This window comes from Reichenbachiella sp., assembly GCF_039941815.1.
GTDB lineage: Bacteria > Bacteroidota > Bacteroidia > Cytophagales > Cyclobacteriaceae > Reichenbachiella.
The window spans coordinates 1-230,686 of record NZ_JBDVDW010000062.1 but is presented as its reverse complement, the minus strand read 5'-3'; the positions used below and the strand labels follow the sequence as shown (position 1 = coordinate 230,686).

182 protein-coding genes and 3 tRNA genes (1 of these 185 cut by a window edge) are annotated in these 230,686 nt (G+C 41.3%); 113 read left to right on the top strand and 72 right to left on the bottom strand.

The features are described 5' to 3' along the window. The 7 genes from ABJF11_RS16740 to ABJF11_RS16710 all read right to left on the bottom strand — a co-directional run. A protein-coding gene (locus tag ABJF11_RS16740) for an MG2 domain-containing protein (RefSeq protein WP_348121220.1) crosses the window boundary here: on the bottom strand, positions 1 to 2,630 show its beginning. The gene continues 2,791 nt to the left of window position 1, outside the view; only the first 2,630 of its 5,421 coding nucleotides appear in the window; the start codon lies at positions 2,628 to 2,630; its stop codon lies off the left edge, out of view. 124 nt (positions 2,631 to 2,754) lie between these two features. Continuing rightward, positions 2,755 to 3,120, bottom strand: a complete 366-nt coding sequence (locus ABJF11_RS16735; RefSeq protein ID WP_348121219.1) for a diacylglycerol kinase family protein — start codon at positions 3,118 to 3,120, stop codon at positions 2,755 to 2,757. Next, positions 3,101 to 3,844: a DUF1361 domain-containing protein gene (locus tag ABJF11_RS16730; RefSeq protein WP_348121218.1), complete on the bottom strand. Its 744-nt coding sequence runs from the start codon at positions 3,842 to 3,844 to the stop codon at positions 3,101 to 3,103. Before ABJF11_RS16730 ends, ABJF11_RS16735 begins: the two co-directional genes overlap by 20 nt. Before the next feature lie 98 nt (positions 3,845 to 3,942). Continuing rightward, positions 3,943 to 4,854 carry a TIGR01777 family oxidoreductase gene (locus ABJF11_RS16725; protein WP_348121217.1) on the bottom strand — a complete coding sequence of 304 codons (912 nt, stop codon included), beginning with the start codon at positions 4,852 to 4,854 and terminating at the stop codon, positions 3,943 to 3,945. Between the two features lie 10 nt (positions 4,855 to 4,864). Beyond that, positions 4,865 to 5,233, bottom strand: a complete 369-nt coding sequence (locus tag ABJF11_RS16720; protein WP_348121215.1) for a hypothetical protein — start codon at positions 5,231 to 5,233, stop codon at positions 4,865 to 4,867. Between the two features lie 73 nt (positions 5,234 to 5,306). Beyond that, complete coding sequence (locus ABJF11_RS16715) at positions 5,307 to 5,801, bottom strand: ArsR family transcriptional regulator (protein WP_348121213.1); 495 nt, start codon at positions 5,799 to 5,801, stop codon at positions 5,307 to 5,309. A 341-nt stretch (positions 5,802 to 6,142) separates the two neighbouring features. Beyond that, on the bottom strand, positions 6,143 to 6,562 hold the full coding sequence (locus ABJF11_RS16710; protein ID WP_348121211.1) for a c-type cytochrome: 420 nt from the start codon (positions 6,560 to 6,562) through the stop codon (positions 6,143 to 6,145). A 315-nt stretch (positions 6,563 to 6,877) separates the two neighbouring features. On the opposite strand from ABJF11_RS16710, the gene ABJF11_RS16705 reads away from it, so the two are divergent. The 5 genes from ABJF11_RS16705 to ABJF11_RS16685 all read left to right on the top strand — a co-directional run bounded on the left by ABJF11_RS16705 (position 6,878) and on the right by ABJF11_RS16685 (position 15,061). Further along, positions 6,878 to 8,047 carry a cation:proton antiporter gene (locus ABJF11_RS16705; RefSeq protein ID WP_348121210.1) on the top strand — a complete coding sequence of 390 codons (1,170 nt, stop codon included), beginning with the start codon at positions 6,878 to 6,880 and terminating at the stop codon, positions 8,045 to 8,047. Between the two features lie 128 nt (positions 8,048 to 8,175). Further along, on the top strand, positions 8,176 to 8,907 hold the full coding sequence (locus tag ABJF11_RS16700) for a hypothetical protein (protein WP_348121209.1): 732 nt from the start codon (positions 8,176 to 8,178) through the stop codon (positions 8,905 to 8,907). After that, positions 8,904 to 11,666, top strand: coding sequence for a TonB-dependent receptor (locus ABJF11_RS16695; protein WP_348121207.1), 2,763 nt, complete (start codon positions 8,904 to 8,906; stop codon positions 11,664 to 11,666). The genes ABJF11_RS16700 and ABJF11_RS16695 overlap by 4 nt, the downstream gene beginning before the upstream one ends. A 3-nt stretch (positions 11,667 to 11,669) precedes the next feature. Then, the gene (locus tag ABJF11_RS16690) at positions 11,670 to 12,839 is read left to right on the top strand and encodes a DUF4249 domain-containing protein (RefSeq protein WP_348121206.1); all 1,170 of its coding nucleotides are present in this window, start codon (positions 11,670 to 11,672) and stop codon (positions 12,837 to 12,839) included. A gap of 2 nt (positions 12,840 to 12,841) precedes the next feature. Next, entirely contained in the window at positions 12,842 to 15,061 is a 2,220-nt protein-coding gene (locus ABJF11_RS16685; RefSeq protein WP_348121205.1) for a hypothetical protein, read from the top strand. On the opposite strand, the gene ABJF11_RS16680 is transcribed toward ABJF11_RS16685, so the two are convergent. Further along, positions 15,058 to 15,636, bottom strand: coding sequence for a TlpA disulfide reductase family protein (locus tag ABJF11_RS16680; RefSeq protein WP_348121204.1), 579 nt, complete (start codon positions 15,634 to 15,636; stop codon positions 15,058 to 15,060). The genes ABJF11_RS16685 and ABJF11_RS16680 overlap by 4 nt on opposite strands. Before the next feature lie 138 nt (positions 15,637 to 15,774). Between ABJF11_RS16680 and ABJF11_RS16675 the strand changes: the two genes are divergently transcribed. The 5 genes from ABJF11_RS16675 to ABJF11_RS16655 all read left to right on the top strand — a co-directional run bounded on the left by ABJF11_RS16675 (position 15,775) and on the right by ABJF11_RS16655 (position 22,752). Then, entirely contained in the window at positions 15,775 to 18,015 is a 2,241-nt protein-coding gene (locus tag ABJF11_RS16675) for a Tex family protein (protein ID WP_348121203.1), read from the top strand. A gap of 118 nt (positions 18,016 to 18,133) precedes the next feature. Continuing rightward, positions 18,134 to 20,002: a hypothetical protein gene (locus ABJF11_RS16670; RefSeq protein WP_348121201.1), complete on the top strand. Its 1,869-nt coding sequence runs from the start codon at positions 18,134 to 18,136 to the stop codon at positions 20,000 to 20,002. 1 nt (position 20,003) lies between these two features. Further along, positions 20,004 to 20,462: a hypothetical protein gene (locus tag ABJF11_RS16665; RefSeq protein WP_348121199.1), complete on the top strand. Its 459-nt coding sequence runs from the start codon at positions 20,004 to 20,006 to the stop codon at positions 20,460 to 20,462. Positions 20,463 to 20,551: 89 nt separating this feature from the next. Next, complete coding sequence (locus ABJF11_RS16660; protein WP_348121198.1) at positions 20,552 to 21,925, top strand: pyridoxal-phosphate dependent enzyme; 1,374 nt, start codon at positions 20,552 to 20,554, stop codon at positions 21,923 to 21,925. 386 nt (positions 21,926 to 22,311) lie between these two features. Beyond that, a complete protein-coding gene (locus tag ABJF11_RS16655; RefSeq protein WP_348121197.1) occupies positions 22,312 to 22,752 on the top strand; it encodes a hypothetical protein in 441 nt (146 codons plus the stop codon). 57 nt (positions 22,753 to 22,809) lie between these two features. On the opposite strand, the gene ABJF11_RS16650 is transcribed toward ABJF11_RS16655, so the two are convergent. Then, a complete protein-coding gene (locus ABJF11_RS16650) occupies positions 22,810 to 26,061 on the bottom strand; it encodes a S41 family peptidase (protein WP_348121196.1) in 3,252 nt (1,083 codons plus the stop codon). A 288-nt stretch (positions 26,062 to 26,349) separates the two neighbouring features. Between ABJF11_RS16650 and ABJF11_RS16645 the strand changes: the two genes are divergently transcribed. From ABJF11_RS16645 to ABJF11_RS16585, 13 genes are all read left to right on the top strand, one after another. Continuing rightward, complete coding sequence (locus tag ABJF11_RS16645; protein WP_348121195.1) at positions 26,350 to 28,353, top strand: tetratricopeptide repeat protein; 2,004 nt, start codon at positions 26,350 to 26,352, stop codon at positions 28,351 to 28,353. Positions 28,354 to 28,427: 74 nt separating this feature from the next. After that, positions 28,428 to 29,234, top strand: a complete 807-nt coding sequence (gene murI / locus ABJF11_RS16640; protein ID WP_348121194.1) for a glutamate racemase — start codon at positions 28,428 to 28,430, stop codon at positions 29,232 to 29,234. Positions 29,235 to 29,357: 123 nt separating this feature from the next. Continuing rightward, positions 29,358 to 30,398, top strand: a complete 1,041-nt coding sequence (nuoH, locus tag ABJF11_RS16635) for an NADH-quinone oxidoreductase subunit NuoH (protein ID WP_348121193.1) — start codon at positions 29,358 to 29,360, stop codon at positions 30,396 to 30,398. A 15-nt stretch (positions 30,399 to 30,413) separates the two neighbouring features. Beyond that, on the top strand, positions 30,414 to 31,367 hold the full coding sequence (locus tag ABJF11_RS16630; protein WP_348121192.1) for a 4Fe-4S binding protein: 954 nt from the start codon (positions 30,414 to 30,416) through the stop codon (positions 31,365 to 31,367). Next, positions 31,368 to 31,892 carry an NADH-quinone oxidoreductase subunit J gene (locus tag ABJF11_RS16625; RefSeq protein WP_348121191.1) on the top strand — a complete coding sequence of 175 codons (525 nt, stop codon included), beginning with the start codon at positions 31,368 to 31,370 and terminating at the stop codon, positions 31,890 to 31,892. Beyond that, entirely contained in the window at positions 31,889 to 32,191 is a 303-nt protein-coding gene (gene nuoK / locus ABJF11_RS16620; protein WP_348121189.1) for an NADH-quinone oxidoreductase subunit NuoK, read from the top strand. The genes ABJF11_RS16625 and nuoK overlap by 4 nt, the downstream gene beginning before the upstream one ends. Next, positions 32,191 to 34,131 (top strand): NADH-quinone oxidoreductase subunit L, encoded by a 1,941-nt coding sequence (locus tag ABJF11_RS16615; RefSeq protein ID WP_348121188.1) that lies wholly within the window; start codon positions 32,191 to 32,193, stop codon positions 34,129 to 34,131. Before nuoK ends, ABJF11_RS16615 begins: the two co-directional genes overlap by 1 nt. A 13-nt stretch (positions 34,132 to 34,144) precedes the next feature. Next, positions 34,145 to 35,782: an NADH-quinone oxidoreductase subunit M gene (locus tag ABJF11_RS16610; RefSeq protein ID WP_348121186.1), complete on the top strand. Its 1,638-nt coding sequence runs from the start codon at positions 34,145 to 34,147 to the stop codon at positions 35,780 to 35,782. Next, positions 35,779 to 37,245: an NADH-quinone oxidoreductase subunit N gene (locus ABJF11_RS16605; protein WP_348121185.1), complete on the top strand. Its 1,467-nt coding sequence runs from the start codon at positions 35,779 to 35,781 to the stop codon at positions 37,243 to 37,245. Before ABJF11_RS16610 ends, ABJF11_RS16605 begins: the two co-directional genes overlap by 4 nt. 8 nt (positions 37,246 to 37,253) lie before the next feature. Beyond that, complete coding sequence (locus tag ABJF11_RS16600; protein WP_348121183.1) at positions 37,254 to 39,143, top strand: amidophosphoribosyltransferase; 1,890 nt, start codon at positions 37,254 to 37,256, stop codon at positions 39,141 to 39,143. A gap of 333 nt (positions 39,144 to 39,476) precedes the next feature. Further along, a complete protein-coding gene (locus tag ABJF11_RS16595) occupies positions 39,477 to 40,217 on the top strand; it encodes a YHYH protein (protein WP_348121182.1) in 741 nt (246 codons plus the stop codon). Beyond that, positions 40,204 to 40,809, top strand: a complete 606-nt coding sequence (locus ABJF11_RS16590) for a toxin-antitoxin system YwqK family antitoxin (protein ID WP_348121180.1) — start codon at positions 40,204 to 40,206, stop codon at positions 40,807 to 40,809. The genes ABJF11_RS16595 and ABJF11_RS16590 overlap by 14 nt, the downstream gene beginning before the upstream one ends. 18 nt (positions 40,810 to 40,827) lie before the next feature. Beyond that, the gene (locus ABJF11_RS16585; RefSeq protein ID WP_348121178.1) at positions 40,828 to 41,493 is read left to right on the top strand and encodes an SCO family protein; all 666 of its coding nucleotides are present in this window, start codon (positions 40,828 to 40,830) and stop codon (positions 41,491 to 41,493) included. On the opposite strand, the gene ABJF11_RS16580 is transcribed toward ABJF11_RS16585, so the two are convergent. Genes ABJF11_RS16580 through ABJF11_RS16570 form a run of 3 tightly spaced genes read right to left on the bottom strand, consistent with a single transcriptional unit; the run spans position 41,471 to position 45,535 of the window. Next, positions 41,471 to 44,011, bottom strand: a complete 2,541-nt coding sequence (locus ABJF11_RS16580) for a TonB-dependent receptor (RefSeq protein WP_348121177.1) — start codon at positions 44,009 to 44,011, stop codon at positions 41,471 to 41,473. The genes ABJF11_RS16585 and ABJF11_RS16580 overlap by 23 nt on opposite strands. 17 nt (positions 44,012 to 44,028) lie before the next feature. Then, positions 44,029 to 44,955, bottom strand: coding sequence for a FecR domain-containing protein (locus ABJF11_RS16575; RefSeq protein WP_348121175.1), 927 nt, complete (start codon positions 44,953 to 44,955; stop codon positions 44,029 to 44,031). Positions 44,956 to 45,007: 52 nt separating this feature from the next. Further along, entirely contained in the window at positions 45,008 to 45,535 is a 528-nt protein-coding gene (locus ABJF11_RS16570; RefSeq protein ID WP_348121173.1) for a sigma-70 family RNA polymerase sigma factor, read from the bottom strand. Between the two features lie 153 nt (positions 45,536 to 45,688). Here ABJF11_RS16570 and ABJF11_RS16565 point away from each other — a divergent pair, with 153 nt between their 5' ends. Both ABJF11_RS16565 and ABJF11_RS16560 read left to right on the top strand, forming a co-directional pair. Then, the gene (locus ABJF11_RS16565) at positions 45,689 to 46,054 is read left to right on the top strand and encodes a T9SS type A sorting domain-containing protein (protein WP_348121172.1); all 366 of its coding nucleotides are present in this window, start codon (positions 45,689 to 45,691) and stop codon (positions 46,052 to 46,054) included. Positions 46,055 to 46,258: 204 nt separating this feature from the next. Next, positions 46,259 to 47,089: a sulfurtransferase gene (locus ABJF11_RS16560; RefSeq protein ID WP_348121171.1), complete on the top strand. Its 831-nt coding sequence runs from the start codon at positions 46,259 to 46,261 to the stop codon at positions 47,087 to 47,089. Between the two features lie 32 nt (positions 47,090 to 47,121). Here the strand turns inward: ABJF11_RS16560 and ABJF11_RS16555 are convergent, their stop codons facing one another. The 4 genes from ABJF11_RS16555 to ABJF11_RS16540 all read right to left on the bottom strand — a co-directional run bounded on the left by ABJF11_RS16555 (position 47,122) and on the right by ABJF11_RS16540 (position 51,450). Continuing rightward, a complete protein-coding gene (locus ABJF11_RS16555; RefSeq protein WP_348121169.1) occupies positions 47,122 to 49,809 on the bottom strand; it encodes an ABC transporter permease in 2,688 nt (895 codons plus the stop codon). Then, the gene (locus tag ABJF11_RS16550) at positions 49,809 to 50,141 is read right to left on the bottom strand and encodes a helix-turn-helix transcriptional regulator (protein WP_348121168.1); all 333 of its coding nucleotides are present in this window, start codon (positions 50,139 to 50,141) and stop codon (positions 49,809 to 49,811) included. Before ABJF11_RS16550 ends, ABJF11_RS16555 begins: the two co-directional genes overlap by 1 nt. 215 nt (positions 50,142 to 50,356) lie before the next feature. After that, positions 50,357 to 50,899 (bottom strand): hypothetical protein, encoded by a 543-nt coding sequence (locus tag ABJF11_RS16545; protein ID WP_348121167.1) that lies wholly within the window; start codon positions 50,897 to 50,899, stop codon positions 50,357 to 50,359. 149 nt (positions 50,900 to 51,048) lie between these two features. Continuing rightward, positions 51,049 to 51,450 carry a helix-turn-helix domain-containing protein gene (locus ABJF11_RS16540; RefSeq protein ID WP_348121166.1) on the bottom strand — a complete coding sequence of 134 codons (402 nt, stop codon included), beginning with the start codon at positions 51,448 to 51,450 and terminating at the stop codon, positions 51,049 to 51,051. Between the two features lie 87 nt (positions 51,451 to 51,537). Between ABJF11_RS16540 and ABJF11_RS16535 the strand changes: the two genes are divergently transcribed. The 4 genes from ABJF11_RS16535 to ABJF11_RS16520 all read left to right on the top strand — a co-directional run bounded on the left by ABJF11_RS16535 (position 51,538) and on the right by ABJF11_RS16520 (position 55,014). Further along, on the top strand, positions 51,538 to 51,987 hold the full coding sequence (locus ABJF11_RS16535) for a nuclear transport factor 2 family protein (protein WP_348121165.1): 450 nt from the start codon (positions 51,538 to 51,540) through the stop codon (positions 51,985 to 51,987). Between the two features lie 7 nt (positions 51,988 to 51,994). Continuing rightward, on the top strand, positions 51,995 to 52,390 hold the full coding sequence (locus ABJF11_RS16530; RefSeq protein ID WP_348121164.1) for a hypothetical protein: 396 nt from the start codon (positions 51,995 to 51,997) through the stop codon (positions 52,388 to 52,390). Between the two features lie 132 nt (positions 52,391 to 52,522). Continuing rightward, positions 52,523 to 54,400: a mucoidy inhibitor MuiA family protein gene (locus ABJF11_RS16525; protein ID WP_348121163.1), complete on the top strand. Its 1,878-nt coding sequence runs from the start codon at positions 52,523 to 52,525 to the stop codon at positions 54,398 to 54,400. Between the two features lie 92 nt (positions 54,401 to 54,492). After that, positions 54,493 to 55,014 carry a DinB family protein gene (locus ABJF11_RS16520; RefSeq protein ID WP_348121162.1) on the top strand — a complete coding sequence of 174 codons (522 nt, stop codon included), beginning with the start codon at positions 54,493 to 54,495 and terminating at the stop codon, positions 55,012 to 55,014. 84 nt (positions 55,015 to 55,098) lie between these two features. On the opposite strand, the gene ABJF11_RS16515 is transcribed toward ABJF11_RS16520, so the two are convergent. Then, on the bottom strand, positions 55,099 to 55,857 hold the full coding sequence (locus ABJF11_RS16515; RefSeq protein ID WP_348121161.1) for a LytTR family DNA-binding domain-containing protein: 759 nt from the start codon (positions 55,855 to 55,857) through the stop codon (positions 55,099 to 55,101). Positions 55,858 to 55,859: 2 nt separating this feature from the next. Next, positions 55,860 to 56,945, bottom strand: coding sequence for a histidine kinase (locus ABJF11_RS16510; RefSeq protein ID WP_348121159.1), 1,086 nt, complete (start codon positions 56,943 to 56,945; stop codon positions 55,860 to 55,862). A 167-nt stretch (positions 56,946 to 57,112) separates the two neighbouring features. On the opposite strand from ABJF11_RS16510, the gene ABJF11_RS16505 reads away from it, so the two are divergent. The 3 genes from ABJF11_RS16505 (at position 57,113) to ABJF11_RS16495 (ending at position 59,498) form a co-directional block, all read left to right on the top strand. Further along, on the top strand, positions 57,113 to 57,946 hold the full coding sequence (locus tag ABJF11_RS16505) for a hypothetical protein (RefSeq protein ID WP_348121158.1): 834 nt from the start codon (positions 57,113 to 57,115) through the stop codon (positions 57,944 to 57,946). 28 nt (positions 57,947 to 57,974) lie between these two features. Continuing rightward, complete coding sequence (locus tag ABJF11_RS16500; RefSeq protein WP_348121157.1) at positions 57,975 to 58,790, top strand: hypothetical protein; 816 nt, start codon at positions 57,975 to 57,977, stop codon at positions 58,788 to 58,790. Between the two features lie 141 nt (positions 58,791 to 58,931). After that, positions 58,932 to 59,498: a cysteine hydrolase family protein gene (locus ABJF11_RS16495; RefSeq protein ID WP_348121156.1), complete on the top strand. Its 567-nt coding sequence runs from the start codon at positions 58,932 to 58,934 to the stop codon at positions 59,496 to 59,498. A gap of 74 nt (positions 59,499 to 59,572) precedes the next feature. On the opposite strand, the gene ABJF11_RS16490 is transcribed toward ABJF11_RS16495, so the two are convergent. Together ABJF11_RS16490 and ABJF11_RS16485 are read right to left on the bottom strand one after the other, a co-directional pair. Further along, positions 59,573 to 61,588, bottom strand: coding sequence for a hypothetical protein (locus tag ABJF11_RS16490; protein ID WP_348121154.1), 2,016 nt, complete (start codon positions 61,586 to 61,588; stop codon positions 59,573 to 59,575). A gap of 357 nt (positions 61,589 to 61,945) precedes the next feature. Beyond that, positions 61,946 to 62,833, bottom strand: coding sequence for a LysR family transcriptional regulator (locus tag ABJF11_RS16485; RefSeq protein ID WP_348121153.1), 888 nt, complete (start codon positions 62,831 to 62,833; stop codon positions 61,946 to 61,948). Between the two features lie 131 nt (positions 62,834 to 62,964). On the opposite strand from ABJF11_RS16485, the gene ABJF11_RS16480 reads away from it, so the two are divergent. The 3 genes from ABJF11_RS16480 to ABJF11_RS16470 all read left to right on the top strand — a co-directional run bounded on the left by ABJF11_RS16480 (position 62,965) and on the right by ABJF11_RS16470 (position 64,226). Beyond that, complete coding sequence (locus ABJF11_RS16480; protein WP_348121151.1) at positions 62,965 to 63,357, top strand: rhodanese-like domain-containing protein; 393 nt, start codon at positions 62,965 to 62,967, stop codon at positions 63,355 to 63,357. Positions 63,358 to 63,424: 67 nt separating this feature from the next. Continuing rightward, positions 63,425 to 63,772, top strand: a complete 348-nt coding sequence (locus tag ABJF11_RS16475) for an NIPSNAP family protein (protein WP_348121150.1) — start codon at positions 63,425 to 63,427, stop codon at positions 63,770 to 63,772. Next, positions 63,762 to 64,226, top strand: coding sequence for a GNAT family N-acetyltransferase (locus tag ABJF11_RS16470; RefSeq protein ID WP_348121149.1), 465 nt, complete (start codon positions 63,762 to 63,764; stop codon positions 64,224 to 64,226). The genes ABJF11_RS16475 and ABJF11_RS16470 overlap by 11 nt, the downstream gene beginning before the upstream one ends. Here the strand turns inward: ABJF11_RS16470 and ABJF11_RS16465 are convergent. Together ABJF11_RS16465 and ettA are read right to left on the bottom strand one after the other, a co-directional pair. Beyond that, complete coding sequence (locus ABJF11_RS16465; RefSeq protein ID WP_348121148.1) at positions 64,211 to 66,040, bottom strand: ATP-binding protein; 1,830 nt, start codon at positions 66,038 to 66,040, stop codon at positions 64,211 to 64,213. The genes ABJF11_RS16470 and ABJF11_RS16465 overlap by 16 nt on opposite strands. Before the next feature lie 90 nt (positions 66,041 to 66,130). Further along, a complete protein-coding gene (gene ettA / locus ABJF11_RS16460) occupies positions 66,131 to 67,810 on the bottom strand; it encodes an energy-dependent translational throttle protein EttA (RefSeq protein ID WP_348121147.1) in 1,680 nt (559 codons plus the stop codon). A 79-nt stretch (positions 67,811 to 67,889) separates the two neighbouring features. Here ettA and ABJF11_RS16455 point away from each other — a divergent pair, with 79 nt between their 5' ends. Next, complete coding sequence (locus ABJF11_RS16455) at positions 67,890 to 69,182, top strand: DUF349 domain-containing protein (RefSeq protein WP_348121146.1); 1,293 nt, start codon at positions 67,890 to 67,892, stop codon at positions 69,180 to 69,182. 185 nt (positions 69,183 to 69,367) lie between these two features. Then, positions 69,368 to 69,589 carry a DUF2795 domain-containing protein gene (locus ABJF11_RS16450; RefSeq protein ID WP_084371582.1) on the top strand — a complete coding sequence of 74 codons (222 nt, stop codon included), beginning with the start codon at positions 69,368 to 69,370 and terminating at the stop codon, positions 69,587 to 69,589. A gap of 57 nt (positions 69,590 to 69,646) precedes the next feature. Here the strand turns inward: ABJF11_RS16450 and ABJF11_RS16445 are convergent, their stop codons facing one another. Then, complete coding sequence (locus ABJF11_RS16445) at positions 69,647 to 70,318, bottom strand: 2-C-methyl-D-erythritol 4-phosphate cytidylyltransferase (RefSeq protein WP_348121145.1); 672 nt, start codon at positions 70,316 to 70,318, stop codon at positions 69,647 to 69,649. An 82-nt stretch (positions 70,319 to 70,400) separates the two neighbouring features. Beyond that, positions 70,401 to 71,447 (bottom strand): tRNA preQ1(34) S-adenosylmethionine ribosyltransferase-isomerase QueA, encoded by a 1,047-nt coding sequence (gene queA / locus ABJF11_RS16440; RefSeq protein ID WP_348121144.1) that lies wholly within the window; start codon positions 71,445 to 71,447, stop codon positions 70,401 to 70,403. A gap of 268 nt (positions 71,448 to 71,715) precedes the next feature. Here queA and ABJF11_RS16435 point away from each other — a divergent pair, with 268 nt between their 5' ends. Continuing rightward, positions 71,716 to 72,966 (top strand): ABC transporter permease, encoded by a 1,251-nt coding sequence (locus tag ABJF11_RS16435; RefSeq protein ID WP_348121143.1) that lies wholly within the window; start codon positions 71,716 to 71,718, stop codon positions 72,964 to 72,966. 113 nt (positions 72,967 to 73,079) lie between these two features. Here ABJF11_RS16435 and ABJF11_RS16430 read toward each other — a convergent pair whose 3' ends face one another. From ABJF11_RS16430 to ABJF11_RS16395, 8 genes are all read right to left on the bottom strand, one after another. Then, positions 73,080 to 73,313, bottom strand: coding sequence for a hypothetical protein (locus ABJF11_RS16430; protein WP_348121141.1), 234 nt, complete (start codon positions 73,311 to 73,313; stop codon positions 73,080 to 73,082). Between the two features lie 118 nt (positions 73,314 to 73,431). Further along, the gene (gene pth, locus ABJF11_RS16425; protein ID WP_348121139.1) at positions 73,432 to 73,992 is read right to left on the bottom strand and encodes an aminoacyl-tRNA hydrolase; all 561 of its coding nucleotides are present in this window, start codon (positions 73,990 to 73,992) and stop codon (positions 73,432 to 73,434) included. Positions 73,993 to 74,086: 94 nt separating this feature from the next. Beyond that, on the bottom strand, positions 74,087 to 74,731 hold the full coding sequence (locus ABJF11_RS16420; protein ID WP_348121137.1) for a 50S ribosomal protein L25/general stress protein Ctc: 645 nt from the start codon (positions 74,729 to 74,731) through the stop codon (positions 74,087 to 74,089). A 15-nt stretch (positions 74,732 to 74,746) separates the two neighbouring features. Continuing rightward, positions 74,747 to 75,676: a ribose-phosphate pyrophosphokinase gene (locus ABJF11_RS16415; protein ID WP_348121136.1), complete on the bottom strand. Its 930-nt coding sequence runs from the start codon at positions 75,674 to 75,676 to the stop codon at positions 74,747 to 74,749. 51 nt (positions 75,677 to 75,727) lie between these two features. After that, a tRNA-Gln gene (locus ABJF11_RS16410) sits at positions 75,728 to 75,800 on the bottom strand. 98 nt (positions 75,801 to 75,898) lie between these two features. Beyond that, complete coding sequence (purL, locus tag ABJF11_RS16405) at positions 75,899 to 79,561, bottom strand: phosphoribosylformylglycinamidine synthase (protein WP_348121134.1); 3,663 nt, start codon at positions 79,559 to 79,561, stop codon at positions 75,899 to 75,901. A 90-nt stretch (positions 79,562 to 79,651) separates the two neighbouring features. Then, entirely contained in the window at positions 79,652 to 80,641 is a 990-nt protein-coding gene (locus ABJF11_RS16400) for a TonB family protein (RefSeq protein ID WP_348121133.1), read from the bottom strand. Next, positions 80,598 to 81,416 (bottom strand): alpha/beta hydrolase, encoded by an 819-nt coding sequence (locus ABJF11_RS16395; protein ID WP_348121132.1) that lies wholly within the window; start codon positions 81,414 to 81,416, stop codon positions 80,598 to 80,600. Before ABJF11_RS16395 ends, ABJF11_RS16400 begins: the two co-directional genes overlap by 44 nt. Positions 81,417 to 81,524: 108 nt before the next feature. On the opposite strand from ABJF11_RS16395, the gene ABJF11_RS16390 reads away from it, so the two are divergent. From ABJF11_RS16390 to ABJF11_RS16285, 22 genes are all read left to right on the top strand, one after another. After that, positions 81,525 to 82,151 carry a TetR/AcrR family transcriptional regulator gene (locus tag ABJF11_RS16390; RefSeq protein WP_348121131.1) on the top strand — a complete coding sequence of 209 codons (627 nt, stop codon included), beginning with the start codon at positions 81,525 to 81,527 and terminating at the stop codon, positions 82,149 to 82,151. Further along, on the top strand, positions 82,138 to 83,577 hold the full coding sequence (locus ABJF11_RS16385; RefSeq protein WP_348121130.1) for a TolC family protein: 1,440 nt from the start codon (positions 82,138 to 82,140) through the stop codon (positions 83,575 to 83,577). Before ABJF11_RS16390 ends, ABJF11_RS16385 begins: the two co-directional genes overlap by 14 nt. Positions 83,578 to 83,585: 8 nt before the next feature. Further along, positions 83,586 to 84,785 (top strand): efflux RND transporter periplasmic adaptor subunit, encoded by a 1,200-nt coding sequence (locus tag ABJF11_RS16380; RefSeq protein ID WP_348121129.1) that lies wholly within the window; start codon positions 83,586 to 83,588, stop codon positions 84,783 to 84,785. Positions 84,786 to 84,788: 3 nt separating this feature from the next. Beyond that, positions 84,789 to 88,280, top strand: a complete 3,492-nt coding sequence (locus ABJF11_RS16375) for an efflux RND transporter permease subunit (RefSeq protein ID WP_348121128.1) — start codon at positions 84,789 to 84,791, stop codon at positions 88,278 to 88,280. A gap of 125 nt (positions 88,281 to 88,405) precedes the next feature. Further along, positions 88,406 to 89,578, top strand: coding sequence for a proline dehydrogenase family protein (locus ABJF11_RS16370; protein ID WP_348121127.1), 1,173 nt, complete (start codon positions 88,406 to 88,408; stop codon positions 89,576 to 89,578). 195 nt (positions 89,579 to 89,773) lie between these two features. Further along, positions 89,774 to 91,252 (top strand): Na+/H+ antiporter NhaC, encoded by a 1,479-nt coding sequence (nhaC, locus tag ABJF11_RS16365; RefSeq protein WP_348121125.1) that lies wholly within the window; start codon positions 89,774 to 89,776, stop codon positions 91,250 to 91,252. Then, on the top strand, positions 91,242 to 91,832 hold the full coding sequence (locus ABJF11_RS16360; protein ID WP_348121123.1) for a 3'-5' exonuclease: 591 nt from the start codon (positions 91,242 to 91,244) through the stop codon (positions 91,830 to 91,832). Before nhaC ends, ABJF11_RS16360 begins: the two co-directional genes overlap by 11 nt. Before the next feature lie 119 nt (positions 91,833 to 91,951). Further along, on the top strand, positions 91,952 to 92,560 hold the full coding sequence (locus tag ABJF11_RS16355; RefSeq protein ID WP_348121121.1) for a SiaB family protein kinase: 609 nt from the start codon (positions 91,952 to 91,954) through the stop codon (positions 92,558 to 92,560). 277 nt (positions 92,561 to 92,837) lie between these two features. After that, the gene (locus tag ABJF11_RS16350; RefSeq protein WP_348121120.1) at positions 92,838 to 93,242 is read left to right on the top strand and encodes a SiaC family regulatory phosphoprotein; all 405 of its coding nucleotides are present in this window, start codon (positions 92,838 to 92,840) and stop codon (positions 93,240 to 93,242) included. Positions 93,243 to 93,512: 270 nt separating this feature from the next. Next, positions 93,513 to 94,790, top strand: coding sequence for an ATP-binding protein (locus ABJF11_RS16345; RefSeq protein WP_348121118.1), 1,278 nt, complete (start codon positions 93,513 to 93,515; stop codon positions 94,788 to 94,790). 7 nt (positions 94,791 to 94,797) lie between these two features. Beyond that, positions 94,798 to 96,057, top strand: a complete 1,260-nt coding sequence (locus tag ABJF11_RS16340) for a response regulator (protein ID WP_348121117.1) — start codon at positions 94,798 to 94,800, stop codon at positions 96,055 to 96,057. A gap of 41 nt (positions 96,058 to 96,098) precedes the next feature. Beyond that, positions 96,099 to 96,785, top strand: coding sequence for a chemotaxis protein CheW (locus ABJF11_RS16335; RefSeq protein ID WP_348121116.1), 687 nt, complete (start codon positions 96,099 to 96,101; stop codon positions 96,783 to 96,785). Between the two features lie 107 nt (positions 96,786 to 96,892). After that, entirely contained in the window at positions 96,893 to 100,285 is a 3,393-nt protein-coding gene (locus ABJF11_RS16330; RefSeq protein ID WP_348121114.1) for a methyl-accepting chemotaxis protein, read from the top strand. Positions 100,286 to 100,328: 43 nt separating this feature from the next. Then, entirely contained in the window at positions 100,329 to 102,851 is a 2,523-nt protein-coding gene (locus ABJF11_RS16325; protein WP_348121113.1) for a methyl-accepting chemotaxis protein, read from the top strand. A gap of 9 nt (positions 102,852 to 102,860) precedes the next feature. Further along, positions 102,861 to 105,377, top strand: coding sequence for a methyl-accepting chemotaxis protein (locus ABJF11_RS16320; protein ID WP_348121112.1), 2,517 nt, complete (start codon positions 102,861 to 102,863; stop codon positions 105,375 to 105,377). Further along, complete coding sequence (locus ABJF11_RS16315) at positions 105,370 to 106,116, top strand: AAA family ATPase (protein ID WP_348121111.1); 747 nt, start codon at positions 105,370 to 105,372, stop codon at positions 106,114 to 106,116. The genes ABJF11_RS16320 and ABJF11_RS16315 overlap by 8 nt, the downstream gene beginning before the upstream one ends. A gap of 20 nt (positions 106,117 to 106,136) precedes the next feature. Continuing rightward, positions 106,137 to 106,991, top strand: a complete 855-nt coding sequence (locus tag ABJF11_RS16310; RefSeq protein ID WP_348121110.1) for a chemotaxis protein CheW — start codon at positions 106,137 to 106,139, stop codon at positions 106,989 to 106,991. Between the two features lies 1 nt (position 106,992). After that, a complete protein-coding gene (gene cheB / locus ABJF11_RS16305; protein ID WP_348121109.1) occupies positions 106,993 to 108,018 on the top strand; it encodes a chemotaxis-specific protein-glutamate methyltransferase CheB in 1,026 nt (341 codons plus the stop codon). Between the two features lie 15 nt (positions 108,019 to 108,033). After that, complete coding sequence (locus tag ABJF11_RS16300; RefSeq protein ID WP_348121108.1) at positions 108,034 to 109,854, top strand: chemotaxis protein CheA; 1,821 nt, start codon at positions 108,034 to 108,036, stop codon at positions 109,852 to 109,854. 17 nt (positions 109,855 to 109,871) lie between these two features. Beyond that, positions 109,872 to 110,501, top strand: a complete 630-nt coding sequence (locus ABJF11_RS16295) for a hypothetical protein (protein ID WP_348121107.1) — start codon at positions 109,872 to 109,874, stop codon at positions 110,499 to 110,501. A gap of 29 nt (positions 110,502 to 110,530) precedes the next feature. Continuing rightward, entirely contained in the window at positions 110,531 to 111,358 is an 828-nt protein-coding gene (locus ABJF11_RS16290; RefSeq protein WP_348121106.1) for a protein-glutamate O-methyltransferase CheR, read from the top strand. Between the two features lie 4 nt (positions 111,359 to 111,362). Then, positions 111,363 to 111,722: a response regulator gene (locus ABJF11_RS16285; protein ID WP_348121105.1), complete on the top strand. Its 360-nt coding sequence runs from the start codon at positions 111,363 to 111,365 to the stop codon at positions 111,720 to 111,722. Positions 111,723 to 111,739: 17 nt separating this feature from the next. Here the strand turns inward: ABJF11_RS16285 and ABJF11_RS16280 are convergent, their stop codons facing one another. Then, entirely contained in the window at positions 111,740 to 112,444 is a 705-nt protein-coding gene (locus ABJF11_RS16280; protein WP_348121104.1) for an NUDIX domain-containing protein, read from the bottom strand. Between the two features lie 104 nt (positions 112,445 to 112,548). Here ABJF11_RS16280 and galK point away from each other — a divergent pair, with 104 nt between their 5' ends. Further along, a complete protein-coding gene (gene galK / locus ABJF11_RS16275; protein ID WP_348121103.1) occupies positions 112,549 to 113,730 on the top strand; it encodes a galactokinase in 1,182 nt (393 codons plus the stop codon). Continuing rightward, positions 113,720 to 114,778 carry a UDP-glucose--hexose-1-phosphate uridylyltransferase gene (locus ABJF11_RS16270; RefSeq protein WP_348121102.1) on the top strand — a complete coding sequence of 353 codons (1,059 nt, stop codon included), beginning with the start codon at positions 113,720 to 113,722 and terminating at the stop codon, positions 114,776 to 114,778. Before galK ends, ABJF11_RS16270 begins: the two co-directional genes overlap by 11 nt. Here ABJF11_RS16270 and ABJF11_RS16265 read toward each other — a convergent pair. Beyond that, a complete protein-coding gene (locus ABJF11_RS16265) occupies positions 114,745 to 115,692 on the bottom strand; it encodes a pyridoxal-phosphate dependent enzyme (RefSeq protein WP_348121101.1) in 948 nt (315 codons plus the stop codon). The two genes, ABJF11_RS16270 and ABJF11_RS16265, sit on opposite strands and share 34 nt — an antisense overlap. Before the next feature lie 75 nt (positions 115,693 to 115,767). Then, the gene (locus ABJF11_RS16260; RefSeq protein WP_348121100.1) at positions 115,768 to 116,340 is read right to left on the bottom strand and encodes a peptidylprolyl isomerase; all 573 of its coding nucleotides are present in this window, start codon (positions 116,338 to 116,340) and stop codon (positions 115,768 to 115,770) included. Positions 116,341 to 116,482: 142 nt separating this feature from the next. Between ABJF11_RS16260 and ABJF11_RS16255 the strand changes: the two genes are divergently transcribed. Further along, positions 116,483 to 118,258 (top strand): TIR domain-containing protein, encoded by a 1,776-nt coding sequence (locus ABJF11_RS16255; protein WP_348121098.1) that lies wholly within the window; start codon positions 116,483 to 116,485, stop codon positions 118,256 to 118,258. Here the strand turns inward: ABJF11_RS16255 and ABJF11_RS16250 are convergent, their stop codons facing one another. Next, a complete protein-coding gene (locus ABJF11_RS16250) occupies positions 118,259 to 118,666 on the bottom strand; it encodes a DUF3052 domain-containing protein (RefSeq protein ID WP_348121096.1) in 408 nt (135 codons plus the stop codon). Positions 118,667 to 118,861: 195 nt separating this feature from the next. Between ABJF11_RS16250 and ABJF11_RS16245 the strand changes: the two genes are divergently transcribed. Continuing rightward, positions 118,862 to 120,409 (top strand): beta-N-acetylhexosaminidase, encoded by a 1,548-nt coding sequence (locus ABJF11_RS16245; RefSeq protein ID WP_348121094.1) that lies wholly within the window; start codon positions 118,862 to 118,864, stop codon positions 120,407 to 120,409. Between the two features lie 117 nt (positions 120,410 to 120,526). Here ABJF11_RS16245 and ABJF11_RS16240 read toward each other — a convergent pair whose 3' ends face one another. The 6 genes from ABJF11_RS16240 to ABJF11_RS16215 form a co-directional block, all read right to left on the bottom strand. Next, positions 120,527 to 123,151: an FtsX-like permease family protein gene (locus ABJF11_RS16240; protein ID WP_348121093.1), complete on the bottom strand. Its 2,625-nt coding sequence runs from the start codon at positions 123,149 to 123,151 to the stop codon at positions 120,527 to 120,529. A 7-nt stretch (positions 123,152 to 123,158) separates the two neighbouring features. After that, positions 123,159 to 123,503 (bottom strand): PadR family transcriptional regulator, encoded by a 345-nt coding sequence (locus tag ABJF11_RS16235; RefSeq protein WP_348121092.1) that lies wholly within the window; start codon positions 123,501 to 123,503, stop codon positions 123,159 to 123,161. A gap of 749 nt (positions 123,504 to 124,252) precedes the next feature. Further along, on the bottom strand, positions 124,253 to 124,753 hold the full coding sequence (gene tpx, locus ABJF11_RS16230) for a thiol peroxidase (protein WP_348121091.1): 501 nt from the start codon (positions 124,751 to 124,753) through the stop codon (positions 124,253 to 124,255). A gap of 124 nt (positions 124,754 to 124,877) precedes the next feature. Next, positions 124,878 to 126,221, bottom strand: coding sequence for a pitrilysin family protein (locus ABJF11_RS16225; RefSeq protein ID WP_348121090.1), 1,344 nt, complete (start codon positions 126,219 to 126,221; stop codon positions 124,878 to 124,880). Positions 126,222 to 126,225: 4 nt separating this feature from the next. Continuing rightward, the gene (locus ABJF11_RS16220) at positions 126,226 to 127,599 is read right to left on the bottom strand and encodes a pitrilysin family protein (RefSeq protein WP_348121088.1); all 1,374 of its coding nucleotides are present in this window, start codon (positions 127,597 to 127,599) and stop codon (positions 126,226 to 126,228) included. 242 nt (positions 127,600 to 127,841) lie between these two features. Next, positions 127,842 to 128,483, bottom strand: a complete 642-nt coding sequence (locus ABJF11_RS16215; protein WP_348121087.1) for a hypothetical protein — start codon at positions 128,481 to 128,483, stop codon at positions 127,842 to 127,844. Positions 128,484 to 128,819: 336 nt separating this feature from the next. Here ABJF11_RS16215 and ABJF11_RS16210 point away from each other — a divergent pair, with 336 nt between their 5' ends. Beyond that, on the top strand, positions 128,820 to 129,446 hold the full coding sequence (locus ABJF11_RS16210; protein WP_348121085.1) for a carbonic anhydrase: 627 nt from the start codon (positions 128,820 to 128,822) through the stop codon (positions 129,444 to 129,446). Between the two features lie 76 nt (positions 129,447 to 129,522). Here the strand turns inward: ABJF11_RS16210 and ABJF11_RS16205 are convergent, their stop codons facing one another. Both ABJF11_RS16205 and ABJF11_RS16200 read right to left on the bottom strand, forming a co-directional pair. Then, entirely contained in the window at positions 129,523 to 130,314 is a 792-nt protein-coding gene (locus tag ABJF11_RS16205) for an anti-sigma factor (protein ID WP_348121084.1), read from the bottom strand. Next, entirely contained in the window at positions 130,311 to 130,847 is a 537-nt protein-coding gene (locus tag ABJF11_RS16200; RefSeq protein ID WP_348121083.1) for a sigma-70 family RNA polymerase sigma factor, read from the bottom strand. Before ABJF11_RS16200 ends, ABJF11_RS16205 begins: the two co-directional genes overlap by 4 nt. A gap of 424 nt (positions 130,848 to 131,271) precedes the next feature. Between ABJF11_RS16200 and ABJF11_RS16195 the strand changes: the two genes are divergently transcribed. From ABJF11_RS16195 to ABJF11_RS16180, 4 genes are all read left to right on the top strand, one after another. Beyond that, complete coding sequence (locus ABJF11_RS16195) at positions 131,272 to 133,611, top strand: carboxypeptidase-like regulatory domain-containing protein (RefSeq protein ID WP_348121082.1); 2,340 nt, start codon at positions 131,272 to 131,274, stop codon at positions 133,609 to 133,611. 44 nt (positions 133,612 to 133,655) lie between these two features. Beyond that, positions 133,656 to 134,720: an adenylate/guanylate cyclase domain-containing protein gene (locus ABJF11_RS16190; RefSeq protein WP_348121081.1), complete on the top strand. Its 1,065-nt coding sequence runs from the start codon at positions 133,656 to 133,658 to the stop codon at positions 134,718 to 134,720. Positions 134,721 to 134,872: 152 nt separating this feature from the next. Continuing rightward, positions 134,873 to 136,030: a helix-turn-helix domain-containing protein gene (locus tag ABJF11_RS16185; RefSeq protein WP_348121080.1), complete on the top strand. Its 1,158-nt coding sequence runs from the start codon at positions 134,873 to 134,875 to the stop codon at positions 136,028 to 136,030. Between the two features lie 126 nt (positions 136,031 to 136,156). Then, positions 136,157 to 137,197 carry a hypothetical protein gene (locus ABJF11_RS16180; RefSeq protein WP_348121078.1) on the top strand — a complete coding sequence of 347 codons (1,041 nt, stop codon included), beginning with the start codon at positions 136,157 to 136,159 and terminating at the stop codon, positions 137,195 to 137,197. A gap of 281 nt (positions 137,198 to 137,478) precedes the next feature. Here ABJF11_RS16180 and ABJF11_RS16175 read toward each other — a convergent pair whose 3' ends face one another. From ABJF11_RS16175 to ABJF11_RS16160, 4 genes are all read right to left on the bottom strand, one after another. Beyond that, positions 137,479 to 138,363 carry a hypothetical protein gene (locus ABJF11_RS16175; RefSeq protein WP_348121077.1) on the bottom strand — a complete coding sequence of 295 codons (885 nt, stop codon included), beginning with the start codon at positions 138,361 to 138,363 and terminating at the stop codon, positions 137,479 to 137,481. A gap of 247 nt (positions 138,364 to 138,610) precedes the next feature. Then, the gene (locus ABJF11_RS16170) at positions 138,611 to 140,794 is read right to left on the bottom strand and encodes a molybdopterin cofactor-binding domain-containing protein (RefSeq protein ID WP_348121075.1); all 2,184 of its coding nucleotides are present in this window, start codon (positions 140,792 to 140,794) and stop codon (positions 138,611 to 138,613) included. A gap of 48 nt (positions 140,795 to 140,842) precedes the next feature. Beyond that, on the bottom strand, positions 140,843 to 141,301 hold the full coding sequence (locus ABJF11_RS16165) for a (2Fe-2S)-binding protein (RefSeq protein ID WP_348121074.1): 459 nt from the start codon (positions 141,299 to 141,301) through the stop codon (positions 140,843 to 140,845). 186 nt (positions 141,302 to 141,487) lie between these two features. Then, positions 141,488 to 142,999: a T9SS type A sorting domain-containing protein gene (locus ABJF11_RS16160; RefSeq protein WP_348121073.1), complete on the bottom strand. Its 1,512-nt coding sequence runs from the start codon at positions 142,997 to 142,999 to the stop codon at positions 141,488 to 141,490. A gap of 297 nt (positions 143,000 to 143,296) precedes the next feature. Between ABJF11_RS16160 and ABJF11_RS16155 the strand changes: the two genes are divergently transcribed. The 9 genes from ABJF11_RS16155 (at position 143,297) to ABJF11_RS16115 (ending at position 151,687) form a co-directional block, all read left to right on the top strand. Next, positions 143,297 to 143,791 (top strand): globin domain-containing protein, encoded by a 495-nt coding sequence (locus ABJF11_RS16155; RefSeq protein ID WP_348121072.1) that lies wholly within the window; start codon positions 143,297 to 143,299, stop codon positions 143,789 to 143,791. Positions 143,792 to 143,825: 34 nt separating this feature from the next. Further along, on the top strand, positions 143,826 to 144,278 hold the full coding sequence (locus ABJF11_RS16150) for a hypothetical protein (protein WP_348121070.1): 453 nt from the start codon (positions 143,826 to 143,828) through the stop codon (positions 144,276 to 144,278). After that, the gene (locus tag ABJF11_RS16145) at positions 144,275 to 144,649 is read left to right on the top strand and encodes a hypothetical protein (RefSeq protein WP_348121069.1); all 375 of its coding nucleotides are present in this window, start codon (positions 144,275 to 144,277) and stop codon (positions 144,647 to 144,649) included. The genes ABJF11_RS16150 and ABJF11_RS16145 overlap by 4 nt, the downstream gene beginning before the upstream one ends. A 76-nt stretch (positions 144,650 to 144,725) precedes the next feature. Next, positions 144,726 to 144,938, top strand: coding sequence for a hypothetical protein (locus tag ABJF11_RS16140; protein WP_348121068.1), 213 nt, complete (start codon positions 144,726 to 144,728; stop codon positions 144,936 to 144,938). Positions 144,939 to 145,048: 110 nt separating this feature from the next. Further along, the gene (locus ABJF11_RS16135) at positions 145,049 to 146,908 is read left to right on the top strand and encodes an ATP-binding protein (protein WP_348121066.1); all 1,860 of its coding nucleotides are present in this window, start codon (positions 145,049 to 145,051) and stop codon (positions 146,906 to 146,908) included. A gap of 51 nt (positions 146,909 to 146,959) precedes the next feature. Further along, on the top strand, positions 146,960 to 147,613 hold the full coding sequence (locus tag ABJF11_RS16130; RefSeq protein ID WP_348121065.1) for a LytTR family DNA-binding domain-containing protein: 654 nt from the start codon (positions 146,960 to 146,962) through the stop codon (positions 147,611 to 147,613). Next, a complete protein-coding gene (locus ABJF11_RS16125; protein ID WP_348121064.1) occupies positions 147,588 to 148,406 on the top strand; it encodes a methyltransferase domain-containing protein in 819 nt (272 codons plus the stop codon). The genes ABJF11_RS16130 and ABJF11_RS16125 overlap by 26 nt, the downstream gene beginning before the upstream one ends. A 237-nt stretch (positions 148,407 to 148,643) precedes the next feature. Then, positions 148,644 to 150,281 (top strand): tetratricopeptide repeat protein, encoded by a 1,638-nt coding sequence (locus ABJF11_RS16120; protein ID WP_348121062.1) that lies wholly within the window; start codon positions 148,644 to 148,646, stop codon positions 150,279 to 150,281. 254 nt (positions 150,282 to 150,535) lie between these two features. Then, the gene (locus tag ABJF11_RS16115; RefSeq protein WP_348121060.1) at positions 150,536 to 151,687 is read left to right on the top strand and encodes a carboxypeptidase-like regulatory domain-containing protein; all 1,152 of its coding nucleotides are present in this window, start codon (positions 150,536 to 150,538) and stop codon (positions 151,685 to 151,687) included. Between the two features lie 62 nt (positions 151,688 to 151,749). Here ABJF11_RS16115 and ABJF11_RS16110 read toward each other — a convergent pair whose 3' ends face one another. The 5 genes from ABJF11_RS16110 to ABJF11_RS16090 form a co-directional block, all read right to left on the bottom strand. After that, complete coding sequence (locus tag ABJF11_RS16110; RefSeq protein ID WP_348121059.1) at positions 151,750 to 152,790, bottom strand: formylglycine-generating enzyme family protein; 1,041 nt, start codon at positions 152,788 to 152,790, stop codon at positions 151,750 to 151,752. 150 nt (positions 152,791 to 152,940) lie between these two features. Next, positions 152,941 to 153,025 (bottom strand) — tRNA-Ser (locus ABJF11_RS16105). 7 nt (positions 153,026 to 153,032) lie between these two features. After that, positions 153,033 to 153,389 carry a GIY-YIG nuclease family protein gene (locus ABJF11_RS16100; protein ID WP_348121058.1) on the bottom strand — a complete coding sequence of 119 codons (357 nt, stop codon included), beginning with the start codon at positions 153,387 to 153,389 and terminating at the stop codon, positions 153,033 to 153,035. Positions 153,390 to 153,471: 82 nt separating this feature from the next. Continuing rightward, positions 153,472 to 154,434, bottom strand: coding sequence for a YihY/virulence factor BrkB family protein (locus ABJF11_RS16095; protein WP_348121057.1), 963 nt, complete (start codon positions 154,432 to 154,434; stop codon positions 153,472 to 153,474). Further along, positions 154,431 to 154,838 carry a thioesterase family protein gene (locus ABJF11_RS16090; RefSeq protein WP_348121055.1) on the bottom strand — a complete coding sequence of 136 codons (408 nt, stop codon included), beginning with the start codon at positions 154,836 to 154,838 and terminating at the stop codon, positions 154,431 to 154,433. The genes ABJF11_RS16095 and ABJF11_RS16090 overlap by 4 nt, the downstream gene beginning before the upstream one ends. 106 nt (positions 154,839 to 154,944) lie before the next feature. On the opposite strand from ABJF11_RS16090, the gene ABJF11_RS16085 reads away from it, so the two are divergent. The 3 genes from ABJF11_RS16085 (at position 154,945) to ABJF11_RS16075 (ending at position 158,358) form a co-directional block, all read left to right on the top strand. After that, positions 154,945 to 155,697: a DUF4344 domain-containing metallopeptidase gene (locus ABJF11_RS16085; RefSeq protein WP_348121053.1), complete on the top strand. Its 753-nt coding sequence runs from the start codon at positions 154,945 to 154,947 to the stop codon at positions 155,695 to 155,697. Between the two features lie 80 nt (positions 155,698 to 155,777). Beyond that, on the top strand, positions 155,778 to 157,406 hold the full coding sequence (locus tag ABJF11_RS16080) for a carboxyl transferase domain-containing protein (RefSeq protein WP_348121051.1): 1,629 nt from the start codon (positions 155,778 to 155,780) through the stop codon (positions 157,404 to 157,406). 106 nt (positions 157,407 to 157,512) lie between these two features. Next, on the top strand, positions 157,513 to 158,358 hold the full coding sequence (locus ABJF11_RS16075; RefSeq protein ID WP_348121050.1) for a transglutaminase-like domain-containing protein: 846 nt from the start codon (positions 157,513 to 157,515) through the stop codon (positions 158,356 to 158,358). 2 nt (positions 158,359 to 158,360) lie between these two features. Here ABJF11_RS16075 and ABJF11_RS16070 read toward each other — a convergent pair whose 3' ends face one another. Both ABJF11_RS16070 and ABJF11_RS16065 read right to left on the bottom strand, forming a co-directional pair. Continuing rightward, on the bottom strand, positions 158,361 to 159,743 hold the full coding sequence (locus ABJF11_RS16070) for a sodium-dependent transporter (protein WP_348121049.1): 1,383 nt from the start codon (positions 159,741 to 159,743) through the stop codon (positions 158,361 to 158,363). A gap of 113 nt (positions 159,744 to 159,856) precedes the next feature. Next, positions 159,857 to 160,870 carry an SRPBCC family protein gene (locus tag ABJF11_RS16065; protein WP_348121048.1) on the bottom strand — a complete coding sequence of 338 codons (1,014 nt, stop codon included), beginning with the start codon at positions 160,868 to 160,870 and terminating at the stop codon, positions 159,857 to 159,859. Between the two features lie 98 nt (positions 160,871 to 160,968). Here ABJF11_RS16065 and ABJF11_RS16060 point away from each other — a divergent pair, with 98 nt between their 5' ends. The 4 genes from ABJF11_RS16060 (at position 160,969) to ABJF11_RS16045 (ending at position 164,123) form a co-directional block, all read left to right on the top strand. Next, positions 160,969 to 161,379: an RDD family protein gene (locus ABJF11_RS16060; RefSeq protein ID WP_348121047.1), complete on the top strand. Its 411-nt coding sequence runs from the start codon at positions 160,969 to 160,971 to the stop codon at positions 161,377 to 161,379. A 136-nt stretch (positions 161,380 to 161,515) separates the two neighbouring features. Further along, positions 161,516 to 162,112: a TIGR00645 family protein gene (locus ABJF11_RS16055; RefSeq protein ID WP_348121046.1), complete on the top strand. Its 597-nt coding sequence runs from the start codon at positions 161,516 to 161,518 to the stop codon at positions 162,110 to 162,112. Between the two features lie 56 nt (positions 162,113 to 162,168). Beyond that, positions 162,169 to 162,744, top strand: a complete 576-nt coding sequence (locus tag ABJF11_RS16050) for an NUDIX hydrolase (RefSeq protein ID WP_348121045.1) — start codon at positions 162,169 to 162,171, stop codon at positions 162,742 to 162,744. Between the two features lie 38 nt (positions 162,745 to 162,782). Next, a complete protein-coding gene (locus ABJF11_RS16045; RefSeq protein ID WP_348121044.1) occupies positions 162,783 to 164,123 on the top strand; it encodes an MATE family efflux transporter in 1,341 nt (446 codons plus the stop codon). On the opposite strand, the gene ABJF11_RS16040 is transcribed toward ABJF11_RS16045, so the two are convergent. After that, positions 164,110 to 164,796: a methyltransferase gene (locus tag ABJF11_RS16040; RefSeq protein WP_348121043.1), complete on the bottom strand. Its 687-nt coding sequence runs from the start codon at positions 164,794 to 164,796 to the stop codon at positions 164,110 to 164,112. The two genes, ABJF11_RS16045 and ABJF11_RS16040, sit on opposite strands and share 14 nt — an antisense overlap. Positions 164,797 to 164,800: 4 nt before the next feature. Then, complete coding sequence (gene ffh, locus ABJF11_RS16035) at positions 164,801 to 166,129, bottom strand: signal recognition particle protein (RefSeq protein ID WP_348121042.1); 1,329 nt, start codon at positions 166,127 to 166,129, stop codon at positions 164,801 to 164,803. Between the two features lie 198 nt (positions 166,130 to 166,327). Here ffh and ABJF11_RS16030 point away from each other — a divergent pair, with 198 nt between their 5' ends. Continuing rightward, on the top strand, positions 166,328 to 166,795 hold the full coding sequence (locus tag ABJF11_RS16030; protein ID WP_348121041.1) for a hypothetical protein: 468 nt from the start codon (positions 166,328 to 166,330) through the stop codon (positions 166,793 to 166,795). A gap of 101 nt (positions 166,796 to 166,896) precedes the next feature. Here the strand turns inward: ABJF11_RS16030 and ABJF11_RS16025 are convergent, their stop codons facing one another. Then, positions 166,897 to 168,195 (bottom strand): response regulator, encoded by a 1,299-nt coding sequence (locus ABJF11_RS16025; RefSeq protein ID WP_348121040.1) that lies wholly within the window; start codon positions 168,193 to 168,195, stop codon positions 166,897 to 166,899. A 1,084-nt stretch (positions 168,196 to 169,279) separates the two neighbouring features. On the opposite strand from ABJF11_RS16025, the gene ABJF11_RS16020 reads away from it, so the two are divergent. Both ABJF11_RS16020 and ABJF11_RS16015 read left to right on the top strand, forming a co-directional pair. Further along, a complete protein-coding gene (locus ABJF11_RS16020) occupies positions 169,280 to 172,666 on the top strand; it encodes a two-component regulator propeller domain-containing protein (RefSeq protein WP_348121039.1) in 3,387 nt (1,128 codons plus the stop codon). Positions 172,667 to 172,767: 101 nt separating this feature from the next. Further along, positions 172,768 to 173,838: a helix-turn-helix domain-containing protein gene (locus ABJF11_RS16015; protein WP_348121038.1), complete on the top strand. Its 1,071-nt coding sequence runs from the start codon at positions 172,768 to 172,770 to the stop codon at positions 173,836 to 173,838. A gap of 1,356 nt (positions 173,839 to 175,194) precedes the next feature. Here ABJF11_RS16015 and ABJF11_RS16010 read toward each other — a convergent pair. From ABJF11_RS16010 to ABJF11_RS16000, 3 genes are all read right to left on the bottom strand, one after another. Then, positions 175,195 to 177,753, bottom strand: coding sequence for an ATP-dependent Clp protease ATP-binding subunit (locus ABJF11_RS16010; protein ID WP_348121036.1), 2,559 nt, complete (start codon positions 177,751 to 177,753; stop codon positions 175,195 to 175,197). A gap of 101 nt (positions 177,754 to 177,854) precedes the next feature. Then, positions 177,855 to 178,460, bottom strand: a complete 606-nt coding sequence (locus ABJF11_RS16005) for a WbqC family protein (RefSeq protein WP_348121035.1) — start codon at positions 178,458 to 178,460, stop codon at positions 177,855 to 177,857. After that, positions 178,457 to 179,083 (bottom strand): L-threonylcarbamoyladenylate synthase, encoded by a 627-nt coding sequence (locus tag ABJF11_RS16000; RefSeq protein WP_348121034.1) that lies wholly within the window; start codon positions 179,081 to 179,083, stop codon positions 178,457 to 178,459. Before ABJF11_RS16000 ends, ABJF11_RS16005 begins: the two co-directional genes overlap by 4 nt. A 64-nt stretch (positions 179,084 to 179,147) precedes the next feature. On the opposite strand from ABJF11_RS16000, the gene mltG reads away from it, so the two are divergent. Both mltG and ABJF11_RS15990 read left to right on the top strand, forming a co-directional pair. Beyond that, positions 179,148 to 180,185 carry an endolytic transglycosylase MltG gene (mltG, locus tag ABJF11_RS15995; RefSeq protein WP_348121033.1) on the top strand — a complete coding sequence of 346 codons (1,038 nt, stop codon included), beginning with the start codon at positions 179,148 to 179,150 and terminating at the stop codon, positions 180,183 to 180,185. Beyond that, positions 180,185 to 180,520, top strand: a complete 336-nt coding sequence (locus ABJF11_RS15990; protein WP_348121032.1) for an MGMT family protein — start codon at positions 180,185 to 180,187, stop codon at positions 180,518 to 180,520. The genes mltG and ABJF11_RS15990 overlap by 1 nt, the downstream gene beginning before the upstream one ends. On the opposite strand, the gene ABJF11_RS15985 is transcribed toward ABJF11_RS15990, so the two are convergent. After that, complete coding sequence (locus ABJF11_RS15985; protein WP_348121031.1) at positions 180,515 to 181,948, bottom strand: sodium:solute symporter; 1,434 nt, start codon at positions 181,946 to 181,948, stop codon at positions 180,515 to 180,517. The genes ABJF11_RS15990 and ABJF11_RS15985 overlap by 6 nt on opposite strands. 148 nt (positions 181,949 to 182,096) lie before the next feature. Between ABJF11_RS15985 and ABJF11_RS15980 the strand changes: the two genes are divergently transcribed. Further along, the gene (locus ABJF11_RS15980) at positions 182,097 to 183,212 is read left to right on the top strand and encodes an acyl-CoA desaturase (protein WP_348121029.1); all 1,116 of its coding nucleotides are present in this window, start codon (positions 182,097 to 182,099) and stop codon (positions 183,210 to 183,212) included. Between the two features lie 5 nt (positions 183,213 to 183,217). On the opposite strand, the gene ABJF11_RS15975 is transcribed toward ABJF11_RS15980, so the two are convergent. Both ABJF11_RS15975 and ABJF11_RS15970 read right to left on the bottom strand, forming a co-directional pair. Beyond that, a complete protein-coding gene (locus ABJF11_RS15975; protein WP_348121028.1) occupies positions 183,218 to 184,582 on the bottom strand; it encodes a hypothetical protein in 1,365 nt (454 codons plus the stop codon). A gap of 171 nt (positions 184,583 to 184,753) precedes the next feature. After that, positions 184,754 to 185,932: an O-succinylhomoserine sulfhydrylase gene (locus tag ABJF11_RS15970; protein WP_348121027.1), complete on the bottom strand. Its 1,179-nt coding sequence runs from the start codon at positions 185,930 to 185,932 to the stop codon at positions 184,754 to 184,756. Positions 185,933 to 186,115: 183 nt separating this feature from the next. Here ABJF11_RS15970 and metX point away from each other — a divergent pair, with 183 nt between their 5' ends. The 5 genes from metX to ABJF11_RS15945 all read left to right on the top strand — a co-directional run bounded on the left by metX (position 186,116) and on the right by ABJF11_RS15945 (position 189,982). Next, a complete protein-coding gene (gene metX, locus ABJF11_RS15965; RefSeq protein ID WP_348121026.1) occupies positions 186,116 to 187,135 on the top strand; it encodes a homoserine O-acetyltransferase in 1,020 nt (339 codons plus the stop codon). A gap of 106 nt (positions 187,136 to 187,241) precedes the next feature. After that, positions 187,242 to 188,651, top strand: coding sequence for an MBL fold metallo-hydrolase (locus ABJF11_RS15960; protein WP_348121025.1), 1,410 nt, complete (start codon positions 187,242 to 187,244; stop codon positions 188,649 to 188,651). A 6-nt stretch (positions 188,652 to 188,657) separates the two neighbouring features. Next, on the top strand, positions 188,658 to 188,972 hold the full coding sequence (locus ABJF11_RS15955) for a rhodanese-like domain-containing protein (RefSeq protein ID WP_348121024.1): 315 nt from the start codon (positions 188,658 to 188,660) through the stop codon (positions 188,970 to 188,972). Between the two features lie 14 nt (positions 188,973 to 188,986). Next, positions 188,987 to 189,559: a YeeE/YedE thiosulfate transporter family protein gene (locus tag ABJF11_RS15950; RefSeq protein ID WP_348121023.1), complete on the top strand. Its 573-nt coding sequence runs from the start codon at positions 188,987 to 188,989 to the stop codon at positions 189,557 to 189,559. Positions 189,560 to 189,568: 9 nt separating this feature from the next. Further along, positions 189,569 to 189,982 (top strand): DUF6691 family protein, encoded by a 414-nt coding sequence (locus tag ABJF11_RS15945; RefSeq protein WP_348121022.1) that lies wholly within the window; start codon positions 189,569 to 189,571, stop codon positions 189,980 to 189,982. Positions 189,983 to 189,986: 4 nt separating this feature from the next. Here the strand turns inward: ABJF11_RS15945 and ABJF11_RS15940 are convergent, their stop codons facing one another. Both ABJF11_RS15940 and ABJF11_RS15935 read right to left on the bottom strand, forming a co-directional pair. Next, entirely contained in the window at positions 189,987 to 192,602 is a 2,616-nt protein-coding gene (locus ABJF11_RS15940; protein WP_348121021.1) for an ABC transporter permease, read from the bottom strand. Continuing rightward, on the bottom strand, positions 192,599 to 192,922 hold the full coding sequence (locus ABJF11_RS15935) for a helix-turn-helix transcriptional regulator (protein WP_348121020.1): 324 nt from the start codon (positions 192,920 to 192,922) through the stop codon (positions 192,599 to 192,601). The genes ABJF11_RS15940 and ABJF11_RS15935 overlap by 4 nt, the downstream gene beginning before the upstream one ends. A 150-nt stretch (positions 192,923 to 193,072) precedes the next feature. On the opposite strand from ABJF11_RS15935, the gene ABJF11_RS15930 reads away from it, so the two are divergent. The 3 genes from ABJF11_RS15930 (at position 193,073) to ABJF11_RS15920 (ending at position 196,619) form a co-directional block, all read left to right on the top strand. Then, positions 193,073 to 193,831, top strand: a complete 759-nt coding sequence (locus tag ABJF11_RS15930; protein ID WP_348121019.1) for a hypothetical protein — start codon at positions 193,073 to 193,075, stop codon at positions 193,829 to 193,831. A gap of 120 nt (positions 193,832 to 193,951) precedes the next feature. Continuing rightward, complete coding sequence (locus ABJF11_RS15925) at positions 193,952 to 195,034, top strand: hypothetical protein (RefSeq protein WP_348121017.1); 1,083 nt, start codon at positions 193,952 to 193,954, stop codon at positions 195,032 to 195,034. A 301-nt stretch (positions 195,035 to 195,335) separates the two neighbouring features. Then, on the top strand, positions 195,336 to 196,619 hold the full coding sequence (locus ABJF11_RS15920) for a hypothetical protein (protein ID WP_348121016.1): 1,284 nt from the start codon (positions 195,336 to 195,338) through the stop codon (positions 196,617 to 196,619). 119 nt (positions 196,620 to 196,738) lie between these two features. Here the strand turns inward: ABJF11_RS15920 and clpX are convergent, their stop codons facing one another. The 4 genes from clpX to ABJF11_RS15900 all read right to left on the bottom strand — a co-directional run bounded on the left by clpX (position 196,739) and on the right by ABJF11_RS15900 (position 200,324). Beyond that, positions 196,739 to 197,971: an ATP-dependent Clp protease ATP-binding subunit ClpX gene (gene clpX / locus ABJF11_RS15915; RefSeq protein ID WP_348121015.1), complete on the bottom strand. Its 1,233-nt coding sequence runs from the start codon at positions 197,969 to 197,971 to the stop codon at positions 196,739 to 196,741. Positions 197,972 to 198,007: 36 nt separating this feature from the next. Further along, complete coding sequence (locus tag ABJF11_RS15910) at positions 198,008 to 198,682, bottom strand: ATP-dependent Clp protease proteolytic subunit (protein ID WP_348121014.1); 675 nt, start codon at positions 198,680 to 198,682, stop codon at positions 198,008 to 198,010. A gap of 158 nt (positions 198,683 to 198,840) precedes the next feature. Further along, the gene (gene tig / locus ABJF11_RS15905; RefSeq protein ID WP_348121013.1) at positions 198,841 to 200,160 is read right to left on the bottom strand and encodes a trigger factor; all 1,320 of its coding nucleotides are present in this window, start codon (positions 200,158 to 200,160) and stop codon (positions 198,841 to 198,843) included. 82 nt (positions 200,161 to 200,242) lie between these two features. Further along, positions 200,243 to 200,324: transfer RNA gene (locus tag ABJF11_RS15900), tRNA-Leu, on the bottom strand. Positions 200,325 to 200,484: 160 nt separating this feature from the next. Between ABJF11_RS15900 and ABJF11_RS15895 the strand changes: the two genes are divergently transcribed. The 7 genes from ABJF11_RS15895 to ABJF11_RS15865 all read left to right on the top strand — a co-directional run bounded on the left by ABJF11_RS15895 (position 200,485) and on the right by ABJF11_RS15865 (position 209,198). After that, positions 200,485 to 202,716 (top strand): bifunctional (p)ppGpp synthetase/guanosine-3',5'-bis(diphosphate) 3'-pyrophosphohydrolase, encoded by a 2,232-nt coding sequence (locus tag ABJF11_RS15895; RefSeq protein ID WP_348121012.1) that lies wholly within the window; start codon positions 200,485 to 200,487, stop codon positions 202,714 to 202,716. 60 nt (positions 202,717 to 202,776) lie between these two features. Beyond that, positions 202,777 to 203,247 carry a transcriptional repressor gene (locus ABJF11_RS15890; RefSeq protein WP_348121011.1) on the top strand — a complete coding sequence of 157 codons (471 nt, stop codon included), beginning with the start codon at positions 202,777 to 202,779 and terminating at the stop codon, positions 203,245 to 203,247. A gap of 13 nt (positions 203,248 to 203,260) precedes the next feature. After that, positions 203,261 to 203,602: an STAS domain-containing protein gene (locus ABJF11_RS15885; RefSeq protein ID WP_348121010.1), complete on the top strand. Its 342-nt coding sequence runs from the start codon at positions 203,261 to 203,263 to the stop codon at positions 203,600 to 203,602. A gap of 6 nt (positions 203,603 to 203,608) precedes the next feature. Further along, positions 203,609 to 204,877: an adenylosuccinate synthase gene (locus ABJF11_RS15880; RefSeq protein ID WP_348121009.1), complete on the top strand. Its 1,269-nt coding sequence runs from the start codon at positions 203,609 to 203,611 to the stop codon at positions 204,875 to 204,877. A 191-nt stretch (positions 204,878 to 205,068) separates the two neighbouring features. Beyond that, entirely contained in the window at positions 205,069 to 207,261 is a 2,193-nt protein-coding gene (locus tag ABJF11_RS15875; RefSeq protein WP_348121008.1) for a glycoside hydrolase family 3 C-terminal domain-containing protein, read from the top strand. Then, entirely contained in the window at positions 207,258 to 208,736 is a 1,479-nt protein-coding gene (locus ABJF11_RS15870) for a glycoside hydrolase family 30 protein (protein WP_348121007.1), read from the top strand. Before ABJF11_RS15875 ends, ABJF11_RS15870 begins: the two co-directional genes overlap by 4 nt. Continuing rightward, positions 208,737 to 209,198, top strand: coding sequence for a hypothetical protein (locus ABJF11_RS15865; protein WP_348121006.1), 462 nt, complete (start codon positions 208,737 to 208,739; stop codon positions 209,196 to 209,198). Positions 209,199 to 209,303: 105 nt separating this feature from the next. On the opposite strand, the gene ABJF11_RS15860 is transcribed toward ABJF11_RS15865, so the two are convergent. Both ABJF11_RS15860 and ABJF11_RS15855 read right to left on the bottom strand, forming a co-directional pair. After that, positions 209,304 to 210,893, bottom strand: coding sequence for a sodium:solute symporter (locus tag ABJF11_RS15860; RefSeq protein WP_348121005.1), 1,590 nt, complete (start codon positions 210,891 to 210,893; stop codon positions 209,304 to 209,306). 67 nt (positions 210,894 to 210,960) lie between these two features. Continuing rightward, a complete protein-coding gene (locus tag ABJF11_RS15855; protein WP_348121004.1) occupies positions 210,961 to 213,222 on the bottom strand; it encodes a glycoside hydrolase family 3 N-terminal domain-containing protein in 2,262 nt (753 codons plus the stop codon). 166 nt (positions 213,223 to 213,388) lie between these two features. On the opposite strand from ABJF11_RS15855, the gene ABJF11_RS15850 reads away from it, so the two are divergent. The 7 genes from ABJF11_RS15850 (at position 213,389) to ABJF11_RS15820 (ending at position 230,348) form a co-directional block, all read left to right on the top strand. After that, positions 213,389 to 217,531 carry a two-component regulator propeller domain-containing protein gene (locus ABJF11_RS15850; protein ID WP_348121003.1) on the top strand — a complete coding sequence of 1,381 codons (4,143 nt, stop codon included), beginning with the start codon at positions 213,389 to 213,391 and terminating at the stop codon, positions 217,529 to 217,531. A 148-nt stretch (positions 217,532 to 217,679) separates the two neighbouring features. Continuing rightward, positions 217,680 to 218,954, top strand: a complete 1,275-nt coding sequence (locus ABJF11_RS15845; protein ID WP_348121002.1) for a hypothetical protein — start codon at positions 217,680 to 217,682, stop codon at positions 218,952 to 218,954. Positions 218,955 to 218,993: 39 nt separating this feature from the next. Continuing rightward, positions 218,994 to 222,098: a TonB-dependent receptor gene (locus ABJF11_RS15840; protein ID WP_348121001.1), complete on the top strand. Its 3,105-nt coding sequence runs from the start codon at positions 218,994 to 218,996 to the stop codon at positions 222,096 to 222,098. A 19-nt stretch (positions 222,099 to 222,117) separates the two neighbouring features. Next, complete coding sequence (locus ABJF11_RS15835; protein ID WP_348121000.1) at positions 222,118 to 223,677, top strand: RagB/SusD family nutrient uptake outer membrane protein; 1,560 nt, start codon at positions 222,118 to 222,120, stop codon at positions 223,675 to 223,677. Between the two features lie 95 nt (positions 223,678 to 223,772). Next, positions 223,773 to 227,093 carry a VCBS repeat-containing protein gene (locus ABJF11_RS15830; RefSeq protein WP_348120999.1) on the top strand — a complete coding sequence of 1,107 codons (3,321 nt, stop codon included), beginning with the start codon at positions 223,773 to 223,775 and terminating at the stop codon, positions 227,091 to 227,093. Continuing rightward, positions 227,090 to 229,303, top strand: coding sequence for a CRTAC1 family protein (locus ABJF11_RS15825; protein WP_348120998.1), 2,214 nt, complete (start codon positions 227,090 to 227,092; stop codon positions 229,301 to 229,303). Before ABJF11_RS15830 ends, ABJF11_RS15825 begins: the two co-directional genes overlap by 4 nt. Continuing rightward, the gene (locus tag ABJF11_RS15820; RefSeq protein ID WP_348120996.1) at positions 229,287 to 230,348 is read left to right on the top strand and encodes a family 16 glycosylhydrolase; all 1,062 of its coding nucleotides are present in this window, start codon (positions 229,287 to 229,289) and stop codon (positions 230,346 to 230,348) included. The genes ABJF11_RS15825 and ABJF11_RS15820 overlap by 17 nt, the downstream gene beginning before the upstream one ends. Positions 230,349 to 230,686 lie beyond the last annotated feature (338 nt).

The window sequence follows — 230,686 nt, the reverse complement described above, 5'->3', positions numbered from 1 at the left end:
GGTTTGCCAGAAGAAACGATGCCTTCTTCGAGCAGATAGGAGTGCTGGTCTGACTTGAATCTAAGCTTGAAGTTTTTAAAATTGTCGTATTGGTACCACCAGTGAGAGTCGTTTCGATAGATCCTATAGACTAGCTCTCTGCCTGCTACGGCCTCGCCTTTATGGTTCACCACCACCACAGGGATGTCATTTTTACTATTGATTTTAAAATAACGGTGTCTGGATTTTATTCCGACATAGTGAGAAAAGGGGTTGACATCTACAAAGGTCCAAGCGTTGTTTGGACGACCGCCTTCTTCCTGAACAGTGGCTGTGATTTTCGCTTTTAGTGGTGACGGTGCCTGTTTTAGGTTGGGGATATTCCAGGTGATTTTGGCCTTGCCGTCAGCATCAAGATTACCACTCTTTATTTTGGTTTTAATATTCTTGAATTCAATGTACTGATTGAAGAAGCTGTATTCTTTGTATTTCGGAAATGCCTTAGATTGATCGAATATTTCCACTTCTGCTTCATATGGGAGTCCGTCAGCCGAGGCGCCAAAGAGATATCGACTTTCCACTTCTATTGGCATACTTTTATGCTGAGGCAGTATGGTTTTCTTGTCTGACGTGACTTTTACCTTTAGTCGATTGGCTACCACAGTCTCGACTTTTAGTGTGTGATAAAAATGCTTGTTGCCAATACTAACTTGGGCATTCCAGTTGCCTGTAGGGTCGTTTTGGTCAGTGCTAAACTTGAAATTGTAAAATCCATCAACTGCACTAGTTTGTTTTTGTTCAACAATAATCACCCCTTCAGGGCTATAGAGCTTAAATCGTGCGGGGGCATCACCTGCTGAATTATTATTGTGGCGTATGATACATGAAAGATTGACTGTATCTCCAGGTCGGTAAACACCTCGTTCGGTGTAGATATACCCCTGAGTTTCTAATTCTCTGGAGCTGATTCCGCCTACCTCGAAGCCGGAATTATTCCATTGCATTTCTCTAGGTTTGATCAGACTGATTTGTCCGTTTTTCTCGGCACGGATTAGTCGGTTGTTACGAGTGGTCAAGGTGACTTTCCCTTGGTCGTTGGTAACACCACTTGTACCATTGTTATAATTTGGAATGGTAACGGTGACACCAGCCATCGGGGCACCTGTCTTGAGATCGGTGGCGAAAATATCCACCTTACTCTTACTGTGTCGCTTCGCGATGAGACCAATATCACTGATGGTAATGGGCTTGTAGATTTGTCCCTGCTTCTGAATGTAGGTCAGCTCGTCCTCATCTATAGGTACCAGTACATCATTAGGGTTGAAGTTGATTCTAATCAGATATAGTCCATTTGAAAAATCTGAAAGCACATGATCGAGCGCCAGATTGTGAATGAGCCATTCGTTCTTTTCCCCACCGATTTCCAGTGTTTGGTTGTAGACTATCGCTCCAACAGTGGAAATGTATGATTTACGAAAATCAGAATTTCTGTTCTTGGTGCTCTTAATATTTTCATTGTTGAAAAATTGCTCAACGTTTTTATCAAAAATTTTCTTTACCTCCACGTGTACTCTCGATAAGTTGGTGGTAAGAAACTGCAATCTTTTATTATTGCTGGTCGGCATAAAAATACCGCCACTGGCAAATTCTACCTGGGGTTGGATATCTGAGAACTTGATGGTCTTGGAAACCGCCTGTTCTGTTTTTGTACCCCACTTACTTTTAACTCCCTGTGCTACTGTTACTTGATATTCGCCACCAAATTTAAAATCACCGTCAAGAACAATATGCTTTCCCAGTTGCTGGGATTTGAAGTCAGTTTCAGGGTTGATGGTGATAAATCCATCTAGGCTCTGCTGTATGTCCAATTGATCCGAAAATTTTAATAGCAGTTTAGGCTGCTTACCTCCCTCATCGAGATCAATGCCAGATAGCTTTAATTTTTGAAGCGGTACTATTTCCACTATTTTTTCTAAGGATTCGATCAGGCCCAGTTCACCTTTGTCCATTCTGAAGGTGTGTTTTTTAATGTCTGCCTGACGTTTGATCGGATCACTGATAAAACTAAAATCCCGATCTCCTTCTTGATTCCAGTTTACTGGAATGGATGAGAAATCTGTAGCCTTTTGAATAGATTCCAAGCTGGTTTTTTGCAGAAAAGAAACCTTTCCTCGATACACCAGAAGTTGGGGATTGGCAGGGTTTTGCAATTCTAATTCAGCACTAAACGCGTCGATGGATTGCCCCTCTACATAAAATTTTAGGGCAAGATCATCGACTTCAAAATCTTTGGGAACCGATTTTAGATCTAGTATTCCGGTGTAGTTGACTCTAACCGGCCATGGTTTGCTGGGTGAAAATTGGAGCACATTCTTTTTCGTCCATTTGGCGGACCCCTGAACAACAGGGTTGAAGCTAAAGGGGTTATCGATTTCCTTGTTTAAATCAGATTCATGTACGACGGGGTCTACAAAGGTGATCACAACCTTTGCATCTGGTGAGATCTTACCTGCGGTCACCTGACTAATAATTTCGGCGACCTCTGTGGAATACTTTACCTCAACGGTATCAGCAATTTCATTTTTTGGACTAGAGCATGAACTAATCAGAATCAAGTAAATAAGAGGTATGAAGAAACGCAGAGTTTTCATGGGTAGAGAGTATTATGGATAATTTTTTTATGGAGGCCGAAAATAACAAAACGAGCGCAGAATATTGGCTTTAATCTAAGAACTCGTTGTCAAAGGATACGTCGAATCTTTTCAAATCAGCGCTCTAAACGGGGAAGCATATGAGTATTAATCCTACAATCAGTGCTGCAATAGAAATGAGTAGGACTGCCCCAGCAGACACATCCTTTACCAGCCCAATTTTCTTATCAAATCTTGGTTCTACCTTATCTGCCAATTTTTCCAATGCGGTATTGAATGCCTCTGCCATCGATATCAAACCGATGAGAATAATCGCAATAACCCACTTGAGAATACTAAAGTCACAGATAAAACCAATTACCACAAGAATAAAAGAACAGATCAGCTGAATTTTGAAATTGTTTTCTGATTTGATCAAATAAGCTATTCCGCGAATAGCATGTCTGTAGCTCTGCCAGTTTTTTTGGATACTATTTATGATTTTGAGCATAGCTTAATGAGTGATGAACTAATAAATAAGCCAATAGCATCAATGAGCTATAGGCGATTGTCATTTGAATGGCTAATGGATTCGTGACTTGATGCATGGCATCCAATAGCAAAGTCATGGGTTTGGTTGCAAGATCCCAGCTATTCCAGCGCTGCACTCGACCTAGATAAATACCAAATCCAGAAAGAATCATACTTGATATGATGATAAACCAAGAGTTAGTGATCGAAACGACCTTTTTGAGCTGTCTATGGATGACTTTGAGTGAATACAATCCAAGTATGAAACCTGTAAGGGCAAAGGAGAATAAAATTAGCGGGTCTATCCATTCATGTGGAAGTCGATTATTGAGATGCTTGAGATCCGTGATCAGATAGGGCGCATTTGGGAAGAAGAGCAGCCAGCCAAAAAATAATAATGCACAGATCATTTTATTGGCATGAGCGATGGGACGCCGGGCCCAATGTTTAGCGATGAGGAGCGGAATCCAAGCCAAAAATAAATTCCAATTGAGGAACAGATAGACCAGGCTCGACTGGCTAATAGATCGATAGGTGGTTGCTAAAAGGCAAAACCCAGATAGAATGGCTAGCCAACCCATAGGATGAGTGAAAAGTTTTGAGCGATTCATAAATGCTAAAGTATATTTGATTGGTCTCCAGAACGGACTCTCTGCCTCAGTCAAGGCTGGAAGTATCATTTTGATCTTTAGGTTTCTTTTCATATAAAAGTACTTTGAATTACAAAGTAAACGAGAAAAGAATCAATAGGTTATGACTTGAGCAATATTTAATGTTATCTAAGGTCCAACTGAGTGAGCATTTAGCTGCACAGCTCTGCTAGTGCTTTGTCGATTTCTGGGTAGCTGAACCGGAATCCTCGGTCAGTCAGCCGTTTGGGGACAACTCTACGACTTTTTAGCACAAGTTCGGTTTCAGTACGGATGATAAGTGCTCCTATTTCCAACAGCCATTTGGGTGAGTTGATCCCGAAAGGTATACCTAATGTACCTCGAAGTGTTTTCATGAATAGTCGATTGGTAATAGGATTGGGAGAGGAGGCATTGACCACACCTGATAGACCTTCATTTTCTATAATGAAATCGACAATATTCACAAAGTCCTTTTCGTGAAGCCAGCTGACATATTGTTTGCCACTGCCTTGGCGACCGCCGATTCCTAGCCTCGCCAGGTTTTTAAGAGGCGATAGCGCTCCACCATCTTTGCCAAGCACTATGGCGGTGCGAAGAATTACCTTTCGAGTGTTTGGGATATCGATATTATTGAAAATGTCTTCCCATTTTTGGCAGACATCCACAGAAAACCCATCGCCAATTTCTCCTGACTCCTCATCCATTTCTCGGTCTTCGGCATGCCTATAGATTGTAGCAGAGGCCGCATTGATCCATAGCTTGGGCGGTCGATCAAGACCCAAAATAGCCTGACTTAGTATGCTTGTTGCACCTAGTCTTGAGCTGTATATTTTCTTCTTATTTGATTCAGTATATCGGCAATCCACAGATTTTCCAGCGAGGTTGATCAGCATTTCGGCTCCATCTAGACTTTGACACCATGTGCCCAAATGTGTACCGTCCCATTGAATATATTTAATGTCGTTGTGCCGTGCGGAGGTCCTTCTGGTCAAGATGATTACCTGATGACCTTGTTTGGTAAAGTGAGAGGCAAGACACTGGCCTAGAAAGCCAGTGCCGCCTGCAATTATTATTTTCTTCATCGAATGTTGATTAATTAGTTTGGAATGCGAGGTCTTCTTGAGCTCTCTTTCTCAATTTGAAAAAAACGAACAGATTAAAAAAGTGCATCCCACCAAGAATCAGAATGATGGCACCAAGTTTTGTGCTCAATTTTTCGATAACCATTTGGACAGTGATGATTTCAGTCATTATCTGCAAAGTGTAAATAGCGTATCCGACATTGACCAAATAAAATCCGACGATCAAAAGATTATTCACACTATCAGCCAAAGGTTGATTACCATGGAAGATATCGACCAAAAATAAACGCCCATTCTTGAAAAGGGTATTGGCCACACAAATGGTGATTGCGATTGTAATCGGAATGTAAATGAGGTAACTAATGATATTGTAGTTCATAATATAAGTGTTTGATAATTATATATATTTCATAACTTTCAGAAAATATTGAAAGGTTAGATTAAAAAAATATTTACATTTTCATGAGTAGCTTATAAAACCAGTTTTGGTCTGCTTTGGTGAATTTGTCCAGCACCCCGTCTACTTTTAGAGAGAAGTCTTTTAAATCGCTCGTCACCTTTTTGAATTCTTTGATTTTCTCATCGTTGCCATCAATATCCTGCACCTGGTTTAGTACTTTAATAATAGGTTCTATTTCCCTCCTTCTTCGTTCTTTGGATACCTGCCTGGCCAGCTCCCAAATATCTTTTCCGGCGAAAAAAAACTCCTTTCTTTCACCAATTCTATGCTCTTTTTGTACAATTCCCCAGTCCATAAGAGCACGTAGGTTCATGTTTACATTGCCTCTGGACATTTGAAGTTCGTCCATTACCTCTTCGGCTGATCGAGGCTCAGTAGAGATCAAAAGCAAAGCATGAATCTGTGCCATAGCTTTATTGATTCCCCAACTGGATCCTAGCGTTCCCCAGGCTTGAATGTACTTATGTTTGGCTTCTTGATAGTCCATGTGTGTGGCAAACGTAGTTAAACTTATTAAAGTTTCAAATATTATTGAAAGTATATTAACTATAAATACCACAGTCATCCGACCATTACCTAAAAAAATGGCATAAAAAAACCCGACCTCATTTTGTTTTGGGATCGGGCAGAATATCGCATCAGTGTCTGATTATTTTCGCCCGGGATTTAGTTCGATATGTATATTCTGCACCATCATAGTTTTCCTGTATTAGGATTTAATTGGAGCATGAATGCAAACCAATCTCTGGTTTCCTAGCAAATTAAGACTTGACAATGGGCTAATTTAGAATTATTCTTCTCTTATGGAAGATCTAGAATACCTTAACATCATTCCAAGGTTCTGAAGTATTCGAGGATCTTCAGGGCTTCTTCCTCACTTAGATTCATGTCTGGCATTTCTACGCCATTTACCCGTTCGGCGAGAATCTTTGCGATAGGGTCATTCTGAGCCATCTCCTTAGGGTTGAGCATCATATTCATGATCCACTCAGGTGTGCGCCTTTTGGTAATACCCCAGTGGGCAGGACCCTCCATTTGCTTGATTTCATTATGACAAACTCTACAGAGCTGATCATACAATACCTGGCCTTCGGCGGCTATATTGGTGTTTACTGGTTGGAGATCAACTTGCTCAATAGGACCGATACCAATATTCTGCATAGGATCACAGGAATTAATTTGTGTGCACTGAAAACCGATAAATGGCAGTATGGTCAACAATAACGTAATTTTATAGGAAGTCTTCATGGTGATGAATATTTGATTTAACTAAAAATACCTTTCAGTCAGTCAATACCATATGACCCTCATCATGAAAAAGCGTGATTCTTAATACGTTTCAAAAAAAAGCTTAATCCATTTGATCTTTGTAACCAACCTTGGATTTGACTGCGGAAAACTATTCGACCGTCTTATTCCTTTCATTCCGGTAGGTAGATTTGATTTCTTGTTTGAAATCGAATTAGCCCCAAACCTGACATCATCATAAAAAATGTTTTTAATTTATCGCTTGTTGACTGGGTATCAATTAGTATTACCTTGTAAACCATCGAGTGTCTAACTATGCTAGCTGTAATAGAGAGCAATCCTATTCTATTAAAATTTGTATCCATTGCCCTTGCGGTAGTGTTAGTAGGGCTGATACTAAAAATGCTCAAGCAACCGCATGTGATTGTTTACATTATCACCGGGCTTATCATTGGTCCGCATGTGCTCGGTGTAGTGACGGACCTGGATCTGATCAGCTCATTAGGATCGTTGGGTTTGGTACTTCTCTTGTTCTTTATTGGGATGGAGATTTCTCTTCAAAACCTGGTCTCCAATTGGAAAATATCTGTGATTGGAACCGTTCTTCAAGTTATTTTCAGTGTGCTTGCAGTTTGGGCCGTTGGCTACTATTTTGACTGGTCCCTCGCTAGAATAGTGACCATAGGATTTGTTTTGAGCCTCAGCAGTACGGCAGTAATAATCAAACTACTACAAGATTCAGGCGAAATGGATGCTCCTGTCGGGCAAAACGTACTAGGAATATTACTTGTACAGGATGTGCTCATTGTACCGATGTTGATCACATTGAGCTATCTATCAGGTCATCAGGCCTCTTCCACAGAAATAATTTTACAGATAGTCGGAGGGATACTAATTGTGGCGTTTGTAGGATTTATATATTTCAAGGGAGAGACTAAGCTCCCCTTCCATAAACTGCTAGTAAAGGATCATGAAATTCAAGTGTTTTTTGCTTTCGGGTTATGCTTTGGATTTTCTATAATTACTGGCTTTTTTGGATTATCTACAGCGCTAGGAGCGTTCATTGCGGGAATATTTGTCGCATCATCTAAGTCGACCATCTGGTTTCATGAAAGCCTCTTTTCTTTTAAAGTAATTTTTGTCGCACTCTTCTTTATATCAATTGGCATGCTGATCGATGTTCACTTTCTTTGGGATAACATCTTGGCGATTAGTGCACTTGTGATGATTGTCCTGCTGACCAATTTTCTGATAAATGCCATCATTATGCGAGGTTTCAAGATGAGCTGGAAAGACAGTCTATATGCCGGTGCACTTCTTTCCCAGATCGGAGAATTTAGCTTTGTTTTAGGGCAACTGGCTTACTTCAATGAGATGATTTCTGATTTTGGATATCAGATGATAGTGGCAGTGATCTCACTCACCCTACTACTAAGTCCATTTTGGATTAGTTTGACCAAAAAACTTCCTATATCAAGTAATTAGCTTATTTTTAGGCTCCAAACTGCTTTTCCTGTTCTAAGGAAATGATACTCTTTGTCATTTGTGCAATTTACCGTTCATCCCCCCATCGGTTTTTGCAGAATTTAGTCGATGAATAAATTGTATTAATCTTGATTAAAACATTACTAACTGTGCTTACTGCGCTCAACCTTTTGGGAGGCAGTCATGCCTTTGGGCAGTATGAAACTGCCGGCCTGGATTTAGACGGCGATCTGTCCGAGTGGTATGATCGTGCGCTGGGTCTGGAAAGCGCAAAAATCTTCGAAGGTAGCTACTATGATATTGGTAGCCCGTATGTCGAACAAAACCAATATTTCAAAGGTGGGCAGTGGGCAACAGGTACCGTTATTTTTGATGGTCAGAAGTACGACAACGTAGACATGCTCTACAACTCATTCCAAGATCAACTGGTCGTACGAAATATTGCATTACATTTTTCAATTGCACAACCAACATTGCCCAATCAGGCGCGAATAGATTCGTTTCAAATCCATGGCCGTCGATTTGTTCATCTTCGTGGTGAGCAAGTGCCTGCCAGCGGGGAGGGCTTTTATGAGCATTTATTTGATGGAGAATCGATTGATTTTTTTGTCAAAAGAATCAAGAACGAATATATCAAATCGAGCGAACTGGTCTACGAGGAAGAGGACAAGCATTTCTTGTATTATAACGGTCAGTATATAAAATTCAGTGGAAAAAACAGTATCTATAAGCTGAATCCTGAGCACAAGACAGCTATGAAAAAGGCAGGACAGAAAACTATCATCAGACTGCGACTGGGAGAAGAAGATGATCTGATCCTACTACTAAAACAATTCGACCAGCTACATTCAAAACCATGAGAAAGATAATGATCATCATGGCGTTCTGCGCTGCCTTTTCTGCCAGGGCGCAAAACAGTGCTCAGCCACTTCAGGACAGCGTAGCGCTCTACCAAGTGATCACCTCACTTGAAGATACAGCCGCTCTACGGTTTTACTTTCGTGAAGAATGGCTGCAAGAGCTATATGTTGATCGGGCTCAACTCAATAATTTGGATGCAGAGTCATTGATCCAGTCTGCACTAGAGTCTACCACCCTGGATTATTACCGCGAGGGGCAAAAATTCATTCTGGTCAGAAACACCTCTATTGTGACCAACCTTCCAATAGCAACTTATTTTGAGCAAGAAGGAGCAGATACCCAGCCAGCAGAGGCCTTAATATTTGCCCGAGACCAGCGAGTCGGAGGCCAAAACGAAGAGCAAATCGTCCATAGCATAGGAGTCAGAAGTAGGTTTGTAAAAGGGGAGAAGAGCACTTTGGCAGGTTATATAACTGATATACAGACTGGTGATCCGGTAGAAGGGGCATTCGTATACATCCAAAGTCCATATATGGGTACCTCTACCGATGCCCAAGGTTTTTATTCACTTGCGCTGCCTAATGGTGAGCATACACTCCTCATGCAGTCTGTAAATATGAAAAACACCAGCCGAAAGCTCATGGTGTACTCAGACGGCAAACTGGATATCAAACTCGAAGTAGACGTCATAGCACTCAATGCAGTAGTGGTCAATGCCAATCGCGAGCGAAATGTTCAGAGTCCAAAAATGGGATTGACGAAAATCGAACCAGAGAGCATGAAGATTGTACCGGCACTATTGGGTGAGAAAGATATGATCCGGGTGTCCACTACGACCGCCGGAGTTCAATTTCTAGGAGAAGGCTCTGCAGGAATAAACATTAGAGGAGGTAAGGCTGATCAAAACCTTTTTCTATTCGATGGAACACCGATCTATAATACCAATCATTTCTTTGGGTTCTTTTCCGTTCTCAACAGTGACGCCTTATCTGGAGTGGATTTGCATAGAAGTAGTATACCGACAGAGTTTGGGGGAAGGCTCTCTTCAGTTTTTGATGTGAGTACCAAAAAACCGAATCATTCTAAATTTTCGGGTACCGGAGGTATAGGTCCGGTGACTTCAAGATTGACATTGGAATCACCAATCGGAAAGAAAGGTCCGTCCGTGATGATTGGAGGAAGGGCGACGTACTCAGATTATGTATTAAATAAAATAAAAAACTCCCCACTAAAGAACAATGAAGCCTCGTTTTATGATCTGGTTGGTAAAGTCGACTACGACCTCAACGAAAAAAATGAAATATCCTTTTCTGCCTATTACAGCAAGGATCAGTTTCAACTGTCATCTGATACCCTGCTGTCGTATACGGACTTTTCCTACTCAAACGCGATCTATTCTTTGAATTGGAAACATGTGTTCAATGATAAACTCCAGGGAATTTTCCATCTCGGGTCAAGCAACTATGACTACAACATCGGCTATGATGTACTCCCAAGTCAGGCTTTTCGCATAGACTTTACTGTAAAAGAAAGATTGGCATCCGCCAAATTTGATAGATATATCAGCGAGAAGCTAAATCTTAAATTTGGTGCCGAAGCAAAATTTTTGAGCGTCCGACCAGGCGTCAAATCACCAGTGGGAGAGGCATCACTGGTTGCGCCAGATGCGCTGAATGAGGAGCGTGGACGAGAGTCTGCCATATATGGTGCGGCTACTTACAGTCCATCCGATAAGTTTACCCTCGACATGGGACTGCGCTATGGTATATACACTGCAGTAGGTCCGGCAAGTGTCAGTCTATATGCCGATGATTCCCCAAAAGATGTCAATTTCATCACAGGTACACGTGAGTATAGCTCTGGGGAGCGCATCACTACCTATCATGGCCCAGAGCCTAGAGTGTCAGGAAGGTACACCTTGTCCGAAAACAGTTCGGTAAAAGCGAGCTATGCCAGAACCAGACAAAACATCCATCTCTTGATCAACTCAGCCTCGATTGCTCCTACTGACATCTGGCGACTGTCCGGCACCTATATCAAACCCCAAATCGCGGATCAGTGGTCGGTCGGGTATTATAGAAACTTTTATGGAAAACATACGATAGAGGCATCTGTAGAGACTTATTACAAAAACATACAAAATTTGGTAGATTTTAAGGTCGGAGCTGACTTACAGTTCAACAAAGCTGTGGAAACGGACCTGCTACAAGGCAATGGACGTTCGTATGGAGCGGAATTTTCCATTAAAAAATCTTCGGGCTGGCTTACTGGTTGGTTAAACTATACCTATTCGAGAACTCTCATTCAGTTGGACGGACGCTATCCGGATGAAATCATCAATAATGGAGATTTTTTCCCAACAGGATATGACAAGCCGCATTATATCAACTCTGTGACCAACTACAAGTTTTCCAGAAGGCTTACTATGACGCTGAGCGCCGTATATGCCACTGGAGTACCTGTTACTTTTCCTGTAGGAAAATGGGATTTCAAATCTTCTGAGAACCTTCTTTACTCAGACAGGAACGCCTTCCGAATTCCAGATTATTTCAGGTTAGACCTGGGAATCAATATAGAGGGAAGCCATAAAATAAAGAAGCTGGCGCATTCCTCATGGAATTTCTCCATATATAATGTCCTGGGTCGAGACAATGTGTATTCGGTGTTTTTCAGAGTAGAAGAGGGAGAAGTAAAAGGATACAAAATGACCGTATTCTCGCACCCGATTCCAACCATCACCTATAATTTCACTTTCTAATTCATGAGCAAGAACTATTTATATTATCTGATATTAATTTTCCTACATGGATGTGTGGAGCCTTATGATTTTGAGGTGACCGAGACGATAGAGGTATTGATTGTGGATGGTACGCTTACGGACGAACAAAAGACTCATCAAGTCAAATTATCCCTATCTGGAGCCTTGGATGCTGACAGTAATCAGCCAGTCACTGGAGCTTCGGTTTGGATTATTCAGGGTGCTGGTACGCAGATAGACCTATTGGAAGTCGAAGGCGGGGTATATGAGACCAGTCCGACTTATCAGGGCGTGGTAGGTCAGTCCTATACCCTATTTGTCAGGCTCAAAGATGGGTCGGAGTATTCTTCTACCACGGAGCGCATGCCCGTACCCGTACCGATAGACAGTGTCTATGGTAGATACATGGTGACCCCATCTACAGAAGATGATCAGATTCTGGCAGGTATTCAAATATTCGTTGATTCGCACGATGAGACGAGCGATTTCTCTAGTTTTAGATTTGAATATGAGGAAGATTACGAAATCCGGGTGCCGTATCCTTCAGTATTTGACTGGGATCCAATTACAGAAACTTCATTTCCCAGGGCTATAGATGTGAGCACCTGCTACGGTCATCAGGAATCCATTGAGCTGGCAATAGCCACCACCAGTGGGCAGTCTGAGAATCGACTTTCCGAATTTCCAGTGCGGCTAGTAGGCGTAGATGAAGCACAGCTCAATTCTAGATACTCGATTATAATCAAGCAGCACGCTATTTCATCGTCCACTTATCAGTACTACAAAAACTTAAAGGAAAACAATGAATCGTCAGGTAGCTTTTTTGATAAGCAAAAAGGTACCATACCTGGCAATATTACCAAAACGAGCGAATCTGGAACGGCAGTGCTTGGATACTTTGAAGTATCTGGCGTCAGCACGAAGACCACTTTTTTTTCTCCGGATGATTATGAGGACGACGGATTTATTGCCATTAGCCCTTTTCGATTTGTATGTGCCTACCGGGATGCGGCTGATTCTATTCGAGCCGATGCACTAAACAATGGTACCATGTCAGGAAGGAATATTTTTAATTTCACCTTCCCTATTCCAGACACGGCCATTCTGGTCACAGAGCGGTGCAGTGATTGTAGATTTCACGGAGATATTGAAAAACCAGACTATTGGGATTAAGGATGAAAAAGATACTAGTCATAATTCTGTTTTTGTGGAATGCCGAAGCACTCATGTCTCAGTCCAACAGATACGAGGCCGTATATAGTCACCTGAGTGCCATAGATCTCATCGCGGGTGAAACGCTCTATTTCAATAACTATGTCTACAGCGATCAAACAGGCAAACGCTCGGATTTGAGTCGATTGATATACATCGAGCTACTTGACCAAAACGGGGAACCAGTCTATCAATCAAAAATGGAGGTGGTGAACGGCCGTAGCTCAGGGCATTTCTATCTTTCTACTAATATCGAGACGGGAAATTATCATTTTGTGGCCTACACCCGCTGGATGCAAAATTTTGATGATTATTATCATCAACCGATTACCATCATCAACCCATATCTGAGTCAGACTTTTGACACAGACACTACCCAATCGCTTCAAGTAGAAATGAAAGTCGAGGGACAAAAATTTCTCGCTGGCGTGAAGAACAAGATGGTGATAAGAGTGACTGACACACAGGAAAATGGCATGGCTTTGACTGGCAGAATAGTTTCTAAAACCTCTGATTTTTCTGTGAATGTCAAAACTGATACTTATGGCTTTTTCTCATGTGAGATTACACCCGATGCAGCTGAGAATTACCAATTGATTTTGGAAAACAACCAGTCCTTTGAATTTTTCGATTTACCTTCTGTAGTCAGCAGCGGTATACAACTGCGATTGTTCTCCACATCAGACTTGTATATTGTAAAACTCATAGCTCCTGAGGGAACCAAATATAGCCAGGGTCAACTCGCGATATACCATCAATCGGAGCAAGTGTCCACTATGCCAGTCGCAATCAATACATCCATCTCTTTAGAAAAAAAACGACTTCCATCTGGACTACTACGAATGGTATTTACCGATAGTGATCAAAACCTACAGGAGCGTTTGATTTGGAATGGCCCTTTTCAAACCATGGATCAACCGCTAGAATTAGGCGCTTATGAAGTCTTGAATGAGGTGAATGCCAGTCTGAAAATCCCGGAGCCGGCAGCATTGTCCATATCAGTAGAGCAGGTAGAGCAGCGCGGACAGTCGAAAGGATTGGAGGTAGAGCGACTGATTGAAAATAAGCTAGCCATAGACCTGCCAGTTTCATATTACCAACAGATCAATACGGATCAGCTTGACCAACTCCTGATTTTTTCCTCTTGGATGGCAACCAGGGAGTATGACTCTTTGGTAGTTTGGCTCCCAGAATATAGATCCGCACTGTTACATGGTGCAGTGAAAGATAAAAATGGTTTGGGTGTTGCAGATCAGCCCGTGGGATTGACATTTTCAGGAGAGCGACCACAACTTGCGACAGCCTCCACAGATATGAATGGCTCATTTGTGCTGGCTTACGATTTGAATTATTCGCAGGACGATCCACGAATCGCGCTACTCAGTGGGGCAGATAGTCTTGTGATCTCTGTAGACCCAGAGTTTTATCAGTCCTACGATGCTTTCAAAAACCCACCCATTCGCATGGATTCAGCAAAAGTTGCTGCGGTCATCAAACGATCTATTCAGAATCAGATCGAAAATGCTTACTATGAGCCGGCACAGCAGATTACTACAACTCTACCGTATCCACAATTTGATCATGTGAAATCATATCGACTGGCTGAGTTCACGAGGTTCCAGACCATCCGAGACACATTTATTGAGTTGATCGCAGAAGTCGGGATTAGCAAGAATGAAAACAAATACAAATTCAGACTTCGCTCAAAAGACCTGTCCAACGGGATGTTTGCTGAGCAGTCTACCTTACTTTTATTAGACGGTACATTAGCCAGTCCTGAAGATATTATCAATATGTCTCCTTACCTGGTCGATCGTATTGATGTTGTGAATCGACGATACTATTTTGGCAAAATTATATTTGATGGAGTGATTTCCATTCATACCCTTTCAAGTGACCGCGCTGGAGTAACTGTGCTTGGATCTCAGATTCCGCTTACAAAAATTCAACCTAGCGAGCCACGGCCTATATTATCCAATCCTTCTCAAGGCGATGCCAGAATACCAAACTATCGTGATCTTCTGTTCTGGGATCCGTCAGTTGATCATGAAGGTGGCGATCTTCAACTTTCTTTCCTTACATCTGAGGTCAAAGGCCTATTCGAAATACGTGTAGAAGGGATATCTCCAGAAGGGAAACCGATCACCAGAAGAGCTTATTTTGAGGTCAAACGAATCCACTAAGAAGGTGGATCTACCTTTCCCTTGACGAGCAGTCGTCTAAATTCTTCAGTATCATATTTGGCCATGCCGGTACGCTTAGCAATTATTTTGCCCAAAGGTGAAATGACAAAAGTCGTGGGGATCGATCGGCTATGATACACGACGGGAAGCGAGGAGGCCATCTGATAAATGGGGAAGGTGTATCCTTTACGATCCACAAAATTCTGAGCCTTGGCAAAAGTATCATCCTGGCTAATAAGTACAAACGCTACATTTTCACCTTGCATTTTATCATATAGATCCTGGATATCAGGCATCTCGGCAATACATGGAGGACACCAGGTGGCCCAAAAATTAAGGAAAACAGTTTTTCCTTCAAATTGACGAAAGTCTATGGCCGCTCCTTGCTGGTCTACTAATCTGAAATTGTAGCTCGCGGTCTCCTGCGCGGATTCTTCCACCATTTCTGCCTGCATCACACCAGTAGTCAGAATTATACGCTGCAAAAAACCAGCTAGTTCGGTATATAATCCTGTGTAAAACAGCACACCCATAACGCCGATAAGAATGGCCCATTCTCTTAGTTGTTTCTTCATTAGCTACTCCCGATTACTGTACATCTTCAGATGTGGAAAACTTCTTTGAACTTATACAAAAGTAGAGTGATATTAATTCCAATACGTGATTAAATTTGAAGCTTTCAGTTTATCAGTTATAAAAAACAACGCTATCTAATGGGTCAAAATCACATTTCCCTCATCGCTTCTGAACATGGAATCCCAGTCTCCGGAGTATCTGCAATAGTTAGTCTCCTGGATGGAGGAGCTACTGTACCTTTTATTTCCAGATATAGAAAGGAACAAACCGGCAGCTTGGATGAAGTAGCCGTCGCCTACGTCAAAGATCGAATCGCCAAACTACGAGACCTGGACAAGCGTAGAGAGGCCATATTAAAATCGATTGATGAGCAGGGCAAACTAACCAACGAGCTAAAAAAGAAGATTGACAATGCGCTCACCATGGCGGAGCTGGAAGACATCTATTTGCCCTATAAGCCAAAGCGTAAGACCAAAGGCTCTATGGCTAAGGAGAAAGGACTGGAGCCACTGGCAACACTTATCTACGCACAAGGCCTGGGTGATCCGGAAGAGCAGGCTGCCAAGTATATCAGTGAGGAGAAGGGAGTGAATGACCAAGAAGAAGCGTTGCAGGGAGCCAGAGATATCATAGCAGAGTGGGTAAGTGAAAATGCAGAGGTGAGAGCCGGACTTCGTAAGCTATTTCTAGACAAGGCGAAGATCAAATCCACAGTCATGAAAGGTAAGGAGCAAGAAGGGCAGAAGTACAAGGACTATTTCGAATGGGAGGAGCCACTCAAAGGCATCCCATCTCATAGGCTCTTGGCGATGAGACGCGGCGAAAAGGAAATGATTCTGTCACTAGATATTTTTCCCGATGAAAACGATGCAAACTTCCTGCTAGAGCGGAAAATAATAACCGGACAAAATGCAAATGTAGAACAGGTCAAAATAGCACTCAAGGATGCATATAAGAGATTGCTGAAACCGTCCATGGAGACGGAGACTCGGGTGACCACTAAGAAAAATGCTGATGACGAGGCGATTCAGGTATTCTCGGAAAACCTAAGACAGCTACTCCTTTCTCCCGCATTGGGACAAAAAAATGTACTGGCACTAGATCCGGGGTTTAGAACTGGCTGCAAGGTCGTTTGCCTTGATAAACAAGGTAAGCTGCTCGAGTTTGAAGCTATTTTTCCTCATGAGCCACAGCGCAAGACAGCCGAGGCTGGGGCCACAGTGAAACATATGGTTGAAAAATACAACATCGAGGCCATAGCCATTGGCAATGGTACGGCTAGTAGAGAATCCGAAACATTCATTCGCTCATTAGGCTTGCCTTCGCATGTTGTAATAGCTATGGTAAGTGAAAGCGGAGCCTCTATTTATTCGGCCTCTGACGTGGCAAGAGAAGAGTTTCCGGATCAGGATTTGACTGTTCGCGGTGCCGTATCTATAGGCAGAAGAATGATGGATCCATTGGCAGAATTGGTCAAACTAGACGCCAAGTCAATCGGTGTAGGACAATATCAGCACGATGTAGATCAAAATTCCCTCAAGCATTCTCTGGATGAGGTAGTGGAGAGCTGCGTCAACGTGGTGGGGGTAGAGCTAAATACTGCTAGTAAGCAGCTACTGACTTACGTATCCGGGCTTGGGCCGCAACTAGCTGACAATATTGTAAAACACAGAAATGAAAATGGACCATTCAAAAGTAGAGAGTCACTGAAAAAAGTGCCTCGGATGGGAGACAAAGCTTTTGAGCAAGCAGCCGGTTTTTTGAGGATTCGGGAGAGCAAAAATGTTCTAGATGCTAGCGCTGTACACCCAGAACGATATACTACCGTATCAAAAATGGCCTCTGACCTGAGTACCACGGTAGATCAGCTGATGAAAGATGCAACCATCCGGTCGAAAATTGACCCTAAAAATTATGTCACCGAAGAAGTAGGTTTGCCTACGCTAAAAGATATCATGGAGGAGCTTGCCAAACCAGGTCGCGATCCTAGAGAAAAGTATGAGGCTTTTAGCTTTCAGGAAGGTGTGAATGAAGTCAGTGATTTGAAAGTAGGAATGAAACTGCCTGGCATTGTCACTAACATTACTAAGTTTGGCGCATTTGTCGATGTCGGTGTACATCAGGATGGATTGGTGCACGTTAGCCAGCTCTCAGACTCTTTTGTCAATGACCCGGCCAAAGTGGTAAAACTTCAACAGCAAGTGCACGTCACTGTAACTGAGATCAATACCGCTCAAAAACGAATTTCGCTTTCGATGAAATCTGACCCTTTTGGGAAACCAAAGAAGAAATTTGAGCGCAAACAAGAAGCAAAACAGGAACCGCAAGGAGATTTGCAGTCCAAACTAGCCATGCTCAAGGGAAAATTTAATGGTTGAAGTATCGTTTTAGCTTATTATTAGGGATTTTTCCTAGAAAAATTATAATTTAATCAGGGAAAAATCTTTTGTTACATTTGTAACATTAACCAGACCATCAATCAGAAAAGAGATAGAAATGCATAAATTAATCGTATTCGCACTCAGTATTTTCTTTTGTTGCGCGTTCCATTCTTCCTTTGCCCAAAAAAAGATCAAATATGATAAAGATATCTTCCCGCTTTTGGAAGCTAAAAACTATGACCAGGCCATGCCAATGCTTTGGTCGTTTCTGGCAGATCCAAAGAACGCAGAAGTGCCCAATGCCAACCTTCAAGTAGGTTTATACTACGAAAGTCTGGTAGATGGATATCATATTATCAATGATTCGACAGCCATTCTTGGAGCTTCTGATACCGCAGTGATCTATCTTTCAAAGGCGAAAGCGCTGATTACTGAAAAAGAGCTTAAGAAAAACGACGAATTCTATCAGGACTTTTATCGACGTGACTTGCGTACGGGTGACTTTGGGATCAAGATCTCAGATGTGCAGCTGGATGTAGAAAAGAAACTTCAAAGTCTGAAAAATATAAATAAGTACGCTAAAGAAATCTATACTGATCTGTTTAGTATAAATGTGGCCAATGAGTTTTCTATTAACGCTTATCAATCATTTAATAGACAGTATCCAAATATCAACGACCTGTATTTGATGGCTGATGACGGTGTCAAGGATACCCTTGTAAGTATGATTGATAAAAATACAGAGATCAAAGAAAAATTTGACAATGTACGCGATGCTGTTAGTCGTATTGGGAAAAAAGGATATAGTCCCGAGTTGACCTTTGCAGAAATTGTGAACTACGGCGAGGATGGGTTGTCCACGGTAAACTTCTTCGAAAATGATGTCAAAGCCTGGGACTATGGCTCATGGGCTGAAGAAACTCAAAATATTGTAAAAAGAGATATGACAAGGCTCAAAAGTCAAATCGTGGCTGCTAATAAAGCCTTAAAAACACAGAGCGAAAAAATCAACAGCGGGTCTGGAATTTTGGATGAGGAACCTATTACAGCACTAGATGCTAAAATGGTTGCTGAAATTAAAAAATATGATGAAGAACCATTGGCGGTTGAACTACTCAGCATTCTGCTCAACAAAAATAAGTTTGACTACCTCACAAGCGAAACTCTCAACGAACGGATGGTCGACCTTGATGATGTAGATTATCAGCTGGCTGTGTCTGATAGTCTGATTCAACTTATAGACATGATGGACGCCTCTGTGTCCACTTTAGTAGAGCCGGGAATCACAGTCGCCGCAAAAAAATACAACAAGCTCATCACCGGAGAATATGGAGGAGATGTAGGCCTGATCAGATACAGAAAAAAACTCGAAGGAGAGCTGGCTTCTGCACGATCCAAATGGTCTGCTTATAATGACCAATATATAGAGCGAGCCAGATGGGGAGTGAGTGAAGACGGTACGGATTCTTTATACCTCATTCCGAGAATGGATACCTCATATGTCGCTCATGACTTTTCAAAATACTATTCTATAGTTTCTATGAAAGACGACTCGTCTAATACCTATGTTGTAGGAATGGAATTTCGAGGTACTTCGGATCAGGGATTTATTGCCAGAGTGAATAACGCCAGAAAAATTCTCTGGAAAAGAAACTTCAAGCTGACCAGTTTTACCTATAGCGATAGTGAGTTCCTTGTGTCAGGACAGTTTATACCTGCGCCGGAAGGAGCTGTGGCTGCATATATTTTCTCATTGGTGCCTGAGTCAAAAAATAACATTATTGCTATTTCTACTAACCCTGAAGGCGAAATGAATTGGGTAAACCACCTCAAAATCAGCCGCCCTCCGGTCGATGTCAAATTCAACGATATTGTAAAAGAGACCATTTTCTATACCAAGACAGAGGAAGAACTTGAAAACGGTGCGGGCGATCCAGACGACCCGGGATATTTTGTGGTGGACAGAAGCGGTAACGTTAGATAAATTGACAAAAAAACTTCTTTTTGTTGTATACATTCTGATTGTAGGATGCACCCCTGACGATATCTCTAGATCGTATGAGGAATCACACGCCAATCGACTATTATCAAAGGATGATACCAAAACCTGGTCGTTGGTATCACGAATTGAAAATGGTAATATCGTCACCAGCTCTTGCATAGATAATAATACACTCACCTTTGTGGAAGCCACAGATGCAGACAGCCTTTATATATTGGGACGCTCTTCAGATTGTGTAGCGTCAGATGAAATAGATACTCTATATAAAGCGAATTATACCCTCGACGTAGACGACTTGGATGTGTTTCAGCAGACGATCACACTTTCTGAAGAAAAACACAGCGGAATAGGCTCCTTTACGGTCGAACACCTAACCTCTGGAAATCTTCAGCTCCGCTATCGTGAGGGAAGGGTCAGAGTCGAAGAACAATATTCCTATTAATTTGTTAGCCTATAGGCTTCTAATTCCTCTAATCCATGGGAATGCGTATATATCTTTCTAATTTTGCATTTAGAAATTAAACCTCAATTATGAAATTTCACAATTCGATAATAGAAACGATCGGTGATACCCCATTGGTAAAACTAAATAGTGTAGCGAACGATGTAAAAGGCACCATTCTGGTAAAGCTGGAATACTTCAACCCTGGCAATTCCATGAAAGATAGAATGGCCCTCAAAATGATTGAAGATGCTGAAAAAGAAGGTTTGCTAAAGCCGGGTGGGACAATAATAGAAGGTACTTCGGGAAATACAGGAATGGGTTTGGCGCTTGCCGCTATTGCCAAAGGATACAAGTGCATTTTTACTCTGGCTGACAAGCAGAGTCCGGAGAAAATGGATATTCTTCGTGCTGTGGGAGCAGAAGTACATGTCTGCCCTACAAATGTGGAACCAGATGATCCCAGGTCCTACTATTCTGTGGCTAAAAAACTAAATGCGGACATTCCGAATTCATTTTATCCGAATCAATACGATAATACGTCAAACGCAACGGCTCATTATGAAAGCACCGGGCCAGAAATCTGGCGAGATACGGAAGGGAAAATAACTCACTATGCGGCGGGCGTAGGTACTGGTGGCTCTATGTGTGGAGTAGCTAAGTATCTCAAAGAACAAAATCAGGATGTGGTCACGGTGGGTATCGATACCTATGGTTCGGTATTCAAGAAATATAAGGAGACAGGGAAATTCGATATGAACGAAGTTTATCCGTATCTCACTGAAGGAATCGGCGAGGACATCCTTCCGAAGAATGTAGACTTTAGCTTGATCGATCATTTCGTAAAAGTGACCGACAAGGATGGAGCGCTGATGACTAGAAGACTGGCAAAGGAAGAAGGTATGTTTGTTGGCTGGTCTTGCGGGTCTGCTGTACATGGGGCGATAGAATATGCTAAAGAAAACCTGAAAGAAGACGATGTGATGGTGATCATTATGCCGGATCATGGTACTCGATATCTAGGTAAGGTCTACAATGACAACTGGATGCAGGATCATGGATTCACCGAAACTGGTAATTTCAGTACTGCCCGAGATATCGTGGCTGTCAAAAATGGACAAGCAGAGTTGTTTTTGATTGATAGTCAATCGAAAATAGGAGAGGCCATAGAAACCATGAATGCTCACAGTATAGATCAAGCTCCAGTCACATCGGATGGACAATTTGTTGGTAGCATATCTGATACAAAGATCTTAAAGTCTCTTATCGAGAATCCTTCGTTGAAGGATCAGCCGATATCAGAAATAATGGATCCATCCTTTAAATTTATTGCCCTGGACAACACGGTAGATGTAATGTCAAAGATTTTGGACAAAGACACTAAAGCCTTGCTTGTAAGAGATGAGGAAAATAAAGTGCATATTTTGACCCAGGCAGATCTATTGATGAGCTTGACCAACTAATTTGGTCAATAGATAATATAAAAGCCATCCTTGTGACTACAAGGGTGGCTTTTTTGGTTTGAAACATGAGCTTGCTATTATAGGTTTGTGATTTAGTATCAATGTTGTGCGTCCTACCTCTCCGGTTTTCACCATATGATACTATTGCACGCTGCAGCGGGTTTTTATGGCTTCAAAATTAGATTTCCATCTAATATCTGACCATTTCTTGCTAAGAATAGGCCGTATCCATCATTACAAAGTCCGAATTAGGTTCATTGACTCCTCTAGCTTTGTGTCATAGATAATTCAAGGAATTAACCACTTGAATATCGTGGAATTGCCTCCTAACCAGAATCATGGCAGGTCACTTAAGGCCGGGCAGTTTTTATTCAAACACTAGAGTTATGGTAGGCATCAAAAAATTCATATTGACTTCTTCAATTTTATATTTCTGCGTCCTTTCCGGCTGCAGCTTTGTTAGCCTGGTTCAGGACAATGAAGAACGGTCATTTCAATGCAAGTCAATGATGGTGACACTAGACGGCCAGTCCTACTCTCATGTGGATTATGCAGCTAAATTTACGCTAGATTCTGAAAAAGTAGTCATTAAATGCAACCTAGAAGACCAAGATTTTGAGAAAGAATTTGACGTTCGATTATTTAAGACTAGTGCAGATCATCGCTACTACTACTATGTCGAAGGCGTCAACAATCTATTCATCTTAGATAAAAGTAGAGGCACGTTAAAATTTTTTGGGAGTAATGAAAAGGGAAATAGAACTTTACCTTTCGCTGGCCAGGTTTTTCTTGGCAGTGTGAATAATGATGCCTATCCTAATCTTTAAAAAATGACCACGGCCACATTCAAAAAAATATCTGAAGGTGGCCGCGGACAATAAATCTTATTTGCTTTCCATCTCTGAAAGCAGTTGCTCTACTGCTTTTTTCAATTGAGAATCTTCTTGCCGACTACGTTCATCTGGAGCATTGTCCAGTATTAGGTCTGGTACAGCCGGACCCCACTCCATATTTTCCTCTGTCGCTTTCACATACCAGCCTCTGAATGGAAGTCGAATCAAACTACCGTCAATCAATGTCCTGCCGCTGGTAGAAATTACAGCTCCGAAGGTAGGCTTGCCCACCAGGGTGCCTATGCCCAAATGTTTGTAGGCATGGGAGAAAATTTCTGCGTTAGAGTAACTGCTTTCATTACATAAAGCGATAGATGGTTTGGTCCAGGCAGGGAAAGGAAGTCTCTCGCTATATGGATAATAATCCTTGAACTCCGCATGGGAGTCAAGATTGTCAGTAGCACCCCTTGGTACTGTATATGCATGCTGCTTTACATTCAGAATGGCCATGAGGTGATCTGTAGTCCATCCACCGCCGTTGAATCTTACGTCAATTACTATTCCTTTTTTACCATATCCTGCAGCTGATAATTCTCGTTCGAATTCTTCGAAGCTGGCCCACCCCATAGCTTGAATATGAATGTAACCTAGCTGACCACCGGAATAGGCATCTACCAGTTTTTTCTTCTCCCGTAGCCAAGCTTTGTATTTCGCTGATGAGTTGCTAGATACGGGACGGATCTCTACCTCACGAGATTGTCCCGAGGCATTTTTTACCGTGAGGAGTACACGTTCACCTACAGTTTCGTTCATGAGATCGTAGTAGTTGGTCTCTGGGGTGATCCTTGTACCATCTACTGCCGTGATTACCTCGTCTATAGTGAGGCTGCTGATCTCTCTGTCCGCAGGCATTTGTGGCAACTTACCTATTATCTGTACGCCGTCAGCCACAGGCTTTAGCTCCACACCGATCAGTCCAGTCTTGGTATTTTGTAAGTCTTTGCGTAGATCGCCGCGATATAGACCCATATGACTGGCATTGATCTGTCCCAGCATCTGATTGAATACCCTGTTGAAATCTTCTCTGGTAGAAGCCTTCATGGCTAATGGTTTATAAATCTCCTTCAATTGATTGAAATCCAATCCATGAAAGTTAGGATCATAAAACCCTGCGTTCAGCGCCTGCCAGGCTTCTTCGAAAATCTGATTGAGCTCTTCCTTGAAATCGATGTTGAGCTTAGCTGAGATGGGCAGACTCTCTTTTTTGTCACTGGATAGTTTGAATCGTGCAGGCTTCCCACCACTCATGCTTGCGTAGATGTATTCATTTTTGCTATCCATGACCATAGCAGATGGCTTTTCTCCTCCCGTAGTGATGGCCGTATGGTCTTTTTTGTCCCAAGAGATTTTGTAGAGGTCTACCTCAACTTTCGCTGGTTTGCCCCATCCACTTGAGCTGGTTGTATAATAAATAGTCTTTCCATCCTTCGATACCAACGGATCGATTTCATTGCCATAGAATGAAGTCACCTGTACTAATCTTTCATGAATATCCTCAAAATCAATTTTTATTGGCTTAGGGCCATCATCTTTCTTTTCTTCTTCAGTACCCTTTTTTTTCTTGTCTGAGGTTTTACTTGCACTCGGTTCGGCCGGCTCCTCTTCCTCATATTCCCACTCGTCAGCAGATTTTTCCCAATCCGCCTTTTTCAGCCAGAGAAACCAAATGTCATAGTCGCCATTGCTTCTTGCCGATGTGAAAACCAATTTGCTGCCATCAGGACTCCAGCATGGATTGCTGTCCAGTCTTGGGTGCATAGAGATATTCACTGGATTTTTGCTGCCATCAGCCTTATGAATATATACTTCCTCATTGAAGTATAGATCTTCTTTGCTATAAGCCAACCACTTCGAGTCAGGAGACCAGGCTATGCCATATGGCTGTGCCCAACCATCCAAAAGAATGGTTTCGTTGGATATAAAACCTTTGTCAGAGAGTGTGGAAGTGATCAATTTGCCAGTACCTCGTCTAAAAGCTAAGCTTTTCAAATCAGGAGAGACATACAGGTCGGACTCTTCTTCGGGAGTGTTGGTCACCTTGGATACATCTAGTTTGAGAGTTTTAAACAAATCTCCCTCTTTGGTGTCCGCTGAGCGCACGGCATAAATGTCGTAGTTTCCGCCGCGGTCCGAAAGAAAGATGAGTGTAGAGTCATTGACCCACTGTGGCTCCAGATCTCGGTAAGAAGAATTGGAAACATTAACCGTTTTGCTTCTTTCCTTATCATTTTCTGTAATGAATATCTCCCCTCGGATCACAAGTGCACTGTAGTCACCGCTTGGAGAGGGAATAATTTGATCAACATTTTTGCTGTAGGATTTTCTTTCAATCTGATCAAACCGGTAATCTGAACCGATACTCATATTGACCGCCGTTTGCTGCTTAGTATTGATATTGACACTTATGAGGTTATCACCTTGCATGAGTAATAGGGTCCGTCCACCGTCCCCAATAGTAAATGAGTTGATACCCTGATCGATGAAGGAGGTGATCGCTTCAATATTGCCTGTTGGTTTTCCAGCATCAGTCAAGGTCATTTGATGTACGTTGTACTTCCCACTTCTTGCCGATTGGAAATATAGTGTTTGATCATTGCCCCATCTCGGATAAATATCGTTTCTGCTGCTGGTCGTAAGCTGAGTATAGGATTTGCTCTGCGAGTCGTACAGCCAGAGGTCAGTATTGGCTGGGCCATCATAAGTTTCACGTTCATCTCGGCATGAACCTTTGACGAAGGCTACAAATCGACCATTTGGTGATTGCGTGGCGTAGAAGCCCAATGCGTCCAGGTAGCGGTATGGAGTGCCGCCCTTGAGACTGACGGTATGAATCTCGTTGTCCCATTCGATTCGATGATAGTTTCTATTGCCTGAAAAAAGTACTTTACCATCCGATGTGATATCGCTTGGCGAGTCACTGGCCGAGGAGAAAGTCAGTTGTTTTGGAATACCACCATTCAAGTCGACAAAGAATACATCATTGTTGCCATTTCTGTCACTGCTAAATACGAGTCCTTTACCATCCGGGCTCCAGATTGGACGGGTTTCATACCCCTCGTGAATAGTGATTCTTCTTGGCGAAGACCCATCGATAGAGGAGGTCCAGATATCCCCCTGGTAGGAGAATGCAATCTGCTGCCCATCCGGGCTGAGTGCAGGATGTACAATGAGAGGTTTGTTGGTTTGGCCCATGCTGGAGAACGTAATCATCAAAGCACAGACTGCTGTTGTTATTTTATACATAGAATTTTCGATTTATATCGACTACTAAAATAGAATAATATTCTTTGGTTTGGCTCTGAATTCTGTGATTGGTAATATTTAGAAATGATCGGTGACTTGCATCCGATATTTTACAGAAGAGAGACCTTACTAGCCAAAAGACATATTTGTTTCTGATTAAGATGATTGTCAAGGACTAATAGTTTGGATTATCTAACGGATTTGAGTTTTCAATCTTAAATCATAACGTCTCAAATTTTAGCATTAGGCTCAAAGCTCCTATTTTTGCATATCATCAATATACCTACCATGCACAGCATCAGTCGAGCAGGGTTATTCATTGTCCTATTATTCTTTTTTTTACCTGGTTTTATTCAGCCAAATGCCATGGCTCAGTCCATCATTGGAGGAGGTGAACTTGATCTGTCCGGCTACAAGCCAAGTTTTGACTATGAAGGACTCGACGGCACTTCGGAGAAACAAATAATAGGTCCGGAAGATTTAGACGGATACCTATCCCGAGCGGTCGATTATTTGAGAAAGGATGAAATTGAGCTGGCCAAGGCAGATCTCAATTATCTTTTGAAATACAACGATGAGTACGGAGGGGCTTTTTTCTATAGAGGACTATGTTATAAGGCACTTTCCAAAATCGACTCGGCAGTTGCAGATTTTGAAAAAGTGCTTAAGCTTGAGACCTTTCAGTTTTTTGGCCCCAGCCATCTTGAGCTCGGGTATATCAGGATGAATTTCTTCAATGATTATCAAAAGGCCAAAGACCATTTCTATTTGGCCCACAAGTTGAATCCAGACGATTTGCAGGTAAACTATGCGTTGGGTTATGCATACATGCAAACTGGGGAACACAACAAGGCCATTAGCTATGCAAAGCGAACTATAGAGCTGGAGCCCACTTATCCAGAATCCTATTATCTGCTCGCCGAGTCTCGAATCATGCAAAATCTCTATGGAAAAGCAAGAAGTGCTATTGATCAATTATTGGCTATTTACCCAACCGATGAAAGAGCCCTTGTCTTCAAATCCTTGATTCTACTTTATCAAAATCAGCCAAAGAAAGGCATCGATTTACTTAAAGGAGTGTTGATTAGAAATCCGGAAAATACGCAAGCGTTATTTTCTTTGGGAGTTATGTATTTCAAAAAAAAGCAATACGCCGAAGGCTTCAAAAAACTGGGAGCTTCTCTTAGACTTCAAGATTTGACCAGTAGAGAATATGGAATCAGTGATCAGTTGGATCGACAGTTGATGATGATGAATGCAATCATCTATGTGGCAGATGAAATAGAATCATATAGTGCTGAAATGCAGGAGTTGGCCTTCATTTATCTTTCCAACGTGGATCATATTCCTTTTTACCTATACTCTCCGTTGTATAGAAAAGTATGGATCTCAAATGAATATTTTCCAACCGGCCTATATCTTTTGCACGCGATTATTGCGGAGAGGGACAGGGCTAGAAATTATTTGGAAAAAGATAATCTAAGAATAATTGAAAGAGACACAAGTATCTATCATGTATATAGAAGCTTAGGCAAACACTATCAAAAAGGCAATAATTTTGATGCCGCTGATGTGGCCTTTACTAAGATGCTTTACCTGGACCGAGATCGTGCGGATGGTTATCGGTTGAGAGGAACCAACAGGGCAGAAAATGGAAAGTATTTTAAAGCCGTACAGGATCTGAACTTATACCTCTCGTTCAACAAAATAAATGCGGACGTACTTGAGACCCGTGCGGGTTGCTATCTCAATCTTGGTTATCTCGATTTGGCCGCAGAAGACTATAAGTCTGCAATTGATGTCAGCTCGGGCTATGTCAAAGGTCAGTCCTTTCTAAATTTAGCCACTATTAAAGCCCATAAGGGGGACACCACTGCGGCGCTTTCATTGTTTGACCGTGCCATTGAACTTTTAAATTCAAAAGGAGTTGAATCTGACGGGAAGTTGCCTCTTTATCAGGCTTATAATCTTCGCGGTCATCTCAAACTCAATAGGAATCAATTATCAGATGCCTTAGAAGATTTTACAAAATCTATCAGCATCGATGATTATTTTGATCTGAGTTACTTCAACAGGGGGATCACACATTATCGACTTGGCAACTATGAGGAAGCAATAACCGATTTTTCTAAGTGGCTTACTATTCATCCTGGAGATCCCGAGGGACTTTTTCTTCGTGGGAAAGCTTATCTCGCAATGAAAAATAATGATCAAGCCATAAGTGATTTGAAACGGGCTCAAAACTTGGGCGTATTGGACGCCAAGGAGCTATTGACGGAATTAGGTCAGTGAGTTAGATTCATAGCAGCTATTGTATTTGTCAAATCCATATTAAACCACATATTTGCACTTCAACATTTCAGGCATTGGACAAGAACGCACCCATAGGCATATTTGATAGTGGAGTAGGAGGGCTGACCGTGGCTCAAGCGGTAAAAAACCTTTTGCCTGGAGAAGATATGATCTATTTTGGTGATAGTGCTCACCTGCCCTATGGTGATAAATCTGCAGCTACCATTCAGGCCTACTCTATCAAGATTACAGATATACTGCTTCAGCGTGGTTGCAAGGTCATTCTGATTGCCTGCAATTCTGCATCGGCGGCGGCTTATGATCTGATCAAAGCCTATGTCGGCAGCAAAGCGGAAGTGATCAACGTGATAGATCCGGTGATAGAGCATCTGGAGAATCATTTGCAAAACAAAAACGTTGGTCTGATAGGTACACTACAGACCGTCAATTCAGGAGTATTTGAAACAAAAATTAGAAATAGAAGTATAGAAGTAGAGCTAAAAGCACTGGCTACACCGTTGCTGGTACCGATGATAGAAGAGGGGTTTATTCATAACTCGGTAAGCCATGAGATCATTGCCAACTATCTGAGTGATGCCAGCCTGTCCAACATTGACGCGCTGATATTGGGATGCACTCACTATCCTATCATCAAGGAGGACATAAAAGAATTTTATAAAAGCAAGGTAGAATTGATTGATTCTGCTAATATTGTAGCTCAAAGCTTAAAAAAGCAACTGAAGGCCCTGAATTTATTAAGCGACCAAACAATAGGTAATGATCAATTTCTCGTATCAGATTACACCCCGGCTTTCGAAAAAGCAGCACGCCTTTTCTTCAACAAGGAAATTCACCTTGAGAAGTACCCTCTCTGGGAGTAATTGTTGCTGTTGTTGCTGCTAATTCCCTCTCAAAAATAGGATCATTCTTTTCTGCTCATGAGTCTTTCCATTCATCTGGAAATTCCTCAGAGAATACTTAACTTACTTTTTATTTAACTGTTCATGATAGCGTTCTTATTCTATCTACCTTTTTTGCTGGTATTTGTGCTTTTGGCTGTCTATGCCGAACGCAAAGTGTCTGCATTCATGCAAGATAGACTGGGCCCCATGGTAACGGGAAAATATGGAATTCTACAGACGCTGGCAGATGTACTGAAGATGCTGCAAAAAGAAGACATCATCACTAAATCGGCCGACCGTTGGCTATTCATTTTAGCGCCGCTCGTGATATTTACGGCAATTTTTGCAGGCTTTGCTGTGCTACCTCTCACCTCGGATATACAAGGTTCGCAGGCTGAAACCGGGATTTATTTTCTAATGGCTGTGATTTCTCTTGATGTCATCGGCATATTGATGGCTGGGTGGGGGTCCAATAGTAAGTTTTCCCTCTTTGGATCGCTCAGGGCAGTTGCCCAAATAGTGTCATATGAAATTCCACTCGGAATCTCTATACTCTGTGTGGTCATGGTGACTCAGACGTTGAGCCTGCAGGAGATGTCAGTTCAGCAGGGGCTGCTCGATCCTTCAAATCAGTATGGTGGAATTCTGGCATGGAATGTATTCAGGTACCCCGTCCTTTGGATTGTTTTTGTCATATACTTTATAGCCTCGCTTGCAGAATCAAATCGAACGCCGTTTGATTTACCCGAATCAGAATCAGAGCTTATTGGAGGATTTCATACAGAGTATTCAGGTTTCCGATGGGCAATCATCATGCTCGGAGAATACGGTATGATGCTCTTGGTTTCATTGGTAGCGACCATACTTTTTTTTGGCAGCTGGAATACTCCGTTTCCCAATATCGGAGAAGTGACTTTGGCCGATTGGACGACGGGAAGCAAGGGTACTTTGGTCGGAGATATAGTAGGCGCCTTTTGGCTAATTAGCAAAGCTATGGTTTTGGTGTTTGTACAAATGTGGGTGCGGTGGACCTACCCAAGAGTCAGAGTGGACCAGATGATGTCCCTCAGTTGGAAATATTTAACCCCGATTGGTTTATTCATGGTGTTGGTATGTGGTATTTGGAAACTTTGGATTGGATAACTAGAAAAGCGCAGATTGAAACAGTATTTTAAAAATATCATCCAAACTTCTTTCTCGCTCCTCTATGGGCTAAAGATCACGATGCGGCATTTTTGGCAGGCACGCCAGTCCCGCACGCCAGTGGGAGTTGAGGATAAAAGTTATTTTGAGCAAAAAGATGGGATTGTGACCTTACAGTATCCTTTCGAACAGCTACCTGTGCCGGATACTGGGAGGTATCAATTGCACAATGAAATAGATGATTGTATTGTCTGTGATAAATGTGCCAAGGTTTGCCCTGTCAATTGTATTGACATAGAGCCCGTACGCGCAGTGGAAGAAATTGGAAAGACCTCCGATGGTACTTCTAAAAGAATCTATGCAGCCAAGTTTGATATCGATATGTCCAAATGTTGTTTTTGTGGACTATGTACAGTGGTTTGTCCTACAGAATGCCTGACCATGACTAAGGATTATGATTTTAGCGTCTTCGACCTCAAGGAGCATAATTTTGAATTTGGAGACATGAGCCCCGAGATGGTGGCTGAGAAAAAAGCCGAGTTCGATACCTACTCCGCCGAAAAGGAAAAGGCGAAAGCCGCCGCAGCTGCAAGCAAGTCGGATGGGAGCACAGTTGAAAAGCCTAAAGTTGGTGGTGCTTTCAAACCAAAAGTTAAAACGACTATGCCAGCCGAAGATGCAAAGCCGCAAGCCGATGGCGAAAAGCAAAATAAGCCAACGGGCAAGCCGGTGTTTAGACCGAAAATGAAATCCGCAGTCAAGTCAGAGGATAGTGCAGTTGAAAAACAACCTGCAGCTAAACCGATGGTTAAGCCTGCAGATAAGTCGGAAGAATCCGAGGAAAGTACCAACGCACAGACCCCAGCGGAGGAAAATGCAAAACCAAAGGCAGCAAAGCCTTTATTTAGACCAAAGATAAAGCCTGCCAAACCGAAGGATTCGGGAGATCAACCCAAAACCAATGATTAAGTGGGAGGAGTAGATTTAAATATTGTCGCCTTTTATATCCTGGTTGGATTCTCAGTGTTTTCTGCTTTGGGAATGCTCCTGACCAAAAATGTCGTGCACGCGGTATTCATGTTGGTGCTCGTATTTTTGGGTGTGGCCGGAGTATTTATCATTTCCAATGCTGAGTTCGTCGGGGTGACCCAAATTATGATCTATATCGGTGGCGTGCTAATACTGATGATGTTTGGCATTATGCTGACCCATAGGATAGATGGTGCAAAATTGGAATCTGAAAATAGAAGAGTCTTGCAGGCCAGCCTGATTGGGTTGGGCTTATTGATAGTGCTGTTATATCCTCTGCAGGGAGGGTTTCCCTGGTTTGCTGATACAGGCAAATCCGAATCAGGATTTACCATCACCGAGCAGTTGGGCATCCATCTCATGACATCAGAATTGCTAGCCCTTGAGCTGACTGCTGTGCTGTTGCTAATGGCGCTGGTAGGTGCAGCATATATCGCCGGAATCAACCTGAAGAAAAAAGAATGATACCCATAGAGCATTATATCGTTTTTAGTGCCATTCTACTCGTGATCGGGCTCATGATCGTATTGATCAAAAGAAATGTGATTATGATCTTGGCAGGTATAGAGCTCATTTTGAATGCGGCTAATATCAATCTGGTGGCTTTCTCACAGCATGACCCCAATCTATCTGGTCAAATGATGTCACTTTTTGTAATTGTGGTGGCGGTGGCAGAATCTGCTGTCGCTCTGGCTATCGTCTATCAGATCTTCCGACATCAAGAGGTGTCCAATGTGGATAAACTAAACGAATTGAACGGCTGATGCTAAAGTACACAGACATACTGCCGCTCATGATTTTATTGTTCCCGTTACTGAGTGCAATAAGTTCTTATTTCATTTTCAAAAAACGGGCAGGAATCGCTGCTGTGTTTTTTTCTGCACTGGTATTAGTTTACAGTATTTCTGCTGTTTTTTTCATTCCATTCAACACTGGGTTTGAGTTGGACTGGATTACAGTGGGCAATCATCACTTCGAAATAGGTCTGTATTATGATGCCCTGGCTGGCCTTATGCTTGTCGTGGTGTCCATTGTAGCCTTGCTCGTATCTATATTCTCGCTGGAGTATATGAAGCACGATCCGGGTCAGCCACGATATTTTGCTTTGCTCGGTCTTTTTGCTTTCTCCATGTACGGCATTGTACTGTCCTCTAATTTGCTCCTGACATTCATTTTCTGGGAGCTGGTAGGTTTTAGTTCCTATCTACTCATCGGATTTTGGTTCGAGAAGGAGGCACCATCTATTTCTTCGCTCAAAGCATTCCTGATGAACAAGATTGGGGATATTGGATTTCTGCTTGGGATATTTATTCTTTTTGCCTTTTTCAAGACTCTCAATATTCAGGACCTCATCACCCTTGACCCGGTGCACTCAAGCATACCTGGCACGCTGCTGATTATGATGGGCTTAGGTCTTTTTTTGGCAGCGGTAGGCAAATCGGCACAGTTTCCACTTCAGGCCTGGTTGCCTTCCGCTATGACTGGTCCCACACCCGTATCGGCACTTATTCACGCTGCCACTATGGTGGCGGCAGGCGTCTACCTCATGGTGCGCGTCTTTCCTTTGCTTGCTCAGGAGGTATTGGTAGTCATAGGGATTGTTGGTGGGTTGACCGCTTTTATGGGAGCCTTTGCCGCCTTCGCTCAAAATGATATCAAAAAAGTACTCGCTTATTCTACAGTATCTCAGCTTGGGTATATGATCATGGCTATAGGTGCTGGTTTGCCAGAAGCTGCCTTCTTCCATCTGATCACGCACGCTTTTTTCAAGGCGGGCCTCTTTTTGAGTGCGGGTAGTATTATTCATTACTATCATGATACACGCCATGAAGCTGACTTTGACCCTCAGGATATCCGCAACATGGGAGGACTGTCTCGAGTGCTACCAAGTACATTCATTGCCTTCACTTTGTGCATGCTATCTCTGGCCGGATTGCCGCTCTTCTCAGGTTTCTTATCCAAAGAATTGATTCTCAATGGACTGATGTCTGCAGATCATCTCCCCGGATATGTTGTCTTTTTTGGCTTTGTTTCAGTTTTCATGACTGCTGCTTATATGGCGAGATTATATTTCAAAGTTTTCTTCAATCAAGTCAGTGCAGGAGGAAAGTATTCAGAGGCGAGCATGGTCAAATGGCCACTTTTTTGCTTGTCTTTACTCTCTATTGCTTTCATCTTTACGGTCAATCCCCTCAATCCGTCAGGCACCTGGATATTAAATATGCTGGGCGCAGTGCAGAACGTTACCGAGGCACAGCACTCCCTCATGGTACCGATTCTTTCGATAGGATTGGCTTTGTCTGGATTGATGATTTCCTATTTATATGTGCAAAAAGAATTGTTGAAAGGACCTATGAGACTAGTAAAATCAATGGTGCACGGTGTTTCGAATAATAATTTTTATCTCGATCAGATGTATCATTTCATGATAGTTGAAGGATCCATTCGAGTTGCACGATTAGCCTCATGGTGGGATCAGAAAGTCATAGACCGAGGGGTCAACTATATCGGAGGGTCGCAGGTGGTGTTGGCCTATTTAGTTAGCTGGATTGACCTACGAGTAGTAGATGGTCTGATCCATCTGATGACTCGGCTAGTTTCCTTTATGGGACATCGAACGAGACAAGTGCAAGGAGGTAACGTGCAGGCTTATCTGGCCTGGGCTGTGGCTGGAGTTTTACTGATTTTCTATTTTTTGAATTAATGACATAACTGATATGGCAACTGATCATCTACTTACCTGGCTCATCTTTATCCCACTCATTGCAGCGTTGGTCATGGTGCTAGTACCTCAGAATAAGGCCCACGTGCACAAGTGGATAGCGTTGGTAGCTATGGGACTTGCAACCACACTCACATTGGTACTGGTGTTTTCATTTGATTCTGGTTTGGAAGGCTATGGAGCTGGGAGTTTGCAGTTTAGCCAACAGTTAGATTGGATCTCTTTGAGTGTAGGTTCATTCGGAAGCTTGTCTATACAGTACTACGTGGGAGTCGATGGTTTGAGCCTTGCCTTGGTGCTTCTATCCGCCATCATTCTCCTTATAGGGGTCATTTCTTCGTGGAACATTACCAAAAGTATCAAAGGCTACTTTATTTTGTATATGGTGCTCAGTTCAAGTGTTATTGGCTGTTTTGTAGCACTTGATTTTTTCTTATTCTATCTCTTTTTCGAATTTATGCTCCTGCCCATGTATTTCCTTATCGGAATTTGGGGAGGCAAAAGGAGAGCATATGCTTCCATTAAGTTTTTCATTTATACGCTAGTAGGCTCGTTATTAATCTTGATGGTCATGATAGGGCTGAGCCTCTCAGTGGTTCAGGAGCTCGATTCATCAGTGCATACCTTCGACATCATGAAAATGATGTACCCCGAAAATTTTATTCCCGGATCACTTTTGTCCATTGATTTCAATGGTCTCTTTTTAGGGTTGACCTATAGAGGATGGGCCTTTATTTTATTGATCGCAGGTTTCGCCATCAAACTCCCTGCAGTACCTGTCCATACCTGGTTGCCAGATGCTCACGTAGAGGCCCCAACGCCTATTTCTGTAGTGCTGGCTGGCATCTTGTTGAAAATCGGCGGATATGGTTTTTACAGAATAGCATACACCATATTTCCTGATGGTGCGCTGCAGTACGGTTGGTGGATTGCACTGATAGGTGTGGTTGCCATAGTATATGCGGCCTTCGTGGCCATGGCACAAGCGGACTTGAAGCGATTGATCGCCTACTCTTCAGTTTCCCATATGGGATTTGTGATGCTTGGTATGGCTTCCCTGACAGCCGAAGGCAGCTCAGGAGCACTCTTTCAGATGTTTAGTCATGGCATCATCTCAGCTCTACTGTTTCTCATGGCTGGTGTACTCTATGATCGTACGGGCGATCGTATGATTGCCAATTACAGTGGATTGGCTACCAAAATGCCCTTATTTACAGTAGCGATAATTATGTCATTTTTTGCAGCGCTCGGATTACCTGGATTTTCTGGGTTCATTGCAGAATTCCTTGTATTGATTGGTGCCTTCGATGGGGCTGTCAATGGAGGCATCGTAGAAATTTTCATGCCTATACTTGGACTTTTTGGTCTGGTACTAGGAGCAGCCTATTTTCTCTGGACTATTCAACGAATGTTCTTCGGGAAGTTTTGGGTGAAAGAGGAAGGCTGGCAATTACCAGATCTCAATACCCGAGAGTTGATCATGATTGTGCCGCTAGTATTGCTTACCCTGCTTTTTGGAATATTCCCAGGTCTATTACTCGATCTTGCGAATGAGACCGTCATGGGGTTTGTGGATTTTGTCAAAACACAAGGCAAGCAGAATTTAGAAATCATTAATGCGTTGGCACGATGAGGGGTACCCTAAACGAACAGCTACAAATCATCCTTGGCGATGCAGGGATTCTTCTTCCCGAAGCCATACTTATTGTTGGAGCTTTTGTTATACTCATGCTTCAGCTCTTGCTGAAAGAAAAGGGTGCAACCACCAAAACAATTGTCACGCTATTGATTCTGAGCCTGGTCTCACTGGGAGTTTCAGTTTCTGCGGACACGGGAATCTACTTCGGCGGGCTTATTACAAAGACTTCTGTTGTTGGTTTGATCAAGCCGTTTTTTGTAGCGATTACAGGGTTTGTTTTATTCTTTCCTAAAGGAGAACCTCTACAAAAGAGGGGTGAATATCATTTTATGTTGTTCATGATTTTGTTAGGTGCAATGCTATTGGTGCAGGTCAATAATTTACTACTCTTCTACTTGTCACTTGAGTTAATTTCCATTACATCTTATATTCTGATCAGCTTCAATTTTGACAAAAGGAGCTTTGAGGCAGGAATCAAATATCTCTTGTTTGGTGCCATGTCCAGCGGGCTGATGCTCTATGGCCTGTCGCTGCTTTATGGCATGTCTGGTACCTTAGAGATAAGTGGACTTGGGGAGTTCATAGCTAATGGTAATGTTAATAATCATTGGATTGCACTAGCTCTGATCTTATTTTTTGTAGGTATTTGGTTCAAACTATCCTTGGTACCCATGCACATTTGGTCACCAGATGCCTATGAGGCTGGACCTTCTCCTGTAGTTGCATATATCTCAATAGTACCGAAAATCGCAGTACTTGTGTTTTTCATGCAATTCGTGATGAATGCCAATCTTGACTTGCTGGATATTGATTGGAAACTGATATTTTCCGTATTGGCTATAGCGAGTATGTTTATGGGCAACTTATCTGCGCTCAGCCAACATGATGGCAAAAGAATGCTGGCCTATTCCTCTATTGCACATTCCGGGATGCTTATTATTGGCGTGATTGTCGGTAGTGACTTCGGCTTACAAGCGATGCTTTATTATGCGATAGTTTACGCTTTCATGAACCTGGGAGCTTTCTATTTGATTGACCTGTTTCAAAAGCAGGGATTCAATACTATTGAAGCATTGGCTGGTCAGGGTCGTAAGGCGCCCATCTTAGGTATATCAGCCGTGATTATCATGATCTCACTGGCGGGATTGCCGCCTACCGCAGGGTTCACTGCAAAACTCTTTGTATTCACGGCACTTTGGGAATCCTACCAACTCGAAGGTCAGCAGTATTTGATCTGGCTGTTTGGCTTTGGACTCCTCAATACCGCTATATCTTTGTTTTATTATTTAAAAATTCCTTATTACTTGCTGGTACATCCCACCGACTCAGAAAAAAGTATTAAATTTTCTATCAAAGATGGCACTATTGCATCCATCATCGTGTTCCTTATTTTATTATTATTCTTTAAAGCCGACCTATTGCTGAACGTATTAAATCAGTTTAACTTTGCACTTTAACAAGTGATATGAGCGACCCAATTAAACACGAATGTGGTATAGCGCACCTTCGTTTGAGAAAACCCCTTCAATATTATATTGATAAGTATAATACGCCCCTCTATGGTGCCAATAAGCTGTTACTGCTGATGAAAAAGATGCAGAACAGGGGCCAGGATGGAGCAGGTATCGCCAACATAAAACTTGGTCTGGAACCCGGTTATCGTTACATCAGCCGTTATAGGTCGATAGATTCCAACTCTCTCGAGCGGATATTTGATAAGGTGGGTAAGAAATTCGGAAAAGCGCTCAAGGAAGGTGGTAAGGAGAAATTTAGAGATGAGGAATGGCTGAAAAAAAACTACGGTTTTACTGGTGAAGTATGGTTGGGCCATCTCAGATATGGGACTCACGGAAAGAACAGTATAGAGAGCTGCCACCCGTTTCTACGACAAAACAACTGGAGATCTAGAAACCTGGTCGTAGCTGGCAATTTTAATATGACCAATGTAGATGAGCTATTTGATATACTTATCGCACTCGGACAAAACCCAAAAGAGAAGACGGACACCGTAACCGTCATGGAAAAAATTGGCCACTTTCTGGATGAGGAAAATCAAGAAATATTCAATAAGCACAAATTCCAGCTTTCGAATAAAGACATTACCAGAAAGATTGAAGAGGAGCTCTCTGTTATTAATATTCTAAGAAAATCTTGTCGTGATTTTGACGGTGGATACGCCATGGCCGGTATGCTTGGGCATGGAGCCTCATTTGTAGCACGGGACCCTGCTGGGATTCGTCCGGCATACTATTACGCAGACGAGGAGGTAGTGATTGTGGCCTCCGAAAAGCCTGCGATAAAAACAGCTACTAACTGCGCATACGGAGACATCAAAGAAATTACACCCGGTCACGCACTTATCATTCAGCAGGATGGCTCTTTTAAGGAGGAACAATTCATTGATTTGCTCCCCAAGAAATCCTGCAGTTTTGAGCGCATCTATTTTTCAAGAAGTTCTGATCCGGATATATATAGAGAACGAAAGAAATTGGGCGAATTGCTGGTACCGAAAGTCTTGCAGTCAGTCAATTTTGATCTGAAAAATACTATTTTTTCTTTCATTCCAAATTCAGCAGAAACAGCTTTTCTGGGATTGATGAGTGGCTTGGATGAATATCTGGTAGCCAAAAGAAAAGAAATTATTATCGAAGGTAAGCCACATGCCGGAGACATAGAAGATGTACTATCATTTAGACCTCGCGTAGAGAAAATGGTAATCAAGGATGCCAAACTGCGAACTTTTATTGCGGATGACTCTTCGCGAGACGAACTAGTGGCCAATGTATACGATACCACCTATGAGGTGGTAAACAAAGGGATAGACAACCTTGTGATTATTGATGATTCTATCGTTCGTGGAACTACATTGGAGAAAAGCATTTTGACGCTGCTTGACAGGTTGGAACCTAAGAAAATTGTGATTGTATCTTCCGCCCCTCAGATTAGATTCCCTGACTGCTATGGTATCGATATGAGCAAAATGAAAGATTTTGTGGCCTTCCGCGCTGTCTTGGAACTTCTGGAAGAGCACGATAATTCTCACTTGCTGGAGGAGGTTCTGGCAAAATGCGAAGATGCCGCCGACAATCCATCAGCTCCAAATTATGTTCAGGAACTGTACGAACCTTTCTCTGCCGATCAGGTTTCTGCCAAGATCACAGAAATAGTGAGGCCGAAAGCTATGAAAGCAGAATTGGAGGTGATTTTTCAGTCAGTAGACAATCTGCATAAAGCATGTCCCGATCATAAAGGTGACTGGTATTTTACTGGTGATTTCCCTACTGCAGGTGGTAATCGAGTGGTGAACAAGGCATTCGTAAACTACATGAAAGGGGTGACCGTAAGGGCATATTAAACCCACTCTCAGCATTCTCTTAGCTAATCTGATTCATTCATCCAGAACAGCTTTCCAATCATGAAACGGGCGACATAGTCAATGTTGCCGCAGGATTGGTCTATTATAATCAGCAGTTCGCCATTCGCTTTTTGATCCATTTTCTATGGTGGACCTTCGACCTTTTCAATGAGCATTCTCTAGCGGACTTATTAATCATCACTGCCAGCACTGGAAAATATTTCGAGAAGCCCAAATTCTTCCGAAAGGGGAAGAACGGGTTTCAGCATTTGGAGGGGAGGGTTTAATTGTATTTCCTCGTTTAATCTCTGTAAAACAATGTAAAAAAAGAATATGAGATTTCTAACTTATTTGTTATGTATTACAGTACTCTTATCCTGTAGTAACGGGGGTTCGGATGACAGCGACGGAACCGATTCAGGAGAATTGGCCGCTGCGTTTGCTGTATTCAATGAGGAGAGCGTAACCATCCTACTGGATGGAGATGAGGTTTTGATCGAATCCACTGGATTGCCAAATCATACTTCTCCCTACTGGTCACCAGATCACGAATTGTATGTGGAAGCCACAGTGGCAGAAGGCCTTGCTCCAGGGTATATCGACGATTTTAACGGTTCTTATAGTGTGACTTTACCTGCTAGTCCAACAAAATCCTCCTCGACAAGTGCGACGAGCTTGGGAGCCATTGGAATAGCGGTAAGTGGAGCTATGATTTACAATGATTCAGAGGGGCCAAATGTGCCATTAGATGATGCAGCTAGTAGCCTGGACTATTCGGGCGCGCATACTGGCCCTCAAAGTTATCATTATCACTTGGAGCCAGTGGCATGGTCTGACGATGATGATGAGCTGATCGGCGTGATTTCAGACGGATTTTTTCTTTACGGTAGAAAATGCACTTCTATAGGAGATTACCCATCTGATCTTGACGAATCTGGCGGGCATACCAGCACGACCAAGTACAATTCTGACGAGGAAGAGTATCATTATCATATCCAAAATGAACTCTATTTGAATCAGTACTACATTTTATTTCCGGGAGATTATCAAGGTACACCTAATGCAATCAACTAGAATCCTATCAGGTTTATTAGTCGCTTTAGTGACAGCCGTGCTATGCAGTTGGGTGTTTTTGCCTGATCAGCGAATTGAATCTCTTATCGAAAATAAGACCTCAATAAAGGTAGAGAAAAAGGAACTCTCTCTTCATGCGAATGAAGGGAGAGTATATTTTAATAATTTGCCTTTTGATGGTTGGTCGGTGCAGTATCACCTCAACGGCCAACTTGCGGAGCAAATCCAATTCATCGAAGGCAAAAAGATGGGTATGACCAACCGATGGTATCAGGATGGCACTTTGAGCTATACAGCTCAACACAAGGCCAATAGATTAGATGGAGAAGTGAAAAGCTGGTGGCCTAATGGAGTACTCCGTTCTCAATCCAATTTTGTAAATGGCAGAGCTGATGGTACTCAATATCAGTGGTACAAAAGTGGAAAGCCATTCAAAGAAATTAATCTTAAAATGGGCTTAGAAGAGGGATTGCAACGAGCATGGAGAGAAAATGGTAAGCTTTACACGAACTATGAAGCTAAAAACGGAAGGATCTTCGGTCTCAAAAGAGCAAGCCTATGCTATGAGTTGGGGGATGAAACTATTCTATAATAGATGATTGTTTCTAATATGAATCGATTGATATTATTGGTGGTTATAGGGCTTTGCTCTTGTCAAGCTCAGAATGAAAAAAGCAGCAGAGTGGAGCGATTGCCATTCTACAATGATCCTTCGTTTACTCCCGTATGGGTGGATAATTTAAATGAGTTATCGAATGACTTTCATTCGATTCCTGACTTCGAATTGATTGATCAGGACGGCGATACGATTACTACTGAACAGACAAAGGATAAAATCTATGTAGCCGATTTCTTCTTTACGTCATGCCCAGGTATTTGTCCTAAGATGACCAAAAACATGGGTATGTTGCAAAAGGCATTCATGGATGATAATGAGGTTATTCTACTTTCACATTCTGTGACTCCCGATTTGGATAGTGTATCTGTGCTGCAAAGCTATGCGAATCGGCATGGAGTTGTTTCTAAAAAGTGGCACTTACTGACCGGCGAGCGAGAGCTCATCTATGACCTTGGTCGTAATTTCTATTTTGTTGAAGAGAACCTTGGGATAGAAAAAAGTGCTGATGATTTTTTACACACAGAAAACTTCATATTAGTTGATTCTCAAAAGCATATCAGAGGAATTTACAATGGCCTCAATAAGACGGATATCATGCAGTTGATAGCCGACATCAAAACCTTGAAAAAAGAATCTACCACTCAATCATCATCATAAGATTTGGAGCAAATCCCAATGCATTTCTGTCTACAAACCGTGCAGGCGGTGGATTACCTCGAAAAGCCCTATCGATCAAATTGTCTTGATTGTAAAGGTTGAGTACAGATAGACCAAAACTAGCTGACCATTTTCTGCTGTGAGACTGGGGTATTTTATACGAGGCAGACAGATCTAGAGAATGGGTATTTGGATATCGCTCAGGCACTCCAATAAATGGATCTGGCGCCCTAGGGCTACCTGGAGCACGGTTGGCCTGTGCTCTCTCATATATAATCTGAACATAGGCGATTTCTAACGATTTTGCATTCAGCCCAGAACCGAATTTCCAAACGGCTGAAAATTTCCACCGTGCTTTTTGATAAGCAAACCCAATATAGGCAACGTGTGGTTGTACGTACTTCGATTTGTAAGTGACCGCATTTGTAGTGTCTAGCTGAATTTTTGAATTGCTGTAGGAATAGCCTACCCAGGTGGAAGTGCTTTCTCCTATCGCTCGTTTGAGATAGGTGTCGATACCGTAGAGCTGGTCATCTGCGGTGAAAAAAGTGCTCACTTCATTGAATCTACGATCTTCGTAGTAGGTGACGCCATTGGCTGTCTTGTAGTAACCCTCAATATCAAGTAGCCAGCGGTCGCCATTTAGCATGAAACCGGCCATAAACTGCTCTCCGGATATGATGTTGCCATTCATGTCGTCAGTCAGCATCCATAGCTCATTATCAAAGCCTCCGCTACCAAATTCCAGGTTTTTGACTTGGCTGATAAATTGATAATACTGTCCTGCAGAAGCTTTTAGGTTGACCCATGATGTGGGGCTGAAATTGGCAGTCAATCTAGGCGACCATTGAAAGGCGGCTCTCGGACTGTAGTAGGTGCCTCTCAGGCCTGCCTGCAGATACCATTTTTCAGAGTTGATCCATTCTATGTTTGCAAAAGGGGAGAGGGTATGTGCCTTCTGTGTATTTGCGATGACTATTGGCGTGTTGGAGAAGGCCGACACATTGCTATATTTTAGATCAGTGGACTGCCACTTGTAGTCAAGTCCAAATTGTAAAGCATAGGCCTCATTTTTGAGATTGGAAATCTCAAGTCGAGAATTATAGTCAGTCAATTCATTGAGTGCACGAAAATTAATGAGTTGGGCGATCGACCCGTTGTCATAAGTATATTTACTATAGGTATTAGTCAACTGACTGTACCAGTTGTCGTTTATTTGATATTTCCATTCCGCATTCAGTCCAAAATTCTCAAAGTCAGTACTTTCACTACTGCCAGCTTGTATGATCACCGGAAGATTGTATGTGAGGTTGGTGTTGCTATAAATCCCCGAAATAGAAAACTCATTTCTTGCATTCGGTTTTAATAATAATTTAGCGTGGTAGTCTTGAAATACCACGTCTGGCTGTGTTAGAATATTTCCGTTGACGTCAGCGAGCCCGGTTGCAGCAAAAACTGATTCTGAAATGGCCTCCAGCTTAGGTGATCTAACCCAGGTTGGGTAGGAGTGACGCGCGCCAAATGCCAGTCCAAGTTTGTTGTTTGCCAAGGGAGTTTTGCCATATGCCATGATATACAGAGTATTCATGCCTACTCCATACTGCGCTTCGTTGGAGACTTCTGTATCTGAGTTGACTAATACGGCTCCTCCTACTCGGCCACCGATTCTTGGGTGGTACCCGCTTCTATAAACTTCTACATTATCAACTACTTTTGGATTGTATGGTGAGATGGTGCCATAGTAATGCCCTCTATGATAAATGGGAATGTTGTCAAAAAGGATCATGGATTGATCTATGGAATTTCCACGGATAAACAGATTGCCTGGTCTGCCATCAGGAGTGGTCACTCCCGGTAGAGCTGCCAGTGAGGCGAATATGTCTCCATCGGTTTCGCCAGGTAGTAGCGGCAAATTTTTGACATCGATAGAGATGCTTTGATCTGCCGGATTCATATTGATTCCTTTTGTGACGTAGTCTTCAACCAACACGTCTTTCAGAAGGTAGGTTTGAGTTAAAAGTTGAAAGGACAGATTCTTGTTGCTTATCATTTCATTCACCGGAATCAGACGCTTTTCAAAGCCTGGCGCGTAGACAATCAGTGTGTCCTGTTGGGATGGTTGATACATGAATCGGGCCTTGTCGCCATCCATTGTTACATCGACCGGAACGCCATTAATGAAAAAGAAAAATGGTGGAGAGATGGTAGAATTGGCCAAAGAGTCAGTTAGTAGCAAGGAGTACTCTGCGCTAATTACCCGTAGCGTAAAATATTCATCACTTATTCTTAGGAATTCAAAAGGGAGCTGTTTCTCGGTCAGGGCTATAAAGTCATCCAAATCCTGAGAGACCGTAACTTTGGAGGTTATTTGTTCGACGAGTACGGGATCATACGAGAACTTGACATTTTCTTCATCCTCATAATGCTTGAGCGCTTGCGTAAATGAAATTTTTTGTTGTGCCATCAGCATGCTGTTGCCAATACACACCAGCAAGGTGAACAAAAGTAAGTATCGCATGTCCAATTTTTCTCTGCTTATTCTGACAAATATAGCGTTTTGCCGTCAAGTCGGTAAGAAATACCCAGTGTTGGGAATATTATTTTTAGCGCCTGATCCAAATCTTCTTTGGGTATTGATCCAGTAAATCTTCTCGCAAGATTAATACTGCCATAGTTTATGGACAGGCCATAATTGGACTCTAATTCGCTTAATACTATCTTAATTGGGGTATTGTCAAAAGAGATGTGATCTTTGATCCAATCGGGTAATGCCGCATCAAACAATTTTTTCGGATCCCACTTGCCGTTAAAAAACAAGCTGGATTCTCCCTTATCAAGGACAATGGATTTATTGCTTTTCGCGGTAGCTCGTACACGCCCCTGATAGCAGGTCGCGTGCAGTGCCTGATCCACTTGGTGCACTACGAATCTGGTGCCTAATACCGACACCGTGCCTTCTGAGGTGACGACATCGAACTCACCTTCTTGGGGTACATCGAAATAGGCTTTACCTGTTAGGGTGATTTTTCTCTTGCCTTTTTTCCAATCAGACTTTGACCAGCTCGCTATTGAATTTGCGCTCAGAATCATTTTTGAAGAACCGTCTGGAAGATCTACAGTCTTGATTTCTCCATATGCTGTTTGATGCTCAATAATCAATGAAGATTTCCACACGCTCTGACCCACGAAAATCGCAAGTATAATAGCGGCAGCAACAGAAATGTATTTCCAACTTAATAAGCTGATTACTTTACTTTTACTCTTTTTTGGAGAATCCAAAACTAGCCTGGGGTCAAATATTTCAGTGTCTTGATCAGGTACCCATTGATCTACTTCTGTAAGAATCTGTGTGTATTTTAAAAACTCCTCACGCGATAAGTGCTTACTCGCCTCATCAGCCGAAATGTCTCCATTTAGCCATTGAGTTAGTATTGCGTCTTTATCTGTGTGATTAGTTTTCATTTCTTTTTTAGTTTCTCTACTGCTATGACGGCAAAGTTTGAAGTTTCCCTACTCAAATAGAAAAGTGATTTAACTCATCTAATTCAGACCTTATATACTTCAAGGAAGAAGTGATATGCTTCTCAACAGTTTTCACCGAAATTCCTAGTGTATCTGATATTTCCTGATGTTTCATTTTATCGATTCTGCTAAGTAAAAACACCACTCTTTGTTTCTCTGGCAAATTGGAAACTACTTGTTCCAGCTGACTTTGAAACTCATCTAATTGGTATAAAAATTCAGGGTTGGTTTCTGATTGGGCCTCATGTGTATTGCTTCTTTTCTCAAATTTTAAGACCACTTTTTGATGAGCTGCGTCATCCAGAAATATTCTATTTGCCGTAGTGAAGAGATAGCTTTTAGCCTTATCAAAGGCAACCTTACTGCAATTGTTCCAAAGCCTGATGAATGCTTCTTGCGCACAATCTTTTGCTTTCTCCAAACTTCCAAAACGGTAGTATAAAAAATTTCGCAGGGATAGGGCGTGCGTCTGATGCAGACGGTTAAATGACTGTTCTTCGCAAACAGAAGTTTGATTCATAGTTCGTTGGGCAGTAGTCTTCAAATATAACCTAGCTAAGAACAGTCAAAAAGAAATAAGGCACGAATTTTGAATATTTCGATCCAATCGCCTCAGGTATGTAGGGGCATTCTGTTTTAGCTCGTTATACTTATGAAATTGAAAAAGACAAGAATGAATAAGATTATCTCATTTGTTAAAGCGGTGACCTTTCTATTTTTGGCACCAACGGTATCTTTTTCACAATCAAATCAATCCATTCGAGATAATGCGTTACAACCCGTTGAGTTGAACCCATACATAGATTTGGTGGAGATCTACCCTAATCCGGCGTCGGAATATTTGAATATAGAGCAGCAATATTTTGATGGTAATATTTCACAGTTGGAAATTATTGACCTGGCAGGGCATTCGGTTTATAAAATCAACGAAAAGTTTACCCAATTGTCTATCTATGTGGGCAATTGGAAAAAGGGTTTATACATGGTTTTTTTCAAAAAAGGGGAACACGAAGTCGTACACAAAATCGTGGTCCAATAAGGACAGCCTAAAAAAATAAGGAAGTCGGCCTGCCGGTAGAATTTGCTGTGAGAAATAAGTTTTCTGGTGGTCGATTTTCTTTATATTCATTTTGAAGCATTCTCTCCTAATTCTATTCTGAATTAGTTTTAACCAGTCAAATTTCATTATCCAGAGTGAATTAACTTTGTTCTACTTACAATTAGATTTATTTTGATTGGAATTATGAAGAAAAATCTAGTGACGCCTCTTTGGCTATCTAAAAACCTTAATGACCCAGATTTAATCATTCTTGATGCAAGCCCAATAGAGAATAAGGCGGGTGCCCAAAGCAAATTTGAAGGCTGCTACATTCCAGGAGCAAGGCATTTCGACTTGAAGCATACATTTAGCGATTCTCGGTCGAACCTGCCTCATATGTTTCCAACAATAGATCAATCTGTGGCAGGATGCAGGGCTTTAGGAATTGGTAGACAGAGCAAAATTGTGATTTATGATAATTTAGGAATATACATGAGCCCGAGAGTCTGGTGGATGCTGCGTGCTCTTGGTTGTGAGCAAGTGGCGGTATTGGACGGAGGGCTTTCAGGCTGGATATCAAACGGCTATAAAGTAGAAAGTCGACTGAGCACTATTATCGAAGAAGGGAATTTTCAAGCTAGTATGACCAGAGATCATATAAAAACCATTGATGACATGGTTGAAAACCTGAGGGAAGAAAGGTATACTGCTGTGGACGCACGGTCCTCGGGGAGGTTTCAAGGTTTGGCTCCTGAGCCACGAGCTGGGTTGAGCAGCGGTCATATTCCCGGCTCGATCAATATTCCATATACTGAGGTTATCGAAAATGGAAGATACAAGTCGATCGAAGACCTAAAGAAGGTTTTTGAAGAGAAGGGAATAGGTGAGAAACCATTGATCTTTCTTTGCGGATCGGGAGTCACAGCTTGTATTGTGCTATTGGCGGCAGCGCTGGTACTTGACAACGCAAGTTACATTTATGATGGTTCCTGGACCGAATGGGCATCTACGCCTGGTCCTCCTATCAGGAAATAGCCTCGGCAGGGGAGCTGCCGAGGGCCATATTTTTATTCTATCCTTAAAGACTCGATTGGATTGATCTTGACTGCACGTCTGGTGTGATAGAGTATGACTACGCTCGCTACCAATAAGGTGACTATCGAGCTAATCACGAAAGGCGTCGGGTTGACATCTATCCGATAGGCAAAATTCTCCAGCCACTTATTGATCAGCATCAAAGTCAAAGGCACAGACAGTACAATGGCTATAAATAATTGGATTGCAAAACCTCTAACCAGCAGTCTGAATATTGATAGGGCATTGGCACCCATTACTTTGCGGATACCTATCTCTTTCACCTTGCTATTTGCGATAAGCATAATCAAGCCAAACAATCCCAATCCTGCAATCAAGACTGAGAGCACTGTAGCTATTAGAATGAGCTTATTCATTCGCGCTTCATTTTCATATTGAGTGCTTATTCTTTCATCTATAAATTCAAAATTAGTGGCTTCGTTTGGAAAGGTAGCCTCCCACTCATTTTCAAGGATTTCAATGGCATCATGTAGGTTTGCACCACTGTATGTAAATACTATTTTGGGAGCTGGAGAGTCAGTTACATCTGCGTCTGTTACTCCCATGAATATGGGCATGATGTTTTGTGTGATCACCAAAGGCTCCACCTCAGTATGCAAAGATGAATAGTGGAAATCTTCGACCAGACCGATAATCTGATGCTCGCCAAATTCATCACCAGGGAGTTTGTTTCCGATGGGATCAGTCAATCCAAAACTCTTCGCTGCGCTCTCATTAATGATTACAGATTGTCGTTGATCCAGTCCATTTCCGGCTTCGAAATCGCGTCCTTCGATAGGTTTGATATTGAAAGCCGAGAGGTACTCAGCATTTACAACAAGTAGTCGGAACCATTTGAAATCACCATTTATATCATTGAAAGCTACATGAGTCCAACCATTGGATCCGAAAAGATGATTGCCTAGCGCTATTTTAGAAATTTCCGGATGATTCTCTAATTTCACTTTAAGCAGCTCGCCATTGGCCATGCCAGAAGTGAGCTGACCTCGGATGCCGGGCTGCTCTTGATCTACAGGCAGTTGTGCAGATATTACTGCCTTGTAGTCATAGCCCAAGTCTTTATCCATCAGGAAATTGACTTGCTGTCGCATGATGAGGACGGTGGTGATAAGGAATACGGTCACTAAAAATTGAAGAACAACCAATCCTTTTCGAGCCGCCATTTTTCCGGTTGGCTGACTGCCTCCTTTCAGAATATGTATGGTTTTGAAAGCCGATATGATCAGCGCTGGATAAGCGCCAGCCAATGTGCCAATCGCAAGTCCGATCAAAAGATAAATGCCCAGATGCCACCATTCAAACTGGAAGAATATTTCAGTACCAGTCAGCGCATTGAAGGTCGGAATTAAAAATATAGTGAGTGCGGTGCCTATCCCCATGGCCACCAGAGCCAGCAACAGGCTTTCGCTTAAATATTGATAGACTAGTGTGCCTCTGGCGGCGCCCAGCACTTTGCGCATTCCCACTTCCCTCGATCTCTTTAGCGATTGCCCTGCCGATAGTGTGGTGTAATTCACGCAGGCCATAATAAGTACAAGGAGCCCAATTGCACCTAATATCATTACATACTGAGGGTTACTTACTGGCGCGTAGCCAAGTGGAATGTCAGGATTGAGATGTATATCTGTCAGTGGTTGGAATCCTATGTTGTATTGATTCCGCTTAATTTCTGCTTCACCATAAGTTTTGCCACCCATTTGACTCAGCACTACATCCTGCATTTTGCTTTCTACCGATGATATATTGGCATCCTTGGATAGCAAAACATAAGTTTCTGGAATGATACTAAACCATGCAGTAAATAGACGGTCTCTGTAAATACGGCGGTTATTGTCAGTAGAAATGGCCATATCAAATTGGATACTTGATTCTTTTGGCAAATCATCAAATATGGCAGAGACTGTGAAATCCCTAATCACTGAGTCCATCTGAAGAGGTATGATTTTTCCCATAGCATTTTCATTTCCAAAGTATTTCTCAGCATAGGCGGCAGAAATAGCTATATTGTCCATACTCGGTAAGGGATTGGAAGGGTCTCCATTTATAAGCTCAAAATCGAAAACCTCCAGGAAGTCGGGACTGATGATAGAAACACTCTCGTCTATTCTGTTTTCCCCACGACCGACCAAATAGTTATTTTCAATGTACTGGACGGCACGTTCAATTTCTGGAAAATTGTCTTCTAACAATGTTTCGAATCGTAGCGGAGTGCGGGAGTTGAAAAATTCACGGCCGTCACCGTAGTCTTCTTTTAGCCAGCTGCGATAAATACGATCCTTCTTTGAGTGTAGATGATCATAGCTCAACTCCTGTTTTACATATAACCCCAGTAGTAGAAAACAGGAAATCCCGAGGGTCAGACCCAATAGATTTATGGTGCTATTGAATTTGTCTCTCCAAAGCACCCTGATTGCGATTTTTAAGTTGTTTTTTGTCATGGTAAAAAATGAGTTTTTGAGTTTTTGGTTTTGTTTAAGGGCGGATAAGCGAAAGGATCTAAGTACCAACCAGATGTAGTGGTATTTGGCGTGGGTGGTGCGACCTTGCTGACAGTGCTGCTGATAGATCTCATATAGATCACCCTGCAAATCTTCTAGCAAGCCCGGATCACAAAACCAGGCTAGAAAACGATCGGCCCATTTTGGTGGCTGCCTTTCCATCACATTCCAGAAAAGGCGAGCTTAGGCAACTTGTTGTAGAGCGATAGCCGTAGCTCCATCGTGTCGTCGAGAACTTTTCTGCCTACCTGTGTCAGTAAAAAAAAGCGTTTTCTTCGACCACCTCGATCGGCAGTGGCTCCGCCCATTTCTGATTGAGTATAACCCTTGGATTCAAGTCGGCGCAAGACAGAATGAACTGCGGTGACGTCCATCCTTCGGTTCGTATTATTTTTGATCTCCTCCAGAATGGCTACCGCATATGCTTCTTTGTACAACGAGCCTATGGTCAATAAAACTAACTCTTCCAGTTCTCCAAGATGTTCTCCTCTCATGATACAATTCTTTATTTGTTGTACAAGTATACAAGAAATAAAGAATAATTAGTTGTGTTTTTGTACAACTAATGTTAATTGTTGTTAAGAATCTGAAATTTGGAAAGAAAAAATGGGGAGTATGATATAAAAAAAGAAGCTGTTTCAAGCAGAGTGGTTATTGGTTGTAACCAGCGCTTAAAACAGCTTCCTATATTTTGAATTATGAGTAAAGTCTACATCTGGTCGTCATCGGCATTATCCTCGCTATCTCCTTCGCCCATCATGAGCATCATGATACCACTAAAGTCTCCATAGGCTTGCTGAAAAACAATTTTTCCATCAATGTCAAAATCAAACGATTCGTAAATTTTGATTATTCCTGACCTTGCTTCTGTAGAATCTGTGGCTGGTCGTATCACCTCCCAATCACCATAGTACCGAACAGATCCATCCGCCATTTTGGTATCGACATTCACTCCTGGCAATAGCACAACTTCATCGCCTAAAAGTTTGAAGTCAAAATTGGCCCATGCCATATCATTTTGTTTCATCGCATCTTCCAAAGAAATGGAATCGGGATCATTTACACCTGTGCCTCTGATCACAACATCTTCGGCATATAAAGATGCATAGTCAAGGCTTTCATTTTGAAACCCCTCTAAATACGCCATGGCAGTTTTTGAATTTTTTTCAAATGCGTCATTCCCTGCTTGTTGCGGAGGCTGACATCCTGCAAGAATTATTATCAAGCAGGCACTAATTTTAATAAGTTTCATAATAGTTGTTTGGTATGTTACCCATTAAAGGTACGTAAAACGGAATGCATACGTCATTTATATTTTAAATAGGCATTATCCATATGGTGACGCTTGCGACCGCATTACTTTCGATAGCGTGTTATTGGTATTAATCCCAGCAATGCTTTTTACAATTTATCCAGCAAGTCTTGTATGACCTGTTTTCTATTTTCTTTAGCTGCTTTTAGAAATGACTTCGGAGCATCGGTTTCTTTGTCATAAGTACCACCCCAAATAATGATTTCCACCAGGACAGGAATCAGGGCTTTCCCTTTATCGGTGAGAGAATAGGTCTTCATTGTTTTCACCTTTTCATATTTCTTACTCACTATTATCTCCTCTGATTCGAGCATTTTGAGTCTATCAGAAAGCACATTAGTAGCAATGCCTTCTCCAGCCTCAAGAAACTCTTTATAAAAGCACTTCCCCTTGAGCGCAATATCTCTCAGAATAAGAAAGGTCCACTTGTCACCAAAAAAATCCATGGTATAACTGATCGGACAATTCGAACGACGGACAACTTTTCGCATATTCACTTGTTTTTAGCAAGTAATTAAATATATTTACTCACTTGTTATTTGCAAGTAACTAATTTACTGCAATTATCCATGCAAATTATGAAACATTTATTATTCACAGGATTGATGCTGACAGTATTTATTGTACACGGTCAATCCACAAAACACAACAAAACAATGAACAGTACAGCAATTGAAGTTTTTCAATCCTTTGGTGAGGGTATGATGTCTGGGACAGACGTTTGGAAAGATTATCTGGCCGATGACATCAATTTTATCGGACCGGTGGATCAGGTACAAGGCAAAGAGGCCTTCATTACACTCAACGAGTCTTTTATGCCTATGATGCGAGGAAGCAAAATGCATCAGATCATTGAAAAGGACAACTGGGTGATCACTCAGGTCGCCTTCGACGTAGCCATGCCATCCGGTCAAACGATAACCCTTGAGATGTCTGAATGGTATGAAATCAAAGACAATCAGATACAGTCTATTAAAGTCTACTATGATGCTGAGGAATTTAGGAAGCACCTAACTCCTACTAAATAAGTAACTTATGACTAAGAAATATATATTTGGAACCTTGGCATTTATACTGATCACATTTGTGACTCAGTCCACTTCACATTTTCTAATAAACGCAGATCATTATGCCTCTATACCTTATATGAGATCGGAGGTAATTTTCCCACTTGGGTTTTTGACCATGACACTTCAAGGCCTTGTACTCACTTACTTTTTCTCCTTGTATTCCTCAAGTGAAAATAGTCTTAGACGTGGTATTTATTTTGGGTTGATGATCAGTGCCTTATTTGTGAGTTATCTGGCCTTCACAGAGTCAGCTAAGTATCAGGTACCTGATATTGGAGCGTGGATTTTGGTAGAGGCCAGCGTTGGAATTACTCAGTTTTGCCTGTATGGGCTACTCATGAGTGTCATTTTTAGACGATAGCTATACATTTTTATCAGTTTTCAAAGCGACCGTGCTCAGCACAGTCGCTTTTTTTGCTGGTTACCCTATCTCTGATTAGTTTACTTTCAAAGTAAACAGTATTAATTTCCCAACTTACTAATTGACCAACTCATGAAAAAAATTGCTTTTCTACTCCTCGTTCTCTCTCATCAGATATTGGCTCAGACCTTTAAGGAAAAGGAGCTGAAGACGAAAATGGATGAAGTTACTGTATTTCTTCAAGGAGCCCAGATTTCCCGCTCTGGTGAGCTGGAGTTGCCGGCTGGACATACCCAAATCGTCATCAAATCTTTGTCCCCGCATATGGATGACAAAAGCATCCAGGTCAAGGGATTGGGAGACTTTACGATACTATCGGTCAATCATAAGTTCAATTATTTGACGAGCCTAAAGAAGGATAAAAAAGTCGATAGTTTGAATGCTATACTCGACAAAGTAAAGCTCGATCTTGCCACAAAAGAAGCCAGGGTATCTATTCTCAAGTCGAAGCTCGACCTGCTGGATGAAAACAAGAATCTGGGTGGGCTCAATTCTGGTGCTAGCATGTCGGCCATCAAACAAGCCATCGATTTTTACGATAAGGAGCTAACTTCAATCAAAAGAGAGGAAATTGCCGTTAAGTCATCCATCAAAGATCTTCAGGAAGAGCAGCGAAGGCTTATACTGGAGATCAAAAGAATACAGGGTAAAGACGAACTACCCTCCAGTGAGATACTTGTACGTATTGAGTCCAAACAGAAAGTTTCAGCAAAATTTAAGATTTCATATCTGGTATCTAATGCTGGCTGGTACCCTAAGTACGATGTCAGAGTCGCGTCTGTAGAAAAGCCTCTTGAGCTCGCCTATAAAGCCGACATCTATCAGAATACGGGAATAAATTGGGAAAAGGTATCCTTGCGCTTGTCAAATGGCAATCCTAATCAAAGTGGCGTTGCACCGGAGCTCAGCCCCTGGTATCTCAACTATGCCGAAAATACCAGCTACTATCGCAAGGCTTACAACGATGCCGTAGCTACTGTCAGGACTGTCTCCGGACGCATTGTAGATGCGGAGGGTCATCCGTTGCCCGGGGTCAATATTCTGGTTAAGGGCTCTACTGTGGGTACAATTACAAATATGGATGGATTCTATTCGCTCACGCTTCCTAATGGAGCTACGAGTCTGGTGGTATCATATGTAGGTTTTGCTACCAAGGAGCTCCCCATTACTTCTGGGAATATCAGTACACAGCTGGACGAAAATACAGCTCAGTTGAGTGAGGTGGTGAGTGTAGGTAGGTCACTTTCCGGTAGAGCAGCTGGAGTCCGAATTAGAGGGAATAGTAGTTTTGCAAAACGAGAAAAGGAGAGCAATTTTGTATCGACTACTACAGTAGAAAACCAGACCACTGTAGAATTCGAAGTAGACAAACCCTATTCTATTAAGTCAAATGGTGATAAGCTCACTGTGGATCTGAATAAATACAAAATCGAAACTCAATATGAGTACTATGCTGTGCCAAAACTGGACAAAGACGCTTTTCTCATCGCACGAATTATCAATTGGGATCAGTACAATCTGCTAGAAGGAGAGGCCAACTTGTATTTCGAAGACGCATATATCGGCCGATCCATTCTTGACGCCAAGTCGCTGGAGGATACACTCAATATATCGCTAGGTAGAGACAAAAGCATAGTGATCGGAAGAACCAAGGTCGATGAATTTACAAAAAGAAGAACGATAGGTGCCAACAGAATAGAATCTCGATCCTTCAAAATCTCAACTAGAAACAAAAAGTCTCAAGCCATAAAATTGACGCTCTATGATCAGATCCCTGTGTCTACCAATAGTGATATCGTGGTGAACCCAATACAGCTATCCAATGGAACAAAGGAAGACAGTACAGGCAAGATCAAATGGGAGTTGAAACTGGCTGCCAATCAAAACTCAGAGTTTGAATTGAGCTATGAGGTGAAGTATCCGAAAAACAGAAGGGTAAATCTTGAATGATACTCACAACATACATTGTTGGTGGCATCATTTTAATAGTATGAAATAATTCCATTCCGTTGGTCAATTTAAATCAAAATAAAAAGATCAATATGAAGAAATTATTTTTATGTCTGATCATTCCAGGAATGATAAGCACAACACTTTTTGCTCAATCGATCAAAACCGAGCGATTGGTTTATGAATGGAGTAACATGAAGAATATGGTGGTCAATTCGGCCAAGGCTATGCCAGAAGAATATTATTCTCAAATACCGGCAAATGGGTTGAAAAGTTTTGAAGATCAGATCAAACACATCACCACCTCCAATCGGTTTTTTGTTGGCTTCCTTGCTGGGATTGACAATGAAAAAGCCAATACTAATACCATTCAAAATGTAAATGGCAAGGAGGCCGTGATTAAAGATCTCGAACAATCTTTCGATTTTGTAATCAGCACCTTGCCAAAGATCAAGGGATATGATGAGGAGATCAATATGTTTGGTCAAAAGCTAACCCGTACCGAAGCGCTGATGCTGACCGAGCATCATCTACAACGAGAGCAGGGTAAGGTCACCATTTATATGCGTCTCAAAAATATTGCTCCAGCGAAGTCTACGAGTTGGTTGTTGTAGAGCAGTGTAAAAATTACAGAGTAGAGTTGGGAGTCGTCACCTTTGTGGCGGCTTCTTTTGTGCCATTCTCGATGACCTCTTAGCTCAAGTCAATGCCAGATTGATTTGAGAATAATAGCTGCGACTTGATACCAATTCTTGATCATTACTCATGACGAACCTAAAGGTATTATTGTTTAAATATTGGAAACGTAGCATCTGATCCCTATTGATGATAAGGGATCGATGAATTCTGACAAACTGACCTGCTGGGAGCTGCTGCTCCAGTAGATTGAGTGAAGTGCGATAAAGCGGTGACCCTGTAGAGGTATGTACTTTTACATACACTGAATTTGCCTCAAAGCAAACTACATCCTGAACATCTATTTTTTTGTACAGTCCTCGTTCTTTAAATTCTAGCGCCGTGAGATGAGGAGACTTGTTTGACTCGAAGTCATTAATAAGCTGTTTTACCTTTAGGTTTAAATCTGCTTGTTGACTCGTGGAAATACGCTCTTTGGCTCGCTCGATCACATGACTAAATCTTTCCTGATTGAATGGTTTTAGCAGATAGTCAAGAGCTTCTACTTCAAATGCCTCTACCGCATGATGGTTGTACGCAGTAGTAAAAACCACAAGGCTCTTTTTACCTTTCAATAATTTTGCCAACGACATCCCATCGATTCCCGGCATATGTATGTCCAGAAAAATCAAATCGGGTGCAGTACCAGTCAAATATCTCAAGGCTTCATTTCCATTTCTAAATTCACCCTGTACCTCTATTTCGCCATCTGCTTTGAGTAGCTCTGATAAATAGCGCCTGGCATGGGGTTCGTCATCTACAAGTATACAAGTCAGCTTCATGATTATGATGGGGTTGGAATAAACAATTGGACATGATAGGCGCCTGGTGTGGTGTACGTATCAAGGCGGTATGCATCGGCATAGGCCTGTTTGAGCCTGTTTCCTACGTTGTCAAGCCCTATGCCTATGGAAGGGGCACTGGCTTTGTCATTTTGAGCTACTGATGTACTGTTGGAGATCAGAATTTGTAGTCCGCCGCCAGCCAAAGTAGCACTCAAGCTGATTTTGCCTTCATCTTCTAATCCTGATATGCCGTGTTTGAAGCAATTTTCTACCAGGGGCTGAAGAATCATATTTGGAACCAGCAAATTTTTCGTTGTCTCATCTATCGTTATTCTTATCGTCAATCGGTCATGATATCTTTCTAGCTCGATGTCCATATAATCTTTTATATACGCCAATTCTTCTTCCAGAGAGACGAAGTGCTTGTTAGTTTGCTCAAGATTCTTTCTAAGCAGGTTGCTGATTTTAATAGTAATAGATTTGGCCTTTTCATCATCATAGCCGATTAGCGAATGAAGTGCATGTAGAGAGTTAAACAAGAAGTGCGGGTTCACTTGTGCCTTTAGTGCAATCAATTCCGACTGGCTCAATTGCTTCTCAATCTCGGAGAGTTGCAGTTTGCTGGCCAGAAGGGATTTATAGTTTTCTATGATCTTCAGCAGCCCGAGTATGACTAGTATATCTATAAATCGACTGGCTATCGCTCGCAAGTAGACCATTTGAATGTCAGCCAAAAATCTTGTCCATGTATATTCGGAGATCAGCTGTAGCAATCCATAATAAACCAGATTTGACAGTACGAAATGAAGGAGAATAAGCACTAATACCTTTATTAGAAACTGAAGCCAGGTGAACGGCTTGTTAGGTGTGGAGAGTATATTAAGAATTCCATAGAGAAAAGGAACTAGCGCAGCCCAAATCAGATAGTTAATTGTAAATAGAATAATGTGATTTAGGTTCAATTCAATATCAGGGCCGTCAGTTTTGCTTGACTGGATTACTACCACCAACGAAAAGAGCACAGCTATCAGATAAATCAGGGACTGACTTAACGGAGGTTTTCTGTATTCCAATAGTTTGCTCATGCCTATCAAGATAAAAACTATTACGCAGTCCTGATTTTTAGGATGCGGATTTATCCCAAGGATCGTCTCTTATTGTAATCCGCATCATATAATGCTACTCGCATCATTTTTTTGATGTTCGATTCTGTTGGCGTCGTTAGCCCAGTTAAATCAAAAACTTTAAAACAATGATAAAAATCACTACTCTACTTACGCTGGCATTGTGGCTGGTATCCGATGGAATGGCTAACACTAGTCCCGATTATACATCTGATGAATCTCGCGAGATCGTACTCAAAATGATAAATGCCCATGGCGGAATGGATAAATGGAAGAAGAGCAAAACCTTCAGTTTTCAAAATATCATGTTTAGCGAGTCCCTCAAAAATCAGCCTTTTTGGGTGTCGGAGGTCATGGTAGATCAGAAGGATCGTCGAGTGTATCAAGATTGGCTTAGTCATGGTGCAAGCATGTCATATGATGGTAAAGAGGCCTGGTCCGAAAATTGGAAAATTGGTAATGCTCCTAAGTTCGAAGCCCTTTTTTTCTATTATTTCCTCAACCTTCCATGGCTTACTCAAGACAACAATGTGACGCTTGGTGATGCCAAAAGAATAAAACATGAAGCCTTCAAGCAAGAAATCTTCGTCATTGACATGGGATTCTCTGAGAAACCTGCGGTAGGCAAGACCAAGGATGATACATTCAAACTGTACATAGATAGTGAGAGCTTTCTGCTCGTAGGATATGAATATTCTATAGGCTACGGATATATGTTAGATCTTTTTGGATTCCCAGCAGACAAGAAGCTGTTCGGGCCCATGTTTCGGATCAACGACGCTTTCATAGAGATAGATGGGCTTATCTATCCAAGTTTGATGCACACAGGCAACACCGAGATGACCCAAATATATGGCCACCATTCTATTGTCAATTATGCTTTGAATAAGAAATTTGACAACTCTAGGATGAAAAAAACCAAAACCTCAATACTTGACAACTCAAGCGAGAAACGCAAGTAGGACTAAACCAAGACCAAATTATTAGGACATGAAAAAACTATTGACATACACCTTCATAATTACGGCACTTTTGGCCGGAGCCTTCTATATAGGAAGGTACGAACCAAAATCAGATCGATATGATAGTATAGAAACACAGAAACTTGTGCATGAAATGATCGCAGCTCATGGGGGTATTCAGCGATGGAGAGAGGCTCCGACGATAAGCTACCACCACGACATGATTGATCCATCACGTCCAGATGACCATTGGTATTCGGAAGAAGTACACCTGCAAGGAAAACGCTATTGCTATCAAGACTGGAAGACTGATAGCGCCACTCTTGTGAATAATGGGAAACAAATATGGACCACGGATTGGAAGAGAGGCAACCCACCAAGTATGATGGCCGGTATTTCTTACTTTTTTATCAATATAGTATGGATGACCCAAGATGATGTCGCTCGTCTTGAGATGAGACCGGATACGGTGGTAAATCAGATTGAGATTGACAAAACTTTGCATCAAGTTCGTCTACAATTCGATGGGTCGTCACCATATGAATATTTCGATCTGATGATTGATTCAGAGAATAAAATGCTTCGTGGCGTGAAGTATACAGTGGTACACAAGGACCTTTTTGAAGTCTTCCTATTGCCAGCAGATACCAAGTTTATGGGGCCGCTGCTTAAAGTCTATCAATCCTACACCAATGTGGATGGTTTGAAAATGCCTTCCAGATATGATACCTACAAAATGACGGGAGAAAATTATGGAATTCATACAGTCAGTCATTACAGCCTCGATCAGCCATTTGATTACAAACGACTCACAATGAAACACAACTCGGTGATCTTTGATTAAGAATAAATAGTTCATGGTTTTATTAGAATAGGAAGTCGTCTCAAATATTTCAGTACCGTCTGGTTTTCAAAGTCAGAATGAATACTTCTTTTTTGACGACCTCCTTTCTTTATCGCTCCCGATAAGCTTAGTTTTGCTGCCATGAGCACATCAAAAACAGCCCTCGTACTTATTGATATTCAGGACGGATTGGATGCCAAAGGGTATTATGGGGCCGAACGAAACAACCCGACTGCAGAAGACAATTGTAAGCTTTTACTGGATCACTTTCGTGAGAGTGAGCAACCCATTTTTCACATCAAGCATAATTCTACGCTTGATGATTCACCGCTTCATCCCAGCCAACCCGGCAACCAGATTAAGTCCATCGTTAGTCCTGTGGCTGACGAACCTATTTTCGAAAAGAATGTAAATAGCGCCTTTATAGGTACACCATTGGAGGAAGAGTTGAATAAGCTCAATATTTCACGATTGGTGATGGTAGGGTTGACCACTGAGCATTGCGTATCTACTTCGGTACGAATGGCCGCCAATCTCGGCTTTGAGGTACTCTTGCCCATGGACGCCACAGCAGCATTTAGCAAGGTAGGGGCCAACGATGTATTTTATGATGCAGAGACTATCCACCAAACCACGCTGGCCACACTCAAGGATGAGTTTGCTACCATCTTGTCTACAAATTCAGTTCTATTGGAAAGTGCTAATTAGAGTTAAGTAATTTTTGAAATGCAACAGCTTAAATAATTTAAGAAAACAATATTTGACCAAGCATAATGTGGCATTTAATCTGCTAACCATAATAACTCCCCTCTTTTCTGATGTGCCTCGAGTTTACCTCTGAAGATTCGCTTGGCTAAAGCTTCCTCCGCAGTCACTTCTTTTAAAAGTGATTGAAATCGAGGATGATCCCTTAATATATCTAACATAGGGTCTCCCATCAAATTGGAAGTCCAGGGAAAATTGACGTTTTTTTCTTGTTCCCAAGCCAGAATTAGCCAGTCAATAGCCTCGTCAGGTTTATTTAAGATTGCCTCAATTACGGCCAGATCATAATATTTAGAAGCCCTATAGGTCAGAAAAGTATTTCTATTTGCATGATCCAACAGTAATTCACGATATTTATTAATCATGGAAAACCCACGTGCTGAATCACCAGTCATGATTAAGGAATAAGCATATTTATGTTTATAGGAGTTTTTGAGAAAAGAATTATTTGCGCTCTCATTCATTTTAGCCAATAATTCATACGTTTCACGGGCGTTTTCAAATTCCTTTTTATATAGATAGGCTTCTCCTAGATTTTGAACAAAATTCGGTTCTTTAAATCGTTTGCTAGCCGCTAGACTTGTTTCAAGATAGCTGTCATAATCACGATCGTACAATTGTGCATTTAGCAGATGACTGTGCAGCCCACGAGTTGTCGATGGGCTACTATTTTCATATACTTTTCTCACAAATTTATAAATCAACTTTCTATCAATGTTTATCAGCTTATTAGCTATTCTGTTAGCTGTTTCTTTGACAGCAATAGGTGGAATAAGTGATATTGATTCCATAATCAATTCAAGGCCATCCTGATAATTGCCTTGACGTATTTTGCCTTCTCCTGCCAGGCCAATGTATCTGGAGTTATTCGGCTTTAGCACAAGTACCTTATCTACATTATAATAAGCCTTATCAAATTCATTAAGTATAAAATAAACCTCAGTCCTGACAGCGTATGCTTCCCACAAGTTTGGCTTCAGCCGAATGGCCTTATCGACTAGATTCAAAACAGAATCTTTCCATACCGAGACTGGAGTATACCTTTTCCAACTTAGATCAAATATACCGTTGGCCAAGCCTACGTAGGCCAACGCAAAATTTGGGTCCATGTCGATAGCCGTCTGACACATCTCAATTGCCTTGAGGTTTTCCTCACTTGAGGCATCCTCCAAATTAGCGGCTTGTAAATATAGGTCGTAGGCTTTGAGATGGGAGGTAGGAGCATTCGTCATAAACTGACGAGTTTTACTTGTAATGATCAATTCAAGGTTTTCGGCAACACTTGTAGCTATTTCGGACTGGATCTCAAATATATCACTGATTTCGCGATCATAGTTGTGAGACCATAGATGTTTGTCTTCTTCCGTCGAAATCAATTGTGTACTGATTCGTACTTTATCTCCTATACGTTGAACGCTCCCCTCTAGAATATGTGCTACGTCCAATTCATCACCGATATGGGGAATGCTTTTTTCAGTACCTCTGTAGCGCTCAACGGAGGTTCTTGACACAACTTTTAAGTCTTCGATCCGAGACAGATTATTCAGTATAGCCTCCATAATACCGTCTGAGAAATAGATATTATTTTTGTTGTCACTTAAATTTTTGAATGGTAATACAGCGATAGTTTTTTCCTCAGCAGCCGATGTGATTTTACTACTATGGACTTCCTTTTCTTCGTATTCAACAAAGAATTTATCATAAATCAAATACACAAAAGAGATGGAAAGCACCACCAGGATTAAATTCTTAATACGTTCTCCTGCACGAATGGCTTCTTGAGTGTCAACCTTGTCCGCACTTTTTAATCCGTCACGAGTGTATTCAAAAAACCAGGCTAATATCACGGTCATGGGCAAGCCAAGAATGAGAATGACAATCAATGCCCTCATTACCCAGTCGGGAGTATCGAACGAATGCAGTATAATATCTGCGATTTGAATCAACAACCACGCTGTGATAAGGTAGGCAACAGTTGCCTTGATCACATTTCTCCTCTTTAGGTTTTCCCAAAGGTTGTAGGTTTCTCTCATAACTATTACAGCAATAGTTTCTCAAAATGCCGCTGTAATTCAGAAAAAAATTCCTTTATTTTATTTTCATTCCAGGTACTGTATTATTAGTAGACAGCTCCTAAATATGAATATTACACATTTGAATATTACATATTAAAGAGAATTTGTAATATCCGAAGAATATTAACAAGCTTCTTAAATGTAGTTAATAATTGCTTTTAAGTCTGTTATTTGATGATTTTTTTATTAAAATTTTTGTTTTGAAACTCAATAATTTCATAAAGCTATCACGCCACATTCAAAGATGAGCTTGCTGCAATCCAATCTACGACCGTCCATGAAAGCCTAATAAGGAAAGGTTTATCCAGCTATCATTTAGATGGAGAATTCGTCGCGAACATTGTCAATGAAATCAAGGAAATATTTTTTGCTCGCGTCTTCAGATCTATAAACTAAATAGTGTTTCCTTTTTAGTCCATTAGGACCCAGAGGTTTGAAAGCGAGATGGTGAGGTAGCTTAAAAGACTTCAGGGTCCACCTGGGAAGGCAGGTAATTCCCATGTTCGTCTGTACCAGTTCTAAGGCCACTTCCGTCAATGGAATCGCAGTGACCTTCTCCGACTCCACTTTATGAGGTCTTAAAAACAGATTGTAGACCGAAACAGTCTCTAAGGGAAATGAATGAATAATCAAATGTTGGTGAGTGAAATCCTGGGCTTCGAGATATTTTTTATCTGCCAGTAGATTTTCCGGATGCATGATAGCATAGACCTCATCTTCGAACAACTCAATGGTTTTCAGTCTGCTGTTTTCAGGTTTGGTGGTCACTAGCGCAATGTCGATTTCGTTGGAAAGTAACTTGGATACCGGATGATGAGTAGCTTCTACGATCATGTGAATATTGATCTGCGGATAGAGCAATCCCATTTTTTGGATGAACTTCGGCAACCCATGATAGAAGGAATAGCATTCTGTGCTGATTCGAATAGTGCCGCGAGAACCTTCTCTGATGTCTTTGATTTTGAGAAGCCGTTCTTCGATTTCATTCAATACAGTTTGAGAAAGTTTATACAGCTCGATTCCTTCGCCAGTCAGTTTCCAATTGTTTCGAGAGCGAATAAATATTTTGAATCCCAGACGCTCTTCAATTTCCTTCAGTTGGTGACTTAGAGCTGATTGTGTTAAGAACAGCCTGTCTGCCGAATTTGATATATTCCCTTCGTCAGCAATGGTCTGAATCAATTTCAAATATTTGATTTCCATATCTACGAAGTAACGTAAATCTCAGAACTTTGAACTTGAAATAATTTCATCTAAGGCATTCCTAATTCTCAATTATAAAATGTTTGATTCTGTTGTCATGGGAGTTGATTTGTGATCAAAAACATATGAAAATGGAAGAACAAATAAATCATTATCAGCAAAAATTGGATTTTGAATGGGATGCTGCGGACCTGTTTGAGAACCTGGAGGAGTCGGCACATGTGATCGTGGTAGATACCCGCAAGACATTTGCCTATGACCTGGAGCACATACCCGGAGCTGTCAACATTCCACATCGAACAATGGATAGAGCGCGTGTGGCCAAGTTGGATAAGACGGCCATCTATGTATGCTACTGTGATGGAATCGGTTGTAATGGATCGACTAAAGGCGCCCTAAAAATGACACAATTAGGATTTAAAGTTCGCGAGCTGATTGGTGGACTGGATTGGTGGAAGCGCGACGGATATTCAACAGAGGGGGCAGAAGCAGTCACCGGTACCGAAATCCAATGTGCTTGCTAGAGCTACTAAAAGCAGGAAAGAACAGCTCGTATCTTTCCTGCTATCTTTCTACAATAAATAAACTCATATGATCACTTGTTTCCTGAAGTACACGCTAGACCCAACGAAAGTAAAGGCGTTTGAAAATTATGGTAAAATGTGGATTGATTTGGTGAATAGATTTGGTGGGATGCATCACGGCTATCTTTTGCCTCACGAAGGAGCTAGCAATATTGGATATGCCTCGTTCTCGTTTCCCTCATTGGCCGACTACGAGATCTATCGAGACAAGATCACATCCAATCCAGATTGCATCGAAGCCTTTGAATATGCTCAACGCACCCACTGCATCTTGCATTATGAAAGAAGTTTTATGAAACCAATATTCTCGGGTAACGCGGATCGAGCAAAACTACCAAATCAAGATGAGCAATAAGCCCGAGTATCACATCAGAGCAGTTGAAAAAGACGACATGAATGACCTGATTCAACTCTGTGCAGATCACGCCGCATATGAAGATGCTTCATTTGATCAATCCGGCAAAGTGGATACTTTGGCAAACAATCTCTTCGGTCAGGAGCCCCCGCTCCTTTGTCACGTCGTTTCTGACGGCGATACTCTACTAGGGTACGTCACATTTATGAGACAGTTTTCTACATGGCATGCTTCTTTTTATGTATATATGGATTGTTTGTTTCTAAGGCCAGAGGCACGCAATGCAGGATTAGGTAAAAGATTGATGGCTGCAGTAGTAGATTATGCAAAGGCCAATCGGTGCAGAGAGATTCAATGGCAGACACCTAATACCAATGCTGGTGCGATTAGATTTTATAAAAAAAATGGTGCTGAACCAAAATCGAAGGTCAGATTCTTTCAATCGGTTTCCTGAGGTATTTTGACTACACTTTTGAGAGAGACATAAAATGTGCTGCCTTTGCCAGTCTCAGACTCCAGCCAAACTTTGCCACCCAGGTCGGTCACGTACTTTTTGACAATGGATAGCCCCAGACCTGTAGACGACTCGTTTCCGGTAGGGCGTGCGCTTAGTTTCTGAAACTTATTAAATACCAGCGGTTTGTCTTCATCGGTGAAACCAGGTCCTTGATCTCTAATCTTAATTATGATTTCATCCGCATCTTCGATCACGCCGATGGATATTTTAGAACCAGATGGGGAAAATTTGACGGCATTTGAGAGCAGGTTTTCTAGAATCAGGAATAGCAACATATGATCAGTTTCCAAGGTCAAATCATGCTCAGGAAGCTTTACAGACACTGCAATGTTTTTGTTGGTGGATTGGAGCTGATACCTTATCACCAGATCATTAATGAGCTGGTTCACACTTACAGTTTCTTTAAGTACAGTTTTTTGATCTCTTTCGAGCGAACCAACGTCCAGAATTTTGATGATCATTTGATTCATCTGTTGGGCGGCACCGCCAATTTTCATTACATAGTCTTTCTCCTCTTCTGATATCTTTTCCTGATGCTCTAGTAGAATTCCTGATAAGCCAATAATATTGCTCAAGGGAGATCGCAGGTCATGCGCGAGAATACTGACCAGATTGTTTTTGTCCTCATTCAATGCGAGAAGCTGAGCGTTGCGATTTATAAGCTGTTCATTTTTTAGACGTATGTCATGTTGCTGGGCCTCGATTTGGTTCTTTTGATCAATTATCAATTGCGTTGTTCGTTGATTTTTTTTGAAATAATAAATCAGACTGATCAAAAACAGAAGTACTACCGCAATACCCAGGATCAATATTCGCTTATATGTTTTTTCTTTTTCAAGCTTTAGGTTAGCGTTCTTTATGAGTGCCAGTTGAATCTCTTTCTCCTTAGTCAGGATATATGATCCTAGTTGCTCGCGATCATAGGACTCTTCTATAAATTGATATAATTCATCACCAAGATGTTTGGAGACGATGCTCGAAATCTCTTCTTTATATTCAGCATTTGTTAGGAATTGATTGAATGGAATATTCCAGTCACTTGACTTAGGCATGATAATACCGTATCCTTTTCCACGTACAGTGAAGAAATTCTGACGAGTAAGATTGCGCCCATCCTTGATCCACATCAGGTAAATGGGTAAATCGATGAAGCCAAAAACCTTGTCAGACTTGCTGATATGCTGGAGTACATTATCATCGCTGTCTATATAGGTGATGTCAAAATCAACATTGATTTGCTCTCGCATTTTCAACAGAAGAGTCTCATAAATAGTCCCTTTAATCGTGATAGCTGTCATGCCTTGCATCATACTGTTGATTTCATCAAAGTTGCGGACAATGGGAGAGCTTTGACTTGATACTAACACAGTGATGTCGGGGAGATAGGCATCGGTATATTGTAGATATCTCTGTCGATCTTTAGTGATGGAGAATGCGGAGGTCCCCAGCTGATTTGGGGCGGTAGAGACTCTGATAGTATCAAGAATGGACGAAAAGCTTGATTCTTCAAACCAATTAATCTGTAAATCTATCCCGTGCTTTTTCTCTACATATCTGGCAAAGCACTCTACTAATTCATATTCTAGCCCAGTCAGATTTCCGGTAGCATCTTGAAATATAAATGGAATTGAGGTATACCAGTGTACGTCAAGTTTTGCCTTCTTGGATTGTTGCGCTGATTTCCATGAGTCGCATTTTCCTGCCGAAGGATAAAGTATCCAGATAGATAAGACTAGTAATAAAAAGCGCATTCAATAAATATCCGCAAATATCTCCGTATTCGCAATATCCGAATGCGCAATATTGAAATAGCCTTTGTATACCCGTAAGATTAGGTAGAACTACTGTAGTTTCTTATACTTGATTCTCTTAGGCTCGACATTGCCCTGTCTTTTGACTCGATTTTCTTCATAAGCAGAAAAAGGGCCATCAAAAAAGTAAACCTGGCTGTCACCTTCAAAAGCCAAAGTGTGTGTACACACTCTATCCAAAAACCAACGGTCGTGACTGATGATCACTGCGCATCCGGCAAAGTTCTCCAGTGCTTCCTCCAGAGCTCGCAAAGTATTTACATCCAGGTCATTCGTAGGCTCATCGAGCAGCAGTAAGTTGGCGCCTTGTTTTAAGGTCATAGCAAGGTGGACTCTGTTTCGCTCACCACCAGACAGTGCACTTACTTTCTTGCCTTGATCAGAGCCACCAAAGTTGAACTTGCTGACATACGCTCTGGAATTCATTTGCTTACCACCCAATTCTATGAGCTCGTTTCCATCAGAGATCACCTCCCAGACGGTTTTTGAAGGATCCAGATCATCGTGCTCTTGATCGACATAGGCAATCTGTACGGTAGAGCCTATATCAAAGCTACCACCGTCGGGTTTTTCCTTGCCAGTAATCATATTAAATAGGGTGGTTTTACCTGCTCCATTAGGGCCCACGATTCCTACTATTCCTGCCTGAGGCAAAGAGAATGTAAGGTTTTCGTATAGCAGTTTATCGCCAAATGCCTTTGATACACCTTCTGCTTCTATTACCTTATCTCCAAGTCTTGGTCCTGGAGGTATAAATAGTTCCAGTTTGCTCTCTCGCTCTGATACGTCTTGCCCGGCCAGTTTGTCATAGGCGGCTAGTCTCGCCTTTCCTTTGGCCTGTCGGCCTTTAGGTGACATCCGCACCCATTCCAATTCTCTTTCCAGTGTTTTCTGTCTCTTCGACTCTGTTTTTTCTTCCTTAGCCAGTCTTTTCTGCTTCTGATCCAACCAGGAAGAGTAGTTGCCTTTCCATGGAATACCTTCTCCACGATCAAGTTCGAGGATCCAACCGGCTACATTGTCTAGAAAGTATCTATCATGCGTTACCGCTATTACAGTTCCTTTATACTGATTCAGATGTTGCTCCAGCCAGAGCACTGATTCCGCATCCAGATGGTTAGTAGGTTCGTCCAGTAGAAGTACATCTGGCTCCTGAAGTAATAACCGGCAAAGCGCGACTCTTCTTTTTTCTCCACCAGAAAGATTTTCGATTTTGGCATCACCAGGAGGAGTGCGTAGGGCATCCATAGCCCGCTCCAGTCTGCTGTCCAGTTCCCAGGCATTGGTTGCATCTAGCTTTTCTTGTACCACAGCCTGATCCTGAATCAATTTGTCCATGGCATCAGGATTGTCTAGCACCTCAGGGTCTGCGAATTTGGCATTGATATCTTCAAATTGCTGAAGCAAATCTACGATTTCCTGTGCCCCTTCTTCGACTACTTCTTTTACCGTTTTGCTGGCATCGAGCTGAGGTTCTTGCTCTAGCAAGCCTACGCTGTAGTCCTTAGACGATACTACCTCGCCTTGATACTCCTGATCCAGACCTGCAATAATTTTAAGTAGCGACGACTTACCTGATCCATTCAATCCTAAGACACCTATTTTGGCCCCATAAAAAAAGGACAAATAGATATTTTTAAGTACTTGTTTTTGGGGTGGGTAAATCTTGTTTACCCCAGCCATAGAAAAAATGATTTTTTCGTCGCTCATTGGTTGTGATTTTTCCGACAAATATGCTAAAAATATTCTGTCTTTGGACTGATTTTGTAAATTTGCAGCCGATTAATAAATGATATGGCTCTTGCCAACTATTGTGGAAATACCATTCGGACACCTTGAAAATAACGTACTCTATCGATCAGCCTTTGACCAGGTGGAGGCACTCAAATTAAAAGAAGTAGCTGAGGACGAGGCTGCTGACGCAGTGACATTTTTTCTGGCCAGATTTGATAAGCTCAAACTTAAGTTGGATGAGATAGAAAAGAAGATCAATTCTGAGAATAACAAAGGTTCATTTCTTTCAAGTTTGCAAAATTTGAAGGAAACAGTCTTAATCCATGAAGGCTTGGGTGACTATCAGAAGCTATTGGATCGAATTGCTCCATTAGAGTCCATGCTCCTGGACTATATCGATAAGAATAGATCCAAAAATACGGAAATAAAAAAGGCACTTTTGGCTGAATTAGAGCCCATCTTGGCCAATAATGATCAGGAAGAAGCTTTTGAGCAAATCAAAGATTTAAAGTCCCGATGGCTAAAGACCGGCCAGGCCGATCTGGAGATGAGAACGGAGTTGGAGAGTAAGTTTAAGACCGGCGTTGATGGATTCTTTGAGAAAAGGAATGCTTTCAATGAAGATAAGAAGATGTTGATTGCAGCACGTGTTAGCGAATATGAATCCATCATTGCTGAGATCAAGTCGTACTTGGATAAAAAGGACTTTCAGCAAAGCGCCGACCGGGTAAAGGAGCTTCAAAAGCAGTGGAAGGAAGTAGGGCACATCCCCGAAAAAGATTTTACCGCCTTAAACGAAAAATATTGGAAGGTCGCACAGGACTATTTCAACAAACAAAAGAAACAACGAAACGCGGATCGAAAAAACAAAATCAAAGATCAGAAGGAGGGGCTCAAGGTCAAGTCAGCGATCCTTGAGGAATTCAAGGTGCTTGTGCAAGAAGCGTGGGTTGCAGAAGAAAAGGATTTTGAAGCGCTGAAAGCCAAATGGAAAGGCAGTGGACATGTATCTAAAAAATCTCATCCAGAAATCCATGAAGGATTTATAGAACTATCCAGAGAGTGGCAGGAAAAGAGATTTATTTGGAGCTTGGCTCAGAGAAAGAATAAGGGCTTTGCTAAAAAGCAGGAGAAAGACCAGCTCAAAGACCTGACCAAGACTATTAGAGATTTGCTATATAGAGATGAGACTGAGCTAAAATCCTTCAACGAGAATATGGACAAAATGCATATCAACAAGGGGTCGTTTGTAGATATGCTACAGGAGAAGCTGGCTATGCAGGAGGGAAAAGTGGCGTTGAAGAGAAGATTTCTTAAAGAATGTCAAGAAAAAATAAAACAACTCTGACTGCAGAAGCGTTAGGGATTCAAAAAATATTCTGAATACTGAAAAAAACAGTTGTATTTATTTTGCTTACGAATTATATTCAGTAAAAATAAATTTCGAGATAAGTCAATCAAATGTTTGATTATTGAATGAAAAATTTATTTTTGCACGATTATATAAAACACCGGAATTAAAGGAAATTAATTATGTACTGGACATTAGAATTAGCGTCATATTTGGAGGATGCGCCATGGCCTGCTTCAAAAGATGAATTGATCGATTACTCGATTCGATCAGGTGCTCCGTTGGAAGTGGTTGAAAACCTCCAAGAGCTTGAGGACGATGGACATCCTTTTGAAACAATCGAAGAAATATGGCCGGATTACCCCACGAAAGAGGATTTCTTTTTCAACGAGGACGAGTATTAGCCGCTCTATCAATAAAGTATCAGATATGTATGCCTGGCCAGATAATAGCCGGGCATTTTATTTTCTCTCCGCCCAAACTGTAGCTGCCATAGCTAAATCTTCCGGAGTTGTAATTTTAATATTTTCATAACTACCTTCCACCAGTACGATTTCTTCACCATTGGCTTCCGCTACACTGGCATCATCGGTGAATTGATTTGTGGTAGTCGCAGTGAATGCTCTTTTGATTAGATCGACTTTAAAAGTCTGCGGAGTCTGCACGATATAGAAATTATTTCGATCTACAGCACTGCTCTTTTTACCAAGCACCTGTCGGATAGAGTCTTTTACCTTTACAGCCGCTACGCCGTTGCCACTATCAGATGCCTGATCGAATGTTCTCTGGATGACAGCAGAACTGATCATCGGACGTGCACCATCGTGTATGGCGACTATGCCGTCATCCCCAATTAGGTTTAGTCCATTCTCGACAGAGTTAAATCTTGTACTACCACCAATGGCTACCTGATGCGGAGTATCAAATTCATGATCGAGGATAAGGCGCTCCCAGGTAGGAATATGCTCTTGCGGCAGAACCAAAATGATAAGGATCGTGGGATCAAAATTGTAGAAGGCGTCTATGGTGTGCATGAGCAAGGGTCGTCCGGCAAGCTCTAAAAATTGCTTGGGAAGATCTGTGTTCATTCGGCTCCCGGATCCACCAGCCACGATTATGGCATATTTTTTCATCTGGACAAGTATAGTCGATTCTATAAAACAAAAAAACTCCGAAGCTGGCTCCGGAGTTTTTTTGTTTTTTACACGTCTGTGTTTAGATAATCAGCATGGCATCACCATAGCTGAAGAATCTGTACTTCTCTTTAATTGCAATCTGATAAGCTTCCATGATCAGATCAAATCCTCCAAATGCTGCTGCATTCATTAATAAGGTCGATTCGGGTAGATGGAAGTTTGTGACCAGAGATTTTACAATCTTGAATTCATATGGAGGAAAGATAAATTTATCAGTCCATCCTTCATTTTCTTTCAATCTGCCACTAGCAGATACGGATGATTCCAAGGCTCTCAGTACAGTGGTACCGATGGCACATACGGATTTCTTTTCATCCAATACTTTGTTCACCAAATCAGCAGTTTCCACAGGAACGATATAGTTCTCTGAGTCCATTTTATGCTTAGTGAGATCTTCTACATCTACCGGTCTGAAAGTACCCAATCCTAAGTGTAGAGTGATTGCTTTGGTGTCTACACCTTGCAACTCCAAACGTTTGAGCATTTGTCTGGTAAAGTGAATACCAGCAGTAGGTGCAGCTACCGCTCCGACTTTGTCTGCATAGATCGTCTGAAAACGTTCTCTATCTTCGGGCTCAGTTTTTCTTGCAATCTCTTTCGGGAGAGGAGTTTCTCCCAGTTCGTCGATCGACTTATAAAACTCCTCATCGGTACCATCGAATAGAAATCTGATGGTTCTTCCTCTGGAAGTGGTATTATCAATGACTTCGGCCACTAAATCTCCTTCTCCAAAATACAACTTGTTGCCTACACGGATTTTTCTGGCAGGATCCACCAAAACGTCCCACAGATGCAATTCCTTGTTGAGCTCTCTTAGTAGAAATACTTCAATTTTGGCACCAGTCTTTTCCTTGTTACCATATAGTCTGGCAGGAAATACTTTTGTATCATTTAGAATGACAGCGTCACCGTCGCCCAGATATGTGATTAAATCTTTGAATACTTTATGTTCAATCTCCCCAGTGTCTTTGTGTATGACCATCAAGCGGGATTCATCTCTATTTTCGGTAGGATAAAGTGCCAGTAGTCCTGGTGGGAGGTCAAATTTGAATTCTGATAATTTCATCTGTGTGTATTTATTTTAATTATTACATCAAACAAGAGAATACCATAGCCTCTGAGCAAATGACTGTAGGAGCTCATGGCTTGCTTCATGTAAATAAATTTTTTTGGATTGGGATTCGAATTGAATAAGTGGCTGAAAAAGGAAAGAAAAATATTCAATTGCATTCATGTAATAAAAGTAACGATTGTGTGACCAATACGTCAAAATAAGAGGGCAAAAGTAGTAAATTGTTCTGATAAATATAGGTTGTAAATAAATTAATTCCATAATGCTGATTATTCGACTGATCTGGGAAAGCTTTCGATTTGCTTTTAATGCTTTGAGAATGAATATCATGCGAACGATTCTGTCTTTTTTAGGAGTCACCATTGGTATTTTTGCTATCATATCAGTACTGACCCTGGTCGATTCGCTGCAGCGGAATATCAACAACAGCTTAAATTTTCTAGGTGCAGATAATATTATCTTGCAGAAGTGGCCCTATCAGTTTGGCGGAAGCACATATCCCTGGTGGAAATATTATCAACGACCGGAGACTGACTACGAAGAATTCAAATACCTTCAGGCCAATCTGGTCAATCACAATGGCCTGGCCATCTATGCATATAAGACCAATGTGACTGCCAAAGTAGAGAGTAGCAGTAGCTCAGGGCTCAATATGATCGGAGTGTCGCACGGATACAAGGATATCAATGACTTACAGCTCGCTGCCGGGCGGTATTTCAGCATTCAGGAAACTGAAAATGCTAGTAATGTTGCCTTGATCGGACAACGTGCTGCCACAGACCTCTTTCCATTTATCTCTCCGGTAGGACAGTTTATCAAAGTACGTGGGGCGAAATTTATGGTCGTTGGAGTGATAGAAGAGGAGGGAGAGGCGCTGCTCAACACGCCTAGTAATGATGACAACATATTGATTCCGTATAAGACGCTTAGTAAGTTTTATCTCGTAAGCAAATATAAAGGACTAGGGTCATCGATAAATATTAAAGGAATGGATGACGATCCAGGGCAAGAAAGACTTGAGGGAGAACTCACAGGAATGATTCGAAAGAAGAGAGGGCTTAAACCCAAAGAAGAGAATAATTTTGCACTTAACAGGCCTGAAGCTTTTGCCACCTTTCTTGGGCAGATGTTTGCCATTCTCAATTTGGCAGGGTGGATCATTGGGAGTTTTTCTATTCTGGTTGGAGGATTTGGGATTGCCAATATCATGTTCGTGTCGGTCAGAGAACGTACCAATATTATAGGCATTCAAAAGTCGCTTGGGGCCAAAAACAACTTTATCTTATATCAATTTCTCTTTGAATCCATTTTCCTGAGCTTATTTGGTGGCGGTTTTGGAATTTTGCTCGTTTATCTACTCACCTTTGTTGATTTGGGATCTTTGGATCTGATCATGACTTTCAAAAATATAGTGATTGGACTTTCTGTTTCAGGTGTCATTGGTGTGATTTCGGGAATTGTACCAGCTGGTCTGGCTGCGAGAATGGATCCGGTGATTGCCATCAGGTCATAAAAAAAGGTGCCCCTTTTTCAGGAGCACCTTTGAAGTCTTTCAGGATATAATGAAATCTTTAATATTAATAAATAGCTGATTTCAAGTAATTAATTTTTCCCGTAAGTATTCAATTAATTTTCTGCTGATACGCTATCAACAGCTTCGGTCATGACTGAATCAACTTCAGCTGCCAAAGAATCAACAACTTCCATAGCTTCTTCTGCCATTTCTTCAGTAGCTTCTACTGCTTCTTCTGCTTCTGCAGCAGCTTCTTCTCCTGAAGATGAGCCCTGAGACCCGCAGCCTACAACAAATAAAAAGCACATTGCCGAAGCAATTAAACTAAGGTTTCTTAAAAATTTCATAAATACGAATTGGTTTAGTGAAACTTGAAGCTAGAACGATAATTTTACTTAAGCAAATAATTTTGTTAATGATTGTTAACGGTTTTATTTAACTATCAGAAAATCAGTAATTTATAATCTAATCGTTGAATTGGTTCATCGTTCTTGAAATCCCAATTGTGCAAAAAGAAAGTACCATTTCGCAGGCTTTATTAATGGGAAAAAGCAGGTTTTTCATTTGCTCCTTAGAGAACTGGCTGAGTACGTAGTCTACCTGCTGGCCTTTATGAAAATCATCACCAATACCAAACTTGAGTCTAGCGTAGTTGTTGCCACCTGTGTGTTCCTCTATGCTTTTTAGACCGTTGTGCCCGGCATTGTTTCCTTTGGCGCGCATGCGCAAGCTTCCATGTGGAAGAGCGATGTCGTCTGTGATCACCAGCACGTTTTCTTTTGGTATTTTCAATTCTTGCATCCAGTAGTTCACCGCTTTGCCGCTCAGGTTCATATAGGTTGTCGGTTTGATCAGATGGATGGAGCGTCCTTTGAATTTGAATTCACACTTGTTGGCAAGCTTTAAGTGCTCAAATTTGGCTCCCTGCTCATCGGCTAGCCTGTCTAGTACTAGAAAACCGATATTGTGACGCGTGAGCTCGTATTCAGGGCCAATATTTCCCAGTCCGACAATTAGGAATTTCATGCTAAGTTTTTTAGAAAATTAATACTTAAAAATCATAGTCAAAAAAAAATCCTGCGTGTGATGCAGGATTTTTTTATTAAATTTTTTTGAAGATTTATTCTGCTGCTGCTGGTGCTTCTGCCCCTTCTTCAGTAGTTTCTTCTTCTCCTCCTTCTTCGCCCTCAGCTTCAAGCTCTTCGTCAGTCTTGCCTCTAAGTGCTCTAGGTACTTCTACTACAGCGATAGATGCTTGTGGAGTATCTTGGATTTCGAAGTTATCAGTGATTACATCGTGCACCTTGATAGCCTTACCAAAATCAAGTTCTGTAATATCCAGGTCAATATGCTCAGGCATATTTTTAGGAAGTGCTTTGATTGTAAGCATTCTTCTCTTGTGAATCAATGTACCACCATTAGCCACACCTTTTGATACCCCTGTAAGGTGAACTGGGATATCCATTTTGATAGACTTACCTGTAAACCATTGTAGGAAGTCAACGTGCATGATCATTTCACTTACAGGGTGAAACTGGATGTCTTGCATGATACAGTCGAATTCTTCGCCTTCCACATTGATTTTTACAAAGTGTGCTTCAGATGTGTATACCAACTCTCTAAAAAGAATGGCTGGAGCATGAAAATGTATTTGATTTTCACCACCGTAAATTACGCATGGTACCATTCCTTCGGCACGAAGATTTTTAGCTTCTATTTTGCCGAGATTTGCTCTTTTATACCCTATAATCTCTAAAGTTTTCATAATATTTTATATATGTTATTGAATAAATAATGAACTAATTGATTCGTGGTCATGAATTTTTCTAATTGCTTTCGCAAAAAGTTCGGACATGGTCGCCACTTTTATTTTTGAGGATTGACCCTCGTTTATTTTGATACTGTCTGTTACTACTAATTCTTCTAGTTTGGAATTATCTACATTTTCGTAGGCTTTTCCAGATAGAATTGGATGTGTACAGAAAGCTCTAACCGAAATCGCACCCTTCTCCATCAGAAGATTGGCCGCTTTGGTCAATGTGCCCGCAGTATCGATGATATCGTCTACAAGGATTACGTTTTTTCCTTCTACATCTCCTATCACCTGCATAGAAGCTATTTCGTTGGCTCTTTTTCTATGCTTATCGCAGACTACCATTTCTGCTTCAAAAAACTTCGCAAATTCTCTTACCCGTTTTGTGCTTCCTACGTCAGGAGCAGCAAAAATCAGATTGTCTAAATTGAGTTGCTTAATATATGGAACGAAAATAGAGGCACTCACCAGATGATCCACTGGTATGTCGAAAAAGCCTTGAATTTGATCCGCATGCAAGTCACAAGTCATCAGGCGATCTGCACCAGAAGCTTGCAATACATTAGCCATTAGCTTGGCTGCGATCGAAACTCTTGGTTTGTCCTTTCTGTCCTGACGAGCATAGCCATAGTATGGCACTACACAGGTTACAGATTTGGCACTGGCTCTTTTGGCTGCGTCAATCATGAGCATGAGCTCAATCAGACTATCAGATGGTCCTGTCGATTGGATGATGAACACGTCACAACCACGGACTGTTTCATTGTAGCTAAAAGACAATTCTCCGTCACTAAATTTTTTGGAAGTGCAGTTTCCAAGAGGCTTGCCATAACTGTTAGCAATTTTAAGTGCCAATTCTTTAGAACCGTTTCCTGCAAAAATTTTTACTGCGGACATTTGAAGTCGTTTTTGTAAATGAAAAATCCCGGCTATTGCCAGGATTTAATGTTGTCCGACTAGGGCTCGAACCTAGACTCTTCTGGACCAAAACCAGACGTGTTGCCAGTTACACCATCGGACAATCTTGACACCCATTGATTTTGGGAACACAAAAGTAGAGATTTGCTTTAATAATGCAAAGTGTTGTCATTAAAAAAGATTGAATATTTTCCTTTTTTTTTAAGAATGGCCAACTACCCAATTTTTCGCATTAATAAAAGCCTGAATCCACGGAGAAATCTCATGTGAATCTTCTGTATAGTGTGCCCAATTCCATGGGAATAGAGATCTTTCTAAATGAGGCATTATAGCTAAATGTCTACCGTCTTTTGAGTATACACCTGCTACATCGTAATCTGACCCGTTAGGATTGCCTGGATAGGCCTCATGTGCATACTTCATTCCTATCTGATAGCTTTCTTCCGACTCAGGCAATGAAAACAGACCTTCGCCGTGAGCTACCCAGATGCCTAGTCTGCATCCCGATAGATTGCCTAGCATGATCGAGTCATTTTGTGGGATAGTGACGTCGAGGAAAGAAGATTCAAACTTACCTGATGCATTGTGAGCCATTTTCGGATGATTGCTCAGTTCAGGAAAAACAAGCCCCAGCTCCATCATAAGCTGACAGCCGTTGCATACACCCAGACTGAGCGTATCCGGTCGGGCATAAAAGTTTTTGAGCGCCAGATTTGCTTTTTGATTGTAGAGAAATGCTCCTGCCCAGCCTTTAGCCGAACCGAGTACATCGGAATTTGAAAATCCTCCTACAAACACTATCATATTCACATCCGATAAATCTTCGCGACCGGAGATCAAGTCGGTCATATGTACGTCTTTGGTATCAAATCCAGCCAGATATAACGCGTACGCCATTTCACGATCACCATTTACACCCTTCTCACGAATGATAGCCGCCTTGATACCTGATTTCTCCTTTCTCTTTTGGTCCAATCCCAGCGAACTCAATTTTCCAGTCCATTGTGCTGGAAATTGATATTGCAAGGGTTGTTTTTTGTAGTTTTCAAATCTGAATTTAGCATGAGCCAAATCTGTCTGATGCTGCTCCAGGAGATAGGAGGTCTTGTACCAGGTATCTCGCAATTCGTCAATATTGAGATCAACAGTTTGATTGTCTACACTCATCGAGAATTGTCTATCCATTCTGACACTACCGATAGAGGTGTAGCTGATTCCATCGAGGGCCTGAAGCGTAGCCTCCTTGGCCACCTGAAGCACAAGTGCAGGACTTTCACTGAATGCTATCGCTGAAAGAGTAGCGTTCATGCCTTTAAGGTCGATATCCGCACCAGACTGCGTAGTTGGGAAGTGCATTTCCAACAGCGTGGTTATCAGACCTCCAGACGATACATCGTGACCGGCCAGGACTTCCCCACTGATTATTAGTTTTTGCACTGCAGCAAAGACTTTTTTCAGATACCCTGCGTCTGGTGAACTAGCGGGTTTGGTGCCTATAGAATTTTTGGTCTGGCCGTAGCTTGATCCATCCAACGAAAAGTTGCCATCAGAAAGTGATATATATATAAGTGACGATCCATCTACAGGCTTGGCATCGGGGGTAATGGTTTTTCGGATATCTGAGACTTCACCGACCGTAGAGATTATGACAGTCCCGGGAGAGTCTACCGTTTTACCATCGTTGTATTTTTGAGTCATCGACAGGGAATCTTTGCCTGTCGGGATATTGATGCCCAGTGCAATGGCATATTCGCTTATTGCTTCTACTGCACTATAGAGACGAGCTCTTTCTCCATCAGATTTAGTTGGCCACATCCAGTTGGCACTAAGTGAGACGCCATCCAGGCCATGAGTAAGAGGTGCCCATACTAAGTTGGTCAGGGCCTTGGTGATTGCCAATTGGGATCCTTTGACTGGATCTGCTATGGCTGCCACAGGTGCATGTCCAAGTGAAGTAGCTATACCTTTGTTGCCTACGAAGTCTAAGGCCATTACAGCTACATTGTTGAGCGGTAGCTGTACTTCTCCACAAGTCTGTTGTTTTGCCACACGACCTGTCACGGATCGGTCGACCTTATTTGTCAGCCAGTCTTTACATGCCACAGCTTCCAATTGCAATACTTGCTTCAAGTCCTCTACAAAAGAGCCATCATTAGCTATGACCGGGCTATATGGCTTAGGATTGGTTTTGTCCTTTAGGATTGTTTTTGGTGCTGACCCAAACATGTCATTTAGCCCCCAGTCCATGGCAGCTTTATCTTTGTTTTGATCCTTCATCACAAACTTCATATCACCTGTAGCCTCACCTGCCACAAAAAGGGGTGCTCTTTCGCGATCGGCGATCTCCTGAAGTCCGGCGATGTCTTTTTCGGCAATGGCCAGTCCCATCCGCTCCTGTGATTCATTACCAATGATTTCTTTGTTGGATAGGGTGGGATCACCTACAGGTAGCTTGTTGATGTCTATTTGGCCACCTATATCTTCTATTAGCTCAGATAGACAGTTGAGATGACCACCTGCACCATGATCATGTACAGATATAATGGGGTTATTTTCATCCTCGGCCATTGCCCTTAGTGCATTGGCTACTCTTTTTTGCATTTCGGGATTCGAACGTTGGATGGCATTGAGTTCTATAGCATTCGTCAATTCTCCAGTAGTGACTGACGATACTGCGCCACCACCCATGCCAATTCGGTAGTTGTCACCTCCCATGACTACGATTTTATCTCCTTTGCTGAGCGGTTGCTTCTGTGCATCGGACTGCTTGCCATAGCCTACACCACCGGCCATCATTATTACTTTGTCGAATCCTTGGGTTTCGCCATTTTCTTCATGTTCGAATGTCAGCACACTTCCGCAGATAACGGGTTGGCCAAATTTGTTTCCAAAATCACTTGCTCCATTCGACGCTTTGATCAGAATGTCCAGCGGGGTTTGGTATAGCCAGTCTCGTGCTGCTATTTTTTCTTCCCAGCTTTTTCCGGCCTCTAATCGCGGATAAGAAGTCATATACACCGCCGTGCCTGCTAATGGAATGCTACCTTGTCCACCAGCCATTCTATCTCTTATTTCTCCTCCTGATCCAGTTGCAGCACCGTTGAAAGGTTCCACCGTAGTTGGAAAATTGTGGGTTTCAGCCTTCAATGAAATGACCGATTCGATATCTTTTGTTTCAAAGTAGTCGGCTTTATTCTGGGTCTTGGGTGCAAACTGCTCCATTTTAGGACCCTTGATGAAAGCTACATTGTCTTTGTAGGCGGATTCGATCTGACCGGGATGCAGCTTCGATGTTTTTTTGATCAACTTAAATAGTGATTCACTTTTTTCTTCACCATCAATAATGAATTGGCCATTAAAGATCTTGTGTCTACAGTGCTCGGAGTTGACCTGTGAAAATCCAAAAACCTCACTATCAGTCAATGGTCTGCCTAGCTTCGACGAAACACCTTCAAGATAAACTACCTCCTCTTCGCTAAGCGCAAGACCCTCGCTTTGATTATATTTTCTGATGTCTTCGATGTCCTGAATCTCTTCGGGCTGATTGTTGATGGTGAATACCGTGTCGTCAAGGGATTCATATCTCTGGTTGAGCATGGGGTCAAACACGCCTTCCGTATAGAATTCTTCTATTCTTTGAATTCCTTCAATACCCATATTTTGAGTGATCTCCACAGCATTGGTACTCCAGGGTGTGATCATCTCCTGTCGCGGCCCTATGAAAGTCCCTGTTAGAGATTTTTCTTGCAATACTTTCGCATCTCCAAATAACCATTGCAGCTTGTCGATGTCAGAAGAAGAGAGGTCAGATTTTGTTTGAAGAAGGTAGTAGGTGGTGGTGTTTTTCTTGAATATAAATATCATCGGAGAAGGACTGTTTTCACGCCGCAAAAATAGGATGAATGACGGAAAAGATTCGTATAGGATGAATGATAATTCTTAAATTTTCTAACCCTATAACTTGAAAGAAACAGGAAGGGTCAGAATATAAGATTTTGGATTACCTCGAGAAGTACCAGCAATCCATTCTACGGGTACTTCCTCAAACATCCGAAGGGCTTCGTTGTCACAATCTTCCGACAAGCTTTTGAGAACATAGTAGTCTGCGATTTGACCTGAGTCACTTACAGTATAAGCGATATGCACCGTGCCTTGCAGGCCGATTTTCTTTGCACTTTTAGGATATCGCATCGCTTTGGTTAGTCGTTTGTAATATTCGGCAAACCCAATTTTCGGTGCAGGTAGCTGGTTGATTTGTGTATAGCTATATTCACTACTGTCTGTCAAAATACTTTTGCCTGATATCAGTTCACCGTTCTTATATTTCTCAGTATAGAAGGTATTGCCATTGGGGTAGTACCCTTTCCAGGTTCCGCTTCGATTGCCCTTATATATTTTGCCATTAGCAGCAACAGTGTAATCTGTATGGTATTCAACCAGCGCTCCGGTTCCATCTTTTGCAAGTTGATTGCCCAGAGAATCCCAGTGGTTGTATGTTCTATGGTTGATTTCCGTCGCATTAGAATAGGCTGTGTATTCTCTTTCCAACTCCTTCTGTCCATTGGGATACCAGGACACATAGCCGCCAAATACATATCCATTTTTTAACTGATACTTTTCTTTCATTTGACCATTTTCAAAGTACTCAGTAGTTACTCCGGTTGGTTTTCCCGTCTGATCGTAGGTTCTTTTGGCCTTGATTTTCTTATTTGAGACGTATTTTTCCACGACCTTACCTACAAAATAATTCTTACCGCCAGGAATCGTACCGATAGCGACATAGTACGCCTGTTCCTTGACTACTTCCTTGCCGTTTGCATCGTAATATTTTGTGGCGTAGGGTTGAGCTTGAAGAGAAACTGAAAGTGTAAGGAAGAAGATTGCCTGCCAGACAAATTTTCTAGTATTCACTAAGTTGATCCCGAATAGTTGTAAAAGACTCATGCAGCAGTTGGGTATGTCCAGTGTCTAAGATAATAACTTTGTTATTTCTGAGCTGATTTAAAAAGTGCAAATGTCGATCATATGCTATGATACTATCGTACTTGCCGAAATAGAAAGTCGTTTGATAATTTGAGCCATTGAGCAATTCTACTAGCGCTTTTTGCTTTAGTCTCAGTTTTTTTAGTGTGACCCATGATTGAAGTACCCTTCGGCGGATGGCCGGATCCTTCAGTTGATTTCTCGAAAACTTAATAGTCCAGGGGTTGATGAGTTTGATTTTCTCAGCAAGGTCTAGAAAGGCGAAAAAAGGTCTGGGGTTCTTCATGAAATACCTAAATAGTTGCTCAGGCCCCCATGGAAAAGTGGCTAATACATAGGACCTTCTATTGACCACACCATCCGGAGCAATAAAAATGCAATGATCAATCCGATTGGCAAATGAATGAATTGTACTCGATACATATCGCGCACCCATACTATACCCTACAATGGAAAATCTCTTTATTCTTAGGTGATCCAGAAATCCATTAAACATTTTTTGCCATTCCTCATGTCGAAGATATTTCTCTTCGCTGGTACGGTTGCTCTGACCATGAAAAAGAAGGTTGAGACTCACCACGCGAAAATCAGGAAGCAGATCATGGAGTGGGTCAAAAACAGAGAAGTCCTGACCAAACCCGTGGAAGCAGATTAGGCATCGATCTCCATTACCATGACTGGTAAATTCTAGTTGTAGACCAGAGTCGATTTTATATAGCTGGGAAAAATTGTTCATTGCAGATAAAAAAATACCAGATTTTTTCGAACAAAAGTAAAATTTGTTCGTAGAAACTTCGGAAACTTCTAGGATACCAATAGTTTCCCTAGTTTTTTTGCATCAAATATGACAACAGACACTAAAGATAAAATATTAACCAGTGCGGATGGGCTTTTCCATAGATATGGGGTGCGTAGCGTTTCGATGGATGATATCGCGAGAGAGCTGTCTATTTCCAAAAAGACAATATATCAGTTTTTTAAGGATAAGGATGAGCTTGTAACTCTGATTACCGAAGCGCATATCAGCAAGGAAAGAGCCGAGATGGCAGAGGTAAAGACTGATTCATCCAATGCGGTAGTCGAGCTTTTCAAACTCTCACATTGCATCAGAGAGCATATCAAGGACATCAACCCTTCTATGCTTTTTGATTTACAAAAGTATCATCCCAATGCATGGGCCTTGTGGCTCGAGTATAAGAGCGTCTTTATCAAAGGAACGATACTGGACGTAATCGCTCGGGGGAAAAATGAGGGATACTTCAGAGAGAGCGTAGACGCCGAAATTCTGGCGACCTTCAGGGTAGAGTCGATAGAATTGAGCTTTGATGAGAAAATTTTCCCTAGAAATAAATTTGATTTTGCCGAGGTACAAATGATGCTTTTTGATCATTTCGTACACGGTTTGATGACTGTAAAAGGTCAAGAATTATACGATAGCTTAATAGATGCTAAATCTTATGAGAGTAATTAAACGACCAACATTTTTACTACTACTTACAATGAATCTTGTTGCAGTTCACCAGGTGAGCGTGGCGCAGGAAAGTAACTCCGGAAAATTCAGTATGCAGGATTGCATTGACTACGCACTAGAAAATGCTACTGAAGTGAGAAATGCAGTGCTTGATGAAGAAATTGCCCAGGCACAGGTGAAGGAGGTTTTTGGACTTGGGTTGCCCCAGGTCAACGGTTCGGTATCTGTACAACAGAGTCCGACATTGCAGAGGTTTTACGGTCAGTACACGCCCGGATCTTCTTTTGGCCCAACTGCCGATCAGGCGGCTCAAGCTGGAATCGAGTCTGGAGATGTATATGCTTCAGAAAACTTTTTCCAGTTGAAAGGGGCCGGAGATGCCAATCTGAACATTGATCAGCTGATTTTTAATGGTTCCTATTTTGTAGGACTGAAAGCTTCTAAAGCCTTTAAGAATCTAGCTATAAAGCAAAAAAATAAGACCAAAGGTGATATCCAATCGGATGTAGCCAAATCTTATTTTAATGTGCTGATCAATGAAGATAGATTGAGACTTTTTAGTGCCAGTCTGGCCAGGCTCGATACGCTCTATCGCCATACAGTCAGTCTTAACGAGAATGGATTTGCAGAGCAAATCGAAGTAGATAGATTGAAAGTGGCATTAAACAATATGCAATCCGACTATGACAACTTAAAAAACTTCAGTATTCTTTCTAAAAGGATGCTCAAGTTTCAAATGAATTATCCACTGAATCAACCTTTGGAACTGTCAGGTAGCATAGAGGATGTATTGAGTAGACCTATCTCTGATATTACAGATGTAGTAGACTATAACAATAGACCAGACTATCAGGTTCTCATAGCCAATCAAGAGCTACAGGAACTTAATTTGAAAAACAAATATGCCGAGCTATTGCCAGTCATCGGGGCGTTTGCAAGGCTGGGCTATAGTACGCAATCACCTAATTTTGGGGGACTATTTACAACCAACAGTAACTTCTCAGAGCAAGGAGGAGTAGGGCCTGACAAATGGTACAACTATTCTACTGTTGGACTTCGATTGAGCTGGAGTCTGTTTACAGGTATGCAGCGAAACTATCAGATCCAACAACAGAAAATTGAATTGGAGAAAATTGACAACAACATCCGGCAATTTGAAAATCTGATCAATATAGAAGTGAAAGACGCAGGTCTGACCTTGCAAAATGCAATCGACAAATTTGAAGTACAGAAAGAGAATATGGCACTGGCAGATAGGATTTTTAGAATCTCCCTTATCAAATATGAAGAGGGAGTGGGATCCAACCTGGAAGTGGTAGAAGCAGATAGCGCATTGAAAGATGCTCAAACCAACTACTTCAACGCGTTATTTGAGGCGATTATTGCTAAAATAGATTTGAACAGAGCCTTGGGTACCAACGAATAAAGAAAAACATGACCAATTTTAGAGATATTGAAAAGATGAAAAATATAGTACTAATCTTAATTACACTAGCCTTGACGGTCTCGGCATGTGGAGACGAAAAATCAGTGAGTGTACTTGTTGCCGAAGGAGATTTGGTAGCAGTTAGAGCCAAGAAAAAAGAGCTGTCGGATCAGCAAAAATCGCTGGATCGCGATATTGCCCTTTTGGATTCGGTCATCAATAGTAAAGAAGGCAACAAAAACCTGCCTTTAGTGACAACAGTCCAAGCTAAACTTCAAGAGTTTGATCATTTTATAGAGTTACAAGGTGCTGTCAGCACTAAGCAGAATGTACTCATTTACCCTGAGGCATCTGGAATATTACTCAGCGTCAAAGTTAGCGAAGGGCAGAAAGTGTCTAAGGGTCAACTATTAGCTACAATAGATGATGGAGGCATGAGGAATCAGTTGTTGCAAATGAAAACTCAACTCGAACTTTCAAAAACAACATTTGAGCGTCAGAAGAGACTTTGGGATCAAAAAATTGGTACAGAGATCCAATACTTGCAAGCTAAATCAAACTATGAATCACAGGATAATGCGGTGAAACAAATGGAGGGGCAGCTCAGAAAATTCAGCATTAGAGCTCCATTTGCAGGAGTGATCGATGATGTGATCAAAGAGCAAGGAACGGTAGTGGTGCCTGGTGGACCTGGGTCAGAGGTATTTAGAATTATCAATCTCTCCAATATGTATCTTGAAGTGTCTGTCCCAGAGACTTATATTTCTACTATAGTGGTGGGTAAGGAAGTGAAAATTAATTTCCCGGTACTCAATCAAACGTATAAGTCTGTGGTCCGTCAGACTGGCAACTACATTAATCCTAACAATAGATCATTCAATGTAGAAATCGCTGTGCCAAATACTGATGGTAGAATCAAACCAAATATGACTGCCAAGGTGCTGATCAACGATTATACCAATGCTGAAGCTATTTTGATTCCGCAAAGCATCATTTCGGAAAATGCCGAAGGTGAGCAATATGCTTTTGTAGTATCTAAAATGGATACGGATAATACGGCGGTTGCAAATAAAAGCGTGATTTCAACTGGAAAGACTCAAGGCGACTTCGTGGAAGTGCTCTCAGGACTTAAGCCAGGGGCTAGTCTTATTAAAGAAGGTGCCAGAAGTGTGAAAGACGGTCAGCAGGTTAAAATTTTAACTAAGTAATCCATGAATAACAACGAGAATAAAATCGATAAGGAGTTTAAACTCTCCTCTTGGGCTATAGACAACTCATCCGTGATTTACGTGATGATTGCAATATTCTTTTTTGTGGGATTATCATCATATTTTTCTATGCCTCGGGAGAATTTCCCCGAAATCAAAGAGACTAAAATATATGTAAGTACCCCGTTTCCAGGAAATACAGCAGAAGATATAGAGCGTCTGATCACCGACCCGTTGGAGGATGAGCTGAAGAATGTGAGTAACCTGGTGGAGATCGTGTCTACCTCTCAAGAAGACTATTCTATCATCACAGTTGAGTTTGATGAGGACCTCACGGTAGAGTCAGCAAAGCAAAAGGTCAAAGATAAAGTCGACGGAGAAAAAGCCAATGAAGACTGGCCACTATTCAATGGAGCCAAAGTAGAACCCAATGTGTTCGACCTGAATCTCTCTGAGGAGATACCTATAATGAATATCAATATCTCCGGTGACTATACTGTGGAGAAACTCAAAGAATATGGCGAATACCTAGAGGATGAAATTGAAGATCTTTCTCAAATCAAAGGAGTCGACATACGAGGCGCACAGGAAAGAGAAGTAGAGGTCGCCGTGGATGTCTATAAGATGATGGCTGCCAAAGTGAGTTTTGACGACATTCTGAAGTCCATCGGCAATGGAAATATGACCATGTCTGCGGGCAATCTTATTGTCAGTGGGCAGAGAAGAACCATTAGGATACTGGGAGAAATAGAGGAACCATCGGAGTTAAAGAATTTTGTCGTAAAGGCAGAAAACAACTCTCCGGTATATCTAAAAGATCTCGCCGAGGTCAGCTTTAAAGAAGAGGATAGGACGACTTATGCCAGAGAATTTGGTCACAATGTGGTGATGCTCGATGTCAAAAAAAGAGCAGGGAAAAACATGGTGGAAGCGGCGATCCAGATTCAGGAAATCATCAAAGACGCCAAGGAAAATCACTTTCCTCAGGATTTGCAGATTTCTATCAGCAACGATATGGCTCCCAGGACGCTCAATCAAGTAGATGACTTAGTGAATAATATCATCTTCGGTATTATCCTGGTAGTCACCGTACTCATGTTCTTCCTTGGGTTTAGAAATGCACTATTTGTTGGGTTTGCCATACCTATGTCCATGTTTATGTCATTCATGATCTTATCAGCCATGGGCTATACACTCAATACCATGATTCTATTTGGATTGATTATGGGACTGGGTATGCTGGTGGATAATGGTATCGTGGTCGTAGAAAACGTCTACCGATTGATGGAAGAGGAAGGCCTCACAAGAATACAGGCTGCCAAGAAAGGAATAGGAGAAATCGCATTTCCTATTATCATCTCTACAGCCACTACAGTAGCCGCCTTTGTGCCGCTAGGCATGTGGCCGGGAGTGATGGGACAATTCATGATCTATTTTCCAATTACGCTATCAGTAGTGCTAGGCTCTTCATTGTTCGTAGCCATATTTATGAACTCTATGCTAGTATCCAGATTTATGGAAATTGGCAAAAAAGAGCTTACCATCAAACAATTGGTACGGCTGACTGTGATCCTGGTAGCAATAGGCGCTTTTATGATGTTTACAGGCGGAGCGATGAAAGGCCTGGGTACACTTATGTTTACCAATGCAATCTTATTCTGGATATACAAATTTGCTATCAAAAGAGCAGCAGAGTGGTTTCAGGATAAAGTACTCGTACGCTTTGAAAATTTCTATGAAAAGAGATTGGTTCACGCCCTTAGAGGAGGAAATGTATTCTGGTACTTTGGACTTACAGTGGTCATGTTGATTGCAGCATTCGTATTTTTTGGAATGTCTGTAGGCTCTGGAAGAACTAAGATTGAATTTTTTCCAGACAACACACCGAACCAGATCATTGTATATATAGAATACCCACAGGGAACTGATATAGACAAAACAAATCAAATCACTAGCGAAATAGAGCAGCGAGTATACAGTATCATCAATGATGCGCAATATATGGATGGTGATAGCAATTTCCTCGTGGAGTCAGCAGTATCTCAGGTAGGAGAAGGAGCAGGCAATCCACAGACAGATGGAGGATCATCAGCTGAAATGCCTCACCGTGGAAAAATCACCGCGTCGATGAGAGAGTATAAATATCGCAGAGGGAAAGATTCTGAAAAACTCCGTGAAAAGGTACAGAACGCTCTAAAGGGCATCTACCCAGGGGTTGCGATCTCGGTTGAAAAGGATGCCGTAGGGCCGCCAGCTGGATATCCAATCAACATAGAAATCGAAGGCGGCGACTACGACGTGCTGATTGCTACAGCAGAGCGGATGAGAAACCATATCAACTCCAAAAATATTGCCGGTATCGAGGAGCTTAAAATAGATGTAAACAAGGACAAGCCGTCTATGCAAGTGGTAGTAGATCGAAAAAAAGCCGGAGAGCTCAATGTGGCCGTTGGTCAGGTAGGCAGTCAGCTAAGAAGATCCATCTTTGGCGAGAAGGCAGGTATCTACAAGAAGGACGGAGAAGACTATGATATCAACATAAGATTCAACGAAGATCTGAGGTACAATACCAGTGCGCTATTTAATCAAAATATCATCTTTAGAGATCAGTCATCTGGTAAGATCAAAGAAGTGCCGCTGTCAGCAGTAGCCTCACAGAAGAATACTTCTGGATTTAGTGCCATTAAGCACAAGGACAACAAAAGAGTGGTCACCGTGTATTCTGGACTGCAACCAGGATTTACCGATGCAGGAGCCATTGTAGCTGAAATCAAAGATGAAATGCAAGATTTCGGTAAGCTACCTTCAGGCGTTAAAATTGACTATACCGGGCAAATAGAAGAGCAAAATAAGCAGATGGCTTTTCTTATGGGTGCATTCTTCACTGGTTTGGGATTGATTATGTTGATCCTGATATTTCAGTTCGGAGGCATTTCGAAGCCAGCCATTATTATGATGGCTATTTTCCTCAGTTTTATCGGTGTATTTGGTGGGTTGATTATTACCGGATGGTCGTTTGTGATTATGATGACGATGATGGGTATCATCTCTCTCGCAGGTATTGTGGTAAACAATGGAGTGGTACTGCTTGATTATATAGAACTGCTGATCAATAGAAAGAAAGCCGCACTGGGAGTAGCCAAGGAAGAGTACCTCTCCAAAGAAGATGTCAGAGAAGCCGTGATCAAAGGTGGAAAAGCAAGATTGCGCCCTGTGATTTTGACCGCTATCACCACTGTCCTTGGTCTTATCCCATTGGCAATAGGTCTTAACGTGGATTTTTTCTCACTATTTACCACCTTCGACCCTAAAATATACATGGGTGGAGACAACGTAATATTCTGGGGGCCGTTGGCCTGGACAGTGATCTTTGGTCTTATCATAGCTACTTTCCTTACTTTGATTATCGTGCCGGTCTTGTTCACGATTGTATATAGAATGAAGTATTGGATACACAGAAAGCGAACCAAGTCAGTAGCTTTAGAAGCTGCGTAGAAACAATAAATATTTAGACAAGAGTCAAAAAGCGGGTGAATTCATCACTCGCTTTTTTTGTGTCCAAAAATTCAACAAGCTGATTATATTTGCCGTCCAAAACTAGAACAACAATTGTGACCCCGATGATGAAGTTCGATGACACCCAAGTGGCATTCTCGGACAAGTCTAATCTTGACTTGAGAAGAATGTATTTCCTGTTTGTAACTATGAACAACCCGACCATTGCCAAATTCGGGATTTGGATGACAGTATTCGCACTCAAAATTAAGCTGCCTATACAATGGATGATCAAGAAAACCATCTTTGCTCAGTTTTGCGGAGGTGAGTCCCTGGAGGACTCCAGAGGCACTGTTGAAAAATTAGCTGCTTCAAATATTCATACTATTTTGGACTACTCAGTAGAAGGCGAAGAATCAGAGAAGGTTTTCGATGACAATAGAGATGAAATAATTCGCTCCCTTGAAATGGCAGCCAACAGCGAGAATATTCCCACCGGAGTCATGAAATTAACGGGCTTTACAGCCTTTGATCTACTAGAAAGGAAACAATCAGGAGAGGTACTTTCTACAGAGGAAAACACTAAATATGCTGCTTTTTTGGCGAGAGTAGATCAAATCTGTGCTAAAGCTGTAGAGGTCAAGAAGTACCTCTTTATAGACGCAGAAGAATCATGGATACAGGATGTAATTGATCAGGTGGTTTATGATATGATGGAGAAATACAATAAGCAGACCGTTTATATCTTCAATACATATCAGATGTATCGTACCTCATCACTGCAAAACCTAAAGGACGCCCATCGCCACTCCCTTAATAAAGGGTACAAAGTAGGAGCTAAGTTAGTACGCGGGGCATATATGGAGAAGGAGAGAGATAGAGCCAAAGAAGAAGACTACACCGATCCCATACAACCAGATAAGAGATCATCAGACGCCGACTATGATGCAGCAGTTGTCTACTGTCTGGAGCATATTGATGAAATCTATTTATGCGCTGGCACACATAACGAGAATAGTTCGAGACTCACAGCAGAGAAAATGGAAACCCTGGGTATAGCTAAAAATGACCCGAAGGTGTATTTCGCTCAGCTTTATGGCATGAGTGACAACCTATCCTATACCTTGGCTAATGAAGGGTACAATGTTGCCAAATATGTTCCTTATGGCCCCGTGGCCAAGGTGTTGCCTTATCTGATGAGACGTGCCGAAGAAAATACCTCTATCGCAGGTCAGAGCAGTCGTGAATTTTTGCTTGTCAAAAAGGAGGTAGCCAGGAGAAAAAAGATCAAGGCTTGACCATTTAGATCTAAGGCAAATGATTTCAGATTATCTGCTAGATGGTAAGCTAAATGTTAGCCTCAGGTTAATTTATTTCTAAATAAAAGCCGTTCATCATTAATTTGATTTCTAAATTGATAGCACTGCTTTTCGGTTAAACAAAAATGATTAACTTCCGAGTTTTTAGATCCAAAATTTCAGTAGCTAAAAAGCATGAGAAGTAGCGAGAGTAGTAGTGAGAAAAGAGAAGCTTCGCTTTTAGAAGCCTTTATTCCGATAGTATTTCTAATTGTTTTTTTGTCAATCAATGTCTCCATTTTTGGAGACGATGCACTATCCGGCTCCAACCAAATAGTACTGATCCTTTCTGCTATGGTAGCTGCCATCATGGCCTCCACATTTGGCTACCGATGGGATGAAATTCAAAAATCAATTGTCAAAAGTATCACCTCAGCCATGGGGTCTATTCTGATACTGCTTATGATTGGTTCTCTAGCTGGGAGCTGGCTCATCAGTGGGATCGTACCAGCTATGATCTACTACGGACTCCAGATTCTAAACCCAACGATATTTCTCTTTGCCGCATGCATAGTTTGTGCTATTGTGTCTATGGCAACCGGCAGCTCCTGGACTACAGCAGCTACAGTTGGCATCGCCCTGATTGGAATCGGGCAAGCCATGGGAATCAATGAAGGTGTCGTAGCAGGCGCAATTCTCTCAGGCGCCTATTTCGGAGATAAGATGTCACCACTATCGGATACCACCAATCTTGCACCAGCGATGGCAGGCACAGATCTATTTACCCACATTCGATATATGATGTATACCACCTTCCCAACTATCGGAATTACCTTGGTCATTTTTCTGGTTATGGGTTTTTTCAACACGGCACCTGAGACAAGCGTCAACACCAACGAGGTGCTCGAGGCCATATCCTCCAAGTTCAATGTTACCGGTTGGTTGTTTATAGTCCCCGTAGTGGTTATTGTATTAATTGTAAGAAAAGTGGCCGCCTTTCCAGCGCTTATGATAGGTACGCTATTAGGAGTAGTATTCGCACTTATTTTTCAGCCACAAGTCATTGTAGAAGTATCAGGATATACTGGAGTATATTGGAAAACCATGTTTGTCGGTGTGATGAAAGCCCTATATGGCCACGTAGGAGTAACCACCACAGACCCGATGGTCAATAAGCTATTGAGTTCGGGAGGGATGTTCAAAATGCTGAACACTATATGGTTGATAGTCGCCGCCATGATGTTTGGTGGAGTAATGGAAGGCTCAGGAATGCTCAAAGTCATAGCAAGAGCCATTATGAATAAGATAGAATCCAGTGCAGCGCTCATAGCCTCAACTGCTGGTACCTGCATATTTTTCAACGCCACGGCCTCAGATCAATATTTGGCCATAGTGGTACCAGGTAGAATGTATGCAGATCTATATAAGGAAAAAGGACTGGCACCCGAAAACCTTAGCCGAACACTAGAAGATTCAGGTACAGTTACCTCTGTGCTGATACCATGGAATACTTGTGGAGCATATCACTCGGGAGTGCTTGGGGTAGGCGTACTGGCATTTGCTCCCTATTGCTTTTTTAATATCATTAGCCCATTTATGACTATATTATTTGGATATTTAAACATAAAAATTCGTCGACTAAGTGATAAAAAATCAGATTTGAATGGAGATTAGAAAGATTACTAAGGAGGAGGTAAATGCACTTCCATTGATGAAATATGAGGGAAAGTGTCAGATAATCGAGAACCAAAACCAGATTCCAAAAGCCATAGAAGCTTGCAAAAGTGCTTCCGTTCTAGGCTTCGACACCGAAACGAAACCGGCCTTTAGAAAAGGTGAATTCTATCCTGTAGCATTATTGCAAATCGCTCTACCGGATAAAGTATTCCTCTTTAGATTAAATAAAATAAAACTCACCGAAGAAATCGTAGGCCTCTTTGAAGACCCAAAAATAAAGATTGTCGGCATTGGCATCAGGGACGATATCAAAGACTTGCAAAAGCTGCGTCAGTTTGAACCGAGTGGGTTTGTGGATCTCAACGAGTTTGGGTCAGAACTGGGATTTGAAAGCATCGGAGCTCGAAACTATGTTGGGATGTTTATGAATTTTAGAATCTCAAAAAGCCAGCAAGTGTCAAATTGGGAAAATGAGAAACTGACCGAATCGCAAATCAGTTATGCTGCTACGGATGCATGGATTTGTCTGGATATCTACAAAAAGATGATTGAAATCAAGGATAATCTATCAGAGTAACATCCACAGACTAACAATAAAATTCTTTACAATCTGTAAACCTGCGCAGGATTTATTTTATATTTATCCCTAAGCAAAGCCTTTGTTTGAGAATCTAATTACCCGACGACAGACTGCAAATGAACAATCTTAGAAAAAAACATACCAACCAACTCAATCACCTCAAAAATATAGTGGCATTCAGAGAGTTGATGGAGGGGTCGGATGTCAACATTGTCTATCTAGGTAAGATCACTCAAAACACTATTAACGGTATCACTGCCATGACCGAAGAGGACATGACAGATAAGAAGGAAGACAAGAAGGTCTCCAGAAGAGTATACCATGTCATGATAGAGGCCCTGCAGAACATTTGTAAACATGCCGATAGCACAGCAGAATATGCTTCAGATAGCCTTGAGGATGGTTTGGCTAAAGATGGGATCTTTTTGATTGGAGACAATGACTATGAATATTATGTCACCACGGGCAATCAAATTTCGCTCGATAATGCCGTTCGACTTCGAGATATTTTGGATCGGGTCAATTCGCTCGACAAAGAAGAGCTGCGCTCCTTGCACAAAACAACTATGGAGAATACAACCATCTCTGAAAAAGGTGGCGCCGGATTGGGATTCATCGACATCAAAAAACGAACCGGTACAGAATACGAATACTATTTTGAGCCATTGGATGCCAAACATTGTTTTTTCATATTGACCATCCGAATCAAGAAAGAAGACGCTTAAATAAGTGCTCTCCGAATGACCTGAAATACAGTGAACCTGTCTAACGTCAAACTGTTGCTTTCAATTGACGTATATTTTTACTAACTTATTGATAGACATTAAATTAATTTCTTTTATTACATCTTTACTTAATCACTTAAGTGATTCTACCTATATTCCATTTTAGGTACAAAAACGGATTGAATCAAGAGAGAAAAATCTCTAATATTGAATCTTAGAATAGTTATAAACCATAATTGACTAATAAGAGAATTAATAAAATATTTGAAGCGCGACAATGGATGGATATTTCATACGGCCTACTGGTACAACCCCTTCGGTAAACTTCCGACCTGGAAATGGTGAGTTGGAACTGCGGGGAAATTCTATGCCTGATGATCCCTTAAGCTTCTATGGACATGTATTCAGCCATCTGGCTGCATTGGATAATCAAGAGCTAGAGGCGATTAATGTGAATATTGCACTAAAAAATATAGCCGACTCGAGTACTTATCTGCACATCCTGGTGAAGAAATTAATTTCGCTCTCCACGGAAAAAAGGCCACTGAACGTGACGTGGTATTATGAAAAAAATAGAACTAGTATTTTAGACATAGGCCGAGAGATCAGCGAGCATTACAATCATCCATTCAAGTTTGTAGAAGTGTTCAAAATCAAGGATCAACTTAGACAAGCGTCCTAGCTAATTCCCTAAATATTTCTTATTGGTTTATACTTCACTTTCTGATAGGAAATGGAAAGTTCTAATAGAAGACATTATCCTTTTCTAAATGCGATGAATGTTATAATTTAACTAAAGAATCGTGTATATTAGAAAAAACCAATTTTACCTAAAAATATACGTCATCTAACTTAATCGAAGAGGATTCGAGAGATACAGAGTATGAGAAAATGCCTTGTTTTTTTATTCATTTTAGTGGTTGCAGTCAATTTTAGCCAAATTCATACAGCTATGGCCTTCTCCTCGAATACTGCTGGATTCCATGCGGATTCGAAATCTGTAGTCGTGCCACAAGAAAATACCCCCTCCAAACAAACCAGTGAAACAGAAAGTACCGCCCTTGCAATTATGGTTGGACTCGTAGTTTTATTGCTTGCCGTATTTGGCGGCGCTTACTATTACATTTCCCAACTCAAAAAAGAGGTATTTACAAAAGATCTTCAATTCAACGACTTTCGTAGACAATTACAATCCAAAGACGCCCATGTCGCCAAACTGCAACAAGCCTATCAGAAGTCCTTGAATCAGAAAAAAGAAATGAAAGCAGTTTTCACTACAGAATACAATAAACTGCGGGCCAATTATAAAGAACTACTAAAGATAAAAGCCAAATTGTCAGAGCAACAGGCAGCTAGAGAAGAACTGAATAAAGCCAATCAGACACTCGAGAAAACGCAAGCACTACTGCTACAGTCTGAGAAAATGTCTTCGCTGGGACAGCTTACCGCAGGAATTGCTCACGAAATCAACAATCCGGTCAATTTCGTAGCCAATGGAGTAAATACACTGAAAGATAATTTTAAGCAGTTAAATGTTTTTATCGAAAACTATAAGCGAATCTGTGAGCTGGAGAGCCTGGATGAAATAAAAAAATATTACAAAATACAACGAGAAGACGATCATCACTTTTCAGAACTACACACCTCCACCAACGAATCTCTCGACGATGTAGAATATGGAACCACCAGGATCACCGAGATTGTCAATGGACTCCGCGTATTCGCCCGACATGACGAAGTCGAAATCAAAGAAGCTGACGTCAATCAAATTCTTGAGAATGCAGCTGTGATACTCAAACCTAAGTATAAGAAAAAGGCGAAAATTCTGAAAGACCTGGATACCAATCTGCAACCAATAAAATGCCTGCCGGGTCAGCTCAATCAAGCACTGGTAAATTTAATAGGCAACGCCTGCGACGCCATCGATTTTAAAGGAACAATCAACCTGAAGACTGAAGAAATAGACGAAGATCATATCAAAATTTCGATTACCGATGACGGCAAAGGCATGTCAGAGGAAACAGTAAAAAAGATCTTCGATCCATTTTTTACTACTAAAGAAGTTGGAAAAGGTACTGGCCTTGGTTTGGCTATTACCTACGGCATCATCGAAAAACACAACGGCACCATAGAAGTAGAAAGTGAAGAAGGCAAGGGGACTACATTCATGATCACCTTACCCAAAAAACTAAGGAAAGTAAATAAATCTGTAGAAACCGCTATAGCATAAATTTATTGTGGAAGGAGTATTAGACAGAACATATAAAGACGAAGAAGTCAAAAAATACAGCATCCTATACGTGGATGACGAAGAAGTCAATCTTCGGATTTTTCAGCGTGCGTTTAAGCGCCACTACAACGTGCATACCGCTCCATCTGGTCAGGATGCCATCCGCGTTTTGGCTGAGAATAAAATAGATTTGATCATGACAGATCAACGAATGCCTGGCATGACCGGCGTCGAATTGCTCATAGAAATAGTTCCTCAGTATCCGAACATCGCTAGAATGATCATGACAGGTTTTAGTGATGAAGATGAAATAATCAGAGTGGACAAAGAAGTGGGATTGGATCGGTTTCTTGTGAAACCATGGAATCAAGAGGACCTCAAGGAAGAATTTGATAAGGCCTTGGAGCTGAGAAATCCAACCGAAACAGAAGAAAAAAAGCCGGATACCCCGAAAGAAAAAAAACCACTACCCGAACCAAGCACCAAGACCAAACAAGAACTCAAAAAGGAAATCATTAAGTCAGTAGAAGCACGTAAAAACATGCTTTCTACCGTGAATATGGATCAGGTCATAGAATTCAACGTCTCTTTGCGAGAATCTCTAATGCCCCGTCAAGAAGAGCTCCGATTATATCTGGAAGATGCCTTTATTCTCTATGAACATAATCGAGTCAATCACAATGGCTACTGGTTTGGTGAGGTAGCAGATAAGCTGCTCATTACCTCTTTCAACACCAATTCCGGAGTCATTCACGCACTTACTCTCAATACCTTTATTTGCGCTACCCTCATGGAGCTCATGTATAAAGACAAAATCTATGATCCCAAAGAAATTCTGGCCTCACTTTCAACACGAATTCAAAATCGATTTTTTGGAAAAAAATATGATGAGAACATCTGCTCAGTAGATATAGCGCTGCTTGTGTATGACAAGCAGGACGAATCTCTTTTGTTTGGTGGAGCCAATCATAATTTATATTCATTCAATAAGAAGGGAGACTTTAATACCCTTTCCGGAAATGTAGCTCCATTGATACCTGGAGTGTCTCCAGATATAGATGTGCTTCAGTTCGACACCTTCGAAGTTTCAGAGCTATACTTCATTTCCAACAATGTAATCGACGACAGCACAAAGAAATCCGACGGAAATTCTGCCCTTTTGAGTACACAATTACTTCTGGAAGAGCTACACAGATTTCCTATGATCATGCAGTCAAAACTGCTGCGAGAATACAAATACAAAAGCTTGATAGGCGTTCGATTCTGACGACAACCAGGATCAATGATTTTTTAATATTTCAGTAAAAAATGGCACTAGGAAAAAATTTAAATAAGGGGAAAAAGGATAAGCCTTCAAAAAATGAAGGTGCCAAAAAGACTGTGATTAAAGAGGCCGTCAAGGACATTGCTGAAACAGTAGTTGACAAACCAGCGATCAACAAACCAGAAGCTGTCCGCCAGGAATCAAGCCCAGTAGTGACGAAAGAGCCAATCCTCGCACCGGTAGACTCGAAGACAGAGTTAACTCCCGAGGTCGAGGAGGAAGAAAAAAGTAACATGCTGGTAGTATTCCCTGTAGGTAGCGAAGAATATGCCTTCGAAATAGCCCAGATCAAAGAAGTCGTTACTGTCCCACCTATTTCGCCTATTCCACAGACCAAGAGTTACATTCGAGGGGTCGCCAATGTGCGGGGAAATGTACTGGCTGTATTGGATCTCGCTCGAAAATTCGGACTAAAAAAGCAGGAAGCTGAAGACTATATCAACTATGTGATTGTAATCAAAAGCGAAAAAATCAAAGTGGCATTGGCCTCAAGTCAGGTGCCAGAAACATTTATTATTAAAGATAGCCAGATCGATAGTACAGCAGACGTTATTCGCAAATCGAGTAGCGAGCAGAACTACATCAAAGGAATAATCAAAAAAGACAAACGAATGATAATCTTCATAGATGTGCTGGAAATGATGGAAAACGAACAACCTGTAAATCTATGATGTAGTGAAAGACCATATTGTTAGTCCATAAATGAAAATAAAATATAAACCAACCTAACTCCTAATACTGGCCATGTGGTCAACTCTTAAATCTAAAAGAGACTGTTATGTTAAACAATCTTACTATTCGGAGAAAACTTATGTTTTTGGTGCTAGGTATCACTGTGGTTACCTACGTATCGGCATTGGGTTATATGGCTATCACAATGAAGCAGTATGCATTGGATGAAGCTGAAAAATTGTCTCAAACCTTTAACCGGCAGGAAGCCAATGCACTCAAGGCCAAATTGGACGAATTAATGGCAGTGTCCAGAACTATGTCTTCCGTAGCTAAGGACTATCTCACCTTGCCAAGCGAAGAGCGAATAGCTCGACAAAGTAAGCTGCTGAACAATGTGCTTGGAGATAATGATGGAATAGATGTTACCTGGATCAGCTGGGACCTCAAGGCACTCGACCCGGCATGGCCATACGAATATGGTAGAGAACGGCATATTGTTGTGAGGCTGGACAATGGAGTAAAGGAAATCAATGAACGTACAGACATAGATGGTTTTGAAGAAGATGATTTCTACTATCAAATAAAAAAATCTGGAATTGAGACCTTGATCGAGCCCTATGAATTTGACGAAAACAATTTGCTTTCATCGGGTAAGCAACTCGGTACTTCACCAATTGTACCCATTATTTTAGATGGCCGGCATGTAGGTCAGGTGGCATCTGACATTTCTCTAAAAAGTTATCAGTCAATGGCTAATCTGGAGAATTACCAGACCAGTCACTCCTTTTTGCTGTCCAGCAATGGAACAATTGTAGCTCATCCGGATCAAACTCTTATAGGCGAAAACATAAACCAAATCTATTTGGGAAAAAACCTAAAAATAGACTCTGAAAATCAACTTTCAGAAGGGCAATCCAAAGCTATGACCATCGAAAACCAAAATGGTGAAGAAGAATACCTGACCGTATATCCGGTCTATCCGGGGAGATCGATCGATCCCTGGTACGTAGGTACTGTGGTTCCTATGTCAGAAATATTGACTGGAGTCAACACCAAATTGAATGTAAGTGTTATAGTAGGTGTGATCGGGCTCGTTTTGCTTGTGATTTTTCTCAGAGTAATCACTGGAAATATCACCGATGCCATAGATAAATCAAATGATCTGCTAGTCAAGCTCGCCAAAGGAAATCTTAATACCGATCAAAGACTCTATGTGAAGTCCAATGATGAACTGGGAACCATGGCTACTTCTATCAACACACTCATAGACGAATTGAAGAAAAAGGCCGATTTCTCTAGTCAGATAGGTGAAGGAAATCTCGATGTACCCTTCGAAGTATCAGGTAGCAATGACGTTTTGGGTCACTCATTGCTCAAAATGCGTGACAACCTACAAATCGTAATCAACGAAACCAAAGGAGTGATACAAGATGCTGTAGAAGATGGTAATTTTAGTACCCGCGTAGTGGAAGAAGGAAAGACTGGCGCCTGGCAAGAGCTCAGCAAATCCATCAACAACCTTTTGGCGTCCTTCGTTGCTCCACTGATCGTGCTCAATAGAATCATCAAAGCCATGGCCGATGGAGACCTCACCCATCGATACTCAGAAGAAGCTAAAGGAGAGGTGAAAGAGATGGCTGACAATTTCAATCTGGCACTTGACAATATTGATGGACTGCTAAACCAGATTACCAAAAGCTCAGGCGTAGTGGAAGAGGCCTCCGCAGAGATGAAAATCACCACCGAAGAGATGTCAACCAATACCACGGAAATAGCTTCTGCAATTGCCCAAATGAGTAATGGAGCACAGAATCAGGTATCTAAAGTAGACGAGTCCTCCACACTCATCGAAGGCATATTGGCCTCCTCAAATGAAATGGCAGTCAAAGCCGAAACCATTAACAATGCCGCCAACAACGTGGTAAAAAGAAGTCAGAAAGGACTCGAAATGATGAACAAAGTAGTGTTCAATATGGATGACATTTCAGAATTTTCTACCAAGACGCAAGAATCCATAAAGGTGCTCTCAGAACGTTCCAAAGAGATCGCCAGAGTGTTAGGAGTCATCACCGAAATTGCCTCACAAACTAACCTACTGGCACTCAATGCAGCTATAGAAGCTGCACAAGCAGGAGACGCAGGCAGAGGGTTCGCAGTAGTTGCAGAAGAAATTAGGAAACTGGCAGAAGACTCACGCACCTCTGCAAAAGAAATAGAATTGCTGGTTTCCGGTGTTCAGAAAGACACCCAGGAGGCCGTCACAGTGATTGATATCATGAACGCCAGTGTGAAAAACGGAAGTGAAGCCTCAGGAGAGGCCTCTGGGGTATTCAAAGAAATTTTAGAATCAGCCACGGATAATTTGGGCTTTTCTGAGGAGATCTTGAATGACACCAAATTACAGATAGGCGATATCAATGAGGTAGTTTCTCTCACTGAAGCAATCGTGGTAATAGCGGAAGAAACCGCCGCAGGTACCGAGGAAGTAGCCAGCTCTGCTACTCAGCTCTCCAGCGGTATGGAATCATTCAACGAACGTACACAAAGCCTTGCCCATGTGGCTGAGACACTCAATACAGGTGTGAGTATGGTCAAGCTAACTGGAGCGGCCAGTGAAAACACTGCTATATTTAAAATGCGTGAAGCATTTGAACATGAAAAGGCACTGCTCGATGCCCTGCTCAATGAAATGCCTGACTACATATATTTCAAAGACAGAGAGTGCAAGTTTATCCGTAATAGCGTATCACACGCCAAACAATTCGGAGTAAAAGGACCAGAAGAATTGATTGGAAAATCCGACTTTGACTTCTTTGGTGAGCATGCCCAAAAAGCATATGAAGATGAGGTTCGTATTATGGAAACCGGTGAGTTGATACTCAATAAAGAAGAAAAAACTGACCTAAAAGATGGAACCGAGTTTTGGTCCTCTACCACCAAATTGCCCCTCAAAGATTTGGAAGGCAATATCATAGGTACCTATGGTATCACCAGGGATATCACCGAATCAAAACTCAGACAAATTAGAGAATCCGAAAGACGTCAGAGCGAAATCAAAGCAGATCTGGAAGTAGTCAGAAAACAAAACGAATTATTCGGAGGAATACTCAACTACATAGACTACAAAATTGCCCTGATCAATCATGATGGCAAAATCTATCTGGCTAATGAAGCGGTGGCTAAGGACTTTAAGCGGCCTGTTGAAGAAATTTTAGGCAAGAGTAATTTTGATTTTTATGACGCAGAATTTGCAGAGAAAGTCAAGAAGAATGAAGACGAATTAGTAGCTTCTAGAAAGCCAGTAATAAGTCTTGAAAAAGTGAAAATCCGTGATGAACAAAAGTACTGGTTCATTCGAAAGGTGCCAGTCTTCATACCCGAATTTGAAGATTGGGGTCTACTGGTGATCCAGAGTGAAATCGAAGAGGAAAAAATAACGCAGAAGGATTATATTCCTAAACTAAAAGAAATGCACCCTGAAGTGGTGCTAGATATCTAACACTAACCCGATAAATGACTTTATAACCGTCAAAAGTGTTGAAATGATAAATAACATAACAGTTAGAAAAAAGATGATGTTCTTCATCTTGGGGATTACAGTGGTCATCTATTTGATCACCTTGGGATATATTGGATATAGTCTCAGAGAAAAAGCAATCGTAGAAGCGCAGAGACTAGCCGACACCTTTTCTTCGCAAAAGGCTAACGAAATCAAATCTATACTCAATGAAGATATGGCAGTGGCGCGAGATATGGCAGCCATAGTCAAAGATTACACCTTCAAGCCCAAAGCCCAAAGGGATAGTTTGAGAAAGTCACTAATGGTCAATATCCTCAAGACCTACCCTAAATATGACGCCGTTTGGATGAGCTGGCAGCTTTGGGCAATTCAGCCCGGCTGGGAAAAAGAAAATGGTCGAGAACGAGTCAATTTCTATATGAGAGACGGTAAAGTCAACAACTCATCCGAGCTGGCCAATTTGGACAAAGATCCGGATAGCGGCATTTACTATCATCTCAAAAACACGCCAAGCGAAAGTGAAAAGTTGTCCGAGCCTTATTGGTACCTCGACTACGACTACAGCTCAAACCGAAGAGATTCTATTCTGGGAATATCACCGACTGTCACTATAAAAGTAGACGGGCGTTTTGCAGGTGTAATAGGCTCCGATATGACCCTGGATGATTTTCAGTCTATGTCAGAGGTGGCCTTCTTTGACAAAGGATATGCCTTCCTGCTTTCCAACAAGGGTGTAATCATAGCACATCAGAATTCAGATTTCTATAGCCATTCCATTGATACATTGAGCTTTACAAAGTCGATAGACCTGGATGAGGCTAAAGCGAAAATAGCCGCAGGCGAACATTTTTCTTATACCGTCTATGATGAGACATTTGGTGAAGAAGTGTACATTTCTTTCGCACCAGTGAACATAGGTAAATCTGATTACCCTTGGTCCGCAGCTACTATAGTGCCTGTTTCAGAAATAACAGCACCATTTAATGCCACCTTAAAAATCACTATCGTAGTTGGTCTGCTGGGACTGGCATTGCTATCGCTTGTGATTTTGAAAATATCGAACCACATCACCTCATCCATCGAGAATTCCAATCACCTACTAAAAGACCTCGCATTAGGAAAACTCAATCAAAATCAAAAACTGATTGTAGATTCGAATGACGAACTTGGAGAGATGGCAACATCCGTCAACGTGCTGGTTGACGAACTTGTCAAAAAAGCAGAATTTTCTAAAGAAATTGGCATTGGCAACCTAGACTCAAAATTTGAAGTAGCCGGTGATCAGGATAGCCTGGGTCATTCACTACTCAAAATGAGAGATAATCTAAAAGAGGTCCTTGACGACACCAGTTCAGTTGTGGAGAAAGCCGGAGAAGAAGGAGACCTGAGTGCAAGAATTAAAACAGAAGGCAAGCAAGGTGGATGGAAAGATCTTGGAGAATCCATCAACAATCTCCTACACTCAATCTCTATTCCAGTGATCGCTGTAAATGACATTGTCAATGCCATGGCCGAAGGCGACCTTACGAAGCGTTTTACAGGACAAGTCACAGGAGATATGGAAAAACTATCTCACAACTTAAACAAGGCACTCGACAACTTAAAGGAGCTCCTGAGTGACATTGCGGATTATGCCAACGTAATTGATGAATCCTCTGCAGAAATGAACGTCGTCAGTGAGGAAATGAACACCAATACAAAAGAAATTGCATCCGCCATTTCCGAAATGAGCAATGGAGCACAGACTCAGGTAAGTAAAGTAGATGAATCCTCCAACCTTGTAGAAGGCATTCTGAAGTCATCCAACGAAATGGGTGAACGCGCAGAAACCATAAATGAGGCAGCTAAGCTTGGAGTGAACAGCAGCGAAAAAGGACTGGACATGGTCAATAAGGTAGTGTTCAATATGGAAGATATTTCAGAATACTCGTCCAAGACCCAAACTTCAATCAATGTACTCATGGAGCGCTCCACAGAGATCACCAGAGTACTTGGAGTAATCACAGAAATCGCATCTCAAACTAATCTTCTCGCTCTGAATGCAGCAATTGAAGCCGCTCAGGCAGGAGATGCAGGCCGTGGATTTGCAGTAGTCGCCGAGGAAATCAGAAAGCTCGCAGAGGACTCTCGCAACTCCGCCAAAGAGATCGAAAAACTGATCAATGACGTGCAAACAGATACCAAAGAGGCTGCCAGTGTCATCGAAATAATGGGCACCAGTGTAAAGAATGGAGATCAGGCTTCCAAAGAAGCCTCAGAAGTATTTAAAGAAATTGCTGATACGTCAGAAAAAACATTTAGCCACTCACAGGAAATTCTGCAAGCCACCAAACTGCAAGTGAAAGACATCAATGCGGTAGTGGCCATTACAGAAAATGTGGTCGTCATCGCAGAAGAGACCGCGGCCGGAACGGAGCAAGTAGCCAGCTCAGCCACTGAACTTAGCTCAGGCATGATGGGATATACGGAAAAATCTCAGAAATTGGCAGATGTCGCTGCCCAACTGAAACAAGGACTGAAAAAATTTATTCTATCTAAAAGTTAATAACCGCATATGTTTAAAAAAATAGCCATAAGAAAAAAAATGATGCTTTTTATACTTGGAGTGTCAATCGCCATTTACGTGGTGACCTTGAGCTATGTGAGTATCAAACTTAGAGAAAATGCCATTGTCGAAGCTAAAAAACTGGCCAATTCGCTGGCCTTGCAAAAGGCCAATGACATTAAAGCTAAGCTGGATGAAGGGATGGCTGTATCTAGGTCTATGGCTGACATCATAAAAGCATATCCCTTCTTTCCAAAGGAGCAACGTGAACAAATGCAAAAAGACCTCCTGGTTAATATTCTGAAAAGCTATCCAGAATATGACGGCATTTGGCTCAGTTGGGAGCTCGAAACTATAGATCCGGAATGGGATAAAACCTATGGAAGACAGCGGACCACCTACTATTTCAAAGATGACGAGCTCAAGGATAATAACGATTTTGTAAACCTTGAAGGAGACGATGTCAACAGCATTTATTATCGTCACAAAATCAAAATGAATGAAGGTATAACAGAACCATATTTTTACGACAACTATGACCGTGGAGTTAAAACCAAAGTCCTGGGAATATCACAAAGCGCCTCTATTATTGTCAATGGTAAATTTGCAGGCCTCATAGGTTCAGATCTCTCGCTGGAAGATTATGAACGTATGACCACCTTCGATGATTTTGATCGTGGGTACGCATTTCTGGCCTCCAACAACGGCGCTATCGTCGCTCACCCAAACAAAATGATTAGAAACCATCTACTCGATACGCTGGGACTCGTAGGAGATGTTGATTTAAAAGAATCTGTTAGAACCGGTTCTTTTGCCTCGTTCATCAGTTACGATGCCGGATTAGGTGAAGAAGTGTATGTTTCCCTGGCACCTATTCCTGTCGGCAGATCTTCCGACCCTTGGGCAGTAGGAATGGTCGTACCCATGTCCGAAATCACAAAATCTTTTAATGCTACATTTAGAACTACCATCATTGTTGGACTCATAGGTTTGGTGCTGCTCTCTCTGGTTATTTGGAGCATAGCCGATCAAATCATCTCCTCCATAGAAAAGTCAAATGATTTGCTCAAAAAATTGGCATTGGGAGAATTAAATCAAGACAAGAAACTTGTTGTAGACTCGGAGGACGAACTCGGAGAAATGGCTGACTCAGTAAACGTTCTGGTGGATGAGTTGAGTAAAAAGGCCAGCTTCTCTAAAGAAATAGGGCAAGGTAATCTTGAGGTTGCCTACCAGGCAGCCAGTGAACAGGACATACTGGGATACTCTCTCCTCAAGATGAGAGATAACCTCAAAGAAGTACTCGACGAAGTCAAAGAAGTAGTAGAAGAAGCCGGAGTGGTAGGAAATCTAAATGCCACAATAAAAACAGAAGCCAAACAAGGCGGGTGGAAGGACCTGAGTGAATCAGTCAACAATCTGCTGCTATCGGTGTCCAAACCAGTCATGGCTGTCAACGATATCGTCAATGCAATGGCTGAAGGAGACCTGACAAAAAGATTTACCGAGCAAGCCAGTGGAGACTTGGCCAGACTATCTGGCAACCTTAATAAGGCGTTGGATAATCTAAATAAACTGCTACACAGTATTTCTCATAATGCCAATATAATAGATGAATCCTCTGCCGAAATGAGCGTGGTCAGCGAAGAGATGAATACCAATACCAAAGAAATTGCATCGGCGATTTCAGAAATGAGTGGAGGAGCACAAACTCAGGTAGGAAAGGTGGATGAATCCTCCAATCTCATCGAAGGGATATTGCGATCCTCGCACAATATGGGCGAACGGGCAGAAACCATCAACGAGGCAGCAAAACTGGGGGTGACCAGCAGTGAAAAAGGACTCGAAATGGTCAATAAAGTCGTATTCAATATGGTGGACATTTCTGAATACTCCGCTAAGACCCATGATTCAATCCAGGTACTTACGGAGCGGTCCGCCGAAATTACTAGAGTGCTCAGCGTGATTACTGAGATCGCCTCGCAAACAAATCTACTGGCACTCAATGCAGCGATCGAAGCCGCACAAGCAGGGGACGCTGGACGTGGATTTGCTGTAGTTGCAGAAGAAATTAGAAAACTGGCCGAAGATTCAAGAAATTCAGCCAAGGAAATTGAAAAGCTTGTGAATGATGTGCAGGCAGATACTACCGAAGCCGCTCAAGTCATAGATATCATGAGCAAAAGTGTTCAAAACGGTGAACAAGCCTCGAAAGAAGCATCCGAAGTTTTCAAAGAAATCTCCGATAGCTCAGATAAGACCTTTAGGCACTCACAAGAAATTTTGGAAGCCACAGGATTGCAAGTCAAAGACATCAATGAAGTAGTAGCCATTACCGAAAATGTCGTAGTGATCGCTGAGGAGACCGCCGCTGGTACAGAGCAAGTCGCTAGCTCAGCTACAGAGCTTTCTTCTGGGATGACCGGATATACCGAAAAATCCCAGCGTCTGGCCAAAGTAGCAGAAGAACTCAAAACGGGTATTAGCCAATTTGTACTATCAAAAGAATCAGAAATTAATGACTAAGGTAATAGCGATAGTAAATCAAAAAGGAGGCACCGGCAAAACTACCACCACGGTAAACCTTGGCTGTGCACTCGCTAAGAGAGGCAAGAAGGTATTATTAGTGGACCTCGACGCACAGGGAAATCTGAGCTACTCCTTAGGCATCTTAGAAATAGAGAAATCTATTGGTCAGGTGATCCTCGGTGAGGTCGAATTCGAAGATATACTTATCGAGCGAGAGGGACTCGTAGTCGCTCCAGCTGAGATAGATTTGGCAGATGTTGAAATCAACATAGCTGGAGAACTCGCAAGAGAGTCGATTTTGAAAAAAGTGCTGGCAAGCACAAAAGGATACGATTATATTCTGATAGACTGTCCTCCTTCGTTGTCGCTGTTGACAATCAATGCACTCAATGCCGCCAGCCGCGTAATCGTGCCCTTGCAGATGGAAGTCCTGAGTTTGCAAGGACTAGATCAAATTATTTCCACGATCAATCAGATCAAAGAAGTGCTCAACGAAAAGCTGGAAATTTTAGGTCTGCTTCCCGTCATGGTCGACAGTAGGAGAAAGCTGAGCAGAGAGATATTCGAGCATATAGAGGATAATTATAATTTTAAAATATTTAATTCCAGAATCAGAACCAACGTGAGAGCAAGCGAAGCACCGTCGTTTGGTGAAAGCCTTATTAGCTATGCCCCCACGTCAAATGGAGCGAAGGATTATATGTCCTTTGCAGACGAAATATTAAAAGCAAAATGATCATAAAAATAGGATAGTTGATGGCTTTAGGTAAGAATGTAAAGAAAGATAAATTGATTCCTTCCAAACCCGGAAAAGAGCAGCCGACTGCGAAAAGTAAGGCTGGCAAAAAAGCTACGCCTAAGCCAGCAAAGCCAAAGGCTAAATCGAAAACTCCGATCCAGACGAAAAAGGTGACAAAAAAAGCTGCAAAACCAGTTGAAGTAGCCTCAGCGCCACCCGTGCAATTGGAGCCTATTCATGCTCAGGAGACAAAACCGCAAGATCAGGTAGCAAAGGAAGGACAAGTACCATATCCCATAGCCAAAAGAGTACTTCCAGCGAACTATCTCACTCCCGAAGAGATGGAGAATCGTCAACAACTCAAGGCCAAATATGACCAGGAAATACAGCAGCTCAAGGGACAAAGTGTCCAGCTCATCGTATTTGTATTAGGAGGAGAACGATACGCACTGGAAATAGACAAAGTAAAAGAAATTGTGCCCAAGCCGGAGACCTCCAAACTGCCGCGAGCACCGGAGTATATCAAAGGTGTAGCCAATATCAGGGGATCAGTGATGGTAATTATGGATCTGGAAAACAAGTTTGAATTGTTTAAACCAGAGGAGATTAATGAAAAGAATTTTGCTCTTATCATCAAAAGCGATCGATTCAAAGCTGGGATATTGGTGGCAGAAGTGCCAACTACCCTCAAGATACAAGGAGATGTCATTGAAAGCTCTTCCCAAATAATGAGCAATACCGTTCTGGATGAAACATTTATCAAAGGGCTAATCAAGCAAGAAGATGGAATGATAATTCTTCTAGATATAATAGAACTAATAGAAAGCGACGAAATAAGAGTAATAGCTGAATCCGTAACGGACAGCCAGTAGTATGAAAAACATAAGAGTTCTTATAGCAGACGATTCTGGCTTTATGCGCCTCCTCATTTCAGATATTTTATCCGAAAATGACGGTATTGAGGTAGTAGGTGCTGCTGTGGATGGAAAAGATGCACTTGCAAAAGTCAAAGAATTGAAACCCGATATTCTACTGCTCGATATGAATATGGGAGAATTTGACGGCATATATGCGGTAAAAAACATCATGAAATCGGCGCCATTACCCATTTTGATTCTGAGCTCCGTCGGAAACACCAACCTTCAGCCTATATTCGACGCTCTCAAAGAAGGAGCCGTAGATTACCTCAACAAACCCTCGAGGGGAAATGCTAAAATCCGCCTGATTGAAAATGAGCTGATTCAGAAAATCCGTAGCGTAACCAGAGCAAAGCCTATGGCTGTCAAAGCCAGCTCCAAGAACACGCATAAGCACACTTTCGATGAGAATAGTAAATATAGTGCGATCATGATCGGAGCCTCTACTGGAGGTCCCAGCGCATTGGAAGAAATAATAGTCTCTTTGCCCTCCAACCTCAATGTGCCAGTGATTATTGGACAACATATGCCGACCAATTTTATAGCGCCATTCGTAAAACGGCTAAATAAGCTGAGCCCGCTGAATGTGGTAGTAGGGACCAAAGATATGGAACCCGCTCCCGGAAAAATCATCATTGCGCCTGGTACAGGAAATATGATCCTGAAGAAAAAAGGCAAAAAGACAGTCATCGACTTTACCGACCGCCAATTCAAAGAATATAATAACCCCTCCATCAATTCTATAATGCTTTCAGCCGCCGAAGTATACGGCAGCCGAGCCCTGGCCGTCATCCTTACCGGTATGGGTAAAGATGGAGTAGATGGAATGCTTGCCATCAAAAAAGTTGGCGGATATACCATCGCGCAAAATGAGAAATCAAGCGTTATCTACGGCATGCCCAAAGTAGCAGTAGAATGTGGGGCGATTGAAAAATCAATCGATATTAAAGAAATAGGGAGCTTTTTAGTCAATTGTTTATAACAAAACCGAAAAACATTGAAGTCAAAAGAATCAGAATATAGAGAACTCTTCCACTCCGAAGCTTTAGAGAACTTTGAAGAATTAAATCGACTGTTTACCGATCTGGAAAACGACAACAACGATATACATTCCATCAACTCCATTTTCAGAATTGTGCACACACTCAAAGGGAATGCCATGGGAATGGGATTCGATAGTATAGCAGAGCTGACACATGTGATGGAAGATGTGATGGATGCTGTACAGCAAGGAAACATGGCGCTCAACAAAGATCTATTTGACAGCCTCTTCAAGGCCAATGATAAACTCGGAGCCCTAATCGATGCACTTAAGACCGAACAAAAAGTATCCTACCTTGGAATCAAAACCAAACTTTTTGTACTTCTGGAAAAGTACACTAAGGCCGTGGAGGCCAAAACAGATGAGCCAATCCAGCAAAAAGAAGCCCCTGTTATTGAGCCTAATAAAGAAATACCTGAGCCCGTATCAACTCAGATAGCTGAAGAGAAAGAGAAGAAAGCCTTTGATTTTGAAAGAGAAAAGGACTTGGAGTTAAGCGAAAATCAAGTTGTAAAACCACAAGCTACCAAATCAGAGATCACCTTCACGGATGTGATTCAGATTCCTGTGAAAAAAATGGATGAGCTAATGACACTTGTGGGACAGCTTATTATCGAAAGAGATCGACTCATCACCTTAAGCAACGTTGATGGCAAGCGCACCTCAGAGTTCGAAGGGCTGCAGCGGCTCACTTCAGATCTACAGTATAGTGTGATGAATGCCAGGATGGTTCAGGTTGGATTTTTGTTCAATAAATTTCATAGAATAGTCAGGGATGTAGCCGCCATAGAATCTAAAAATGTTGGCTTGGTTCTTCAAGGCACGGAATGCGAAATAGATAGAAATATTCTAAAAATCATGAGTGACGCCATGATTCATTTGGTACGAAATGCAGTAAGCCACGGCATCGAAGACAGCGAGACCAGAAAGGCAAAAGGAAAACCCGAACGAGGAACCATCATACTAAGCGCGCACTACGAAAAAGACAATGTAGTCATAGAAGTATCAGACGATGGCAATGGAATAGATGCTAATATCATCCGGAAGAAAATTGTAGAAAAAGGTTTGGCCAAAAAAGAACTTGCGGAGCACCTCTCAGACAAAGAAGTGATTATGTACATTTTTGAACCTGGATTCTCAAATGCCGAAAAAATCACTGAAATTTCAGGCAGAGGAGTTGGGATGGATGTTGTAAAAAAAGCAGCCGAATCTATTGGAGGCCAAATCAATGTCGATACCGAAGTAGGGATGGGCTCCACCATCAAATTGAATCTACCCTCGTCGATGGCACTAAAAGGAGCATTGCTTTTCGCATTGGACGAGCAAGAGTATGCTGTAGCGCTATCGTTTACCGAAGCGGTCATTTCGCTGACCAAAAATGAAATCCATCGCATTACAGACGGCCTGATGGCGCAGTATCTTGATCAAACCATACCATTAATATTTTTGAAGGATATCATAGGGTTGGAAAACCTAATGGATTGTCAAAAAGAGGGGGTGTTACACCAATCATTTGAGCAAACCGAAGAAGACAAAAAACTCGATGTGATTGTATTATCATACGCAGGAAAATTGCTTGGAGTAGTAGTAGACAGACTACTGCAACAAAAAGAAATAATAGAAAAATCGATGGTGAAGCCATTAGAGAAAACCAAGCTGCTGAGCGGCACTACCATTTTAGGTAACGGTAGAGTTTGCCTGGTAATTGATGTTTCTACCATCACAGATCTAATGTTTAAAACATTAGCTCAGAAAACAGTAGAAAGTGAAAATTAGTATTAAACTTACACGCTATGTTCGATAATTTGACAGAAAGGGAAGTCGACGCCACCAATAAACTGCTGCGGTTTGGATTGTCAAAAGCAGCGAAGGCCCTCCAAAGTGTTCTCGGCAGTGAGACCAACCTGGTTAGCTTTGATACCACACTCGACCGAGTGTTGGATGTGCCTCAGTATTGTACCAAAACAGAAAATAAAACTCATCTGCTTAAAACGGAGCTCGTAGGAGATATTAAAGGATTTTGTCATTTGATCTTCTCTGAAGATGAAGTTCAAAAAATTCAGAATGTAGGCCTACCCGAAGAAGTGCTCATGACTAATAATCCAGAAACCCGGCTAATGAAGCTTGAGTTTTTGACAGAAATTGATAATATGGTGGCAGGTTCCGTTATCACTCAGCTGGCCAATTTTCTCGATCTTGAAATTTATGGAAATGTACCTTCGCTGCATGTCATGCAAGCCAGCGAAGTCAATAAGTATATACAGGCCGAATCTGCTGTTTATGATTCTAAGGTAGAATTTAGAGCGATATTCAATATTCCTGAATTAAACGTCCGACCAGAGTTTGTGTGGCTACTTCAGGAGAGTTTTCTAAACAAGATGAAGGATAATGCAGAACAAGTACTTACCAGAGAGATAATCTAATTTAATCCCAACGAGTAAAAGCTACCAATGTGATAGACAGTATATCGGACGAAGAACTAGATGCACTAATGCAAGCCTTGAAAAATAGGTATGGACTGGATTTCACTAATTATGAAAAAAAGTCTCTGAAGCGTAGTATTGTGCGCCTAATGATGAAACACAAAATGAGCTCCATGCTTGAGTTGTGGGCCAGAATACTGAAAGACAAGGAATTTTTTGAAAGGGGCATAGATGACCTTCTCGTAAACCTGACTGAGCTATTTAGAAATCCAGATGCGTGGTTAGTGATTAAGGACCGCATACTCGACCATTATGCAGCAAAACACCGATTAAGTGTATGGCATGCGGGATGCTCGACTGGCGAGGAGGTCTATACTATGGCCATTGTATTAGAAGAGAAAGGCATGCTTCGCAAAACCCGCGCATTAGCTACGGATTTGAGCTCCATTGCATTGAAAAAGGCCAAATTGGGCGACTATTCTCTGCTGATTTTAGAGCAATATCTTAAACCATTCCTGTCTTTTTACCCAAGTAAGAAACTGGCTGATTTTTTTAATTTTAATGAAAGCCACGCCACCATAAAACCTGACTATAAAAGTCATGTCACCTTCCAAAAACATAATTTGGTGCATGACGACATGACGATCAAACATGACATAATATTCTGTAGGAATGTAATGATCTACTTTGATGAAAAATTAAAACTTCAAGTACTTACACTCTTTCATAAAAGCCTCGCTGACGACGGATTTCTGATCATAGGGTATTATGATATTATGCCCGATAGTGGGAAGGAATTGTTTGAGGTTTTTGATGTCAGAACAAGAATTTACAAAAAGAAGAAACTAAAAAAATAAGGAAATGAGCAAAAAAGTATTGATAGTAGATGACTCGATGTACATGCGTACACTCATCAAAGATACACTTAAAGCAGAAGGATACGATGTTGTAGGAGAGGCCCCAAACGGGGAAACCGCAATAGACCTTGCTATGGAGCTTAGTCCCGACCTGATAACTTTGGACAACATCCTACCGGATATGATTGGTACAGATATCCTCAAAGTGTTCAAACAACAAGGCATACCCTCAAAGGTAATTATGGTGAGTGCTGTTGGTCAGCAGTCAGTGATCAATGAAGGAATCGAATTGGGAGCGGCCGAATATATAGTTAAACCCTTTACCTCTGAAGATTTGATTGCCGTGGTAAATAGAGTGGTATAGTTGTAAATACAACTGGGTCAATGGAATTCGATGTGGTATCCCTGCATTTCCAATTCAATATATTTACTTCTATCAAAAGCATAATGAAAAGCACCTTTTTTGGAGCCAGACTTGTCTTTTGTGCCCAACTTGTTCAATAATCCAGTAGCTAGAATCTTTTTTCTAAAATTACGGTCATCAATTGGTAGCTGATAAATCTCCTGATAGAGTTTGAACAGTTGTGGTAAAGTAAATTTAGCCGGCAAGAGATTAAATCCTACAGGTCTTCTTCTTGCATTCTCCTTTAGCCTTGCCAAGGCATCTTCTACCATATGCTCATGATCTAAGACCAGGTTTGGTAAATCCTGCAATTCAAACCAAGCCGCATTATGCACCTCAACAAGTTTTTTCTGAGGCTCATCTAATTGGATCAAACTGTAATAAGCAATAGAGATCACACGGTCTTCAGGGTCTCTATCCACCGCACCATAGCAGCGCAGTTGCTCAAGAAACACATCTGATAATCCTGTGAATTTGCTCAAAATACGCATGGATGCCGATAAAGTAGATTCCTCCGGCTTAACAAAGCTGCCTACCAATGACCACCGTCCTTTAAAAGGTTCGATTTGCCTTTTAAATAGTAGAATTTTTAATCGCTCAGCGGCTACATCAAAGCCGAAGATGACATTATCAACCGCCACAAAGATGGGTTTGGCATTGCTGTAAGATGTGACAGTATTCATAGTGATGGAAACAAAGCTAAATTAGCAGCATTTTTTGAAAATCTGACAAACAACTTGGATATTAGTTAGTTAAACGTTTAATTTACGTTTAATTTACTCAGTAAATGACAATTAATAAGGAAGAAGCACGAAAGATTTTTATCAGTACTTATGGTGTTGAGCCTCAGGTGATCAGGGCTCCTGGTAGAATTAATATTATTGGTGAACACACCGATTACAATGATGGTTTTGTCCTGCCGGCTGCCATAGATTTGGCTGCTTATTTCTACATTCAAAAAAGTAATTCAAATGAAATTAATCTGGTTTCTTTGGATTTTTCGGAAACTCATGGTCTCAATATTAACGATCCGATTCAGCCTGTAGAATTCGACTGGGTCAATTATCTTCTTGGCGTCATTGATCAATTTAATATTGCAGGTCACAAATTAGAAGGCTTCAACCTCATGTTTCACAGTACCATCCCAATGGGAGCAGGTCTGTCTTCTTCAGCTGCCTTAGAATGTGGTTTCGCATGGGCCTTGAATGAACTTTTCGATCTTGATATCGATCCGATATCAATTGCCCTGATGAGCCAGTCTGCCGAACATAAGTTTGCTGGCGTCCAATGTGGTATTATGGATCAGTTTGCCAGCTGTATGGGCAAAGAAGGGCACGTAATCAAACTTGATTGTCGCAATCTGTCATATGAGTATTATCCTGCTGACTTCAAGGACTATGAAATCATTCTTTTTGATTCTAAAGTCAAGCACAACCTGACCGATACAGAATACAATGTGCGACATGCCCAGTGCAAAGAAGGAGTCGCATCAATACAGAAAATTAAACCTTCAGTAAAATCGTTGAGAGATGCTTCCTTGGAAGATCTTCAAGTAGCAAGGAAATTAATGGACGAGATAGTCTATCGAAGATGTAAATATGTCATCACAGAAAACTTACGTGTTCAGCAGGTATGCGAGGCCTTGATGATTGGTGATATCATTACCGTAGGCGCTTTGATGAAAGAAACACATTTGGGACTCAAAGATGACTATCAGGTCAGTTGCAAAGAGTTGGACACGCTCATCGAAATAGCAAGTACCTGCAATGGTTTCATAGGAGGTAGAATGATGGGTGGAGGATTTGGAGGATGCACAATCAACCTAATACTAAAATCTAAAGTCGACGAAGTGATTGATCATACCTTAAGGATCTATAAAAATATTACAGGGATTGAAGCCATGTGCTATCGAGTCAGTATTTCTGAAGGAGTTAGTAATAGAACATTAGAATTTAACAATGAAATTTGATTCGAATGAGCATTCTCACCGCAGGCTCAACATTCTTACCGGAGAGTGGGTGCAAGTTTCACCTCATCGATCCAAAAGACCATGGCAGGGTCAGGTAGAAAAGGCCTCGGTAAATGAAAGACCGCAATATGATCAGGAATGCTACCTCTGTCCAGGCAACGAAAGAGTAGGAGGCCTCCAAAATCCAGAATATGAAAACGTATTTGCCTTTACAAATGATTTCGCGGCACTTCAGTCTGATGTGCCAGTAGGAGCGCTTAAGCAAGGATTGATTCATGCACGAAGTGAGCGTGGAATCTGCAAAGTCCTCTGTTTTTCGCCACGTCACGATCTGACTATTCCCGAAATGGAAGTTAATCAAATTGAACAGGTCGTCGATTTATGGATAGAGCAATGCATTGAAATTGGTGATTTGGAAATGATCAATCACATTCAGATTTTTGAAAACAAAGGAGCCACTATGGGTTGTTCTAATCCACATCCACATGGCCAAATTTGGGCGCAAGAATCCATCCCGGTCGAACCTGCCAAAAAACACCTTAAACAGAAAGAATATTTCGAAAAGCACCATTCAGATATGCTGTCAGATTACCTGGGTCAGGAATTGGAAATGGGCGAACGGTTAATATTTCAAAACGATCATATGGCAGTACTGGTGCCTTATTGGGCCGCTTGGCCATATGAAGCTATGATTGTTCCGAAAAGAAGAATGGCTCGCATCATTGAAATGAGCTTTGAGGAGAGGTCCTCCCTTGCAGAGGCGTATAGATATTTGACCATCAAATACGACAATCTGTTTGAAACCTCTTTTCCATACTCCGCAGGAATACATCAGGCACCATATGATGGGCAAGGTCATCCGTACTGGCATTGGCATATGACCTTTTTTCCACCACTTTTAAGATCAGCCACCGTCAAAAAATTTATGGTAGGTTATGAACTGTTAGGTAACCCTCAGCGCGATATCACACCAGAATTTGCCGCAGCACAGCTCAACAAACAATCAGAACTTCACTATCTGGCTAAAACAGAATTGAATTTATCATAAGACATATTTCTTCCGGTCAGTACAGTGCAAATAGAATCGAAGGACTCAAAATGAGAGGTATTGGCTCTAATGGCAGCGAGTCCTACTGCAGCTGAGGGCTCGACATAATGTTTGTGGTTTTGAAGCAACCAAATCAAAGATTCCTTGATTTCCTCCTCACTTACCACAAAAAAATCATTGACATATTTGTCAATATATGGCCAGGTAATGGATTCCTCTTCAACAGCTGCCCCAATACCCTCTGCAATTGACACTTTCATCTCCAAATCTTTTGGATAAGATTTCGTTCTAAACCATTCAGCAAGAAAAGGTGAATTTTCCTGTTGTACCCCGTAGATTTTTATTTTTGGATTGATGGCCTTAAGAAGGATTGCCATACCCGCAATATAACCTCCGCCACCTACACCGCAAACCAGACAATCAACATCTGGCAACTGCTCTAGCAACTCCACGGCAATGGAGCCACCTCCTGCAATCATTTCTGCATCATTGAAGGCCGATACAAAAACGTAGTTTTTTTCTGCCTCTAATTCTTTGGCTCGAATTCGGGCTTCTGGTACCGAATCAAAGAATTCTATCGAAGCACCATTCGCCTGGATATCTTTCATACGATCAGAATCTGCAAACTTGGGCATTAAAATATGCACCTTAGCACCCAGCTCTTTGGCTGCATAGGAAAGGCCTACTCCATGACCGCCTGCCGTAGGAGCCACAAATTCTGAATTGAGATTTTGAAGGATTTTGTTGAACCCGCCTCTGGGCTTGAAACTTCCAGATACCTGAAAATTCTCTAGTTTGAAATAGACGGACAGACCCGTTTCTGCAGCTAGATAAGACGAATACTCTATAGGCGTCCTTCTTATGTATGGAGCAATTCGGTTATGTGCACTTAAAATATCAGATGGTTTAATCATAGGAAAATGGATTGAAAGCCAAAGCTCTATGATGTCTTCTGAATAGAAATGGAAAATAGATGAAATGAAATCATTCTAATCATCAATTCTCTTGATATCAATTATTTGAACCGGATCAATGAAGTATTGATCAATCTCCTTTACTTGCTGTATCCGCAGGACGACATCCATACCCTCAATCACTTGTCCGAAGGCAGCAAATCCATAGCCATCTGGATTACGCGACCCTTCAAAGTCAAGTGCTGGCTGGTCACCCACACAAATAAAGAAGCTACAAGTAGCTGTGTTGGGTTCGCTTCTGGCCATAGATACGGTTCCATTTTTATGTAATAATCCAGTAATAGCTGTAGTTTCGATTTCGATGGGAGCCAGCTCTTTCTCCTCAGCCATATCTCCACCCTGGATTACTTCAATCCTGACCTCCCGATCGGCTTCGTTTTCAGGTGTGCAGGCTCTGAAAAAGGAAGATTGTTCGTACAATCCTTTGTCCACATATTGGAGAAAATTTGCTACTGTTTTTGGAGCTGCTTCGGGATATAATTCTATTGTAATCATACCCATTTCTGTTTCTATAGCACAGGTGATGGTTTTTTCTTTACATTGAATCAAACCACAGGCAAGCAATAAAAGAATAGGAAGGGTTTTCATAAAAATTGATACGTTAGATTGTGTGTTAGTTATTCGAAAAGATATACTATAATATTTATTTGTTTTAGGCTCAGACCTTAAATTACTCCATAATTATCCCGATTAATATTTATATTCAATTCTAAAACTCAACATTGGGACATTGAGCGAAGTATTCATTAGTTACATACCTGAAGATAAACGCAGGGCGAGGCAACTTGCTGCGGCACTGGAAGAGTTCGGATGGTCGACCTGGTGGGAGTCGGCAATAGCTGATGATGAGCAATTTGATGCCCAAATACAATCTGCTCTAAAACGAGCGCATTGTATTGTGGTATGCTGGTCGCCCAATGCCATCAACCATGAGACGATCGTGGCTCAGGCTCAATTGGGATTGAAGAAGGGCAATCTTGTATCGATTGTATATGATGACGTACATAAGACTCACACCTTGCCTGTATTGGAATATACCAATTTATCACATTGGAATGGAGATACCGCTGATAAAACAATACGTATTTTACTCAGAGATATCTATGATCTGATTGGGCATCCTCCCCAAAGAATTTCCACCAAAATATTTAAAAGCCTGGTCGCTTTTGTATCCTTGATGCTATTGGTCGTCTGGACTACTTTTATACTATCCATTCAACAAAAAAACCGAAGTGAAGAGTCGAGAGACTGGAAGGAGTACTTGTCTCAAAATGAGAGTGATGGCTATGAGAAGTACCTGAAAAATTATCCAGAAGGAAAGTTTGTAAAAAGGGCAATATTCAAAATCGATAGCCTCCATGAGGCACAAAGTTGGGAAAAGGCGCTGATCGCAAATTCTGTTCAAGTATTAGAGGCTTATATTCAAGAAAATCCTAAAGGAAAATTCAAAGACCTTGCTTTTCAGCGAATCAATGAGCTGAAGGATGAGCAGGCATGGCAGGAAGCCGAAGGAGAAAATTCTGTGGTGAGTTATAGGGTATATCTACGACTCTTTCCTAATGGTAAATTTGCCACACAAGCTGAAAATTTCATTTCAGTCATGACTAGAAAAACCTTGATACCAAAGGCGAAACCCAAAGAAAAGAGCTACTTGCTTAAAGAATTTGCAGCACCAAAAGAAATACTAAGCATAGCCATAGCCCCAAATGGAAGAAGATTGTTGACCAAAGGTTGGGACAATACTGCTTGGCTGTGGGATATGAATGGCAATCTGATTGAAGAACTCAAGGGGCACACAGACTGGCTGACTTCCGTGGCTTATTCTCCCAATGGAAATAGAATGCTTACAGGATCCTGGGACAAAACGGCAAAGCTATATGATATCAATGGTAAGATGATCGGGGAGTTTTCAGGTCACACTTTTCATGTGAGCGATGTCGCCTTTTCTCATGACGGACAATTTGTACTGACCGCTTCTTTTGACAAAACAGTAAGGATGTATAAGCTGGATGGCACCTTTGTTCAAGATTTTGTTGGACACACAGAGTGGATCAATTGTGCTGTATTCTCGCCTGATGGCAAATATGTATTGACTGGCTCCAATGATCACACCGCCAGGATGTGGGACCTGAAAGGCAATATGGTAGCCGAATTTTCAGGTCATATCAACTGGGTGACAGCTGTGGCCTTCTCCCCAGATGGAAAATTCATTATCACAGGCTCTAAGGACAAGACCTCTCGTGTGTGGAGGCTAAAAGACCGAAAAAACAAAAAATTGAAAGGGCACAAAAAGGCGGTGAATGCAGTGGCATTTTCACCGGATGGGAAAAAAGTACTCACTGGCTCCGCCGATCATACTGCCATACTTTGGTCGATCAATGGTCAGATATTACAGAGATTCGCAAAGCACTCAGGTCAGATCAATGATGTTACGTTTACACCAGATGGCAAGCGAATCATTACTGGATCCAGCGATCGTACAGCCAAACTTTGGGAAATCAAGTAGTCAGCGGTCTTCTAATCTGTACACAAATTTGAGCCCACTCCAGTCTTTGTCTACTGCCGCCACCTTTACATCTACTAATCCCGCAGCTAGAAAATAGTCCCGAATATCGTTTTCCTTAAAGCAGGAAGGCATTTTGGATGATAATTTGATCCAGCTGATCCACAGAAGACCATTCTTTTTCAAATATTTTATGTAGCCATTGCCGTTCAATAAATCCTCTTTCTTCTGACAAAAAATATGAATAAAGTCAACAGACTCAGGCGCAGGTTCTTCTACGATTTCTGTATTGACTGGCCAATCAGAAAAAAGATCAAAATAGTGTTCCGGGGCATTGATCAAAAAAATCTTAGCACTTGATTTGATGCCCAGTTTTTTGGCCAAAGGTGTAGTAGAGTAGCCTGCATTCATTGAGGTTGGATTATTTTCGAATAGGAATTCAGTCTCTTATCTTCTATAAATTTCAGCAATTATTGTTTAAAATGATTTATAAAAGCGATATTTATATTGTAGAACTCTTCTAATCTAGTTTTAATTTGCTGAGTTTTATACCCACCCCCAAAACTTCTAATTCTAATTTTCTAATTAATTAAAATAAATCGAAAGATGAATTTAGAATCGAAGTATGTCTTTTTTTCCATTGTTGCATTTATGTGTGTGGTCATGCTAAGCTCATGCACTCCCGAACCTCCACGTTTGGATCTCAGCGATCATGTCTTAATACCTCACCCTGTTGAAATCACTGCTAGTCATAGCAGTTTTCTCTTCACTGATGAGACGACCATTAGCCCCTCAGAAGATGCACTAATGAATCAGGCAGTAAATCTGTCTAAGTCTCTGGGTGGACTAGAAGTCTCCGGTGAGGCAGAGGAAGCAGGAATAATTCTGAAGCTAACCCCGAAGGATACCATTCTAGGAACAGAAGGGTACAGACTAATAATTGATAGAGAAAAAGTAGAAATTAGTGCGGTTAATCCTGCTGGAGTGTTTTATGGTATACAGACACTTTTGCAATTGATACCAGCAGGAATGACGAAAGATATCGCAATACCAACAGGCGAAATCCTGGATTACCCAAGATATGCCTACCGGGGGGCTATGCTTGATGTTTCAAGACATTTTTTTGGGAAAGATGATGTCAAGCGATACATTGATTTTCTTGCCGATTATAAACTCAATGCTTTGCACTTGCATCTATCGGATGATCAGGGCTGGAGGATAGAGATTCAGTCAAAGCCTGAATTGACCGTAGTTGGTTCGACATCTGAAGTAGGAACGGGATCGGGTGGATTTTATACGCAAGATGACTTCAAAGAGATGGTTGAGTATGCTGCAGATAGATTTATTACAATAATTCCTGAGATTGATATGCCTGGGCATACCCAAGCAGCCTTGGTCTCTTATCCAGAACTCAATTGCGATGGATTGCCAAGAGAACTATACAGAGGTACGGAAGTTGGCTTTAGTACGCTCTGTACAGATAAAGAAGAGACTTATGAATTTGTCGACTCTGTCATCAAAGAACTGGCTGCCATCACCCCAGGTGAATTTATTCATATAGGAGGCGACGAATCTCATGCTACTCAAAAAGATGATTACATCTATTTTATAAACCGAGTGCAAGAGATTGTAAGCAAGTACAACAAAACTATGATTGGATGGGATGAAATAGCTCAAGCTCAGATTGAAGGAGGTACAATCGTCCAACAATGGAATAGTGCGGGGAATGCCGTGTTGGCAGCAGAAAAAGGCAATAGGATTATTTTATCTCCTGCTAAATTGGCCTATTTGGATATGAAGTATGACAGCACCACCCGCTTGGGGTTGGCCTGGGCATCCTATATTGAAGTGGACCAGGCTTACAACTGGGATCCCGATACGATCAACAGTACTATAGATCCTAAACTGATTTATGGTATTGAAGCTCCACTCTGGACCGAGACGGTAGAGCAGATGGATGATATTGAATATTTGGTTTTCCCCAGGCTTCCCGGATATGCCGAAATAGGGTGGTCCCCACAGTCAGTTAGAAGCTGGGCTACTTATCGTAAAAGGTTGGCGGGTCACACAAGTCGATTAAAGGAGCAAGAGATAGACTTCTACCGATCTCCATTGGTAGATTGGGGAGGTCAGAATTCTCTAGGTAGCGAGTAATGAATGCTCTAGCCAGGGCGTGAATTTGATGTTCATTAAAAAAATCATGAATAAAGCCTAGCTGAGGTGAATTTAACAGAGTTATTCACCTCAGCAAAAACCTTTCTTGCTTATTTCTTATTCATACCTCAAGGATTCTATCGGATTGACTCGTGCTACTTTGAGTATGTGATAGCTGATCGTGGATACTGCAATAGCTAATGCCGCAATTCCAGCCAAAGCAAACATCACAGGACTTAGATCCGTCCTGAATGCAAAGTTTTCCAACCACTGAGAAAGCAATAAATATGTGATGGGAGTGGCGATTAAAAACGAGATTAAGATAAGGAGAGCAAAATGTTTTGTGAGTGTAATAAATAGATCACCAATTGTTGCTCCGAGGACTTTTCTCACACCGATTTCTTTCATTCTTCTTTCGGCTGTGAATGCAGATAGCCCAAATAGCCCCATGCTTCCTATGAAGATGCTCAGAATAGCAATAATGGTGATGACAGCACTCATTTGCTGATCACTCTTGTACAAATTTTGCATATGATCTTCCAAAAAATTATAGTCTAATGGGTAATCAGGAATCTGCTCATTCCAGACAGTCTCCAAATGATTTAGGCCAGATTGGATGTTGTCCCCATTAAGCTTGATCGAGAGTTCGTCATATCCCCATTCCGTATGAATCACGAGTGCAAGAGTATTGACTCTGTGATGTAAAGAATTAAAATTGAAATCTTTTGTCATCCCAATGATATGTCCAAGGGAATCATCATCGTACCATGAGTGCCCCATTTGCATGCCGATTGGATCTGAAGCTCCCATTTCTCTGGCGCACGACTCATTGATAATAAATGCCATGCCATTGTCAGACTGTCGTGATTCGTCGAAGTTTCTCCCGGCGATGATATCAATCTCGTACACATCTAAGTAATCAAAGTGAACATTGACATTAGAAGGAGTGAAGGTCACTATTCCACTATCACTTTCTACTTTGGCACCCCACTGATGAAAGTTATTACCCAATCTTTGGCCTGAGGCTGTGACTCCAAGTACACTACTGTTCTCTAGTAATCGTTGCTTGAGCACATCATACTTATCATTAGCCGTCTTATTCATATCGACAAGTATGATGTGGTCTTTGGTAAAACCTATATCCTTATTTTTCATGAAATTGAGTTGATCCAGGACTGCAAGAGTGGCAACGATCATGGCAATAGCCAGGCTAAATTGAGTAATGATTAATGTGCTTCTGAAAGTTGATTTCCCATCTTTCATAACTCCTCCTCTCAAGATGGCTGCCGGCCTAAAGGAGGACATGTACAGAGATGGGTATAATCCACTTAGAATTCCAAGGAATACAACGATTGCTACTATGACAATAAGAACATGAGTGTCATTGAGTAAAGTGCCCAAGGTAAGATGGCGGTCTATGAGCTGATTAAGCAGATCCAACCCTACGTAACTGATGATCAAGGCAAGAAAGAATGCAAATGTGGTCATCAAGACAGACTCCGTAATGAATTGCCAGAAGAGCTGACCCTTGTTGGCTCCAATTGATTTTCGTACACCTACCTCTTTCAGGCGAGTGCCTGCTCTAGCTACCGTGAGATTCATAAAGTTGACCGCAGCAATGATCAAAATAAAAAGCCCAACTATGGAGAATACATCCAAATACTCACCATTGAATTTGCGATAGTTTTGATAGTCGTGCTGAATATTTGTAGAGCCCAGATGTACTTCTTTGAGGGGTTGTAAAAACAATGTCATATAATCATTGATTCCTTCCCGGCCAGAATTTTTGTCAAGGTAACCTGGATATCTGTCTGACATATCCGTCAAATTAGCCTCTGGAACCAACTGTAGGTAGGTCACTAAAAAATTTCCACCCCACCGACTATTAAACCCCGGGTCTTCAACAGTAATAGATGTAATAGATATTAGTATCTTAAATTGTAGATGGGAGTTGTCAGGCAGATCTTCCAAGACCCCTTTTACGGTAAACAGGTCTTCTTCCATTTCAAGTGCTTCGCCAATAACGTCGATTCTACCGAAGATATTTTCGGCGACCGTTTTGGTAATCAAAATGCTGTAAGGTTCGTCCAGAGCCGTAGACTTATCTCCTGAGATTAGCCTAAAATCAAACATATCCAAGAAGGTGCTATCTACGGCCATTACCTGATCTACAGGATGCGGCACACCATTTTGGTTCCAAATTCGTTTTCCCTGACCCCAGACTCGGGTATAATTCGTCACTTCGGGAAAATCGGTAAGAAAGGCCGGTGCCATACCAGGCATGGAGAGAGCTACGTTTTGCACTTTCGTCCCGGGAAAACTCTGCACTTCGCAGAGTCGGTAGATCGCCGAGCGCTTGGCGTGCTGGTCGAAGGATTTTTCATCCTCAATAAATAAGTAAATGGCCAAACAGGCAGCGAACCCAATGGCCAGACTTAAAATATTAAGACTATTGTGAAATTTGTGTTTGATAAGGTTCCTGAAGGCAATGAGTAGATAACTGTTAAGCATAATAATTTGATTTGAGTGTTTTGACTTTGTTTTTTTGAGTGCAAAAGGTCTGATGTAGTGCATGACTTGAAACCAGTAGTTGAGTTTGGCTTGTTTAAGATTTTCTCGCTCTCGTGTATACAAAAATTGCTCGTACAAATCCCCTGAGACCTCTTCATACAAGTCTGATTTGATCATTAGGCGTAGTAACTTCGAGGCTAGCCTTGGAGGATGGGTAGAAGCATCTTTCATAGATGATCTATAGGTGAAAACTTAGACTTCCTTGGGAGAATTTTGGATACTGGTTCCACAATGATAGTCTTAGCTCTCGGGCATTAGAAAGCACCTGCTCTCCTTCTGCGGTAATGGAATATATTCTCTTACGTCTACCACCTCTTTCTGTGGTAGCCCCACCTACCTTCGAAGTGAGAAAGCCTTTGTCGGCAAGCCTGCTTAGTGTAGAGTGTACTGCTCCAATAGCCGTGGATTTGTGCGTCTGGACTTCAAACTCCTGAGCTATATTGAAAGCATAGGCTTGTTCGCCCAAGATACCAACCAGCAAGAGTATAACCTCTTCAAATTCTCCTAAACGTGTTTCTGTCATAATAATACTAGATTGTAGAACAAATACGAATTTAAACTTTTTTTGTTCTACAATCTAGTATTAAATAAAAATTTAGACCGATTAGGATGTGATGACAAGTGTGTGCTATAGGATGTCCGAATCCTATACTTTCGCGTCCTTTTAGTACCCGTTACTTCCCATAACTTCATATTCAAATTAAAACAGCCTCAACCATGTTATTAAGGGTTCATATTAGTTGACTAAAAAGTAAAAGAAGATGATGAAATTGATCAAAAATATAGTAAAAGAAGTAAATGAAGCGTTCCTGGGAAAGGATTATGTTTACATGGCCTTGTGCATATTTATGGCTATCAGACAACTATTTTTCAGATAGAAACAAAAGCAGTTTCATTTTTGGAATTTGAGCTTTGATTTGAACAATCCTCCCTAATAAAGCAAGCTGTATAAATGCCGTTACCCTAAGGCAACGGCATTAAAAGGCATGATAAATGGACTTAGACTCCCATTTTTCGAGCGCAAGATAATAACTACCTCGAGCTTAGATATTATCACTACATTATTATTTTAGGATTGATGCGGTGATTCCCTGATTCGTAATTGATGGACGCAATTCTGCCGAAAGAAAGGTTTTCTTTGATTGTCATTTTCTAGAATAATTTAATTCAACATTATATTATCCATCTCAAATAAGATAGTTGTTGTTCTCGGTTGTACTTTTTTGGGTTAGAGCATATGATATCCCCTCAGTCGGTCGATATTCTTGCTGTCTATTTTAAAACGTCCAGCACTTTTTCAAAATCAGGGTCCTGCACTATCTCAGGGACTTGTTCTGTATAGATGATTTTATGGTTTTCATCCAGTACCACTATGGCTCTTGAATGCAGGTGTGCCATCGGACCGTCAATGATAGTCAAACCATAATTCTCACCAAAACTCCCAGTGGCAAAATCGGAGACCGTGATTACACTGCCAATACCTTCCGCTCCACAGAACCTTGCTTGCGCAAAAGGAAGATCTCTTGATATGCACAGAATTTCTGTATTGGCTAGTCCTGCAGCTTCCTTGTTGAATGTGCGTACAGAGGCTGCACAAATACCAGTATCTATGCTTGGGAAAATATTGAGAATTACTCTTTTACCTTTGAAGTCTGCTAGAGAGGTGTGCGAGAGGTCGTTTTTTACCAAGTCAAAATCTGGTGCCTGGCTATTTAGATCAGGTAGATTGCCAATGGTATTAATAGTATTGCCCTTGAGTGTAATGGAAGCCATAGTCAGTTCTTTAGTTTAGATAGTAAATATAAGAAGCCAGGCTATTAGAAAAGCAGATAAGATAAAAATAAGTGCTGTACACTGGACAATATTGACGACCGTCCAGTGTGCAGCAATATTAAAATTAATTTTTGGTTTCTGAGTCCACCTCTACGCTTTCTGGCACCTTGCCGGGCTGTACAAAATCCTCTTCGTCGATCATGTCTGCCTTGCCCAGGTAGGTCCAACTGATCACATCTGAATATTTGTCTATCACGCGATTGATATCTTCAAGAGTGACCGCATTTACCCTTTCGGTGAAGTCTTCAGACATTTCCCAGCCTCCCTTGAGCTCGTTGGTGCCGAGACTTTGTGACTGTGAGCTGAGTGTTTCCTGTCCCATATAGAACTGAGTAAGGTACTTTTGTTTTTTGTTTACGAGCTCTTTCTCGCTGAAGCCTTCCTTCTTGAGCTTGGAGATCTCATCTACCATTACCTGAATGGACTGCTTCGGATCGGTGGTAGAGATATAAATCCAGTTGTAAGGATTGGTAATTTTGCTATTGTCATAGTAAGAGTACGGTGCATAAGACAGGCTTCTTTTGGTTCTGAGTTCCAGGAAATATCGTTCGCTCAAAATACTCATTGCTATCATCATGGCCGTGCCGTCCTTAGACGTCAGTTTGGGTGCACTCATTACACCAGCTATATAGTTAGTAGCTATGTCGCGATCGTTTATTTTGTTTGATACTTCACTCAGCATATTTCGACTCTCTTCCGGAGGCATCGTACCCTTAGGAAGTTTGGCCAATGATCCAGCTACCTTCTTTTTTAGATCATCGACGTCAATATCACCTACTACAACAAGAAAACTTCTTTCTTTCCCCATCACTTTATTGTAATAATTAATAAGCTGATCCAGACTCAGTGCGTCTAGCGTTTGCTCTGTTCCGTTGGGGTTTTTCTCATAATTCTGGCCCTTAAATACGTTTGCCATTGCAGCCTGGATCAAGCTTTGATCTGGATCAGATTCATTCTGCTTGGCTGTGGCTATCAGCTGATCTTTTAGCAACGCGTATTGCTGCTCTTCGAAAGCTGGATTTAGTATGGCATCAACAAATAGATCCCATGACGCATCCCAATTCTGCTTTACACATCGCATATTGATCTGCCCATAGTCATAGTTCGTACCTGCGGCAATTGTCGTACTCATTTGCTCTAGTGATGTAGTAAATTCAAGCTTGCTTTTGTTTTTTGTTCCACCGGTGACGGCGAGCTGAAGTGCAAAATCTTCGATTCCGCTTTGCTCCAACGAATAATTGGCTGTACCACCTTTGATAAACAGTCTTGCACTCACAATTTCTTTAGGCACGTTCTTATAGATCACCTGCAAACCATCTACTTCGAATTGCTGAGTCTGTCCAAATGAAATGCTAACCCAAATCAGAAGGGCGACTAGTAGGATATTCTTTTTTACTATTTTCTTCATGATTCTATTTGTTTAGATAGGCTTGTAGAGAGTTGATTTCCATGGCGTCTTTCATGGCGGGAGAGAGCAATAAGCCAGTAGTATTGGGCTTGTTTTTGATATAGGTACGGACGAATTTTTGTATATCCTCTCGAGTGACCTTGTTCAAATTTTCCACGTAGTTAGTATAGTAGTCAATACTTGCCGAGGACCACCAATACGTTACGGTATGGATGAATTGTGACGTTTTCTCTTTGCTATATGCATCTTGGATGGCCAGCATGTTTTTAGCAGTTTCCATTTGTTCGTCCGTAAAATAATCGTCAGAGTCCCATTGTGCGATTTCAGCTTCGAGAGCCTCGAAGGCCTCTGTTACCTTTTCAGGATTTGGGACCATAAATAGATGAATTGGGCCTACGTATTTATTGGTGGAATAACCCACATTCACGTTCATGGCAAGCCCACTTTCTATCAGGTTTTGCTGAAGTTTTGAAGATTGCTGTGAAAGGATAAAGCTAAATACGTCTGCGGCATAGGTGGCGGGTATATCATTTCGGGTATCCGGCCCATGATATCGAATCAATGCTATAGGCGTTTTTGCGTTTTCATTTTCAGTGATGAAATATTTCGATTCTTTAAGTGGCTCAAATTCTGGGATCGGATATTTTTCGAACGGGTCAAAATCAGAAGGTTTCCAATCTCCAAACACTGCTTTTGCTTTGGTCAGTACGTCGTTGTGATCTACATCACCAGCTACCACCAATATCGAGTTGTTTGGGTGGTAGTATTTACCCTGGACGGTTTTCATTTTTTCTGTAGTGGCACTCAGGATGACATCGTGATCACCGATTACATTTTTGCGGCTGTAGAGATCACCCCACATATGCTTATCACTATCTTGGAATAAGAAAAAAACTGGATTGGATTCTGCTCGCTGAAACTCTCCATCGACTACCGGATTTTCATTTTTCATTTCCTGCTCATCGAAAAGTGGATATCGAATGGCTGAATTCATAAATTCCATGCCTTCCTGAAGCTTTCTATTGCTCAGGGTGACAAAGTAGTTTACCCGTTCGCCAGAAGTAGTTCCATTAAAAACGATCCCGAGCTCTTTGGTTCGTTCCAAAAAGGCTTCTTGAGAAGGCAAGTCCTTGTTGGCTTTAAAAAACATATGCTCATAAAGGTGAGATAGTCCATCGAATTCGGGTGATTCGGTATACCCTCCGTTCCGGACGGTGATTTCAATGGTAGCCAGTGGTACAGTGTTGTCCTCAATAGTAAGGACTTCTAAGCCATTGTCTAGTTTCTCTAAGAAAAAATTATTAGGGAGGCTGTCTTGCGCTACCAGTGGTACTGAAGCGAAAAAGAGTCCAATTGTTAAAAGTTTAAGTTTATTCATGAGTTCTTGAATTATTAATTAAGTAATAATCTAATAAGTAAGTGGAAAAATACGAATAATAAATACACAGAAGGAATATTTATGATTTGAAAACTCGAACCAGCGCTATAAAGAAATGATGTCGTACTAGTCAAAAAAGTTCTAGACTGCAGTGCACTTTCAAGAATAGATTAATTCTGAATACTCTAAATACTAGGCTATGCCGGTTCAAGGTCATTTATCAAATTGAATTTTTGATGACTTTATTTGCACCAGCAGCGACAATCAGCTTTCATCACCGCAGTATACCAAAAAAGTCGAGATTTTATATCACTAAAGGTAACGAAGGCATCTTTGTCACAGGTCTTACATTCATCATCTGTACAATTGACTGTAGCGACGGCACATTTCTTCTTAATTTCAGCTTTTGCATCTTCGAGCGCTGATTTGGGTCCATAGGATGATTCGTCAGCCTCTATCGATACGGGCACGGCAGATTCAGCACACGATCCGTTTCCAGCGGGTTCATCAGTAAGTTCCACCTGACTATCCATAAAAGCAGCTCCTAATAAGTAAATGAGAATGGTTATTACGCCACCACGAACGGCGATTTTCCACCAAGGTGTCCTGGCTACGGCAGGTGCGGCTTGTGCAGCCAGGTCGGCTTCAGCTTCTGCTACGGCTATAGCGATCATTTCCGCATCAAGTACTCCAGCACGTGCGTAAATATGCAAGAGCCTCATTAGCAAATGACGATCTATGGCTCCCTCCATAATTAGAGCATAGAGGGCACGAAGCAGAGCAATGGGGGTAAGGTTAGAACCAAGGATTTCCCTAAGCCGGGCTGCAGCAGCAGGATCCACACCTGTAAGCTCTCTTAAGAGTTGTTGAAGTAGTGCATCCATGCCGCGGCGGTTGGGTTAGGGTAATTAAAAAGCTGGATTAAAAAGATCAATATTGAATTTGAAAAATCAAATTCATAATAAAATTAGTTGTCATAAATTATTTTTTCAATAGGTAGAAATACCAAACTTTGATCTATGTGAATTACTTAGACTACAATAATTGGCCTGGGATTTTAAACTGGCGAAAAATGACTACCGTTATTTCTCCCAGTGTTGATCAGCGTGAACTTTTAAAATGTTTATACTAAATTGTGGTTTGCTGCTGGTGTTCGGCAACTTGTGCGGAGAAAGTGCAGGTAATAACTAATAATTAAGAAAACTCTAAAATCTCAAAAAGTGGAAATACAGAAAATTTTCGAAAACAACCAAGAATGGGTTCAAAATAAGCTGAAGGTAGATGCAAATTATTTTGAAAATCTATCCAAAGGTCAAAACCCAACTATTTTATATATTGGTTGTGCTGACAGTAGGGTCACAGCAGAAGAATTGATGGGAGTTGCTCCTGGTGACGTTTTCGTGCATAGAAATATTGCCAATATGGTACCTAATACTGATTTGAGTGCCATGTCAGTTATCGATTATGCGGTAGCTCACCTCAAAGTGGATCATGTGGTGGTCTGTGGACATTATTTCTGTGGAGGAGTCAAAGCGGCCATGCAATCTCAGGACCTGGGAATATTGAATCCCTGGTTGCGAAATATCAGAGATGTTTATCGCATCCACAAAGATGAACTCAGCGCCATATCAGATGAGGAAGAGCGATATAATCGTTTGGTAGAACTCAATGTTCAGGAGCAATGCATCAATGTAATCAAGACTGCAGAAGTACAGCAGGCGTATAAAGAAAGAAATATTACAGTACACGGATGGGTCTTTGATATTCACTCTGGCAAACTCATCGACCTTAAGATTGACTTCGCGAAAGTATTAGAAGATGTGATGGAAATCTACCGACTAAAATAGCTTTAGGTATTCCAGATAAGATGGTTTCCGGGTGATCGGTTGCCATCTTATTTCCTCTTCCCACATTTTTTTTGACTTAGACCTCAGTTGTCCCTAGTACTTGCATAGTTTGCAGACTTGGATTTTCGCTTCCACCCCTAGGCTCAATAGTGACAGCAAATGCTGCTGCAGAACCCACAGACTTCATTTTTAGCAAATTGGATTCGCTATCGAATACACCCATATCTACCGGTACCCCATCTACAATTGCCCATAGCTGATATTGTTCTGACTGGCTTAGGGTCCTAAGGTTTTGAATTTTGAGATAAACTTCTTCTGTATTGGCATTCCAATAAACAGTGGCTAATGATTCGGGCGAATTATCTGTACCACTCATTGCTACTCGAGTATAGGCAGGGTTGGCTAAAACATCTACATCATTTTCTAGATTTTTTAGCTGTTGGTTTACAAACTCATAATTGTCAGCCACCTCTTGATTTTGGGCAATTAAGACCTCAAGTTGATTCTCAGCTGACCGCCATTGACCGTAGAAGAAGAAGGCCAGTGCCGAAGCCAATATCGCCACTGATATCGACGCAGCTACTGCGTAACTAAACGATTTTTCCTTTTTGATTTGTTGTAATTGAATTTCTTTGGCTTCTTTTTCTAAGTCGAGCTCGGCTTTAATAGCATTCTTTAATCGAGTAGGTGGGTTTATAGCTGTTTTCAAAGCCAGCGTTTCCAGAGTTGACGTTATCAGATCCAGTTCAGCCTTGATTTGAGGGTGAGCCTCAATTAGCTCTTGAACTTCTGCCATTTCAGCCTGAGACAGCTCGCCAAGTGCGTATTGCTCTAAAATGCCTGATGATATGTATTCTTCGATATTCATCTGACGTCCAATGTTTTTCTAAAATAGATTAATGCCGATCGAACCCTGGTTTTTACGGTTCCCAGCGGTAAACTTAGTTCCTCAGCGGCCTCAGCCTGTGTAAATCCACCAAAGTATACCAATTCCATCACTTGCTTTTGATTCTCATCCAATTGATCTAGTAATTCCCGGACCCCAATAGCATTTTCTGGTGAGGAAGTAGTTTCACGATCAAGCTTATATACGGAGTCTCCTACTTGCTCGGATTTTCTTCTTTGGCTCATTTCTTTTGAGCGAAGCTTATCTATGGCCAGATTACGAGAGAGATTAAGCATCCAGGTAAACAATTTCCCTTTTGATGAATCGAAGGAATCTATCTTGTTGTATATCTTTAAAAAAGCATCCTGAAGCAATTCATCAGCTATATCCTGATCTGTGACCACGCGGGAGATTACACCATACAAAGCAGCGGAATAGTTTGAGTATAAATACTCAAAACCCTTCTCGTCTTTACTGACGAGTAGGCGCACTAATTCCGATTCCTGAATTCGCAAATTGGTAATCTTTGATGTTTGGTTTGTTAGGTGAAAAGATAATAAAAAAACTTGCTATAGCCATATTGTTGATCAAACCATTGGGTCAATGGAGTCATGATGACTTTACCTCGATAGGTGATTTTTAGTAGTACCTAAGGTCAATACATGGAAAATCTGGCAAAGTATGTTGGATGACGTCTTGGTTTATTTATGATATTCTTGAGATCGAACGGTATGAAAAACTGAGATATTTTGCTTCAAGTGACAAAAAAGCAAGATTATATCCATTCCTTAAAATATTATTAAATCATTGATTATCATATAATTATACGTCCAATTTCATAGGGGTATGTCTATTCCTATAGGGATGGTCGATGCACTTTGATTTGAGGGCTTGCTTTGCTTTAAAATAAAAAATGAATCAATACTCAAATCAAAGAACATGAAAACTTTAATCACATTGTTACTCACAATTGGACTTAGCACATCGCTAATGTCGCAAGAAATAACTCAAACCATCAGAGGTAAGGTCATTGACGAAACGTCTGAAATCACCTTGCCTGGAGCTACTATCCTCTTGATAGGAACGGAACCTGCGCTGGGCAGTATTACAAATGTTGACGGTGACTTCGCTATCAAGAATGTCCCACTTGGAAGGTACACAATCTTCATTTCGTTTGTGGGTTACGAGCCTGTCACGATTCCAAATGTGCTGGTGCACTCTGGAAAATCAAACTTCTTAAACGTGAAATTGAAGGAGTCCTTGTTCAAACTGGACGAGGTGGTCATCGAGGCCGAAAAAGCGAAGGATATCCCGCTCAATGAAATGGCAGCCGTGAGCGCAAGAGTTTTTACAGTAGAAGAGACTCAGCGATATGCAGCGGGACTGGATGACCCATCTAGAATGGCTACCTCTTTTGCCGGAGTTACCAACTCCTCGATTGGGCAAAACGCTATTGTTGTAAGGGGCAATGCTCCAAAGGGAGTGCAGTGGAGAGTAGAGGGGATAGAAATCCCCAATCCAAGTCACTTCGCAGGTTCATCTACTACTGGTGGCGGTTTGGTGACCATATTGAGCAGTCAGGTGCTTGACAACTCAGATTTTCTGACAGGGGCGTTTCCGTCAGAGTATGGGAATGCACTCTCAGGGATCTTCGATATGAATTTGAGAAGAGGAAATAATCAGGAATATGAGCATGCTTTTAAGGCCGGCTTACTTGGGATCGATTTTGCTTCTGAGGGGCCGTTGTCCAAAAATAAGAATTCATCTTACTTATTCAACTATCGGTATTCTACGCTCGGGTTAATCGATCCTTTGTTACCAGATGATGCTAATACCACCAAATATCAGGACCTGTCTTTCAAACTAAACTTTCCGACTAAGGCTGGCGAATTTTCATTCTGGGGCGTTGGGGGCAACGACTTCGGCAAAACAAAAAAAGATCTAATTATGGATTCTGATGAATGGGAAACCGAAGAGGATTTTACCGATCAGGAATACGGATTTAATGTAGGAGCCACCGGATTGACGCATAAGGTGAGTTTATCCAAAAACACCATGCTCAAAACGAGCATAGTGGCTTCCGCGAAGGATGCATATTGGGACTATGATCAGCTAGATGATCAAGCCGAATTGCATGCTAAATCTAGGGTGCAAACGCTGACCGGTACCTATTCTGCTTCATCTACTTTGAATCATAAGTTCTCAAGTAAAGTGACCAATCGGACTGGAGTCATCTTCAATCAACATTTTTACGATGTCAATATCAACGAAGCCGATTCGCCTGGGCAGCCTTTAACAAATGTGGTTCTCAACGAAGGTAGCACTCAAAGATGGCAGGCTTTCACACAAACTAAAGTCAGATTTAGTGAGTCTTTTGAAGTAGTAGGAGGTGTGCATAGCCAGTATTTGGCATTGAATGATCAGGTCACTCTTGAGCCAAGAGCGAGTATGAAATGGAATTTCAATCCGTATAAATCTTTGAGCATCGGATATGGCAATCACAGCCAGATGGAGGATTCGAAAATCTATTTTGTGCGTGACAGCAATGGTCAAACACCGAATCAGAATTTAAGTCTAGGAAGAGCACATCATTTGGTGCTGAGCTATGACTGGGCGATCAATGAAAACCTGAGACTAAAAATAGAGCCTTATTTTCAGTATTTATACGACGTGCCGGTTATTGCAGATAGTTCATTTTCCATGCTCAATTTTGAACAGGATTGGTTCTTTGATCAGCTGCTGGTCAACGATGGTGCAGGCAGAAATTATGGCGTGGACGTCACTTTTGAAAGATTTTTCTCTAATCATTTTTATTACCTGATTACTGGATCAGTATTTGAATCTAAATATAAGGGCGGCGATGATGTTTGGAGAAATTCAAGGTTCAACAGAAATGTCGCATTTAACATACTTGGTGGTAAAGAATGGCAGCTGGGTGCTTCGGACAACAAGTGGTTGAGTGTAAACTTAGGGTTGACACTGATGGGAGGTAAGAAGCGCAGTCCACTGGATGAAGCCGCCTCTTTGGTAGCACGTGAAGAAATTCTTAATGAAAATGATGCTTATTCAGTCAGTGAGCCTTTTATCTACAATATTGATATGACGATATCCTATAGGAAAAACAAGCCCAAATACTCCACGGTGTTGTCTTTGCAAATGAAAAACATGTTGGGTTCTCCTGATTATGATGGATTTGAGTACAACTATAGAGAGCATGCTATGTTAGAAAAAACCAGTGCAATTTCAATACCAAACCTGAGCTACAAAATAGAATTTTAGATCTTTGATTTGAGCCATTCCGGCTGCCAATCTTGGTGGTTGGAATGGTGATTTTATTCCGCTATTTTACTGATACTATGAAGGCACGATTTCAAGATACCAGGACCAAGTATCAGAATATTCTCGTCATGATTTTTTTATCCATCGGCTATGGTGTCACTTACAATTTTCTGTTTTACCCGCATAATCTGGCGGAGTACATGGAGGCCATAACTATTGGCGTGTTTCTTGGGACCATACTTGGGTTTGTGGAAGAGTTTGTGTTGAAGAGCTTGTTTTTACGCCTAGCATTTTACAAGGTTTTAATCATTAGAACCGTTCTTTATTCATTTTTTATCAGCATAGTTCTTAGTATGGTATTGTCGATCGAAATCTCTTTTGATCAGGATATCGCGTACCTAGAGGCACTACTATGGTATCTCAAGGGGGCCTATTTCCGACGTGATTTCTTTTTTTCTCTAGCTTTTGTTTTTATGATCATCTTTAGCACACAGGTGGTGCAGATCATAGGGCTGAATAATTTGGTGAGACTGATACTGGGTCAATATCATAAGCCACGCGAAGTTCGTCGAATTTTCATGTTTATAGATTTGAACGAATCCACCATGCTCGCAGAAAAAATGGACAACGAGTTATACAGTGCTTTTGTCAAAGAGTATTTCAATGATTTATCTGATGCAATCAACTCATATGGTGGGGAAATTTATCAGTATGTAGGAGATGAGATATCTGTGGTTTGGCCAGCCAGTGATAAAAGCAGTCAATTCCTGAATTGTTTTTTCAAAGCCCAAGATATCATAGCTGACAAGGCTAGTTCGTATCATGAGAAGTACGGATTCGTACCTAAGTTTAAAGCAAGTGCCCATGTCGGGAAAGTGGTAGTCACAGAGGTAGGCAAGCTAAAAAAAGAATTGGTCTATCATGGCGATGTGGTCAACACGACTTCTAGAATAATCGGTAAGTGCCATGAGCTCAATGAGACTTTTTTAATCTCGGCTGAAGTTTTGGCGCTCTCTGATCAAGCAGATTTGAACATCGCTGAGCAAGGAGAACTTACGCTCAAAGGAAAATCTCAAGTGGTCAACTTGTATGGTGTACATCATGATTAGACAATGCTGGTCATAGATTCTGATCTTTTATTTTGAATTACCCACTTCAATCTTAAAAGGAAACCTTTACATTAGTATCTATTAATGTCCTGCAATCGTAGGGCCTTTTGAGTAAATCTAATGGAGCGGCCAATGGAGTGCTGCTGTAATTCATGGAGGTCATTTTTATACTAGGTACATCACAGGCTTTCTTTCTTTCCTTTCTGGTCTTCAAAAAAGAAGACAAATCACACGGCGATTATATCCTAGGAGCCTGGTTGGCTTTCATGGGTATACATCTGTTAGATTATTATTTCTTAATTACTGGCTTTAGCCTTCGGCATCCGTCTTTACTAGGTATTGGACAGTGCTTTCCTATGCTCCAAGGACCATTTATGTTCGTATACATATTGGTGATGATCAGCAGAAGTGGACGACTAAAACCTGCCTATTTAATCCACGCTCTGCCTTTTGTAATCTTTACTATCTATTTCGCATTTGACTTCTACTATCTAGGAGCAGAAGAGAAATTGGCATATTACCATGTTTTAGTCGCTGAAGGCTCATTGGCGTTGGCGGTATCAGATATACTCAACTCCTATTTGGGACCGATTTATGTGATTTGGTCATTGATAAAGCTGAGAATACATATTAAGAATATTGCCAATAATTTCTCCTATACAGAAGAAATAGACTTAAAATGGCTCAAAAATGTATTATTAGGTTTGGGATTTGTATGGGCTGTTGTACTGATTTCCAACATGATGGATTTCTTCTCATTTGCAGAAGACTATGGAAACCATCTTATCTACTTGTCAGTAACTATCGCCATCTTCTTCCTTGGATATTTTGGGATCAAGCAGCAAACGATATATGTCCCGATGAATACAACTGGAGATACCGTACAGGAACTCAAAGTTAAAACTCCATCGAGTTTAGAAAAGGTGAACCCAGATCGCTACAAACATTCGGGATTAAAACCGACCGAATCAGAGGAGTATGCAAATGGACTAATAAAGTATATGGAGCAGGAAAGACCTTATCTCAATGGAAGGTTAAGCCTAAAGGAGGTGGCCGCATACTTGGATATTTCTGTCAATCATTTATCGCAAGTCATCAACGAACAGCTTGGTAAGAGTTTCTTTGATTTTGTAAATGAATATAGGGTAGAGGAAGTCAAGCGTCTAATGAGTGAGTCCAAACATGAACAGTTTACACTACTCGCGGTGGCATACGATAGCGGTTTCAACTCCAAATCTAGCTTCAATAATATTTTCAAAAAAATGACTGGCTATACTCCCTCTGAATATCTTCGAAAGAAGGCTGCCTAGCCCAAAAAAACTGTTAGCTAAGTCCCAATACATAGGGGAGTGTCTATTCCTATAGGGATGGTCGATTCTTGATGCAGTTTCTGCGTGATTTGTTTTATAAATAGACTCAAATCAAAAAAAAGGAACATGCAAATTAATAACAATCAAGTCCGACATCATTTGTTTGATATTCACCCCAAGGTTAGAAAAATAGTTCTTGTCATAGGTATGGCAATTGCGGCATTAATTTTACTCAACACATTCGCGACAGCACAGTCCACATCGGATCAAAAGAAGAAAGCCCAAGTGTCTTTTTTATACCCGCTTGGATCTAATGGCACATCTACAGCGTTCTCTCACAATTTTTCCTATAATATGATCATTGGAATTAATGGTGGTGTTGATGGATTCGAACTCGGGGGAGTTGGAAACGTGAATCACGGAGAAGTCCGTGGATTTCAACTAGGTGGAGTGACCAACTATACAAATGGGAAAGTAGAAGGCGTGCAATTGGCAGGATGCTCCAATGTAAATATTGGTCCGACCAAAGGATTTCTGTTGTCTGTTGTGAATGTCGTGGAAGGTGAAATGCAAGGGATGCAATTAGGGGTTGTTAATTATGCGAAGCGAGCCAAAGGGGTTCAGCTGGGTATAATTAATGTCATGGCGGATGGCCAGGAAGCACTGCCCATTGGTCTTATCAGCGTAGTGAAAAACGGGTATTATGCCTTGGAGACCACAGGCGGAGAATCGCTCTATGCCAACCTCAATTTCAAAATAGGAGTCGAGACCTTTTATACCATATTCAAAGTAGGATACTCTTCGTTCAACGAGCACTCAATATACAGCTACGGATTCGGAGTTGGGTCTTTGATTCATCTAAAGGATAAGCATAGTCTAAGTGTTGATCTATCTGCCAGTGCGATTGTTTATGATGATCAATGGAATAAGGTGTGGGATGATGAACAAAACATTCTCACGAGACTTGATTTGAATTACAGATATAATTTGACTTCGAGATGGTCATTAGTAGCAGGGCCTTCGCTCAACGCATATTTCACAAAAGTGAAGGTTGGCGAATCTTTTGGAACATTAAATACACCCAAGACCATTTATTCGTCAGAAAACGACTCAAGAAGAACCACCATGTGGCTTGGTTTCAATGCTGGTATGTCTTTCCGATTTTAATACTAATCATCAATTTTAATCTGGCATCAACAATGGTGATGTCATATCTAGAGAGTTGGAAATTATGAATAGGATGAAGATTTGTAGACGACTGATAGAAGGGTTAATTCTTTTATTATTTCTAGCCGCCGCACTCTATTTTCATCATTATGTGGTAAAAGGGATGTAACAGTTTTATGAATGAAGGGCCTGCCTCTAACTTTTTAGACTGAAGAGACGGGGGCAAGGAGTAGCAGGCCCTTTCTTTATCATAGATATTTTACTTGTTAGAACTTTAGTATTTAAATGTCTGCCAGCAGTTTTTTGTCCAACTCTGCATTGATTCTGGACAATCGTTTTGAAAACTCTCGATCCAGCCTGTTGAGCTCCGCGATGTCCGCGGTCAGGATTGAGCCTGCAGAGTTAGCGATTAACCGTTTGACATAGCTGCTGGCCTCGGTATAGACCTCTTTTGACTTTTTGAGATGTTGCCTCTCATCAAAAAGATAAGATCCAATAAGCTCATAGTTAGACAGATGGAGCATACTGAATTGAAGCGTTTCAAGTCGGTTAAATTCTAACCTGGCTTTCAGAAAATGGATTAGGGCCTCCTCTTTATTTCCAAGATAGTAATGTGATAAGCTAAGGACATCAAAGAGCACCCATTTTTCTTCCAGGATTCGATCTGCACTGTATTGGTCAAGAATTTCAATGGCTAGATTTGACAGGTTGATTGCTCTGCTACAGGGATAGTTTTTGTTGGTCGTGAGTAGAGAGTCTGCTATGGCATGAGTCATGGTTGTTACCAACGAAACCAGTGTTTTCTCAGACTTTCTCACCAAGGATCTTGATTTCGGATAATGCCGGGTTCGGATCGTTTGCTTCAGCGCCATTTGCAACAAAGACTGATTTTGCTCAATACTCGACATTTCTTTTGGGTTGAGCTTCTCAACTAAAAGTACTGTGCTTGATTGGGCTAGGTAGCCATAAACATCCGTCAGTTCATCTCCTCCAATTTCGAACTTTTCGTGCTCCAGCACATAGGTGAAATTCTCTATGGCTTCGGCATACTGTTGATTGTTTAGTGCTGCCAATCCATATCGGTAGTTTAGGGTTTGTGCCTGCGTCAACCATGGTAATGAAGTGACTAAAAATGTGCTTAGTAATAATAAGTTAGTTTTTCTCATAATAATTTTGTTAGGTATGAGACAAACCTGTGACTAAATAGAATGGTATTCAAACAATATCATGTAAATTCCTAATAATTAAGGGTTTATGCGAGTGTATTACATAAGTGGAATACCTATGAAAAGTGACCATAATGTACGAATTCTAACAGATATGCCTATTTCACGCAGCTTTAGCAACTGGCAGTATCTTCATCAGATTTTCATAATGAGGATCAGGCATAATTGAAGTTTTTCCAGAGTGAGTCTAGCCCATATTCTCAACAAAAGGCTGCTGTCTTACTCGCTGGCCAGTGGCGGAATAAATAGCATTGGCTAGAGCAGCTGCGACAGGCGGTAAGGAGGGTTCTCCAAGTCCTGTTGGATCGATACCATTTTCTACGAAGAATGTTTCTATAGCCAGCGGAGCCTCCTCATGTCTGATTAGCCGGTATTGATGAAAGTTGTTTTGCTCTGGCTGACTATTTTTAAAAGTCATGGCACTGTACATCGCATGACCGATACCATCTATGATGCCTCCTTCGACTTGATTTAGCGCACCTTCGGGGTTGACTACAATACCGCAATCTATAGCACACCAAACTTTTTGAATCCTAGGTATGCCAGATTCCATTTTAATATCAACCACCTGAGCCACATATGAATTGTGACAGTAGTAGGCAGATACACCACGCGAAGTACCTGGAATTTCACTGCCCCATTTCGACTTCTCTTTTACGAGCTTGAGTACCCCGGCATATCTTTCAGGGTCATAGTCGTTGTCAGCGCCTACTGGTTTGGCTATTGCTCTCTCGAATAATTCCAGCCTAAAATCAATTGGATCCTTTCCAACGGTTTCGGCCACTTCGTCCAGGAAGGATTGCTCTGCAAAAGCAATAAAATTGGATGCTGGAGCACGCCAGGCGCCGGTAGAGATGTTAGACTCCAGTCTATGATCATCTGCTTGATAATGATCGACTGCACCTGCAGGAAACCGGTTTTCAAAGATAGGACTTCCATTGAGTCCGACTCCTTTTACTCTGAAGCCGGTAAGGTTGTTGTTTTCATCTAAGGCAGCTTCGTATTTTACCTGATAGGGCGGGCGATAGGTGCCTTGGGTCATGTCATCTTCGCGGGTGTAGATCAGTTTTACTGGGGCCTGAATTTGCTTTGAAATGACTGCTGCTTCTATAGCGAAATTTCCATATAGCCTTCTGCCAAACCCTCCGCCCATCCGGGTCATCATAATGGCAATTTTGTCTTCGGGCAAGCCTAATACTTGTGATGCGGTCTTGCTGAGATACTCTGGTGTCTGAATCGGCCCTACGAGCTCGGCTTGATCGGCCGTCACATGAGCGAAGAAGTTCATCGGTTCCATGGTATTGTGAGCTAAGAATGGAGCGCCATAGGTCTGGGATACTACTTTTGCAGCCTTCTTAAATGCCTTATCAGGGCTCCCATCTTTTCTGGCCACCTTTTCATCCGAGCCGCCTACCCAGCCGTCCAACATTGATCTATGATCTGAACTATCCTCGCCTTCTGTTATTTTTTCCCACTCTACTTTAACTGCTTTTTTGGCAGATAACACTTCCCAGGTACTGGAGCCAACTACAGCTACCAAATTGGGGAATGCGTTGACATCGGACCATTGCTTCTCTATGCCTTCAGGTAGTGAGTTAATAGTGATAATATCTTTGATTCCTGGCATCTGACGTGCCTCAGAGTCCTCTACAGATTTTAGTTTCATTCCAAATGCAGGCGGATGTATGATCATAGCGATAAGCATTCCATCACGTTTGTAATCCAATCCAAATAAAGACTCGCCTTTAATCAGCTTGGGTCCATCTACATTTTTGGTTGGCGTACCAATGATTTTAAAATCCTTTGTATCCTTGAGATTGACTTCTTCCGGCACTTCTATTCCAGCAGCGGCTGAGGCTATTTCGCCATAACTGATTTTCTTTCCTGAAGTATGATTAATAATTCCATCCTCTGTGGTAAGCTCGTCCATGGGCACCTTCCATTGTTTAGCGGCTGCCTCCAAGAGCATTCGTCTGGCAGTTGCACCTGCCATTCGTAGGCTTTGCCATCCTTGTCGGATGGATTGGCTTCCGCCAGCTAGCTGTCGTGTATATTTTTGAGTGTCCAGTCCTGCTTGCTCCACTACTACATCTTTCCAGTTGACATCCAGCTCTTCGGCCACTATCATCGGCATTGAGGTTTTTACATTTTGGCCAATCTCCGGATTAGGAGACATGATGGTAACGATACCATTGTCACCGATTTTGAGAAATGCATTGATATCAAACCAGTCCTCGGGCATGCTTTTGATCTGCTCAGCGGTGGGAGTGCAGGAGGCCAGCCAACTAAATCCCAAGACAAGTCCACCACCAGCGGCGGTACTCACTTTTAGAAAAGAACGTCGATTATATTTTGTTTTGATTAGCGTCATGGTCATTAAATTTTCATGAGAGGAATGAGTATTGAAGGAGTATTGTGGTTATGCTTCTTTTGCGGCAGTCTTAATGGCTGCTTTGATTCGAACATAGGTGCCACATCGGCAAATGTTGCCATTCATCGCTTCATCGATGTCTGAGTCATTCGGCGCAGACTTCTGATTGAGCAGAGAAGCGGCATTCATCATTTGTCCAGACTGACAGTAGCCACACTGTGCCACGTCATGTTCAATCCAGGCTTTTTGAATCGGGTGTGTGCCATCTTCTGAGAGTCCTTCTATTGTGGTGATCTTACGATCTCCAACACTCGATATGGGGAGTAGACAGGATCGAGTGGCGACTTCATCCAAGTGGATTGTACAAGCGCCGCATTGCCCTACGCCGCAGCCATACTTGGTGCCTACGAGGCCGGCATGATCTCTAAGTACCCATAATATGGGGGTGTTGGGAGCCACATCTACTTGATGTGTTTCCTCATTTATTATTAATGTGAATTGAGCCATAGTATGTGAATTTACTTCAATTGTGGCAGCAAACCAAGAGACAGGATTGAGGGTGATGCGATGGTTGTGCCGAAGCAAATACGTCTGACTCCGTCAAAAAGTAGAGCCCTACGGCCCAACGACCAAATATGGACGATGAAATGCAGGGCTCAATAAAAGCAAGCATGAAAAGAGTTGCAGTACTTCTTATTCTTGAATTAGGACTCGACGATTGAAAACGGATTGCCTGCTTTGCAACGTCAGTATATAGATGCCTGCAGGCAAGTCGTCTGTAGAAACAGATACCTGCTGTGTTGAAATTTCAGCAATTATCTGTTTTGATAAAGTGCCACTTATACTTACTATTTTAACCGCTATTCCTTGTTTGGTTAGGTCTGATGCAAAATTTCCTAAAGAGATATTTAGCGTCTCTCCACTGGTTACGTGATTAGGGTAAACGGAAATTTCACGATTCATGACTTCCGTGGTATTGTATGAGATTACTGGAAACGATTCACTCGCGCCATCAAAGTCATATTGTTTTAGCAGATAGTAGTTCGTGCCAACTGTCCAGTCCATATCTGAGAGTTCATATTTGAGTTCCTGACTACTTTGCCCGGCACCGGTAACTTTACCGATGAGAATGAATTCGCCATCTGGTAGATTGGATCTATAAACTTCAAAATAGTCATTGTCGATCTCTGAAGCGGTGGACCACCTAAGCTCTATCGCTCTGTCGACGAGCTCAGCTTCAAAATATATCAACTCCACTGGTAAATCCTCTCCAGCTTCAAGGAGAGTGGCAGATGGTGCTATACTGATTAATTCAGGGTTGTCAATATTCGCAATGACATCAACATAGGCGTTGTCCTCGATTGCAAAAGTTGAACCAGTGCCTCCTCCGTATAACCTAACCACCTCGTTGATAGTGACATTGGCATCACCTCCGATAGTCACACTAGCATTATTGATGGGCGTATTAGGTCCAGAATCACCTAGTCTAAAAGTGGCCATTACAACAACAGCCGTACCCGTAATCTCTACGGTGCTTCCATCAAATTCAAGCCGTGTATTGTCACCCACTTCGAAATATCCTCCGCTGATTTGCAGGAGGTCTCCCGTACCACTCGTCATTTTTACATCATCATCAATAATTACGGAACCTCCCGTCTGCACGAAAGCTGCTTGGTCACTGGTGGTATCCATGAAAGTAATGTCATCGAATCCCGAGATGACTGCGCCAGCTTCTACAGTTATTTTAGCTCCACCATCGCCGATACTAATATCTTCGCTACTTGTGGTTTGTGTTAGTGTGGTTGATATTTTGATTTCTGCTCCGCCTTCTGCGATGAGGTCGTGACCGATAGAAATATCTCCGCCAGTCATTTCCATCAGGCTTCCGTTGTCAGCTGTGATTTTTCCTGTCACCGTTAGATCTGCGTTGATAGTGAATTGGGGGTTGTCAGGAGCACTGCCTGGGCTGGTATCACCAACAGTAATACTCGCTGGAGAAAAGGAGGAGGCAGCACTGATGACTGGGGCATTGGTATAGGTTTCAACATCAATGATGATAATGTCTCCTGTGGATGGTAGTGTATTGCCATCCCAATTGAGACCATTGTTCCAGTCGGAGTCAATATCGCCTTCCCAGTATCTGGTGGCTCCCACCATGGTCATGGGCAGGCATACGAGCAAAATAAAAGTAATGATTTTTTCCATCTCTAGCTGTTTTTTATAGTATCAAACCAGCAATGGTAGTTTCCACCAATAATCTTCATGACCAATCTTTTATAGGTTGGCTCTTATTTTTGATAGAAGTGCAATTTTTATTGATATTCCGAATACCATTACCCGAGGAAATTGTGACAGGTTCTGTGCTGATTCAGCTTCGAATAAATAAAACCCATATTATTTCAGAAATGCCTTTTAGAGCCTGAAAAGCTAATATTTGATTTTTTGTTTACCTAATTCTTACCTCTTCACCAGGCATGTTCACCGGATGTTCACCCGACAAATATGGCAGGCATATATGACTATTTTACTTTTGGAATTGTAGTTGAAACAAAAAAGCAAATGACAACACAAGAAAAAACAATGATCAAATCCTGTTGGGAAACTATAGCTCCTAATGGTATAACAGTAGCAAAAAAATTCTATCAGATCCTATTTGACGATAAGCCTGAGTACAGAAAACTATTCACAGGCGATATGGATAAGCAAGCAGAAAAATTAATGATGACGTTGGGTTTTCTGATGGCGAATCTTGACCGAATGGATACGATCAAAAAGTCAGTTGAGGACTTGGGCAAATTACACGCCCGTCATTTCAAAGTACTTCCAGAATACTACCCTCCGGTAAAGGTGGCTTTGATTTCTTCCATAGAATTTCATATGAAGGACACCTGGACTTTATCTCACCATGACGCTTGGGACAAACTGATCAATGCTGTAGCAGGTATGATGATCAATGGAGCCAATAAGAAAGTGTTCAACTGGAAATTTTGGAGGTAATCCAACAGTTAACTAGACATTAATCAAGAAAACCATGAAAGATCTTACACCACAGGAAATTACCATATTGAAAGATTCCTGGAAAGAGATGGCGCCAAGAATACATGAAATGACATCATATTTCTACAATAATTTGCATGCCATTGATCCTTCTCTAGTGCCTTCTTTTTCAGATCAACAGGAGTTATATAAGCAGGCTGACAAAGCCCTATACTGTATTGGATTTCTAATTGCGTCTTTGGACAATTTGATTGTTGCGGACGCCGGTATCAAAAAGATTTTTAAAGATTTTCGAGCCTCACATAAGAGGATCAAATTCTCAGATAGTACAAAGCTGATTCAGGCTTTTATCCTTTCAGCTAAGACTACTTTCAAGGAAAATTGGACCAACCGTCAAACCATTTGTTGGTATAGACTCACTACTATTCTTCTAGAAATACTGAATAATGGAAAAGTAGATATCAAACTACAACTCGTACAAATATGAAAGAACCAAATGCATTAAATGTAAAAAAATGGTGCGTAGACACCGTTTCGGAAGCTGGATGGCTCATTATAGTTTCCCGGTCGTATCCCGAACTCTTGCAATGCGAGAGGAAAGTTTCGATAATAAATATTGGTAACAGAACCGCCTTTGATGAAGATCATATTGATGTTCTCAATAAGTACTTACTGGAAGTCTATGGATGTGAAATTCCTGAGTCGATCAGCACCTTCACGAAGAAGAGACCTGAGCACAAAGGCTTTAGAATAGAATGGCGAGACCGTGTAACAGGTAGAATGAAAATTTCATATACCATGAATAGGCCAATTACCTGGTTCTCAGAATTATTAACGAAGACCGGAAAGGCCAAATAGAAGAATGAATCATACTAAAGAAGTAAAGGTTAAAATTTTTTTTCTTAAAAGTTGGTGCACCAGAAGATTGTCTCCCATGGCGTGGCAGCGAATACTGCTAAAACTCTATCCTGAATTTAGGGATTTGGGATACGAGTTGAGTAAGCTGGAGAACCCTGATCGAGAGATGAGTTTTGGAAACAAGGAATTCAAACTTTTCTTAACTACAGTTCTTGAGATGTACAAAACGGATTTCCTAAAAGATATCGAAGAAATGAGAGGTCGGCAGATGACAAATGTGGTGATCTGAATAGACTATCGCAGTTTAACTCGAGATCATGACCAACTTAACCACACCTAGCTTCATGAAAAGGAAGTCATATTGACTTTCGAAAAGTTATTAATAAAACTTCAAGAATTATGACAGAAGATTTTAAAGATTTGGTAGTGTGTGAGTTGAATGAGATGGCCAGCCGTGTTGAGGATGGTACATGCAAATTTTATCTCGACCAACAAATTATTGAACAGGAGCCAAGTTCGGCAAGACGAGAAGTCCTTCTAGCACTTCAAAATCTTCAAAAATCAATTGAAGTCAAGAAAACCGATGTCGGAAGTATGATTTCTGAATTGAATCAAGAAAAAGAATTGGCGGAGCAAGCAGGGCAAGCCAAAGCCGATTTTCTTTCTATGATTAGTCATGAGATAAGAACGCCGTTGAATGCAATTATCGGAATTGGACACATACTTATGAACCAATCTCCTCGAGAAGATCAGCTCACCTATATCAAAAGTTTGCGTTGGTCAGGCGAAACACTGCTGGCACTAATCAATGATGTGTTGGATTTCAATAAAATAGAAGCAGGAAAGGTTGAATTTGAATCTACTCCATTCAACGTACTGGACTCCATTCAAGGAGTCAAAGAATCACTGATCATGAAGGCTCACGAGCAGAATAATGAGTTGGTGTTGCGCATACAGGAGGGTACTCCAAGTTTATTGATTGGAGACCCCACACGTCTTGTACAAATTTTGAATAACCTGCTGAGCAACGCGATAAAATTTACCAAAAAGGGCTGCGTTCGAGTAGACGTTGACTATAATGAGATCAGCGAAAACCAAATAGAAATCTTAGTAGAAGTTTCAGATACAGGTGTGGGGATTGCAGAAGATAAAATCAAAGAAATTTTCAATCACTTTAGCCAGGCCGATTCACGAGTCAATAGACAATTTGGAGGTACTGGACTTGGACTTACGATTACAAAGCAACTTGTAGAGCTGCAAGGTGGATGTATCAGTGTAGAAAGTGAAGAAGGCGTGGGGTCAGTTTTTAAGTTTCGTCTTCCCTTTCAGATTCCAGAACAATCTATCATCATTGAAAATGCCTCCAGTATACGCCCCAATGAGGATGATATCGCTGGAATGAAGGTATTGGTGGTAGAAGATATCGCCGTCAACAGGCTGGTTGTAGAAAAATTTCTCATCGACTGGGGGGTAGAGGTAGACCTGGCAGAGAATGGGAAGGAAGCCATTCATATGATCATTGCAGATAGATACGATCTAGTACTTATGGATTTGCAGATGCCTGTGATGGATGGATTTACGGCCTCTAGTGAAATCAGAAGGCTAAAACGACCTAAATACCAAAAACTTCCAATAGTGGCTCTGACTGCTGCTGCAGTAGGAGAGATAAGACAAGATGTATACGACTCTGGTATGACAGATATAGTTACTAAGCCGATCAATCCAGCGGAACTCTATAAATCATTGCTAAAACATGGTGGTACTGAGGTGAAACATGAGCTAAAGAGTGAATTGGATACTGAACTCACCGCACAGCCAGGCTCTGAATCCAAAGCTTATACCATTTCGGAACCAACTCCGCTTGTACTTAAAAAGTCAGAGCCTCTAGAAGAGGATCAGAGAATAGAGGATTTACTAGATTTTTCATACTTCCATAGATTGGCGGGCGAAGATCAGGATTTTTTCTACAGAGTAGTGGACATGTCTGCTGATGCCTTTGAGAATTTCAAAATTGAGTACCGCAACTCGTTTGAAAACATGGATTTTGAAGAACTAAGTAAGATTCGTCACAAGATAGTGGCAAGTCTCAACAACCTAAAGATAGTGCCGCTTTTAGAATTGATGGAGGAAAGTAAAGAGATTCAGAAAAACGAAAAAATCATTGATAAATCATCAATACTGGGTCATTTGGAAAATGTAGAACAAATCACAGATAGAGTGCTGCAGGGGTTGCGCGAGAGACATCCGATGCCAGCATGATTAAAAGCGAGTAGTGCTTTAACCATTTTTTAATTCAAAAATATACTAGCTATGACATGGAAAAATAATAGAACAATACCCACAAGGGAAGTGTATATCGAGGACTTACCCTTGAAAAACAACATGGATAAACTACTCAAGGATGACTTTAGCGTTGGTAGAACGCATGCAGCAAGCGAGGCGAATGATTCGTCGCTAGTGACAAAATCTAATCTGAAGTCGTTAATAGGTGAACTTAACCATCTGCAGCTGCTCGCTGATAAGCTGGATCAGCTGCTTGAAAGGAACTCGGATCAAATGATTCAACTCCATGAGCGAGATGGAATATCCTTTGTGAAATGTAGAAATATTCTAAGGTTCGAAGCACAAGGCGCCTATACAAAGGTGTATATGCAAAATTCTAATCTGCTGATTAGTAGGCACCTTAAATTCTTTGAAGCGCAGATAGAATCTGATTTATTCTGCCGTGTACATCAGTCTCACCTCATCAACCTTATGTATGTTGATAAATTTCTCAATTTAGATGGTGGTCAGATTCAAATGAATGACGACTCGTTGATTCCTATATCAAAGACTAAAAAGACCTTTTTCTTTGAAATGATGAATAAGTACAATAATGATCTGTTTCAACAGGATGGACATGTTGTAGAAATAAAGAAGAATGAACAAAACGAAAATAATGAGAAAGCATTTAGATCATATTGAGAATAAAGAAGAGGTGATGTTTGCTGTCGAATCAGAATCTGATTTTGGTTTTTTAAATACTCACACCGAAGAAATGGTTGGCTATCTAAAGCCTCGTGAATCAGAAGTTATCCTTGATATAGGTGCTGGAACGGGAGACCATAGCATGAATTTGGCTAGAAAACTGTCCACAGGTAGAGTGATCATAGCAGATCTTTCTAAGCAAAAACTCAGCGCCATAGAAGAAAGGGCGAAATCACATCAGGTATATAATCTGGATACATGTGGACTGATTTCATCAACACTGCCCTTCGCGGATCAAACCTTCGATGCTGTTACCAGTAGACTGGGACTGATGTATTTTTCAAATATAGAGTTGCTCGTCACAGAAATGGTAAGAGTATTAAAGCCTTCTGGTCGGCTGTCGATTACTCTTTGGAACACATCAGATCACAATCTTTGGATGTCGCATTTGCATGCAAGCCTTATAAGACATCAAGGAATTACCGAACCTTCTTTATCTACCAGCAAACTTTTTTGCTCCGTAGACCAGGTGCCGATGGCTAGATATCTACGGGTAGCTGGCCTCAAAGGTGTAGTAGAGAGGATTGTGAAATGGAATGCGTTAACTGCTGAAATGCAGGAATATTGGCCATATCTGTATGCTTCAATGACTCCGGTAGCCGTAGACACTTTGATTGGGCAATCAGAACTCAGCAAGGTCAACGAGGAAATTATCAATGATCTTAATTCGATGTATTCGGAAAGTGCCGTTTTGGAAACCTCCGCAGTACATTTTTATGGACAGAAGTAAAATCATTTGACATTTAAAAATAATAACCGGTTGCGCTGATTGGGTTATTACTTTAAAGCCAGAGAGAGAAGCTCTCTGGTTTTCTTTTTACTAAGTTTTGCTTATCTTCCTAATCTTCGACAGTTGGTTTGTGATAATTCCAATTCCTCAAAATATAAACCTATCTAGCTACAATTACCATCTAGTTCTATGACTATTAGGTAGGTAGTACTATTTGACTCTGTAATATTTAAGAATATGAGAATAGCCATTTTCTTGGTCTTGTTTGTTTTACCAATTACTCTTTTCGCACAATTAGATTCACTGATTAGTGTTAGCGATACTATTCACAATCCAAACGAGAGAGTACTGTGGCTGCTAAAAACTGGGTTTATGAACTATCATGATGACCCTACCCTTGCCGAGCAATTGGCACTAAAATCAATGAAGATTGCGAAGAAGGAGTCTTTTGAGGATGGAATAGCTAGATCGCACCATATTCTGGGAATAGTATATTGGAGCACAGGACGATACCAACAGTCTCTTGAGCACAACTTTGAAGCCAAAAGGATATACGAAGAGCTTGGAGATGACAGACGAGTGATGCTGATCGAAGTGAATAATTCTAACGTGTACGGAGAACTGAATGATCATAGAACCACGATCATGAACTTGAAATCGGTAAACAGGCGGGCAGCCTTACTTCAGGATAGCCAAATTCTGAAGATGACATATACCAATATGGCACCCGAGTTTAGAAAATTGGATCAATACGATTCATCACTTTACTATTCAAAAAAAGGATTAGCCTATTCCTATGCACTACAAGATACAAGCTCCATTTTAGGCAACTTAACCAACATATCATCCGCTTTAAACCATCAGAGCAAAATAGAAGAGTCAATAGATTATTCAAAAAAGGCTCGCGAACTTATCAAACATAAAAGCAATAAAAAGAGATTAATTGCTACTCAGGTAAATATGGCAGAAAGCTATCATCGACTCGGCCAACTAGACATTATGAAACTATACATGGACTCAGCTTTGGTCGTCGCTGTTGAGATTGAAGATATGTATTTGCAAAGAGAGCTTTATACAGGTCTATGGACTTATTACTCGGAATTGGAAGATTTTGAAAACGCTCTGAATAGTCATGAAAAATTGGGGATACTCAATGACTCAATCAGTAATGTCGAAATTAGAAAGGAAGTGAAAAACCTGCAACTTCAATATGAGGATGAAAAGAAACAAAAACAAATTGCTCAGCTCGAAAAATGGAAGGCTTTAGATAGCTTGAAATTTAACTCAATCCTATTTGGTATGATAGTAATAGTATTAGGTGGAGGACTATTTATTTATAGACAAAAGCTAAAAATAATACAGGCAACTAATCGCGAAATTTCTCTCAACAATCGTCTGGATAAAAAGACTCAAGAGCTTACGGCCTATGCCCTAAATTTTATTCAGAAGAATGAGCTGATGAATGATATGACCAAAAAAATCAATGAGCTCATAGCTAAGTCAGACACAGGTATTTCCAAAGAGTTGAATAGGTTAAACGGTATAATCAAAAGCAGTTTCAGACTAGATCATGATTGGGAAAACTTCAAACTAATGTTCGAAGAAATTCACAGTGGGTTTTTCATGAGACTTAAGTCATCCTATCCAGAACTGGGCAATGCCGAACTCAAACTATGCGCCCTGATGCGCCTAAATATGAATCTCAAAGAAGCCTCATCTGTACTTGGAATATCCACAAATAGTGTGAAGACTGCCAGACATAGAATCAGAAAGAAGTTTGGCCTAAGCACAGAAGATAATCTAACTGATTTCCTTATCAATTTTGATTTCGAAAGCCAACAATTGCCCCCTGACGATTTTGAAAAACTGGTTTAGTAAGTCTACTTCATTCAACCAATATAAATTCAATTGGGCTAAATGTCATACCAAAATAGCGATAGGTAAAAGTGCTATTTTAAAACTGCCAGTAATGGTCATCTTTGTCGGGACTAGTAATCGGTAATGTAATTAGGTATTTAACCAGCTACATTAAATTAAGAGGGTGAGACAGCAGGTTTCACCCTTCTTTTCTTTAAAAAATAGGCTAGTCCTGACCAAGCAAATGTTAGTATCCAGAGTCAACAGCGTTAATGAGAACAATTATTGCAGTTTTAGTATGTATAGTTCAGCTTACGATGTACAGCAACGGGCTGGCAGCGACTATAAGAATAAATGGATTAGTAGTGGACAGTCTTTCAGGCGTGCCGCTCCCGTTTGCCCATGTGCTCGCTGAGAATGTAGGAGTGACCACGAACGCAGATGGTGTTTTTTCTATCAATGTGTCAGACGAAATTCTCCCTCCCAAGTTGACTGTAAAATACATTGGCTATGAATCTTATAGAGTTGAAGTCGAAGATGTAGATAAGGACCTGGTCTTGCGAATGAAACCGTCCGTCGATGTACTGGAAGAAGTATTTGTATTGACAGCTGATCGAGTAATCTCAAATGTGAATGCCTACAGACAAATCAATTATGAGTACAACGACATGCTCCTTACAGCATTTTATAAGGAATCGGTAAGCGCAAATGAACAGATGGCATATCTCGCGGAAGGTGTCTTCGATATCTACCTTCCGACCGTATACAGTTCCAATCAGGTCGAACTGGAAGTAAAGAAAACAAGAAAGAAAACCTTCATTGATCTTGATTCTATTCACATGCTTTACGTGACTGGCCATGCCAGCGATATGATCAATGGGTCTATGAGAAGAGACCATAGTTTTTTGGATTTGGATGAAATGAAGAACTATACCTATTGGAAAGAGGGCATCTCCTTCTATGATGGTGAGGAAGTCTATATTATCGGATTCAAACCAGCACGAAAAAAGGGTATGGCAGCAGGAACTTTATACATTACCACCGAGTCCAATGCACTGATCAGAGCTGAATATTATCCGGTGATTAGTCATCAGCACTTTTGGACCCATGTAAAATGGGTAGAAGAATATGTTCAACTGAACAGTACATGGCTATTAAAACAAGTCCTCTATGAAGGGTCTTGGCGGGCGCAAGAGAACCAATATGCTTTTGAAGCCATACTAGATATTAGCACTTTTTCTGCACTAGAGGCTAAGCCTGCCATGACGAATACCATAAGCGAAAATGCGATTTTCTTCGATAGTGCGGACGAGCTGGAAGAGGATTTTTGGAGTCAGCACAATTATGTCGGACTCAGCAAGAAAGAGCTCGCAGCTATAAAAGAAGCGAAGAAAATCACCTCAGCTTCCGCTAAAATGCCTTAGAGGCAACTAGTACTTTTTCAATTCAAATGATGCTCATTAGATGCCGGCCGGCTCAATTCACCTCAAAGAGATTTTACACACCTGAATCCTGTATGATTAAAACCAGAGTCACCAGTGGATTTCATCCTTCGTGATACCCGATATCCGCTACAATAACTATCGTTGCATAGAAACGAGCCGCCTCGCATGCTGTATTTGATTGTAAGCGGCTCTGTCGGGTCAAAAGATTCGCTTGGGCCGTTTGGATTGCTAACAGTGCCTTTTTGGTGGTCCATGAAGTAGGCATCATTTCTATAGTAATCCCGACACCATTCCCACACATTGCCTGCCATGTCATATAAGCCATATCCATTAGGTGGAAATGATTGCACAGGAGAAGCAGCATAAAACCCATCCTGTTCTTGATTTTGAAATGGAAAGAGACCTTGCCAGAAGTTAGCTTTGTTGTATGCCAGCTCTGGTGATTCATTTCCCCATGGGTACTTGGTATCCTTCAATCCACCTTGCGCTGCCCATTCCCACTCAGCCTCAGTAGGCAGACGCTTGCCAGCCCACCTGGCGTAGGTCATGGCATCTTCCCATGCAATATGGACTACAGGATAGGACATTTTATTATCGATATTAGAATCAGGTCCTTCGGGGTGTCGCCAATTGGCCCCTATCGTCCAACGCCACCATTGGCTATAGTCCCTCATGTCAACAGGACCAGAAGTTGCCTGGAAGACGAGCGAACCTGCTTTTAACAGCGAATCCGCTGGTTTAGGTGTTCCCGGAGGGACCTGTTTGCTCAGCTCATCCCAGTCAATGTCTCGCTCAGCCACTGTTTGATAACCGGTAGCTTCCACAAAAAGCAAGAAGGCAGCGTTTGTCACTTCAGTTTCATCCATATAAAATGCTGAGAGCTCCACCTCATGCCTGGGCAATTCGTCAGCCTCTGCCTGCTCGCTTTTACCACCCATTACAAAAGTCCCGGCCGGGATCAATACCATGCCCTTAGGAATGCCCGAGTGAGTATCTGAAGTAGCTGACTGGGTATCAGACGCAGGTTCCTTAGTGGTGCAAGTAGTAAGGAATAACGCCAGACAGTAAATTATTTTTCTCATGACTCTGCAAGCAAACCGCCTTTGAAGTTACATCACTAGGTTTCTTCTTACAAGAATAAGATTATTAATGCAGAAGTACATTTTTTATTGAATTCATGACTAATCCTAAATAAAAAAAGCCCTAATACTTTACGTAAAAGGGCTTTCTTGCAGAGAAGGAGGGATTCGAACCCCCGGTACCTTGCGGCACGCTGGTTTTCAAGACCAGTGCATTCGACCACTCTGCCACTTCTCTGTGTTGGTCAAATAATATTTTTTTCTTTTAGAAAGTTGTATCCATCAATGGATTTGAAGAACATCTCTCTTTTGTAAGCCTCTGACTTTGTTGCAAACTCTTCATGATAGTGAATTTGCCAAGGCCGTTTAGCTTTAGTAGACCTGACTTTTCCATTGTTATGTTCCTTTAATCTCTTATGGAGATCTTTGGTGTGACCATAATAATGAGTCCGATCTATTTTATTTTTCAATACGTATGCAAAGAACATCTTTCTATGCTTTTTTGATCGTGTACCTTGCGGCACGCTGGTTTTTGCCAAAGGCATCCCTTCGGGGCAAGACCAGTGCATTCGACCACTCTGCCACTTCTCTGTGTTGGTCAAATAATTACCATTCTGCTGAATGGGAGTGCAAATCTAGAAGAATAATTTTTCTTGACAAGCGTCCGAATAGAAAATATTTTTTTTAGTCAAAAATAGATGTAGTTGTCTCAATCTTGCCAGAAACTACAGCACGATCTACACTAGCATTGTATTCAAACCCGACTAACAATATCAACGACAATAAATACAGCCAGACCATGAGTGCAATGAGCATCCCTAGTGAACCGTAAAACTTATTGTAGTTAGCAAAATTGTTGATATAGTAGGAGAAAGCATAGGAGGTGCCCACACACGCAACAGCAGAAAACACAGCTCCAGTGGAGAAGAAAGTCCATCGATCATGAATGGCAGGCGCAAAGTAATAAATTGTAGATATCGCGATAAAGAAAGCGATGACGATTACTGAATATTTCAGCGCCGTGAGCAGGTATATGATATAATCTTGAGTAATAAACCCTTCTGCGGATAAATAGGCAAGTGCAAGTTTCCCTATTACCATAAGAATAATAGAGAAGAAAAGTACGGAGGACAATACCAAGGTAAGGCCCGTAGCAATAATCCTAGTGCGGAAAAAGCCTCGTTTTTCATTGGTTTTGTAAATGCTGTTGAAGGTGCTCATCAATCCATGCATTCCATTGGTGGCAAGGATGAGGGCAAGCAAGGCACCAAATGACAGCAAGCCCTGACGTTTGTTGCTGATGATGTCATGAATTGTACCAGTAGCAGCTTCGTACATTGCCCTTGGCATTACTGAGGCCAGAAAGTTCATAATGCTTTCGGTTCCAATGTGAGGAATCACAGAATGAATGTATGGAATCAGAGTAAAAATGAAAATAATGGACGGAAAAATGGCCAAGGTAAAACTAAAAGCCACGCCATTGGCTTTGGTAATTAGTCCATGCCTGGCTGTGTTGTCAAGAAAAACATCCAACGTGTGATATAGAGTCGTCTGTCTTTTATTGAGCTTGATCAATTTAAGCTTACGTATCAGCGTCAGATACCATTGGTAATAGAGTAGGTGTTTATGGACATTTTTTCTTTTCATGAGAAATAAGGTTCCAAAAATTCTACAAGTTCATTTGGTACTCTACAGGGTCTGTTGCTTTTCATGTTGATGAATACCAGTGTTGTTTCGCCCGAGTTGATTAACTGATCTTTTTCATTAAAAATTTCATACTGAAATAAAATTCTTGCCTTCGGAAAACTTGGGATTTTTACCTTGATAGTCAGCAGCTCATCATACCGACCAGGAAGGTGGTAGTTTGTATTCATGTTGAGTACAGGCATCATGACGCCTGCGTTTTCCATTTCATTGTAAGAAAAACCTAACTGTCGGAGTGTTTCTACTCGACCAATTTCGTAATACATCGCATAATTGCCATAGTATACATATCCCATTTGGTCAGTCTCAGAGTACCTCACTCTTGTTGTGGTTTGCGCTTCAAACATTTAGGATTCCGGCGTTTTTAAATCAATCAGAAATATATTGTATTTTTCCTATACAAAGGTGAACAATTTGGTAGTAAAAACTTTGAAATGTATTGGACTTTTAATCATGGTGTCGATATCGGCAATACTGCAGCTACATGCAGCAAAAATCTTCATTAGATTCGAAAAACCGACTGAGGCCAAACATCAAAAGATATATAAGGTACTAAAGTCCAACAACCGTCAGATGTTAGGCGAATCCATTAAGTACCTCGAGGGGCTTTACACCTGGACAGACGATGTACAGATAGTTGTGGCCTCCTGTGGAAGTATCAACTCCCGATATGAACCGGATCGTCAGCTTGTCGTCCTCTGCTATGAAAGCCTGCATCGTAAGATCTATAACTATGCCGAAGCTGCAAGTAGCAAAGCAATATTTGAGCGCCGGGTTTTTCAAAATTCAATGTTCACATTCTGGCATGAGATCGGACATGTTGTACTGGACCAGCTTGATTTGGCTAATGGATTGGACTCTATCCAGATTGAGCTGCTAGCTGATGAGTTCGCCACATTGTCATTGATTTGGAGAGAAGGCTCAAGGTACAAAGATGTAGTCCTGATCAATGCTCTTCATTTCAAAAGTCAATCGATGAGACAGTCAGATAAGAAATACAAGGCACACCCAAAAGATCAGCTCCGCTATGAAAAAATGATTACCCTGCTCTATGGTTTCAAACAAAAGTCTTATTCCAGACTATCCGATGAAGTCGGCCAAATAGAATGGCTGAATATGCCAGCCAAAGAATATTATTTTGAACGATCGGCTTACTGGGAGCAAAATCTTCGGAAGCACACTAAGTTCGATTTTTTCAATAATTGAATACCAGACATTTAAATGTCCGCTTATGATGCCACCGAATCCATGGTTTTTCTATTTTTGTTGCAAACAACGCATACAACATGAACCTGGAATTCAATAAAAACGAGGATGCTTACAAGCAGCTGATTTCAAAACTAAATAGCAAAACCAAACAAGTGAAATTGGGCGGAGGTGAAAAGAAGATTGATGCACAGCATGCAAAAGGTAAGCTCACCGCCAGAGAACGTATAGACTATCTATTGGATGACGTCAAAGATTTTGTTGAAATAGGAGCCTTTGTAGGTGATGGTATGTATGCGGAGCAGGGAGGGTGCCCGTCAGGCGGCGTGGTCACAGGAATAGGTCATGTGCAAGGCCGGCAATGTGTCATTGTGGCCAATGACGCTACCGTCAAAGCAGGAGCCTGGTTTCCGATTACCGCAAAGAAAAACCTACGCGCTCAAGAGATAGCCATGGAGAATAGGCTCCCGATCATATATCTCGTGGATAGCGCTGGAGTGTTTTTGCCTATGCAAAATGAAATTTTCCCTGACAAGGAGCATTTCGGGAGACAATTTAGAAATAACGCCATGATGTCCTCTATGGGAATTGTGCAGGTGGCGGCTATTATGGGCAGTTGTGTAGCCGGAGGAGCATATCTTCCAATCATGTCGGATGAAGCTATGATTGTGGATAAAACCGGATCCATTTTTTTGGCAGGGAGCTATCTGGTAAAAGCTGCGATAGGCGAGACGATCGACAATGAAACACTTGGTGGTGCCACTACACATTGTGAAATATCGGGGGTTACCGACAACAAGTACGATTCTGACCAGGATTGCCTGGATGCGATCAAGAAAATATTTGATAAAATCGGAGATTACGACAAAGCAGGTTACAATCGAGAGGAGGCCAAAAAGCCTAAGCTGGATGAGAAAGAAATTTATGGGTTGTTGCCTGTCGATCGGGTAAAACCTTATGAGATGCGTGAAATCATCAAACGACTCACAGATGATTCAGAGTTCGATGAGTACAAAGCAGATTACGGTAAGTCCATTGTGTGTGGATATGGCAGAGTGGATGGTTGGGCTGTCGGCATAGTGGCCAATCAGCGTACAGTGGTCAAAACAAAAAAAGGTGAAATGCAAATGGGAGGCGTCATCTATTCCGATTCTGCGGACAAGTCAGCACGTTTTATTATGAATTGTAATCAACGCAAAATCCCGCTGATCTTCTTACATGACGTCAGTGGATTTATGGTCGGAAGCAAGTCTGAGCATGGCGGTATCATTAAAGACGGCGCCAAGATGGTCAATGCTATGGCCAACTCGGTTGTACCTAAGTTTACTTTTATTCTTGGAAATTCATATGGAGCAGGAAACTATGCTATGTGTGGCAAAGCATACGACCCTAGATTGATCTACGCCTGGCCGACCTCACAGCTGGCAGTGATGAGTGGTGCATCAGCATCTAAGACCTTACTTCAAATCAAGGTGTCTGCCATGAAGGCTAAAGGGCAAGAAGTCTCTGAAGAAGATCAGAAAAAGTTCTTGGCTGAAATTACGGATAAGTACAATGAGGAGCTGAGCCCATATTATGCAGCCTCCCGACTTTGGGTGGATGGCGTCATTGATCCTCTTGAAACACGAAAAATAATCTCTGCGGGTATTGAGGCAGCAAACCATGCGCCAATAGAGAGACCTTTCAACGTTGGAGTCATTCAGACATGAACCAAATATTCTCTGGTGAGAGGTATGAATTCAACGTCTTTTTAGCTAAATTAATTTAATCGGTCATTCTTGAAACCCATTTTCAGAATCAAATATTTTGGAGAAATTGAACGAAAAAGAACTTAGTGCCCTTATCTCTCTCCTTGAGGATGATGATCATGAAATTGTAGTTCATGTAGAGGAGAAACTTGCCACTATGGGCACAGAGATTATTCCATTTCTGGAAAAGGAATGGATGAATCACAGCCTAATCCCACGCGTAAGAGAGAAGATAGAAGATATCATCCACAATTTACAGTATGAACTACTGAGCGAAAAACTAATCGCCTGGAAGAGAGAAGGGGCAGAGGACCTACTAGAAGGTATGATGCTGGTGGCCAACTATCAATACCCTGACTTGAATTTGAAGTTTTTGACAAGAAAGTTTGAGCAATACTATCATACTGCATGGCGCGAATTCTCAGAAGAAATGTCAGCCATGGAGCAGGTGAAGGTACTCAACGATGTTTTTTTTAATAAAATGAAGTTCAGACCAAATGCCAAAAATTTTCATTCTCCAGCCAATGGGATGATCAATGTGGTGCTGGAGTCTAAGCGCGGCAATCCGCTAAGCCTTTGTGTGGTCTACATGCTACTCGCGCGCCGTCTCAAGATGCCCATCTACGGGGTCAACCTGCCTAATCTGTTTATTGTGACGTATAAAACTGACGAAACCCAGTTTTATATCAATGTTTTCAACAATGGAATTATTTTTACTACTGATGACATCAACAACTACATTGATCAGTTGAAGCTTACAAAGAATAACATCTATTATCAACCCTGTAGTCACGTAGATATAGTCGCCAGAGCACTGCGCAATCTGATTTCTTCTTTTGAAAAACTTGGTGAATATAAAAAGGCGGATGATATCAAAATGCTCCTGCAATCTGTGGACGAAATGTCCTTTTGATATTAGAGTCCGAAGAAGGTAACCAATACAATCATCATAAAAATAACAGCCAGAGTTGCCGGGAGTAAAAAAGGTACCACAAACCCGAGATATTTTTTGATAAACGATTCCTCATAGCCTTCAAATCCTATTGCAATTTCTGCGTCCAGATTACTTTTCTTCCAAACGTGAGCCGCGAAAAATACCATCAGACAGCCGCCAAGAGGTAAAAATGAATCATTTGCAATATTTACGATGAAGGTTAGAAAGTCAGTGGAAGTAGTCGCATTGATATAGGTGATAAACTCAGTGAAGAATGAAGAGTACCCATTGCCCAACAGGGAAGGAATGCCAATCAAATAGACAATTCCTGACATGAGCCATGCTGCCTTTGTTCTTGATATTTTGAATTCATCGACCACGTATGCCACTGGCACTTCCAGCAGCGAGACTGTGGAGGTCAAAGCAGCAAAACAGAGCAATGAAAAGAAGCTCATTCCCACTATAGATCCGGTAGTGCCCCCGATTTCCCCAAAAATGTAAGGTAGGGTTACGAAAATCAATTCCGGCCCACGGCCGACACCGGACAAAGTACCGCCGCTTACAAATCCAATCAACGGGAAGATCATCAGACCAGCAATAATGGCTATTCCGACATCCGCCAAAGTAATCAAGGCTGCTGAACTTACCAGATTGTCGCTTTTGCTGATATAGCTACCGTACGTGATGAAGGTACCCATCCCTAGAGAAAGAGAAAAGAAGGCCTGTCCCATTGCGTTGAACACCACAGAAAGATTGAGCTTCGAAAAGTCTGGAAGAAGGAAAAACTCAATTCCTGTCATGGCATTGGGCAAAAACAAAGCATATATGATCAGCGAGACCATCATGACAATCAATGAAGGCATCAGGATTTTAGCGGCTCTTTCGATACCGCCTGATATGCCTTTAGATACGATGAAGGCCGTACATAGCATAAACAAGAGTCCATAACTACCTACAGCAAAGACATCGGTGGTAAAGTCACCAAACTGCTCAGCAATGGCAAAGTTTCCTGTAGCCATTTCAAACGTATATCCGAAGGCCCAACCAGCGATTACATTATAAAATGACAGAATCAATACACCGCTGAGTACGCCCAGCTTGCCGATAAAATTCCATTTTTTATGTCCCAGAGCATTAAAGGCTCCCACCGCATTTCTGCCAGACTTTCTTCCTATAGCCAGTTCGGTGAGCATGACTGGAAAACATAGAGCAAAGCAAAAGAACAGGTATACCAGCACGAAGATCGCTCCACCACCTGCACCAGTTTCATAAGGGAACCCCCAAATATTGCCTAAACCTACTGCTGAACCTGCCGCAGCAGCTATAAATCCTATTTTACTTGAAAAATTACCTCTTACCGCCATGTTGATTTTTGGAATACATTTTTTGGGTTAGCCCATCGTATGCTCAATGGGTATAAAAAAAGCCAACAAAATAGATTTTTCATTTTGTTGGCTTTTGATTCTTTGCATGCTGTTTACTTGATTGGGTAATACACGTCGGTTCTCCACAGAGCCGTATCAGCTTCAGTAGGGTCCGATACATATATTTCGTATTCCTGACCATTGGATTCCAATTCGTTGAATTGAATATATGCCTGCATTTGCTTGTGTGTGTCATCCAGCTTGAAGTAGTCACCCATATGGATTCCTTTTAGCACTCTGCCGCCTACTGTTTGGCCGGCTATGATGTTTTCGTCACTGACTTCTCCTGTTTCTGCCACAGGCATTGCCACTTCAGCTTCCCATTCGGTCTCGCTGTTGTTTACATATACAGACATTGGCATGCCCATTCCTTTCACCCCATTTTTGTCGATGTATCCTAAAAGCTGCCCATATATTTCCCCCATACGAGGGCCAATAGACTCTGGATTCGTTACGTCAAATACTTCTCTTATGGCGAGATAGTTGATCGGTTCAACTGTAGTAATAGTCATATCCACAGTAAACAATGGTTTAGATTCTACTCTAGCCTTAAGATTGGCCAATCCTTCTTCATAAGAAGGGCCCAATAGCCCATCCATGAATAGTCCGAATAGTTTATTGATTGGGTTGCTTCCCATGTCGCCTTCAAAAGTCCAGGTCACTTCCGTGCCTTCTTCTGTTTCATTGAATAAGAAATTGGCAAAAGACGGCTCGTCAAATCCTCCAAAATATAGCTTGGTTCTTATTTTCTCATTCTCTACAGCCTCAACAATTTCTTGCGAACCGGTTCCTACATCCTCATGATCACTTGCCCATTCCATTTTGCAGCCGACTCCTTCTTCTGGGCCAGAATGGACATAAGTAGTGCCTTCAGGGTCTATTTGGAACCAAGGAGACCATTTATTTGATTTCCTCAAGCTAATGACCTCTTCATAGATTGAGGCAGGGCTTGCATTGATGGTTATACTACGTTCAATGCCGACCTTGCTAGGAGATAGTACGCCGATAAGTGCAACTATTCCAATTAGAATAGCAATCACTAAAAGTACCTTTAATAAGATTTTCATAGTTATGGTATGTTAGTTTTGTCTCGACAAGATATCAAATAGATGTTTTTATTCAAAACCGTTAATCGAGATTTTCCCATATCCAAAAGACACTTATTATGAAGAAGTATCCGAAAATCAAGTATGCAACTTTTGCTCAGCGGCTATTGGCATTCAATCTTGATATGACGCTCTTCCTCTTTACAGTCGTCCCGTTATTAATATTTATTGAAGACGATGTGCTTTTTGTTGTACTATTTTTGGCGGTGATTTGTCTTTATCATGCGGGCTTTGAAAGTTCGCCTTGGCAAGCCACTTTTGGGAAAAAATATGCAGGCCTGGTCGTGGTTGACCTCGAAGGAAGCAGAATCAGTTTTGGTCGGGCCTTACTGAGAATTATCACAAAAAATCTGTCTTTATTGCTATTTTTTAGCGGATTTCTAATGATCTATATCCGACGAGATCGTAAAGGTTTGCACGACCTTTTGGTCAAAACTTTTGTTATAGACGTAAAGAATTCGCTTAGTTAATAGGTAAAACCCATAATTAACTGAGCCGAAACAAAAAATGTCAGCTAATCCTTATGCGGTATGGAAATTAATTTTAATTTTAGGACTTGTTATAACAAGATATTAAACAACCAAATCACAGCATTGCTAATCAGGTATGAAAAAGTTTTTTGACAGATTTGAGAATTTTTTTGAAGGTTTTATCTTTTGGAGTAGATGGGTGCAAGCCCCTATGTATGGAGGGCTTATTATTGGAGCGTTCTTATACATGGCCAAATTCTTTCAAGAATTAGTACACATGTACCATCAGGTTATCGGTGGTGATATCGAATCTAAGGTGATGCTGACCTTGCTTAGCTTGGTTGATATTTCGATGGTAATGAACCTGGTGGTTATGGTGACCATTGGTGGATATTCGATCTTTACCAGTAAGATTGATGTTGATATGCACGATGATAAGCCGCTTTGGTTGGAAGGATTGGATGCAGGGATGCTGAAGATCAAGTTAGCTACCTCGCTAGCTTCTATATCTGGGGTACAGCTCTTAAAGACTTTCGTCAACTATAGGGAAGCTGCTGAGAAAGCAGGCTCTGAAGGAATTATCATTGAAATTGTGATCCACATGGTATTCATCTTCTCTGCCCTACTGCTAGGATACACTGAGAAGATTATTCACTCATACCCACATGGACTCGCTGGTCATGATGCCGGTCATGACGATGAAGATGATGAAGAACACAAAGAAGAGGTTTGATTTTTTTATAAACAAGAAATTTAAAGGCACCTCAAAGGGTGCCTTTTTTTATGACTATGGCTAAAAAACAACCAGAAAACCCTTGGCAAACACTATCTTCTGATACCGTGTATGACAACGCATGGATTCAGGTTGAACATCATCAGGTACTAAACCCTGCAGGAAACCCTGGGATCTACGGTAAGGTACACTTCAAGAATAAAGCCCTCGGTATTATTCCACTGGACGAAGAACTTAATACTTGGATTGTTGGTCAATATAGATATACACTCGAGGAGTATTCATGGGAAATTCCAATGGGTGGAGGAATATTGGATGCTGATATTTACCTGTCCGCTCAACGAGAGCTCAAAGAAGAAACCGGAATTTTGGCAGATAGATGGCAGAATATCCTGCGAATCCATACCTCGAATTCAGCTACGGACGAAGAAGGGTTTGTATTTGTAGCCACAGGACTCACATTTGGTAATCCAGAGTTCGAAGAGACAGAAGAGATAGAAGTTAGGAAGATGAAATTTGATCAGGCGGTGGACATGGTGATGAACAATGAAATTACCGATAGCTTGAGCATTGCTGGAATTCTAAAAACAAAAATGCTACTGGAAGATGGTAAATTGAATCTTAAACCCTAAATGATAATTTTTTAGAACAACATCTAATACAAAAACATTTGACCCTCAAAGAACACTTTCGAACCAACATTTCTCTGGCCTATCCTGTTATGCTCAGCCAAATGGGCCATATCCTGGTGTCTGTGGCAGATAGTATGATGGTGGGTCGATTAGGTACCGTGCCGCTGGCCTCGGTATCTTTTGCAAATAGTGTTTTCTCTATTATTATGCTTTTCGGTATTGGGGTCTCTTATGGAATGACGCCACTTGTGGCTGCAGCTGATGGTGCCAATGATAAACGAACAGCGGCTAAGGTTTTTAAGCATGGTGTCTTTTTAAATACACTACTTGGAGTCTTGCTCATATTGGTCGGTTTTATAGTTGCTGAAGGAATGTTTTTCCTGGATCAGGACGCTGAAGTGCTCAATGGAGCACTGCCTTATTTTTATACACTTGTTTTCAGTCTGTTGCCATTGATGGTTTTTCAGGCTTTTCGCCAATTTACAGAAGGTTTATCCATGACACGCCAAGCCATGTATATCTCTGTGTCGGGCAACCTACTCAATGTGTTTTTTAATTATGGTCTGATCTATGGAGAGCTCGGAATGCCGGAGCTGGGTATGGTAGGGGCAGGATGGGCCAGTCTCATCTCCAGAATAATTATGGCTGCAGCGATGATTGTATTTGTGCTCAGTTATGGAAAGCTTAAGCGTTATGTGGTTCTTTGGTCCAAGATAAAGCTGCATATGGCAATGATGAAGAGCATTTTGCACATTGGGATTCCGTCAGGCATGCAGTACATTTTCGAGATCGGAGCTTTTAGTATGGCTGCCGTAATGGTTGGCTGGATTGGCCCTGAAGCACTCGCTGCTCATCAGATCGCACTGAACCTTTCTGCGATTACTTATATGATTGCCACAGGAATATCGGCAGCTGGAGCCATACGCACTGGTAATCAGTTAGGAAGAAAAGACTATCCTACCTTACGCAGGGCAGGGATGACGTGTTTTACTATGGCTGCAATTATGATGGCTTTTTTTGGTGCAGGTTTTATTGTAGGCAATACCTATTTACCTACCTGGTATATCAACGAAGAAGTTGTGATTCATTTGGCAGGTCGCCTATTGATCATTGCAGCTTTTTTTCAAATTTCTGACGGGGTTCAAGCAGTTGGACTTGGAGTGCTCAGAGGTATGGCAGATGTAAAGGTGCCGACACTAGTGACTCTATTCGCTTACTGGCTGATGGCGATCCCGCTGGCATATCTTTTCGGCATATACTTAGACTGGGGTGCGGAGGGCATTTGGATGGCTTTGCTAGTCGGGCTTACACTTGCTGCTATTCTGCATCTGATTAGATTTCATGTGTTAACAAAGAGTTTGATTGTCAAAAACCAGTAATTCTGGCAAGGTATTGATCAAACTCGTCTGTCATCAAAATTTCAGTTTTCAGACCAAGTTTTTGAGTAGTTTCAATTAGTTGATTAGAATCAACATATAACCAGTCAAACCAATCCCCTTTTTTGCCATTATATTCATACTGGTAGCGGATCTCTCCAAAGTAGTGGTCTGGTTTTGTGGCCCCTTCCTCATATAGATAAGTAATATCAGAAGAGTCTAAGATGACTTGTCCACCTTTATTTAGAAGTTTGCCGCAGTGCTCAAAGAAGCGAGGGAGTTCAGTTAGTTTTCCCGCAATCCCTAAACCATTCATAAGGAAAAGCAAGGTGTCATACTGCTTTTGATGAGTATAAAAATCATCTTCCACAATCTTTTTCATACCAGAGTGACGGAGAGTTTCGATGCAACCTGGTGAATTTTCCAAGGCTGTTGTATCCATCTCAAAAGCTTGCATAAAAAGTGCATGCGCTCCGGCTCCAGCCCCTATATCTAGTATTTTACCTTCACAGCAAGTGATGGCCAGGTTTTCAAGTTCTGTAAAATCCTGATGATCTCTGAAAAACACTGCGACCGGCATTTGCTCAGGCTCACCATATGAATTGTATGTTTTTAGTACAACCGATTGATCACCTTTATAGAAATCAAAAATCGCTTCGCCGTGTACATCACTCATGAGATTATTTAAACATGTTCATGCCTGACAACGCCCGTTTAGCACCACCCATTTTGTTCATGGTTTTCATCATTTTACGCATTTGGTCAAATTGTTTGAGCAGTTGATTGACCTCTTGTATCGATGTGCCGCTGCCTTTGGCGATCCGTTGTTTACGACTGCCGTTGAGAAGATCCGGCTCTTCTCTTTCTTTGATAGTCATTGACTTGATGATGGCTTCGATAGGTTTTAGAGAGTCGTCATCAATATCTATATCCTTTATAGCTTTACCCACACCAGGTATCATTCCCATCAAGTCTTTTAAATTACCCATCTTTTTGATTTGTTCCAGCTGGGATAAAAAGTCGTCGAATCCAAATTGATTTTTCCGGATTTTCTTCTGAATTCGTTTAGCTTCCTCTTCGTCGAACGTGTTTTGGGCCTTTTCTACTAGAGAAACAACATCTCCCATACCCAATATCCTATTCGCCATTCTATCTGGGTGAAAGACGTCGAGTGCGTCCATTTTTTCTCCAGAGCTGATGAACTTAATGGGCTTCTCTACTACTTTTCGAATGGTCAGCGCTGCACCACCACGAGTATCTCCATCTAGCTTTGTCAGCACAACACCATCAAAATCAAGGCGTTCATTGAAGGTCTTAGCAGTATTTACAGCATCCTGACCTGTCATTGAGTCTACTACAAACAAAGTTTCAGCTGGATTGAGTGCTTTTTTAAGCGACTCAATCTCATTCATCATCTGCTCGTCTATAGCCAGACGTCCCGCGGTATCGACAATTATTGTTTTCTTATTGTTCTCCTTGGCGTATTTGAGGGCATTTTTGGCAATTTTTAATGCATCCTTAGTCTCAGGCTCAGCATAAACATCTACGTCAATTTGTTCTCCTAATACTTTTAGCTGGTCTATTGCAGCAGGACGATAAATGTCGCACGCAACAAGTAGTACGTTTCTGCTTTGACCTTTTAGATATTGAGCTAATTTACCAGAGAAAGTTGTTTTACCTGATCCTTGCAGACCGGAAATCAAAACTATATTCGGGTCACCTTTGAGATTAATTTCTTCCTTACTTCCACCCATCAACTCGGTGAGTTCTTCAGATACTATCTTTGTAAGTAGCTGACCTGGTGATACGGCAATCAGTACATCCTGTCCTAATGCTTTAGCCTTAATAGAATCTGTGACATCTTTAGCAACCTTGAAGTTAACATCAGCGTCAATCAGTGCCCGGCGAATTTCTTTGACTGTTGTAGCGACGTTTATTTCTGTAATTCTTCCCTGGCCCTTTAGGTTTTTAAAGGCTTTATCGAGCTTTATACTAAGATTATCAAACATATTTTTTGATTCATTTTAAATAGTTTGCAAAACTAATGATTCCAATTCAATGATTAAAAAGTAATACATGATTGTTGCAATTTCGGTACATGTTCATCATCATTTTTACGCGTGTTTGAAACCTTTTTTCATTAAACTCAGTAATGTATAAAAGATTGTACCTTGTATAACATAATACTGAACTAATTTCAAAAACTCATGAACAAACTCATAATAATATTTGGCCTATTGATAGGATTTCAAGCGGTCATGGCTCAGCCAGGCGAAGTGCGAGAGAGAGACCTTGCCGGTGTATGGAAAATGAAGATTACTTTAGATGATGATGTATTTGAAGATGAAATACGCGATGAAGACAATGCTTTTTCACGACTCATACTCAGAGCCACAGGCAACTTGGTAGAAGGAATTCTGGATGACATTGATATTGAAATTCAGTTTAGAGACAACTATGAATGTAAGATATATGTATCTGCATTTGGAGTAGAGGAGGTTGAGTATACAGAATGGCGCATCAATAGTAGAGGTGAGCTTTATATTGATGATTCAGATTCATTTCAAATGGGAGATGATGAGTATTGGGTATTCGAGGGTGATATACTTGTTGCCTACGAAGATGGTAGACCGCTTGATGACGATGCTGCAGTGTACTTGGTTAAGATTGATTAGACCATACGACATTAATAGACAAAAAAGACCGAACAGGACATGCTCGGTCTTTTTTTGACAGGTTCGGAATTCTAAATTGAATTTAGAATTATCTCTGACGCCTATCTCATTATTTCTGTAGGGTTGACACCATATCTTTCCCTAAAGAGTGCACTAAAGTACTTGGGAGTATCAAACCCTACTTCATAAGAGATTTCAGCTACGGTGTTGTATTTTCCAGAAATCATCATCTGCCGCGCATTGTTTAGCTTTATTTCATTCATATACTGAACGGGCGACATTCCGGTTATTCTCTTCAATTTTCTTCTCATTTGACGTTCGCTTATAGCTAATTCTCCGGCAAGCATAACCATATTGAAATATCTATTACTCATATGTTTACGAAAGATTTTTTCAACCGAGTTAAGCCAATTAAGATCGGCAATTTTGATCGTATTTTCTCTTTTGAAGTCTTCGGTTTCTGTGACATTCGTATCTTCAAGAATTGGCCGGTGTCTGTTTTTTGAATTGGACAACAGATGCTTGCAATGAGCCAGTAAAATTTCTTTTGTAAATGGCTTGGTGATATAGTCACTTACCCCGACAGCAAGAGCTTTTATAATATTTTCGTCCCCTTTTCTAGCCGTCAGTAAAGCGACCGGTGTGGTAGCAAGGACTTTATCTTTACGAATCTTTTCTAATAATTCAAAACCATCCATTTCAGGCATCATAATATCACAAATGACCAGGTCAAAAACTGAGCTGGTATTTTTCATTATTTGCCATGCCTCATGTCCATTTTCGGCAGTTATCACCTGGTAATAATCGCCTAATAACTCGGCCGTATAATCAAGCATTTCCTCTTGATCTTCGACTAACAGAATAGTATTCCTGCTATGGTGAGACAAGTTCCTTTTTGAACTATTCACCTCATCTGGATTTAGATGTGCAGTATTTTGTCGTTTTGGTGAATCATGGGTTTCTAAGGAGATGGGCCATTCTAGTTCATATTTGTACCCATTGCCTGTGGTTACATGCAAATCTAAGCGAGCTCCAGATATTTTTACCATATGTTCGGTCAGCATCAGACTAGTGCTAGATTCATCATTTTCAATCAATTTTTTTGCATGACATTTTGATTCTGAATTAAGAGTTCCAATGGATATCTTTATGATATTTGAGTCGGGTTGCTCTATGTCAATTCTGACTTCACATTGCGCTGGCGCATTTTTCAATGCGGTGTCTATTAATGAGAACAATATCCCTCTTAGGACGCTCTCATCTGACTGCACGGAAATGTTTTCGTTGACAGTATGTCCGCGTGTCAGTTTCACTTTTTTACTTTCCGCTTCCGATTTGAATTGATCGCTTACTTCATCAAGTAGTTTGACGAGTAGAACTTCTTTCTCTATTAACTCCATATGACTTATAATTAAATGAATATAATGTGGACAAGTCAATAATGATATAGGAGTCACAAAAACCCGTTTGGGATTTTTTAACTGCTGAATGAAATATGGGGGAATAATTAAATGCTGAATTTATTGAACGCCTATATGATAAATTTAATGAGAAATCGTAAATAACACCGTATTTGAAATTTGATTCACTCTTTTTGAGCTGATTTACTCAAAAATCCCAAGTTTTCAAATAATAGAGAATTTATAATATTAGGCTTCAAATACTCTGAAAGCCTTTTTTGGAGATTTTTTAAGTGTCCTTTTTAGTTGACTTGTAAACCGATTTGAGCTCAAAATGCTCTATTTAAGAATTTTTGTGTACCAGTCTTAAGTTGAGTCCGGATAATTTTTTTTGGACTAAAAGGAAGGCTTTGTTTTAATCAATATATACCTAAAGTAGTTTGCTTGATTTGTGTCCAAATACATGAAATACTTGCATCTAAGCCACTATTTTCAATAATTTCAAAGAAATACTTTGCACATTATTGAGCTGGATTCTGCGGCTGAAGCACGATTTATTTTTATTTATTTTCATTAGAAAATTAGATGATATATCCTGGCCGGTATCTGTATCAACTGTCCGTTCTCATTCTATTAAAGTCCGATTATTTTCAAATTCATTCCCGTATTTTGGATTCATAACAAATTCTTGACACAATCTTTTCATCCAGCGATTGAAAAGCAAGTAAAAATTAGAAAATGATCAAACGGTATTCATTCATTGAGTTTAATCCAGTTAATAGGTCATTATATGACCAAGATCTAAGAGCCGTATGACATTTTCTAATCAAATGAATGGTAGTCCAAATTGTTGGGTTGAATAATTCATTTGTCGTTTCGCGCAAGGTTAGGGTTGTGCTAGTTTTTAGAAGAATGAGGGGTGTGCAATGCTAAACAGGCCCCATATTGAATGGAATGCTCAGGATGAACAACGTCATCAACACAAGAAATTGGATTGAGACAAATTTCTGAAATAATTGATTTGACCAGTGATATTTTATATGCCAGCTATAGAGAGTTCAGGTTCACACTAAATACTCAACATATGATGCAGAATTCAAATCAAAAGATAATTGTAATTCTAGCGACCTTAGTTTTATTGCTGTCGATGCACAATTCATTTGGCAAAAGAAATGAAAATACGAAGTTTGGACGATTAACAATCGATAACGGACTTTCTCAAAACTCTGTCACCGCCATTCTACAAGACTCTAAATGTTTTCTTTGGATTGCCACACCATATGCACTGAATCGCTATGACGGCTACGATTTTAAGGCTTATGAGATCGAAAGCTTTATCACGTCAATAGAAGAAGATCGAAATGGCAATATCCTGATAGGAACATATGATGGATTGATGAAACTCAACCCTCAATTGGACGAGATAACATCAATTAGGAATGATATAGATACAGCTTCAATAAAAATTAATGCCCTATATAAAACTACTAAAGGCAATGTTCTTATCGGCCATACAAAAGGAGTCTCCATAATCATGCTTTCAACAGTCGATTCAATGGAATCAGAGAGAATTGGGGAGACCTTCGTAGAATTGAAAACTCTTTCCGGTAAAAATGTAAAAGCTATTCATCAAGACCATCAGGGTCAAATTTGGTTTGGGACTGCAAACGATGGGTTAATTTGTATGACTTCAATCTCCGACAATCTATATTCCAAACAATTCTACCAAAATGCTGCTGCACCTTATAAAATCCATAGTAACGCAATTAACAGTATTACTACAGACCATCAAGGTCTCCTTTGGATAGCAACTGACAATGGCCTTGTGAGACTCAATAAGTCACAAAGTGTTCAATGCATTTATAATCACAATAGTGATGATCGACTTTCAATAGCAGCCAATTCCATTTCAGATGTCTTCTACAGTGAGAAAAGTGGGTTGTGGATTGGAACTCGCACCAACGGTGTTGCCCGTTTTGATTTTGATACTAATAACTTTCACAATATTAAAAGCAATTATCACGATCAACGAAGTTTGAGTGATAATAATGTCCGAAAGGGTATATATGAAGATAATACTGGGGTAGTGTGGATTGGGACTAATCATGGAGGTGTTAATTACTATAAACCAGACCGTTTTCAGCACTATTTTGGGAATACAGAATACCCAGAATTCTTTATGAAAAACAATGTTCAGAGCCTATATAAGGGTAAGGATGGAATTTGGGTCACAACAGTCAACAGTGGTCTTCATTACTTTGAAAATAAGTCATCAAGAATTAGGCAAATCGGTAGCGGTATAAATAAACTTAATGCAATTGAATTGAAATCAGTAATTGAAGATTCTAAAGGCAGTATCTGGGTAGTTACGAGAAATCAGGGTCTTATTAGGATTTCCTCACCACTGGGTACACCAAAGTACCACTACTATTCTCACGATAAAGAAAACGATCGAAGCCTTTCTAATGATGAAATACTAGAAGTATTTGAAGATAACCTTGGTGAAATATGGGTAACTCATCGGAGCGGACTACTTAGCAAATATCTGGGTGATACAAATGGTTTTGAAAAGCATATTCAGCTGAAACCTACAAATGATGAAGTTGATATTTCGGCCACTTATCTGGACGATAATAATCATGTATGGATTGGCACTAAAACAAATCTTGTTTATTACGATCTGATAAAAAACCAAGTGGTTAATGAAGTTAGCCTTCATACGATACACGATTCTGGTAATTCCGATTCTTTAATAAGGTCAATTTATGGAAGCAAAGATTCGATGTATCTCTGGATTGGCACTAATAACGGACTCTGGAAATTCAACAAATTATCTAAAGAATTCAAACAATACAATATTGCTGATGGGTTGCCAAGCAATTTAATAAATGCAGCAATTCAGATAGATGAGAGTAATGTATGGCTTAGCACCAATAATGGGCTCTCGCATTTTGATCTAGAAAAAGAGAAGTTCATAAATTTTGATAATTCTGATGGGCTTCAGGGTAAACAATTTAATAATGATGCTCATCATTTATCTAATGACGGGCAAGTATTGTTCGGGGGGCTAAATGGCTTCAATGGTTTCTATCCTGGGGATATAAAATTGGAATCTAATCTACCCAGTATTATTCTGACCTCGTTCAAATTGTTTGATCGAGAAGTCAAGGTTGGAGACAAAAATGGAGACGAATCACCTTTGGTTAAAACGATAAGCTACACCAATTCGCTTACCATACCATGGGACAAAAGTGTATTATCGTTTGAGTTTTCTGCTCTGAATTTCACTGCACCGCAGAAAGTGAAATATGAGTATCAGCTTATCGGGTTTGATGAAAAGCCAAATTTAATTGAAGGAACAGGCTCTCGTAATATCTCATACACCAATTTGTCGCCAGGTGATTATGATTTAAGATTTAAAGCCGGTATTGATGGCATTTGGAGCGTTGAAAACGCTTTAAAACTGACCATTATTCCTCCTATTTATATGACAAATTGGTTTAAATCGATTGGGATGACTTCGTTGATTATTCTGATGGCATTTAGTTTTAGATGGAGGACAAGCACTATACGTAAACAAAACCGGAAATTCGAGGCTATGGTGAAGCAGCGCACACTCGAATTGTCCGAGAGTACAGAAAACTTAGAGTGGGTGCAAAAAGTTGTGCAGCAACAGAACGAAAAACTAAACAAGCTCAATTCGGACCTTGAACTAGATGTTTCTCTTAGAACGGCTGAATTAGAAGAAGCTATCAATGAGTTGGACGGGTATATTGATAAAACAACGCATGATTTAAGAGGCCCAGTTTCTGCAATACTGGGAATTCAAGAGGTGATTGTCAATGAGGTGAAGGATAAGGCGGCACTATATTATTTTGAAATAATCAATCAGCAGACTCAAAAGATCGACAATTTGATAATAGACATTTTAACACTATCTCATATTCGCCATAAAGATCTGGAAAACCGATCATTGGATCTTGGAAAGATCTTGGATCAAAGTGTTCAAATATTGGAAGAAGAAATTAGTTCTGCAAAAATTGACCTGCATATCAATATAGCATCAAATCAATTGATCAGGACAGATGAAAAAATACTCTTGGGGCTTCTGGTCAATTTAATCAAGAGCAGCATTAACGGTAGACGTGATATGGGTAGGCACTATATTTTCATAGAGGTAAGCAGGGTTCAGAACTTGATTTCTATAGAGTTGATAGATAATGGAATAGGTTTTAGAAGAGAATTTCTCGACAGGGTTTATGATATGTTTTTTAGAGGTGACAATCCAAGACAAAGCAGCGGTTTAGGGATGCATATAGTGAAGACAGCGGTGAATCGCCTCAGAGGAGAAATAGGTTTGAAAAGTGAGTTGAACATAGGGAGTGTTTTTAAAATATCACTGCCCAGTGCAACACCATCACAATACGCCAATGAATATTCTGAGAATTATAAATTGAGTTATAAGTCTTGAATCACTTATAGATCAATCTGTAGCTGGCTTTATCCCAATTCGACTCAGATTAGATATTACAACCTACCTATTATTATTAGATGTCTGATAAAAGTATAATTATGGAAAATGAAATATTTAAATCAAGAGGAGAGAAATTGAAGCAACAAGACTCAAATGAGATTGCATATAAATGTTTTCCACTTAAAAAAATGGATTTACGTTGGATGCAAAAAACTGAAACAAATTCTTTCAAGTTGTTGCATGCTAATCACTCAAGTAGAAATCAACCTTCCCGGGTGCCAGTCAAACGACCAATTGAAAGAGCTCAATCGTCGCACTCAATTTTGCCTGCAGCAGTGATGAAATCTGATTATGAAAGGACTCTATGCTATAGTCCCAGCAAAAGTATTGAATGCAGCCAGAAATGGACAACACTTATCCTTGAAGATGAGCCAACAATGGGTCAATATCTTTGTCAGGAGCTAGCTAAATTGAGTCGCGTGGTAAGGAAAAAAAATACATTGCAGGCGCTGCAATGGGTCGAATCAGAAAAATCGGTAGATTTGATTGTGTTAGATGCAACCAGGTTAGATTCTAATACAGAAGACTTGCTCAATAAAATAAGAGGAACAAATCAACTTTGCGAAATACCAGTTCTATTACTCTTGTTCTCATCCGGGTTGGATTTAGAATCAAGAGCCAAATATCTAGAATTTAGAGTTGAAGATTATCTTGTAAAACCCTTCTACAACACGGAGCTACTTGTGCGAACCAAGGGACTGCTTAAGGCATCTGAGGCTAGAAGAAAATCTAAACATTGGAGCTCGAAAGTGAATCAAAGTGATCCCAATAATTCAATTGATGATGACAAATTAATGACAAAAGTCAGATGCATTTTAGCAAGGAGACTTGCTAATTCGAAGTACAATATGACTGCATTGGCACGGGAATTGGCAATTGGTAAGACCAACCTACTATTAGGAATTATGCGAGCAACAGGCATGAACCTGAATCAATATATTAAGGAATTTAGATTGCAACAGGCTCGCAAAAATATCCTTACTAAGAAGAGCACTTCCCTTATTGATGCCTGTTCGTCTGTCGGTCTGGAAAATCCTAGCTATTTTTCAAAACTATATTTTGATAGATTCGGAATCAAGCCGTTTTCAACTCTTCATAGTTTTTGCTGATCACCATCATCTTAAATGAACTCAGTCGACTCCTCAAATTCTTAGATCAGATATAAAATAGAGAAAAATCCCATTAATTAGGGGAATCAAAAAAGATGATAAACAAATCGGATTGCTAATCATCACATTCTTCTTTCTGTTCATAACCGCTTTAATATTTGGACTGATTTTGTAGTCTAAATCAAGAAACAAAATGGTCGAAGAAATAATTAAAAATGAACGAGTTACTTCATCTGGAAGAAGGATACTCTCATCCATTCAAAAGACATCGATAGTTGAAGATTGGGAATCCTCAGGCTTATCTGATTTACTTGAAAGACTAAACTCATAATTTACTTTTCATCTCATTAACGTCCTCAAGATAAATGGAGCATAATTCCTTTGTCCCAATAAACCTAATGCTTCCCTTTTCGTCTAGCACAATAAATTGCTTCAAATCCTTACTATACTTAATTCCCATCTTAGGTTTGTTACGCATGAATAAGCTTAAAATATTCATTTATTTAATATTTAAATAATTACAATCTCCCTGCACTCGAGCAGATTGGGTCCCGCAAAAGACTGTCTAGTCTATCTATTTTTCGGTATTCAAATAAAATATAAAATGCAGTAACAATTTGGCCAATTTTAGCAAGCATACGGTCAATTACCAACTTGATAGAATGAGTTAGAAAATCAATATCGTATGTATGTTATTTGAAAGAGAATGAAGGGTTGAATGAAACTTTTCAATTTGGAATAAATCGAATTATTAGCTTTTATTCGGAATTGCGTTACTTAAAATAATTCTGAAATATCGACTGTACTACTTAACAAAGAAGAATAGTTTTAGTCTAAAAAAGTACAGGTACACTTCCGTCTGAAGTGTACCTGCCCAACTAACTTATCTTGTAACCATTTATTAATATCAACACAATTATAATACACATGACATCTCACAATTGGTCATTTTAGTCAAGTAAACGGACGCTTTATTCTGATTAACTATAATATTCCAGGACGACTCATTGCTGAATGTGAAACATGAAATATAAGATGACCTAGGATAGAGCCGAGTTTATAGATAATCGAATAAATAAGCTCATCTCTGTGGTAACGAAAGAATTTGTTGAAGAAATTGAACGATGGGATCAATTTTCAATTGTTTGCATTTAGTAGCGTGAAGTAAACCTTCTTGACTCAATAGCGCATTCTATGACAAAAGCAATAGGATTGAATTGCAATATTTCTAGTATTAATATTTGTTGGTCCCAAGCGTAACACACGAAACATTCCTTAGAGAATGGAATGTATAGACAAAAAAATAGCATCGAGATTTACGCTCGATGCTATTTCAATATGATTAAAGCTATTTGCTTATTCTTCTTTTTTCTCCTTTTTCGAGGACTTATTCTTCTTTGCCGTGATTGTGAGTACGTCATCTTTTGACTTGTGATCTGCTATTAGCGTCTCACCCTGAGATACATCCCCTTTTAGGATTTCTTCTGCAATAGGATCCTCCAGGTACTTCTGGATCGCTCTATTTAGTGGTCTCGCACCATACTGAGCATCATATCCTTTGTCAGATAGGAAGTCTTTGGCCTTGTCTGTCAATTCGATGTTGTACCCTAGATCGATGATTCTTTCTAGCAGCTTGTCTAGAGAAATATCTATGATCTTATGGATGTGCTCTCTTTCCAATGAGTTGAAAGTGATTACATCATCCAAACGATTCAGAAATTCAGGACTAAACGTCTTCTTCAACGCACTTTGAATAGTTGATTTCATTACCTCGTCCAGATTGTCTTTTTTGGACTTGTTCATAAAACCTATTCCGGCACCAAAATCTTTAAGATCACGTACCCCAATGTTGGAAGTCATGATGATAATCGTATTTCGAAAGTCTACTTTTCGTCCCAGTCCATCTGTCAATATTCCATCATCCAGTACCTGCAGGAGTATATTGAATACATCCGGATGCGCCTTTTCTATTTCATCTAGCAGTACCACGCTATAAGGCTTTCTTCTGACCTTTTCTGTCAGCTGACCACCTTCCTCGTAGCCCACATATCCAGGAGGCGCTCCGACTAATCTTGACACAGAGAATTTCTCCATGTACTCACTCATATCGATTCTAATCAGCGCATCGTCTTTGTCAAACAGGTAGTGAGAAAGTACTTTGGCTAGCTCTGTCTTTCCTACGCCTGTAGGGCCGAGGAATACAAAACTTCCAATTGGTTTCTTAGGGTCTTTCAGACCTACACGCGTTCTTTGGATAGCCTTGGTCAGCTTTTCAATCACCTCGTCCTGTCCAATGATCTTATGCTTAAGGTCATCTTTCATGCCGAGTAATTTGTTGCTCTCTTTTTGAGCTACTCGCTTGGCAGGCACGCCAGTCATCATCGCGATAACTTCAGCTACGCTGTCCTCATCCACGGTGAATCTTTGAGACTTCGTCTCTTCCTCCCATTTGGCTTTGGCCATTTCGAGTTGTTCGATGAGTTTTTTCTCACGATCTCTCAGCTGAGCCGCCTCTTCGTATTTTTGGCTTTTCACCACCTGATTTTTTTGCACCTTGATGTCCTCTATAGACTCCTCCAAGCTTACTATTTCGTCAGGCACGTAGATATTGTTGATATGGACTCTGGAGCCAGCTTCATCCAGTACGTCTATAGCTTTGTCAGGCAAAAATCTGTCACTTATATAACGATCCGAGAGATTTACGCAAGCCGCGATTGCCTCTTCAGTATAGTTTACATTGTGATGACTCTCGTACTTATCTTTGATATTGTTGAGTATCTGCACCGTCTCCTCTGTCGTGGTGGCGTCCACCATTACGATCTGGAATCTACGAGCGAGTGCGCCGTCTTTTTCTATATACTGTCTGTATTCGTCCAGAGTGGTTGCGCCTATGCATTGGATTTCTCCTCTGGCTAGAGCAGGCTTAAACATATTGGAGGCATCAAGCGAACCAGAAGCACCACCAGCACCTACGATTGTGTGCAACTCATCGATAAAAAGGATCACCTCGGGAGATTTCTCAATCTCATTCATGACCGCCTTCATTCTCTCTTCAAACTGGCCTCTATACTTAGTACCAGCTACGAGTGAAGCCAGATCTAAGGTAACCACACGTTTGCCAAACAGCACACGGGATACCTTTTTCTGAATGATCCTAAGGGCCAGGCCTTCTGCGATAGCAGTTTTACCTACACCGGGCTCACCAATCAAAATGGGGTTGTTTTTCTTTCTTCTACTTAGCACTTGAGCTACACGCTCTATTTCTTTGTCTCGACCTACGATAGGATCCAAGGCATCGTCCTCGGCCATCTTAGTCAGGTCACGACCAAAATTGTCCAGTACAGGAGTCCTAGACTTGTCGCCACCCTTGGATGATTCCTTACTCGATGAGGCACCGCCTCCGGCACCACTACCAGATCCAAAAAGCCTGGAAGAGTCCTCATCCGGTTCATCCGTATCTGATGATCCTAGCGGATGTTCTGTCTGGTACTCAAGTAGCTCCTTCACCACGTCATAGGCGACATCAAATTTATCCAAAATCTGAGTGCCAATATTATCCTCATCTCTCAATATCGAAAGCAATAAATGCTCCGTGCCAATCAAATGGCTCTTGAAGATTTTCGCTTCCAGGTAAGTGATTTTTAAAACTTTTTCAGACTGACGGGTTAGTGGAATGTTTGCCAGATTTTTGACATTGTTAGTAGCTGATCCTTTAGTAGCTTTTTCGATAGAAGCTCTAAGCTCGTCCAGAGACACGCCCAACTTTTTCAATAAGCTTACTGCTACACCTTCGCCTTCACGAATCATTCCTAAGATCAGGTGCTCTGTACCGATGTAATCGTGACCCAGTCTGAGCGCTTCTTCTCTGCTTAGTGAAATGACCTCTTTTACTCTATTTGAAAACTTTGCTTCCATACGCTACTTTGTGTGTAGTAAAAATAAATTTTAATCTTCTAAAATCTAAAGATTACAGTAAAAACGAAATAAATTATTGAATCGTTTCTCAAATCTGGATTTTATAAATACTTGTCCGCTTCTGGTCCAACACAGCTGAGCAAATCAAGAATACTCAGATTCGCTGCAAATTTGTTACCAAACAATTGTTGATATGAGATTGGAGTATAAAACTCTCTGCAAATATAATCTGATTTTGGGTGGATTACCGAACGAACGTCCTCTGTTTCGTTGAATGGCCCTTTTTTATAGATGGATGTATATTTTATAGGGGTGTCAATATTGAGTACTTTCAGACAGAATGTCAGCAGCTCTTGATTCAATGCGAGCAGAGTCTCATGCTTCCTGAATAGGATGTCGTGGAAATATGGTTCGTAGTACTCGAAAAATGGAGATTTGTTGTAACAAGATATGATGGCCCGCCAGTGATTATTAAGCCATTTTTGACCATAGTCAATTTTAATCTCATCCATGGCAATTTTCTTGTTGCCGCCGATCATTGGAATGGCCAAGGGGAGAATATCCTGCGAGCCCAGGATATAGCAGCGGTTACGGTAAGTCTGCTTTACAAAGTATTCCTTAGTTTCTATCCATACTTCAGATCGGTTTTTAATCAAACTGAAATACTCAATGCATGGAAAATACTGGCTTTCGATCAGCGTTTTCATAAATACGCAGATAAATCTCCAAGCCCTTCTCTGACCAACAAAGGTTCGTCATCTGTGCAATCCACTACTGTGCTGGCCGTGACTTCGCCATAGCCACCATCGATTACAATGTCTACCAGTCCTTGATACTTTTCATAAATCAACTCAGGATCAGTGGAGTATTCCAGCACTTCGTCATCATCATGGATAGAAGTGGTGATGATCGGATTGCCCAATACCCTGACAATCTCTCTCGGAATATTATTGTCGGGTACTCTGATCCCTACAGTTTTTTTCGAGGCGTTCAAAATTTTGGGCACTTTGCTACTCGCATTTAGAATATAGGTAAATGGACCAGGCAGTGTTTTTTTCATCAACTTAAAGACGGGATTAGGAATTGACCTTACATATTCAGCGATATGACTGAGGTCATAGCAGATAAATGAAAAGTTGGACTTCCCTTTAATCTGCTTGAGCCTCCTAATATTATCAATAGCCTTTGTATTAAAAATACTGCATCCCATACCATAGACAGTGTCTGTTGGATATATGATCACGCCTCCATTGTGCAAGACCTTGCAGATAGCGTCAATTTTTTGAGGATCCGGATTCTCCTCGTACAGTTTTATGAATTGTGTGTCCATGGTTCAGAAGCTAAAATTAAAACAAATGCCTTAAGATTATTCTAAATAATTACTTTTGCCGCCAATGGATAAGAAGAAAATAGTAATGGGAGCGGCCATCGTAGCGTTTTCTATGATGCTCTCCTCCTTTGGGTTTTATTTTTGGCAAATGGTCTATTCGCCTAATTTTTTGGTCGAGCAAGATCCCAAGCCCCTCATGATCAAGACTGGATCTACTTTCAAAGACGTGCAAAACACGCTCTATGATAGACGCTATGTCAATGATCTGGTATCATTTAGTTTTCTATCCAAAATGATGGACTACGACGAGTTGGTAAAACCAGGACTGTATCTGATAGAGCCCGGCATGACCAATATGCAGGTCATCCGCATGCTTAGAGCTGGCGATCAGACAGAAGTCAATGTCACATTCAACAATGCCAGACTGCTATCTGACCTTCCGGAAAAGCTAACCCGAAATCTGGAAATGACCGAATTGCAGTTGGCAGAGTGGCTCCTCAATGATTCTATCCAATCGGCCTATGGATTTGATAGCCTTTCCTTCATTGGCATGTTTATCCCGAACACCTACAAGATGTTTTGGAATATCAAACCTGAAGATTTGCTAAATAGGCTAAAAAAAGAACATGACAAATTTTGGACAGACGAACGATTACAGAAAGCAGAACAGCTGGGCTTGACTACAAATGAGGTGAGTGTCCTGGCGTCAATAGTACAGGCCGAAACCATCAAGTCCGATGAAAGACCTATAGTCGCAGGCGTCTATCTCAATAGACTCAAAAGGGGATACCCACTACAGGCAGATCCGACTTTGGTATTTGCCGCACAAGACTTTGCTATAAAGAGAGTGCTCAACAAGCATAAGCAAATAGACTCACCATACAATACCTATAAGTACCAGGGATTGCCACCTGGCCCGATCAATATGCCAAGCATCACTTCCATAGATGCAGTACTGAACTATACAGAGCACAAATACCTGTACTTCTGTGCTAAAGAAGATTTTTCTGGGTATCACAACTTTGCAAGAAATCTGATCGATCACAATCGTAACGCGGAGAAATATCAGCGGGCGCTAAACAAAGCCGGACTCTATAGATAATGCCTAAGGAACATTCATTTTTCAACGATGTGTATGAAGTGGTCAAGCTGATCCCTGCTGGTCGTGTGACCAACTATGGCGCAATCGGAAAGTATCTCGGCTCTGGGCTGAGTGCGCGGATGGTCGGTTGGGCCATGAATGCTGCCCACGGGCAAGAAGACGTACCAGCACATCGAGTGGTCAATAGTCAGGGGCTCCTTACCGGAAAAATGCACTTTGCTACCCCCGATACAATGCAACAGCTGTTAGAAGCCGAGGGTTTGACCATCGTGAAGGATAAGATCAAAAACTTCAGCGAGCACTTTTGGGATCCAGCGACGGAGCTGGAATTATGATTTTTTTGTCAAAAACAAAAGCCCTGTAAAAGTCAGAAGTCCATTGACCAGAAGAAGCTCAAACCCAAACTTGTAGCCACCTAACCATTCTACAGAGTATTCATTGATTACGTAAGTGAGAAATGGTGCCGTCAGACAAATCAGTGGAATCCAACGATCATGTACTTTCCGAGTCGAGAATAACCCAAAAGTATACAATCCAAGCAAGGGACCATAAGTATATCCGGCGACACGAAATACTGAGTTGATGACACTGTCGTTATTGATCGCTTCGAAGATAATAATCACCAGAAAGATGAGAACCGAAAAGCCAAGATGTACCAAAGTTCGTTTTTGCTGATTGCTTTTACCAGGATCTTCGTCCAAAAAGTCAATGTAGAAAGAGGTCGTCAGTGCGGTAAGTGCCGAGTCCGCGCTCGAATAGGCCGCGGCAGTCACACCAAGTAAAAAAACCACGCCGCCAAGCACACCAAAATGATTCATGGCCAAATAGGGGTAGAGCCCGTCAGTCGTTTGTGTAAGGTCAATTTGGTGCACATCCACAAAATGATACAAGAGTACACCGAGAGACAAAAACAGTAGATTGGCAAAAATCAGTACTATGCTAAACCAGAATACGTTCTTTTTTGCATCGCTCAGTGAGCGACAAGTTAGATTTTTTTGCATCATATCCTGATCAAGTCCGGTCATGACTATGGCGATAAAAGCACCGGCAAAAAACTGCTTGAAGAAATTGCGTGGGGCCTGCCAGTCCCAAATAAAAACGTCCGACAATTCACTGGATCTAATGATTCCTGACAAGTCGGAGAAAGTTAAGTTGAGTTGGCTGGAAATGATGTAAATACTGATTCCGACTGCCAGCAGCATAAACAGTGTTTGTAAGGTGTCTGTCCAAACGATTGTCTTTATACCTCCTTTAAATGTATAAAGCCAGATGAGTGCGATAGTAACAAAAACTGAAACTGAAAAAGGAATATTGAATGAATCGAAAAAGGCAATTTGCAGTACCGTAGCTACCAGAAACAGTCTGAACGCGGCGCCTATTACCCGCGAAATCAGAAAGAAGAAAGCACCAGTTTTGTAGGCACTTCGGCCAAATCTCGATTCCAGATACTGATAAATCGATATCAGGTTCATTTTGTAATAAAGTGGTAGCAGTACCTGAGCAATCACAAAATAGCCCAGCAGATAACCCAGCACCATTTGGAAGTAGGCCCATTGGCTATTGCCCACCTCGCCAGGTACGGATATAAAAGTGACACCAGAGAGAGAAGCGCCAATCATACCAAAAGCCACCAGATACCAGGGCGATTGCCTGTTGGCAGTAAAGAAGGACTCGGCATCGCTGTTTTTGGAGGTGAAATGAGCGATGGTCATCAATACCATGAAATAACCTGCGATGACAGAAAATACCAATATAGGGCTCATATTACAATCATTTTTTTTCTAAAAGGAGCAAACATAGTGATTCTTCTCATAGGAAGTAATCAGTCCAATTGAAGTGATATCCAGTTTATTGGATTAAATTGCGGCTCGGTTTTGATGTTATATTAGACCGTCAATAAAAATAAGATTTATGAGTGAGGTAGGTAACATACATTTCAACAACGAAGACGCGCACTGCAAGGAGTTTGCTAAAGTATTGAATGGTCGAGTGAACGATTATTTTAAATCGAAAGGAATTTCAAAATATGGCAATGCAGAGATGTATTTTAAGACTGTATTCATGTTGACCTTGTTCTTCGCTCCTTTTGTAGCAATCATTTACTTTGAGCCTGCCGGATGGATCGCACTAGGATTGGCTATTTTGATGGGATTGGGAATGGCAGGCATTGGCTTGGGAATCATGCATGATGGCAATCACGGCTCATATTCCAAACACAAATGGGTTAATAACCTGATGGGGTATACACTCAATTTAGTGGGTGCCAATGCCATGAATTGGAAAATTCAGCACAATGTAAAGCACCATACCTATACCAACATCGAAGATCACGACGAAGATATTGAACCAAAAGCGATCCTCAGGTTTTCTCCGGCCACGCCTTTAAAAAAGGTTCACAAGTACCAATACCTCTATGTTTGGTTTTTCTATTCTTTGGGCACGTTTTTTTGGGTGACCATAAAAGATTTTGCCAAAATCAGCAGATACAAAAAAGAAGGCATACTCTACAAAAATGTGAGTAGCGTTTTTAAAGAATACGCTATTTTGATCATAACCAAGATCGTTTATTTTTCCTGGGTGATCGGGATTCCAGTCTATTTTACAGCTTACACCGGAGGCGAAATATTCCTTGCGTTCTTTATTATGCATTTGGCAGCAGGACTGGGAGTAGGGGTGATTTTTCAGCCGGCACATTTACTGCCAGAAGTAGAGTATCCGGAACCAGACGAAAATGGAAGAATGAAGTATTCCAGATTTGTTCATCAGCTATATACCTCTGTAAATTTTGCAAACGGTAGCAAACTCGTGACCTGGTATGGTGGTGGGCTAAATTTTCAAGTAGAACATCACCTTTTTCCACATGTCTGTCATGTGCACTATGCAGCTATCGCGCCTATCGTAAAGGAAACAGCAAAAGAGTTTAATATACCCTACCATGCTAAAAAGGGCTTCTTTGAGACATTGGCCGAACATACTAAAATGCTCAAGTGGCTCGGTACTCCTGATAGTCAGCTGGTAAAGGCCTAGAGGAACTAATTGTCCTCCTGGTACCAAAATGGAATGGTTGCAAACTCCTCATGAGTTTTATTGCCTGCCGAATCGATTTCGACTCGCTTGATTTGAAGTGTGTTTTCGCCAGCAAGAAATCCATCTGCAGAGAGGATTGTCTGGAGTCCTTTTTGTCCTTTTCTAGGATGGGTATAAAATCTGAAGGTTAAAGACTCATAAATAGAATCATTGACCTCGATTTGATAAATGGAGCTCAGACAGGTAAGCGCTTTTTCGAAATCTTCGTCTTCATATTTTTGCTGTCCGATATGCAAATTGCCACCTTCAAATTTAGTTTTAAGCCTCCAGTTGAGACCATCTTCCTTGAGCGGTGTAAAATCTCCGCAGTGCGACTTGATTATATTGTTATACCTGGCATTGTACCTCAAAAACACCTTTAAGAAAGGCTTTTGCACATAATCAGATTCTATGCTCGCCACATCAATGTAATCGCTCTCTGGTCGTAGATTGTCATAATAGTTTGCTGACAAAGTATATTCATTATCCCTCACTGGGTAATAGGGATGCTGATCAAATTTGAATAAAAATGTAAATGCCAGCGCAAATGAGGCAATGGCATAAACCATCCGAATCTTTCGTTTCGAAAATTTACTAATCATATAATAGTAAATACTTCTACTGAGGATCGATACAGTAATAAAATTATAAAGCCTATAAAACGGATAGTAGATCCTTGAAAACCACTTGATCTTTTTGAAAAAACCAAGTGTAAAATAGTCTATCATATACAGCAAGCCCGTAATCAATAGCGTTAGAATGATCAGCGTAGCTGCCTTGGTGATGATATAATCAAAAGAGTCTGGAGTCAGGTCAAGCAGCGCATTGAAAACGATGGCAATCACCCCGATGAAAATCAGATACATGCCAAACGCCATCAGAATGGAGATCACAAGAAAAGCGAAGGCGAAGATTACACTACAAATTTCGTCTAGTTTGATAACCAACTGATCCAGGCTGATCACTTTCTTTTTCAATTTTTCTGTGAAAAATTCACTGTAATTAAGTCGGGAAAAATCGATACTCGACTGTACTGATCGTAGCCCTATAGTACCGATCCAGAACCCACGAAGCATCAGATGCGAAATCAGGCAGAAGACCAGTGCTTGAAGCGAGATGTGTACCAGTCCAAGGAAAAGGTATAGAGTACTGTATTTACTTGATTGAAAGTTGTATTGATATTCGATCTCCGTGATAAATCCATCAAAGGAATTGGTCGCCTGTATCAATAAAAATATGGTGAAGGCCGAGACCAGCAATTCCAATTGCCAGCTTTCTCGCTCAAGTTTTTTGAGCCACTCGTTGATTTGCTCCTCAGGAATATTACTCATTTGGTTTTTAGGTTTGCTGCTATTAATCTAATTCATTCTAATGAATTATAAAACTTGACTAGCAACCTAAGTCCTCAAGCATTATAGTTTGCTGAATGTTACCTTTTAGTTTCTTCCTACTAAGGTAAACTTGGGTAGCGTGCATCAAGCCAAGACGGCAATAATTCTGGTTTATTTTGATTGGCCAAATGCAGCATTCAAATCCTCGATGATGTCGTCGATGTGCTCAAGTCCCGCTGATATTCGGATCAGATTAGGCGCAATGCCAGTAGCTTCTCTTTCTTCATCCGTTAGGCGAGCATGAGTAGTAGAGGCTGGATGAGTAATGATTGTTCTGGTATCCCCTAGATTGGCCGTCAGGCTACACATGCCAATTTCATTGAGAAACTTTGTTCCCCGCTTCAGTCCACCTTTGATCCCAAAACAAACCATACCCCCGCCACTTCGCATCTGCTTTTTGGCGATCTGATATTGAGGATGCGAAGGTAAAAATGGATACCTTACCCATTCCACATTTTCGTTGGATTCAAGCCATTCTGCTAGTTTCAGAGCGTTCTCGCCATGTTTATCCATGCGCACCGCCAACGTCTCGAGACTTTTTGATAGTACCCAGGCATTGAAAGGCGACAGCGCCGGACCTGTGCTTCGGCTGAATGTATAGATTTCTTTAATCAGCTCACTTTTGCCGACAATCATCCCACCCATGACACGGCCTTGCCCGTCGAGGTACTTGGTCGCCGAGTGAATCACAAGATCAGCACCGTAAGAGATGGGCTGCTGCAAATATGGAGTCGCAAAGCAATTGTCCACAATAAAGATCAGTCCATTCTTTTTAGCGAAAGCGTTGGCAAATTCGAGGTCGATCAGTTCTATGCCTGGGTTTGTCGGTGTTTCTAGAAAAAGTATTTTGGTGTTGGGTTGGACTTTCGATTGCCAGCTATCCGTGTCGTTAAGATCCAGGTAAGTGCTTTCGATCTTATACTTAGGCAAAAATTTAGTAATCACAGAGTGCGAAGAGCCGAAAATAGACCTGCAGGATAGCATATGATCACCTGCGCTGAGCAAGGTGGCGAAGGTGGAAAAAACGGCAGCCATACCCGTAGCCGTCGCGTATCCGGCTTCTGCACCCTCCAAAGCACACATTTTGTCTATGAATTCGGTGGTATTCGGGTTGGTGAAGCGACTGTAGGTGTTTCGGTCGACCTCCTCGGCAAAAGTCGCACGCATCTCCTCCGCATCATCGAATACGAAACTGGAGGTCAGATACATCGGTGTAGAATGCTCCTTTTCGTGTGTAGTCTTAATTTGTGTTCGGATCGCTTTGGTTTCGAAATGTAATTGCTTTTTCATGGAGTTGCCTTCTGTAAATTTTAACAATCGTCTGGTATCTTTTTGGGAAGATGATCGAAGGTTTAATGAAATAATCACAGGGAATGCCTATGATTTTTGCAAATATGTAAAGTTCGAGTCGAAAATCAGTCTCTGAGGTAAACAATTATGGTACATTTATTAGGTTTGCGCCTTCAAAATTTCATGAATCAAAAGGCCCTTCTATATAAGCACGATGAACCTTTCAATCTAGAAAGGGGGGAAGTACTTCCGCAGCTGGAAATCGCTTATCACACTGTTGGTACGCTCAATGCAGAGAAGAGTAACGTGGTATGGGTTTTTCATGCACTCACTGCCAACTCAGAAGCGACGGACTGGTGGTCGGGACTTTTCGAAAAAAATTCCGCCATCAACCCGGATAAGTATTTTATTATCTGTGCCAACATTTTGGGCTCTCCCTATGGTACTACAAGTCCGTTGTCCATCGATCCTGCTAGCAAGCAGCCTTACTACTCCAGATTTCCTTTTATTACAATAAAGGACATGGTACATGCGCATCGCCTGCTAAAGACTCATCTGGGAATCGAAAAAATTGCTATAGGCTTGGGTGGTTCTATGGGTGGATTTCAGACATTCGAATGGGCGGTTCAAGAGCCAGAGTTGTTCGAGAAACTGATAATGGTAGCTACAGCGCCGAAAGAATCTCCCTGGAGAATATCTATACATGCCGCTCAGAGGTTGGCCATAGAGGCCGATCCCACCTGGAAGGACGATGGTGTCGATGCCGGAACTGCCGGTGTGGCTGCATCAAGGGCCATAGGTATGTTGTCCTATAGAAATCATGAAATCTTTGAGAAGACACAAAAAGACGACGAATCCAAAGTCGACGATTTTAAAGCGGACTCTTACATTAGATATCAGGGAACCAAGTTGGCCAACCGCAAGTTCAATGGGTTTTTGCTTTGGAATCTTACCAAAGCCCTGGATAGTCATGATGTGAGTAGAGGCCGTGGAACTCTGCTTGAAGTTCTGGAAGGAATTAGAATCCCGGTGCTTCAAATTGCTATCGCCTCAGATCTCTTATTCCCTGTAGAAGAGCAGAGAAGAATCGCAGATCACCTTTATCAGGTGGCCTATCATGAAATAGAATCATTCTACGGACATGACGGTTTTCTTACTGAGACCGAAAAGATAAATGGACTAATAGACCAGTTTATAGCCTAGACCTTACATTTTCTTGCAGGCCTCATTATCTTCGCGAGACCAATGTTACGATCGGATAAAGACGGCTGACTTACATTTGTAACCAGAAAGCACAAATAAAATTAAAATGAAAATAGAGCAAATATATACTGGATGTCTGGCGCAAGGAGCGTATTACATACAGAGTGGCGACGAGGCGGTAATCATAGATCCATTGAGAGAGGTGGATTCATATGTCGAGAAGGCCAAAGAGAATGGAGCAACCATCAAATATATTTTTGAAACTCATTTTCATGCTGACTTCGTGTCCGGGCATCTTGATCTGGCAAAGAAAACAGGTGGAAAGATTGTATTTGGCCCAACGGCTGTGACTGCATTCGACTGTCACGTAGGACAGGACGGGGAGGTTTTTGAAGTTGGAGACATCAAAATCAAACTCTTACATACGCCAGGTCATACAATGGAAAGTAGCACTTTTCTACTGATAGACGAACAGGGTAAAGAAACAGCGATATTTTCAGGAGACACTTTATTTATTGGGGATGTGGGGCGCCCAGATTTAGCCGTCAAATCTGACCTTACGGAAAAAGACCTTGCAGGATTTCTGTACGAAAGCTTGAGAACTAAAATCATGACCCTACCCGACGATGTAGTTGTGTATCCTGCACATGGAGCGGGGTCAGCGTGCGGCAAGCACATGTCCTCGGAGACCTGGGATACTCTGGGCAATCAAAAGAAGACCAATTATGCCTTGCGTGCTGATATGACCAAAGACGAATTTATCAAAGAGGTAACCGAAGGAATCATGCCTCCGCCACAGTATTTTGCTAAAAATGCGATGATGAATAAGTCAGGCTATGAAAGCATAGATACAGTAATGCAAACAGGCACAGTGCCGTTGGACGTGGAGACCTTTGAGGCTATGGCCAATCACGAAGGGGCTTTGGTACTGGATACCAGACATCAGAATGACTTTGTAAAAAGTCATATTCCCAATTCTATCTTTATTGGTATAGACGGCAATTTTGCTCCATGGGTAGGTGCGTTGATCACAGACCTAAAACAGCCAATAGTTTTTATCGCAGATCCAGGAAGAGAAGAAGAAGTAGTTACTCGACTGTCCAGAGTAGGTTATGACAATACCTTGGGGTATCTAAACGGGAGTTTTGCAAGCTGGACAGCCGCAGGAAAAGAGACAGCAAATCTGGCTTCAATTTCTCCAGAGGAATTTGAGACTCATCTGAATAGTAGTCACACGAATATTCTAGACGTAAGAAAGCCAGGTGAGTATACTTCTGAGCATGTAGATCAGGCAATAAATTTCCCATTGGACTTTATCAACTCACACATGGGAGAAGTCAATGCCGACAACCAATACTATCTGTATTGCGCCGGCGGATATAGATCAGTTATCGCTTCGTCCATTCTCAAATCACGAGGAATTCATGATTTAGTAAATGTCGAACTTGGATTCAAGGGTATCATTGAGACAGGAATTAGTAGAACCGAATATGTATGCCCAACAACTATTAAATAATATAAGATGTATCAAAATATTGACGAAATAGCCTTTGCTGAAAAATTTGAAGCGGACCAAAATGCTGCTTTACTGGATGTCCGGACTCAAGAAGAATATGATTCAGGGTTTATAGCCGGATGTGAGCTGATGGATATTTTTCAGCCTGACTTCAGAGAAAAACTTGAAGGGTTAGATAAATCAAAGAATTATTACGTGTATTGCCGCAGTGGTAATCGAAGTGGTCAGGCTTGTGGCCTAATGGCTCAAATGGGATTTTCGGGAGAGCTTTATAATCTAGAGGGAGGCATTATGGGCTGGACTCAGGATATCGAATATTAACATAAAAATATTGCATGGAACTGGTCCATTTTATACAACAACCCTGGCCTTGGTATATTGCCGGTCCTATGATTGCCGCGGTCATGTTTCTATTGCTCTATTTTGGTAAGGATTTTGGCGTCTCCGGAAATTTAAGAACCCTCTGTACTATCGCTGGTGCTGGTAAGGTCAATTCTTTTTTCAGATTCGATTGGAAGGAAAAACTATGGAATCTAGTATTTGTTATCGGTGCATTACTTGGTGGGCTGATAGCCAGAGAGTGGCTGAGCGTATCTGAAGCCGTAGACATTTCCGAAGCTACTATAGCAGAGCTAAAAGGTCTGGGTATTGACAACCCAGGATCATCATATCTCCCAGCATCCATTTTCGGTTGGGAAGCACTCTCTCAGCCAAAGTATGCATTCATGTTGATCATGGGTGGAATGCTTGTCGGATTTGGTACCCGATACGCCGGAGGATGCACCTCTGGACATGCTATCAGCGGATTGAGCAATCTGCAAGTGCCTTCACTCGTAGCCGTCGTTGGCTTTTTTATAGGTGGGCTTTTAATGACACATCTGATACTGCCATATCTACTTACGTATTAATTACCAGCCATGAAATTTGCAAAGTATCTATTTACGGGAATTTTATTTGGTATAGTATTGACTAAATCAGAGGTTATTTCCTGGTATCGGATTTATGAAATGTTCAATTTTCAATCCTTTCATATGTTTGGTATTATCGGGTCGGCGGTGATCATAGGAATATTCATAATACAAGGTATCAAAGGCTTTGAAATGAAATCCAGTGATGATGAAAAAATACAGATCAAACCAAAAGATCCTGTTTTTTGGAGATATCTAATCGGCGGAACCTTTTTCGGGTTAGGCTGGGCTATGACAGGGGCATGTCCCGGTCCCATGTTTGTACTTGTTGGTCATGGAGCCACCATATTCCTATTGGTCATAGCAAGTGCCATGCTTGGCACGTTTCTATACGGGCTACTTAGAGAAAAACTGCCACATTAGCCTTCTACTCACCTCGAAGGTAAATCACCGGATTGATCAGCGAAGCTTTTATCAGCTGATAGCTGATAGTGGCAATGGCGATCAAAAATAGCAAGCCTCCCGAAGCAACAAATATTATTGGCTCTAGTGCAATCCTGTAGGCAAAGTCATCCAGCCATTGGTTAGCAAAATAGTAGGTGATCGGCCAGGCTATCACATTGGATATAATGATTAGCAGCATATAGTTCTTGGCCATAAGGAAAACCAATCCGCTCATGGGCGCGCCAAGTACTTTTCTAATGCCGATTTCTTTTAGCTTGTTTTGAACCGAAAATGCTACCAGAGCATAAAGACCCAGGCAGGCTAAAATCACAGCGAGTGTAGAGGCCGTACTAATCAGGTCAGCTATTTTATCCTCTTTGACATACATGGCCTGAATACCATCGTCTACAAATTCAGCCTCGAATGGCAAATCTCCTGCAATAGCACGCCAATCAGCATCCATGGCATGTAAGGTCGTAATCAGATCATTGCCGTGAACTCTAACCAGTATTTGCTCCAGATTGACAAATGGCATAACGATGCCCATCGGACCAATGGCTGTGTGAAGCGATCCAAAATGAAAATCTTCAACCACGCCAACGACCGTTCTCTCCCGATTATGAAAGTTTATTTTTTGTCCAATAGGTTCTTCTAATCCTAATTTGGCAACGGCCGACTGGTTCAGGACTACTGCAGTAGCTGAATCGACTGGGAAGTCTCTCGAGAAAAAACGACCTTCCAGCAATTTGATGCCAGTGACCTCCAGAAAGTCATATTCAGTTTGGTAATACGCTAGCTGATGAGAATCATTGACAGTTTTTCCTTTGAGCCAGGCTGGCCCGCTGCTAGCGGATCCATCAAACGCATGACTCGCTCTCGTGAGATTCAATACCCTGGGGTTACTCAAGAGCTTGTTTCTTAGTGCCTCATAATGCCCTTCTTCTGTACCCAACCGCATTTTAATCAAAGTCTGCTGATCAAATCCCAAAGATTTGTTTCTGATAAAATCCATTTGGCTAACGACCACTAAGCTTGATACAATCAAGCTACCGGCAATGACAAATTGAAAAATGATCAGACCTTTTCTTAGCCAGATACCAGATCCAATTGAGAAAACTTTACCCTTAAGCGCTTGGATAGGATTGAATGCAGATAGAACCAGTGATGGATACATACCAGCCAGAAGACCTATTATTAGAGTGCAGAGAATAAATAGCGGCAGATGTTTTAGATAGATAAGAGGAGAGGCTGGTAGAGCTAATCCAAAGGTGTCACTGAAAAAAGGTGCCAACGTAAGGATCATCGTCATGGCAAGCACCAGACTGATCAGGCTGACTATCATAGATTCTATAAGAAATTGCCGTCTTATTTTTGATCGCAGCGCACCCAGCACCTTTCGAACTCCTACTTCTCGGGCTCTGCGCAAGGATAGAGCTGTGGACAAATTCATAAAATTGACACTGGCAATAAATAGAATCAGCAAGACAATAACACTCAGTCCAAACACGGACGATTTACTGCCGACCTGGATAGACTCTCCCATGTTGGTGTAGTGTGCAGATCCTAAATACAGGTCGGACAGCGGCTGCAAGTTGACAATGATCTTTACATCCGATCTATTCTTATAATTTTCTTTGTAAAGTGTAGTGATTTGTTCCTCTAGATTTTCAGATTGCGCATTGGGTTCTAGTTCGACATAGGTCCAAAACCCAGCCCATCCCCAGCTATTTAGATCCGCCAGATATCCGTCGGGCACCACGTAGGTAGAAAATGATATGAGTAAGTCAAACGAAATATGAGAATCTGTAGGAAGAGGGGCTAAGATGCCTGTGACCTTGAGAGTAGTTTCGTTATCAACAGTAATCAATTCACCGATTGGATTCTTCTTACCAAAAAATTTCATGGCCAATTCCTCCGTTAGCACCACGTTGCCCGGAGCATCCAACGCGGTACTTCTATCTCCAGCTAGCAGCGGGAAATCAAACATTTCAAGAAAAAGAGAATCTGCATAGAATCCATTGCCTTGATAAAAGGAGCGATCCTCAACAGAATAGAGGAGTTCGTCCGTATATCGGAGCCGGGTGGTTCTTTTTACACCAGTAAACTTTTCTCTGATCGCTGGTGCCAGAGCAGGAGGGGTGCGAGCCCAGTGATTGGTGCTATTGGCACGCTCGAAACAATTGGTAACTCGATATAACTGCTCACTGTTGGAATGAAACTGATCAAAGGTGAGCTCTTTTTTGACGTATGAGAAAATGAGAATACAACTGGCCAGGCCAATGGCCAGCCCTATAATATTAATAGAAGCGAATGTTAGATTTTTTTTAAGACTTCTGAAGGTGATTAAGATGTAGTTTCCGATCATAGATATAGAGTTTGAGTGGGTGGCAGATGGTCTGTTTCTTAAAGTGTATTTGTTGATAAATCTAAAAATGGAAAGCCAATAAAGGAGCTGGGCATGGCGTAAGCCTTTATTGTCGAGATCGTCATAAAACTTCTCGTGCAAGTCCCCCTGAATTGATTCCGTAAGCTCATTGTTGCAGTACCATTCAAAAATTCGATCTGCCAGCGGAGGCGGAATAGGAGCGTTGTTTTTCATTCGATGATGATTTTTGGGATGAGACTCCAAAGCTGATTTCTTGCATCATGAGATTCTCTTAAGGCCAACTTTCCAGTTGCGGTGATGGAAAAGAGCCTTTTTCTTCTCCCGCCACGAGACGTTGATGATCCACCGATTTGAGACTGGACAAACCCTTTATCTTCCAAGCGATAGAGCGCCGTATGAACACTACTCAAAGTGACAGCTCGGTTTAGCTGGTCTTCAATTGCTTTTGTGATCGAAAGCCCATAGGCTTGATCATGCTGAGCGGCCACAAGTAGTAATACAATTTCTTCAAATTCACCAAGTGCGTATTTCATTATTTACCCATTTGTAAAACAAATAAACAAAACGACAATTACCTAAAAAGGTTACACTGGTTAATTGATTCTAATAGAAGTTTGAAGTAGAGCAATCCTATTATATTTGATTAGAATCTAAACTTTGAGTCCTAATCAAAACCTAATCTCATGGAATCGGATAAGCTAAATATAATTTTTTATGTGTTTATCGTCATATTTTCTATCACAGCGATTATCACGTTCTTGGGTATTACCAACGTCATCAAATCGATCAGCGCCAAGTATTTAAATGCCCTTTTCGGTGCACTAATATTGGAGGTTGCCGCAGCGGTCTTATTGTCATATAAGCAAATAGACTTCGGTTGTGAAACTGAAGAAGTACTCGTGAAGCTCACTAGAAATATAGAAGGTTTGCCAAATGACGCCACAGTGGAAGAAAGACTGATCGTTTTGGAATCGTTGGTTTTGCAAGGAGAAAATGCTTCGAAAAATATTGATGAATTAAATCAAAATACAGTGCTCTTGGAAGAACAATTGTCTGAATGCCAGGAGACAAACGGCACTGCCAATGAAGAGATCAGTAAGCTTGACAAGGTATTTTATTCCAATGTAATAAAATTGAGAATTGTATCTGAAAAGTTTCGTGGTCGCACGATCAACTTGCTATGGGATAGGTCGGGTAAGCAGGAGGTTTATCAGATATTGGGCGAGATATTTAGAGACCTTGGACAGGTCGGGCCAAATGATGATTTGTCCACTAATTTCATCCTTAACACTTATATCAAGTTTGCCAATGCCAGTGGATGGGACTACTTGCTAAAGAAAAATGAAGCTGATGAGTATGTTCAGGTTTTGGTTGATGAATATGCGACCACATTATTTCTAAGAAAATACCTCAATCAAAAATATCCGCTTAAAAAAATGTGAGTGTCAGATTCTATAATTTGCAGAGACCTGTAAATTAATTGGCTGCAGATTTAATTAGTTATTAATTAAGTTTTTAGGAACTTAATAATTATTCTTATATCTTCAGGTATAACCTAACCTATGAAAGATCAAGACCTATATATTTCAGCCAAAACCTCATCTTATAAAGCAGCTGCTGCTAAAAAAGAGCTGAATAATAACGATAATCTTCATTCATTTGAATCTCGCCATTCCCCAATTCAACATGATCTGAATGGCTTGGCTAGTAGCAGTCGAGACGTACGCGATACGGGTCAAATTCAACTAAAGGCAGATAGTTTCATTAGTTCATCCCAACAAACTATTCAGAGGTACGCCATGACTGATCAAGGCAAAGAGTCCAATGGCCGTGCTATTTTGCTTGAAAACCCAATATCACTTTATGCAGGTCCAGCGCAATTTGATCAGGCCAATGGTATCGGTGGTGATATTGAATTTCTGCAAGGAGCTAGCAAGATGGTCGGAGAGGCTGAATTAAAGAAAGTGATGCCTCGGGTGAAAGATGCAAGCACATTGGCTGGGGTCCTGGCAGGATTTGATGAGGAATCGGAAACGGATACTGTTACAGATATAGCCAAGAAAAAACATTATCCATCCGCCTTGGATTTGGAGGAACAATTGAAGGATGAAGTAAGACCAGTATGGAAAGAAAAATCACCGGAAGAAAGAGAGGCATTCTTTGGTACAAAAAGTGGAGCAGAAATGAAAGAGATGATCGCCGACTTATCGGAAATAGCCTTAGAATTTCTCATGCATTTCGGTAATTTTAGTCAATCTGAAATTGCAACAAAATTAGAACATTACCTTCGAGCACAGAAGGAACTTTCGGAAAGGCCTCTTATGCCTAGTGACTGCCGAGCTATGGCAAGCTATGTGGCCGGTTTTGATGCTGGTTCGCAAGGCGTAGAAACTGACGAAATCGCCGCCGGCAATGTGTATGAATATACTGCTAGAGATGCAGGCACAGCAGAGTGGCCTTTTCATTATGCCACGATCATCATGACTGATGGAGCGGATCATATTACAATGGAGAACGCCGCAGCTAAAGAATCCGACGAATTTAGTAAGATGCGATACGACCACAGCTGGTTCTTCGAAATCTATGGCGCTGCCCTGGGTCAAACCTTTGATGATAAATACGCCAGCGATATGGGCGACGAATAGCAGCAACGTCTTTAAAATCTAATTCTCTTATATACCTCTAACCCATAATTCTCTACGAGTCGATTAGTATCTACAACCACCGGGCATCTGATTTGATCATGCACGTGTGATTAATGTCTGCTCCATATCTTGTTGTATTTACAATAAGACAGGCAACTAGTCTCCGACTTAGTAGCCAATTGATAGCACCAATATGTCCTATTACTGGTCTTTACGTGAAGTAAACTTGCCGAAGCTTTTGAGAACAGCTAAGACACGATCGTGTTCTGGTGTAATAATCACTATTAATAAACTAAGAATTATGAAAATCATTAAAAACACCAATTTTTTCATTGGTTTAATCATCGTTTGTTTGTCTATATATTCGTGTGATGATGATGAAAGTACCTCCTTTACCAGATATTATATTCAAGGTCAGCAGGCCGTTGATCCAGGTGATTCAGGTGTGTATTCATTGGGCAATCATGATGGAAATTTTGAATGGACAGTGAACGACGATGATCTCGCCGAGATCATATCTACTACTGATAAAGAGGTAGAGGTTAAATTTAAAATGAGTGGAGTGGTGAGAATTGAGGTGACAGACGGGTCCAAAAATGGCTACCTCGATGTGACAGTGAATAGTTCGGATGCCTCAGAAATAACTGCCACTTACGCCGGGTCAGGTATACTGCATAATGCTACCCAGGATACCGTTTTTCTTTCCTTTAGTGCCGCATTGGCTACTGTGCCAAAATTGATCCTAAATGGTCTTAATGTCCAGGATACTTCTGGCTTTTTTACTGATGACGATCATAAAGCAATAGCTCCATTCAATTCGGCTGGAGAGACACTTTCTGCACTGAAATCATATAAGAGCAGTGAATCTGAGTATTATGCGATCTATAAAGCAGGTGCCGGAAACGGGCAACCGGAGGCCAAATTGACTTCAGTAAAAATCGATGAGACCCATGGCGGTGACGAAGTAGAAGATTTCTATATCAAATTGCCTATGGTAGACAATGTAAGACCAATTGGAAAAATAGAGCTTTCGACCACTGCGGCCAATGATGATACTGAAGTGACCATTACGGTCACCTTCAATGAAGCGATGAGAGCAGTACTGTCATCAGACCAGGATACCTTAGTCTTTTTTGATATTTCAGGAGGAGGTATTACCTCAGCTACAGACACGTTGTGGGAAACACATGACCCTATGGTGTGGACATCAAAATTTGTGACTGATGGGACTGGAGATGGTACATTGACTGTATCCATTGGAGATATTGTTGATTTGGGTGGCAATACCTGCTCGACTCTTGCTGACGCCACTATGGAAATAGACAATACAGCGCCTACAGCTTCTGGATCTGTTGCCGTATTATCCGATACTCAATCGGTGTCCATCACTACCGAAGGGCAGTGGTTGATGGTAGCGGCTGACACAGATGAACCAACCTCCATGGCTGATTTTGCCAGTGGCGGGTCTGGGGACAAAATAATGGTTGTAGAACCGGGTGAGTATGACTTCTATTTTATAGCAGTAGATGCAGCTGGAAACGAAAGTACCATTATCTCACAATTGGGTGTGGTTATTACTGAATAGTCGCAGCAATTGAATTAAAAAAGGGCCAACATCTGTTAAGATATTGGCCCTTTTTGTTTTTATATAAAGTGATCTAAGCTTGATAGGCTTAATATCTGCCTTAAACTAAGCGAATGAAATTATCCTGCTACTCTAAGCTTGTTTATTTTCGACTTCTCAAACTTCTCTTCAGCGTAAGCTTTGCTTACAACAAGTTTTTTGACTTCACTCTGTGAGGGCAATTCGAACATGGCATCATTGATGATGGCCTCACAAATAGAACGTAGACCACGAGCACCCAGCTTAAATTCAAGTGCTTTTTCTACGATGTAATCCAAAGCTCCTTTTTTAAACTCTACCTCAATGCCTTCCATATCAAATAGCTTGGTATACTGCTTTACCAAGGCATTTTTTGGTTGGGTCAAAATCTTGCTTAGCGCCTTGCCGTCGAGTGGGTTGAGGTGAGTCAATACTGGTACACGACCAATCAGCTCTGGTATCAAACCAAAACTCTTGAGGTCCTGAGCTGTGATGTATTGAAGTAAATTTTCTTTATTTAGCTCACCGTAGGTGTCAGACTTCTTCGAGTTAAATCCCAAAGGACGAGTATTTAGTCGATTGGCAATGTTGCGGCTGATCCCGTCAAAAGCTCCACCACATATAAAGAGAATATTCTCTGTATTCACAGAAATCATTTTCTGATCGGGGTGTTTTCTGCCACCTTGCGGGGGTACATTGACTGAGGTTCCCTCCAGCAACTTTAGCAGTGCCTGCTGAACTCCTTCTCCACTTACATCTCTGGTGATCGATGGATTGTCTGACTTTCTCGAAATCTTGTCTAGCTCATCGATATATACAATGCCTCGCTCTGCAGATTCTACATCATAGTCTGCAGATTGTAGCAAACGCGTCAAAATACTTTCCACATCTTCTCCCACATAACCGGCTTCTGTAAGTACGGTCGCATCAGCTATGCAAAAAGGTACTTGGAGGATTTTGGCGAGTGAGCGTGCAAGGTAAGTCTTACCTGTACCGGTTTCACCCACCATAATTATATTGGACTTTTCTATCGTAACCTCATCCTCATCAGTAGGCTGTGAAAGTCTTTTGTAGTGGTTGTACACGGCTACCGAAATGACACGTTTTGCTTCATCCTGACCAATTACAAATTGGTCAAGATGCTCCTTCATTTCGATCGGTTTAATCAAATTGAAATTAGGCGCATCAAGGCTATTTTTGGTATTAGACTCTTCGCTTAGAATTTGATTAGCCTGAGCAATACACTTATCACAAATGTGAGCATGTATCCCTGATATCATCAAATCAACATCCTTCTTATTCCTTCCGCAAAATGAACAGGTTACCTGGGCCATAATAAATTAATTTTCAAAATTTCTCAAAGATAACGATTAATCGGTAGCTTTTCGTTCGAGAACTTCATCGATTAGCCCATATTTCTTGGCCTCCGATGCTTTCATCCAATAATCGCGGTCGGAATCCTTTTCGATTTGGTCGTAAGATTTGCCACTATGTTTGGAGAGGATCTCGTACAAGTCTTTCTTTACAGAAAGTGTTTGTTTCAATGAAATCTCCATGTCAGATGCCTGCCCTTGCATGCCTGCCATAGGCTGATGGATCATAATTCGGGCATGAGGAAGAGCAGCTCTTTTGCCGGCGGCACCGCCTGCGAGCAGCACAGCACCCATAGACGCAGCTAATCCAGTACAAATAGTGTTTACATCTGGGTTTACATAGTGCATCGTGTCATAAATACCCAATCCTGCATATACTGATCCTCCAGGGCTATTCACGTAAAGTAAAATATCTTTTTTAGCATCTACAGACTCCAGAAACAACAACTGAGCTGTGATGATATTGGCAATATTGTCATCCACTCCCATGCCAAGGAAAATAATCCTATCCATGATCAATCTGGAGAAAACGTCAATTTCTGCAAATCTGGTGGGTCTTTCTTCAATCACCGACCGAGTCATATTCTCAATATGGCCTGTGTATTGATCGAAAGTGTTTCCATTTATATTCTGGCCTTTTACGGCAAAATCTCTGAATTCTTTTTTATCCATTTCTATTTGGTCTTATATACGGGTACAAAAAAACAAAAAAAGTCCTTAATTCAAAGGACTCCTGTTAAAGACGGTGAGCGAAAGTAAAGGTTTATACTCTGGCACAAAAGATTTAGGCTCTCGGCCGTACCTTTTGAGGTCTAATTCTTTTGCTCGTTTTATGCTTTCTCTTTGTATTCTTCTACAGAGACTTCTTTAGTCTTGATCGTGATATTGTTTTTGACAAAAGCCATTACCTTATCGTTGAATACCTTTTCACTAAGCTTCATATAGTTTTGACCTTCTTCACCTTTCAGATAGTTGTCAGCAAATGAATCGATATTTTGCTCCATAGCATCAGACATACCCATAGATCCAAATTGAACTCTGATCATGTTTTTGGCTTCATTTACCACCTCTTCATGCTCAGTTTTGATCTCGTTATCTTTAGAGATTTTATTTTTAATCAATGACCACTTCAGGTCATTGGCATATAGTGGATAGTCCTGGTCGATTTGCTCTTTGGTGAGCTCGTTTTTATTCGACATCTCCAACCACTTCTTCAGGAAGGTGTCAGGCAAAACCATTTTTGTTTTCTCAATGAATTTGTCTCTGATTTTCAAATCAGTGTAACCTTCAGTTTCCTTTTGATAGTTCTCACCAATAGAAGATTTTATTTTTTCTTTAAACTCTTCTTCAGTTTTCACTGCATCCTTTCCAAAGGTTTTGTCAAACAACTCCTGATTTATTTCGGCAGGAATTGTTCGATTCACATTCTTTACTTCGAATTTGATCTTGCCTTTTAGGTCTTGATTGCCTTCACCTAAAAAAGTCTTTCTATAGTCTTCATTTTTGACTGCCTTGGTAGGGTCAAATTCGATGATGTCACCTGCTTTTTTACCGATAAAATCCTTTTGAGCTTTTTTCTCAACCTCATTGAGGTCAAGCAGGCTTCCTGCATTTTCTTCGTTTCCATCTACCAGAATATTTCCAAATAAAGAATCACCAGTCTCAGATACTTCAGGATTGGTCATCTCTCCGAATTGCTTTTGAAGATTTTCTACAGTCTCAGAGAGTAGTTTGTCATCTATTTTGATAGAATAGGTCTCCACCTTCACTTTACTATCCACCTTTAGATCAAATTCAGGTACGATTCCGATTTCATATTCAAAATCAAATTCCTTTGCGTTTTCCCAATCCAGTGAAGTTGCCTTTTCAGCATTAGGCAGTGGATCGCCAAGAATTTGGATATCGTTTTCCTTTATGTAATCCATTACCTTTTGTGAAACCATGTGATTGATCTCTTCCACTAGTATGGATTTTCCGTACATTTTGTTCACCAGACTTTGAGGAACCTTACCAGGCCTGAACCCTTTGATCTGTGCTTTTTTACTGTACTCTTTTAGTTTTTCTTCAACTTTGGGTTGATAATCAGCCTCCTTTAAATTAATTTTAATAAGAGCCTCTGTTTTCGTTTTTTGATCTAATTGAATGTCCAAAATTGTAGTCTTTTATGGTATGAATTCAAAAAATTAAAAACCCTCTAGCCTGAGTAATTACAGGAAAGAGGGTGATTATTTGTGCGGATGGAGGGACTCGAACCCCCATGCCTCGCGGCGCTAGATCCTAAGTCTAGTGCGTCTACCAATTTCGCCACATCCGCATGCGTGAAATTTTTGGAAGTGCAAAGGTAAGTAGATAATTGGATTAGGCAAACAGTGACTGTAAAATATTTTTTTGTTTTTTTAAGGTTAGAAATTTGAACTTGGGAGCGTTTAAATTTGCCTTTAGAAATTAATCAGTTTTCAAACCAAAATTATAGGATGGATACGCAGGTGATGATTGACGAAGAGGAGGAGAAGAAAGAGATCATTAGGCGCTATAGAAAGCTACTTCGTCATGCTAAGCCCTTTCTTCAGGACAATGATGCGAAGGAAATCAAGAAAGCCTTTTATATTTCTGTAGAGGCGCATAAGAATATGCGTAGAAAATCCGGAGAGCCTTATATCTATCATCCCCTGGAAGTAGCAGATATATGCGTCCATGAAATAGGATTGGGTACTACCTCGATTATCTCAGCACTACTTCATGATGTAGTAGAGGATACGGACTGGGAGCTCAGCGATATCAAACGCGAATTTGGTCCTAAGATCATGCGAATCATCGATGGCCTCACTAAGATATCCGGAGTGCCTGGGGAAAGTGTATCTGAGCAGGCGGAAAACTTCCGAAAAATGCTACTTACGCTTTCGAATGATACACGGGTGATTTTGATCAAACTGGCTGATCGATTGCACAACATGCGTACGCTCGAAAGTATGCCTAGACATAAGCAGCTAAAAATCGCTTCAGAGACCTTTTACTTGTATGCACCGCTCGCTCATCGACTTGGATTATATGCCATCAAAACTGAGCTGGAAGATCTCTCGATGAAATACCGTGAGGCCGATGATTATCGAGCCATTGCTGAAAAAATAGAACAGTCCAAAGACGACAGAAATAAATTTATCAGAAATTTTGTCCGGCCGATACAAAAAACGGTTACAGAGCAAGGTTATCAGGTAGAGATTAAAGGACGTACGAAATCTATCTATTCAATTGCCCAAAAAATGAAAAAGCAGGACATTCCTTATGAGGAAGTCTATGACCTGTTCGCCATTAGAATAATTATAGATACCGATTTGGACAAAGAGAAAGCTGCCTGCTGGCACGTCTACTCTATCGTCACGGATTTCTATCAGCCCAATCCTGATCGACTGAGAGATTGGGTGAGTATTCCTAAAGCCAACGGCTACGAATCTCTGCACACCACCGTCATGACTAAAAAAGGGCAGTGGGTTGAGGTTCAGATTCGAACCCGCAGAATGGACGATATTGCCGAAAAGGGATATGCTGCCCACTGGAAATATAAAGATGGATCAGCTAAAGAGAATGAATCAGCTCTGGATGCATGGATCGGAAGGGTGCGTGAGTCGTTAGAACAAAATGATATATCGGCCATAGAATTTGTGGATGATTTCCGATCCAATCTTTTCATGGAGGAAGTCTATGCTTTTACTCCCATGGGAAAACTTATCACACTACCCAATGGATCTACCGCGCTGGATTTTGCATTCGACGTGCACTCCGAAGTAGGTGCTACATGTATCGGAGCTAAAATCAACCACAAGCTGGTACCTATCAATACCAAGTTGAAAAATGGAGATCAGGTAGAAATACTCACCTCATCGAAACAGAAACCGAAGGAGGACTGGCTAAGGTTTGTTGTGAGCTCTAAAGCCAAATCTGGCATCAAGGACTATCTCAAAGAAGAGAAAAAGAAAGCGGCTATTGAAGGAAAAGAAATTGTAATAAGAAAGCTGAAACAGATCAAGTTGAGTCTCAACAATGATACAATCAATAGGCTGGTTGCCTATTTTGGGTCTAAAAGCCCGTTAGACTTTTTCTTTGAGGTAGGTATTGGCAAGATTGATTCTAAGGACATCAAAAAGATCAACGAAGTCAAAAAAGAAGTTGCCAAAAAACCTAAAAATACACATACGAGTGCCGAAGAAGTAAAGAAGACCATCAGAAAGGTGCACGATACGGGTACCTCCGATATGCTGTTGATCGGAGAGGACATGGATGTTGTAGATTACAAATTTGCCAACTGCTGTAAGCCAATTCCTGGAGACGACGTGTTTGGATTTGTAACAGTGAGCGAAGGGATCAAAATTCATCGCACCTCTTGTCCCAATGCTACAGAACTGATGTCCAACTATGGCTATAGAATTATGAAGGCCAAATGGACTTCACAGCAGCAGATTGCTTTTCTTGCTGGTATTCGTGTGATCGGCACCGATAGAATCGGAATGGTGAATGATATCACATCCATTATTTCTACTGACCTCAAGGTGAATATGAGATCCCTTACTATAGATACCGATCATGGAATTTTTGAAGGTAACATATCCGTTTATGTCGATGATACCGTACACCTAAATACCATGCTGGAAAAATTGGGGAAAGTCGAAGGTATAGAAAGTGTGAGTCGCTTTGATTTATATGATAAATAATAGGTTTAATAGGCTATATTTGCCGGCGGAAAAACAACGGTATTCTATAATTTCCAAGTATTGAGCGAAATCAAACATCATATCGATCCTAAGACTAAAATATACGAAGAGGTAAAAAATATTTTTACCAAGTTTTTGGAGTCCAAGTCCCTTCGCAAAACTCCAGAACGATACGCTATTTTGGAGGAGATTTATAGCAAATCGGGTCATTTCGATGTGGAGACTCTCTACATCAGCATGAAGAATAAAAATTATCGTGTGAGTCGTGCTACCGTTTACAATTCTCTTGACCTACTGGTGGAATGTAATCTAGTGACCAGACATCAGTTCGGACAGAACCTAGCGCAGTATGAGAAGTCCTATGGCTTTAGACAGCACGATCATATTTTGATGTCGGACAGCGGAAAGGTACTTGAGTTCTGCGATCCCAGAATTCAAAATATCAAACAGACCTTAGAGGATATGTTTGACATCGAAATCACTAATCATTCATTGTATTTCTTTGCTAAAGAAAAAACGAATAAACAGTAAAATTTGCTACCCTATGAATTATAAAATCAGTCACGAAGGTGAGATAGTGTTCATTAACTTCCATGGCGACCTTATAGGTGAAGAAAATGGCCCGGAAATTATTGAATCCGTCAATGATACATTAAGCAACAACATCGTGAAATGCGCTGTTGATATCTCAGATGTGAGATACATCAACAGTAGCGGCATAGGCGTCCTGATTACTATTCTCACTAAGTTTAGAAACAAAGGGGGAGAAGTGATCATAGTAAACCCATCCGAACATGTAAAAAAACTATTGGTAATCACTAAACTCAATGTGATCTTTTCCATTGTAGATACCATAGCTGAAGCAAAAGAAGAACTTAATAAATAAAACCAAATGTCTGTAGATGTATTGCTTGGACTTCAATGGGGAGATGAAGGAAAAGGTAAAATAGTAGATTTTCTCACACCAAAATACGATGTAATTGCAAGATTTCAAGGTGGCCCAAACGCAGGCCATACGCTGAAATTTGGGGACACCAAACATGTCTTGCATCAAATACCTTCTGGTATCTTCCACAAAGGAGCAGAGAATGTAATCGGCAACGGCGTGGTGCTGGATCCAGCAATTTTCAAGAAGGAAATCTTAGCGCTGGAACACTTTGAAAATTATGATAAGAGCAGACTTCTGATTTCTAAAAAAGCGCAGCTCATCCTACCCACACATAGAATTCTCGACGGTGCTTACGAGCATGCCAAAGGAGACAAGAAAATTGGCTCTACCTTGAAAGGTATCGGCCCAACCTATGAAGACAAGATTTCTCGCGTAGGACTCAGAGTAGGAGATATCCTGAGCAAAGATTTCACTACGAAATACAAAGCACTTCGCCAGCGACATTTGGATATCCTCTCCAGATACGACTTTGAATTTGACCTGAGCGAATTGGAAACTGCGTTTCACGAAGGCATAGACTTTTTGAAGTCCTTCCAAATGATAGACAGCGAATATCACTTGAATCACAGGCTCGCAGATGGTAAATCGATTCTGGCAGAGGGAGCACAAGGATCATTGCTCGACATCGACTTTGGAAGCTACCCGTTTGTGACCAGCTCTAATACAACAACAGCTGCAGCTTGCACTGGCTTAGGTGTGGCAGTTAATAAAATCGGTGAAGTTTTTGGAGTATTTAAGGCCTACTGTACAAGGGTTGGAAGTGGCCCATTTCCAACAGAGCTCCATGATGCAACTGGTGAACTGATTAGAAAAAATGGCGGTGAGTTTGGTGCCACTACAGGCCGTCCTAGAAGATGTGGATGGCTGGACCTACCTGCGTTGAAATACGCAATTATGGTCAATGGAGCTACTAGATTGTACATGATGAAAGCGGACGTGCTGTCGGGATTCGATACCATTCAGGTATGTACAGCCTACAAAGACGAGAATGGAAAGCTTACCGATGAGATGCCTTTTGACCTGAACGATCAGGGAGTCACTCCAGTCTACGAAAACTTTGAGGGATGGTCAGAAGATCTCACCGAGGTGGCTGAATATAACGATTTGCCTCAAGCAGTAAAAACATACGTTGAATTTATCGAAGAGCAAGTGGGATTAACAATAGACATTGTATCTGTAGGCCCAGACAGAAAGCAGACTTTGTTGAAATAAGATTGCTTTACTCTAGAATATCAAGAACCGAATGGGAAATCTCATTCGGTTTTTTTATGCTTAAATTGTACTTAGCTCACCAAATTGAGCCAATTGTAAAATACACCCTCCTCTTTTGAAACATTGGTAGTCCTACCCCAAGGTCCATCTTTTCTATCTTCGATGTATTGTTTCAAAATAGAAAATCATAGATGAAAAAAATCCTCCTTATATCATTTACATGGTTGGGAAGCTTGGCCGCCATAGCGCAGTACAACTCTCAGGAAATAGAAGCTAAAATTGACAGTATACTACCATTGCTCACCCTCAAGGAGAAAGTAGCTATGTGTCATGCGCAGAGCAAATTTAGCTCACCCGGGGTACCCAGATTGGGAATCCCAGAAGTGTGGATGTCTGATGGCCCACATGGCGTGAGAGCAGAAATAAGCTGGGATAGTTGGGCCTACGCCGGCTGGACCAACGACTCGATTACGGCTTTTCCCGCGCTGACCTGCCTGGCAGCCACCTTCAATGATTCTTTGGCTCACGCCTATGGTGTGGCTGTAGGAGAAGAAGCTCGGTATAGAGAAAAAGATATTTTGTTGGGACCCGGAGTGAATATTTATCGCACCCCGATGAACGGTAGAAATTTCGAATATATGGGAGAGGATCCCTATCTAGCCTCAAGGTTAGTGGTGCCCTATATCAAAGGCGTTCAGAAAAATGGAGTGGCTGCATGCGTCAAGCACTTCGCCCTCAACAATCAGGAACGATGGAGAGACCATATTAATGTGGAGGTAAGCGATCGTGCGCTTTACGAAATATATCTACCTGCTTTCAAGGCCGCAGTCCAAGAGGGAAAGGCCTGGTCGATCATGGGTGCTTATAACCAATTTAGAGGTCAGTATTGTTGTCACAATGAATTGTTGCTCAATCAAATTCTAAAAAAAGATTGGGGTTTCGACGGTGTAGTGGTTACTGATTGGGGAGGAGCACACGACACCAAAGAATCTGCTCTTTATGGATTGGATATAGAAATGGGTACGGGGACCAATGGACTGACGTACTCCAAAGTAAATGCCTACGAAAACTACTATTTGGCTGGACCATTTTTGGAAATGCTTGAAGAAAAGGAGGTTGAAGAGTCGGTGGTGGATGATAAAGTTAGAAGAATTCTGAGACTCATCTACAGGACTAGCCTGGCGTCCAACAGACCACTGGGAAGCGTAAATACAGCTGCACATCATGCAGTAGCTCGGAAGGTAGCTCAAGAAGGGATCGTGTTGCTCAAAAACGACAATGACTTTTTTCCAATTGAAGATAAGCCTGACCTTAAGATCGCAGTGATTGGAGAAAATGCAATTCGAATGATGACAAAAGGTGGCGGTTCATCCGAGTTGAAACCACAGTTTGAAATCTCCCCATTACAAGGTATTGAGGAGCGATACAAGAAAGCGACCATCACTTATTCGATGGGGTACGCTTCGGGAGCCCCATCTTATGGCAGAGAGAACCCACCCCCATTTGATAAAGATTCACTGCAGCAGGCCGCTGTACAAGCCGCATCCGAAGCTGACCTTGTGCTTTTTGTAGGAGGATTAAACAAAAATCACCATCAGGATTGTGAAGGTGGGGACAGAAAACAATTTGATCTACCATTTGGCCAAATAGAATTGATAGATGCATTATATGCGACCAACAAAAAACTCGGCGTAGTGATGGTCAGTGGAAATGCTGTGGAGATGTCCTGGCTGCCCAAAGTAAAAGGACTAATTCAAGCCTGGTATCTAGGCACAGAGACTGGTCATGCGCTGGCCGATGTGATTTCTGGGGATGTCAATCCATCAGGAAAACTACCGTTTTCCTTCCCTAAGAATTTGGAAGACAACGGTGCGCATGCCTTCGGCAAAATTTCATATCCAGGCGACAGCATCAATCAACAGTACAAAGAAGACATTCTGGTTGGATACAGATGGCATGATACTAAGAAAATTGAGCCACTGTTTAGCTTCGGATACGGCATGAGCTATACGGACTTCAGCATAAGTCAGGTAGCCTCTGATAAGACAAGCTATGCTTCGGACGACCAGATTTTGGTTACTTATGAAGTAAAAAATCTAGGAGGTCTGGCAGGAGCTGAAGTGGTACAAGCTTACGTCGGAAAGATAAAATCCAGCGTAAGCCGCGCGACCAAAGAGCTCAAAGGGTATCAAAAAATAATGCTCCAGCCAGGGAAGGTTGGCAAAGGGCAGCTAAAGATCAATGTAAATGATCTGGCCTACTATGATGAGTCGATTTCCGATTGGAAAATTGAAACCGGAGACTATTACATATTTGTAGGAAATGCCTCAAATGAAATAGTTAAGAAATTAAGAATATCTGTCACTAAGGATTCAAAATCATGAACAAATTAAGCACGTTAGTATTTTTTATTGTTTGCACGTTCGCATGCCAACAGCAAAAGCAGCCAAAAGTGGAGGCAAATACAGCAACTCTTCCTTCCTTCACTACAGCTGGCAAGCAAGTGACTGTGTACACTACTTCTAGCAATTCTGATCTTCGATTGTCAAAAACTCAATCCACGAGCTTTGCTCCAGCTGAGCAACCGAAGGAGACCGAAGTTTCCATTTTTGTAAATCCATCGAAGACTTTTCAAAAGCTATTGGGAATCGGTGGGGCGATTACTGATGCTTCCGCAGAGACTTTCGCCAAGCTGTCAGATGAAAAGCAACAAGAATTGTTGACAGCCTATTATGATGAAAAAGCCGGGATAGGATACTCACTCGCCAGAACCAACATCCATAGTTGTGATTTCGGCAGTGGCAGCTACACATATATCGAAGAAGGAGATAAGGAATTGAAAACCTTCGATATCGCACACGACCGTGAGTTCAAAATACCAATGATCAAACGTTCTATAGCTGCCTCTGGAGGAGAGCTTTTGCTCTACGCTTCCCCCTGGAGTCCGCCAGCATTCATGAAAGGCAAAGAGAACATGCTTCGAGGAGGAAGCCTCTTGCCAGAGTTTCGTGACGCATGGGCTACCTACTACACAAAGTTTATCAAAGCCTACGAAAAGGAAGGAATGCCCATTTGGGGAATCACCATCCAAAATGAGCCAATGGCTACACAGAGTTGGGAATCATGCATTTATACCGCTGAAGAGGAACGTGATTTCTTAAAAAATCATCTGGGCCCTATCATGGAAAAAGAAGGCCTGGGGGATAAAAAAATTGTAGTTTGGGATCACAACCGAGATTTGATTGCCAATCGGGCCAATACCATATTTGGTGACCCGGAAGCGGTAAAATATGCCTGGGGTATTGGTTTTCATTGGTATGAAACATGGACGGGAGCAGATCCGAACTTCAACAATCTGGACGTTGTAAATGAAAATTTCCCAACGAAAAACCTACTCTTTACCGAAGGATGCAATGAGCGATTTGACGCAGCCAAGTATCAATACTGGCCAAATGCTGAAAGATATGGCCGATCAATGATCAACGACTTTAATCAAGGCACAGTAGGTTGGACCGACTGGAATATTTTGCTAGATCATACGGGTGGGCCAAACCATGTAGGAAATTTCTGTTTCGCCCCAATACATGCTGACACGCGCACTGATGAGTTGGTTTATACCCCTACTTACTACTACATAGGTCACTTTTCGAAATTCATCAAACCCAATGCCGCAAGAGTAAGCACTGCAAGCAGTCGTAGCCAACTGCTTAGCACCTCATTTCTAAACGAAGACGGATCGCTTGCTACTGTAGTAATGAATCCCGGCGATGATAGTATTACCTACAAAGTATTCATTGACATGGAAGCCGTATCATTGGAAATTGCCGGCCACTCCATGCAAACTTTACTGATCAAATAGATGAAACATATTATACATTTTGCACTAATCACCTTCATTGCTGCCTGTCAGCCACCTAAAGACAAACCTACTTTAGAAGAAGAGGCCGTTCCCATAGAAGGCACTTGGCAACTGCTCTCCGCAGAAACCATTGTCGGAGTAGACACGACCTTCAAAGACTACACGATCAGCATGAAAGGCATAAAAATGCTCAACGAAAATCATTTTGCATTTTTTCAACATGACCTGACCAAAGGGGTGGATAGCACTGCACGATTTGTCTCTGGAGGAGGCCCATATACCTTCGAATCCGGGCGATATGTCGAGCAGTTGGAGTATTGTACCGCCCGTCAGTGGGAGGGTCATACCTTCGAGTTTGAAATGACTCTCAAAGGAGATACGCTAGTCCAGGAAGGAAGAGAGAAACTAGAAAATCTAGGAGTAGACCGAATCATTAAAGAGACTTATCTCAGATTGGACTAAAAGTAGGATTGTACTAGCTAAGGATTTTCAGTCCAAAAAAATGGAAGTCCTTAAAAATGACGGGTATCGGAATAGAAGAAAAAACCCTTGAGTAGATTTAGTGGCTTAGCTAAAATAGATCCAGATGGAGGCAATGATGCAGACTAGAATGCCTGAAAGCACCAAATCCTGTCTGGTATCCACCATAGAGAGTCTATTGAAAGTGACATCGTTGATTTTTTTGTAATCAGGACTATTAGTAAGGAGACTTACGAGAATAAGAATCGCCACACAGATAACAAATAGGAAGATGGCGAAGTGTAAGTAGTTGATATCACAGAAATAGAAAAAGGCCCCTTGCAATTGTTCTTTATTTACCTCACCAATCAAACGGGCGATACCGAGTACAAATCCGGTGACCATAGAAGCCATTGCCCCTTTGGAATTGAGCCTTTTGAAAAATATACCCAGTAGAAACACCGCCGCGATAGGAGGTGAAATGTACGCCTGTACGCTTTGAAGGTAGGTAAAGAGTTGGTCTGAAATATTATCAATAAACTGAATCCATAAAATGCCAAAAACCACCAGACCAACCGTGGCAATTCTACCGACCATGACTAAGTGCTTCTCTGTAGATTCTGGTTTGATTTTCTTATAAATATCCAGTGTAAAAATGGTTGAACAGGAGTTGAATACGGAAGACAGCGAGCTCATGAGTGCAGCTAGTAATCCTGCCAATACAAGTCCTTTGAGCCCGGTAGGCATCAGCACCTTTACGAGCATCGGCAACGCATCATCGGGAGTATTCAGCAAGAGCTCGCCCCGTTGACTGAGGGCCAGTGCGATGATGCCAGGAATTACAAAAATTAGTAAAGGCAGCATTTTCAAGTATCCTCCAAAAATAGATCCCTTTCTCGCCTGCTCAATGTTTCTAGCCGCCAGCACACGCTGCACGATAAATTGATCCGTGCACCAATACCAAACGCCAAGTATTGGGGCACCGAAGATGATTCCTGTCCATGGAAAATCAGGATTGGAAATCGGCTTCCACAGATTGAAGTAGCTGGCATCCATTCCGGCTACCAGTACATTCCAGCCTCCGAGGTGATTGAGGCCTATTACAGTTATGAGTAAGGACCCTGCAATCAAGACAAACATCTGAAGCATGTCTGTATAAATCACCGCTTTGAGTCCGCCAATAGTTGTATATAATCCGGTCACCACTACAATAATTAGGGCTCCAACCCAGAAGTCGATACCCATGGCCTGGAAAATGATGCCTCCTGCGGCGATGGTGACAGAAATTTTGGTTAGAATATAGGCTACAATAGAAATGACTGAGAGATAAGCACGCGTGTTTTTAGAATAGCGCAATTCCAGAAATTCTGGCATGGTATATACCCCGCTGCGGAGATAGAATGGAACAAACACCCAGCCCAGGAGTAGGAGCACTATGCCGGCCAGAAGCTCAAATTGGGCAACGGCCACACCACTGTTGGCCGCAGTGCCTGCCAATCCAATGAGATGTTCGGAGCCAATATTGGAGGCGAATAAAGAGGCGCCGATTACAAACCATCCCATATTCTTTCCGCCTAGGAAATAACCCTTAGCGTTCTGATTTTTATGGCTGTTTTTAGCCACGAATATAGCTATCAAAAAGAGGCATACAAAGTACGCACCTATCACAGCTATATCTATATATTCTAAATCAAGCATTTTTGGGTTAGCCTAAAAAAATAGATGCCGCCCCTTGCGGGGCGACACCGTGAACGGTATAAAACTCTTAGTTCTTGTAGACGAAGGTCGCTTCCTGATCCCCTATCCTTAGATTGAACTCTCCATCTTCTGTCACTCGCTTACCATCTTGTCCAATGAAAGACAGGTCGTTTTTGGTCAATTGAAAATCTACTTTAGCCGAATTACTTTTTTCAATAGTTATCTTTTTATATTTTTTCAGTCTCTTCTCACTTGGAGTAATTGAGGCAAACAAGTCACTCACATATAATTCAACTGCCACTTGCCCATCCTGATCTCCGGTATTGCTGACTATGATAGATACGTTCAGTACCTCTTCGCCTAGTAAGTTTTCTTTATCTAGTGAGAGATCACTATAGCCGAATGTGGTATAGCTCATCCCATATCCAAAAGGCCATTGTGGAGAAAATCCACCAAGACCATAAGTATCAGGTTCAGACTCCTTGAAGTTCTCAGAATTTTTTCGGTCGTAGAGCACCACATCTCCACTATTTTTGGGATAGGTGAATGGCAGAACGCCACTGGGGTTGTGGTCCCCAAATAGGATCTCCATGGCGGCCTTTGCTCCCTGACTTGCTGGTCGATATAGATTCAGAATACCTTTGACACCCGGCTCTATGGATGATATCACTCTCGGTCTACCCTGTGCCAATAATAATACCACAGGTTTGCCAGTCCCAATGGCTGCCTCTGCTAATGCGAGCTGATTAGCATCCAGAGTCAGATCGTCGATCCCTCCAGGTGATTCTGCATAAGATTTTTCTCCTATTGCCAACAGTATCACATCAGCCTTTGCTGCATTCTTTTTTACAAATGATACATCTGTGTTAGCGGCATTATTATAATCAGCCACTACATTGGTAATGACTTGACCCGCTCCAATCTTGGCTTCCAGTGCACCTTTAAGTGTCAATGTATTGGCATTGTAAGCAGACTCGTTGTCGCCTTGCCAGGTGTAAGACCACGAGCCGTGTAATGCACCAATATTGTTAGCTCCTGGGCCAGCTAGCAGAATTTTATATGATTTTGAGAGCGGAAGTATAGCGTCTTCATTTTTTAGCAAAGTGATCGACTCCAAAGCTGCCTGCAATGCCAGATCTGCATATTCAGGTTTACCAAAATTGGCAACAGCCTCCTTTTCCGGATAGGCATTATCAAAGAGTCCTAGATCAAATTTCAATTTTAGTATTCTATATACAGCCTCGTCGATGCGTTCCATACTCACCTGCCCTTCATTCACTAGCTCCACCAAATAGTCGTAGAACGAATAGTCAAGAGGAACCATACTCATGTCTATACCTGCATTTACAGCTATTTTGACAGCCTCTTTAGGTGTTGCTGCCACCTTGTGTCTGATATGTAGTCTGATGATGTCCTCCCAGTCAGAAACGGCTAGCCCCTTAAAGCCAAGCTCACCACGCAAAATATCTTGTAAATAATAGCTACTCGCATGTACCGGCACACCATTGACCTCCCCAGAGTTGATCATCACGGTAGAAGTGCCTTCTGCTACAGCCGCTTCAAAAGGTGGTAGATAGTATTCTCTCATCTGTACATCCGGAATATAAGCCGGTGTACGATCCTTGCCGCTCAAGGGAGTGGAGTATCCCAGATAGTGCTTCATGCAGCTGGCTACTGCTGTGATGTTTTTCAGCCCGTCTTCTTCGTAAGATCTAATAGCTGCAGCTCCCATAGAGGACGTTAGATAGACATCCTCACCATAAGTCTCTTCAAACCTTGACCACAGCGGCTGTCTGCCAATCCCAAGCGTAGGATCAAAATTCCAGCGGATACCAGACGCACGAACCTCCATTGCAGTAGTTTTAGCACCCTGTGCCACCAGATCAGTATTTCTGGTTGCAGCCATGCCGATATTGTGAGGGAATAGAGTGGAGCCTTTGGTATAGGAAGTGCCATGGATGGCATCTATTCCGTAGAGAATTGGAATTTTTAGCTCAGTCTCGTTGAGTGCTACGTCTTGTATCTGAGTGAGTAGTGCATGCCATTCATCTACTGAGAGAGGACTGCCGTTCACATTTATGATTGAGCCTATATTCTTTTCAATGATGGCAAATCTCAATTCTTCAAGGTTCAGTTGGCCTTCATTATGAATTTTTCCCAGCGTGATCTGTGTCATTTGACCCACCTTTTGCTCTACCGTCATTTGGCTCATGAGATCAACTACTTGTTGGTCACGATCTGCTTTGGAAGTCTCTGGAGGCATACAGGAATAGAGTGTACAGAGGCAAAGAGTAGAAAAAATGTATTTTTGTAGAGAAGAGAACTTCATTGACCGAAAGTGTTTTGTGTTAATGATAAAATGAGTCACTATACAAAACTCATTTATTTCTTACCGACATCCCTAGGCATATCTATCAATGAACATGGGTAATTATTTCAGGGGTGGGTTGGTGTTAAATATTATTGAAATATTTACATCTATTAATGTGAACGGTATGAAAAAAGTACATCTACTAGTGTTATTCCTGGTCTGGCAGGCCTCTATCTGCTCCAGTCAGGACATCAACAGCAAGTTTATCTCCATTCAGGCAGAGCTGTCTCAAAATACAGTTGCCTCGATTCTACAAGACCACAATGGATTCCTATGGATCGGCACCCGCAATGGACTCAATCGCTACGATGGAGTCAATATGATTACCTATGAATATGATGAATCAGATTCTACCAGTCTCAGCAATGACTATATCCGTACGGTATATGAAGACTCTGAAAATAGATTATGGGTCGGTACGATGGGAGGTGGCATCTGTCTTTATAATGAAGACCTGGATGCATTTGATAGGTTTGAAGTAAAAGGAATGCCCGAATATCTTAAAGAAGCCAGTGTAAAGGCTTTTTTAGAAGATGAAAATGGAAATATTTGGTTTGGGACAGAAAGATATGGGTTGCATTGTTACAACCAGACCACACAGACGATCCTGTCTTATCAGAAAAATCTGGATGATCCATTTAGTATTTCATCCAATCATATTACCGGCATAGAAAAGGATAAAAGAAACAATCTCTGGATAGCCACCTGGGGAGGAGGCCTCAACCTGTTTGATACCGACAGCAAGAGATTTATCGTGTATACCCATGATGATGACAAATCTGAATCCATTGCTTCAAATGTGATACGAAAACTCTATCGAAGTAAATCAGGTGATATTTGGTTGGGAACGCATAATGGATTGGATAAACTTCATTATCATGAAAGTGGAAGATTTATCTTCTTGCACCAGAAGCTAGATTCTCAGCTCGGCAAGACCGGTACACGCGTGATTCTCTCTATCCTGGAAGATGATAATAATCAACTCTGGATTGGAACAGAAAATGGGGGATTGAATGTAATAGACAATGCAAATAGAAACTCGATCCTTTATACTTTCGATCCAAGGAAAGAATATTCTCTTCAAAACAACTCCATATGGAGTTTGTACAAAGACAACACTGGCATCATCTGGGTGGGTACCTTCAATAAAGGAATTTTTAAAATCGATGAGAATTCCAGAAAGTTTGAACACTTTAGACATAATGCGCATTTCTCAAATTCTTTGAGCAACAATGCAGTTAGCTGTTTTGCGGAAGACAAGCATCACAATGTCTGGATAGGCACCGATGGAGGAGGTCTCAACTATTGGAACGTTGAAAGCAACACTTTCAAAGCATATACAACACAAACCAAACCCAATTCCATCTCAAAAGATGCCATTCTATCACTATTGTTGGATAGCAATGAGAACCTCTGGATTGGAACTTGGGACGGTGGAGTGAATCTAAAAAGAAAAGGATCGGACAAATTCGAAAGATTCCAAATCAATCACCCTCTAAATAGAAGCCAGGGATTCGAAAATGTATTTACCATACATGAAGACAAAAAAGGAAGAATTTGGTTTAGTGCATTCCGCGATGGACTCTTTGCATACGATCCTGCCGACAAATCATTTATAGGTTTCACTCACGACGATGACAATCCGCACAGTATTAGTTCAGACTATGTCCGTGCTATTCTAGAAGACAACGACGGGTACCTCTGGATCGGTACAGAAGGTGGAGGTCTCAACAAAATGTATGAAACCAACGGCCAGTTTAGCTTTAGAAGATTCGAAAACGACTCCAATAATCCAAAAAGCATATCCAGCAATTCAATCATAGCCCTGATGCAAGATGAGTCTCATACAATCTGGGTAGGTACTTTTTCTGGATTGGACAAATTCGACCCAGTCAAAGAAGAATTTGTCAAAATCGGGAAGAAACAAGGCCTGCCCAATGAGGTAATCTACGGCATTCAGAAAGACGATCATCAAAATATTTGGGTCAGTTCCAATCGGGGAATTTCCAAGTACAATCCAGAATCTAAAGAAGTTCAAAATTATACCAAATCCGACGGTCTTCAAGGCATGGAGTTCTTCAAAAATTCTAGCTATCGCTTGAGTACCGGAGAGATGCTTTTTGGAGGTACCGATGGTTTCAATCGATTCAGGCCAGATCTGATCAACAAAAACACCTATGAGCCGAGAGTGTTTTTTAGTGATTTCAAACTGTACAATCAATCAGTAAAGGTAGGACCAGAAGCTCCGCTGAAAAAGAACATTAGAAAAACTAAAAAGATCAATTTAACCTACGATCAAAATGATTTTAGTTTTGAATTTGCGGTTTTGAGCTTTTCTCAAACATCAAAAAATGAATACGCCTATCAACTCCTGAATTATGATCAGGGATGGCAAAAGGTTGGTAATCGTAGAGAAGCATACTATACCAATGTACCACCTGGATACTATGTCTTCAAAGTAAAAGGTACCAACAATGACGGTCTCTGGAGTACACATGAAGCAGCTGTAGAAATTGTAATCGCTCCAGCTTGGTACAATACATACTGGGCCTATTCACTCTATGTCATCGTCATCACCGCGTTGCTTGTTTGGGGAATCCAGACCATTGTCAATCGTGAAAGATTACAAACTCAGCTACATGTGGAACATATGGAATTGTCCAAAATGCAGGAGCTAGATGAAATGAAATCAAGCTTCTTTGCCAACATTTCACATGAATTTAGATCACCACTTACTCTAATACTCGGGCCGTTGAAAGCCATGTATGAAAATGTGGAATTTACAGGTATCAAAGATCAAGTGAGCATGATGATACGCAATGCAGAAAGCCTACTCAACCTGATTAATCAACTCCTTGAGCTATCCAAACTTGAGTCTGGCAAGATGAGACTGGAGGCTGCCGAACAGGACATTACCAAGTTTCTCAAACCAGTCATACACTCCTTTTCTTCCTTTGCCGTACGAAAAAACATTAGCTATAAAGTAAGCGTACCAAGAGAGGAAATTTTGCTTTTCTTCGACAGAGAAAAACTTGAAAAAATTGTAGTAAACCTGCTTTCAAATGCCTTTAAATACACCCCCGAATTCGGTCATGTAGAATTTGAACTGGTTGAAAATAAGCATGATGTAACCCTCATTGTCAAAGATGATGGTATTGGAATTCCAGAAGACGAAATGGAATATATCTTCAATCGCTACTATCGAGTGAGGGATGCTAAGAACAAGAAAAGCAAGGGTACGGGCATTGGATTGTCATTAACAAAAGAACTTGTCGAGTTGCATAGTGGAGAAATTGATCTGGAGAGTAGAGAAAACGAAGGTTCAATATTTACTGTACATCTCAAAAAAGGAACTGACCATCTCAATCCGGAAGATTTTTCAAACGGAGAATCCGAGTACAAATATGAAAATCAGGAGTTGTTTAAATCCGACCAACAGGCCAACGTCCAATCGCTAACTGATAGCCTGGAAAATTTGGAAGATCAAGAGAAGATGCCTCTTGTCCTTATCATAGAAGACAATAACGATATCCGAGGTTATATCAAGCAGATTCTTGAACCAGACTATCGAATCATAGAGTCAGACAACGGTCTTGACGGTGCAGAGTTGGCTATGGAGCGAATCCCCGATCTGATCATTTCTGATATTATGATGCCAGGGCTAGATGGGTTCGAAGTATGCAAAAAGGTAAAAGAGGACATGAAGACCAGTCATATTCCCGTCATCCTGTTGACCGCAAAAGCCTCAAATGACAGTGCACTGGAAGGATTTGAAAAAGGAGCAGACTATTACATCACCAAACCATTCAACCCAAAATTACTTGCACTGAGAGTTAGAAACGTGCTCAATATCCATGACCATATTAAGAACAATCTGCTCAATAAGAAGACGCTAAATATCGAACCTACAAATGTGAAGATTGCATCCAGAGATGAGGATTTTATCAAAAGGGCAGTCAAGATCGTGGAAGACAATATTTCTAATTCTGAATTTTATGTAGACGACCTTGGACGTGAGCTTGGGTTGAGTAGAATGCAGCTGTATCGGAAGCTCAAAGGATTGATAGGTCAATCCGCTAATGAATTCGTACGATCCATAAGATTGAAAAGAGCGGCACAACTCATCCGTCAGAACCAACTGACCATTTCAGAGATTACCTATCAGGTTGGATTCAACGACCTGCAGTATTTCAGGGATTGTTTCAAAAAACAATTTGGCGTGAATCCATCTGAGTATGCGAGTGACACCGAAGAAAAAACGTCCTAAAACAGTCATATAGGTAGTTTTACTCTGTTTTGAAACAATTACCATCCGCCTTTGTGATAAATGCCCAGCGCAATATGGGTTTAGAATTGAGAAGTTTGAGAATCAATTTTTATTAAAACTATTCACTAAAATCAAAAAATTGAAAGGCATGATAAAACTTAGACAAATTAGGGGCAGGTTGCAAGGTCTGGCCAAAGTGATTTTGTCATCTGCGCTGCTACTATTCATCGTAGTAGCATGCGACGATGATGAAGGAAGTAACACAATTGACGAAGTGTTATACATTGACGGGCCAGCCTCAGTGGCACCCGCGTCTACAGTTACCTTTACCGCAGCTGAAGCTGGTGGTGATGTGACTTGGACAGTTACAGGTGATGCAACAGTTAGCGCATCATCAGATTTGACAGCAGATATTACATTCGGCGCTGTAGGTACAGCTACTGTATCTGCTAGCGGAAGTGGTCTGACTGGTACCAGGACGATTAGTATAGATGGTGTCGCTGCTGAAATCAGCGGTGTAACATTTACTACTGCATCAAAAATCAATGATGGCGGTACAGATGTGGTGACAATGACTTTTGCAGGTCCACTTGCCTCTGTACCAACTGTTGCTTTAACTGGTGACTTCACAGCAGGAACTATTTCTGAATTGACTGAAGTTGCGGGAAGCAATATGACACAGTTTGAAGCCACTGTAACAGGTGGATCGGGCAACGGTCAGCTCAACGTAGCGATTACAGGTGTAACACTTACCGCTGATTACGGTGGTGCTACTGCGGATTTGGAGGCAGCCATTCACGAAGTGGACAATGTAGCTCCATTTGGTGCATTGACACTTTCAACAACGGATGTTAATTCAGGTACTGCGATCACTTTTACGATGACCTTGAATGAGGGAGCCAGAGCAAATGGCGATGCGATGATCGTTGACTTGACTGGAGCGGGTACTGAAAGTACTCCTATCGAAGTGAGCTTGGTCGCTTCAGAAGATCCAGCAGTATGGACAGGTTCATATACAATAGCTGGTACCGACGAGGGTACGCTTACAGCTGTGCTAGATGCAGCTACAGTAGTAGACATGGCAGGAAATGCACCAACTGAACTAGAAGTAAATGGATCAGTTAACGTTGACAACACTGCTCCATCTCCTACATTGACTGCTGCAGAAGATCCGGCTGCATCAAGGCTTGTGAAAATTACTCCAAGCGGTGATGCCGTATTATGGATTTGGTTAGCAGGTAATTCTCAGTTTGTACCAGAGAGTACAGCAGATTTTGAAGGAGAAGGACAAGGCACAGGCAAATTTGTAGCCTCACCTGGTGAGTACAAGTTGTACTACATGGAGGTAGACGCTGCTGGCAATGCGAGTGCAATCTCCCGATACCCTGCAGATGAAGAGGATTTTGTAGAAGTTGCTGAGTAAGCAAGCATCAAACTGTTAATTCATAAAAAATTGAAAGACATGCATAAAATAAAAATATATAACGTCAGACTAAAAGGTTTGATGTCCATGTTTCTGATGCTGCTGACACTGATTTCATTTAGTGCTCAAGCTCAGAATCAAGTGGTTTCAGGTAAAGTTACCTCTGCCACAACAGGTGAAACACTTCCTGGAGTAAGTGTATTGATCAAAGGAACAGCAACAGGTACAGTGACCAATTTGGATGGTGACTACAAGATATCTGTCAATTCTGATGACGACGTGCTGGTATTTTCCTTTATTGGAATGAAAGCGCAAGAAATGTCCGTTGGTGGCAGATCTACTATAGATGTAGGTATGCTGGATGATATTACAGCCTTGGAAGAAATTGTTGTAGTGGGATACGGTTCTCAAAAGAAGAGTGTATTGACTGCTGCAATTTCTAGTGTAAAAGCAGAAGACCTAGCTAATTTCTCAGCAGGATCTGTAGATCAAGCACTTCAAGGACGTATGGCTGGAGTTGAAATTGTCCCTACCTCTGGATCCCCAGGAGCAGGTTATAACATCAAAATTAGAGGTGCAGGATCGAATGGTTCTACCGCGCCACTATATATCGTAGATGGTATGAGAGTACCGGACATCAGCTGGCTAGACCCTTTCGAAATCGAAGGAATTGAAGTTTTGAAAGATGCAGCATCTGCCGCTATCTATGGAGCAGAAGGTGCAAATGGTGTAGTTTATGTAACTACTAAAAAAGGAGAAGAAGGACCAGGTAAAATATCCTATGACTTCCAATTTGGCGTTCAAAACCAAAATACTCCTTTGGAAGTAATGACTTTGAATCAATATGAAGAATACAATGCAGAAGCAGGAATCTTCAGAAGATCAGATGAGCAATTACCTTCAGAAGGTACCAATTGGAAAGATGAAATATTTGATACAGCTCCGCAACAGAGACATGCATTGACATTTTCTGGAGGTACTGCAGATACCAAATATATGATCGGAGGTTATTTTCTAGATCAAGAGGGTATCGTAGGTGGAGAAGATGCTTCTATCAATAGATATGGATTGAGATTTAATATCAGTCATAAAGTGAATGATTGGGCAAAAATTTCAAGTAACTACTCTTTTGCTAAATTCGAAAGACAATCAATCCAGGAGAATTCTGAATTTGGAGGTATCGTTCAAAGTGGAATCGTAATGGATCCTGCCACGCCAGTTACTTACGCCAATGGTATTCCATCGTGGGTAATAAACGAATATGGAGAGCAGAACTATAAAACTGATGCCAATGGCAACTATTGGGGGATTTCTACATTGGTAGATGGAGAGAACTCAAACCCAATTGGTAAGATGGCTCAAATACACGGAGGCTTTAATGCAACGTTCCTACAAGGAGCCACTGCAATCACTATCACTCCAATCAATGGACTGGAAGTGACTTCAAGACTTGGCTTAATCTCAGGTAGTTTTTATAATCATTACTGGCAAGAAGATTGGTTCTTCAATGACAGAGATACCGAAGGAGCGAGAGTTTCTGATACCTATAGCGATTACTTCAATTATCAGTGGGAAAACTTTGCATCTTATACCAAGCAATTAGGAAATCACAATGTTAATTTATTAGCAGGAACATCATTTTTCTCAACGGAAAGTGGTTATTTGACTGGTAATGGTACGACTCTGTTGAACCCTATTTCGCAATTAGCTTACTTAGATGCAGTGCCTAATCGTATTCAAAATACTAATGCCCAGGGCACTAGAAATACGAACACATTGAACTCTTATTTTGGTAGAGTGACTTATAACTATAAAGAGAAATATCTCTTGTCAGCCACTATGAGAGCAGATGGATCTTCAGTGCTATCTGAAGCCAATCGTTGGGGATACTTCCCTTCTGTATCGGCCGGTTGGGTACTTTCTAGTGAAGATTTCTTCTCAGCAGGCCCAATGAACTTCATTAAGATTAGAGCGTCTTGGGGACAAAATGGTAGTTTGTCATCTGTGACAAACGCAGGAGCAGGTGCCTCATTAGCCAGTGTTAGCGCTGGGTTTATTTATGAAGACGCAGAAGGCAACTTCTTGACAGGAGCTGAACCGATCCAATTGGCTAATCCAAATTTGACTTGGGAAACTTCTGAACAAACAGATATCGGATTGGACTTAGGCTTTTTCGAAGATAGATTGACAGTGTCTGCTGATTATTTTTGGAAAACAACCAAAGATCTATTGGTAATTGGTAGTCCTCCTGCATTTGTAGGAAACCCTGCTGGATTTGTAAATTCTGGTGAAGTAAGTAATAAAGGACTTGAGATCGAATTGGGATACAAAGAACAAAAAGGAGATTTCAAATATGACTTTAGCTTCAACTTTACTGCAATTAGGAACGAAGCAACTTTTGTTGATCCCAATAAGGAATTCGAACAAGGAACAAACATTGGTATAGATTGGAATTCTGCGACAGCTATGCAGGAAGGATTTCCAATCTGGTACTTTAGAGGATATCAGACGGACGGAATCTTCCAGAACGATGCCGAAGTGGCAGCCTATCAGGAAGACGTAGGCGGATGGGATCCAGCACCAGGAGATCCTATCATTGTGGATACCGATGGAGATGGAACTATTACACCTAGTGATTTTGTTCAGATAGGGTCACCGCACCCTGATTTTGCAATCGGAACTACAATCAAAGTGGATTATAAAGGATTTGATTTCAAAATCTTTGCTCAAGGGTCATTCGGCAACGAAGTGATAATGGGATTCAATAGAACAGATAGACCTCAAAACAACAAACCAGATTTCTTCTATACTGATAGATGGACAGGCGAAGGATCAACCAACAGTTGGTTCAGAGCTGGCGTGGATGGTAGAGCTTATACCAGTGATCTGATGGTTTTTGATGGGTCATTCTTCAAAATCAGACAAGTTCAATTAGGTTATAACCTACCTACTTCTATTTTGGATAAAGCAGGTATCAGCAAATTGAGACTATATGTTTCATTGGATAACTTCTTCACCTTCACCAAATACAAAGGATTTGATCCTGAAATCGGTGGAAGTAACAACGCCAACAGTTTAGGAATCGATAGAGGTTCTTATCCTGTGCCGAAGACATTTGTTACCGGTTTAACGCTACAGTTTTAATTAAAAAAATATTTAAGACATGAAAAAGAAAATAGCAATATTGGGAGTAGCTTCAGCACTAGTAGCTGTCGTACTTGCAGCATGTTCTGATCAATTAGAGCAGGATGTAAATGGTGTCTCTTCTATAGAGACCTTTTATGCCACTGATGATGACGCGCAATTGGCTATCGTAGCAACATACGACATGCTGACAGCAGATAACCTTTTTGATTGGGCTAGCCCTACACTGATCAAAACTTTACCTTCAGATGAAGGTACTGCCGGAGGTGGTGGTAGCACGGATCAGCCGAGATATCAGGCACTAGATAATTTTACCTGGGATAGTGCAAACCCTGCAGTGCAGGCTACTTGGCAGGTAAACTATTATGGTATATTCAGAGCAAATATGATTATTGAAAATCTCGAGCCAGAAAACGACTTGAGAAAAAGAATCATAGGTGAAGCAAAAGCTTTGAGAGCTTATTTCTATATGGAATTGGTTACTCAGTTTGGAGATATTCCGTTGATACTTAAAGGTTTGGAGCCAACAGAGTTTAATCAATCAAGAGTAGCTAAGGCACAGATTTATGAGCAGATCGAAGCTGATTTGACGGATGCAGTATCAGTGCTTCCACATAAAAGTGAGTATTCTGCTGCTGATCAGTTCAGAGCTTCTAAAGGTACGGCCAATACACTACTTGGAAAGGTTCTACTGTATCAAGGAGAGTATGCCGATGCTGCAGCCGCATTCGAAAAAGTGACAGGCTATTCATTAGTAGAGAACTATGCTGATGTATTTAAGGATTCTGAGGAATTTGGTAGCGAATCTGTGTTAGAAGCGTCATTTTCATCTAAAGTACCATATGATTGGAACTACCCTTGGGGAACTAGATTTGAGAATAACCTTCACGTGCAGTTGATGGGAGCCCGAGCTGGATCAACGCCAGAATTGGGTCTGATCGCCGGATGGGGATTCAACTATCCATCTGAGAAACTTTGGGATGCTTTCAACGATATGGGTGATACTGAAAGAAGAGATGCAACTATGTTCTCAGAAGCTCAGTACCTCACTTACAAAAGTACTGACCCAGATTTTGACGGAAGTACCTGGTGGGATTACAACCGCTACTTCAGACTGAAGTATGGATCATTCGATGCTGAAACCAATCAAGATGGGGCACCAAAGGAATTGAACTATGGTACCAACTGGAGATTGATCAGATATTCGGATGTGCTGTTGCTAAAAGCGGAAGCATATGCCATGGACAACCAACCAGGGCCTGCTCAAGAGGCCTTGAACGAAGTAAGACGTAGAGCTGGTTTGGCAGATATTACTCCTACAGGTAATGCCTTAATGGCAGCAATCCGTCAGGAAAGATTTGTAGAACTTGCTTTTGAAGGTCACAGATATTTTGACTTGATCAGATGGGGAAGAAGCGTTGCAGAAGCTGAACTTGGAGTACAAGTTTCTCCTACCTTCACAGGTGGAGATCCAGCACACTATGGTGATAACTTCGATTTTGACAAGCATCAAGTATTCCCTATTCCTATTTCAGATATAGCTGCGGCTACGAATATGACTCAAAACGACGGTTATTAAGCCTAGAGCTTTAATGATGAACGTTTTTGTATAATAGTATTTTTCAAAGGCCGCCTATACACAGGGGGCCTTTGTTTTTAGTAAATTGAACGGTAATGTTAAGAAATCAACTTATTAGCCTCAGCCTATGTTGGATGATGGCCGCCTGTACCCAACAGGAAAAAGAGCATAGCTCAAAGGTTTTTCAGGCCATAGATCCTACTACCTCCAATATCCAGTTTTCGAACGACTTGGTGGTCAACGACTCTATACACTTTTTCAACTATGGATACTATTACATGGGTGGAGGTGTAGCCATAGGAGATGTCAATGGTGATGGCCTCCAGGATATTTATTTTACCGGAAATAGAGTGGCAAACAAGCTCTATCTCAATAAAGGAAACCTACAGTTCGAAGATATTTCCGCTCAAGCTGGAGTAGAAGCTGACGATCGGTGGATTACGGGTGTAGCCATGCACGATATCAACGCAGATGGCCTCATGGATATCTCACTCTCAGTTGCAGGGATATGGACATCCACAAAAAACATTCTATATATAAACCAAGGAGTAGATGATAAGGGTATTCCTCAATTCATAGATGAAGCTGAAACGCGAGGAGTCGCAGATGAAGGGCTTAGTATCCAGACTGCCTTTTTTGATGCCGATCAGGACGGAGACATCGATATGTATGTTGCCAACTATCAACAAACCTCTTTTGGAACTCTCATCCCCGAATACAAGCAAAAAGTGGATAATCCAGAATGGAAATCTTCGGATCATCTATATATCAATGATGGCACTGGAAATTTTACAGATGGCACAGAACAAGCTGGTATGCTCAATTTTGGCCTCGCTGTAGGCGTAATTGCTGCCGATTTCAACAACGATAATCGTACCGACCTATATGTGTCCAACGACTTTAATACCCCCGACAATTTTTATTTTAACAACGGCGATGGCACTTTTTCTGATCTGAGCAAAGAAACCCTCCAGCATACTTCATTTTATGGCATGGGAGTGGATGCTGCTGATTTCAACAATGACGGCCTCATGGACTTCACCCAGATGGACATGACACCAGCTGATAATTTTAGATCAAAAGCCAATATGGCTAGTATGGATATCGATGGGTTTTGGCAAAATGTCAATGCCGGATTTCATTTCCAATATATGTACAACACGCTACAAATCAATCAGGGAATCCGACCCGATGGAAAACCATTTTTCTCCGATGTAGCTAAAATGTCAGGAATCGATAAGACAGACTGGAGCTGGGCTTGCCTTTTCGCAGACTACAACAATGATGGGTTAAATGATTTATTTGTAACCAACGGTACCCGGCGTGACATCAATAATAAGGACTTCTTTAAATGGATGGATCGACTCGACATCAAAATGAAAATCAAATACAAAGAGCTAAGCTTCGCAGAAGTCACGGAAAAATTGCCATTCAAAAAAATTGACAATTACATATTTGAAAACCTCGACGGTCAGAATTTTACTCGTACCAACGAAGAATGGGGAATCAAATTCGAAGGATTTTCTAATGGTGCGGCCTATGCAGATTTGGACAATGATGGAGATATAGAACTCGTCATCAACAACATTGACTCTGTAGCTTCCATCTTTAAAAACATCAGTATGGAAAGTGAAAAAGGAGATTTCCTGAAGGTACAGCTACAAGGGCCAGAAAAGAATCCCTTAGGTTTAGGAGCAAAGATTAAGCTTTTTACAGCATCAGGCACGCAATCTAAAGAGCATACCCTTGTTCGCGGCTATCAGTCTTCAATAGAGCCAATCATACATTTTGGGGTACCAAAAGGAGAATCAATCGATAGACTTGAAGTGCAATGGCCAGATGGTACACATTCCGTAATCAACAAGCCTGATTCAAATCAAAAAATCACAATAGACGCAGTAGATTCAGTGGACAAAGAAGAATCACCACCCATAAAGTCTAAATTATTTGTAGAGGCTACACCTACGGGTTTAGACGACTACATCAATATAGAAAACGAATTCGATGATTTCGATTACCAGATTTTATTGCCACACAGAATGTCAAGATTAGGACCTGCTGTAGCCAAGGCTGATATCAACGGCGATGGACTCGACGATATGTTTATCGGAGCAGCAGCAGGTCAGCCCTCATGGCTGTTTGTTCAGGACAAGGAAGCAGGATTTTCAAAGATCAGTTTAGCACCTAATGATAGCGTATACGAAGATATCGGCGCAGTCTTTTTCGATGCAGATGGAGATAGTGATATGGACCTTTATGTGGTAAGCGGAGGAAATGACTATGAAGCTGGTTCAGAAATGTATCAGGATAGAATCTATATCAATCAAAAAGGAAGTTTTAAAAAGCTAGAGTCCTTACCAGAAATCACAATTAGTGGTGGACAAGCCCTTCCCATAGATTTCGATAAAGATGGAGATCTGGATCTTTTTGTTACCGGACGACAATTACCTAGAGAATATCCACTCCCTGTCAACAGTATGCTGCTTGAAAACACATCCTCATCAGGGCAAGTGAGCTTTGAGCTTTCCAATCAACCCAATTTACAAGAGCTAGGCATGGTGAGTGATGCAGTATGGGTAAAACTGGACCAATCTCAAGACCACAAGTTGGTAGTAGTAGGAGAATGGATGCCAATAAAGATTTTTGGCCTATCGAATGGCATCTTTGAGGATCAAACCAATGAATATTCACTTGGCAATACCACAGGTTGGTGGAACATGATCGAAAGTGCCGATTTCGACCAGGATGGAGATGATGATTTGATTATCGGAAACCTGGGACTCAATTATAAATATAAGGCCCATGAAGACGCGACTTTTGATATATATGTCAATGATTATGATTCTAATGGCAACGTTGATATAGTACTAGGGTACTATCAGGGTGACGAACAGTTCCCAGTTAGAGGCATGCAATGTAGCTCACAGCAAATACCAGTCATACAGCAGAAATACAAGAACAAATACAATGCATTTGCAGAAGCCACCCTTTCAGACATTTATGGTGAGACGCATTTGGCCAACAGTATACATTATAAGGTAGAAAGTTTTGCCAGTGTATATATTGAAAACTTGGGAGACGGGCGTCTTGCAATTAATAATCTGCCGTTTGAGATTCAAACCTCATCACTCAATGATGTACAAGTGGCAGATTATAATAATGACGGATATTTGGACATCCTCGCAGGAGGCAACCAGTTTAATTCTGAAGTAGAAACTCCGAGGAATGACGCCTGCTACGGTTGGTTGCTCGCTGGAGATGGCACTGGCCAATTCTCCTACGTGGATTATACGCAGTCAGGACTCTATGTGCCATATGACATTCGCAGCATTGTAAGACTAGCTTCGGATGATACATACTTAGATGTTTTTATTTCTAATTCAGCACCAGTCAAAGTATACAAAGAGTCTAAATGAGATTTATCATTTTAATAGTAGCCTTATTATGTGTGGCCTCTTGTGGTCCGTCCGATCCCAGGACACAATCCACTATCAAGATGGCAGAAGAACTCGGAGAGCATGCCAAAGCTGCCAGATCGAACAATAATTATCCATATTTCACAAGCCATCTATTAAGAAAGCTTGAGTTGGGAATCCAAGGCATGCCCCATACCATGCGTCATGGTAGCTGGTTGGATTACGTGCTCGTGCTATTACTCAAAGGAGACAATGCAAAATGTATAGAAGTCATAGATGCTTTTCTGGCAGGCAATCAATATTTGGAAGTCAACGAATCCAGTGTCAGCTTCTATAAAGTAAAGGCACTTGCCAATCTTAGAATGGGAGAGATACAAAATTGTATCGAAAATCACTCTGGTCAATCATGCATCATGCCCATACAAGGACGAGGCATTCATCAAATGAAAGCCCCTGTCATCAGTGCTATAGAACTATATGAGGAGTTGCTGGCCTTTGATAGTCAGGACCTTCAATCTCGCTGGTTTCTAAATCTTTGCTATCAAGCCATAGGAGCCTACCCCAATCAGGTGCCACCAGAGTATCTTATTCCTCCGGAAGTATTTGATTCAGATGTAGAATTCCCGGCATTCCCTAATATCAGCATGGAGACCGGAGTAGCTGTAAACAATCATGCCGGCGGAGCCAGTGTTGAAGACTTCAACAACGATGGGCTGCTCGACATTTTCACCACCTCATATAGCCTTGGAGAACCATCCAATCTATTCATCAACAACGGTCAGGGCACATTCGATAATAAAACCCAGGAATATGGCCTTGAAGGTATGGTTGGCGGACTCAACAACATCCATGCAGACTTCAACAACGACGGCCTCACTGACCTGTACATTATGCGAGGCGCATGGTTATCTGTAAATGGTCAAATCCCTAACTCCTTACTTATTAATACAGGTAAAAAGTTTACAGATGAAACGAGAAAAGCTAATTTATACAGCAAAGCCCCTACTGGATCGGTAGCCACCGCAGACTTCAATCTAGACGGCCATTTAGACCTTTTCGTTGGCAATGAGTCCTCCGGAAGACATGCCGCTTTTCCCTGTCAGTTATTTCTCAACAATGGAGACGGTTCATTCAAAGATATAGCCTCTTCTGTAGGTCTTGAGATCAATCAGTTTGTCAAAGGAGCCAGCTGGGGAGATATCAACAATGATCGACTTCCAGACTTGTATATATCCGTATACCATGGACAAAACCTGCTCTTTGTCAATAGAGGAGGAGAAAACCCTGAAAGCTGGAAATTTGAGGAAATAGCGTCAAAAGCAGGAGTCAGTGATCCGGTGATGAGTTTTCCATCCTGGTTCTGGGATTACAATCAAGACGGGTGGCAAGACATAATGGTTATCGGGTATGACAATCAGGAAGCCTATAGAATCGCCGATGAAGTCACTAAAGACTACCTGGGTCAGGATTTTCAAGGAGAAACCCCACGATTATATCGCAACAATGGTGATGAGACCTTTACCGACGTTACGGATGAGGCCGGGCTAGATCGCCTTCTTTATGCTATGGGAGCAAATTTTGGTGATCTCAACAACGATGGGTATCCCGATTTCTATCTAGGCACCGGAGAGTTTAATATTTGGGCAACCGTACCAAATAGAGCATTTTTAAATATTGCAGGAGAAAAATTTGTAGACGTTACCACAGCCGGAGAATTTGGACAAATCCAAAAAGGCCATGGAGTGGCCTTTGGCGATCTCGACAATGATGGTGATCAGGATATTTACCATCAGGTTGGCGGAGCTGCCGAAAGCGATGTGTTCCAAAATATGCTATTTCATAACCCTGGCTTTGACAGCCATTGGCTTACGCTGAAATTGGAAGGTACATCAGCCAATAGATCTGCTATCGGTGCCAGAGTCGAAGTGCTTCTCACCCTATCGACAACTGAGAAACGAACTGTTTATCACACCATAGGTTCGGGAGGGTCTTTTGGTGCTAATACACTTAGAGCAGAAATTGGTCTTGGCACTGCGTACCAGATTGATCAGGTTACCATATTATGGCCAGACCAATTGAAGTCAACCCAGACCATTGAGAATATCCAAATGGATCATTTTTATACCATCAGGCAAGGAGAGGATCCAGTCCAATTGACTGTCGAAACCATCAACCTCAAAACAGAAGCAAATCATGAACACCATCATTAAAGCATTATTATTATCATTTCTTTCTTGTCATCTATTGGCTCAAGACGGATATGAATTGGTCTGGTCAGATGAGTTTAACTATACAGGTCTGCCAGATTCTGAAAAATGGAGCTATGACGTAGGAGATGGATGCCCCAACGTTTGTGGCTGGGGAAACAATGAACTAGAGTATTATACAGAAGATCGTCTGGAAAATGCTAGAGTAGAAGACGGGAACCTGATAATTACGGCTATCAAAGAAAGTGTGGGAGGAAAAGGGTATACCTCTGCGCGTCTCGTCACCAGAGATAAAGGAGACTGGACCTATGGCAGAATTGAAATCAGAGCTGATCTACCCACTGGCAAAGGCACATGGCCTGCCATATGGATGCTCCCTACCGACTGGAGTTATGGTGGCTGGCCAGACAGTGGAGAAATCGATATTATGGAGCACGTGGGCTTTGAAGCCGATATGATCTATGGCACGGTACACACTAAAGCCTATAATCATACCTTAGGCACTCAGCGTGGAGGAGAAGTGGTGATATCAGATTGTGAAGACAATTTTCATACTTATATAATAGAGTGGAGTCGGGACAAAATTGACTGGTACGTGGATGATGAAAAGTATTTCACTTTCTCGAAAGAAGCCGGTAGCGAGAAATGGCCCTTCGATCAAAGATTTCACCTTTTGATCAACATTGCCATTGGAGGGAATTGGGGTGGTATACAAGGAGTGGCTAAAGATATTTTTCCACAAGAGATGAAGGTAGATTACGTTAGAGTCTATCAGCTAGTCACGGCCATTGATAAGGCCAAAGGCACAGGAGATCTAAACCTGTTTCCCAATCCAGCAAAAACCCGACATTTTACAATTAGGACGGACACACCAAATCTAGATCAGATAGACATCTATGATCTTAGCGGAAGTCAAATTAACTACAGCAGCTCTGTATCTCCTGAGGGATTAAAAGTAAAACTGGAAAGTGAGCCCGGCCAAATGCTAATTGTATCACATATAAACAATATAGGCAAGGCCTCATTTGGTAAAATATTCTTTGAATAAGTGCCTTTAGTATGGATAAAGAGCATTATCCAATTCTTTTACGATTATTTCTCAAAAACTTTACGGATGTATTTGGAATTGGCTGGGAAGTGTTGGTATCTTTGCGTCCCGTTAAGGGGGGAGGTGCTTAGAGTAGTGCTGGAAGGATTGACATTTTGAGGTAAGGGGCGGATCATTAATGGGTTTATTTTACGTGGGTAAAAGGGGCTTCAAATTTTTTCCAAAACTTTTTTCTAAACCATTAGGATTAGGAAAAAATTACTTCTTATCTTTGCATCCGCTTTCACAGGGAGGCAGTTAACACGAGGTTAGCTTCTCATAAAAAAGTGTAGTAAAAT

Bases quoted from the DNA above. Each gene is read 5' to 3' on its own strand.
- ABJF11_RS15935 (WP_348121020.1), bottom strand. From the start codon at position 192,922: ATGAAATACGCACTTGGTGAATTTGAAGAAATTGTATTACTACTTGTG.
- ABJF11_RS15860 (WP_348121005.1), bottom strand. From the start codon at position 210,893: ATGCTTGATTTAGAATATATAGATATAGCTGTGATAGGTGCGTACTTT.
- ABJF11_RS16225 (WP_348121090.1), bottom strand. From the start codon at position 126,221: ATGAAGAAAATAGTAAAAAAGAATATCCTACTAGTCGCCCTTCTGATT.
- ABJF11_RS16125 (WP_348121064.1), top strand. From the start codon at position 147,588: ATGAGAAAGCATTTAGATCATATTGAGAATAAAGAAGAGGTGATGTTT.
- ABJF11_RS16580 (WP_348121177.1), bottom strand. From the start codon at position 44,011: ATGCGATACTTACTTTTGTTCACCTTGCTGGTGTGTATTGGCAACAGC.
- ABJF11_RS16590 (WP_348121180.1), top strand. From the start codon at position 40,204: ATGCAATCAACTAGAATCCTATCAGGTTTATTAGTCGCTTTAGTGACA.
- ABJF11_RS16735 (WP_348121219.1), bottom strand. From the start codon at position 3,120: ATGCTCAAAATCATAAATAGTATCCAAAAAAACTGGCAGAGCTACAGA.
- ABJF11_RS15870 (WP_348121007.1), top strand. From the start codon at position 207,258: ATGAACAAATTAAGCACGTTAGTATTTTTTATTGTTTGCACGTTCGCA.
- ABJF11_RS16190 (WP_348121081.1), top strand. From the start codon at position 133,656: ATGGTGATTTTATTCCGCTATTTTACTGATACTATGAAGGCACGATTT.
- ABJF11_RS16560 (WP_348121171.1), top strand. From the start codon at position 46,259: ATGAAGAAAAATCTAGTGACGCCTCTTTGGCTATCTAAAAACCTTAAT.
- ABJF11_RS16310 (WP_348121110.1), top strand. From the start codon at position 106,137: ATGGCTTTAGGTAAGAATGTAAAGAAAGATAAATTGATTCCTTCCAAA.
- cheB (WP_348121109.1), top strand. From the start codon at position 106,993: ATGAAAAACATAAGAGTTCTTATAGCAGACGATTCTGGCTTTATGCGC.
- ABJF11_RS15875 (WP_348121008.1), top strand. From the start codon at position 205,069: ATGAAAAAAATCCTCCTTATATCATTTACATGGTTGGGAAGCTTGGCC.
- ABJF11_RS15945 (WP_348121022.1), top strand. From the start codon at position 189,569: ATGAAATTTGCAAAGTATCTATTTACGGGAATTTTATTTGGTATAGTA.
- mltG (WP_348121033.1), top strand. From the start codon at position 179,148: ATGGATAAGAAGAAAATAGTAATGGGAGCGGCCATCGTAGCGTTTTCT.
- ABJF11_RS16295 (WP_348121107.1), top strand. From the start codon at position 109,872: ATGTTCGATAATTTGACAGAAAGGGAAGTCGACGCCACCAATAAACTG.
- ABJF11_RS16385 (WP_348121130.1), top strand. From the start codon at position 82,138: ATGAGAGTAATTAAACGACCAACATTTTTACTACTACTTACAATGAAT.
- ABJF11_RS16175 (WP_348121077.1), bottom strand. From the start codon at position 138,363: ATGAGAAAAACTAACTTATTATTACTAAGCACATTTTTAGTCACTTCA.
- ABJF11_RS16360 (WP_348121123.1), top strand. From the start codon at position 91,242: ATGGAGATTAGAAAGATTACTAAGGAGGAGGTAAATGCACTTCCATTG.
- ABJF11_RS16375 (WP_348121128.1), top strand. From the start codon at position 84,789: ATGAATAACAACGAGAATAAAATCGATAAGGAGTTTAAACTCTCCTCT.
- ABJF11_RS16130 (WP_348121065.1), top strand. From the start codon at position 146,960: ATGACATGGAAAAATAATAGAACAATACCCACAAGGGAAGTGTATATC.
- ABJF11_RS16715 (WP_348121213.1), bottom strand. From the start codon at position 5,801: ATGGACTATCAAGAAGCCAAACATAAGTACATTCAAGCCTGGGGAACG.
- tpx (WP_348121091.1), bottom strand. From the start codon at position 124,753: ATGGCTTCCATTACACTCAAGGGCAATACTATTAATACCATTGGCAAT.
- ABJF11_RS16065 (WP_348121048.1), bottom strand. From the start codon at position 160,870: ATGAAAATCTTATTAAAGGTACTTTTAGTGATTGCTATTCTAATTGGA.
- ABJF11_RS16150 (WP_348121070.1), top strand. From the start codon at position 143,826: ATGAAAGATCTTACACCACAGGAAATTACCATATTGAAAGATTCCTGG.
- ABJF11_RS16320 (WP_348121112.1), top strand. From the start codon at position 102,861: ATGTTTAAAAAAATAGCCATAAGAAAAAAAATGATGCTTTTTATACTT.
- ABJF11_RS15985 (WP_348121031.1), bottom strand. From the start codon at position 181,948: ATGAGCCCTATATTGGTATTTTCTGTCATCGCAGGTTATTTCATGGTA.
- ABJF11_RS16250 (WP_348121096.1), bottom strand. From the start codon at position 118,666: ATGAATGCAGGCTACTCTACTACACCTTTGGCCAAAAAACTGGGCATC.
- ABJF11_RS16330 (WP_348121114.1), top strand. From the start codon at position 96,893: ATGTTAAACAATCTTACTATTCGGAGAAAACTTATGTTTTTGGTGCTA.
- ABJF11_RS16085 (WP_348121053.1), top strand. From the start codon at position 154,945: ATGGTGTCGATATCGGCAATACTGCAGCTACATGCAGCAAAAATCTTC.
- ABJF11_RS15855 (WP_348121004.1), bottom strand. From the start codon at position 213,222: ATGAAGTTCTCTTCTCTACAAAAATACATTTTTTCTACTCTTTGCCTC.
- ABJF11_RS16490 (WP_348121154.1), bottom strand. From the start codon at position 61,588: ATGAGAGAAACCTACAACCTTTGGGAAAACCTAAAGAGGAGAAATGTG.
- pth (WP_348121139.1), bottom strand. From the start codon at position 73,992: ATGAAATTCCTAATTGTCGGACTGGGAAATATTGGCCCTGAATACGAG.
- ABJF11_RS16605 (WP_348121185.1), top strand. From the start codon at position 35,779: ATGAGGGGTACCCTAAACGAACAGCTACAAATCATCCTTGGCGATGCA.
- ABJF11_RS15845 (WP_348121002.1), top strand. From the start codon at position 217,680: ATGATAAAACTTAGACAAATTAGGGGCAGGTTGCAAGGTCTGGCCAAA.
- ABJF11_RS16395 (WP_348121132.1), bottom strand. From the start codon at position 81,416: ATGAACAATTTTTCCCAGCTATATAAAATCGACTCTGGTCTACAACTA.
- ABJF11_RS16710 (WP_348121211.1), bottom strand. From the start codon at position 6,562: ATGAAGACTTCCTATAAAATTACGTTATTGTTGACCATACTGCCATTT.
- ABJF11_RS15980 (WP_348121029.1), top strand. From the start codon at position 182,097: ATGAGTGAGGTAGGTAACATACATTTCAACAACGAAGACGCGCACTGC.
- ABJF11_RS16595 (WP_348121182.1), top strand. From the start codon at position 39,477: ATGAGATTTCTAACTTATTTGTTATGTATTACAGTACTCTTATCCTGT.
- ABJF11_RS16055 (WP_348121046.1), top strand. From the start codon at position 161,516: ATGAAAAAGTTTTTTGACAGATTTGAGAATTTTTTTGAAGGTTTTATC.
- ABJF11_RS16145 (WP_348121069.1), top strand. From the start codon at position 144,275: ATGAAAGAACCAAATGCATTAAATGTAAAAAAATGGTGCGTAGACACC.
- ABJF11_RS16655 (WP_348121197.1), top strand. From the start codon at position 22,312: ATGGTAGGCATCAAAAAATTCATATTGACTTCTTCAATTTTATATTTC.
- queA (WP_348121144.1), bottom strand. From the start codon at position 71,447: ATGAAATTATCAGAATTCAAATTTGACCTCCCACCAGGACTACTGGCA.
- ABJF11_RS15830 (WP_348120999.1), top strand. From the start codon at position 223,773: ATGTTAAGAAATCAACTTATTAGCCTCAGCCTATGTTGGATGATGGCC.
- ABJF11_RS16450 (WP_084371582.1), top strand. From the start codon at position 69,368: ATGTACTGGACATTAGAATTAGCGTCATATTTGGAGGATGCGCCATGG.
- ABJF11_RS16370 (WP_348121127.1), top strand. From the start codon at position 88,406: ATGATGAAGTTCGATGACACCCAAGTGGCATTCTCGGACAAGTCTAAT.
- clpX (WP_348121015.1), bottom strand. From the start codon at position 197,971: ATGGCCCAGGTAACCTGTTCATTTTGCGGAAGGAATAAGAAGGATGTT.
- ABJF11_RS16010 (WP_348121036.1), bottom strand. From the start codon at position 177,753: ATGGAAGCAAAGTTTTCAAATAGAGTAAAAGAGGTCATTTCACTAAGC.
- ettA (WP_348121147.1), bottom strand. From the start codon at position 67,810: ATGAGCGACGAAAAAATCATTTTTTCTATGGCTGGGGTAAACAAGATT.
- ABJF11_RS16485 (WP_348121153.1), bottom strand. From the start codon at position 62,833: ATGGAAATCAAATATTTGAAATTGATTCAGACCATTGCTGACGAAGGG.
- ABJF11_RS16585 (WP_348121178.1), top strand. From the start codon at position 40,828: ATGAATCGATTGATATTATTGGTGGTTATAGGGCTTTGCTCTTGTCAA.
- ABJF11_RS15865 (WP_348121006.1), top strand. From the start codon at position 208,737: ATGAAACATATTATACATTTTGCACTAATCACCTTCATTGCTGCCTGT.
- ABJF11_RS16645 (WP_348121195.1), top strand. From the start codon at position 26,350: ATGCACAGCATCAGTCGAGCAGGGTTATTCATTGTCCTATTATTCTTT.
- ABJF11_RS15990 (WP_348121032.1), top strand. From the start codon at position 180,185: ATGCCTAAGGAACATTCATTTTTCAACGATGTGTATGAAGTGGTCAAG.
- ABJF11_RS15970 (WP_348121027.1), bottom strand. From the start codon at position 185,932: ATGAAAAAGCAATTACATTTCGAAACCAAAGCGATCCGAACACAAATT.
- ABJF11_RS15950 (WP_348121023.1), top strand. From the start codon at position 188,987: ATGGAACTGGTCCATTTTATACAACAACCCTGGCCTTGGTATATTGCC.
- ABJF11_RS16090 (WP_348121055.1), bottom strand. From the start codon at position 154,838: ATGTTTGAAGCGCAAACCACAACAAGAGTGAGGTACTCTGAGACTGAC.
- ABJF11_RS16080 (WP_348121051.1), top strand. From the start codon at position 155,778: ATGAACCTGGAATTCAATAAAAACGAGGATGCTTACAAGCAGCTGATT.
- ABJF11_RS16455 (WP_348121146.1), top strand. From the start codon at position 67,890: ATGATATGGCTCTTGCCAACTATTGTGGAAATACCATTCGGACACCTT.
- ABJF11_RS16060 (WP_348121047.1), top strand. From the start codon at position 160,969: ATGAAGAAGTATCCGAAAATCAAGTATGCAACTTTTGCTCAGCGGCTA.
- ABJF11_RS16705 (WP_348121210.1), top strand. From the start codon at position 6,878: ATGCTAGCTGTAATAGAGAGCAATCCTATTCTATTAAAATTTGTATCC.
- ABJF11_RS16095 (WP_348121057.1), bottom strand. From the start codon at position 154,434: ATGAAAAGAAAAAATGTCCATAAACACCTACTCTATTACCAATGGTAT.
- ABJF11_RS15955 (WP_348121024.1), top strand. From the start codon at position 188,658: ATGTATCAAAATATTGACGAAATAGCCTTTGCTGAAAAATTTGAAGCG.
- ABJF11_RS16535 (WP_348121165.1), top strand. From the start codon at position 51,538: ATGAAACATTTATTATTCACAGGATTGATGCTGACAGTATTTATTGTA.
- ABJF11_RS16525 (WP_348121163.1), top strand. From the start codon at position 52,523: ATGAAAAAAATTGCTTTTCTACTCCTCGTTCTCTCTCATCAGATATTG.
- ABJF11_RS16575 (WP_348121175.1), bottom strand. From the start codon at position 44,955: ATGAAAACTAATCACACAGATAAAGACGCAATACTAACTCAATGGCTA.
- ABJF11_RS16205 (WP_348121084.1), bottom strand. From the start codon at position 130,314: ATGAATATCGAAGAATACATATCATCAGGCATTTTAGAGCAATACGCA.
- ABJF11_RS16335 (WP_348121116.1), top strand. From the start codon at position 96,099: ATGGCACTAGGAAAAAATTTAAATAAGGGGAAAAAGGATAAGCCTTCA.
- ABJF11_RS16270 (WP_348121102.1), top strand. From the start codon at position 113,720: ATGAAATTTGATTCGAATGAGCATTCTCACCGCAGGCTCAACATTCTT.
- ABJF11_RS16120 (WP_348121062.1), top strand. From the start codon at position 148,644: ATGAGAATAGCCATTTTCTTGGTCTTGTTTGTTTTACCAATTACTCTT.
- ABJF11_RS16675 (WP_348121203.1), top strand. From the start codon at position 15,775: ATGGGTCAAAATCACATTTCCCTCATCGCTTCTGAACATGGAATCCCA.
- ABJF11_RS16000 (WP_348121034.1), bottom strand. From the start codon at position 179,083: ATGGACACACAATTCATAAAACTGTACGAGGAGAATCCGGATCCTCAA.
- ABJF11_RS16345 (WP_348121118.1), top strand. From the start codon at position 93,513: ATGGCCTTCTCCTCGAATACTGCTGGATTCCATGCGGATTCGAAATCT.
- ABJF11_RS15895 (WP_348121012.1), top strand. From the start codon at position 200,485: ATGGATACGCAGGTGATGATTGACGAAGAGGAGGAGAAGAAAGAGATC.
- ABJF11_RS16565 (WP_348121172.1), top strand. From the start codon at position 45,689: ATGAATAAGATTATCTCATTTGTTAAAGCGGTGACCTTTCTATTTTTG.
- ABJF11_RS15880 (WP_348121009.1), top strand. From the start codon at position 203,609: ATGTCTGTAGATGTATTGCTTGGACTTCAATGGGGAGATGAAGGAAAA.
- ABJF11_RS16680 (WP_348121204.1), bottom strand. From the start codon at position 15,636: ATGAAGAAACAACTAAGAGAATGGGCCATTCTTATCGGCGTTATGGGT.
- ABJF11_RS15825 (WP_348120998.1), top strand. From the start codon at position 227,090: ATGAGATTTATCATTTTAATAGTAGCCTTATTATGTGTGGCCTCTTGT.
- ABJF11_RS16730 (WP_348121218.1), bottom strand. From the start codon at position 3,844: ATGAAAAGAAACCTAAAGATCAAAATGATACTTCCAGCCTTGACTGAG.
- ABJF11_RS16390 (WP_348121131.1), top strand. From the start codon at position 81,525: ATGACAACAGACACTAAAGATAAAATATTAACCAGTGCGGATGGGCTT.
- ABJF11_RS16240 (WP_348121093.1), bottom strand. From the start codon at position 123,151: ATGAAAGATGCTTCTACCCATCCTCCAAGGCTAGCCTCGAAGTTACTA.
- ABJF11_RS16600 (WP_348121183.1), top strand. From the start codon at position 37,254: ATGAGCGACCCAATTAAACACGAATGTGGTATAGCGCACCTTCGTTTG.
- ABJF11_RS15940 (WP_348121021.1), bottom strand. From the start codon at position 192,602: ATGAAAAACAACGCTCCTATTCCGCCTCCGCTGGCAGATCGAATTTTT.
- ABJF11_RS16500 (WP_348121157.1), top strand. From the start codon at position 57,975: ATGAAAAAACTATTGACATACACCTTCATAATTACGGCACTTTTGGCC.
- ABJF11_RS16325 (WP_348121113.1), top strand. From the start codon at position 100,329: ATGATAAATAACATAACAGTTAGAAAAAAGATGATGTTCTTCATCTTG.
- ABJF11_RS16530 (WP_348121164.1), top strand. From the start codon at position 51,995: ATGACTAAGAAATATATATTTGGAACCTTGGCATTTATACTGATCACA.
- ABJF11_RS16170 (WP_348121075.1), bottom strand. From the start codon at position 140,794: ATGACGCTAATCAAAACAAAATATAATCGACGTTCTTTTCTAAAAGTG.
- ABJF11_RS16660 (WP_348121198.1), top strand. From the start codon at position 20,552: ATGAAATTTCACAATTCGATAATAGAAACGATCGGTGATACCCCATTG.
- ABJF11_RS16025 (WP_348121040.1), bottom strand. From the start codon at position 168,195: ATGGAGTTAATAGAGAAAGAAGTTCTACTCGTCAAACTACTTGATGAA.
- purL (WP_348121134.1), bottom strand. From the start codon at position 79,561: ATGATATTTATATTCAAGAAAAACACCACCACCTACTACCTTCTTCAA.
- ABJF11_RS16020 (WP_348121039.1), top strand. From the start codon at position 169,280: ATGATGCAGAATTCAAATCAAAAGATAATTGTAATTCTAGCGACCTTA.
- ABJF11_RS16015 (WP_348121038.1), top strand. From the start codon at position 172,768: ATGGAAAATGAAATATTTAAATCAAGAGGAGAGAAATTGAAGCAACAA.
- ABJF11_RS16445 (WP_348121145.1), bottom strand. From the start codon at position 70,318: ATGAAAAAATATGCCATAATCGTGGCTGGTGGATCCGGGAGCCGAATG.
- ABJF11_RS16650 (WP_348121196.1), bottom strand. From the start codon at position 26,061: ATGTATAAAATAACAACAGCAGTCTGTGCTTTGATGATTACGTTCTCC.
- ABJF11_RS16695 (WP_348121207.1), top strand. From the start codon at position 8,904: ATGAGAAAGATAATGATCATCATGGCGTTCTGCGCTGCCTTTTCTGCC.
- ABJF11_RS16165 (WP_348121074.1), bottom strand. From the start codon at position 141,301: ATGGCTCAATTCACATTAATAATAAATGAGGAAACACATCAAGTAGAT.
- ABJF11_RS16690 (WP_348121206.1), top strand. From the start codon at position 11,670: ATGAGCAAGAACTATTTATATTATCTGATATTAATTTTCCTACATGGA.
- ABJF11_RS16550 (WP_348121168.1), bottom strand. From the start codon at position 50,141: ATGAGAGGAGAACATCTTGGAGAACTGGAAGAGTTAGTTTTATTGACC.
- ABJF11_RS16545 (WP_348121167.1), bottom strand. From the start codon at position 50,899: ATGAAACTTATTAAAATTAGTGCCTGCTTGATAATAATTCTTGCAGGA.
- ABJF11_RS16400 (WP_348121133.1), bottom strand. From the start codon at position 80,641: ATGAGTCTTTTACAACTATTCGGGATCAACTTAGTGAATACTAGAAAA.
- galK (WP_348121103.1), top strand. From the start codon at position 112,549: ATGACAATTAATAAGGAAGAAGCACGAAAGATTTTTATCAGTACTTAT.
- ABJF11_RS16185 (WP_348121080.1), top strand. From the start codon at position 134,873: ATGGAGGTCATTTTTATACTAGGTACATCACAGGCTTTCTTTCTTTCC.
- ABJF11_RS16380 (WP_348121129.1), top strand. From the start codon at position 83,586: ATGACCAATTTTAGAGATATTGAAAAGATGAAAAATATAGTACTAATC.
- ABJF11_RS16260 (WP_348121100.1), bottom strand. From the start codon at position 116,340: ATGAAAACCCTTCCTATTCTTTTATTGCTTGCCTGTGGTTTGATTCAA.
- ABJF11_RS16160 (WP_348121073.1), bottom strand. From the start codon at position 142,999: ATGGAAAAAATCATTACTTTTATTTTGCTCGTATGCCTGCCCATGACC.
- ABJF11_RS16110 (WP_348121059.1), bottom strand. From the start codon at position 152,790: ATGAGAAAAATAATTTACTGTCTGGCGTTATTCCTTACTACTTGCACC.
- ABJF11_RS16520 (WP_348121162.1), top strand. From the start codon at position 54,493: ATGAAGAAATTATTTTTATGTCTGATCATTCCAGGAATGATAAGCACA.
- ABJF11_RS16540 (WP_348121166.1), bottom strand. From the start codon at position 51,450: ATGCGAAAAGTTGTCCGTCGTTCGAATTGTCCGATCAGTTATACCATG.
- ABJF11_RS16180 (WP_348121078.1), top strand. From the start codon at position 136,157: ATGCAAATTAATAACAATCAAGTCCGACATCATTTGTTTGATATTCAC.
- ABJF11_RS16515 (WP_348121161.1), bottom strand. From the start codon at position 55,857: ATGAAGCTGACTTGTATACTTGTAGATGACGAACCCCATGCCAGGCGC.
- ABJF11_RS16005 (WP_348121035.1), bottom strand. From the start codon at position 178,460: ATGAAAACGCTGATCGAAAGCCAGTATTTTCCATGCATTGAGTATTTC.
- ABJF11_RS16685 (WP_348121205.1), top strand. From the start codon at position 12,842: ATGAAAAAGATACTAGTCATAATTCTGTTTTTGTGGAATGCCGAAGCA.
- ABJF11_RS16140 (WP_348121068.1), top strand. From the start codon at position 144,726: ATGGCGTGGCAGCGAATACTGCTAAAACTCTATCCTGAATTTAGGGAT.
- ABJF11_RS16615 (WP_348121188.1), top strand. From the start codon at position 32,191: ATGCTAAAGTACACAGACATACTGCCGCTCATGATTTTATTGTTCCCG.
- ABJF11_RS16610 (WP_348121186.1), top strand. From the start codon at position 34,145: ATGGCAACTGATCATCTACTTACCTGGCTCATCTTTATCCCACTCATT.
- ABJF11_RS16285 (WP_348121105.1), top strand. From the start codon at position 111,363: ATGAGCAAAAAAGTATTGATAGTAGATGACTCGATGTACATGCGTACA.
- ABJF11_RS15910 (WP_348121014.1), bottom strand. From the start codon at position 198,682: ATGGATAAAAAAGAATTCAGAGATTTTGCCGTAAAAGGCCAGAATATA.
- ABJF11_RS16350 (WP_348121120.1), top strand. From the start codon at position 92,838: ATGGATGGATATTTCATACGGCCTACTGGTACAACCCCTTCGGTAAAC.
- ABJF11_RS16430 (WP_348121141.1), bottom strand. From the start codon at position 73,313: ATGAAATTTTTAAGAAACCTTAGTTTAATTGCTTCGGCAATGTGCTTT.
- ABJF11_RS16355 (WP_348121121.1), top strand. From the start codon at position 91,952: ATGAACAATCTTAGAAAAAAACATACCAACCAACTCAATCACCTCAAA.
- ABJF11_RS16235 (WP_348121092.1), bottom strand. From the start codon at position 123,503: ATGACAGAAACACGTTTAGGAGAATTTGAAGAGGTTATACTCTTGCTG.
- ABJF11_RS16220 (WP_348121088.1), bottom strand. From the start codon at position 127,599: ATGAATAAACTTAAACTTTTAACAATTGGACTCTTTTTCGCTTCAGTA.
- ABJF11_RS16480 (WP_348121151.1), top strand. From the start codon at position 62,965: ATGGAAGAACAAATAAATCATTATCAGCAAAAATTGGATTTTGAATGG.
- ABJF11_RS16315 (WP_348121111.1), top strand. From the start codon at position 105,370: ATGACTAAGGTAATAGCGATAGTAAATCAAAAAGGAGGCACCGGCAAA.
- nuoK (WP_348121189.1), top strand. From the start codon at position 31,889: ATGATACCCATAGAGCATTATATCGTTTTTAGTGCCATTCTACTCGTG.
- ABJF11_RS15960 (WP_348121025.1), top strand. From the start codon at position 187,242: ATGAAAATAGAGCAAATATATACTGGATGTCTGGCGCAAGGAGCGTAT.
- ABJF11_RS15975 (WP_348121028.1), bottom strand. From the start codon at position 184,582: ATGAGTAATATTCCTGAGGAGCAAATCAACGAGTGGCTCAAAAAACTT.
- ABJF11_RS16475 (WP_348121150.1), top strand. From the start codon at position 63,425: ATGATCACTTGTTTCCTGAAGTACACGCTAGACCCAACGAAAGTAAAG.
- ABJF11_RS16155 (WP_348121072.1), top strand. From the start codon at position 143,297: ATGGCAGGCATATATGACTATTTTACTTTTGGAATTGTAGTTGAAACA.
- ABJF11_RS16495 (WP_348121156.1), top strand. From the start codon at position 58,932: ATGAGCACATCAAAAACAGCCCTCGTACTTATTGATATTCAGGACGGA.
- ABJF11_RS16420 (WP_348121137.1), bottom strand. From the start codon at position 74,731: ATGAAAACTTTAGAGATTATAGGGTATAAAAGAGCAAATCTCGGCAAA.
- ABJF11_RS15835 (WP_348121000.1), top strand. From the start codon at position 222,118: ATGAAAAAGAAAATAGCAATATTGGGAGTAGCTTCAGCACTAGTAGCT.
- nuoH (WP_348121193.1), top strand. From the start codon at position 29,358: ATGATAGCGTTCTTATTCTATCTACCTTTTTTGCTGGTATTTGTGCTT.
- ABJF11_RS16570 (WP_348121173.1), bottom strand. From the start codon at position 45,535: ATGAATCAAACTTCTGTTTGCGAAGAACAGTCATTTAACCGTCTGCAT.
- ABJF11_RS16725 (WP_348121217.1), bottom strand. From the start codon at position 4,854: ATGAAGAAAATAATAATTGCAGGCGGCACTGGCTTTCTAGGCCAGTGT.
- ABJF11_RS15920 (WP_348121016.1), top strand. From the start codon at position 195,336: ATGAAAATCATTAAAAACACCAATTTTTTCATTGGTTTAATCATCGTT.
- ABJF11_RS16030 (WP_348121041.1), top strand. From the start codon at position 166,328: ATGAACAAACTCATAATAATATTTGGCCTATTGATAGGATTTCAAGCG.
- ABJF11_RS16115 (WP_348121060.1), top strand. From the start codon at position 150,536: ATGAGAACAATTATTGCAGTTTTAGTATGTATAGTTCAGCTTACGATG.
- ABJF11_RS16070 (WP_348121049.1), bottom strand. From the start codon at position 159,743: ATGGCGGTAAGAGGTAATTTTTCAAGTAAAATAGGATTTATAGCTGCT.
- ABJF11_RS16265 (WP_348121101.1), bottom strand. From the start codon at position 115,692: ATGATTAAACCATCTGATATTTTAAGTGCACATAACCGAATTGCTCCA.
- ABJF11_RS16280 (WP_348121104.1), bottom strand. From the start codon at position 112,444: ATGAATACTGTCACATCTTACAGCAATGCCAAACCCATCTTTGTGGCG.
- ABJF11_RS16505 (WP_348121158.1), top strand. From the start codon at position 57,113: ATGATAAAAATCACTACTCTACTTACGCTGGCATTGTGGCTGGTATCC.
- ABJF11_RS16215 (WP_348121087.1), bottom strand. From the start codon at position 128,483: ATGGATGCACTACTTCAACAACTCTTAAGAGAGCTTACAGGTGTGGAT.
- ABJF11_RS16040 (WP_348121043.1), bottom strand. From the start codon at position 164,796: ATGAGTGATGTACACGGCGAAGCGATTTTTGATTTCTATAAAGGTGAT.
- ABJF11_RS16435 (WP_348121143.1), top strand. From the start codon at position 71,716: ATGCTGATTATTCGACTGATCTGGGAAAGCTTTCGATTTGCTTTTAAT.
- ABJF11_RS16195 (WP_348121082.1), top strand. From the start codon at position 131,272: ATGAAAACTTTAATCACATTGTTACTCACAATTGGACTTAGCACATCG.
- ABJF11_RS16670 (WP_348121201.1), top strand. From the start codon at position 18,134: ATGCATAAATTAATCGTATTCGCACTCAGTATTTTCTTTTGTTGCGCG.
- ABJF11_RS16050 (WP_348121045.1), top strand. From the start codon at position 162,169: ATGGCTAAAAAACAACCAGAAAACCCTTGGCAAACACTATCTTCTGAT.
- metX (WP_348121026.1), top strand. From the start codon at position 186,116: ATGAATCAAAAGGCCCTTCTATATAAGCACGATGAACCTTTCAATCTA.
- ABJF11_RS16555 (WP_348121169.1), bottom strand. From the start codon at position 49,809: ATGGAAAGGCAGCCACCAAAATGGGCCGATCGTTTTCTAGCCTGGTTT.
- nhaC (WP_348121125.1), top strand. From the start codon at position 89,774: ATGAGAAGTAGCGAGAGTAGTAGTGAGAAAAGAGAAGCTTCGCTTTTA.
- ABJF11_RS15885 (WP_348121010.1), top strand. From the start codon at position 203,261: ATGAATTATAAAATCAGTCACGAAGGTGAGATAGTGTTCATTAACTTC.
- ABJF11_RS15850 (WP_348121003.1), top strand. From the start codon at position 213,389: ATGAAAAAAGTACATCTACTAGTGTTATTCCTGGTCTGGCAGGCCTCT.
- ABJF11_RS16245 (WP_348121094.1), top strand. From the start codon at position 118,862: ATGAATTTAGAATCGAAGTATGTCTTTTTTTCCATTGTTGCATTTATG.
- ABJF11_RS15840 (WP_348121001.1), top strand. From the start codon at position 218,994: ATGCATAAAATAAAAATATATAACGTCAGACTAAAAGGTTTGATGTCC.
- ABJF11_RS16135 (WP_348121066.1), top strand. From the start codon at position 145,049: ATGACAGAAGATTTTAAAGATTTGGTAGTGTGTGAGTTGAATGAGATG.
- ABJF11_RS16470 (WP_348121149.1), top strand. From the start codon at position 63,762: ATGAGCAATAAGCCCGAGTATCACATCAGAGCAGTTGAAAAAGACGAC.
- ABJF11_RS15925 (WP_348121017.1), top strand. From the start codon at position 193,952: ATGAAAGATCAAGACCTATATATTTCAGCCAAAACCTCATCTTATAAA.
- ABJF11_RS15820 (WP_348120996.1), top strand. From the start codon at position 229,287: ATGAACACCATCATTAAAGCATTATTATTATCATTTCTTTCTTGTCAT.
- ABJF11_RS16415 (WP_348121136.1), bottom strand. From the start codon at position 75,676: ATGTCCGCAGTAAAAATTTTTGCAGGAAACGGTTCTAAAGAATTGGCA.
- ABJF11_RS16510 (WP_348121159.1), bottom strand. From the start codon at position 56,945: ATGAGCAAACTATTGGAATACAGAAAACCTCCGTTAAGTCAGTCCCTG.
- ffh (WP_348121042.1), bottom strand. From the start codon at position 166,129: ATGTTTGATAATCTTAGTATAAAGCTCGATAAAGCCTTTAAAAACCTA.
- ABJF11_RS16465 (WP_348121148.1), bottom strand. From the start codon at position 66,040: ATGCGCTTTTTATTACTAGTCTTATCTATCTGGATACTTTATCCTTCG.
- ABJF11_RS16720 (WP_348121215.1), bottom strand. From the start codon at position 5,233: ATGAACTACAATATCATTAGTTACCTCATTTACATTCCGATTACAATC.
- ABJF11_RS15930 (WP_348121019.1), top strand. From the start codon at position 193,073: ATGGAATCGGATAAGCTAAATATAATTTTTTATGTGTTTATCGTCATA.